Origin of the sequence: Shewanella sp. SR43-8, assembly GCF_014163775.1 — a bacterium.
Classification (GTDB): Bacteria; Pseudomonadota; Gammaproteobacteria; order Enterobacterales; family Shewanellaceae; genus Shewanella; species Shewanella vesiculosa.
The window spans coordinates 1-230,686 of the sequence record NZ_JACJDX010000004.1; the positions used below are offsets into that span (position 1 = coordinate 1).

At 42.3% G+C, this 230,686-nt stretch carries 198 protein-coding genes, 9 tRNA genes and 1 pseudogene (1 of these 208 cut by a window edge); 112 read left to right on the forward strand and 96 right to left on the reverse strand.

Annotated features, from left to right (window positions below; all coding sequences use genetic code 11):
- The 16 genes from H5114_RS05805 to rimI form a co-directional block, all read left to right on the forward strand.
- Positions 1-475 (forward strand): cation diffusion facilitator family transporter (locus tag H5114_RS05805; RefSeq protein ID WP_182722436.1); only part of this gene is annotated, 475 nt, incomplete at its 5' end.
- A 105-nt stretch (positions 476-580) separates the two neighbouring features.
- Positions 581-657 (forward strand) — tRNA-Trp (locus H5114_RS05810).
- 462 nt (positions 658-1,119) lie between these two features.
- Positions 1,120-3,864, forward strand: a complete 2,745-nt coding sequence (locus tag H5114_RS05815; protein ID WP_182722437.1) for a TonB-dependent receptor — start codon at positions 1,120-1,122, stop codon at positions 3,862-3,864.
- 97 nt (positions 3,865-3,961) lie between these two features.
- On the forward strand, positions 3,962-6,307 hold the full coding sequence (locus H5114_RS05820) for a glycoside hydrolase family 2 TIM barrel-domain containing protein (RefSeq protein ID WP_182722438.1): 2,346 nt from the start codon (positions 3,962-3,964) through the stop codon (positions 6,305-6,307).
- A 25-nt stretch (positions 6,308-6,332) separates the two neighbouring features.
- Entirely contained in the window at positions 6,333-7,376 is a 1,044-nt protein-coding gene (locus H5114_RS05825) for a UDP-glucose--hexose-1-phosphate uridylyltransferase (protein ID WP_182698650.1), read from the forward strand.
- Between the two features lie 2 nt (positions 7,377-7,378).
- A complete protein-coding gene (gene galK / locus H5114_RS05830; RefSeq protein ID WP_182722439.1) occupies positions 7,379-8,602 on the forward strand; it encodes a galactokinase in 1,224 nt (407 codons plus the stop codon).
- Between the two features lie 40 nt (positions 8,603-8,642).
- Positions 8,643-10,205, forward strand: coding sequence for a sodium:solute symporter family transporter (locus tag H5114_RS05835; RefSeq protein WP_182698652.1), 1,563 nt, complete (start codon positions 8,643-8,645; stop codon positions 10,203-10,205).
- A gap of 4 nt (positions 10,206-10,209) precedes the next feature.
- Entirely contained in the window at positions 10,210-11,238 is a 1,029-nt protein-coding gene (galE, locus tag H5114_RS05840; RefSeq protein WP_182698653.1) for a UDP-glucose 4-epimerase GalE, read from the forward strand.
- A gap of 12 nt (positions 11,239-11,250) precedes the next feature.
- Positions 11,251-13,845, forward strand: coding sequence for a hypothetical protein (locus H5114_RS05845; RefSeq protein WP_182722440.1), 2,595 nt, complete (start codon positions 11,251-11,253; stop codon positions 13,843-13,845).
- 116 nt (positions 13,846-13,961) lie between these two features.
- On the forward strand, positions 13,962-15,251 hold the full coding sequence (locus H5114_RS05850; protein ID WP_182722441.1) for an MFS transporter: 1,290 nt from the start codon (positions 13,962-13,964) through the stop codon (positions 15,249-15,251).
- A 26-nt stretch (positions 15,252-15,277) separates the two neighbouring features.
- Positions 15,278-16,282, forward strand: coding sequence for a LacI family DNA-binding transcriptional regulator (locus H5114_RS05855; RefSeq protein WP_182722442.1), 1,005 nt, complete (start codon positions 15,278-15,280; stop codon positions 16,280-16,282).
- 241 nt (positions 16,283-16,523) lie between these two features.
- Positions 16,524-16,814, forward strand: a complete 291-nt coding sequence (locus tag H5114_RS05860; RefSeq protein WP_124017794.1) for a DUF2607 family protein — start codon at positions 16,524-16,526, stop codon at positions 16,812-16,814.
- Positions 16,815-16,899: 85 nt separating this feature from the next.
- Positions 16,900-19,059: a TonB-dependent siderophore receptor gene (locus tag H5114_RS05865; protein WP_182722443.1), complete on the forward strand. Its 2,160-nt coding sequence runs from the start codon at positions 16,900-16,902 to the stop codon at positions 19,057-19,059.
- Positions 19,049-20,305: a DUF1624 domain-containing protein gene (locus H5114_RS05870; RefSeq protein WP_182722444.1), complete on the forward strand. Its 1,257-nt coding sequence runs from the start codon at positions 19,049-19,051 to the stop codon at positions 20,303-20,305. The genes H5114_RS05865 and H5114_RS05870 overlap by 11 nt, the downstream gene beginning before the upstream one ends.
- A gap of 539 nt (positions 20,306-20,844) precedes the next feature.
- Complete coding sequence (locus H5114_RS05875) at positions 20,845-21,210, forward strand: hypothetical protein (RefSeq protein WP_124017797.1); 366 nt, start codon at positions 20,845-20,847, stop codon at positions 21,208-21,210.
- Between the two features lie 196 nt (positions 21,211-21,406).
- Entirely contained in the window at positions 21,407-21,862 is a 456-nt protein-coding gene (gene rimI, locus H5114_RS05880; protein WP_404948344.1) for a ribosomal protein S18-alanine N-acetyltransferase, read from the forward strand.
- A gap of 147 nt (positions 21,863-22,009) precedes the next feature.
- Here rimI and lipA read toward each other — a convergent pair whose 3' ends face one another.
- From lipA to leuS, 14 genes are all read right to left on the reverse strand, one after another.
- Entirely contained in the window at positions 22,010-22,975 is a 966-nt protein-coding gene (lipA, locus tag H5114_RS05885) for a lipoyl synthase (RefSeq protein WP_124017799.1), read from the reverse strand.
- Entirely contained in the window at positions 22,975-23,625 is a 651-nt protein-coding gene (gene lipB, locus H5114_RS05890; RefSeq protein WP_182722446.1) for a lipoyl(octanoyl) transferase LipB, read from the reverse strand. The genes lipA and lipB overlap by 1 nt, the downstream gene beginning before the upstream one ends.
- Positions 23,626-23,727: 102 nt before the next feature.
- The gene (gene ybeD / locus H5114_RS05895) at positions 23,728-23,994 is read right to left on the reverse strand and encodes a DUF493 family protein YbeD (RefSeq protein ID WP_011636177.1); all 267 of its coding nucleotides are present in this window, start codon (positions 23,992-23,994) and stop codon (positions 23,728-23,730) included.
- 154 nt (positions 23,995-24,148) lie between these two features.
- On the reverse strand, positions 24,149-25,261 hold the full coding sequence (locus tag H5114_RS05900; protein WP_235781987.1) for a serine hydrolase: 1,113 nt from the start codon (positions 25,259-25,261) through the stop codon (positions 24,149-24,151).
- Positions 25,262-25,512: 251 nt separating this feature from the next.
- Positions 25,513-26,325 (reverse strand): septal ring lytic transglycosylase RlpA family protein, encoded by an 813-nt coding sequence (locus H5114_RS05905; protein WP_182698663.1) that lies wholly within the window; start codon positions 26,323-26,325, stop codon positions 25,513-25,515.
- Positions 26,315-27,277 carry a lytic murein transglycosylase B gene (gene mltB / locus H5114_RS05910; RefSeq protein ID WP_235781988.1) on the reverse strand — a complete coding sequence of 321 codons (963 nt, stop codon included), beginning with the start codon at positions 27,275-27,277 and terminating at the stop codon, positions 26,315-26,317. The genes H5114_RS05905 and mltB overlap by 11 nt, the downstream gene beginning before the upstream one ends.
- Before the next feature lie 65 nt (positions 27,278-27,342).
- Entirely contained in the window at positions 27,343-28,449 is a 1,107-nt protein-coding gene (gene rodA / locus H5114_RS05915) for a rod shape-determining protein RodA (protein ID WP_124017803.1), read from the reverse strand.
- Complete coding sequence (gene mrdA, locus H5114_RS05920; protein ID WP_124017804.1) at positions 28,446-30,302, reverse strand: penicillin-binding protein 2; 1,857 nt, start codon at positions 30,300-30,302, stop codon at positions 28,446-28,448. The genes rodA and mrdA overlap by 4 nt, the downstream gene beginning before the upstream one ends.
- A 129-nt stretch (positions 30,303-30,431) precedes the next feature.
- Positions 30,432-30,902 carry a 23S rRNA (pseudouridine(1915)-N(3))-methyltransferase RlmH gene (rlmH, locus tag H5114_RS05925; RefSeq protein ID WP_124017805.1) on the reverse strand — a complete coding sequence of 157 codons (471 nt, stop codon included), beginning with the start codon at positions 30,900-30,902 and terminating at the stop codon, positions 30,432-30,434.
- A complete protein-coding gene (gene rsfS, locus H5114_RS05930) occupies positions 30,902-31,231 on the reverse strand; it encodes a ribosome silencing factor (RefSeq protein WP_124017806.1) in 330 nt (109 codons plus the stop codon). Before rsfS ends, rlmH begins: the two co-directional genes overlap by 1 nt.
- A gap of 161 nt (positions 31,232-31,392) precedes the next feature.
- Positions 31,393-32,028: a nicotinate-nucleotide adenylyltransferase gene (nadD, locus tag H5114_RS05935; RefSeq protein WP_182722447.1), complete on the reverse strand. Its 636-nt coding sequence runs from the start codon at positions 32,026-32,028 to the stop codon at positions 31,393-31,395.
- Positions 32,029-32,049: 21 nt separating this feature from the next.
- The gene (gene holA / locus H5114_RS05940; RefSeq protein WP_182722448.1) at positions 32,050-33,084 is read right to left on the reverse strand and encodes a DNA polymerase III subunit delta; all 1,035 of its coding nucleotides are present in this window, start codon (positions 33,082-33,084) and stop codon (positions 32,050-32,052) included.
- A complete protein-coding gene (lptE, locus tag H5114_RS05945; RefSeq protein WP_124017809.1) occupies positions 33,084-33,578 on the reverse strand; it encodes an LPS assembly lipoprotein LptE in 495 nt (164 codons plus the stop codon). The genes holA and lptE overlap by 1 nt, the downstream gene beginning before the upstream one ends.
- A 133-nt stretch (positions 33,579-33,711) precedes the next feature.
- Complete coding sequence (gene leuS, locus H5114_RS05950) at positions 33,712-36,303, reverse strand: leucine--tRNA ligase (protein WP_182722449.1); 2,592 nt, start codon at positions 36,301-36,303, stop codon at positions 33,712-33,714.
- Positions 36,304-36,423: 120 nt separating this feature from the next.
- Between leuS and H5114_RS05955 the strand changes: the two genes are divergently transcribed.
- Complete coding sequence (locus H5114_RS05955; protein ID WP_124017811.1) at positions 36,424-36,924, forward strand: zinc ribbon-containing protein; 501 nt, start codon at positions 36,424-36,426, stop codon at positions 36,922-36,924.
- Positions 36,925-36,939: 15 nt separating this feature from the next.
- Here H5114_RS05955 and H5114_RS05960 read toward each other — a convergent pair whose 3' ends face one another.
- The 7 genes from H5114_RS05960 to miaB form a co-directional block, all read right to left on the reverse strand.
- Positions 36,940-37,230: a DUF6482 family protein gene (locus tag H5114_RS05960; RefSeq protein WP_165870160.1), complete on the reverse strand. Its 291-nt coding sequence runs from the start codon at positions 37,228-37,230 to the stop codon at positions 36,940-36,942.
- A gap of 96 nt (positions 37,231-37,326) precedes the next feature.
- Positions 37,327-37,839 carry a type II secretion system protein gene (locus tag H5114_RS05965; RefSeq protein WP_182722450.1) on the reverse strand — a complete coding sequence of 171 codons (513 nt, stop codon included), beginning with the start codon at positions 37,837-37,839 and terminating at the stop codon, positions 37,327-37,329.
- Positions 37,840-37,850: 11 nt separating this feature from the next.
- Positions 37,851-39,413, reverse strand: coding sequence for an apolipoprotein N-acyltransferase (gene lnt, locus H5114_RS05970; protein ID WP_182722451.1), 1,563 nt, complete (start codon positions 39,411-39,413; stop codon positions 37,851-37,853).
- A 3-nt stretch (positions 39,414-39,416) separates the two neighbouring features.
- The gene (corC, locus tag H5114_RS05975) at positions 39,417-40,295 is read right to left on the reverse strand and encodes a CNNM family magnesium/cobalt transport protein CorC (protein ID WP_124017814.1); all 879 of its coding nucleotides are present in this window, start codon (positions 40,293-40,295) and stop codon (positions 39,417-39,419) included.
- Between the two features lie 45 nt (positions 40,296-40,340).
- A complete protein-coding gene (ybeY, locus tag H5114_RS05980; RefSeq protein WP_182722452.1) occupies positions 40,341-40,811 on the reverse strand; it encodes an rRNA maturation RNase YbeY in 471 nt (156 codons plus the stop codon).
- Positions 40,808-41,872 (reverse strand): PhoH family protein, encoded by a 1,065-nt coding sequence (locus H5114_RS05985; protein WP_182722453.1) that lies wholly within the window; start codon positions 41,870-41,872, stop codon positions 40,808-40,810. Before H5114_RS05985 ends, ybeY begins: the two co-directional genes overlap by 4 nt.
- A 168-nt stretch (positions 41,873-42,040) precedes the next feature.
- On the reverse strand, positions 42,041-43,465 hold the full coding sequence (gene miaB / locus H5114_RS05990; RefSeq protein WP_124017817.1) for a tRNA (N6-isopentenyl adenosine(37)-C2)-methylthiotransferase MiaB: 1,425 nt from the start codon (positions 43,463-43,465) through the stop codon (positions 42,041-42,043).
- 528 nt (positions 43,466-43,993) lie between these two features.
- Between miaB and H5114_RS05995 the strand changes: the two genes are divergently transcribed.
- From H5114_RS05995 to H5114_RS06045, 11 genes are all read left to right on the forward strand, one after another.
- Positions 43,994-45,217 (forward strand): FAD-dependent monooxygenase, encoded by a 1,224-nt coding sequence (locus tag H5114_RS05995; protein WP_259395249.1) that lies wholly within the window; start codon positions 43,994-43,996, stop codon positions 45,215-45,217.
- A 217-nt stretch (positions 45,218-45,434) separates the two neighbouring features.
- A complete protein-coding gene (pth, locus tag H5114_RS06000) occupies positions 45,435-46,022 on the forward strand; it encodes an aminoacyl-tRNA hydrolase (protein WP_182722454.1) in 588 nt (195 codons plus the stop codon).
- 77 nt (positions 46,023-46,099) lie between these two features.
- A complete protein-coding gene (gene ychF / locus H5114_RS06005; protein ID WP_124017819.1) occupies positions 46,100-47,191 on the forward strand; it encodes a redox-regulated ATPase YchF in 1,092 nt (363 codons plus the stop codon).
- A gap of 216 nt (positions 47,192-47,407) precedes the next feature.
- Positions 47,408-47,484, forward strand: a tRNA-Met gene (locus H5114_RS06010).
- Positions 47,485-47,527: 43 nt separating this feature from the next.
- Positions 47,528-47,612, forward strand: a tRNA-Leu gene (locus H5114_RS06015).
- Positions 47,613-47,657: 45 nt separating this feature from the next.
- Positions 47,658-47,732 (forward strand) — tRNA-Gln (locus H5114_RS06020).
- A 23-nt stretch (positions 47,733-47,755) separates the two neighbouring features.
- Positions 47,756-47,830: transfer RNA gene (locus H5114_RS06025), tRNA-Gln, on the forward strand.
- 5 nt (positions 47,831-47,835) lie between these two features.
- Positions 47,836-47,912, forward strand: a tRNA-Met gene (locus H5114_RS06030).
- Between the two features lie 94 nt (positions 47,913-48,006).
- Positions 48,007-48,091: transfer RNA gene (locus H5114_RS06035), tRNA-Leu, on the forward strand.
- A gap of 53 nt (positions 48,092-48,144) precedes the next feature.
- Positions 48,145-48,219 (forward strand) — tRNA-Gln (locus H5114_RS06040).
- A gap of 178 nt (positions 48,220-48,397) precedes the next feature.
- The gene (locus H5114_RS06045) at positions 48,398-49,429 is read left to right on the forward strand and encodes a patatin family protein (RefSeq protein ID WP_182722455.1); all 1,032 of its coding nucleotides are present in this window, start codon (positions 48,398-48,400) and stop codon (positions 49,427-49,429) included.
- 71 nt (positions 49,430-49,500) lie between these two features.
- Here H5114_RS06045 and H5114_RS06050 read toward each other — a convergent pair whose 3' ends face one another.
- From H5114_RS06050 to lolB, 3 genes are all read right to left on the reverse strand, one after another.
- On the reverse strand, positions 49,501-50,448 hold the full coding sequence (locus tag H5114_RS06050; protein WP_124017821.1) for a ribose-phosphate pyrophosphokinase: 948 nt from the start codon (positions 50,446-50,448) through the stop codon (positions 49,501-49,503).
- 90 nt (positions 50,449-50,538) lie between these two features.
- Positions 50,539-51,411, reverse strand: a complete 873-nt coding sequence (gene ispE, locus H5114_RS06055) for a 4-(cytidine 5'-diphospho)-2-C-methyl-D-erythritol kinase (protein ID WP_182722456.1) — start codon at positions 51,409-51,411, stop codon at positions 50,539-50,541.
- Positions 51,412-51,457: 46 nt separating this feature from the next.
- Positions 51,458-52,081 carry a lipoprotein insertase outer membrane protein LolB gene (gene lolB / locus H5114_RS06060; RefSeq protein ID WP_404948345.1) on the reverse strand — a complete coding sequence of 208 codons (624 nt, stop codon included), beginning with the start codon at positions 52,079-52,081 and terminating at the stop codon, positions 51,458-51,460.
- Between the two features lie 225 nt (positions 52,082-52,306).
- On the opposite strand from lolB, the gene hemA reads away from it, so the two are divergent.
- The 8 genes from hemA (at position 52,307) to H5114_RS06100 (ending at position 60,183) form a co-directional block, all read left to right on the forward strand.
- Positions 52,307-53,557, forward strand: a complete 1,251-nt coding sequence (gene hemA, locus H5114_RS06065; RefSeq protein ID WP_124017824.1) for a glutamyl-tRNA reductase — start codon at positions 52,307-52,309, stop codon at positions 53,555-53,557.
- A gap of 14 nt (positions 53,558-53,571) precedes the next feature.
- Positions 53,572-54,657, forward strand: coding sequence for a peptide chain release factor 1 (gene prfA / locus H5114_RS06070; RefSeq protein WP_124017825.1), 1,086 nt, complete (start codon positions 53,572-53,574; stop codon positions 54,655-54,657).
- A gap of 9 nt (positions 54,658-54,666) precedes the next feature.
- A complete protein-coding gene (gene prmC / locus H5114_RS06075) occupies positions 54,667-55,524 on the forward strand; it encodes a peptide chain release factor N(5)-glutamine methyltransferase (protein WP_124017826.1) in 858 nt (285 codons plus the stop codon).
- A 124-nt stretch (positions 55,525-55,648) separates the two neighbouring features.
- Positions 55,649-56,044 carry a SirB2 family protein gene (locus tag H5114_RS06080; protein ID WP_124017827.1) on the forward strand — a complete coding sequence of 132 codons (396 nt, stop codon included), beginning with the start codon at positions 55,649-55,651 and terminating at the stop codon, positions 56,042-56,044.
- A gap of 9 nt (positions 56,045-56,053) precedes the next feature.
- On the forward strand, positions 56,054-56,842 hold the full coding sequence (locus H5114_RS06085) for a tetratricopeptide repeat protein (RefSeq protein ID WP_182722458.1): 789 nt from the start codon (positions 56,054-56,056) through the stop codon (positions 56,840-56,842).
- 189 nt (positions 56,843-57,031) lie between these two features.
- Complete coding sequence (locus tag H5114_RS06090; RefSeq protein ID WP_182722459.1) at positions 57,032-58,279, forward strand: DUF819 domain-containing protein; 1,248 nt, start codon at positions 57,032-57,034, stop codon at positions 58,277-58,279.
- 17 nt (positions 58,280-58,296) lie between these two features.
- Entirely contained in the window at positions 58,297-59,148 is an 852-nt protein-coding gene (gene kdsA / locus H5114_RS06095) for a 3-deoxy-8-phosphooctulonate synthase (protein ID WP_124017830.1), read from the forward strand.
- A gap of 162 nt (positions 59,149-59,310) precedes the next feature.
- Positions 59,311-60,183, forward strand: coding sequence for a DMT family transporter (locus H5114_RS06100; protein ID WP_182722460.1), 873 nt, complete (start codon positions 59,311-59,313; stop codon positions 60,181-60,183).
- On the opposite strand, the gene H5114_RS06105 is transcribed toward H5114_RS06100, so the two are convergent.
- A complete protein-coding gene (locus H5114_RS06105; RefSeq protein ID WP_182698675.1) occupies positions 60,161-61,159 on the reverse strand; it encodes a ketopantoate reductase family protein in 999 nt (332 codons plus the stop codon). The genes H5114_RS06100 and H5114_RS06105 overlap by 23 nt on opposite strands.
- 6 nt (positions 61,160-61,165) lie before the next feature.
- Positions 61,166-61,522 (reverse strand): VanZ family protein, encoded by a 357-nt coding sequence (locus H5114_RS06110; protein ID WP_124017833.1) that lies wholly within the window; start codon positions 61,520-61,522, stop codon positions 61,166-61,168.
- A 338-nt stretch (positions 61,523-61,860) separates the two neighbouring features.
- On the opposite strand from H5114_RS06110, the gene H5114_RS06115 reads away from it, so the two are divergent.
- The gene (locus H5114_RS06115; RefSeq protein ID WP_124017834.1) at positions 61,861-62,346 is read left to right on the forward strand and encodes a YajQ family cyclic di-GMP-binding protein; all 486 of its coding nucleotides are present in this window, start codon (positions 61,861-61,863) and stop codon (positions 62,344-62,346) included.
- Positions 62,347-62,683: 337 nt separating this feature from the next.
- Here H5114_RS06115 and H5114_RS06120 read toward each other — a convergent pair whose 3' ends face one another.
- On the reverse strand, positions 62,684-63,514 hold the full coding sequence (locus H5114_RS06120; RefSeq protein WP_182722461.1) for a LytTR family DNA-binding domain-containing protein: 831 nt from the start codon (positions 63,512-63,514) through the stop codon (positions 62,684-62,686).
- A gap of 188 nt (positions 63,515-63,702) precedes the next feature.
- Here H5114_RS06120 and H5114_RS06125 point away from each other — a divergent pair, with 188 nt between their 5' ends.
- Together H5114_RS06125 and H5114_RS06130 are read left to right on the forward strand one after the other, a co-directional pair.
- Positions 63,703-64,173 carry a DUF2141 domain-containing protein gene (locus H5114_RS06125; RefSeq protein WP_182698678.1) on the forward strand — a complete coding sequence of 157 codons (471 nt, stop codon included), beginning with the start codon at positions 63,703-63,705 and terminating at the stop codon, positions 64,171-64,173.
- A gap of 18 nt (positions 64,174-64,191) precedes the next feature.
- On the forward strand, positions 64,192-65,709 hold the full coding sequence (locus H5114_RS06130) for a carotenoid oxygenase family protein (RefSeq protein WP_182722462.1): 1,518 nt from the start codon (positions 64,192-64,194) through the stop codon (positions 65,707-65,709).
- Between the two features lie 577 nt (positions 65,710-66,286).
- On the opposite strand, the gene H5114_RS06135 is transcribed toward H5114_RS06130, so the two are convergent.
- The 4 genes from H5114_RS06135 to H5114_RS06150 all read right to left on the reverse strand — a co-directional run bounded on the left by H5114_RS06135 (position 66,287) and on the right by H5114_RS06150 (position 69,749).
- Positions 66,287-67,711 carry an AmpG family muropeptide MFS transporter gene (locus H5114_RS06135; protein ID WP_124017838.1) on the reverse strand — a complete coding sequence of 475 codons (1,425 nt, stop codon included), beginning with the start codon at positions 67,709-67,711 and terminating at the stop codon, positions 66,287-66,289.
- A gap of 128 nt (positions 67,712-67,839) precedes the next feature.
- Positions 67,840-68,172 (reverse strand): hypothetical protein, encoded by a 333-nt coding sequence (locus tag H5114_RS06140; protein WP_124017839.1) that lies wholly within the window; start codon positions 68,170-68,172, stop codon positions 67,840-67,842.
- A gap of 367 nt (positions 68,173-68,539) precedes the next feature.
- Positions 68,540-69,124, reverse strand: a complete 585-nt coding sequence (locus H5114_RS06145; protein WP_124017840.1) for a peptidylprolyl isomerase — start codon at positions 69,122-69,124, stop codon at positions 68,540-68,542.
- A 58-nt stretch (positions 69,125-69,182) separates the two neighbouring features.
- The gene (locus H5114_RS06150; protein WP_124017841.1) at positions 69,183-69,749 is read right to left on the reverse strand and encodes a YajG family lipoprotein; all 567 of its coding nucleotides are present in this window, start codon (positions 69,747-69,749) and stop codon (positions 69,183-69,185) included.
- Between the two features lie 224 nt (positions 69,750-69,973).
- On the opposite strand from H5114_RS06150, the gene H5114_RS06155 reads away from it, so the two are divergent.
- On the forward strand, positions 69,974-71,041 hold the full coding sequence (locus H5114_RS06155; RefSeq protein WP_259395250.1) for a DUF2804 domain-containing protein: 1,068 nt from the start codon (positions 69,974-69,976) through the stop codon (positions 71,039-71,041).
- Positions 71,042-71,231: 190 nt separating this feature from the next.
- Positions 71,232-72,110 carry a sterol desaturase family protein gene (locus H5114_RS06160; RefSeq protein ID WP_182722463.1) on the forward strand — a complete coding sequence of 293 codons (879 nt, stop codon included), beginning with the start codon at positions 71,232-71,234 and terminating at the stop codon, positions 72,108-72,110.
- 28 nt (positions 72,111-72,138) lie between these two features.
- On the opposite strand, the gene H5114_RS06165 is transcribed toward H5114_RS06160, so the two are convergent.
- Entirely contained in the window at positions 72,139-72,927 is a 789-nt protein-coding gene (locus tag H5114_RS06165; RefSeq protein ID WP_182722464.1) for a bifunctional 2-polyprenyl-6-hydroxyphenol methylase/3-demethylubiquinol 3-O-methyltransferase UbiG, read from the reverse strand.
- 56 nt (positions 72,928-72,983) lie between these two features.
- On the reverse strand, positions 72,984-74,147 hold the full coding sequence (locus tag H5114_RS06170; RefSeq protein WP_182722465.1) for a methyltransferase: 1,164 nt from the start codon (positions 74,145-74,147) through the stop codon (positions 72,984-72,986).
- A gap of 333 nt (positions 74,148-74,480) precedes the next feature.
- Between H5114_RS06170 and H5114_RS06175 the strand changes: the two genes are divergently transcribed.
- Positions 74,481-74,891: a hypothetical protein gene (locus H5114_RS06175; protein ID WP_182722466.1), complete on the forward strand. Its 411-nt coding sequence runs from the start codon at positions 74,481-74,483 to the stop codon at positions 74,889-74,891.
- Between the two features lie 49 nt (positions 74,892-74,940).
- Here H5114_RS06175 and H5114_RS06180 read toward each other — a convergent pair whose 3' ends face one another.
- Positions 74,941-75,420 (reverse strand): type II secretion system protein, encoded by a 480-nt coding sequence (locus tag H5114_RS06180; protein WP_165870162.1) that lies wholly within the window; start codon positions 75,418-75,420, stop codon positions 74,941-74,943.
- Between the two features lie 381 nt (positions 75,421-75,801).
- Here H5114_RS06180 and H5114_RS06185 point away from each other — a divergent pair, with 381 nt between their 5' ends.
- Positions 75,802-77,628, forward strand: a complete 1,827-nt coding sequence (locus tag H5114_RS06185; protein ID WP_182722467.1) for an ABC transporter transmembrane domain-containing protein — start codon at positions 75,802-75,804, stop codon at positions 77,626-77,628.
- 147 nt (positions 77,629-77,775) lie between these two features.
- Here H5114_RS06185 and H5114_RS06190 read toward each other — a convergent pair whose 3' ends face one another.
- Positions 77,776-79,380 carry an AMP-binding protein gene (locus H5114_RS06190; RefSeq protein WP_124017848.1) on the reverse strand — a complete coding sequence of 535 codons (1,605 nt, stop codon included), beginning with the start codon at positions 79,378-79,380 and terminating at the stop codon, positions 77,776-77,778.
- Between the two features lie 476 nt (positions 79,381-79,856).
- Between H5114_RS06190 and H5114_RS06195 the strand changes: the two genes are divergently transcribed.
- A complete protein-coding gene (locus tag H5114_RS06195) occupies positions 79,857-82,412 on the forward strand; it encodes a TonB-dependent siderophore receptor (RefSeq protein ID WP_182698698.1) in 2,556 nt (851 codons plus the stop codon).
- A 92-nt stretch (positions 82,413-82,504) separates the two neighbouring features.
- On the opposite strand, the gene H5114_RS06200 is transcribed toward H5114_RS06195, so the two are convergent.
- Complete coding sequence (locus H5114_RS06200; RefSeq protein WP_404948342.1) at positions 82,505-83,065, reverse strand: thioredoxin family protein; 561 nt, start codon at positions 83,063-83,065, stop codon at positions 82,505-82,507.
- Between the two features lie 98 nt (positions 83,066-83,163).
- Here H5114_RS06200 and H5114_RS06205 point away from each other — a divergent pair, with 98 nt between their 5' ends.
- Positions 83,164-83,781, forward strand: coding sequence for a LysE family translocator (locus H5114_RS06205; protein ID WP_124017849.1), 618 nt, complete (start codon positions 83,164-83,166; stop codon positions 83,779-83,781).
- A gap of 145 nt (positions 83,782-83,926) precedes the next feature.
- On the opposite strand, the gene H5114_RS06210 is transcribed toward H5114_RS06205, so the two are convergent.
- On the reverse strand, positions 83,927-84,253 hold the full coding sequence (locus H5114_RS06210) for a DUF3144 domain-containing protein (protein WP_124017850.1): 327 nt from the start codon (positions 84,251-84,253) through the stop codon (positions 83,927-83,929).
- A 72-nt stretch (positions 84,254-84,325) separates the two neighbouring features.
- Positions 84,326-84,877 carry a prepilin-type N-terminal cleavage/methylation domain-containing protein gene (locus H5114_RS06215; protein WP_207891330.1) on the reverse strand — a complete coding sequence of 184 codons (552 nt, stop codon included), beginning with the start codon at positions 84,875-84,877 and terminating at the stop codon, positions 84,326-84,328.
- 91 nt (positions 84,878-84,968) lie between these two features.
- Between H5114_RS06215 and ung the strand changes: the two genes are divergently transcribed.
- A complete protein-coding gene (gene ung, locus H5114_RS06220; protein ID WP_182722468.1) occupies positions 84,969-85,631 on the forward strand; it encodes a uracil-DNA glycosylase in 663 nt (220 codons plus the stop codon).
- Positions 85,632-85,741: 110 nt separating this feature from the next.
- On the opposite strand, the gene ispB is transcribed toward ung, so the two are convergent.
- Complete coding sequence (gene ispB / locus H5114_RS06225; RefSeq protein WP_124017853.1) at positions 85,742-86,713, reverse strand: octaprenyl diphosphate synthase; 972 nt, start codon at positions 86,711-86,713, stop codon at positions 85,742-85,744.
- Between the two features lie 404 nt (positions 86,714-87,117).
- Between ispB and rplU the strand changes: the two genes are divergently transcribed.
- From rplU to H5114_RS06260, 7 genes are all read left to right on the forward strand, one after another.
- On the forward strand, positions 87,118-87,429 hold the full coding sequence (gene rplU / locus H5114_RS06230; protein ID WP_124017917.1) for a 50S ribosomal protein L21: 312 nt from the start codon (positions 87,118-87,120) through the stop codon (positions 87,427-87,429).
- A 16-nt stretch (positions 87,430-87,445) separates the two neighbouring features.
- Positions 87,446-87,700, forward strand: a complete 255-nt coding sequence (gene rpmA, locus H5114_RS06235) for a 50S ribosomal protein L27 (RefSeq protein ID WP_011638531.1) — start codon at positions 87,446-87,448, stop codon at positions 87,698-87,700.
- A 201-nt stretch (positions 87,701-87,901) separates the two neighbouring features.
- Complete coding sequence (gene cgtA, locus H5114_RS06240) at positions 87,902-89,068, forward strand: Obg family GTPase CgtA (RefSeq protein WP_124017854.1); 1,167 nt, start codon at positions 87,902-87,904, stop codon at positions 89,066-89,068.
- A 20-nt stretch (positions 89,069-89,088) separates the two neighbouring features.
- The gene (locus H5114_RS06245) at positions 89,089-89,847 is read left to right on the forward strand and encodes a threonine/serine exporter family protein (protein WP_124017855.1); all 759 of its coding nucleotides are present in this window, start codon (positions 89,089-89,091) and stop codon (positions 89,845-89,847) included.
- Positions 89,847-90,317 carry a threonine/serine exporter family protein gene (locus H5114_RS06250; protein WP_124017856.1) on the forward strand — a complete coding sequence of 157 codons (471 nt, stop codon included), beginning with the start codon at positions 89,847-89,849 and terminating at the stop codon, positions 90,315-90,317. The genes H5114_RS06245 and H5114_RS06250 overlap by 1 nt, the downstream gene beginning before the upstream one ends.
- A 19-nt stretch (positions 90,318-90,336) precedes the next feature.
- A complete protein-coding gene (gene folA, locus H5114_RS06255) occupies positions 90,337-90,819 on the forward strand; it encodes a type 3 dihydrofolate reductase (protein ID WP_124017857.1) in 483 nt (160 codons plus the stop codon).
- Between the two features lie 95 nt (positions 90,820-90,914).
- On the forward strand, positions 90,915-91,319 hold the full coding sequence (locus H5114_RS06260; RefSeq protein ID WP_182722469.1) for a DUF3718 domain-containing protein: 405 nt from the start codon (positions 90,915-90,917) through the stop codon (positions 91,317-91,319).
- Between the two features lie 442 nt (positions 91,320-91,761).
- Here the strand turns inward: H5114_RS06260 and H5114_RS06265 are convergent, their stop codons facing one another.
- From H5114_RS06265 to lptD, 7 genes are all read right to left on the reverse strand, one after another.
- Positions 91,762-93,783, reverse strand: a complete 2,022-nt coding sequence (locus H5114_RS06265) for a methyl-accepting chemotaxis protein (RefSeq protein ID WP_182722470.1) — start codon at positions 93,781-93,783, stop codon at positions 91,762-91,764.
- Positions 93,784-93,935: 152 nt separating this feature from the next.
- On the reverse strand, positions 93,936-94,754 hold the full coding sequence (locus H5114_RS06270; RefSeq protein WP_124017860.1) for a symmetrical bis(5'-nucleosyl)-tetraphosphatase: 819 nt from the start codon (positions 94,752-94,754) through the stop codon (positions 93,936-93,938).
- A 3-nt stretch (positions 94,755-94,757) separates the two neighbouring features.
- Positions 94,758-95,138, reverse strand: a complete 381-nt coding sequence (apaG, locus tag H5114_RS06275; protein WP_124017861.1) for a Co2+/Mg2+ efflux protein ApaG — start codon at positions 95,136-95,138, stop codon at positions 94,758-94,760.
- A 48-nt stretch (positions 95,139-95,186) separates the two neighbouring features.
- Positions 95,187-95,993, reverse strand: a complete 807-nt coding sequence (gene rsmA, locus H5114_RS06280; protein WP_124017862.1) for a 16S rRNA (adenine(1518)-N(6)/adenine(1519)-N(6))-dimethyltransferase RsmA — start codon at positions 95,991-95,993, stop codon at positions 95,187-95,189.
- Positions 95,994-96,002: 9 nt separating this feature from the next.
- A complete protein-coding gene (gene pdxA / locus H5114_RS06285) occupies positions 96,003-96,986 on the reverse strand; it encodes a 4-hydroxythreonine-4-phosphate dehydrogenase PdxA (protein WP_124017863.1) in 984 nt (327 codons plus the stop codon).
- 9 nt (positions 96,987-96,995) lie between these two features.
- On the reverse strand, positions 96,996-98,300 hold the full coding sequence (gene surA, locus H5114_RS06290; RefSeq protein ID WP_124017864.1) for a peptidylprolyl isomerase SurA: 1,305 nt from the start codon (positions 98,298-98,300) through the stop codon (positions 96,996-96,998).
- Positions 98,301-98,444: 144 nt separating this feature from the next.
- A complete protein-coding gene (lptD, locus tag H5114_RS06295; protein ID WP_182722471.1) occupies positions 98,445-100,745 on the reverse strand; it encodes an LPS assembly protein LptD in 2,301 nt (766 codons plus the stop codon).
- A 143-nt stretch (positions 100,746-100,888) separates the two neighbouring features.
- Here lptD and H5114_RS06300 point away from each other — a divergent pair, with 143 nt between their 5' ends.
- The 5 genes from H5114_RS06300 (at position 100,889) to H5114_RS06320 (ending at position 104,925) form a co-directional block, all read left to right on the forward strand.
- Positions 100,889-101,917, forward strand: a complete 1,029-nt coding sequence (locus H5114_RS06300) for an aminoglycoside phosphotransferase family protein (RefSeq protein WP_182722472.1) — start codon at positions 100,889-100,891, stop codon at positions 101,915-101,917.
- Positions 101,914-102,597: an N-acetylmuramate alpha-1-phosphate uridylyltransferase MurU gene (gene murU / locus H5114_RS06305; RefSeq protein WP_182722473.1), complete on the forward strand. Its 684-nt coding sequence runs from the start codon at positions 101,914-101,916 to the stop codon at positions 102,595-102,597. Before H5114_RS06300 ends, murU begins: the two co-directional genes overlap by 4 nt.
- 65 nt (positions 102,598-102,662) lie before the next feature.
- Complete coding sequence (djlA, locus tag H5114_RS06310; RefSeq protein ID WP_124017868.1) at positions 102,663-103,436, forward strand: co-chaperone DjlA; 774 nt, start codon at positions 102,663-102,665, stop codon at positions 103,434-103,436.
- A 49-nt stretch (positions 103,437-103,485) separates the two neighbouring features.
- Positions 103,486-104,439 carry a D-2-hydroxyacid dehydrogenase gene (locus H5114_RS06315; RefSeq protein ID WP_182722474.1) on the forward strand — a complete coding sequence of 318 codons (954 nt, stop codon included), beginning with the start codon at positions 103,486-103,488 and terminating at the stop codon, positions 104,437-104,439.
- Between the two features lie 39 nt (positions 104,440-104,478).
- Positions 104,479-104,925, forward strand: coding sequence for a hypothetical protein (locus H5114_RS06320; protein ID WP_124017870.1), 447 nt, complete (start codon positions 104,479-104,481; stop codon positions 104,923-104,925).
- Positions 104,926-105,073: 148 nt separating this feature from the next.
- On the opposite strand, the gene purT is transcribed toward H5114_RS06320, so the two are convergent.
- The 5 genes from purT to H5114_RS06345 form a co-directional block, all read right to left on the reverse strand.
- Positions 105,074-106,264: a formate-dependent phosphoribosylglycinamide formyltransferase gene (gene purT / locus H5114_RS06325; RefSeq protein ID WP_182722475.1), complete on the reverse strand. Its 1,191-nt coding sequence runs from the start codon at positions 106,262-106,264 to the stop codon at positions 105,074-105,076.
- Between the two features lie 384 nt (positions 106,265-106,648).
- Positions 106,649-107,950 carry a DEAD/DEAH box helicase gene (locus H5114_RS06330; RefSeq protein ID WP_182722476.1) on the reverse strand — a complete coding sequence of 434 codons (1,302 nt, stop codon included), beginning with the start codon at positions 107,948-107,950 and terminating at the stop codon, positions 106,649-106,651.
- Between the two features lie 479 nt (positions 107,951-108,429).
- On the reverse strand, positions 108,430-108,939 hold the full coding sequence (locus H5114_RS06335; protein ID WP_182722477.1) for an SMI1/KNR4 family protein: 510 nt from the start codon (positions 108,937-108,939) through the stop codon (positions 108,430-108,432).
- A gap of 131 nt (positions 108,940-109,070) precedes the next feature.
- The gene (locus H5114_RS06340; protein WP_182722478.1) at positions 109,071-109,415 is read right to left on the reverse strand and encodes a hypothetical protein; all 345 of its coding nucleotides are present in this window, start codon (positions 109,413-109,415) and stop codon (positions 109,071-109,073) included.
- Between the two features lie 835 nt (positions 109,416-110,250).
- On the reverse strand, positions 110,251-111,609 hold the full coding sequence (locus H5114_RS06345; RefSeq protein ID WP_182722479.1) for an NCS2 family permease: 1,359 nt from the start codon (positions 111,607-111,609) through the stop codon (positions 110,251-110,253).
- A 480-nt stretch (positions 111,610-112,089) separates the two neighbouring features.
- Here H5114_RS06345 and H5114_RS06350 point away from each other — a divergent pair, with 480 nt between their 5' ends.
- Positions 112,090-112,242, forward strand: coding sequence for a hypothetical protein (locus tag H5114_RS06350; protein ID WP_182722480.1), 153 nt, complete (start codon positions 112,090-112,092; stop codon positions 112,240-112,242).
- Positions 112,243-112,355: 113 nt separating this feature from the next.
- Here the strand turns inward: H5114_RS06350 and H5114_RS06355 are convergent, their stop codons facing one another.
- A complete protein-coding gene (locus tag H5114_RS06355) occupies positions 112,356-114,143 on the reverse strand; it encodes an aminopeptidase P family protein (protein ID WP_182722481.1) in 1,788 nt (595 codons plus the stop codon).
- A 275-nt stretch (positions 114,144-114,418) separates the two neighbouring features.
- Here H5114_RS06355 and H5114_RS06360 point away from each other — a divergent pair, with 275 nt between their 5' ends.
- Positions 114,419-115,633 (forward strand): Xaa-Pro peptidase family protein, encoded by a 1,215-nt coding sequence (locus tag H5114_RS06360; RefSeq protein WP_182722482.1) that lies wholly within the window; start codon positions 114,419-114,421, stop codon positions 115,631-115,633.
- A gap of 107 nt (positions 115,634-115,740) precedes the next feature.
- Here the strand turns inward: H5114_RS06360 and H5114_RS06365 are convergent, their stop codons facing one another.
- From H5114_RS06365 to H5114_RS06375, 3 genes are all read right to left on the reverse strand, one after another.
- Positions 115,741-116,211: an FKBP-type peptidyl-prolyl cis-trans isomerase gene (locus tag H5114_RS06365; RefSeq protein WP_182722483.1), complete on the reverse strand. Its 471-nt coding sequence runs from the start codon at positions 116,209-116,211 to the stop codon at positions 115,741-115,743.
- Between the two features lie 102 nt (positions 116,212-116,313).
- Complete coding sequence (locus H5114_RS06370) at positions 116,314-116,664, reverse strand: DUF1294 domain-containing protein (RefSeq protein ID WP_182722484.1); 351 nt, start codon at positions 116,662-116,664, stop codon at positions 116,314-116,316.
- 105 nt (positions 116,665-116,769) lie between these two features.
- Positions 116,770-117,918 carry a DUF418 domain-containing protein gene (locus tag H5114_RS06375; protein ID WP_182722485.1) on the reverse strand — a complete coding sequence of 383 codons (1,149 nt, stop codon included), beginning with the start codon at positions 117,916-117,918 and terminating at the stop codon, positions 116,770-116,772.
- A gap of 304 nt (positions 117,919-118,222) precedes the next feature.
- Between H5114_RS06375 and H5114_RS06380 the strand changes: the two genes are divergently transcribed.
- Positions 118,223-118,903, forward strand: coding sequence for an SDR family oxidoreductase (locus H5114_RS06380; RefSeq protein ID WP_182722486.1), 681 nt, complete (start codon positions 118,223-118,225; stop codon positions 118,901-118,903).
- Positions 118,904-119,374: 471 nt separating this feature from the next.
- Here the strand turns inward: H5114_RS06380 and H5114_RS20470 are convergent.
- Positions 119,375-119,779 (reverse strand): annotated as a pseudogene (locus H5114_RS20470) (outer membrane beta-barrel protein); the annotation flags it as partial.
- Between the two features lie 553 nt (positions 119,780-120,332).
- Here H5114_RS20470 and H5114_RS06395 point away from each other — a divergent pair.
- Both H5114_RS06395 and H5114_RS06400 read left to right on the forward strand, forming a co-directional pair.
- A complete protein-coding gene (locus H5114_RS06395; protein ID WP_124017882.1) occupies positions 120,333-120,782 on the forward strand; it encodes a PA2169 family four-helix-bundle protein in 450 nt (149 codons plus the stop codon).
- A 242-nt stretch (positions 120,783-121,024) separates the two neighbouring features.
- Positions 121,025-121,216 carry a CsbD family protein gene (locus tag H5114_RS06400; RefSeq protein ID WP_124017883.1) on the forward strand — a complete coding sequence of 64 codons (192 nt, stop codon included), beginning with the start codon at positions 121,025-121,027 and terminating at the stop codon, positions 121,214-121,216.
- Positions 121,217-121,517: 301 nt separating this feature from the next.
- Here H5114_RS06400 and H5114_RS06405 read toward each other — a convergent pair whose 3' ends face one another.
- Complete coding sequence (locus tag H5114_RS06405; protein WP_182722487.1) at positions 121,518-121,994, reverse strand: hotdog fold domain-containing protein; 477 nt, start codon at positions 121,992-121,994, stop codon at positions 121,518-121,520.
- A gap of 192 nt (positions 121,995-122,186) precedes the next feature.
- Between H5114_RS06405 and H5114_RS06410 the strand changes: the two genes are divergently transcribed.
- From H5114_RS06410 to H5114_RS06470, 13 genes are all read left to right on the forward strand, one after another.
- A complete protein-coding gene (locus tag H5114_RS06410) occupies positions 122,187-123,071 on the forward strand; it encodes a DUF368 domain-containing protein (protein WP_182722562.1) in 885 nt (294 codons plus the stop codon).
- Positions 123,072-123,556: 485 nt separating this feature from the next.
- Complete coding sequence (locus H5114_RS06415; protein WP_220487700.1) at positions 123,557-124,519, forward strand: DUF523 and DUF1722 domain-containing protein; 963 nt, start codon at positions 123,557-123,559, stop codon at positions 124,517-124,519.
- 11 nt (positions 124,520-124,530) lie between these two features.
- Entirely contained in the window at positions 124,531-125,964 is a 1,434-nt protein-coding gene (gene phrB / locus H5114_RS06420) for a deoxyribodipyrimidine photo-lyase (RefSeq protein ID WP_182722488.1), read from the forward strand.
- Between the two features lie 276 nt (positions 125,965-126,240).
- Positions 126,241-127,452, forward strand: a complete 1,212-nt coding sequence (locus tag H5114_RS06425) for an NnrS family protein (RefSeq protein WP_182722489.1) — start codon at positions 126,241-126,243, stop codon at positions 127,450-127,452.
- A 161-nt stretch (positions 127,453-127,613) separates the two neighbouring features.
- Complete coding sequence (locus H5114_RS06430) at positions 127,614-129,035, forward strand: ammonia-forming cytochrome c nitrite reductase subunit c552 (RefSeq protein ID WP_182722490.1); 1,422 nt, start codon at positions 127,614-127,616, stop codon at positions 129,033-129,035.
- A 220-nt stretch (positions 129,036-129,255) separates the two neighbouring features.
- Entirely contained in the window at positions 129,256-129,759 is a 504-nt protein-coding gene (locus tag H5114_RS06435) for a nuclear transport factor 2 family protein (protein WP_220492468.1), read from the forward strand.
- The gene (locus H5114_RS06440) at positions 129,759-130,508 is read left to right on the forward strand and encodes an SDR family NAD(P)-dependent oxidoreductase (protein ID WP_182698972.1); all 750 of its coding nucleotides are present in this window, start codon (positions 129,759-129,761) and stop codon (positions 130,506-130,508) included. The genes H5114_RS06435 and H5114_RS06440 overlap by 1 nt, the downstream gene beginning before the upstream one ends.
- A 49-nt stretch (positions 130,509-130,557) precedes the next feature.
- Entirely contained in the window at positions 130,558-131,826 is a 1,269-nt protein-coding gene (locus H5114_RS06445) for an NAD(P)/FAD-dependent oxidoreductase (RefSeq protein WP_182698971.1), read from the forward strand.
- Positions 131,823-132,644: a DUF1365 domain-containing protein gene (locus H5114_RS06450; RefSeq protein ID WP_182698970.1), complete on the forward strand. Its 822-nt coding sequence runs from the start codon at positions 131,823-131,825 to the stop codon at positions 132,642-132,644. Before H5114_RS06445 ends, H5114_RS06450 begins: the two co-directional genes overlap by 4 nt.
- 104 nt (positions 132,645-132,748) lie before the next feature.
- Positions 132,749-133,984, forward strand: a complete 1,236-nt coding sequence (locus tag H5114_RS06455) for a cyclopropane-fatty-acyl-phospholipid synthase family protein (protein WP_182722564.1) — start codon at positions 132,749-132,751, stop codon at positions 133,982-133,984.
- A 77-nt stretch (positions 133,985-134,061) separates the two neighbouring features.
- Positions 134,062-134,598: a DUF2878 domain-containing protein gene (locus H5114_RS06460; RefSeq protein WP_182722491.1), complete on the forward strand. Its 537-nt coding sequence runs from the start codon at positions 134,062-134,064 to the stop codon at positions 134,596-134,598.
- The gene (locus H5114_RS06465) at positions 134,599-135,243 is read left to right on the forward strand and encodes a chalcone isomerase family protein (RefSeq protein WP_182722492.1); all 645 of its coding nucleotides are present in this window, start codon (positions 134,599-134,601) and stop codon (positions 135,241-135,243) included.
- Positions 135,244-135,296: 53 nt separating this feature from the next.
- A complete protein-coding gene (locus H5114_RS06470) occupies positions 135,297-135,851 on the forward strand; it encodes a DUF3833 domain-containing protein (protein WP_124017921.1) in 555 nt (184 codons plus the stop codon).
- Positions 135,852-135,939: 88 nt separating this feature from the next.
- Here H5114_RS06470 and H5114_RS06475 read toward each other — a convergent pair whose 3' ends face one another.
- Positions 135,940-136,284, reverse strand: a complete 345-nt coding sequence (locus H5114_RS06475) for a DUF3634 family protein (protein ID WP_124017894.1) — start codon at positions 136,282-136,284, stop codon at positions 135,940-135,942.
- Positions 136,285-136,622: 338 nt separating this feature from the next.
- Between H5114_RS06475 and H5114_RS06480 the strand changes: the two genes are divergently transcribed.
- On the forward strand, positions 136,623-136,802 hold the full coding sequence (locus H5114_RS06480) for a hypothetical protein (protein ID WP_124017895.1): 180 nt from the start codon (positions 136,623-136,625) through the stop codon (positions 136,800-136,802).
- A gap of 222 nt (positions 136,803-137,024) precedes the next feature.
- Here the strand turns inward: H5114_RS06480 and H5114_RS06485 are convergent, their stop codons facing one another.
- The 4 genes from H5114_RS06485 to H5114_RS06500 all read right to left on the reverse strand — a co-directional run bounded on the left by H5114_RS06485 (position 137,025) and on the right by H5114_RS06500 (position 141,150).
- Positions 137,025-137,747 carry a TorF family putative porin gene (locus H5114_RS06485; RefSeq protein ID WP_182722493.1) on the reverse strand — a complete coding sequence of 241 codons (723 nt, stop codon included), beginning with the start codon at positions 137,745-137,747 and terminating at the stop codon, positions 137,025-137,027.
- Positions 137,748-137,867: 120 nt separating this feature from the next.
- Entirely contained in the window at positions 137,868-138,233 is a 366-nt protein-coding gene (locus tag H5114_RS06490) for a cupin domain-containing protein (RefSeq protein WP_124017897.1), read from the reverse strand.
- Positions 138,234-138,242: 9 nt separating this feature from the next.
- The gene (locus H5114_RS06495; protein WP_182722494.1) at positions 138,243-139,742 is read right to left on the reverse strand and encodes a CoA-acylating methylmalonate-semialdehyde dehydrogenase; all 1,500 of its coding nucleotides are present in this window, start codon (positions 139,740-139,742) and stop codon (positions 138,243-138,245) included.
- A gap of 55 nt (positions 139,743-139,797) precedes the next feature.
- Positions 139,798-141,150 carry an aspartate aminotransferase family protein gene (locus H5114_RS06500; protein ID WP_124017899.1) on the reverse strand — a complete coding sequence of 451 codons (1,353 nt, stop codon included), beginning with the start codon at positions 141,148-141,150 and terminating at the stop codon, positions 139,798-139,800.
- A gap of 311 nt (positions 141,151-141,461) precedes the next feature.
- Here H5114_RS06500 and H5114_RS06505 point away from each other — a divergent pair, with 311 nt between their 5' ends.
- From H5114_RS06505 to H5114_RS06535, 7 genes are all read left to right on the forward strand, one after another.
- A complete protein-coding gene (locus tag H5114_RS06505) occupies positions 141,462-142,958 on the forward strand; it encodes an aldehyde dehydrogenase (RefSeq protein WP_182722495.1) in 1,497 nt (498 codons plus the stop codon).
- A gap of 572 nt (positions 142,959-143,530) precedes the next feature.
- On the forward strand, positions 143,531-143,764 hold the full coding sequence (locus H5114_RS06510) for a hypothetical protein (protein WP_182722496.1): 234 nt from the start codon (positions 143,531-143,533) through the stop codon (positions 143,762-143,764).
- Positions 143,765-143,790: 26 nt separating this feature from the next.
- On the forward strand, positions 143,791-145,476 hold the full coding sequence (locus tag H5114_RS06515; protein ID WP_182722497.1) for a methyl-accepting chemotaxis protein: 1,686 nt from the start codon (positions 143,791-143,793) through the stop codon (positions 145,474-145,476).
- Positions 145,477-145,618: 142 nt separating this feature from the next.
- A complete protein-coding gene (locus tag H5114_RS06520; RefSeq protein WP_182722498.1) occupies positions 145,619-146,452 on the forward strand; it encodes a sulfurtransferase in 834 nt (277 codons plus the stop codon).
- 730 nt (positions 146,453-147,182) lie between these two features.
- Positions 147,183-147,893 carry a hypothetical protein gene (locus tag H5114_RS06525; protein ID WP_182722499.1) on the forward strand — a complete coding sequence of 237 codons (711 nt, stop codon included), beginning with the start codon at positions 147,183-147,185 and terminating at the stop codon, positions 147,891-147,893.
- Positions 147,894-148,043: 150 nt separating this feature from the next.
- A complete protein-coding gene (locus tag H5114_RS06530; protein ID WP_310736384.1) occupies positions 148,044-148,640 on the forward strand; it encodes an HAD-IB family hydrolase in 597 nt (198 codons plus the stop codon).
- Between the two features lie 1,308 nt (positions 148,641-149,948).
- Positions 149,949-150,569 carry an ankyrin repeat domain-containing protein gene (locus H5114_RS06535; RefSeq protein ID WP_182722500.1) on the forward strand — a complete coding sequence of 207 codons (621 nt, stop codon included), beginning with the start codon at positions 149,949-149,951 and terminating at the stop codon, positions 150,567-150,569.
- 797 nt (positions 150,570-151,366) lie between these two features.
- Here H5114_RS06535 and H5114_RS06540 read toward each other — a convergent pair.
- Positions 151,367-152,674, reverse strand: coding sequence for an FAD-binding oxidoreductase (locus H5114_RS06540; RefSeq protein WP_182722501.1), 1,308 nt, complete (start codon positions 152,672-152,674; stop codon positions 151,367-151,369).
- A 231-nt stretch (positions 152,675-152,905) separates the two neighbouring features.
- Between H5114_RS06540 and H5114_RS06545 the strand changes: the two genes are divergently transcribed.
- From H5114_RS06545 to H5114_RS06610, 14 genes are all read left to right on the forward strand, one after another.
- Complete coding sequence (locus H5114_RS06545) at positions 152,906-153,454, forward strand: cupin domain-containing protein (RefSeq protein ID WP_124017033.1); 549 nt, start codon at positions 152,906-152,908, stop codon at positions 153,452-153,454.
- Between the two features lie 444 nt (positions 153,455-153,898).
- Positions 153,899-154,663 (forward strand): gamma-glutamyl-gamma-aminobutyrate hydrolase family protein, encoded by a 765-nt coding sequence (locus tag H5114_RS06550; protein WP_124017034.1) that lies wholly within the window; start codon positions 153,899-153,901, stop codon positions 154,661-154,663.
- A 2-nt stretch (positions 154,664-154,665) separates the two neighbouring features.
- A complete protein-coding gene (locus H5114_RS06555) occupies positions 154,666-156,021 on the forward strand; it encodes a glutamine synthetase family protein (protein ID WP_124017035.1) in 1,356 nt (451 codons plus the stop codon).
- Positions 156,022-156,118: 97 nt separating this feature from the next.
- A complete protein-coding gene (locus H5114_RS06560) occupies positions 156,119-157,519 on the forward strand; it encodes an aspartate aminotransferase family protein (protein WP_310736385.1) in 1,401 nt (466 codons plus the stop codon).
- Positions 157,520-157,777: 258 nt separating this feature from the next.
- Positions 157,778-158,878 carry a polyamine ABC transporter substrate-binding protein gene (locus H5114_RS06565; RefSeq protein ID WP_124017037.1) on the forward strand — a complete coding sequence of 367 codons (1,101 nt, stop codon included), beginning with the start codon at positions 157,778-157,780 and terminating at the stop codon, positions 158,876-158,878.
- Positions 158,879-159,033: 155 nt separating this feature from the next.
- Positions 159,034-160,170, forward strand: coding sequence for a polyamine ABC transporter ATP-binding protein (potA, locus tag H5114_RS06570; protein WP_124017038.1), 1,137 nt, complete (start codon positions 159,034-159,036; stop codon positions 160,168-160,170).
- Positions 160,167-161,066: an ABC transporter permease subunit gene (locus H5114_RS06575; protein ID WP_124017039.1), complete on the forward strand. Its 900-nt coding sequence runs from the start codon at positions 160,167-160,169 to the stop codon at positions 161,064-161,066. The genes potA and H5114_RS06575 overlap by 4 nt, the downstream gene beginning before the upstream one ends.
- Positions 161,063-161,878, forward strand: a complete 816-nt coding sequence (locus tag H5114_RS06580) for an ABC transporter permease subunit (protein WP_124017040.1) — start codon at positions 161,063-161,065, stop codon at positions 161,876-161,878. Before H5114_RS06575 ends, H5114_RS06580 begins: the two co-directional genes overlap by 4 nt.
- A 220-nt stretch (positions 161,879-162,098) precedes the next feature.
- Positions 162,099-163,385, forward strand: a complete 1,287-nt coding sequence (locus tag H5114_RS06585; protein WP_124017041.1) for an FAD-binding oxidoreductase — start codon at positions 162,099-162,101, stop codon at positions 163,383-163,385.
- Positions 163,386-163,452: 67 nt separating this feature from the next.
- The gene (gabD, locus tag H5114_RS06590; RefSeq protein WP_182722502.1) at positions 163,453-164,901 is read left to right on the forward strand and encodes an NADP-dependent succinate-semialdehyde dehydrogenase; all 1,449 of its coding nucleotides are present in this window, start codon (positions 163,453-163,455) and stop codon (positions 164,899-164,901) included.
- 11 nt (positions 164,902-164,912) lie between these two features.
- Complete coding sequence (gabT, locus tag H5114_RS06595) at positions 164,913-166,187, forward strand: 4-aminobutyrate--2-oxoglutarate transaminase (RefSeq protein ID WP_182722503.1); 1,275 nt, start codon at positions 164,913-164,915, stop codon at positions 166,185-166,187.
- 135 nt (positions 166,188-166,322) lie between these two features.
- Positions 166,323-168,440: a methyl-accepting chemotaxis protein gene (locus H5114_RS06600; RefSeq protein ID WP_124017044.1), complete on the forward strand. Its 2,118-nt coding sequence runs from the start codon at positions 166,323-166,325 to the stop codon at positions 168,438-168,440.
- A 183-nt stretch (positions 168,441-168,623) separates the two neighbouring features.
- Complete coding sequence (locus tag H5114_RS06605) at positions 168,624-169,283, forward strand: RluA family pseudouridine synthase (RefSeq protein ID WP_182722504.1); 660 nt, start codon at positions 168,624-168,626, stop codon at positions 169,281-169,283.
- A 100-nt stretch (positions 169,284-169,383) separates the two neighbouring features.
- Positions 169,384-170,106, forward strand: a complete 723-nt coding sequence (locus tag H5114_RS06610; protein WP_124017046.1) for a DUF599 domain-containing protein — start codon at positions 169,384-169,386, stop codon at positions 170,104-170,106.
- Positions 170,107-170,685: 579 nt separating this feature from the next.
- On the opposite strand, the gene H5114_RS06615 is transcribed toward H5114_RS06610, so the two are convergent.
- A tRNA-Ile gene (locus tag H5114_RS06615) sits at positions 170,686-170,762 on the reverse strand.
- 939 nt (positions 170,763-171,701) lie between these two features.
- Here H5114_RS06615 and H5114_RS06620 point away from each other — a divergent pair.
- Entirely contained in the window at positions 171,702-174,542 is a 2,841-nt protein-coding gene (locus H5114_RS06620) for an FAD-binding and (Fe-S)-binding domain-containing protein (protein ID WP_182722505.1), read from the forward strand.
- A gap of 183 nt (positions 174,543-174,725) precedes the next feature.
- On the opposite strand, the gene rpoD is transcribed toward H5114_RS06620, so the two are convergent.
- The 4 genes from rpoD to rpsU all read right to left on the reverse strand — a co-directional run bounded on the left by rpoD (position 174,726) and on the right by rpsU (position 179,198).
- The gene (gene rpoD, locus H5114_RS06625; protein WP_124017050.1) at positions 174,726-176,564 is read right to left on the reverse strand and encodes an RNA polymerase sigma factor RpoD; all 1,839 of its coding nucleotides are present in this window, start codon (positions 176,562-176,564) and stop codon (positions 174,726-174,728) included.
- A gap of 150 nt (positions 176,565-176,714) precedes the next feature.
- Positions 176,715-178,442, reverse strand: coding sequence for a DNA primase (gene dnaG / locus H5114_RS06630; RefSeq protein WP_182698995.1), 1,728 nt, complete (start codon positions 178,440-178,442; stop codon positions 176,715-176,717).
- A gap of 89 nt (positions 178,443-178,531) precedes the next feature.
- Entirely contained in the window at positions 178,532-178,975 is a 444-nt protein-coding gene (locus H5114_RS06635) for a GatB/YqeY domain-containing protein (RefSeq protein ID WP_124017052.1), read from the reverse strand.
- A gap of 7 nt (positions 178,976-178,982) precedes the next feature.
- Complete coding sequence (gene rpsU / locus H5114_RS06640; protein ID WP_006080725.1) at positions 178,983-179,198, reverse strand: 30S ribosomal protein S21; 216 nt, start codon at positions 179,196-179,198, stop codon at positions 178,983-178,985.
- Positions 179,199-179,656: 458 nt separating this feature from the next.
- Here rpsU and tsaD point away from each other — a divergent pair, with 458 nt between their 5' ends.
- Positions 179,657-180,673, forward strand: a complete 1,017-nt coding sequence (gene tsaD, locus H5114_RS06645; RefSeq protein WP_182698996.1) for a tRNA (adenosine(37)-N6)-threonylcarbamoyltransferase complex transferase subunit TsaD — start codon at positions 179,657-179,659, stop codon at positions 180,671-180,673.
- Positions 180,674-180,745: 72 nt separating this feature from the next.
- On the opposite strand, the gene plsY is transcribed toward tsaD, so the two are convergent.
- Positions 180,746-181,339: a glycerol-3-phosphate 1-O-acyltransferase PlsY gene (plsY, locus tag H5114_RS06650; protein ID WP_404717023.1), complete on the reverse strand. Its 594-nt coding sequence runs from the start codon at positions 181,337-181,339 to the stop codon at positions 180,746-180,748.
- 278 nt (positions 181,340-181,617) lie between these two features.
- On the opposite strand from plsY, the gene folB reads away from it, so the two are divergent.
- From folB to H5114_RS06670, 4 genes are all read left to right on the forward strand, one after another.
- Positions 181,618-181,971, forward strand: coding sequence for a dihydroneopterin aldolase (folB, locus tag H5114_RS06655; protein WP_182722506.1), 354 nt, complete (start codon positions 181,618-181,620; stop codon positions 181,969-181,971).
- Between the two features lie 38 nt (positions 181,972-182,009).
- Positions 182,010-182,522: a 2-amino-4-hydroxy-6-hydroxymethyldihydropteridine diphosphokinase gene (folK, locus tag H5114_RS06660; protein WP_124017056.1), complete on the forward strand. Its 513-nt coding sequence runs from the start codon at positions 182,010-182,012 to the stop codon at positions 182,520-182,522.
- A gap of 38 nt (positions 182,523-182,560) precedes the next feature.
- Positions 182,561-183,361, forward strand: coding sequence for an undecaprenyl-diphosphate phosphatase (locus H5114_RS06665; RefSeq protein ID WP_182722507.1), 801 nt, complete (start codon positions 182,561-182,563; stop codon positions 183,359-183,361).
- 89 nt (positions 183,362-183,450) lie between these two features.
- A complete protein-coding gene (locus H5114_RS06670) occupies positions 183,451-184,293 on the forward strand; it encodes a putative RNA methyltransferase (RefSeq protein ID WP_182722508.1) in 843 nt (280 codons plus the stop codon).
- 353 nt (positions 184,294-184,646) lie between these two features.
- Here H5114_RS06670 and H5114_RS06675 read toward each other — a convergent pair whose 3' ends face one another.
- Entirely contained in the window at positions 184,647-184,913 is a 267-nt protein-coding gene (locus H5114_RS06675; protein ID WP_124017059.1) for an Lpp/OprI family alanine-zipper lipoprotein, read from the reverse strand.
- Between the two features lie 280 nt (positions 184,914-185,193).
- Positions 185,194-186,426 carry a multifunctional CCA addition/repair protein gene (locus H5114_RS06680; protein WP_182722509.1) on the reverse strand — a complete coding sequence of 411 codons (1,233 nt, stop codon included), beginning with the start codon at positions 186,424-186,426 and terminating at the stop codon, positions 185,194-185,196.
- A 130-nt stretch (positions 186,427-186,556) separates the two neighbouring features.
- Between H5114_RS06680 and H5114_RS06685 the strand changes: the two genes are divergently transcribed.
- Complete coding sequence (locus H5114_RS06685) at positions 186,557-188,230, forward strand: ExeA family protein (protein WP_182698307.1); 1,674 nt, start codon at positions 186,557-186,559, stop codon at positions 188,228-188,230.
- Positions 188,230-189,342, forward strand: coding sequence for a general secretion pathway protein GspB (locus H5114_RS06690; RefSeq protein ID WP_182722510.1), 1,113 nt, complete (start codon positions 188,230-188,232; stop codon positions 189,340-189,342). The genes H5114_RS06685 and H5114_RS06690 overlap by 1 nt, the downstream gene beginning before the upstream one ends.
- Before the next feature lie 155 nt (positions 189,343-189,497).
- Here H5114_RS06690 and nhaD read toward each other — a convergent pair whose 3' ends face one another.
- The 4 genes from nhaD to H5114_RS06710 form a co-directional block, all read right to left on the reverse strand.
- Positions 189,498-190,745 (reverse strand): sodium:proton antiporter NhaD, encoded by a 1,248-nt coding sequence (gene nhaD, locus H5114_RS06695; protein WP_124017063.1) that lies wholly within the window; start codon positions 190,743-190,745, stop codon positions 189,498-189,500.
- Between the two features lie 311 nt (positions 190,746-191,056).
- A complete protein-coding gene (gene hemL / locus H5114_RS06700; protein ID WP_182698309.1) occupies positions 191,057-192,343 on the reverse strand; it encodes a glutamate-1-semialdehyde 2,1-aminomutase in 1,287 nt (428 codons plus the stop codon).
- A gap of 27 nt (positions 192,344-192,370) precedes the next feature.
- Positions 192,371-193,390, reverse strand: a complete 1,020-nt coding sequence (locus H5114_RS06705; protein WP_182722511.1) for an aspartate carbamoyltransferase — start codon at positions 193,388-193,390, stop codon at positions 192,371-192,373.
- 388 nt (positions 193,391-193,778) lie between these two features.
- Complete coding sequence (locus tag H5114_RS06710; RefSeq protein ID WP_124017066.1) at positions 193,779-195,503, reverse strand: chloride channel protein; 1,725 nt, start codon at positions 195,501-195,503, stop codon at positions 193,779-193,781.
- A gap of 311 nt (positions 195,504-195,814) precedes the next feature.
- On the opposite strand from H5114_RS06710, the gene H5114_RS06715 reads away from it, so the two are divergent.
- Both H5114_RS06715 and erpA read left to right on the forward strand, forming a co-directional pair.
- Positions 195,815-196,600: a DUF6776 family protein gene (locus H5114_RS06715; RefSeq protein WP_182722512.1), complete on the forward strand. Its 786-nt coding sequence runs from the start codon at positions 195,815-195,817 to the stop codon at positions 196,598-196,600.
- Positions 196,601-196,609: 9 nt separating this feature from the next.
- The gene (erpA, locus tag H5114_RS06720; protein ID WP_124017068.1) at positions 196,610-196,960 is read left to right on the forward strand and encodes an iron-sulfur cluster insertion protein ErpA; all 351 of its coding nucleotides are present in this window, start codon (positions 196,610-196,612) and stop codon (positions 196,958-196,960) included.
- Between the two features lie 111 nt (positions 196,961-197,071).
- Here erpA and H5114_RS06725 read toward each other — a convergent pair whose 3' ends face one another.
- The 4 genes from H5114_RS06725 to H5114_RS06740 all read right to left on the reverse strand — a co-directional run bounded on the left by H5114_RS06725 (position 197,072) and on the right by H5114_RS06740 (position 200,716).
- Positions 197,072-197,542, reverse strand: coding sequence for a hypothetical protein (locus H5114_RS06725; protein ID WP_124017069.1), 471 nt, complete (start codon positions 197,540-197,542; stop codon positions 197,072-197,074).
- Between the two features lie 5 nt (positions 197,543-197,547).
- Positions 197,548-197,934, reverse strand: coding sequence for a DUF2750 domain-containing protein (locus tag H5114_RS06730; RefSeq protein ID WP_165870124.1), 387 nt, complete (start codon positions 197,932-197,934; stop codon positions 197,548-197,550).
- A gap of 114 nt (positions 197,935-198,048) precedes the next feature.
- Positions 198,049-199,161 (reverse strand): anhydro-N-acetylmuramic acid kinase, encoded by a 1,113-nt coding sequence (locus tag H5114_RS06735; protein ID WP_182722513.1) that lies wholly within the window; start codon positions 199,159-199,161, stop codon positions 198,049-198,051.
- 34 nt (positions 199,162-199,195) lie between these two features.
- Complete coding sequence (locus tag H5114_RS06740) at positions 199,196-200,716, reverse strand: peptidoglycan DD-metalloendopeptidase family protein (RefSeq protein WP_182722514.1); 1,521 nt, start codon at positions 200,714-200,716, stop codon at positions 199,196-199,198.
- 125 nt (positions 200,717-200,841) lie between these two features.
- Here H5114_RS06740 and tyrS point away from each other — a divergent pair, with 125 nt between their 5' ends.
- Positions 200,842-202,038: a tyrosine--tRNA ligase gene (gene tyrS, locus H5114_RS06745; protein ID WP_124017073.1), complete on the forward strand. Its 1,197-nt coding sequence runs from the start codon at positions 200,842-200,844 to the stop codon at positions 202,036-202,038.
- A gap of 137 nt (positions 202,039-202,175) precedes the next feature.
- Here the strand turns inward: tyrS and H5114_RS06750 are convergent, their stop codons facing one another.
- The 14 genes from H5114_RS06750 to H5114_RS06815 form a co-directional block, all read right to left on the reverse strand.
- Positions 202,176-202,586, reverse strand: a complete 411-nt coding sequence (locus H5114_RS06750) for a nuclear transport factor 2 family protein (protein WP_235781991.1) — start codon at positions 202,584-202,586, stop codon at positions 202,176-202,178.
- A 67-nt stretch (positions 202,587-202,653) separates the two neighbouring features.
- Positions 202,654-203,280, reverse strand: coding sequence for a trimeric intracellular cation channel family protein (locus H5114_RS06755; RefSeq protein ID WP_124017075.1), 627 nt, complete (start codon positions 203,278-203,280; stop codon positions 202,654-202,656).
- Positions 203,277-203,666, reverse strand: coding sequence for a DUF2721 domain-containing protein (locus H5114_RS06760; RefSeq protein WP_124017076.1), 390 nt, complete (start codon positions 203,664-203,666; stop codon positions 203,277-203,279). The genes H5114_RS06755 and H5114_RS06760 overlap by 4 nt, the downstream gene beginning before the upstream one ends.
- Positions 203,667-203,866: 200 nt before the next feature.
- A complete protein-coding gene (locus tag H5114_RS06765; protein ID WP_124017077.1) occupies positions 203,867-204,874 on the reverse strand; it encodes a cobalamin biosynthesis protein in 1,008 nt (335 codons plus the stop codon).
- Between the two features lie 89 nt (positions 204,875-204,963).
- Positions 204,964-205,656, reverse strand: coding sequence for a 5'-methylthioadenosine/adenosylhomocysteine nucleosidase (locus H5114_RS06770; protein WP_124017078.1), 693 nt, complete (start codon positions 205,654-205,656; stop codon positions 204,964-204,966).
- Positions 205,657-206,176: 520 nt separating this feature from the next.
- A complete protein-coding gene (locus tag H5114_RS06775) occupies positions 206,177-208,441 on the reverse strand; it encodes a bifunctional diguanylate cyclase/phosphodiesterase (protein WP_182722515.1) in 2,265 nt (754 codons plus the stop codon).
- A 423-nt stretch (positions 208,442-208,864) separates the two neighbouring features.
- Positions 208,865-209,680, reverse strand: a complete 816-nt coding sequence (locus tag H5114_RS06780) for a sterol desaturase family protein (RefSeq protein ID WP_182722516.1) — start codon at positions 209,678-209,680, stop codon at positions 208,865-208,867.
- Positions 209,677-210,342, reverse strand: a complete 666-nt coding sequence (locus tag H5114_RS06785; protein WP_182722517.1) for a CDP-alcohol phosphatidyltransferase family protein — start codon at positions 210,340-210,342, stop codon at positions 209,677-209,679. The genes H5114_RS06780 and H5114_RS06785 overlap by 4 nt, the downstream gene beginning before the upstream one ends.
- A gap of 127 nt (positions 210,343-210,469) precedes the next feature.
- Entirely contained in the window at positions 210,470-211,138 is a 669-nt protein-coding gene (locus tag H5114_RS06790) for an ATP-binding cassette domain-containing protein (protein ID WP_259395252.1), read from the reverse strand.
- Positions 211,139-211,140: 2 nt separating this feature from the next.
- A complete protein-coding gene (locus H5114_RS06795; protein ID WP_182722518.1) occupies positions 211,141-212,865 on the reverse strand; it encodes an ABC transporter permease in 1,725 nt (574 codons plus the stop codon).
- The gene (locus H5114_RS06800; RefSeq protein ID WP_182722568.1) at positions 212,862-214,136 is read right to left on the reverse strand and encodes an ABC transporter substrate-binding protein; all 1,275 of its coding nucleotides are present in this window, start codon (positions 214,134-214,136) and stop codon (positions 212,862-212,864) included. Before H5114_RS06800 ends, H5114_RS06795 begins: the two co-directional genes overlap by 4 nt.
- Before the next feature lie 4 nt (positions 214,137-214,140).
- Positions 214,141-215,064 carry a DUF547 domain-containing protein gene (locus tag H5114_RS06805; RefSeq protein WP_259395254.1) on the reverse strand — a complete coding sequence of 308 codons (924 nt, stop codon included), beginning with the start codon at positions 215,062-215,064 and terminating at the stop codon, positions 214,141-214,143.
- Positions 215,065-215,209: 145 nt separating this feature from the next.
- Positions 215,210-217,363, reverse strand: coding sequence for an FAD-dependent oxidoreductase (locus tag H5114_RS06810; protein WP_182722519.1), 2,154 nt, complete (start codon positions 217,361-217,363; stop codon positions 215,210-215,212).
- A gap of 11 nt (positions 217,364-217,374) precedes the next feature.
- On the reverse strand, positions 217,375-219,735 hold the full coding sequence (locus H5114_RS06815; RefSeq protein ID WP_182722570.1) for a TonB-dependent siderophore receptor: 2,361 nt from the start codon (positions 219,733-219,735) through the stop codon (positions 217,375-217,377).
- Positions 219,736-219,979: 244 nt separating this feature from the next.
- Here H5114_RS06815 and H5114_RS06820 point away from each other — a divergent pair, with 244 nt between their 5' ends.
- Positions 219,980-220,393, forward strand: coding sequence for a hypothetical protein (locus H5114_RS06820; protein ID WP_124017085.1), 414 nt, complete (start codon positions 219,980-219,982; stop codon positions 220,391-220,393).
- Positions 220,394-220,534: 141 nt separating this feature from the next.
- On the opposite strand, the gene H5114_RS06825 is transcribed toward H5114_RS06820, so the two are convergent.
- A complete protein-coding gene (locus tag H5114_RS06825; RefSeq protein WP_182722520.1) occupies positions 220,535-222,385 on the reverse strand; it encodes a cytochrome c/FTR1 family iron permease in 1,851 nt (616 codons plus the stop codon).
- Positions 222,386-222,990: 605 nt separating this feature from the next.
- Between H5114_RS06825 and H5114_RS06830 the strand changes: the two genes are divergently transcribed.
- Entirely contained in the window at positions 222,991-223,659 is a 669-nt protein-coding gene (locus tag H5114_RS06830) for a flagellar brake protein (protein ID WP_182722521.1), read from the forward strand.
- Positions 223,660-223,798: 139 nt separating this feature from the next.
- Here the strand turns inward: H5114_RS06830 and H5114_RS06835 are convergent, their stop codons facing one another.
- Both H5114_RS06835 and gltB read right to left on the reverse strand, forming a co-directional pair.
- On the reverse strand, positions 223,799-225,205 hold the full coding sequence (locus H5114_RS06835) for an FAD-dependent oxidoreductase (protein WP_124017088.1): 1,407 nt from the start codon (positions 225,203-225,205) through the stop codon (positions 223,799-223,801).
- A 5-nt stretch (positions 225,206-225,210) separates the two neighbouring features.
- The gene (gene gltB, locus H5114_RS06840; RefSeq protein ID WP_182698321.1) at positions 225,211-229,659 is read right to left on the reverse strand and encodes a glutamate synthase large subunit; all 4,449 of its coding nucleotides are present in this window, start codon (positions 229,657-229,659) and stop codon (positions 225,211-225,213) included.
- Between the two features lie 522 nt (positions 229,660-230,181).
- On the opposite strand from gltB, the gene H5114_RS06845 reads away from it, so the two are divergent.
- Positions 230,182-230,686: the 5' portion of a TIGR01212 family radical SAM protein gene (locus H5114_RS06845; RefSeq protein ID WP_182722522.1), read on the forward strand. 473 nt of this gene lie beyond the right edge of the window; the window shows 505 of its 978 coding nt (coding positions 1-505); the start codon lies at positions 230,182-230,184; its stop codon lies beyond the right edge, outside the window.

The window sequence follows — 230,686 nt, forward strand, 5'->3', positions numbered from 1 at the left end:
TGAGCATGAGCCAGTACATCATCATGATCATAATTTAAGAGCTGCTTATTTCCATGTTCTTGCAGATGCTTTAACGTCTGTTTTAGCCATTGTGGCGCTAGTCTTTGGTAAATATATGGGACTGACATTCCTCGATCCTGTTATGGGTATAGTTGGCGCAGTGATTATTACACGTTGGGCATGGGGGTTAATGAAGCAAACGAGTCCAATCTTGCTTGATAATTCAATCGGGTTGGACAAGAAGTCACGAATAAAACACTTCCTCGAGCATGATGGCGTTATTGTTACTGATCTTCATATTTGGAAGGTAAGCGCTGAACATTATGCTGCGATTGTCTCGTTACTAGTCCATAGTGACATTGATGCTGTGCAATTAAAGCAACAACTTGAAAGTAAGTTTTCGCAACTTAGCCATATCACAATCGAAATTAATCAATGTCCACTGGCATCCTGTAAAAGCATAAGCTACTCATAAATGCCTTTGAACGGCTTACTTGTGTGAAAAAACTGCAATTGAGCACTTTATTTGAAAAAGTACTTTACCTTTGGAAGGGGGTTTAGCATAATGCCCCTCGTCAACAGGGGTGTAGTTCCAATTGGTAGAACAGCGGTCTCCAAAACCGATGGTTGCGGGTTCGAGTCCTGCCACCCCTGCCAAATTTAGAAGGCCTAGCAGAAATGCTAGGCCTTTGTCTTTTCCGTTGCTATTTTTTCCTGGCAAATCCGCACTCTGATTTCAGTCTGCAATATTCAATTTATCCTTTTAAGATTGAGCAAGTTAACTCTTCCTATATTACTCGGTGAGTAAATCTTTTCTATAACACTATTTAGTTCCTTTTCCCTTTATTTCTTTTAGTTCATTTGCGCTATCTTGATGCACTCCATTGGGTTAATGCCCGATATTAGAGCAAAATACGCAAATCCTCTTAATTTACAATAAATTTTAATCCATTTAAAAACATAGTTTTACCCTTTTTTACCCACAATTGTGCAAATTTTTATGGAAAACGTTTACCCTTGGTGTTATAAAATATCTGCTAGATGGATACATCTAGTTAACAAAATGGTTGTCGCGCTCTCTACTCTATAAAAATAAATGTTAAGAGAATGGATAAGATAATGAAAAATAATATATTCAAACTCAGTAAAGTCGCAGTTGCATTGCTCCCTTTATGCTATGTAACTCATGCTTTTGCTGCGGAAGATGATACTAAAAAAGAAACAACAGAGGTTGCTGCTACAGCTACTGCCGAAGAAAAAGTTGAGGTAATACAAGTTAGGGGTTTTGCCTCAACTCTAAAACAATCGCTGTTTAGCAAACGTACTTCATCACAAACAGTCGAAACAATTTCTACCGATGATCTTGGCAATATGCCTGATGTGACTATTACTGACGCTCTTGCTCGTCTGCCTGGGGTGGCTGCCGATCGCGATCGTGGTAACGCAAGTCGTATTTCAATTCGTGGTATGGGGCCTCGGTTAAATATGGCCACTTTGAATGGCCGTGAGATTGTTAGTGGTGAGCCAAGTCGTGATGTGCGCTACGAACAATTTCCTGCTGAATTGATTAATTCGGTTCAAGTGTATAAAAGTCCAACGGCCAGTAATGTTGAAGGCGGTATTTCTGGCTTAGTGAATATGGATTTTGTCAGTCCATTAGCGCAAAGCGAACGTAAAGTAACATTAAGCGCTAATGGTATGTACTACGATCTGGCTGATGAATTGCCAGATGGGCAAACCAATGGCTCTAAATTGAGCTTTAGTATCGTTGATAACATTACCGATAACTTAGGTTATGCCTTCGGTATTGCTTATCAGGATCAGCCTTCAGTACAACGTGGTACTAAAAGTTGGAATTACAATAATGGCGCTGATAGAGGCGATATTAACGATAATGGTATCCAAGAGTCTGCACCTTGGGGCGCACAGTCAGGTGATAAAGTTGGTACCAATAAACGCTTAGGCTCTATGGGGATCCTAGAGTGGCAGGCGACTGATAAACTAAAGCTAAAATACGATCTGTTTTATTCAAAGTTTAAAATTGAAGAACGTGAAGATCAAATGTACTTCAATGACTTAGGAAATTATCAAAGCAGTAAAAATTGGAATTATAACAATTCTGCAGCTCAACCCGAGATCATCACAAAGGCCGACGGTAGTGAACAGCTTGTTGGAGGCGGGTTAGCCTATGCAAACCATGAGGTGCATAACGCAACTTGGTTCCAAGAAAACGAGTTGTTGAGTACAGGATTGAATGCGGTATGGGAAGGCGATATATGGCGCATTAAAGCGGATGTCGGTTTTTCTAAAGCACAAATCGATTCTGTATGGGTTGATATTATCTCTAGCTACAACGGCCCTAGTTATGATTTAGGTTGGAGTGTGGCCGATGGTAATAGTTTCAGCGCTGAAGTGCATGATAATTCGGCGGAAGGGTTAAGTGCAATAGACATCTCTAATCCAGATTATTACACCTTAGGGGCCATGGAATGGGTTGAGACGGCACCCGGTGTTTGGGAAGAACAAAATATTGGTATGATCGGCGATAATGACCGCGACCTGTCGGATCAAATGGTGAATACCCGTGTAGACTTTGAGCGTTATGTCGATTGGGGAATTTTTCAACAATTAAGCTTCGGTATACGTTATTCAGATCGCGAGAAGGAAAACCGTGTCATAGACTGGCAGAAAGCCGTTGTTGCTGATAATGGCTTAACTAATTACGGCACAAGCTATGCTCTTGGTGGTGGCTATAAGGTGCCTAACCTTTACGCATTAAAGGATTGGGATAAAGTCGCACATGATGCGTTTGGTGGGCTTGGTAGTGCTGATTATGCATTGCAAAACAGCGCCGATAAGCTCGCATCTTGGAATTTAACTGAAAAGAACAGTGCTGCCTATGTGATGTTAAATATCAACAGTGAATGGGGCGATACACCTTATTCGGGCAATATTGGCGTTCGTGTTGTAAATACTCGCTCAACATCAGAAGGTTATGAGCAATTGCTTGATGGCTCTTTAGGTTCTGCGAGTATTGATCATGAATACACAGAAGTGCTGCCATCACTTAACTTGTTGTTTAATATAACTGATGATTCACAAATACGCTTCGGCTTAGCACGTACTATGTCACGTCCTCCGTTGATTGAAATGCGTACCGGTTTTTCAATCGATACTACAGTAACGCCAAATACCGCTTCTGGTGGTAACCCTGAGCTAGATCCATATATTGCCAATCAGGTAGATCTTGGCTACGAGTATTACTTCTCTGACAGTGGTGCTATGACAGTGTCTTTATTCTATAAAGACATGCAGAGCCATATTGGTATTGCGACCAGCACTAAAACCTTGGATGGTGTCGACTATGAATATAGCGGCCCAGTCAATGGCGATGGCGGTGCAATTAAAGGGTTTGAAGTCTTATACCAACAGGGCTTTGATTTCTTACCGGCACCATTTGATGGTTTAGGCATCTACGCTAACTATTCCTTCACTGATTCAGAAGTGGAAGAATTCACACCACAGGATAATCCATATGCTTTAGCAGGCTTATCTAAAAATGTCGGTAACGTGACCTTGTGGTATTACAAGGAAGGGTTTGAAGCACGAGTAGGCTATGACTACCGTAGTGAATACACTGGGATCAATAGCTGGGATCCAAGCGAAATCTCCTTATATGATGCCCAAGCTACTGTAGATGCGAGTATTTCATATCAGTTCACTGATAACTTTAAAGTGATGTTACAGGGGCAAAACCTGACTAACGAAGCGTCAACAAGTTATTGGGACAACGATAAAACCCGTGTAGCAGAAAATGCAGAGTGGGGTCGCCGTTACGTGTTGGGCTTTACGCTCTCTATGTGACCATAACTGAAGCGCTCACTTATGTGAGCGCCTTGGTTCATTTTTCACTACCGGGATTTCTAGTTTTTGGTTTATTCCGTTTATAAGGTACCTTGGTATGTATTTCAAGTTGTTGTTTGCAATTGTATTACTGTGTTTCCCCAGTGTGCAAGTGCAGGCTTCGCCACAGGCGCAGACTGCTATCAAACTGTCGTTCAATGAGGATTGGCAATTCCAAAAGTCACCCGCACACGCAACCGTGTTTCAGCCTGAAGCTAAAGCATGGGAAAAGGTGAGTTTACCCCATACTCCTAAGCTTGAACCTTTGTTGGTTAATGACCAATGGCAGGGTATTGCTCTGTATCAAAAGCAATTCAATGCCCCTAAATCGTGGCAAGGACAAAGTCTTTACCTACGTTTCGAAGGCGCAATGAACTCCACTCGAGTGTGGTTAAATGATAAGCCAATAGGTGAGCATTTAGGTGGTTATCTGCCATTCAGTATTGATATATCAACTGCAGTAAATTACGGGGCTGACAATCAGTTAAGGGTGGAGTTAGACAATAACGATAATCCAACAACTGGTCCTAAACCGCTACAATTACTCGACTTTAATACCTATGGCGGTTTATACCGCGAGGTTAACTTATTCATTAAAGCGCCACTGCACGTCAGTGATGAGATGCTGACTAATTTACCTAATCGTGGCGGTTTACTGATTTCGAGCAAGATAGACAATAAGGCTAAGGCAAGTGTGGCCGTTCAGACCGATATCCGTAATCAAGGTAGTAAACCGGCTAACTTCACCTTAAAACAGGTGCTTGAGTTCGACGGTAAAGCGGTTGCAACAACAGCGCAAAGCTACACTTTAGCTGCCAATAGCCAGCAAGTCTTTGACCAGAGCCTAACGGTTAAAAAGCCAAAGCTGTGGCATCCAACTCATCCAAATCTTTATCAATTAAATACTGAACTTTGGCAAGGTAAAACCTTGCTTGAGCGAAGCAATAATAACGTTGGAATTCGTGAGTTCGCCTTTAATGCTAAGCATGAGTTGCTGATTAATGGTGAACCCTATTTTTTACGCGGTGTTAATCGTCATCAAGATTATCCCCATGTCGGTTATGCCACCTCAAATCAGGCTGATTACCGGGATGCGATCAAAATTAAAGAGGCTGGATTTGATTATGTCCGTTTATCTCACTATCCCCATTCACCAGCTTTCATGGATGCTGCAGATGAATTAGGTTTAGTGCTGATTGATGACATATTAGGTTGGCAGTATTACTCTCCAGATCTAGCATTTGCTGAGCAAACGTACCAATCTTGCAAAGATTTAATACGTCGTGATCGCAATCATGCCAGCGTATTAGCATGGGAATGTTCGCTCAATGAAACTGAGATGCCACTGGCGTTTATTGAGCATTTAAAAGGTATTATTCAGGCGGAGTTACCTGGTGCTATGTCTGCAGGTTGGCAGACTCAATACGATATCTATTTACAAGCACGTCAACATAGAATGCAGCATTATCAAACACCTATTCAGCCGTACAATGTGTCTGAGTACGGTGACTGGGAATACTATGCGCAAAATGCGGGTCTTAACCAACAGTCATGGGCTGATTTAAAAGATGATGAACGCACCAGTCGTCAGTTACTCGGTGCGGGTGAGAAACGTCTTTTACAACAAGCGATGAACCTACAGGAAGCGCATAACGATAATCTTCACACTCCAGCGTTTGCTGATGGTTATTGGGTGATGTTTGACTATAACCGTGGCTATGCCAATGACTTAGAAGCATCTGGCATTATGAGTATTTATCGTCAGCCTAAGTTCAGTTATTACCTGTTCCAAAGTCAGCGTGATCCGGCGTTAACGTCAACCCAATACAATGCCGGACCTATGGTGTATATCGCTTCAGATTGGCAAGCGGACTCTTCGCCAAATGTTCGGGTTTTTAGTAACGCGGATGCCGTCGAGTTATGGTTAAATGGCAAATTAATTGCCCGTCAAACGCCCGATAACGGCGCGAATACAGACAAGCTGCCTCATCCACCCTTTACTTTTCATCTGCCACGTTTTGAGGCCGGAAAGTTGAGTGCGAAGGCTTTTATTGGCAATAAATTAGTCGCAACCCACAGTGTTAGCACCCCAGAAGCGATTCACGCCCTTGAGATTTCACTCGATACCGCAGGTGTACCTGTTAATCCTACTGGCAGTGATGTGTTATTTGTCAATGTCAGATTAGTTGATACTAATGGCACCACCGTTCCTATGAATGGCAAAGTCGTCAGCTTTGAAGCCGATAGCGCTATTGAGGTACTTAACCCTGAAGCGATAGTGACTGAAAAAGGCGTTGCTACGGCTTTAGTTCGAGTACATAACGGCGCCAAAGGCGCGCACTTGCGAGCAAGTTTCAACCTTGAAAATGCCGTTACACCTTTAACTGCAGAGTTGAAATTCTAATACCATGAATGAGTTGAGTAATATCATGAACCCCGAATTTGATCCGACTGAACACCCACATCGCCGCTATAATCCGCTGCTGGGAGAATGGGTTTTAGTGTCGCCCCATAGGGCAAAACGTCCTTGGCAAGGCCAAGTTGAGGCTGTCGATGACGCGCCAAAGCCGAGTCACGATCCGAGCTGCTTTTTGTGTTCGGGTAACACACGTATTAATGGTGAGGTTAATCCGAGCTACACAGATACGTTTGTTTTCACCAATGACTTTGCTGCGTTAAAAGCTGATACGCCAAAATTTCAACAAAATTCTCCACTGTTTCGCATGCGTACCGAACAAGGTGAGAGTCGAGTAATATGCTTCTCACCCGATCATGCTAAAACCCTACCTGAGCTCTCAGTTGATTCAATCATTAAAGTGATTGAAACTTGGCAGAGTCAGTGTGCCGATTTATCCCAGCGTTATGTTTGGGTGCAAGTGTTTGAGAATAAAGGCGCTGTTATGGGCTGCTCCAATCCACATCCCCATGGGCAAATTTGGGCCCAGACCCAACTGCCCACACTAATAGAGCGCAAGCAACAAAGTCAGAGTGAGTATTTCAAGCAACAGGGTACAGCCTTGCTTGCCGATTATGTGGAGCAAGAAGTTGTCAGCTGTGAGCGTTTGGTGGTGAGCAATGAAGATTGGGCAGTGGTTGTGCCTTATTGGGCCGCTTGGCCATTTGAAACTTTACTACTGCCACGTTTTGCAATTCAGCGTATGACAGATTTAAGCGCCAGTCAGCAGGCCAGCTTGGCAGATATTTTGAGCCAAATTACCATTCGCTATGACAATCTGTTCCAGTGTTCCTTCCCGTATTCGATGGGATGGCATGGTGCGCCATACGATGGCGAAGCACATGATGAATGGCGCTTACATGCCAGTTTCTTCCCGCCATTACTGCGTAGCGCATCTGTGCGTAAGTTTATGGTTGGCTACGAAATGCTTGCCGAAGCCCAACGAGATTTGACCCCTGAGCAGGCCGCCGAGCGCCTACGTCAGTTGTCTCCCGTTCACTATAAAATGAAGTCTTAAACATGAATCAAGATACGTTGAACCTAACCCATAATAGCAATGATGATATCAATGCGATGAGCCAAGCAGTGGCTCAGTCGGACATTATCGCCCTGCTGGAGCAGACATTTGTAGAGCACTTTGGTTATGCTGCGACACAAATTAGCCATGCACCAGGTCGTGTGAATTTGATTGGTGACCATACCGATTATAACGGTGGTTTTGTGTTACCCGCCGCGATTAACTTTGGCACTTGGATGGCAGGTAAAGCAAGAAATGATCGCACTATCAATGTAGTTGCGCTGGATTGTGATGGTGAACGCATTAGTTTTTCCCTCGATGATATCGCTTTTGATAAGGTTTCGTCGTGGAGCAACTATGTCCGCGGCAGTTTGATTGCACTGGCTAAAGCATTACCAGATTTTGGTGGTGCCGATTTAGTGGTCAAAGGTAATGTGCCACGCGGCGCGGGATTAAGTTCATCGGCTTCATTTGAAGTGGTGACCTTAAAGACCATGGCGGCACTGTATGATTTACCTTTATCTGGCGTACAAGCAGCCTTGATGGGGCAGCAAGCCGAAAACGAGTTTGTGGGATGCAACTGCGGCATTATGGATCAGATGATTTCTGCCATGGGTAAACAGCACAACGCTATGTTGCTTGATTGTCGTAGTCTAGACATTCAATACGCTCGTATGCCTGAAGATCTTGCCATCATCATAGTCAATTCCAATGTAAAGCGTGGCTTAGTTGATAGCGAATACAATACTCGCCGTAAACAGTGTGAACAAGCTGCAGCCTTATTAGGTAAAACCTCATTACGTGATGTGACCTTAGCCGAGCTTAATGCCGCAAAAGCGGATCTCGAACCGATACTTTATCGCCGAGCCCACCATGTGATCAGTGAAAGTCTTCGCACCTGTGACATGTTAGCGGCACTTAATCGTCACGATATGGCACAGATCAGCACATTAATGGCTGAGTCACATGATTCTCTGAAAAATGACTTTGAAGTCACCACTTCACAGTTAGATATTCTAGTGTCCTTGTTGGCCGACAAGCTTGGTGAATATGGCGGTGCCCGTATGACTGGTGGCGGTTTCGGCGGTTGTGTAGTGGCACTAACTGAACGTAGCCATGTGGATAACGTGCTTGCCACATTAGCCGAGGACTATCACGCGGCGACAGGGCTTAAGGCCGATGTCTATTTATGCCATGCGGTCGATGGGGCCTTCGTTGCCGTTTAGCGCATTAACATAAGATAAAACAATAATAAGAGTAAAGAATATGAAGCTCGCTACACTCGATATCGCCATCATAGCCATTTACGCTATTGGTTTGTTGTTGGTTGCATTATGGATTTCACGCTCAGAGAAAAATCACGAGCGCAATACTGAAGATTACTTCCTCGCCAGTAAAGCTTTACCTTGGTGGGCGATTGGTGCCTCGTTGATTGCCTCGAATATTTCAGCCGAACAGATTATCGGTATGTCAGGTTCAGGTTATGCCATAGGTTTGGCTATTGCCTCCTATGAATGGATGGCGGCCATTACCTTACTATTGGTCGGTAAGTACATGTTGCCTATCTTTTTGAAAAACAAGATTTTCACTATGCCGCAGTACTTAGAGCAGTGCTTCGATAGCCGAGTAAAGACAGTGTTGGCGCTATTCTGGCTTGCGGTGTATGTGTTTGTAAACTTAACCGCTGTGCTGTGGCTCGGTGGTTTGGCGATTCAAACGGTCACGGGAATCGATTGGTTTACAGGCATGATGATGTTGGCCATTTTTTCAACGGCATACTCGCTTTATGGTGGCTTAAAAGCCGTTGCCTACACAGATATCATCCAAGTCGTGTTATTGGTGTTTGGTGGATTGATCTTAAGTTACTTGGCCTTAGATGCTGTATCCGATGGTGCGGGTGTGATAGCCGGTTTTGGTGTGTTGACTGAGAAACTACCTGAGCATTTTGACATGATCTTAAGCAGTGATAATCCGGCTTACATGAGTTTACCCGGCATTTCAGTGCTGGTGGGCGGCATGTGGATCATGAACTTAAGTTATTGGGGCTTTAACCAATACATTATTCAACGCGCATTGGCGGCTAAAGATATCCGTGAAGCGCAAAAAGGCATGGCATTTGCGGCTTACTTAAAGCTAGTGGTACCGGTTATTGTGGTGTTGCCCGGTATCGCCGCTGTTGTTTTATATCCCAATCTTTCTGCGCCCGATCAAGCTTATCCGTCGATGATAGAGCTGATGCCAGTTGGGATTAAGGGGTTAGTGTTTGCGGCGTTAGTGGCGGCAATTGTTTCGTCTTTGGCCTCGATGACTAACAGCATTTCAACCATTTTCACTATGGATATCTATCGTCATCTCAAACCGGCTAAATCACAAACCCATTATGTGTTTGTGGGCCGGGCGGCAACCTTAGTTAGCCTAGTGATTGCGATGATCATGGCGGAGCCGTTACTGGGTAAATTTGACCAAGCCTTCCAATATATTCAGGAATTTACTGGCGTATTTACGCCGGGTATTGTGGTGATTTTCTTAATGGGCATGTTCTGGCGTAAAGCGTCACCGGCAGGCGCCATTGCGGCGGCTTTGGGTTCCGCCGTAGGGTCATTTGTACTTAAGTTTACTTGGCCGACATTGCCTTTTATGGATCGCATGAGCGTGGTGTTCCTTTTGTGTTTAGGACTCGGGGTGTTGGTGTCTTTACTGCGCCCAAGAACGCAGCCAAGTAATACTGTGGATTTAAGCCAAGTGTCTTTTGCGACCACGCCATCCTTTAATCTACACACTGCGATTATCGCGATTATTTTAATCGCGCTGTACACAACTTGGTGGTAACACGATGAAAGTATTAGTGACAGGTGGCGCAGGTTACATAGGTTCGCATACCGTTTTGGCATTATTACAACAGGACCACCAAGTGGTGGTGTTTGATAACTTGTGTAATGCCAGTGAGGTGCCGTTAGCGCGAATTGAAGAGATGACGGGCAAACATATTGAGTCTGTCCGTGGCGATATTCGCGATGAAGCAGCATTAGATGCGGTGTTTGAGGCGCATCAATTTGATGCGGTGATCCATTTTGCTGCGCTTAAAGCGGTTGGCGAATCAACCCAAAAACCGCTGGCTTATTATCAAACCAACGTACACGGCAGTGTGTGTTTGCTTGAGGCCATGCAGCGTCATCAAGTCACTGATTTTATTTTTAGTTCATCGGCGACAGTCTATGGTGAGCTGGCGATCGTGCCTTATCTTGAGTCAATGCCGCTAGGGTCTCCTTCGAGCCCCTATGGTGCGACTAAGGTGATGGTCGAGCGCATTATGGCCGATTATGCGGCCGCTAACCCTGAATTCAGGGGCGTATCCCTACGTTATTTCAATCCTATCGGTGCTCACGAAAGCGGTAACTTAGGCGAAGATCCTAAGGGGATCCCGAATAATTTATTACCTTATTTAGCCCAAGTCGCAGTGGGTCGCCGCGCCCATTTAAGTGTCTTTGGTGGTGATTATCCAACGCAAGATGGCACCTGTTTACGGGATTATCTGCATGTGATGGATTTAGCCGAAGGCCATACGGCGGCGCTTAATTGGTTGGCAGACCATCCATTGCAGCGTGGCATTGAAGCGTTCAACTTAGGAACGGGTCAAGGTGTGTCAGTGCTGGACATTATCGCTGCCTTTGAACAGGCGAGTGGTGTGCCTGTTCCCTATGAGATAGCGCCACGTCGCGCGGGCGATCTCGCTGCATTTTGGGCCAATGCCGATAAAGCCAGCACTGTGCTAGGTTGGCAAGCTAAACGCAATCTCACCCAGATGATGCAGGATACTTGGCGTTGGCAAAGTCAAAATCCTTCGGGCTACAGTGAAGAATAAAAGGAATTGTGCATGAAATTACTCACCAAATTAGCAGCAGTGCTTGCGTTATCACCTTTGTTACCGTTATTGAGCGCGAGTGTTTTTGCGGATGATGCGAAGGTTGAAGACGGAGTGTTGTACCTAGACGATGGCAGTGAAGTGCGTCACTTTGGCGTGAATTACTCTGCGCCATTTGCCTTTACCTACCGTGCTATGGTTAATAGCGGTGTTGACATACACGCCGCTATCGATATGGATGTGGCGCATCTTAAGCGTCTTGGGGTGACGGGCTATCGTGTGCATGTCTTCGACAGAGAAGTTTCCGATGTAAAAGGGAATTTAGTCGATAATGTTCATCTAGAACTGCTGGATTATTTACTGAATAAGCTTGCCGCTAATGGTATTCGCGCCATTATTACCCCGATTGCGTGGTGGGGTAATGGTTATCCTGCGCCGGATACTGAGACTCAAGGATTTGCTAATGGCTTTACTAAAGCGCAGATGAATACCGAGCCTAAGGCTATTACGGCAACGCACACTTATCTGAAACAATTCTTTGCTCATAAGAATCGTTATAGTGGTGTGACCTATGGTCAGGATGCCAACATTATTGCCTTTGAATTGTTTAACGAGCCGAGTCACCATGGTGATGTTTATCAGAGTCAAAGCTATATCGATGGTTTAATTAAGGTGAGCCATGACAGTGGCGTAACGAAACCGCTGTTTTATAACATTAGCGAGCAGGGCGACAACCCAGCCTTTGCAAAAGCGGTATGCGATTCTAATATCGATGGAATTGCCTATCAGTGGTATCCGACTGGGCTAGTAAAAATGAGCCGGATTAACAGTAATACTCTGGTCAATGTTGCCCATTACACCAATCCCTTCGCCGATATTGCGGCCTGTAAGACGAAGGCGAAAATGATTTATGAGTTTGATGCCGCAGATGTAACTGCCAGTGTCATGTATCCAGCAATGGCACGCAGTTTTCGCGAGGCTGGATTCCAATGGGCGACTCAGTTTTCCTACGATCCGGCAGTCATTGCGGGCAGCAATGCTGATTACAATACCCATTTTCTTAATCTACTTTACACTCCGTCAAAAGCCATCAGCTTTTTGATTGCCGGTGAGGTATTTAGACAAGTTCCTCGCGGTTTTGAGGGCGGTGCTTATCCGCAAAGTAATCACTTTGCTGACGTGAGCTTAGATTATGGCCACGATGTCAGTGTATTAAATCAGCCAGCGCGTTTTTATTACAGTAATAACACAGATGAAAAGCCACAAGCGCCTAAAAAGCTTGAGCATATCGCTGGCGTTGGCAGTTCTGCGATTGTTAACTATGACGGCAATGGTAGCTACTTTTTAGATAAGATCTCTGATGGTTTATGGCAATTAGAAGTGTATCCCGATGCCTTAGTGTTATCTGATCCACATCAGAATTCGAGCTTAAAACGTGAAGCCGTCCGTTTGTATCAAGCCTCGCGACATTTTAATCTGGCTCTGTCGGATTTAGGCCAGCATTATTGGCTGCAAGGTATCAACCAAGGTAATAGCGCTTCGCTACAAGCCAGCAAAGGCACAGTGCAGTTAACGCCTGGCAAGTATTTACTCGCTAAGGATAAATCGTTACTTGCATCAAAGCAGGGCAAGGTTGATGACCATTATTATCTGCCGCCTATGCCGCATCAAACCTTAGGCTTAGTGCACCAGAATGTGCAGGCGCTGAATCAGGGGGATGCGCTCTCCTTTAGCACCAGTGTGATGGACGCAAAAGCGATAGATAAGGTTGAGCTTTATGTGCGCTATCTTGGTGATAGTGAGTTTAAGGTGTATCCGATGCAAGCCCATGGCAGTCTCTATCTCCAAACCCTCACTGATGTCAAAAACTGGCAGCGCACTGGGGCGATTGAATATGCTTTTGTGGTGACTCAAGCTGCTGATCAAACAAGCTTTCCAGGTAATGCTGAGGGAAATCCAAATGAATGGGATTTTGTGAAGCGCAGTGGCGCAGCTTTTTATCAATTTGAGTGGCGTGCTAAAGGCACTCCGGTCAGCTTGTTTAATGCCACGCTCGATAGAGATAACTTAATTTATCCACAAAATGGCCGTAGTGAATGGCGTTTCCAAAGTGGCGTGCGCGATCAAGGACTTGGATTGCAACTTTATCTCCCAAATCTGCTGACATCTGCTACAGGTTCAGAAGCTGATAATATGCTCGTACGTATCTCATCAGCCAAAGATAATGCGCTTTCTCAACATTCCCTGAAGGGATACAATACCGTTCAGCTGCGAATCTATGCAGACCAAGCCAATGAACATGTGTCTGTTGCGCTGTTAAACGAGGATGGACTAGCCTATGGCGCGGTTGTTACATTGCAAGCTGGGTGGCAGTCTATTAGCATACCATTAGCTGATTTATCGCCAATGCCGACGGTATTAACAAAGGCTTATCCCATGTTTATGCCGATGAATTATCCTCATTCTGAACCCTATAGATTCGACGCTGAGGCGCTGGGGAAATTACAAGGTGTGCAGCTGGGGTTTGTGGCAAAGGATTATGAGATAAAGGCGCGGGACAAAGGCCATAATATTGTCTTGTCTGAAATAAATTTAATTAAGAGGTAAGTGCTATATCGATAAGCCGCGCGAGTAAGGGCTACAGGCATCAGCAACAAGATAATTCTGCGAGTGATGCCGTATGCCAAAGCCTAGATTTAGCTCCTAAAAAGTACCTTCAGTGGGTGCTTGGTGCAGGCTTTTTTGCGGCGTTTATCGCCCAGCAAGGGGTTGTGGCGTTAGCCTTACCCTATTATCAAATGCTGCGCGGCTTAGACCCTTTACTCTTAGGCGCTTTGCTGAGTTTACCTATCGTTTGTGGTGCAATGCTTTCGGGACGAATTATGTCGCTGTTGCAGCGACAATTGTGGACCGAGCGGCGGATAATATTAACCTGTGGTTGGGTAACCGCTTTGTTATTTGGCCTATTGTGGATGGTTCCAGCAAATTGGCCTATGGCTTGGCAGTGGGCTGTCTTAGTGATGTTATGTTTGTGCTATAGCCTATCCATGACAGTACTGATCCTCACCTTGAAGCTATTGGCCTTTCGTTTGGCCTTGGTAAGTGATGATGGGCAAGGGATATTTAGTCGTATTACCTTGTTTGAAAAGATTGCCGCGGTGTTGTACTTTTGGTTATTCCCATTAACTCAGTTAACTTTATTTACTGATGCTACTAGTGGTGTGAGAATAATAGGCTGGCTGGTGGGCTTAGGCTTAATCGGCAGTTTATGTACTTTGGTGGCTTGGCAATTCGCCCCTGAGCGAGTGCGATTAGGCGATAGCCGGATGAAAATCGCAACAGATATGGCGCCAACCTTGAGCGTGCATACTCGCCGGCAGGTTAACCAATTACTGTGGATCTCGGCATTGCAGTTTGGCGCTGTGGGGATTTGTATCAGTTTTGACTATTACTTGCTGGTATATTTTATGTCTGCAGGTGACGTGACCGAAGGCTCAATGCTTAAAGGTGCGTTATCGAGTGGCTATGCGATAGCGGGAGCCTTGTATTTACCCATACTCGCCCATGGGGTTAAACAATGGGGTGCTGTGGTAACATTACAAAGAGTACTCGTATTTACGGTTTTTGGCTGTTTACTTAAATGGTATGTGTATACGCCATATGGTTATTGGGCTTTGTGGATTGATGCTGTGATTGGTGCCGCTATTTGGACGGCGATGACCTGTATTATACCCAATATGCTCACTGAATTGGGGCGCGATACAGGTCAAGATATCAGTCCTTATTTAGTCAGTCGTCACCATACAGTGATCAGCATGAGTTTAGTGTTGGCAATGCTAGGGTCTGGTGAGTTACTCAATTTAGTCGGTTTTGATGCCAGTTTCGCGGGCAATCAAACGGATAGTACTTTGTTTGCTATGCGTTTATTATTGTCTTTTGGCAGTTTTATTTTTACCCTTGGTGCCCTAATGATCTTGTCTCGATACAAGGCCGATAGGTTAATTCATTCATAGTACGATTTCCGGTTAAAGGGGATAAATTGGCTACCATAAAAGATGTCGCGAGAGTGGCGGGTGTCTCAATTGCAACTGTATCACGGGTTGTTAACGGCCAGGGCAAGGTTGGCGCCCAGTGTCGTACACGAGTGCAGAAGGTGATAGAGCAACTTAACTATCGCCCAAATTCGAACGCCAAAGCGCTTGTCAAACGCAGTACTAATACGATTGGTATCGTCACGCCGAATTTATCTATGTCTTTTTTTAGTAGTTTGGCCTGCGGCGCAGAACGTGCTGCTCGTGAGCGTGGTTATGGCTTGATTATGCGTAATTCGCTTTATGAGACTCAGTCTGAAATCGATGCGATCGAATCCCTGCGTGACCAAAACTGTGATGCTATTATTCTCCACAGCGAATATTCGGATGAGTCGACTTTAATAGGCCTTACTGAACAAATCCCCGGGCTTGTGATCATCAACCGTTTTATCCCTAAAATTGCCGATCGCTGCGTTTGGCTCGACAATGTAACCAGTGCCCAAGAGGCGACTAACTACTTACTCGACCGCGGCCATCAAGATTTTGCGGTGATCACCAGTATTTACCAAAACCGCGATCCTGCGTCACGCATATTAGGGGTACGCCAAGCTCTGCTGTTGCGGGATATGAAGTTGCCCTTGGATGCCATTGAAGAGTCTACCGCGAATATGGAAGGTGGCGAAGCCGCTGTACAAGCCTTACTCGCAAGAGGCACACCATTCACGGCCATCTTAGCTTATAATGACTTAATGGCGATTGGCGCGATTCATGCATTATTTGCGGCGGGAATTCGGGTGCCAGAAGATGTCTCTGTGATTGGTTTTGATGACTTATCGATTGCCCGTGCTTGCCGTCCAAGATTGACGACCATGCATTACCCGATTGAGGAAATGGCCAATTATGCTACAGATTTAGCGATTAAGTTAGCGTCAAATACTACGCCTGAGTCCCGTAATACTCACCTTTTTTTGTCCAACTTAGTCGAGCGAGACTCAGTTGCAGCCTTAGTTTAAACACGTCCTCGTTATCTTGTTGATGGTGGAGTCAGGCTCGAATCCTCGTTCACAAGGTGGAACGACCTGACTCTATGATGTCCGTGATGAGGTACTTAGAGTGATTTTCCTCCAACAAACTCCTTCAACAAACTGTCAAATCCCGCTTGTAACATTTAAGCTGCGACTTAGGTAAATTGGTTTGCAACTTTAGTTGTGTTTAACATACAATCGCCAGCCAAATGAGTTGAGGAAGTATGGTTTGAATAGTGTGATGCAAACAAGACGCACCCTAGCAATATGGCTTGCCGCCATGTTGGTGCTTTTGTCTGTGGCCATTGCTGTTCACAGTATTGCCCATGCCAATGAAGATCCTAAGTCTCATTGTTCGCTGTGCTTACATCAGCATCAGTTGCAACATGCGATAACCAGTACGCCCTTTCATTTTCAATTGGCTCAGCAGAGTTATATCTCGGTTGAGTTCCAAGCCATTTCCTTTAAACGACCTTTTAGTCGTTTCTTCAATAGTCGTGCTCCGCCCATAACAGCATAAGTTACTTTTTATTAGATATATCTTAATTAACTTTGAGCGTCTTGGCTTAGCTAAGACGTCGATGCTGTTTATTTTCGGAGTGAAAATGACCTCTTTTTATATTCCCAAGCGCGCTGCGCTGTTGCTGGGCGCCTTGTTTGTGCTCAATCCTATTTCAATGCTGCTGGCCGCAGAAGACCGTCAAGTGAGTGACACTGCTCAAGATACAGCTCTTGGCACTGAGATTGAGCGTTTAAGTATCCACTATCGCCAAGCCTATCGTGGCAATGTTTCTGCAACTGAACTTCCGCAAGCGATAAGTGTGTTAGACGAGCAATTGATGAAAGATGCGGGACTGACAAGGTTTCAAGATGTGCTGGATTATTCCGCCAGTGTGGCGCGGCAAAACAATGGTGGCGGTTTGTGGGATAGCTTTTCCCTGCGCGGCTTTCCGGGTAATGAAAACATGCCATCGGGCTATTTAATTAATGGCTTTAATGGTGGCCGAGGTTTTAGTGGTCATAGGGATTTATCAAATGTGGCCTATGTCGAGATCTTAAAAGGTCCTGGTTCGGCGCTTTATGGTCGCTCGGAACCCGGTGGTACAGTCAATATTGTGACTAAGAAACCTCAGTATCAAACCAGTGGTTATGTAAAAGCATCTGCGGGAAGTTTCGATCAATATCGATTAGAGGGGGATGTGACTTCCGGCTTGACCGACAATGTGGCATTTCGGATTAACGGTGCGTGGCAGGAACACGATAGTTTTCGCGATTATGTGTTCAGCGATAAAAAAATCATCACGCCGTCTGTGCGTTGGCAGATTTCTGATAAAGCCTCGCTACTCTATGAAATGGAATATCTCAAACAGGAACAGCTATTCGATCGCGGCATTATTGTGCTCAACAACGATATCAATACTGTGCCACGCTCACGTTATTTAGGTGAACCTAATGATGGCGCAACTGTGGTCAATGCCACTGGGCACCAGCTGACCTATGACTATCAATTAAATGATGATTGGTCACTCACCGCGGGCTATAACTATCGCGATTCTAGCTTGAAGGGCTTTTCCTCTGATGCTGAGTTAGCAGCGGGCAGACAATCGCTATTTGATGATGGCCGCACGCTCACCCGGCAGCATAGATACCGAGATTATGCCTCTGAGGATAACTCGCTGCGTCTAGAGTTAAGTGGTCATGTGGATAGCGGTTTTATTCGCCACAATTTACTGATCGGTGCTGACGCCTATCATTATGATTTGAAGACGGGACTGTACCGCCACCGAGGCCGAAAAAGGGAATATGCCATCGATATTTTTGAGCCCCAATATGGCGGGACTCAACCCGAGGTCAGTTTGTTGTATGAGGATAATGAAACCCAACAGGCATGGGGGACTTATCTGCAAGATCAAATGGATTTAACTGAGAAATGGAAGCTGCATTTAGGGCTGAGATTCGACCGTTATAAGCAAGATATCGGTGAAGTTGTCAATGATACGTTATCTAAGCAAACTGAAAGTCGAGTCAGCCCAAAAGTGGGTTTAGTATATTTGTGGTCTGATGCATTAAGTTTTTATTCCTCGTATTCTGAAGGCTTTTTACCGCTTTCTGGAACCGACTACACGGGTAAGCCTTTCGAAGCTGAAGAGAGTCAGTCGCTTGAGCTAGGAATGAAGTTTAATCTTACTTGGCTAAATGATCTGGCGGTGAATGGCAGCTTGGCGGTGTTCAATGCGCAAAAGAGCAATATTTTGACCTCAGATCCTGTCAATGTTGGCTTTGCAGCCACCTTAGGGGAGGCAAAAAGTAGCGGCGTTGAACTTGATATCGCTGCCGAGTTGACGGACTCTTTACAGGCTAAATTATCCTACGCTTATTTGAATACACGTACCGCAAATGACAGTTTGAATCCAGACTGGGGCGAACTAATTCCTGCAGGCAGTCCTTTGGTCAATGTGCCAAAACATACGGCGAGTTTGCTACTGAAACAGGATCTGAGCGGATTATCTATTGATGGTCACTTAGGTTTGAGCTGGCGCTATATTGACTCACGCCTTGGCGATTCCGCCGATCCCAGTTTTCAATTACCTGCTTATCAGCTGCTTGGGTTATTTATCAATACGCACCTGAGCGATAATCTAAACCTTGGGGTGAATTTGGATAACGTACTGGATGAGCATTATATCGCCAACAGTTATTCAGCACTTTGGGCTGTACCGGGTGAGCCACGTAGCATTAAGGTGAGTGTCAGTTATGAATTCTAATATCAGTTCGAATCCTTCGTTGTCAGCCAATATTGCGAAACAAGCATCGAGTCCAACGCTTGGCCGAAGCCGTATCAATAGTATCGATATGATGCGCGGTGCAGTGATGTTGATCATGTTGCTCGATCATGCACGGGAGCGGTTTTTCTTTCATATGCAGGTGAGCGATCCTATGGATTTGAGTTCGACCTCTTGGGGGCTTTTTTTGAGTCGCTTTGCCGCCCATTTTTGTGCGCCGGTTTTTGTGTTCTTAACCGGGGTTTCTGCATGGCTTTATGCCAATCGTAGCCATGGCGAGCCACGTTCAGCACGTATGTTTTTGATTAAACGCGGACTGTTTTTAATCGCGCTGGAAATTTTAGTGATTAACTTCTCTAACCTCTCTTGGATGGTCAGCTATTACACCCTCTGGTTACAAGTGATTTGGGTGATTGGTCTGAGTATGCTAGCGCTCGCTGCGCTGATAAAACTGCCTAGACCTTGGATGGCTGTTTTAGGTTTAGCGATTGTTTTTGGCCATAATCTATTGACGCCTATTGGCTTTCAACCCAATGAGTGGGCTTATAGTCTGTGGACCATATTGCACGATCGCGGCTATCTCATCAGCGAAGGTGCGCTTAGGGTTAAGGTGAGTTATCCCGTGCTACCTTGGATTGGGGTGATTTTACTGGGCTATGTGGCTGGGCCAATTTTCAGTCAAAAATCCAATGGTAACCAGCTTGAAGCCTCGCAGCGCCAGCAAACACTGTTGAAGTTAGGAATAAGCTGCTGGGTACTTTTTGCCGTGCTACGCGGGTTTAACCTTTATGGTGAAACCTTGCCTTGGCAGGCGGGGGCGAATTTTGGTGAAACCTTAATGTCGGTCGTTAACTTAACCAAATACCCGCCATCGTTAAGCTTTTTACTGGTGACCTTAGGCGGGATGTTTTTCTGCTTAGTCGCGTTTGAGCGGCACTTTGCATCAGACGGGAAAGCTGATGGGAGTTTAGCGCGAGTCGGCCATTGGTTGTCTGTGTTTGGCTCAGTACCGATGTTTTTTTATATCTTGCATTTGTACGTGCTGTTATTGCTTTATACCTTAGCGAAATTCACCTTTGGTGCTAATCATGGTGAATTTTATGGAGTCAATAGTATCGGCTGGGTTTGGTTGATTGCAGCTTTGTTAGCCGTCGGACTCTATTATCCTGTTAAACGGTTTAGCCAGTATAAAAAAAATAGCACTCAGGCTTGGATAAAGTACCTCTAAGCCTAAGTGCTTCTAAACCTGAGTGATGTTGTTTTAAAGGCAAAAGTCGCCAAGCAGTCATGTTTGGCGACTTTTTGTTTTGGTTAGCACAATAATCCATTTAGCCAATTATTTTATGAATAAGCTATGCTGTATTCAGGCATTTTTTCATCTAGCTGAATACCTTGGATAAGCAGTTTCGCAGTCGTTTCATCATTGGCTCGATTTACCTGTGAAAACTGTGAGTCTTAAGATACAGGCTGTCGGTCAATGCTTGGTTAAGACTCGCGGTGATTTCACTTCTGTTGGCTTGATAGCTAAGTTAATCATGGCGTTATCCTGCTGTTATTTTGCTAGAGTGTTCAGTCTAATCTTATGATATTCAATGTGAAATGAGTTAAGTCGATTGGTATTTAAAGGTTATATTCCAGAAATTATCCATCCTATAATCGGCTTGATACCATCTCCTTTAGCCGTGTTGCACTAACAATAACGTGCTAAAACTGCTATTCTAGCGGCATATTGTGAGTCGATAATTTAATTGAATAAAACTGACCCTAATGAATAAATCAGCCTATTTAACTGCCATGAATGTGACCACTTGGCGAGTGCGCGATACTAAGGTAAAACCTTATTTAGTGATTTGGGATGAAAACGGTGAGTTACCTGAAGCTGAGCCGCTTATCGACGCCGTGCTTAAGCTTATCGATGTAAAACGCGAAGAGTGTGACTTTGACTGTGAGCCTCATACGGGTAAACAGATTGTTTGGGATTTACGTCGTCATAAAGTCAGACCACGCACTGCATGGCTTCTATCAGAACCTTTAGCTGATTTATTGGTGGGTTGGCAGGCTAAAAGCGCCCTTTGGCAGCAGATTTACCAATGGCGCGAGCAAGTCAGCGGCCAAGCTAGGGGCAAGTCATAACTCAAATCTCATCAATCAGACTGAACTCAGTTTTTAACAAACCTTTGCTTGTGAACAGATTAATCACACATTTTTGGGAATATATGCTTTGAGCCCCTCTTTAGTAGATAGCCTATCCTCAGCGCAGCTTACCACGCCACTCACTTTAGGTTTGCCTGTGGAGCTTGTCGCGCTGGCACCAATCGATGTTCCTCAAATGGCGCAGCTTGAATCTTTGGCCCATAGCCATCCCATGAGCGCGGGGAACCTTGCCGATTGTTTCGGGCACTTGTACCGGGTTTTAGGTTTAAAGCTGAGTGCTGACTTAGCTCCTAATACTTATGCTGCTGTCAATTCTGATTCAGTCGAAGGCCTTTTGGGGTTTGCGATAGTGCAGCAGATAGTCGATGAAGTGACCTTATTGGATATTTGTCTATTACCGAGCCAGCAGGGCAAAGGCTACGGCAAGTTATTATTGAATGCTGTTATGGCTTCGGCTAAGGCGTCTGGCGCTGTAGTGCTGATGTTAGAAGTGCGAGAATCCAATCTTGCAGCCCGTACCTTGTATCAAAAGGCAGGCTTTATTGAATCGGGCCGTCGTAAAGGTTATTACCTAATAGAGGGCGGTAAAGAAGACGCGATCTTGATGGATTTAGCGATTACCCAAGAATAAGCTGTGTATTAGCAACCATGTCGTAAAACGATAGCTATGCGAACAATTGTTATAAACAACAGCCATAAAAAACAGCGCCTAAGCGCTGTTTTTTTTATGGTTAATCCTGGTATCTACATAAGGATTATCTGTATCTAAGCGATAAGGTTATTTAACTTCTTTACCTTGGGCTTGCAGATCGGCATGGTAGCTTGAGCGCACTAATGGGCCACAGGCTGCATGGGTAAAACCTAACTCATCGGCTAAGGCTTTAAGCTGGTCAAACTCTGCTGGCGGTACATAACGTTCAACTGGTAAGTGGAACTTAGAAGGCTGTAAGTATTGGCCCAAAGTCAGCATTTCAACCTTGTGGGCACGCAAGTCGCGCAATACTTCGGCTATTTCTTCGTTAGTTTCACCTAGACCCATCATTAATCCAGACTTAGTCGGAATCGTTGGATGACGCTCTTTAAAGCGTTTTAGTAGATCTAGTGACCACTGATAGTTAGCACCTGGACGTGCTTTGCGGTAATGAGCTGGAGCCGTCTCAAGATTGTGATTAAATACATCAGGAGGCTCTGTCGCTAAAATATCTAACGCCGCATCGATGCGACCACGGAAATCAGGAACAAGAGTTTCAATCTTGATTTCAGGGTTTAATAAACGAATTTCGCGAATACAGTCAGCAAAATGCTGGGCACCGCCATCACGTAAATCATCACGGTCAACAGAAGTGATTACCACATATTTTAACTTCATGTCTTTGATCGTTTGAGCTAGTTTTTTAGGCTCATCGGCATCAGCTTTGAGTGGGCGACCATGGGCGACGTCGCAGAATGGACAACGACGAGTACAAATCGCACCCAAAATCATAAAGGTAGCGGTGCCGTGGTTAAAGCATTCTGCCAAGTTTGGGCAAGACGCTTCTTCACACACTGAATGTAATCCATTTTTACGTAATGCCGCTTTGATATCGAGAATACGTTGATTTGATGCAGGTAATTTTACCCGCAACCAATCAGGCTTACGCAGCATCGTTTCGCGCTCTGATGGCACTACTTTTACAGGAATTCGAGCGACTTTATCGGCATCACGTAATTTGACACCTGGTTGTAATCTTTCAGGCCTATTCATTATTCTGCTAATCCTTGATGATGTACAAGTTGTTGGTAGCCCATAATTTGGCTAAAGGTTTGGATTAATTTATCACCAGCTTCAAGCACTGTTTGTGGACCACCCAATGCTTTACATTGCACCATTTCTAAACCGGCATATCCGCAAGGGTTGATGCGCTGGAATGGGGCTAAATCCATGTCGACATTAAGTGCTAAGCCGTGAAAAGAGCAGCCTTTACGAATGCGTAATCCTAAAGAGGCTACTTTTCGTTCTGTGACATAAACACCTGGAGCGTCAGCTTTTGCGTAAGCATTGATATGGTACTGAGCAAGCATATCGACAATGCTCTGCTCTATATTATTCACTAGCTGACGCACACCGAGTTTATTACGTTTTATATCGATAAGTGGATAAACCACTAATTGACCCGGTCCGTGATAAGTCACTTGACCACCACGGTCTACTTGAATGACCGGAATGTTACCTGGGTTGAGTATATGCTCACTTTTACCTGCCTGGCCCTGAGTAAATACCGGCTGATGCTCAACAATCCACAGTTCATCATGGCTATCGCTATCACGAGTGTCAGTATATTCCTGCATTGCATGCCATGTCGATTCATAGTCTTGCATGCCAAGGTGGCGAATGTGCAGTGTTTGTGCTTGCAAGGGCAACGTCTCCCCCAGATAAAGGTGTGTGTCCATCAGATCAATGGATTAATAGTTGAGTATCATACGCAAGTTTATTGTTAAAGAAGACTCATTTGGATCTTACAGTACACGTTTTACGCCTTCAATTGCGGCAAGATCAATGTACGCTTTTTCAATATGTTCTTTGCTAGTAACCGTAATACGGATAGTGACTGAATAGTAACTGCCTTTACTCGATGCTTTCACACTCGGAACGTAATCTCCCGGTGCCAGTTGTTGTGCAACGGCAACGACACGATCGGCTAAGGTATCATCCGCATCCCCGATCACTTTGAAAGGGCACGAATTAGGAAATTCCATTACTTGGTCAAAGGTTGTATTTAACATTTAGCTTACTCAATTCTGTTTGGTATTACTTATATGGTGGTGATTATACCCGATTCAAGCCTGATAGATCTGAAAAATTAAAGCCGCTGATTAGGCGGCTTTAATTAGCTGATTCACTTATAGATCTATTAATAGAGTGTATAAATTAGTTTCATTACTCGAACCAGCTTGCGAACATTTGTTTGAAGTAATCCATTAATTTGCTAACCCAGCTGCCTTCTTGGACTTCATTTAGCGTCACCAGTGGGAACTGAGCAATATCTTTTCCGTCAAGTTGGAAAAAGACACGGCCTACAGTTTCACCTTTGGCAAGCGGTGCTGTTAATGGTTTGGTTAATTCAAAGTTCGCTTGTAAATCTTTTGCTTGACCACGGCTAATGGTGATTGGGGTATCTGTCATCACACCAAGATCAACGGTTTCTCTATCGCCGTACCAAATTTGTTGAGTGACGAAAGTATCGCCAGCTTTGTAAGGGGTAATGGTTTCAAAGAAACGGAAACCATAATTAAGTAGTTTCTTACTTTCAGCTTTACGCGCAGATTCACTTGATGTGCCCATGACTACGCTGATAAGACGCATACCATCACTTGTACCAGAGGCCACTAAGTTGTAGCCTGCTCCAGATGTATGACCTGTTTTGATACCATCAACATTTAAGCTTTTATCCCATAATAAGCCGTTACGGTTATATTGTTTGATTCCGTTATAGGTAAAAGACTTCTCAGAATACACTTTGTATTCATCAGGCACGTCACGGATTAATGCTGCCCCTAAAAGAGCCATATCATAAGCGGTTGATTTATGATCTTGAGCATCTAAACCATGAGAGTTTTCAAAGTAGCTGTCTTTCATTCCTAACTGTTTGGCCCATGAATTCATTAAATCAACGAATGCGCCTTCTGTTCCAGCAATGTGTTCAGCCATTGCCACACAGGCATCATTGCCTGATTGAATGATGATGCCGCGATTTAAGTCGTGAACTTTGACCGTTTTACCCACTTCAATAAACATTTTAGATGAATCAGGGAAGTTCTTTGCCCAAGCATTTTTGGTAATAGCAACATCGTCATCTAATGATACATTGCCAGCTTTAATTTCCTGACCAATCACATAACTGGTCATCATCTTAGTCAAGCTGGCTGGGTTTAAACTTTCGTAGGCATTTTCTTCAGCTATAACTCTGCCAGAATTATAATCCATTAGTACATAGGCTTTAGCCGCAACACTTGGTGCGTCTGGCGTCACCATAGGTGCACGATTTGGCATTGGACGTACATCTGGTTGTGGCGTTGCAGCAAGTGAAGAAAAACAGACAACTGATGCAAAAAGCATAGTTGATAATTGAGCGGTTTTGGATGTCATCATGAAGTTAGCACGTCTCTAGTTAGTCGAAGAAAAGACAAAGATCGATTGGTATAATGATAGATTATACATTAGTAGGCAGTCATTTCGCATTAAGGTTCATTCATCCAATGTAAATGAACCTTAATGTTGTCATTTAGTGCCGTTATTGTGGTTTACGGTACGATAAAGCTTTGTGGATAGCCATCAGCTTGGACACGATCGAGCAACTTATTCGTTAGATGAATTTGCTGTATGGGTCCTAACTGTAATTTATGCATACCATTAACGGATGTTACCCGAGATGTCACGGCATATTTAGTTTCTAACTGTTTAGCCAACATATTGATGCGAAGTTTATCTTGTGAGGCGGCAACTTGAATAAAATGATTATCGTTATCTTTTAAATCGCTGATAACTCGCTCTTCTGGTGACGGAATGTAAACGGTTTCGATGGCCACCTTTGCCGTTCCTCTGGCCAGCATACCTAAGTGATAAGCGGCCGCATAAGAAAGATCAATCACTCGACCATGATGAAATGGTCCACGATCGTTAACACGGACAATAATTTGCTTATTATTCTCTAAGTTAGTCACTTTAACATAACTCGGTAAGGGCAAGTTTTTATGTGCTGCAGACATGGTATACATATCATAGGTTTCACCATTTGACGTTAAATGGCCATGAAACTTTGAACCATACCATGAGGCATTACCTTGTTCTTTAAAGCCCTTACCACTGTCGAGCACTTGATAGCTTTTACCTAATACAGTGTAGTTTCGATTGCCTTGTCTGCTGTAAGGTTCGTATTTAGGCTGGGCATTTTTCACCAAGCTAACGTCAGGTGCGTCATCTGGATAACGGTCATTAGCCATTTGATAACGGCTTTTTTTACCTGAAGTGTTTTTCCCTGCCTCATTTGATGAGCAGCCTAACAGTAATAGACTACTTAGTATCATTAGCAGGATGAAACGGCAATTAAAGTCCATGTTGATTTACCGATTTGTAATGTGCATTAAGTTGTTGGCTGAATTGATATACCGCCATGGCATAAAGTGGGCTTCTGTTATATCGGGTAATGACATAAAAGTTTTTCAGTCCTAGCCAATACTCTGCTTTATCAGGTTGATCTAATTTGATTAATAGGGCTTTTTGAGAAGCATCCAAATCTTGGTTATCGGCTAAACTTAATGTTGGGCTAAGAATATCCGCTACCTTGTAGTGCAGTTTTTCTTTAGTCCAAACATTAGCCTTGGGAGCTGTGCTTGAGGTGTGATTGAGCAATAGCGCCACAGGTTGGCCTTTTTGCCAACCGTGTTGATGAAAATAGTTCGCTACACTGCCAATGGCATCGGCTTTACTGGTTAATAAATCTCGGCGACCGTCACCGTCAAAGTCGACAGCATAATGGCGATAACTTGAAGGGATAAATTGACCATAACCCATAGCGCCAGCATATGAACCTTTTAAGGTGCTGTTATCAAGCTTTTCTTCTTTGATTAGTGCCATTAAATTTGCGTATTCACTGCGAAAAAATGTAGCTCTTGGTGGATAATAAAAACCTAAAGTATAGAGTGCATCTTGTACACGATAGTTACCCATATAGCCGCCATAAAAGGTTTCGATACCGATAATGGCAACAATAATTTGCGGGTCAACGTTAAATTTTTCAGCAGCTTGGCTAATAACCACCTGGTTTTCTTGCCAGAATGCTAAACCTTTTTCAAGGCGCTTGTCGGTAAGAAAAATAGGATAATATTGGTGCCAAGGTTTGGCTTCCCAAGGTTTAGTCATGGCATCTATGATGCTCTGGTCGAAGGTGGACGTCGATAGGAAATGTTCTACATCTGCTTTACTGGCGCCTTTTTCGACCTGTTGTTTCACAAATGCATTTTGCAATGCTTGAGGATCATTTTCTGTTGCCGCGTTGAGGTTGAACATAATGCTGCAAAGTAGTGTAAAGCTGGCGATTTGAGCGGTTATTTTTATCATAGTTAAAGTTGATCCTATCGGTCGACAAATCGTCTGTGGGTGTGAATGCTCATTAAAATACCGAAGCCCGTCATTAAGGTTAGCATGGAGGTTCCACCATAACTTATCAGTGGTAAAGGTACGCCAACCACAGGTAAAATACCTGATACCATACCAATGTTAACAAACACGTAAACGAAGAATGTTAAGGTAATACTTCCGGCCAACAAGCGTGCGAAGCTAGTCTGTGCTCGTGAAGCAATAACTAAACCTCTGCCAATCACAAATAAATACATAGCAAGTAATACTAAGCTGCCAATAAGTCCAAACTCTTCGCCTATCACGGCAAAGATGAAGTCAGTATGTCGCTCAGGTAAAAACTCTAATTGTGATTGAGTGCCATCAAGCCAACCTTTCCCCCAGATCCCACCAGAGCCAATGGCAATTTTAGATTGGATGATATGATAACCCGCGCCTAAAGGATCTTGTTCAGGATTAAATAAGGTTAATACTCGAGTACGCTGATAATCGTGCATCAAGAAGAACCACAACACAGGTAAAAAGATCAGAATAGCGGCGATAAACCCGCCTACAATTAACCAGCTCATACCCGACAAAAACAGGACGAAGACCCCTGATGCTGCCACTAAAATAGAGGTGCCTAAGTCAGGTTGTTTGGCGATTAATAGTGTTGGGATCAGTAAAATAATCACCCCGCCAGCTAAGTAGCGTTTTTTGGGCGGTAATGGGAACTTACTGATGTACCAAGCCATGGTGATCGGGAAGGCCAGTTTAATCAATTCCGATGGCTGAAACTCCATGAAACCGAGATTTAACCAACGCTGTGCGCCTTTATTAATGGTGCCAAATAACTCTACGCCCAACAGCAATATTATTCCGGCAATATAAATAGGGAATGCCCAGCGTCTGAGTATTTCAGGGTTGATTTGTGCAAAACAAAACATCACGCCTAGGGATAGCGTCATCCGCACTAGTTGACGCTCCATCATGGCAGGATCTTCACCACTGGCGGAGTAAATAATAAAAAGCCCGAACCCCATTAGTATTAATAAGCCAATGAGCAATGGCAGATCTATGTGGATGCTCTGCCAAAACGATTTTTGATACGGATGATTATTCATGGTTTTACCGCCCATTCGTCGCGTAACATATATTCATCGAGTAATGCTCTTGCGACCGGTCCGGCATTTTTTCCACCCCATCCCGCATTTTCAAGTACCACAGCCAAAACAATACGAGGATTTTCATAAGGTGCATAAGCAACCACTAATGCATTATCGCGTAAGTGATCCGCTACTGTGTCGGCATTATACTTTTGATCTTTGCCAACACTAAATACCTGTGCCGTACCTGTTTTCATCGCCGCGGTATAACTTGCATCCGTAAAGTGCGATTTATCCGCAGTTTGGCGCATAGCCTCATTAATGATGTCCCAATTATTTGGATCTTTAAGCTCTATTGGTATTTGCTCATCAATGGGAGAATCAATTTTAACGGTACTATTTTTAAAGGATTTTAATAGATGAGGTGTAAATCGCTTACCTTTATTAGCCATAATGGTGACCGCATTAGCAAGCTGTAAAGGGGTAGTTGTCCAATAGCCTTGGCCAATACCAACCGAAATGGTATCGCCGTTATACCAAGGCTGATTATAACGCATTCTTTTCCAGTCTCTAGAGGGCATAACACCATCAGATTCTTCAAAAATATCAATGCCAGTGCTTCTACCAAAGCCAAAGCGATCCATAAAGATAGCCATTTTATCAATGCCAACTTTGTAGACAAGGTCGTAAAAGAAAATATCACATGACTCGACAATGGCATGGTAGATATCTACCCAGCCGTGGCCCCATTTCTTCCAATCGCCCCATTTACGATCGACTCCGGGCATTTGCCAATAGCCAGGATCCCAAATACGCGTGCGTTCACTAATGATTTTTTCTTCTAAACCAAGTAATGCCACATGTGGCTTGATCGTTGATGCTGGAGAGTATTGCCCTTGGGTTGCACGGTTAATTAATGGCCGCGATTTATCATTTAACAGGTCATTATAGGCTTTAGAGGTAATGCCATGAACAAATGGATTAGGATCATATGATGGGCTGGAGATCATCGCTAAAACACCGCCATCTCTGGGATCTATTGCGACAACAGAGCCTTTTCGGCCATCTAACAGTTCCATGGCTTTTTGCTGTAGTTTGAGATCGAGTGTGAGATAGATATCTTGTCCCGGTGTCGGCGGTGTAACTTTGAGTGTACGGATCACTCTGCCACGATTATTCACTTCTTCTTCGAGGTGACCAGGAGTGCCATGAAGCAAACTTTCATAAAATTTTTCAATACCTTGCTTACCAATATCTTTGGTTGCAGCATAGTTTTTCCACTGACTACCTTTTTCAAGTAATGCTTTATCTCGGGTATTAATTTTGCCAACATAGCCAAGTACATGGGTCAATAATGCATTGTAAGGGTAATGACGCTTAAGGCCCGCTTCAACGTAAATACCGGGAAATTTATATTGATTGACACTAAAAATAGCGACTTCTTCGTCTGTTAACTTACTTTTGATGGTTAACGGTTTAAAGCGACGATGAAACTTTAGGTTTTCAGTGATACTTTCGCGATCATCTTCTGAAAGTTCAATGAAGCTATTAAGCTCATCTAACGTCGCTGTCATATCATCGACTTTTTCTGGGATGAGTTCTAGAGAGTAATAAGGTTGGTTTTCGGCTAATAGTACGCCATTACGGTCATAAATAAGTCCTCTACTTGGTGGCGTTGGAACGACCCGAATACGGTTATCATTTGACCGAGTTTCATAATCTTTATAGGAGACAACTTGAAGGTGATAAAGATTGGAAAATAATATGCAGAGTAATATAAATACGCAAAGAAAAGTGAAGAATGCCCGGCGCTTAAATAGCGCGGCTTCTGCGGCGTGATCATGCATGGTAATGCGCTTTTTTGGCGGCACTTATGCTATCCCCGTCGTGACCAAATTAAAGGTTAGATTATTAAAGGCCACAGTATCAGCTGATAAAAATGAAAAATAGAGCTGCATGATAATCATTATCTGTAAACTAAGTTATTCATGCGACTGAATTTATTCTCTATGATACGGATGGTTGTTATTGACGCTCCAAGCTCGGTATAGGCTTTCTGCTACGATAACCCTAACCAAAGGATGAGGTAGGGTTAGTGCAGATAAACACCAGCTTTGGTTGGCCGCCTCTTTACAAGCAGGTGAAAGTCCTTCTGGGCCACCAATCAACAAACTGACGTCTCTACCATCGAGTTGCCACTTTGTCATTTGCTCGGCAAGCTCTGGTGTTGTCCAATTTTTGCCGGGTAAATCTAAGCTGACAATGTGGTTACCTTTGGCTACTGCCGCTAGCATTAGTTCGCCTTCCTTATTTAAAATTCGGGCGATATCGGCATTTTTTCCGCGCTTCCCTGCTGGGATTTCGATGAGTTCCAAGGCCATATCTCTAGGGAAACGGCGTTGGTATTCTTCGAAGCCTCGGGTTACCCAATCGGGCATTTTGGTGCCAACGGCAATAAGCTGTAACTTCATTAGACGTTATGTTCAGACCACAGTTTTTCAAGCTCGTAATAATCACGAGTTTGTTCTTGCATCACGTGCAAAATAACAGAGCCTAAATCAACTAAAACCCATTCGCTGCTGTCACGACCTTCAACCCCAAGAGGTTGTACGCCTGCGTCTTTTGCTGACACGATCACGTGCTCACCAATAGAACGAACGTGTGTTTTCGACGTACCAGTACAAATGATCATGGTGTCGGTAATAGTTGACCGCTTAGAAACATCGATAACAGTAATATTTTTTGCTTTTAAATCATCGACTTTGTCGATAACGAAATCTTTTAGTTCGGTGCCTTGCACGCGAAGTACCTCATAAGTAAAAATTAACGGAGTATTATACTCAAATTCACTGTTAATGCGCAATTAAGCAGGCGTAAACAACGATAGAATTAATTTAGCGCCCGATACTGAGCGGATTAATAATCCTGCTCATGAGCTCATCGCTGTAGGGCTTAGCGGTGCTAAATATAGAGCTGATGTTGGCGGATATAATCGATTGTCGTTTGCGGTAACACTGTGCTGATATCAATATTTTGAGCTAATCGCTGACGAACTTCAGTTGAGGATATATCGACTAACTGGCTGTTGATGCAAAATATTCTTCCATGTTTGCTATGGGAATTTGATGTGAGGTAGTTGGTATTGGCTTGTCTAAATAATAACTCTTTGGTCATTTCACTGTGGGTATCAATTGTCCACCCGGGGCGTTGACAGAGTGCGATATGGCATAGATTAAACAAGGATTGCCATTGGTACCATAATGGCAGTTGAACAAATGAGTCCATTCCCATAATGAAAAAGAATTCTTCATCAGGATACAGTTCAGTGAGCAATGATAGCGTAGTGACACTGTAAGAGGGCGTGTCACGCTTAATTTCAATATCACATAGTTCAAATTCTGGATACTGCAGACAAACTAATTTCACCATTTCAAGTCGATGATGGCTGCTAACCACTGTGGTCTTTTTGTGTGGTGGGATGTGATTGGGCATTAACCAAATCTGATCTAAATTAAGTTGCTGTTTTACTTCTAGTGCAGGATTGATATGCCCTAGATGGATGGGGTCGAATGTGCCCCCCAATATACCAATACGCATTCGCAGTCCTTAGTTTTGGTCTCAGTCAGTGAGTTCAATATGGGCTAAACGCTTATGTGCCCGTGGGTCGAATAAAATGCATAAATGGCTTAGACCGATCCAATCTTCATGGCCTTTTTGTTTGAGATTTAGTTCTAATTGAGAGGCAAACGCGAGCATGTGCTCAATGTGATCCAAATCTAATCGCGTTATTGCAGCTTGATAAAGTGGTTTACGTTTATCCCAAATGCGGTGTTGGCCCCATAACTTACTCAGTTGCTCACCATTATGCAGCGCCAGCTTTAACGTGAGTAGTAGGTTAATCTCTTTAAATAAAGCCCACATTAAAATAGGCATAGCTGTGCCTTCTGCCTGCAACTGTGCCAACATGTGTTGCGCATGTTTTTGGTGATTGCCTAATATGGCATCACAGAGTTGAAACACACTAAAACGAGATTGATCTTCAAAATATTCACTCAGTTGCTCTGGAGTAATATTTTGCTTAGGGCTGAGCAGTTGTAACAATTGCATTGCTTGCTCACCAGCCAGTAAATTACCTTCAAATAAAGTAAACAACATCGCTTTAGCATCATGGTGGACAGTCAGCTGATAATGAGTAATACGGCTGTCTAACCAGCGTTCAAACTGTTTACCTTCAGGGGTGGCGCAAGGTAAATAGATGCCTTTGGCATCGAGTGATTTAAACCATTTACTATTGGTTTGTTCAGCACTGGCTTTAGGGCCTTGAACAATCAGGAGCATATCTGGATTAGGATGTTGTAACAGCGTCTGAAATGCCGCAGCGCCCTCAATACCGGGTTTACCCTGTGGCAGGGTTAATTCAACAATCCGTCGGCTAGCAAATAAACTCATTGCTTGCCATTCTTGGACTAGATCGCCCCAATTAAAGCCGGTTTCTTGACTGAGTTGAACGCGTTCTTCAAAGCCCTGTTTTTTAGCCGCACTCAGAATGTGCTGTTTACTGTTTTCGATTAACCATGGGTCATCGCCAAACAGTAAAAAGCATTGTGGTAGGGGCGAGAGGTGTTGCTTGAGTTGATCCGGATAAACCCGCATTACTCAGCTCCGATTGACGCCAAAGTCTGAATGATATAATCGGCTGCTTGTACTCGCATTTCTTTAACTAATAACTCCATTTCCCGACTTTTTGCTAATGCAGTTCGTGGGTCGTCTTGATAGTCACGGCGGATTTCAGTATCAAAGTCTTGTGGATCTTGTCCCGGTAAGGTGACTGAATAATGCACTAAATAGATCAGCTCATATTCGGCGACATTCCCAGTGGGATAAAGTGATAATGTGGCGCGTTCGAGTGAGTCATTGATTAATCGAAGTGTAGGTGTTTCTTGTGCAGCATCGACAAGGCTGATGCGGTTGATGCGCAACCTATCACGCACTAAGCGAGTTAACTCACTGTATTCATCGCTACTGGTTAAATGTAATTCAGCTAATTCAGCAGGGATGGAATAACTGCGTTGGAGTTTGAAGCCGCATCCTGCACTGGTCAGTAACACCAATGTCATTATGGCTAAACAGATTTTTTTGGCTAGCATAGTGAAGGTAGGCATCCTTGTTATTACATGGTTAAAATAAATAACTTACCGCGGTTTCATCCGCGGTAAGTTATAACACTGCAGTCTTATCACTATAATCAGATTGAGATTACTTTATCTCAATGAGATCAGTTTAGTTAGCGACAATACTGAGTAGTTTACCTGGCACGTAGATCACTTTACGAACGGTTAATCCTTCAGTGTGCTTTTGGACATATTCATCATTCATGCCTAAGGCTTCAACATCTTCTTTTGATGCATCGGCGGCTACAGTGATTTTTGCACGCACTTTACCGTTAACTTGCACCACAATCAGTTTACTGTCTTCAACTAATGCAGACTCATCCACTTCTGGCCAGCGGCTGTCTTCAATGTTGCCTTGGTGACCTAATTCGTTCCATAAGGTAAAGGTGATGTGAGGCACGATAGGGTAAAGCAAACGAGTAACAGCAGACAAGGCTTCAGCGAGCAAGGCGCGGTCTTGAGCTGTTTCTTGTGATGCTTTCAGTAAATGGTTCATCAGTTCCATTACAGAGGCCACTGCAGTGTTAAACATTTGACGACGGGCAATGTCATCACTGACTTTAGCAATCGTCTTATGTAATTCACGGCGTAACGCTTTTTGATCAGCATTTAATTTGCTGGTATCTAACGCTTCTGTTTTACCCGCTGCAACATGATCGTTGGCTAATTTCCAGAAACGTTTAATGAAGCGATGTGCTCCTTCAACGCCAGACTCTTGCCATTCGAGGGTTAATTCAGGTGGCGAGGCAAACATCATGAATAAACGGACTGTGTCAGCGCCGTATTTTTCGACCATCACTTGCGGGTCAATACCGTTGTTCTTCGACTTAGACATTTTGCTCATGCCGGTGTAAACCAGTTCATGACCTTGATTATCTACCGCCTTAAGAATACGGCCTTTGTCGTCTTTTTCTTCTACAGTCACTTCCAAAGGAGATACCCAAACACGGGCACCTTTTTCGTTGATGTAGTAGTAAGCATCGGCTAATACCATGCCTTGAGTCAGTAGTTGCTTTGCCGGTTCATCGCTGTTGACTAAGCCTGCATCACGCAACAACTTATGGAAGAAGCGGAAATACAACAAATGCATACAAGCGTGTTCGATACCACCAATGTACTGATCTACTGGTAACCAGTAGTTTGCTTTGGCAGGATCTAACATTTCATCAGCATGCGGGCTACAGTAACGAGCGTAGTACCAAGATGATTCCATAAAGGTATCAAAGGTATCGGTTTCGCGCATTGCTGGCTGACCGTTAACTGTGGTTTCGGCCCAAGCCTTATCGGCTTTAATTGGGCTTTGGATACCGTCCATTACCACGTCTTCTGGCAAAATAACTGGCAGTTGATCTGCAGGCGTTGGCACAACAGTTCCATCAGCTAGGGTAACCATTGGGATTGGTGCGCCCCAATAACGTTGACGAGAAACACCCCAGTCACGTAAACGGTAATTGACTTGGCGTTTACCTTTACCTTCTGCGGTTAATCTAGCATCAATGGCTTCAAAGGCTGCTTGGAAGTCTAAACCGTCAAGTTCAGGGAAAGCATCACCTGAGTTAAATACCACGCCTTTGTCACTATAGGCTTCTTTGCTGATGTCCAATTCGCCTTCAACAGGCTTGATCACCGCTTCGATAGCAAGCTTGTATTTAAGGGCAAATTCATAATCGCGCTGATCATGAGCGGGAACAGACATCACAGCACCAGTGCCGTAATTCATTAATACAAAGTTAGCCACCCAAATAGGCACCAATTTGCCACTAATTGGATGAATCGCTTGTAAGCCAGTAGCCACACCTTTTTTCTCCATTGAAGCCATTGCTGCTTCAGTGGTATCGGCGTTTTTGCACTCTTCTAAAAATTCAGCCAGTTGTGGATTATTTTCAGCAGCTTGTATTGCTAATGGATGACCTGCTGCAATTGCAACATAGGTGACGCCCATTAACGTATCCGGACGAGTGGTATAGATATCAAACGTAGCCTGGCTATCAGCAACGGCAAACGTCATTTCTATGCCTTCGCTACGGCCAATCCAGTTACGTTGCATAGACTTAACCTGTTCAGGCCAGCCATCTAAGGTGTCGATATCGTTAAGTAATTCTTCAGCGTAATCGGTGATTTTAATAAACCACTGCGGAATTTCTTTTTGAATAACTGGAGTATCACAGCGCCAGCAACAACCATCTTGTACCTGCTCATTTGCCAGCACAGTTTCATCATTTGGACACCAGTTAACTGATGAGGTTTTTTTGTACACTAAGCCTTTTTCATACAACTTAGTGAAAAACCATTGTTCCCAACGATAGTATTCAGGGGTACAGGTGGCGATTTCACGACTCCAATCATAACCAAATCCTAATAACTTAAGTTGGTTCTTCATGTAGTCGATGTTTTCATATGTCCAAGGCGCTGGAGAGGTCTTGTTATTGATCGCGGCATTTTCTGCAGGCAGACCAAATGAGTCCCAACCAATCGGTTGCAAAACATTTTTACCTTGTAAACGTTGATATCGTGCTACTACATCGCCTATTGTGTAGTTGCGGACGTGACCCATGTGAAGACGACCTGAAGGATAAGGAAACATTGAAAGACAATAAAACTTCTCTTTGCTTTCATCTTCAGTAACTTCAAATGTTTTATGTTCGTGCCAGTGCTTTTGCACTAAGGCTTCAATTTCTGAGGGATTATATAGCTCTTGCATCAATCTATTTCCGGCAATGCCGCCCATTGTTTGATCTAACGCTCAGCAGCGAGATTTATAACTGCATAGAATAAACCAGAAGTGATCTATTAAAAAGGTGCGTATTAAGGAGTATTACTTATGAGTGGAAAAAGTTCAGCACTATTAGCCTTATATCAGTCACTATTCGAACAGGTGAAAACTACGTTTGACCAAGATAACTCATTGACAGCGAAGAGCTTATTCAAGTCAGTGACCCAGGGTAAAGAGTATTTAAAACTTAAATCTCATTCCGATGAAGAAGAGCTCGCATTAGTAGAAGAATTTTTAAAGCGAGACATAGCAGCTTTCTTAAATGAGGAAAATGCCGATAATTTGAGTTATAGCCCTATGGTTATTGGGATTGAAAATACATTATGGCAGTGGTTGAGCGAGATAACGGATCGAAGCCAAGTGGAGTGGCACGAGTTGTTACAAGATTTTAAACATCATGGGGTTTATAAGTCTGGGGAAATCATTAACCAAGGCAAACTGACCTGTAATAAGTGTGGTCATCAAATGCAAATTGATTTTCCTGGGGTAATCCCCGACTGTCCAAAATGTGATTACAACGAGTTTTCACGGGAGCCGTTAACGCCATAATTGGTAACTTAACGCTTAAAACTCTACTCGGTAATGGCAGTGGCTTGCACTGCTGTTACCGACCATCTCATCATATGCTGTTTGCATTTCTATCATGGCGTAACTGATCCCTTGTTGTTTAAGCAATTCTTCGGCTTGTTTTATTGAGTTGAAACATAATGGCTTGCCGTCTCTATCATGAGCACGTTGAAAATTGCCATCAAGATCTTTAAGACCCAGTAGGTAATGATTTGAGTCTGCGTAGCTAATAATGGTGGGATGTTGAGTTTGTTCAGCAATGGCTAGCTTTATTTCAGATAGTTGCATAATAACCTCCAATAGTGGTTTGTTAAGGTTATTACGTCGCAAACTTGAGGCTAGTTCAATTTTTATACTGCACTCGGTCGCAATGGCGGATTTTGGTTAGCAACCGCTTGATACTATCTGGTATTGGGGACCTGTATTTGCGTCAACGGCTTGGGTGTAAGAGAAGTAGCAATTATCATTGGTTACTTGGCCATTACCATCTTTATCATAGCCGATATAAGTGAAATCAACACCTTGATATTGAACGGTAAAGACGTCATCTATGGTGAGCCATTTTTCGACATCTGTGTTATCTAAATAGCCCCATTTTAATCGTGTTTCAAATAGACCATCATTGTTGATATCAATATCGATCAAGTCATCGCGATTTTGAACGGCTTGCACGTTTAGGCTGGTCATTTTTGATCGAGCATACACTAAACTATTGGCGGTTTTGGCACTGCTCATTATGCCAGATAGGGCCTGTTGTCTCGCTTCTGAACTGAGGCCAATAAATTTAGGCGCAGCAACAACCGCTAAAACACCTAGAATGATGATTACCACAACCAATTCAATTAGGGTAAACCCTTGGGATAAATAATTTTTTTTGAGTTGAATCGATTGTGACATCATATTAGCCATTATTTACGTAAATAGTTTATTACACCCAATAATACTAACAAGCCACACAGTATCAGCAAGGGTAATTGACCTATCTTTCGAAACCAAGTTTGTCCTTGAAACAGTTGAATATTGGTCACAAGTACTCCGGCTTCAAATTGAGGAATCGCATCGGTGATACGTCCGTGTGGGTCAACGACGGCAGTAATGCCATTATTGGTCCCCCGCAATAGTGGTTTACCCATTTCAATGGCGCGCATCTGCGCTATTTCCATGTGCTGTAATGGGCCATTTGACGCACCAAACCAAGCATCGTTTGATACCGTAAGCAGCATATCTGTTTCGTCGGTTACACTCGCCCTTACTTGTTCTGGGAAGGCTATTTCATAACAAATTGCCGGAGCGATATGGTAACCGAGTGCGACTAAATTAGGCTGGGTATAGTCACCTCGTTGAAAAGATGACATTGGTAAATTAAAAAATGGTGCGATAGGGCGTAATAAACTGGCAAACGGGACAAATTCACCAATAGGCAATAAATGATGTTTTTTAAACTGGTTACTGCCATCACCAATGTAGTCAGCGCTTTGTTGGTGCTTTTGATGATAATTACCGAGTACGATTAATGAGTTAAAAAAGTCTTGTTGCTGGTGGCTAATAATGCCAGTAACAATTGCCGTGTTGTTAATGCTGGCTACTTTACTGACATCCATTAGAAAGTCTTCCACCATGGCTTCTGGTGCTGGAATGGCGGCTTCTGGCCAAATAACAATATCGACACTGGACGCATCATCAAATTGCTCGCGGGTCATGTCCATGTACTTCAGCATGGTTGGCCACAATGCATCGGGTTCCCACTTCATACTTTGGGGAATATTGCCCTGTACTAATGCCACTTTAACGGTTTTGCCACTGGTAGAAATAGGGTTGAGTAATGGTGCAGCCCACGCACTCAATGCCAAAATCGGTAATATAACCAACACAGGGAAGATGCGTTTTTGGGTTAATAGTATCAAAGAGCCCGCCACCAATGCGACGATAAAGCTCAGCCCCAAGGCACCAATAAAACTGGCTAATTCACTTAGCGGGCCTAATGTTTGGCTGTAGCCGGCCCAAATCCAAGGAAAACCTGTAAATACCCAGCCGCGTAACCATTCTGTTAGGACCCATAATGCTGGAAATAGACCAAGATAAGTGAAGTAGGGATTTAAAGTGTATTTAGATGTGCGAGATAACTTGCTGAGTAAATATCCAGCTATGGCGGGATAAATCGCCAGATACATTGCCAGGATCGCCATTAACGTTATCGATACAAAAATCGGCATGCCGCCGAAAGTATCAATACTGACATGCACCCAGCTAATGCCAATTGCAAAACAACCAAAACCGAAACTGAGCCAGTAATATAAACTTTGTTTAGCGGTTAATGTCTGGCTCTGCCATAGAGCAAAACTTAATGCTAAAGGAAATATGGCCCAAATTTCATAAGGCGCAAACGATAAGGCCGTACTGGCGCCAGCAATAAATGCCGCCACCAGACGGACAATACTCAAAGAAGAGTATAGAGATTGAGTTTTTAGCACGATTTAGTCGTCGAATTCTTCACTAATATTAGGGTCTGGCAGTTTAACACGAAGTTGCACCAAACGGCGGTTATCGGCGTTAATCACTTTGAACTCAATATTATTAATCACGATGCTTTCATTACGTTCTGGTAAGTGGCCAAATGCATGCGACACCATGCCACCAACGGTATCAAATTCTTCATCGCTGAAGTTGGTGCCACACGCTTCGTTAAAATCTTCAATTTCAGTGAGCGCTTTGACCATAAATACTGTGTTACTGAGCTTTTTAATTTCAGTGTCTTCAACCGAATTGTGATCAAATTCATCTTCAATTTCACCGACAATCTCTTCGAGAATATCTTCAATCGTCACTAAGCCTGATACCCCACCATATTCATCGACAACAATGGCCATGTGGTAGCGTTGCGAACGGAATTCTTTCAGTAGTACGTCGACTCTTTTACTTTCAGGTACCACCACTGCAGGGCGTATAACTTGGGCAAGAGTAAAGTTTTCATCAGATTGTTTGAAGCCGTATTTGATCAAATCTTTAGCCAGTAAAATGCCTTCAATATGATCTTTATCTTCATTAACAACCGGGAAGCGAGAGTGACCTGAATCCATGACAATTTCTAAAAACTCATCGACGGTCGAGTCTATTTGAATGGTAACAATTTGCGCTCTTGGTATCATAATGTCGCGCACACGAAGGTCAGAAACCTCTAATACACCTTTAATCATTTCGCGTGTGTCTTCTGTAATGAGGTCGCGCATTTCGGCACCTGCAATCACATCAACTAAATCTTCGCGATTTTGAGGTTCGCCCTGAAATAGCTGGTTAATTTTATCGAACCAGGTTTTCTTGTGGGCGTTTGTACTCGGGGGGATATCGTCACTCATAATATTTACCTAAACAGGGCTATCTATAAGATATTCCTTGTTTATTTATGCTTCCTTATAGGGGTTTGTAAAACCTAAGCCTTCAACAAGTTGGGTCTCTAATGACTCCATCTCATCGGCTTCTTGGTCGATAATATGGTCATAACCCAGCAAATGCAAGCAGCCGTGTATGACCATGTGTGCCCAGTGTGCATTTAGCGGTTTATTTTGCTCAATGGCTTCCTGTTCCACCACGTGTGCACAGATAACCAGATCACCTAATAATGGTAATTCAACCTCAGGTGGTGCTTCAAACGGGAATGACAACACGTTGGTCGGTTTGTCTTTACCGCGATAGGTTAAATTGAGTAGCTGACTTTCAGCAACTTCAACAATGCGAATCGTTAATTCCACTTCAGGCATTGTCTGCCCCACTGCGGTACGTACCCAAGTTTCAAATTCTGCTTGAGTCGGTAAATTCAGATTGCTCACTGCAATTTGCAGGTCAAGATCGAGTGATATCATGGGCTGACTCATTGAGGGCTGGCTTCTTTTTCAAGTAATTGACGTTTTTGCTCACGTTCACGATAAGCTTGCTCTTTGGCCGCTTTTTCGAGTTGTTCTTGTTGCTCGAACGCTTCATAGGCTTCAACAATTCTTGCTACAACAGGATGGCGAACCACATCTTGGGCGACAAAGAAGTTAAAGCTGATTTCAGATACTTTGCTGAGAACCTCAATGGCATGACGCAAACCAGACTTTTGACTACGAGGTAAATCTATTTGGGTGATATCACCGGTGATCACCGCGCGCGAATTAAATCCAATACGGGTTAAGAACATTTTCATTTGTTCAACCGTAGTGTTTTGCGCTTCATCTAAAATAATAAACGCATCATTAAGAGTGCGGCCGCGCATATAAGCCAGTGGGGCAACTTCAATCACGCCGCGTTCAATTAACTTTTCAACTTTCTCAAAACCCATCATTTCAAACAAAGCATCATAAAGAGGGCGCAGATAAGGATCGACTTTCTGGCTTAAATCGCCGGGTAAAAAACCGAGTTTCTCGCCCGCTTCAACCGCTGGACGCGTTAATAGAATACGGCGCACTTCTTGACGTTCATAGGCATCAACTGCCGCAGCAACTGCAAGGTAGGTTTTACCGGTACCGGCAGGGCCAATACCAAAACTGATATCGTGACGAGTAATGTTATGCATGTACACACTTTGATTGGGTGTACGAGGTTTAATCACGCCACGTTTAGTTTTTATATGAATACTCGTGTCGTCGTTGTCTTGTTGCGCCTCAAGGTTAATCGCTTCTTGAATGGCTAAATGAACCACTTCAGGTTCTAAGTCCGGAGTGCTACCTTTGACGGTTTGAGTTTCAATGTATAACTGACGTAACAAATTATTGGCATTGAGGGCATTACGTGGCAAACCGACAATCGTAAAATGGTTGTCTTTATGGACAATCTCAACGCCTAATCGGCGTTCAAGTTGTTTGATGTTGTCATCAAATGGACCGCATAATGACACGAGGCGGCGAGTATCTGCAGGTTCTAGATACAAATTCATGGTGGTGACTTTAGTGGTCAAATAAGGCTCCAGGTGTCGAATTAGGACAAAAATAATGGCTTGTAAATGCCATACTACAGTAATGACAGTTTACGAGCCTCTGCATTGAATTACCATAATTAGCCTAATTTTAGACAAAATTAAAGGCGGACAAGCCGCCTTTAATATCGTTTAAACAACAAACATTGATTATGGCTTAAAGTGGGTTACACCTAATGCGTCATCTTGCTTGTGTTTAGCCAAAATATCAGCCGGATGTAAACTGCGACGTAAATCCATTTCATCTTCACCGCGGACAAATTCACCGCGCAATGAGTTGGTATAAACATCAACAATTTTCACATCAACAAAACTGCCGATGTGAGTGTGCGCGGCTTCAAAGTTAACCACACGACTGTTTTCAGTACGACCACGAAGCTCCATTGGATTCTTTACTGATGGACCTTCGACTAAAATACGTTGAACCGTGCCTAACATATGACGGCTATAGCGCATTGCTTGTTGAGTAATACGGTCTTGTAAAATGGCTAAACGCTGCTTCTTTTCTTCATCGCTAACATCATCTGGTAAGTCTGCTGCTGGTGTACCAGGGCGTGCGCTGTAGATAAAGCTAAAGCTGTGGTCAAAACCGACATCTTCAATCAGTTTCATGGTGTCGGCAAAATCGTCCTTTGACTCACCAGGGAAACCAATAATAAAGTCTGAACTGATTTGAATATCAGGACGGGCTTTACGCAGACGACGAATAATCGACTTGTATTCAATCGCCATGTGACCGCGTTTCATTTGGGTCAAAATACGATCTGAACCTGATTGCACAGGTAAATGCAGGAAGCTCACCAATTCAGGCGTATCTGCATAGACATCGATAATGTCTTGAGTAAACTCAATCGGGTGGCTGGTGGTAAAACGCAGACGGTCGATACCATCAATTGAGGCCACTAGGCGCAATAATTCCGCAAAGGTACATATCTCATCATCATGAGTGGCACCGCGATAAGCGTTAACATTTTGGCCTAGTAAATTGACTTCACGTACGCCTTGAGCGGCTAATTGAGCCACCTCAAGAATCACGTCATCTAATGGACGGCTGACTTCTTCACCACGGGTGTAAGGCACCACGCAGAAAGAGCAGTATTTACTGCAACCTTCCATAATAGACACGAATGCCGTTGGACCGTCTGCACGAGGTTCTGGCAGGCGATCGAACTTTTCAATCTCAGGGAAACTGATATCAATCACGGCTTTTTCGCCACGTTGAATTTGTTCAATCATCTCAGGTAAGCGATGCAGAGTTTGCGGGCCAAAGATAATATCAACACATTGAGCGCGATCTTTAATGGCTTTACCTTCTTGCGAGGCAACACAACCACCCACCCCAATAATTAAATTAGGATTTTTATCTTTTAAAGATTTCCAACGCCCTAGCTGATGGAACACCTTCTCCTGTGCTTTTTCACGAATAGAGCAAGTATTAAGCAGCAGTACATCTGCTTCGCTTGCGTCATCGGTCAAGGTATATCCTTGATAGTCGTCTAATAAATCAGCCATCTTTGATGAGTCGTACTCATTCATTTGACAGCCCCAGGTTTTAATATGAAGTTTTTTACTCATCAGTGCTCGCCAGTAAATCACAGTAAAAATAGCGCGACATTTTACCTGTTGTCAGGCGGTCTGGCTAGTATTAGTGCAAGTTTCACGCATTTGAATATAAATTTTGCAATAGCCTTAAAAATAGTAATGACTAATCGTTTGGATTAAACTTGATAAGTTATAACGAGTAAACATCGCATTCAGTGGTTATTTAGGCTTAAGTTACGATTAAAGCCTTGCCACATTTCCGTGGTTTATTGATCTAGGGCATAATCGAACTATTAGCATGCACCAACGTCATGGTTTTATTTTGGTCTGTTTTATCGCCCTGATGGGGGCGTCGATCAGCAATTGTAGATGTGATTTTCACCGCTAAAGGGTGATAGCACTAGTTGCCAAGTTAATGTGCCGCCAAGTAAGCCATCATGGATGTCATCGCGTATAGGTTAATAATGATTATTGATGCCCAACAGAGGTTCAGTTAATTCGTTTTTCATTGGCTGTTATATTGAACATAAACTCATTTCACTATTTATGGATGTAAACACAATGCAAGATGCTTCACTCACATCAACGAACGCTACTGGCGATGCGACTCATTATGATGTTGTGGTCGTGGGCGGAGGAATGGTCGGTGCGGCTGCCGCGATTGGATTAGGTCAATTAGGACTTAGTGTGGCGGTGATAGAGCCCCGTCAACCGCAGCCTTATGATGTAGAACAGCCATTAGATGTCCGAGTGTCTGCAATCAGTGTTGCATCTGAGCAATTATTAACCCGTCTTGGTGCCATGGATGAGCTGCTGTTGATGCGCCATGCGCCTTATACTGGCTTAGAAACATGGGAGCTCGACGATTGCCTTACGGCATTTAGCGCCGAACAAGTGGGTCAAGCGCACTTAGGCTACTTTTTTGAAAATCGGTTAATTCAATTAAGCCTATGGCAGCAAATCCGGAAAATGGATAATGTCACCTTATTATGTCCGCATAAAGTGACCCAATTTGGCCGTTTAAGTGATAGTCAGCAAGTGAGTATTGAGCTTGATAATGGCGATAAAATCACGACAAGATTATTGATTGGCGCCGATGGTGCTCATTCGCAAGTTCGTCAATGGGCTGGTATTGGTGTCACTGGCTGGGATTATGCGCAGTCGGCGATGCTAATTAATATCAGTACTCAAACCCCACAGCAATCAGTAACCTGGCAGCAATTTACCCCTGCAGGGCCAAGAAGCTTATTGCCGCTTCCTGGGAATCATGCGTCATTAGTCTGGTACGACGACGCCAATCGGATTAAACAATTATCACAACTTAATGATCTGCAATTAGCACAACAAATCAGGCAGCATTTTCCGCCGCGTTTAGATCCTAATTTCACTGTTGAGAATAGAGGTAGCTTTAGACTCACTCGCCGCCATGCCCAAGGTTACTACCAAGATAATTTAGTGATTATTGGTGATGCCGCCCACACGATTAACCCTCTAGCTGGCCAAGGAGTAAATATTGGCTTTAAAGATGTTGATGTGCTGGTAGCCCAGATTGCCAATGCCATTGGCAGTGGGGAAATATGGTGGCAAACGCCTGTGCTAAAGCGATATCAGCAAGCGCGTTATTACGATAATCAACTGATGATGACCGCGATGGATGCTTTTTATGCTGGGTTTAGCAATGATTTATTACCGTTAAAACTGCTGCGTAATGGTGCATTGAAATTGGCAAATATCGACTCACCATTAAAGCGAAAAGTGCTCAAGTATGCCCTTGGATTGACTTAAACTATTCGCTAACCCGGTTCGGCTTTTTGGGTTTGCGTTATTGCTCCGCACGCAAAACTTGATGGGGACATGATTAACGCTAAGGCTTGAGTGGCTTTGAATGATTACATTATGAGTGAAATTGGTATAAAATGCCGCGTTTTGCATCATGTGTATTTTGATGTACCCCATGAAGGCATTTAGCAATAGTGTTTGCTAAGAAACTGACTAGGTTGTGATGAGTAACATTAAATTGATTGTCGGGTTGGCAAACCCGGGTGCTGAATACGCGCAAACTCGCCATAACGCTGGTGCATGGTACGTGCAAGAATTGGCACGCATTTGCAGTGTTCAATTAGTACCAGAGAGTAAATACTTTGGCGTCACAGCTCGGGCTATTTTACACGGTAAAGACGTGCGCTTGCTGATCCCAACAACCTACATGAATTTAAGCGGTAAGTCTGTGGCAGCGTTAGCTAACTTTTTCCGTATCCTGCCTGAAGAAATATTGGTTGCCCATGATGAGCTTGACATGGCACCGGGCGTGGCTAAATTCAAATTAGGTGGTGGCCATGGTGGTCATAATGGCTTAAAAGACATTATTGCTAGCTTAGGCAATGACAAGAACTTTCATCGTTTACGGATTGGCATTGGTCATCCAGGCGATAAAAATAAAGTCAGCGGCTACGTACTGGGCAGGGCACCAGCGGTAGAACAAGAGCGAATAAATGCGGCGATTGATGAAGCGGTTCGTTCCACCGAGATTTTATTTAACCAAGACATGGCGAAAGCTATGCACAGATTACATTCGTTCAAAGCAGAATAAGCCAGGCTAGTTTTGTTTTAACACCCTTTCGACATCATTATCCAATGGGATAATTCTACATATATAAAGGTAAGCATATGGGTTTTAAATGCGGCATTGTTGGTCTTCCAAACGTAGGTAAGTCAACGTTGTTTAATGCGTTAACACAAGCAGGGATTGAAGCGGCAAACTTTCCGTTTTGTACTATTGAGCCAAACACCGGAGTGGTACCTGTACCTGACTCACGTCTCGACGCGTTAGCTGCCATTGTCAAACCTCAACGCATTTTGCCGACATCTATGGAATTCGTTGATATCGCCGGTTTAGTCGCTGGTGCATCGAAAGGTGAAGGTTTAGGCAACAAATTTTTAGCTAACATTCGCGAAACCGATGCTATTGGTCATGTGGTACGTTGTTTTGAAGATCCAAACATTGTTCACGTAGCCAATAAAATTGATCCTGCTGGCGACATTGAAGTGATTAACACCGAATTAGCCCTAGCCGATTTAGATGCCTGTGAACGGGCTATTTTTCGTCAAGCTAAACGCGCTAAAGGCGGCGATGCGGATGCCAAATTTGAAGTTGCAGTGCTTGAAAAAATGCGCCCAGCATTAGATGAAGCTAAAATGCTACGTTCATTAGAATTAACCAAAGAAGAATTAGCCGCAGTTGCGTACCTAAACTTTTTAACCTTAAAGCCGACCATGTACATAGCTAACGTGGCTGAAGACGGTTTTGAAAATAATCCTCATCTTGATGTTGTGCGTGCTATTGCGGCAACAGAAAATGCAGTGGTTGTGCCTGTGTGTGCTGCGATTGAGTCAGAACTCGCTGAAATGGAAGCTGATGACCGCGCCGAGTTTATGACTGACTTAGGTATCGAAGAGTCTGGTTTAGACCGCGTGATCCGTGCAGGCTATGAATTATTAAATCTGCAAACGTATTTTACTGCTGGTGTGAAAGAAGTACGTGCATGGACAGTACCTGTTGGCGCATCAGCACCACAAGCTGCTGGTGTTATCCACACCGACTTTGAGCGTGGCTTTATTCGTGCGCAGGTGATGGCATATCAAGATTTTATTACCTACAAAGGTGAAGCGGGAGCCAAAGATGCCGGTAAATTACGTGTCGAAGGTAAAACCTACGTTGTTAAAGATGGCGATGTGATGCATTTCTTATTTAATGTCTAAGCAGCATTTAGATTAAGTAAAAAATCATAATAAGGGGCGTAAAGGATATTTTGGTCAGTTAATTGGCTTTATTTTGTCGATTCGGCATTCAGTTTGGTGAAGTTATAGCCGAACAAGACGAATTGATGAAAATAGCGAAAAAAACCAGTTGACCTAGATAACCTGAATAAGCATAATACGCCCCGTTCCTCGCCAAGAGGGATTGCAAGAAATAGTGGCAATATAGCTCAGCTGGTTAGAGCACAGCACTCATAATGCTGGGGTCGCAGGTTCAAGTCCCGCTATTGCTACCATATTTCTTACCCATCTGCTCAAGATGTTAAACTAGAGTGTTGTGCGGGAGTGGTGGAATTGGTAGACACGCCAGATTTAGGTTCTGGTGCCGCAAGGTGTGAGAGTTCAAGTCTCTCCTTCCGTACCATTTATTAGAGATATTGGCTTAGGCGGATGTTTCAAAAAGTTTGATTGGGATATCGCCAAGCGGTAAGGCACTGGGTTTTGATCTCAGCATTCCAAGGTTCGAATCCTTGTATCCCAGCCATTTATAAAGTTAGACAAGATTATTGGGATATCGCCAAGCGGTAAGGCACTGGGTTTTGATCTCAGCATTCCAAGGTTCGAATCCTTGTATCCCAGCCATCTTTGGCAATGTAGCTCAGCTGGTTAGAGCACAGCACTCATAATGCTGGGGTCGCAGGTTCAAGTCCCGCCATTGCTACCATATTTACTAGGTAGATTGAGTTGTACTTACATTAGCTAGTAAAGCCAAAGTTTACTCTGAAATAAAAAGAGTATACTCTAAGTTAAAATTTGATGCGGGAATGGTGAAATTGGTAGACACGCCAGATTTAGGTTCTGGTGCCGCGAGGTGTGAGAGTTCAAGTCTCTCTTCCCGTACCATCAAATTTTATTCAAAGTGATTTTTAGTCTGTATTGCCATAATTTGTTTTAATTGGGGTATCGCCAAGCGGTAAGGCACCGGGTTTTGATCTCGGCATCCCCAGGTTCGAATCCTGGTACCCCAGCCAAATTCTGAAAAGCCCGTCTTAATAGACGGGCTTTTTGCATTTTTGTTTTTATAACGTTAAATCTTGCGCGGTATTGATAGCCTTTTTCTATTAACTCAATTGATTCTATCCATTATCTATCTTCGCTTCAGTTCTTTAGACTTACCTTATGCAGTTAATCACTAACGTCAGGTTTACTATGAACACCCAAACAACTCATCCTCCAATGCTTTATGAGCATGTATCACAGCCTATGACGGCGTTAATTGCCGAAGGTGGTGGTCAGCGTGGGATTTTTACTGCTGGGGTGTTAGATGCTTGGTTAGAAGCCGAATTTGATCCATTTGATCTGTTTATTGGCACCTCTGCCGGTTCGCAAAATTTAACCAGTTTTTTATCGCGCCAAAAAGGCTATGCAAAACGATTAATTCGAGGATTATCACGTCATAAACGTTTTTACCAATTAAGCCGAGGTTTAGTTGGTAAAAACGTAGTCGATCTCGATTGGTATTTTGATAAAACTACTCGAGGCAGTTTTACTTTGGATTTCGCCTCTGCAGCAAAATATTTAGGCAAACGGCAATTATTGATCACTACAACTAATTCACGAGATCGCCAAGGTTACTTTTTTAGTCCTAGCAACGATGGTGAGCATTGGCGCGAGTTGTTAAAAGCATCGAGTGCGTTGCCTTTTCTATACAAGCAAGGTGTGAAACTCGCGCCTTGGTTAAATACCCATGCCGCGAATCAAACACCTGAGCTTATAGGGCAACCTCAAGAAGACTTTTACCTTGATGGCGGGCTAGCGGCACCTTTACCTGTTCGTGAGGCTTACCAGCGCGGTGCGCGTAAAATTGTGGTCATTCGAACGGTTAATGCAGACTTTCAGGCGCAATCAGCTTGGGTACATAAGCTAAAATCATGGATTTGTGTCTCTGGTTATTGCCCCAGAACCATTGATTACTTAGTGCAACATGAACAAGCGTATCAACAAGAGTTAGCGTTTATTGCTAATCCGCCTGCTGATGTTGAAATTATCCAAATTTTTGCCGACAACAGTTTACAAAGTAAACTGCTTGGCAGTGCTGATACAGATTTACTGCATGATTATCATACTGGCTTAGCGGCTGGGAAATCATTTTTAGTGCAGCAACAACATGCCAATATTGCGCCAGCGATGATGCCAGGTCAGCAATTATCTTTTATGCCTAAGTATGCTTTGTCTGCTTAATGAATCGAGTTCCACACAAATAAAAAAACGCACTCAATCGAGTGCGTTTTTGATGACCCTAATCGGTTAGATTAGTGGCGGAACATAGCAGAGATAGACTCTTCGTTGCTTACACGACGGATCGCTTCAGCAAGTACCGCAGACATGGTTAACTGAGTCACTTTAGCCACTTTGAGCATTTCAGGGCTTAATGGCACTGTATCAGTTACGATAACTTCGTCGATAACAGAATTGGCAATATTTTCAGCTGCATTACCTGAGAATACAGGATGAGTAGCATAAGCAAACACGCGGTTAGCGCCATGTTCTTTTAATGCTTCAGCAGCTTTGCATAAAGTGCCACCAGTGTCGATCATGTCATCAACAATGATGCAATCACGGCCTTGAACGTCACCAATAATGTGCATTACCTGAGCCACGTTCGCCTGTGGGCGACGTTTATCGATAATGGCAAGATCAGTATCATCCAATAGTTTGGCTACTGCACGAGCGCGAACAACACCGCCAATATCAGGAGACACAACAACAGGGTTATCAAATTTCCGGGAGAGCATGTCTTCAAGTAGCACTGGGCTACCGAATACGTTATCAACCGGGACATCAAAGAAACCTTGAATTTGCTCAGCGTGTAAGTCACAAGTCAATACGCGGTCAACACCCACGCTCGACAAGAAATCTGCAACCACTTTCGCTGTAATAGGCACACGTGCACTGCGTACACGGCGGTCTTGACGAGCATATCCAAAGTACGGAATAACGGCAGTAATACGACCCGCTGATGCACGGCGAAGCGCGTCAACCATTACAATAAGCTCCATGAGGTTATCGTTAGTTGGTGCGCAAGTAGATTGGATAATAAACACATCCGCACCACGTACATTCTCGTTTATTTGAACACTGATTTCACCGTCGCTGAAACGGCCTACAACTGCGTCGCCAAGTTTGCAAAATAAACGATCGGCAATCTTAGCAGCTAGATTTGGGGTAGCGTTACCAGCAAAGAGCTTGATGTCGGGCACTTTATGAACCTCAGATGTTTGCTTTACGATTAAAGGCTAGATCAATTTTACGTGTTGTCACTCAAAACTGACCCAGAAGATATTATGTAATTAGAGCTGCTCAAGCCGTATTTTTAATGGCGACTTATTCATCCCTTTTGCAACAAACCCTCGCATATGAGCCGGCAATTCGGCTAAAGCGTCAAGTGCTTGTTGCGAATGTGTAAATTCCCCGAACACGCATGCGCCTGTTCCAGTCATTCTCGACGGCGCATATTCTACCAGCCAGCTTAAGGCATTGGCAACTTGAGGGTGCTTAGTTGTGACCAATTTCTGACAATCATTGGTCCACTGCTGAGTCATTAAGCTGTTCATATCCAATTTAGGTGTGTTGCGTGGTAGATCAGGATGCTGAAAAATATCCTTAGTTGATACATGCACATCAGGGACAATAACTAAGTACCATGGTTCAGCGGGTTCTACTGTGATCAATTGCTCACCGACACCTTCAGCGAATGCTGATAAACCATTAATAAAAACAGGAACATCCGCACCGAGTGTTAAGCCTATTTCAGCCAGTTTACTGGGTGACACATTGGTTTTCCATAAGGCATTTAGTGCCACTAATGTGGTTGCTGCATCCGATGAACCACCGCCTAAACCACCACCCATAGGGAGTAATTTGTCTAACCAAATATGCGCACCGCCTTCATATTGGGTATAACGCTTGAGTGACTTTGCGGCTTTAAGAATTAAGTTATCGCTGTCAGCGACAGAATCGGAGATAGCAGAGTGTAAAATTAAATCGTCTGTGTTGGTAATATGAAAATCGAGGTAATCGCAATGGTCAATAAATTGAAATAAGGTCTGTAATTGGTGATAACCATCAGCTCGCTGGCCGGTAATGTGTAAAAATAAATTTAATTTTGCTGGCGCAGGCCAACTTGTTGAAACGGCTGATTTACGTAAGTGAGTTGGTTTCATGTTTGTTTAACTACCTTGTTAATGTGCCAGCAATTAACATTTATTGTTATTGGGTTTTGGCTGCTACAGCTGTCCATTGATTAGTTTGAATTTTTATTTGCACATTTTCTCGCTCAATCTTCAACAACTTAGGCACAAGCGCGCCGCTTTGTTGTTGCCAATTGAGAAAACTCACTGACCAGTTTGCCTGAGGATCGTAACTGATGACTTGTTTAATTGTGCCATCAGGATTATAGCTGACAATTTTATCATTGCTGCCAATTTGGCCGGTGATCCATAAAGGAAGGCTATCAAGCGGGATTGACCAGCCGCTAATACCTGTCAGTAAATCTTGGGCGTTACTGTCGCGATAGGTTTTGCCGTCTACTTCAAGCGTCGCCATGCCTTGATTTGTCTTGAGGGTTAATACTGTCGTGCCTAATACTGTGGTTAAACGCAAGTCATTGGCAGCGGGTTGGTGTAGCCAGTACAGATTAGTACTGAATTTATCTTCCGCTGTTTTAACGGCAATTTTACCCTGCAGCTCCCATGCATTGGCTTGAGCTGCATTGGTCACATTGATAGGCGTAAAATCTTCAGATGGCGTCACACTACAACCGGTTAACAAAAGCAACGCGGTGATAATAGCGGTATAAAAGAAAGATGCAGATAATCGCAATGGATTGCCTATCAGTTGCTTAAGATTTTCTTATGATACTGGGCTTAAGTCATTATGTAAAAATGCTTTTAGCAAAATTAATGTGATATTAATGTAAGGGTTTGCATAATGTTTATGTGAACCATAAATAAATATTTAGACATTTATTCGGTTTTGTTAAGCCAATTGTGTTTTTAGTCGGTTCAATTCAGTAGAATAGCCTAATTAACGTCACCGAAAAGAACTTGATACCATCAAATGAGCCTAGTAATAATCGGGATAAACCATAAAACCGCCACGGTAGATTTGCGTGAAAAAGTCGCTTTCTCTCCAGACCGCATTCATGACGCCATGAAAAGCTTGGCTAGTCGCACCCGTACGGGCGAGGCTGTTATTGTGTCGACCTGTAACCGTACTGAGCTATATTGCAATAATGCTGAAAAGGAAGACATTATTGAATGGTTGGAGGATTACCATAGTATTGAGCACAGCGACTTAATGCCGTGTCTCTATGCCTATGAAGAGCAAGTTGCCGTAAAACATTTAATGCGGGTAGCATCGGGTCTGGATTCACTGGTACTGGGTGAACCGCAAATTTTGGGACAGGTAAAGCAAGCGTTTGTTAAAGCCAAAGAAGCTGGCACGATTGCATTGACCATTGACCGCTTGTTTCAAAACACCTTCTCTGTGGCCAAAAAAGTGCGCACTGAAACCGAAATCGGTGCCGCGGCAGTTTCTGTCGCCTTTGCCGCCGTCAGCATGGCGAAACATATTTTCTCATCATTGAGCACCACTAAGGTGTTACTCATTGGTGCTGGAGAAACGATTGAGCTGGTGGCCAAACACCTTAAAGATAATGGTGTTGCCTCTATGGTGGTGGCAAATCGCACTATCGAACGTGCCCAAGCCATGTGTGAAGAGTTTAACGCTACCGCCATTACCCTAGAACAAATACCAGATTTTCTCGCTAAAGCCGATATCGTGATATCCTCTACCGCCAGTCCTTTGCCCATTTTAGGTAAAGGTATGGTCGAAAAAGCGCTAAAACAGCGTCGTCATCAACCTATGTTGTTGGTGGATATTGCAGTTCCAAGAGATATTGAAGCAGAAGTCGGTGAGTTAGACGACGCATTCCTTTATACTGTAGACGATCTGCATAGCATAATTGAACAGAACATGGCTTCACGTAAAGAAGCCGCCGAGCAAGCAGAATTAATTACTGAAGACCAATCACACTTATTTATGGAGTGGATTAGGTCTTTAGAGTCAGTCGACAGTATTCGCGAATATCGCAGCCAGAGCTTGGCGATTAAAGATGAATTAGTTGAGCGCGCCTTGAATAAAATATCTCATGGCAGTGACAGTGAGCAAGTGATACTAGAGTTAGCCAATAGGCTAACTAATCGTTTGATACATGCACCGACACAAGCGCTTACTTCAGCAAGCCGTCAAGGCGATTTGAATACGTTAGGCCAATTAAGAACTGCGCTTGGTTTAGATAAAAACTAAGGTTAGCGAGCTAAATGAAAGAATCCGTTATCCGCAAGCTTGAAGGCTTGCTCGAGCGTAATGAAGAAGTATTAGCATTATTAAGTGATGCTACCGTGATTTCGGATCAAGACCGTTTTCGTGGATTATCAAAAGAATATTCTCAACTTGAAAATGTAGTCAGTAGCTTCAAGGCGTTTCAACAAGCTCAAAAAGATTTCGACTACGCTAAAGAGATGCTTGAAGAAGACGATGCTGAAATGCGCGAAATGGCGCAAGATGAGTACAAGCAATCTAAACAAGTGTTAGAAAAACTTGAAGATGAATTACAAGTTTTACTCTTGCCTACCGATCCTAATGATGACACTAACGCGTTTCTTGAAATTCGTGCGGGTGCCGGTGGCGATGAAGCCGCTATTTTTGCGGGTGACTTATACCGTATGTATTCGCGTTATTGCGAAGCGAACCGTTGGCAGATAGAAGTCATGAACGTCAACGAAGGCGAGCATGGCGGCTTTAAAGAAATCATTGTTAAAATCAGTGGTGATGGTGCTTACGGTAAATTAAAGTTTGAGTCTGGTGGACATCGTGTTCAACGTGTACCAGAAACCGAATCTCAGGGCCGGGTTCATACTTCAGCATGTACAGTCGTGGTATTGCACGAAGTACCTGAAGCTGAAGCGATTTCGATTAATGCAGCAGACTTAAAAGTTGATACATTCCGCGCCTCTGGTGCCGGTGGGCAGCACGTTAACAAAACTGATTCAGCGATTCGTATTACCCATATTCCATCTGGCATTATTGTTGAGTGTCAGGATCAACGTTCACAGCATAAAAACCGTGCCCAAGCGATGAGTGTTTTGGCTGCGCGTATTCAAGCTGTTGAAGATGAAAAAAGACGTAGTGCAGAAGAAACTACCCGTCGTAGTTTAGTGGCCAGTGGCGATCGTTCTGAACGTATTAGAACGTATAACTACCCACAAGGTCGCGTAAGTGATCATCGTATCAACTTAACACTATATCGCTTGAATGAAGTCATGGAAGGCGACTTAAATGTCTTGCTTGAACCCATTATGCTAGAACATCAAGCCGATATGCTTGCCGCGTTAGCTGACGACTAAGGAGTTCTCTTGACGCAGTCTTCGTATTCAACAATTGCTGAAGCCCTGCAATGGGCTTATTCACAACTAGCCGCAACCTCTGAATCTGCTCACGTAGATGCAGAGGCATTGCTATTGCATTGCTTGAATAAAAATCGCAGTTTTTTATATACTTGGCCTGAGCGACAACTGACGAGTGAGCAATTTAAAGCTTATAGCCAGATGATCGCTAAACGTCAAAATGGCACTCCGGTAGCGCATATTATTGGTGAACGAGAGTTTTGGTCATTACCTTTTATTGTTAATGACTCAACGCTTATTCCCCGGCCTGATACTGAAATTTTAGTTGAAACCGCACTGAACTTATCTGTGCGTCACAATGCCAGAGTATTAGATTTAGGTACAGGAACCGGTGCTATTGCATTGGCGTTAGCATCTGAACGACCTAAATGGCGGATTACTGCCATTGATAACGTTCCAGAGGCTGTCGAGCTTGCTAAAGCTAATCGCGGTAATCTTAACTTACCAGACGTTGAAATTATCCAGTCTGATTGGTTTTCAGCCGTTAAACAGCGCGATTTTGATTTGATCGTGTCTAATCCTCCCTATATTGATGAAGCCGATGAACATCTTCATTTAGGCGATGTTCGCTTTGAACCGCAAAGTGCACTCACCGCTGGCAATGAAGGCTATGCCGATTTGTATTATATTGCTGAGCAAGCGCGTGCTCATTTACTTACTGGTGGTTATTTATTGCTTGAACATGGCTATGAACAGGCGATTAAAGTTCGTGAGAAATTGATTGAACTTGGCTACCACAATGTGGCTACCGTTCGAGACTTTGGCAGTAATGACCGCTGCACGCTTGGGCAATGGATGGATGAGTAATTCAGTATCTACAGGTATATATCTCGCTAAGTAAATAGCAATAATCCAAATATTAGTATGCGGCTGGTTGATCGAGTAAACTAGGCGCCTTTTATTTTTACCTTTTTTTAATGAGACTTAATTAATGGAAACATTTTACAGTTTATATCCAGCGGTAAAGCATACTCACATGATGTTTATTGCCATGAGTGTGATCTTTTTTATCGTGCGTTTTGTTTTACATTTACGCAAGTCTCCCATCATGGAAAAAAAGTTTGTTAAAGTCGCACCACATGTCATTGATACGTTTTTATTACTATCAGGCTTCACTTTGTGCTTTATGATCAAACAATATCCTTTTGTCGATCCATGGATGACAGAAAAAATAATCTGTGTTGCGGCCTATATTGCTTTAGGTGTGATGGCACTTAAATCTAACCGTAATAAGCTGTTTAAGTTTTTTGCTTTTATCGGCGCAATCGGTTGGGTAGTGTTAGCGGCCAAACTGGCTTATTTCAAACAAGTCGTCTTCATGGGTTAATTGGTTTTAATGGCAAAATATCTTCTTGATGATGCAGTTTCGATACCTGAAACTGCATTTGAGCTCTCTGAACATCTTGGCTTTTCAACATCTAAACCTGCTATGTGGGCGTGGTATGAAATGGCAGGTTCAGTATTGAGTCACTATGTTATTGACCAACAAGCGCGCCTTGAAGGTCTGTTTAATTGGTTTTACAATGATTTAGGTTTTTGTGTTCGAGACGACTATTTTAGCGTCGAGGCTGCAGATTTAAGCTATTGCGTGTTAAAGCGTCAAGGCAATAGCACTACACTATCAATATTGTTAATTTTATTGGCTAAACAACTCGACTTAACACTCGAGGCGGTTTTATTACCCGGTAATACGGTATTAAAAAGCCAAGTGAATGATGTGGTTAAATACCATGATCCGCTAACCGGTAAAGAACTTAGCCGTCATCAATTGCATGCGTTAGTACGTGGTGAACTGGGTAATGCGGCTAAATTAAAACCAAGCCACCTTAAAACCGCTACGCTCAAACGGTTAATTAGCCGTATGTTACATGAGCTAAAAGCGGGTTGTATCGTCAGTCATAAATTTGAACAGGCAATGGAATGTTGTAATTTATTATTACAATGGCATCCAGACGATGTGCATCTTAATCGTGAACGTGCTTTTATTGCCCAACAGTTAGGTTGCATTAAAGTGGCCATGTCGGATTTACAACACTTCATCGATTTGAGTCCGCATGATCCTGTGATTGAACTGGTTAAGATTCAATTAAAGGAACTCAGTCAACATATGCAGGTTTATCATTAATGATTTGATAACCTGCAACCTAGGCAGCTTTGAGTTAACTCAAAGCTGCCTTATTCGCAGTGAACTTCTTGCAAGTTGATTACCAGCGCGCAGCAGAGAAGTTATCATCATCGATTTTCATAACAGCAAAAATAATAACAATAACAATAACAACTAAAAATATAATGTATTTGTAAGGGAGAACTCTACATGTCAACGTCAGCAATGGTGAGCAATGATGCCACCGCCCTGGGTATACTCGCCGTTATTTTAGGTTTTGTTTTTTACACAAGCTCGTCCACTCATCCTTTTTGGCAAAAGTTTTATAAGTACATTCCAGCTTTACTACTGTGTTATTTCTTACCTTCATTATTAAATACCTTTGGTGTGATTGATGGCCATTCATCACAATTGTATTTTGTTGCATCACGGTATTTACTGCCTGCATGTTTGGTATTATTGATTTTAAGTGTTGATTTAAAAGCTATTCTTAGCTTGGGCCCTAAAGCGGTTATTATGTTTTTAACCGGTACGCTTGGGATTGTTATTGGTGGGCCGATTGCATTAATGACAGTGTCGATCATCGATCCATCACTTATAGGTGGCAATGGTCCTGATGCGGTTTGGCGTGGCATGACAACCTTAGCGGGTAGCTGGATTGGTGGTGGTGCTAACCAAGCTGCAATGAAAGAAATTTATGAGGTTGGTGGCGAGATATTCTCCGTTATGGTGACGGTTGATGTCATCGTTGCCAATATCTGGATGGCCGTGTTGCTCTTTATGGCGTCTAAAGCCAAAGAGATTGATGCCAGAACTGGCGCTGACACCACAGCCATTGAAGCGCTGAAACAGAAAGTCGAAAAGTATCACGCGGAAAATTCGCGCATTCCTTCGCTGCGCGATATTATGTTGATTGTGGCAGTTGGTTTTGGTGTCACTGGTTTTGCCCATTTTGCAGCTGATTTCTTGGGACCGTTTTTCGAAGCTCATTATCCATGGACCGAAGATTATAGTTTAACCTCTAAATTCTTCTGGCTAGTGGTTATTGTGACTACCGTTGGTTTAGGACTTTCATTTACTCCAGTGCGTCATCTTGAAGCGTCTGGTGCCTCTAAAATAGCTTCGGCATTTTTATACATTCTGGTTGCGACCATAGGTTTGCATATGGATGTGTCTAAAATAATGGATACGCCGATTTATTTCTTAGTAGGTATTGTGTGGATGTTAGTGCACGCAGGGTTAATGTTATTAGTGGCTAAACTCATTAAAGCCCCATTATTTTATATGGCAGTGGGTAGCCAAGCCAACGTTGGTGGAGCGGCATCAGCTCCCGTAGTGGCAGCAGCATTTCACCCAGCCTTAGCACCTGTAGGGGTGTTGCTGGCAGTATTCGGTTATGCATTAGGTACTTACATGGCTTGGCTATGTGGTCAGTTATTACAAATTGTTGCAGCGTAATGCGCTAAGAGGATCAAATGGATCAAAAAATTATTCAGTTAACTAATCATGTTGAAGTCGCCAACGACAAACCGTTTGTGTTATTTGGGGGCATGAATGTACTCGAGTCACGTGATTTAGCCATGTCGATTGCAGAACATTATGTGGAAGTGACCCAAAAGCTTGGTATTCCATACGTGTTTAAAGCTTCGTTTGATAAAGCTAATCGTTCATCGGTTAACTCATACCGTGGTCCAGGTATGGAAGAAGGTCTTCGTATTTTTGAAGAAATAAAATCAACCTTCAATGTGCCAATTATCACCGATGTACACGAAATCTATCAGTGTGCACCAGTCGCCGACGTTGTTGATATTATTCAGTTACCGGCTTTTCTTGCGCGTCAAACAGACCTGGTTGTGGCGATGGCGAAAACCGGTGCCGTTATTAACGTTAAAAAACCGCAGTTTTTAGCGCCGCATGAAATGCGTCATATCATTACTAAGTTTAATGAAGCGGGTAATGACAATATTATTTTATGTGAACGTGGCAGTAGCTTTGGTTATAACAACTTGGTTGTCGACATGCTGGGCATGGATGAAATGAAGCAAACGGGTTATCCAGTGATCTTTGATGCTACCCACGCACTGCAACGCCCAGGCGGACGTGCAGACTCTGCTGGTGGACGTCGTGCACAAGCAACTGAACTTGCGCGCAGCGGTATGGCATTAGGGTTAGCAGGCTTATTTATCGAAGCACATCCTGATCCTGATAATGCAAAATGCGATGGCCCATGTGCACTCCCATTGCATTTATTAGAGAAATACCTAACCCAGATGAAAGCGGTTGATGACTTAGTAAAATCATTCGAGTTCATTGATACCAGCAAGTAAATTATTAATAGCATTGGATGACTAATAACTCGATAAGTTGATTATTAATCACTTTAGCACTTTATAAGTGTCTTTTAATCGTCGTAAACAGTAATCTAATTGCCCTTGTATAAGCCCTGACTTTTTACCAAGTTTCAGGGCTTTTTTAGAGCAGTAACCAATATGTGGATCATGTTTACCTTTCTCGCCGCATTCATGCAGGCGTGGCGCAATGCATTTCAAAGCAAGCTGAGTAAAGACGTCAGTGTGGCAGGCGTAACCTTGGCGCGCTTTATTTGGGCTGGTCCCATCGCAGCTGTCTATCTATTTAGTTTGCATCAATATTCCCCTACTGCAATACCCACTTTTACTGCCAGCTTCTGGGGCTTTGTTATTGGTGCTTCATCAATGCAAATTTTAGCCACAGGGCTTATGGTGAAGCTGTTTAAAATGCAGAACTATGCCATAGGTGCTGGGCTAGCCAAAAGCGAAGCCTTAGTAGCCGCTATCCTTGGGGTTATCTTTTTTGGTACTCAATTATCAATACTAGGTTGGATAGGCGTTGTCATCGGCGGTTTGGCAGTCATGTTGCTCAGTAGCAAGCAGGGTTTTAAACAGTTATCACTGAAAACGGTATTATTAGGGCTTGCATGCGGCAGTGCTTTTGCGTTGACATCCTTATGGGTAAGAGAAGCCAGTTTAACCCTACAAGGGCCATTTACGCATCGTGCAGCCTGGGTATTGCTGTGGGTTATTGGGTTACAAACCATAGTGCTAATTGGTTATTTACTGGCAAAAGATAAATCGACTTTAGCAGCCTTGTGGCAACGACCTAAATTAACCTTAGCCATTAGCGTTTCCAGTTGTATTGGTTCGATTGGCTGGTTTAGCGCAATGTCGTTGCAGGCTGTACCGTATGTGAAAACCTTAGGTCAGGTTGAGGTGTTTTTCACCCTGATTATTGCGACCTTTTGGCTGAAACAGAAAGTGAAAATTAATGATGTTGCCGGATTACTGCTAATCGCTATTGCGGCTATTTTAGTGATGTGGAGTTAATATTATTAGGCTTACTGAGTCGTAAAACTCTCTCGAGGAGAGCTTGATTTTGGGGAACATCAAGCTGATGCGCCTTAGCTTGCTGGCAAATATAGCCATTAATCTCATGAATTTCAGTGGGTCTACCGTGAGCGACATCTTGATACATAGATGAAAAGTTAGCTGAGGTTAACGCAATCACTTGGTATACCCGCGCACTCAGTGCTGCTTTATCTAAGTTGATGCCATCACATTGAGCCACTTGGACTAATTCATCAATAATTGCCGCAATCTGTGCTTGGTATTGAGTCGCGGCTAATTGACCATTAGCACACTGATTTAATGCAGTTAATGGGTTTATGACTGCATTAATCGCCAGCTTTTGCCATAACACGGGTAAAACAGGCTGATGCCATTCAATGGGTTGATGGTCACTGTGCAGATTATTTAGGCGCATCTTTAATGCTGTCGGCATAAGAGGGCCGCTAAAATGCCCCAGTTGGGTTACGCCAAAGCCGCTGTGTTTTACTTGCCACTGATTTTGTTTCAATGCCGCCTGCGATGTTGTGCCTAGGGTCAATCCTTGATGCTTTGCCAATGCAGCAGCCACCGAAAAGTGGGGACCTAAACCATTGTGAAGTAATACAATATGGCATTGAGGAGACAGTTTGGTTAACAAGGGAATAAGTGCTAGTTCAACTTGATAGGCTTTGACACACACAAGCAGTAATTCAACCTGGGCTAAGCGGTTATCTTCGGTGCCCAATATGGTCGCTAATGCTTTATGGCATTGCTGCTTATCGTCAATAAAATCCAGTTTTTGTTGCCGAGTTTGTTTATCTCGGCCAATAAACATCACATCGTCTACTTCTGGCGTTGGCGAGCAGACAGTCAGTTTGTGATACATCAATTGCCCAATTGCACCCGCGCCTAATATGGCAATCAGTCGATGACTATCGTGCGTGGATGATGGTGGCAATAGTGATGTTTTTACCATGTTTTTTTAGCGATTCGCTTTTAATTTACGGTATTTAATCATCGAAAAATGCACTAAATAAAACAGGGCAATACCCGTAAGATCAGCGATAACATCGGCAGCTGATGCGCTACGATAGGGAAGACGTGATTGGATCAGCTCAATCAACACGGCATATGTCGCCAAAGCGCTACACAAAAAATACCAGCGTGGTTTAAAAGCGTAATGAGCTAGGTAAGCAAGCGCGAAAAAGCTACCTAAATGGCCTACTTTGTCCATATGAGCAAAAGTCTGCGGATAACTTGGTTTTGAAAAAACAAGATAGCTTGTCACAATGATGGCGACAACTAAGGCAAGCTTGAAAATATTTTTATAAGTGATCACGAGCGTAATATTGGCCTAGTGAAGCGAGAAGATGGCTAATAATAAGAAACCTACTGAAAATTGTCACTCATTAACCTCTCTGGAAAGTCATAATTGTTATAGTCGAGCCATTTATACTGCTGATAATCGTAAGTTAATCATCGTTAAACTCAGTCTAAATAAGCCCTATAGTGATATTATCAATAAAAATAGCTGCTTGATGATTTTTTGTTAATCAATCACCAGTTAGTCATTAATAACCTTGTGATGACATCTGTGGTCGCACTCCACTATCCCGATAATGACTCCTAGTGTAAAATAGCAAAATATATATGTGATGAACCAAAGAGGAAAGCAAGATGCCATCTATGGATATTGTGTCAGAAGTTGACGAAGAAGAATTACGCAATGCGGTAGAAAACTCCCGCCGTGACGTTGCTGGCCGATTTGATTTACGTGGTAAAGAAATTGACATTGATTTGAAAGACAATGTGGTTACCTTAAAATCGGAAGATGATTTTATTTGTAAGCAATTAGTCGACATTTTGCGCATTCAGCTGAGTAAACGTAACGTCGATCCATCATCAATGGAAGTTGATGAGAAAGCGGTTCATAGTGGAAAAACCTTCAGCTTAAAAGTAAATTTTAAACAAGGTATCGACTCACTGATTGCTAAAAAGCTAGTCAAAGCTATCAAAGACAGCAAGCTTAAAGTACAAGCTGCTATCCAAGGTGATTCAGTTCGTATCACTGGTAAAAAACGTGATGATTTGCAAGCTGTTATGCGCCTAGCGAAAGAGTCTGATCTTGGCCAACCATTCCAGTTCAATAACTTCAGAGATTAATCCTGAAGAGAGCCATTCTGAACAGAAAAAAGCCGATACGGGTAACCCTATCGGCTTTTTTATTAAATTAAGCGAATTATTTTTTTTAGTTTGTTAGGAATATGACCGAGGCTGTCGTACGTCATGGCATTTTTCCCGCAACAATGGCTGTAAAAATGGTGACGGCAATCTATTTCTTCCAATGACCAATATTGAAAAATTGTTTTAAAACGCCAAGAGGGTAGACATCCATTGCAACAATCCTCATGGATGACTAATCATATACTCGTTCTGAGGTGTATCGACATGAAACCAGCATTGTTTGGCGACAGCATACTGTTTTCTCTGAACAAAATACCTAAATAATATTTGCTGCTTTAACCGCATCAACAAACGTTCTTGAAACGGGGACCTCAAGGTTATTGCTTAGCAACAATGTCATTTTCCTATTTTGTTTATTTACTGATACGACCGCATCACTTGCCACCCACCATGACCTATGAGTTTGTAAGCCAGGAAACTCCTCAAGCTGTAGTAAAGCATCTTTCAGACGCATCAACAGCATGTGACTACCTTTATCGGTATGCACTTTCAAATAGTGATCGTCCATTTCTAAGCACAATAATTGGCCGCGTTTGTTGATGGGTAATAACGACATAAATTGCTCAATTTGAATACTCTTGGTATCAGTCGTTGAGGCATGCTCTTCAATCACTTTTGTTGATAATTCCAACTGCTGTTGCTGTTGTTTAACATGATTCTGCCACACACTAAAAAAGGTAATAACACCGCCAATCACTAATGTCTTAGGCAGGAAATGAAGAAAGTCATTGATGAGATTAATAGGGGAATTAAAAAATATCATGGTGATTAATGGCACAACTAAGCTCATTAATATACTTGCTATTAAAGATGATATTGCAACACGTAGCCAAGGAGCACTGAACTTCTCAGATAAATATTTATGCCCTAGATTGATTAACGGTGAATAAATAAAATAACCACAAACACACGTAAAAACCCAATAGCTAATCGACATAAAGACCGGCAGATCATGCATGCCAAACGGTGCTAAAAAACCAATAAAAAGTCCTATAGATATTACAACAAGTAGTTCTCGCAGTAATTTACTTTTATTAAAAGTAAAGTTTACCGATTGATTTTTAGTAGATATTTCACGAATCGCCAATGGTACACATTCCTTTTTAGTGACATCTTACGAAGTTTTTAACCCATTTTACGTAAAGCGGCTGTTGCTTTTCTAATGCCCATTCTATCGTCTATTTAGCAAGACGCAACGGTGATACTTCACCAGCATATTCCAATTTAACAAGTCAACGTGCCTGCACAATGACACCATTTGCTAAGGATATAAAAATGAGCATCAACAGCCAGAAAATAAATGTTAACAGCAATAAATTAACCCAAGTCATACTGACCTCAATACTCTGCAGTTCATTGTTTACTTCATCGGTTTTTGCAGCAGATATCTCTTTTGAAATAGAGGGCGTTAACGCTCAACCCAGTAAGATTTACGCACAGCTGTTTAATAGTCAAGACAGCTATTCAAAAGGAGAGGCATTTAGTGCTACTTATCTTCAAGCTAAGCAAGGTATCAATAAGGTCATTTTTACTAATATTCCTGTCGGTCAATACGCTATTCGCTTCTTTCAAGACGAAAATAATAACGGCACATTAGACACCAACCTATTTGGAATGCCATCAGAAGGTTATGGATTTTCAAACAACGCCAAACCTAATTATGGTCCAGTTGGTTATCAAGATGCGGCATTTACCGTAACCGAACAGCAAGATCCCGTGATTAATCAAACCCACATTATCTACTAACATAGGGAAGTGCTAATTATGCAACGTAGACAGTTTTTAAAAAGCATGGCTATAGTCGGTGCATCAAGTGCATTGCCTGCATCTGCAACCTTACTTACCGCACCCGTAGCTCCGGCTATGGTCAATGTTAAACAGTTATTTAATGATGCCTTAGCTGTTCATCCTGAATTGATTGGTTTTGCCAATGTAGAACGTAACTTTGAGCCACAAACACTTTCACTTGAAGGGCGTATTCCAGCAGATTTACATGGGGTATTTTATCGCAATGGCCCAGCAAAACATGAACGTGGAGCCATCCGATATCAACATGCCTTTGAAGGTGATGGCATGTTGCAACGTTTTGAAATAAAAAATCAGAATATCGTCCATCGCGGCCAGTTTATTAACACACCAAAATTTAGCCAAGAGCAACAAGCCCAGCAATTTGTTTATTCTGGCCCTGAGACCAAAATTGCCCATGCGCTACCGGTGGTGACTCCTGACACAGTCAATACCGCCAATACCAATATCATTGCTGTTGGTGATGATCTTTGGGCGCTTTGGGAGGCGGGGTCTCCGACAAAAATAGATCGTGATTCAATGCAATTTCAACAGCAAGTTCATTTAGGCGCAGAGTCAAAATACGCCAATACTTTACAAGGGCTGCCTTTTTCTGCTCATCCAAAAGTGGATCCTAGTGGTGATATTTGGAATTTTGGTTTGCATCCATCAGGTAATATTGTGCTCTATCATCTGGCATCGAACGGTAACGTCAAAAATGCAGGGGTAATTAACACTCAATATCGTGGCGCAATGCTGCATGATTTCCTCATCACAGACAAGCACCTGCTGATCATTCTGCCATCACTGTTTACTGATAAATCTATTGAAGGGCATTTTGAACAAATTAAATACAATACTGATATTCCAATGAGGGTGTTAGTGATTAGTAAGCAGTCATTGACTGTTATCAAGCACTACGAACTTCCAGCGGGTTTTGTATTTCATTATGGAAATGCCTGGGAAGAAATAAATGGCACTATTCATTTTGATGCGAGCTTGTATCCCGACGTGAATGTATTGCATAAGCTGTCTAATGTTATGCAAGGCAAGATTGAACAGGCCAGTACAAAAGCAAAAACAGCGCTGATTACTCTGCACACAGAGGGTCATTACAGTATGCAAATAATGCCAGGTACGAGCGAGTTCCCACGCGTGTGTGATCATGTGGTCGGTTTAAAAAACCACTATTTATACCATCTGTCAGCTAAAACCAATAGCCTATGGAGTGATACATTATCATCTCTCAACACCGACACTGGCGCAGAACAGCATTACCATTTTGGGGAAGATTACTTGGTTGAAGAGCACATTAGTGTTTGCCAAAAAGCTATCGAAAATACCGGCTACTTAATCGGTACCGCGCTACATGTACCGACAAAGCGTACTTGTTTGAATATCTTTGCAGTGAATGATTTATCTTCAGGTCCCATTGCAAGAGCATGGCTACCATACCATCTGCCCCTGGGATTTCATGGTAATTTTATGCCGAGTTGAATACCTTCAACATCACTAAACGCTTCGATAACGCTATGCCGTCGTGGTCCATCCACAACCTAGTGGCTTATTCATTTTGAATATCACAGCGGTGAGCTAAAGGAGCTGCGGCGTTAACGACAACACATTTCGTCCAAAAGTAAGTCCGTTGCTTAGATTTGATTAGATTTTCTATTGAGCTCTTAGCGGCAGACAAGCATGACGTTAAATTGAAGAGAGAAATTTCCCGTGTAGATGAATCGGCGAGTAACCCAAACCGCGACATTTTGGCGCCGCCCACATGGATGCTTACCGTAAAAAATTTACCGCTGGCGTCTCGCTTAATCATCTGCACTAGGCCTGCACCAGGCGGTTAGTTTCAATCACGTCATGGTGTTCTTAAGCAATGTTAATTAGGCGAGATTAATCAGACTTGCCATTCTCTTTAGCCAGCGCAGAACCTTGTCACCAAAATCCAACTGAAGTTTGCTAACACCTAACAGCCCAAAAAGATAAAGGCAGATTCTGACTCAGAAACGCTACCAGAATGACCTCAACTAAGTATTACCGAGTTGAGGTAAAATTGATCATAGCGTTGCTAAAGAGGTGGTTTAGCCACATCTGTTGATACATCAATCGAACCATCTAATGATTGAGCCTGTGCCATCACTTGTAGCTGCGATCGATTAACCAACACCACTAATAACAGCACAGGAAAACCAATCAAACTCGCAGCAATGAAAAAGTTGATATAACCAAAAGCATTGACATATAAGCCTGAAAATCCGGCGATAAATTTTGGAAACAACAACATGATTGAGGATAACAAGGCATATTGTGTTGCGCTATAACCCGTACTGGTTAAACTCGATAAGTAGGCAATAAATGCCGCAGTCGCGATACCAGCACTAAAATTATCCACCGAGATAGCCAAGGTTAAAAATGGCACGTTATAGCCAATATAGGCCTGCCAAGCAAACAACAAGTTAGTTACCGCAACTAATAATGCGCCCAAGAATAGAATTTTCATGGTGCCATAACGCATCAGCAATACTCCGCCAAAAGCGGCGCCGACTAAGGTCATGATTAAACCATAGACTTTACTGATAAAAGCGATTTCCTCTTTGCTGAAACCGATATCGACATAAAACACATTTGCCATGATGCCCATGACAATATCGGAGATGCGATAGCATGAAATGAGCAACAAAATCAGAATGGCACTTTTGCCGTGACGTTTAAAAAAGTCAATAAAAGGCAATACGCTAGCACTGTATAACCAGGCTAACGTTCCGGCGATTTTGGCTGGATACTTGGCTGCAAAATCGGCTCTTAGTTGCCGTTCTTTATCGTCAGCGTATTTAGTATCAACCTGAGGTTCTTTGCTGCATAGGGTGGTAATAATGCCAATGCCCATTAACATTGCCATGGCAAAGTACGCTGTTTGCCAAGCTTGTAGATTGTAAGCATCATCACCTGGTGATACCCAAGCTGCTATGGTTAAGGCACCTGCGGTGGCAATGATCATCGCCCCTCGATAACCGACCTGATAGGCTGCTGCGAGTGCTGCTTGCATTTTCTCTGGAGCAGATTCAATTCGAAAAGCATCAATGACAATATCTTGAGTCGCTGATGCGAAGGCGAGTAGTAGCGCGCACAAAGCCAAACGTTCAAGATTAACCACAGGATCGCTGATCGACATACCAAGTATGGCGCCAACTAAGCACAATTGTGCAAACAGCATCCAACCTCGTCTTCTGCCTAAAAAACGCGTAAATAAGGGCAGAGACATACGGTCGACTAATGGTGACCATGCCCATTTAAAAGCATAGGTGAGTGCTATCCAGCTAAAGTAACCAATGGCGGCTCGGTCAACGCCTGCCTCACGTAACCAAAAGCTCAGCGTCGAAAAGACCAGCATTAATGGTAAGCCGGCAGAAAATCCCAGCAAGAGTAAGATTAATACTCGTTTGTGGTAATAAACCGATAATGCTTCACGGGTACGAGCCAAAAAAACCGACATAAGACAACTGGATAATGGAGAATGGCTCTAGCTTATGTTGCAAGAGGTTTAGGTTCAAGCCATTCTAAAAGATTATTCAGCCAGTTTGAGGTTAAACTAGAATGCAGACCATAATTCAGATAATTGACTTAAGGTCTGATACCTATACAGCTTTGTGGCACATTGCCACCAATATTGATGTAGTCGCAACAGTCATGTACTTGTTGGCGTAAATATTGATTGCCTTTAATGGCCCAACCAGACCAATGATCAAAACAATACAATAAGTGCCAAAACACTTTTTCAGTATCACTGGGTTGCTCAGTTAATTGCTTGGGATTGTTTGATATAAATTGCCACTCTTCTAATACATCCCACATGTACAGTTGTATTTCTTTGTAATCTAATTGATTGTCTAAAAAAGCTTTGCCGTAATAGGCAAGTTGTGGGGCTTTGGTTTCAATGAAATCATTAGCCGTCATAATATTTACGTCCTTGAATATTAGAAGTACGGTGCCAAGAGTTGCGCAGCTAATTGTCTGAAAGAGTAAACTAGATTATAGACGTTAATCTGGCGATTAACGTGATAAGCATTAAAAAAAGAGTCATATTTGTCATTCTATAGTGCTATTTCATTGATTAATAAGCTAGTAAAAATGTAGGGGCTAGGTAGTCGGATGATTATGTTAAACATCCCTTGGTGTTGGTTAACGTCAATCATGCACTGGTATTGGTATTTGTGCTGGTCCAGATATTTTTGAAACTAAGAATTTTTGAGACTAAGCATTAAGACAATATCGATGGTAATGCGCTTATTACCATCGATAGGTATAGATCAGTCGTGGGAAATTAGCGAGGCAGTAAAGTGGCTTTTTTTAGTATTACGGTTTTTACCGGAAAATCGGGCCAGTTTAGGGTGCTATTATGTTCAGTCGGCATCAATGAAATGGCTTCTAGCACATCCATCCCTTTCGTGACTTCACCAAAAACGGTGTAGCCCCAGCGGCGTTTAGACGGATCTAATTTCTTATTGTCACCCATGTTGAAGTAAAACTGTCGTGTGGCTGAATGGGGGTCATTATCTCGAGCCATGGCTATTGTGCCAAGAGCGTTCGATAAACCATTGCCCGACTCATTTACCACAGGCTTTAGCGAAGGACGTTCTTCTAATTTAGGAGTTAAGCCACCACCTTGAACCACAAATTCGGCGATTACCCGATGAAAAATTGTATTGTCGTATTCACCCTTAACCACATAAGTTAAAAAGTTATCGACTGTAAGTGGCGCACGGGTTCGATCTAACTCAACCACAATTTTCCCCATAGACGTGTCTAACTCTACTTGTGGATATAGGGTGTCTTTTTGAATATCGACTTCAGCATTGGCGCTTATGCTGGCCAATAACAATAAACAAGTGGCAAGCCATTTAAACATAATATGCAATCCTTTTATTGGCATCTTTCGTGACTCATCGCTGCTAAGCCGTGGTCAATTAACGTTGAATAAATTGGTGTAACTCTTCATCGTTAAGAATTTCAGTCGTGAGTTTATCCACTAGCTTGGTGATATCTAATTCAAGCGTGGCAAAATCAGGGCTCAATGGACCCTTTAAGTAGCCGTTAGCATTATATGTTTTAGTAAATTCTTGCTGTGAATTTTTAGCTAGTACATTAATCACTAAACGTGTTTTAGATTCAAAACTGAAGGTGGTATCAGTGACATCTGCTAATAAATAATTCAACTGAAATTGCACTGAATTTCGTGCGGCGGGGTCTATGACATAACCAGCTTTGATCATCCCATTACGAAATAATTTGTCCAGTTGTTGGCGGATAGGTTCACTGGCACTCACTAATCTCGGCGTTTTGCCTTTTTCGTTGAAACGTACCACAAAACTGGCTTCGCGGGTGTCTATGGTGTCAACCATTACCGGATAATCAGCTTCAGTTTGTAATTTGACGGGCCCCAATGTGGGATTGAGACCAACATGAGTGGGCTCATAACTCGCACAAGCTGATAGCAATAATGTAGACAGTAAAATAGGGATCAATAACTTCATGAGGCAACAATAACAAGCAAAAGGTAGATAAATGATACCAGAATTTGTCTGGGTTTCCAGCATCGCTAAGGTTATGTTGTTATAAAGATAAATTCGCTAATGAACGCCTCGAGGTATATAGCTAAGTCAATAATCAATAACTTGTTTCAGAGGTTCAATTTAGATGCCGACAACAATCTTACGGGGTTGTTGACATTAATCACTGATCAATTCAGGTTAGTATTATGCAACTTAAGTTTGATAAACAACATTATGTAGGTAATGCAATGCAACATAAACAGCCACAATTGGCGCCAGATAAATTGATTAATGCCAATGGCCAGCCTGTATTTGGCATGTTTGATGGGCTTGTTGATTCACTTAACGTTGATCAGTTTGCTTACTCTACGGTAATGGACAAACCTGCATCAGCAGTGGCTAAGCATTTTGATTTTAAGCAGTTCCAATTTGTGAGTATTATCACCCCTCATTATATCGTTGCACTTGCGATTGCGGATATTCGTTATGTTGCTAATGGCTTTTGTTACCTTTATGACATCAAAGCTAATAAGCTAACGCAAACACAATGGCTCACCCCATTAGGGCTTGGCTGTAAATTAAGTGACTCACCTAAGCATGGGCGCGCTGAGATTGGCCGGAAAAGCAAAGGAATTGTTATTAATATTGTCGACGGCCAATGGCAAGTCGAGATTAATCTTGCAGACATACAAGCCAATCTGCGTATTCAGCCTGCACCATTAAGCTTACCCATCTGCTTGTGTACCCCAACGGGTTATAACGGTTGGACCTATACTCAAAAGCACAATGGCTTAGCCGTCACTGGACAATTAACCATTCATCATGAACCACAGCCTTTGCAATATGCATTGGCGGGTTATGACTTTTCAGCTGGATTTATGCGCCGCGAAACCAGTTGGCGTTGGGCTTCAATCAATGCTCAAACCGACGATGGTGTTATTGGGCTTAATTTGGCCGCCGGGGTTAACGAAACTGGTCAGACTGAAAATGTAATGTGGATTAATGGTCAACGTCATTTATTGGGTGGTGCACAGTTTGATTTTAATCGTCACTCACAACAAGATGGATGGCATATCACGACTAATGATGGCAATGTCGACTTGCAATTTAGACCATTAAATCAGCGCAGCGAAAAGCTCAATTTAATTTGGTTAAAAAACAACTTTAGACAATATATTGGCTATTTTAGTGGCGTGATTTGCGATAACAATGGTAACCAATATAAGTTAACTAATCAGCTTGGCTTAACTGAAGACCATTTTGCCAAATGGTGATAAATACTAATGGTATCTACGAGGTGAGTGCTTTTTTAGCCTATGGCTTAAGGAGAACTAAAAAGCGCTTATTGGAAGCGGTTTACTAAAATGGCTTTGGCGCAACAAAGCGTTGATTAGGCATTAGGCATTAGGCGTAGCGCTAGTACAAACCTTGTTAAAATAATAATAAATAGAAATGGATAACAATATGGACATGGATTTACTGATTGCTCACCCTGAGTGGTTATTATTGGTGTTAGCACCGATCTTTTTCGGCTGCATTTTATTGGAGTGGTGGTTTGGCGTTCGCGCCCAGCGATTACCGAGTAATGCTCAATATCGCCCTGCCGAAGTGCTGTGTAATTTCATATTAGCTGGTATGCATCAAGTGGCGGATATCATTGCAGGCTTATTTATTGCGAAAATCTATTTACACTTTTTCGGCTGGCGTTTATTTGATATGGAAATGAGCTTATTCACTTTTGGTTTATTGCTCATAGCTCAAGACTTTTGTTATTACTGGTTTCATCGCGCTAGCCATCGTATTCGTTGGATGTGGGCGGCGCATGTGGTGCATCACAGTTCAGAGAACATGAATTTCAGCACCGCTTTTAGACAAAGCTTAATGTACCCATTGGCAGGGATGTGGCTGTTTTGGTTACCGCTGGTGGTAATTGGTTTTGATCCTAACTGGGTGGTATTTGCGGTGTTGCTCAATCTAGGGCTGCAGTTCTTTGTTCACACCCAAGCGATTAAGTCGTTAGGGCCATTGGAATGGATTTTTAATACACCGTCCCATCACCGAGTTCATCATGGGCGTAACCCACAATACATAGACAAAAATTATGCGGGGGTACTGATTATATGGGACAAACTCTTTGGTACATTCGAGCCTGAAAATGAAACTGTGGTTTACGGTATTACTAAACCGGTAAACAGCTTTAATCCGTTAGTGGTGACCTTTAGTGAATGGCGCGAGATGTGGGGTGATGTTACCCAAGCCCAATTATCTCTAAAACAACGTTGGCGGATACTGTTTGCACCGCCTGTAACACATCAACAGTCATCAACTAAAACGGATGCTTAAGCTTAGTTAAATAGGCTTTAGGCTCATTTTATCCCACTTTGCTAGCTTTAATAGAGTAGATAAGTGGGATGAGATGGCCTTGATGCTTTAGCTGATATCCTTTGCTTGCCACAAACTCCAAACCCTCGACACAGTTATAAGGACTGTAAGGGTGCTCGTTAAACGCTTCAATGCTTAGGCCCGCCGCAATGAGTGCGCTAATCACTTCACTTATCGGATGTGGCCAAGTGACTACGGTTTCGATTTGGTCATTATGGTTTTCGGTGTAGGTGACTTCAGCTTCAATATCCGCTTGTAACTGCGCAAAATAGCCATAACCAGACAACACATCATTAAACGGGTGGAACTCAACTAAATGAAACTCACCGCCAGGACGTAATGCGCCCGCAATGGTTTGGGCCCAGCGAGTTAAATCGGGTAACCAAGCTAACACCCCATAAGAGCTGAATACGATGTCATATTGCTCGGTATTGTGGTCACCAAACTGATAGATGTCATTATTGATAAATGTTGCTGGTAAGTGTAATTGAGTGGCCAGCTTTTTGGCTGTTTTAATCGACTCGCTAGATAAGTCTACGCCAGTGACATTAGCGCCAAGTCTTGCCCACGATAAACTGTCTTGCCCAAAGTGACATTGTAGATGCAACAGACTTTTATTGTGTACATCGCCGACTTGTTCAAGTTCAATGGGGTTTAATGATGACTTGCCTTGGATAAATGCATCTAAGGCGTAAAATGTTGAGTCAAGATGGATTTGAGTTCGCTGGTTCCATGCGTGTTTATTGATCGCTAAATAGTCTTTTGCTTGATTGTCCATTAAATAAACTCGTCCATTATGATTATTGTCAAATTTTTATATAGCGACCAATCAACTTATTTTATCGCTTGTAAAATGACAAATTTACCATTGGATGCCACAGTAGTGCAGTTTTTAAAAATGCGCTTTATTTTAACGTGGTAGGCTAGATGTCGATTACCGACAATATGTAATAAACCGCCTTTCTTTAAGCGTTTATGTGCGTCGACAAACATTTGCCAAGCGATGTGGTCGGTAATAGCTTCCCCTTGATGAAACGGAGGATTACATAGCACTAAGTCTGGTTCAACATCTGCTGGCAAGTTACTCAGGCAATCGTCCCAATGGAAAAACGCTTGTGGCGTTTGTTCTGTTTGTGGTTCTTGGGACTGAGCGTCTAGGGCGTTAGCATGCCAATTATGCTTTGCCGAGGCGATAGCCATATCAGAATCATCGACAAAGTGGATCTGCGCATGTGGATAACATTGCTTTGCATGTAAGCCTAAAATACCGTTACCACAGCCTAAGTCTATGATGTGGTTGAATTCACCTTTGGGCATGTTATCGAGCATAATCCTTGCGCCAATATCGAGCTTATTGGCAGCAAATACATTGGCAAGATTGCTCATCGTCAGTTTCAGTTCATCGACGTTCCAACTCACAGCTTGCGCTAATGAGCGTGGTTTACCATCGCTAATACAGCTGATTACCCGTGTTTTTTTCCACGCTAAACTGGCTGATGCAGGACCTAGATTCTTTTCAATACTGGCGAGCAATGCGGGGTTGATTGACTTGGCTTTAGCACCGATCAGTATTTGGGTTCCCGCTGGAAGCACGGTTGATAAACGCGCAAGTTGCTGGCCAAAGTAATGAAGATTCTTCGGTAATTTCATCAACACTAATTGAATATTGTCTGGCAGAGTATCGCGACTGTTAAACCATTGAATATTAGTCGGTGCCAGTTTGTTGCCTAATAAATTTTGCTGACATCCTAGCAAACTGGTTTTTGCGTCGGTTTCAACTATTAACTCACTGTTTGGAGCTTGTGCTGCTAATGCACATGTCAGCGCACCAAAATTATCATTAAGAATTGCAGTTGTGTCTGGGGTTATTTCTGCATCAATGAGGTATTTGATTAGGTATTCATCAGCCGCGTCCCATGCTTGTAAGTTGGATGCTTGTTGGCTTGGATAACGAAAAAGCTCAAGCTCTATACCTGAACAAGCAAATTGGGTTGTCATGACTGTGTTACCTAATAAAAAAGAATATCAATAAAATAGCCTAATATTATCTCAGATAACACCTAGTAGCGCGAGGCTTAGGCTTAAACAAGTTGATAAGAAAAATATGAGTTCAGTTTTACTATTTTATCCGTCAGCTATTTTCGCTAAGGCGATATTGATATTTAAATGCCAAGGGAGATTTTTTATAAAACAAGATGCTAAGAGTACCTCGCTAGGGCAATCAAGCATTATTGGGTAACAATGTTCATGTTATACCGATGATTGCTATTAATTGTACGGTTAAGTAACATCAATCTATTGACTTAAAATAATGGTTTTCAAGGGATAATGATGAAAGGTGCTGGTGGAACGTCTGGCGGAATAGGTCAGTTCTTTATTGGATTAGTGATGATGTGTGGTGGCTTTTATATGTTATTAAATGCCATTAAAGTGACCAGTTCATTTGGCTTTAGTAGCCATTTATATCAGCTGGGTGGTTTTGGGCTTACCAGTGGTATGGTGATGATCCCGTTTATGTTTGGCGTGGGTATTATGTTTTATAATGGCAGAAACATACTTGGCTGGTTACTGACATTTGGCTCATTAGTGGCATTAATTTTTGGCGTAATAAGCTCGATTAATTTTCGATTCTCTTACATGAGTGCATTTGATTTAATTGTTATTTTGGTACTTAGTGTGGGTGGTTTAGGCTTATTTTTACGCTCTTTGAAAACGATTGAAAAACGCTACCCTGAGTCTTAATCGTGTTTGTGGATTACAATAAATGCGTGTGTTAAATGATATTTGACGATTAACAGCCGCTAGTTTGAACATTTATAATGGGACGAACACCGGTTGAAGTTGCCTGACGGTAACGTAAATAACATGCTGCGGTGCCAGCATCTTCAACAATAACACCATGCCAATATATCCAGGCTCCAGCAAATACGCTGGGGCGTTTGTTCCAATCACCTTGTGGTAGGTTTATTAATAGATCAATCCCCTCAGCACTTCCATCTGGGTAACCATACGCCAGCTTAATATCAACACCATCAACATTAAGTGTCGTTGACGCAAGTCTTTCTACGCCGGCAATAGCGGCTTTGGAATAGGTTAACGTTGCCGCTGACTGCATTGCTGTTTCCATGCCATCCATAGTCGACACGATTGCATCAGTACGTAAATCAATAAATTTACTTGTAGCCACAACAGCTAATATGGCCAAAATTATGATCACGACAACCAATTCTATTAATGTAAAACCGCTTGACGCGCTTAAGCTATTCTTCATTATATTCTTCCTCATATTATTGTTAGTCAAAAGCAGGGCGGGGAGCTTGCAATAACAATATTGGCGCAGTATGTGGCAATATTTTATATGCATAAGGCTTTTAATACTGCAGCAAGAAGCCACAAACGCAGCCCAAGTGGGCTGCTACACGGCTTGCATTTTCATCAAATTAGTTTGTTTTAGGGTAATGGCTTATGTCGTATCCCTAAATAAACCATTAAGTTGTTCGTGCCGAACGAATGTTAACTAACAAATTTCAACCAACAAGGTTCAGTACCCGCTTAGCATTATTTTTGCTGAACATTAATCAGGTGTTTTGGGTGCTTGTAGTTAAAGCATCTACAATGTTTTGTTGGTACTATCAGAATATCTTAGTTATTTATGCTGGTTAATACTGTGACGAATTCAACGACTACTGCAACCGCGGCTATTTCTCCTACTAAATCTTCTCCACCGCATCCTGTTCTGCCTTGGATTTTACAGTTTCTATCGCCTTATCGTTTGAAGGTAGTGGCAGCAATAATCTTTTTGTTTATTGGATCGCTAGCATGGCTGTCGCTTGGACAAGGTGTGCGACTGATGGTGGATGAGGGCTTTGTTGCCGATAACGCAGGGCGTCTAAATGAGATTATGTTGTTTATTATTGCGATAACAGCGGTCAGCGGCACAGCGGTTTTTTGCCGATTCTATCTTATGACATGGCTCGGCGAGCGGGTTAGTGCTGATATTCGATTACAGGTTTACAGTCATTTAATCGCGTTATCGCCAGCTTTTTTTGCCACCCAGCGAACTGGTGAGGTGATCTCACGATTTACCGCAGACAGTACTTTATTACAAAGCGTTGTTGGGTCGAGTTTATCAATGGCATTACGTTCAAGTGTCACTGTGATTGGCGGCATTGTTATGATGGCGTTTACCAGTGTTAAATTGACTGCATTAGTCTTATTAGCGGTTCCCTTGGTACTAGGTCCTGTGAGCTTTTTTGGACGAAAAGTAAGGGCTTTTTCGCGTAAAAGCCAAGATAGAGTAGGCGATCTAGGTGCTTATATCGATGAAACGTTACATGAGATTCATACCGTTCAAGCGTATACCCATGAAGCTAAAGACCGTCAACTTTTTTCCGACCGTGTTGAGGCGGTAATGGATGTGGCGAAAGGCCGTATCAAGTATCGTGCACTACTTATATCAACCGTGATGTTCTTAAGTATTGCCGCCATTGCCTTTGTGACTTGGATTGGCGCCAAAGACGTTATGTCTGGCAGCATCACTGGCGGGGAGTTGTCTGCGTTTATGTTTTACGCTGTGATGGTCGCAGGTGCTGTAGCGACTATTAGCGAAGTCTTCAGTGAAATTCAGCGGGCTTCTGGTGCAGCTGAACGGTTAGTAGAATTAGTTAACACCCCAATAGACATACCTCAGCAAGCTGTACCAGCGCAATTGGTGCTGCCTGTTAACGGTTTGCTCAGTTTTGATAACGTGAGCTTTGCTTATCCATCGGATCTTGGGCAAGAGGTGATCCGCCAGCTGTCGTTGACGATTGCTCCTGGTGAGCGGGTGGCATTAGTGGGTCCAAGTGGTGCAGGGAAAAGTACCTTATTCGAATTGATGATGCGCTTTTATCAGCCCAAACAAGGGCGAATTTTATTAGATGGTATTGATATTTCAACGCTATCATTGGCTGATTTACGCCAACAATATGCACTGGTACCGCAAGAGTCGGTGATTTTTGCTATGAACGTACTTGATAACGTGCGATATGGTCGTTTAGATGCCAGTGATGAAGAAGTTAAGCAGGCTTGTATTGCGGCTAAAGCCGACGAGTTTATTAGCGAGTTTACCCAAGGCTATGCAACTTATTTAGGTGAACGTGGCGTGCGCTTATCTGGTGGTCAAAAGCAGCGGATAGCGATTGCTAGAGCGATTTTAGCCGATAGGCCATTACTGTTACTTGATGAGGCCACTAGTGCGTTAGATGCTGTGAGCGAGATAAAAGTTAAGCAGGCGCTTGATTCTCTAATGGCTCAACGTACCACAGTGATTATTGCCCATCGTTTAGCGACAGTGATTAATGCCGATCGGATTTTTGTCATCGATAAGGGGCAATTAGTTGCCAGCGGAACCCATAGCGAATTGATGACCAGTAACGAATTATATCGTGAGTTTGCTAGCTTACAGTTATTAATGGATAACGATGAGCCCGCAATTTAATCAGCTCAGAATTGATTGGCTAATTCGGTATGTTAATCGTTCATCAATAAACTATATGCCTTAGCATCTTGTTTATTGATGAACGGGACGCGGTATTATCGACAAGCATTCACCTTAGGGAGAATGTTCCAAACCATCGATTGCTAATCAAGCAGACTTGCGTAATTCACGACGTAAAACTTTACCTACTGTGCTTTTTGGCAGTTGTTCGGTAAATTCAATAATACGTGGGACTTTATAAGCCGTGAGTTGGCTTCGACAATAATCATTAATTGTCTGTTTTACTGCCTCAATATCTGTTGGCGGCTGTTTTAATACAATCACTGCTTTTACCGCTTCGCCAGAACGTTCATCTTCCACCCCGACGACCGCACACTCTAGCACTAGCTCATGGCTTGCAAGTACGTCTTCAACTTCATTAGGATAGACGTTAAAGCCCGAGACAATAATCATGTCTTTTTTACGATCAACAATGGTGTGATAACCATCAACACTGGCAATACCAATATCGCCGGTCTTGAAAAAGCCGTCTTTAGTCATGACGTTAGCGGTTTCTTCGGCTTTATGCCAATACCCTTGCATCACCTGAGGTCCGCGAACAGCAAGTTCTCCAGCTTGACCGATAGCCACTTCATTGTCATCCATATCAAGCACTCGCACTTCAGTGCCCAAAACGGGTTTGCCAATAGTGCCAAGACGCTGATGACCAGGTGCATTAAGGCTGACGACAGGTGATGTTTCAGACAAACCATAGCCTTCTGAAATCATACAACCAGTGGTTTGTTGCCACAAATTAGCCGCGGCGCTGGTTAAGGCGGTACCACCTGAAATGGTTATTTTCATTCTGCTGAAATCTAAGGCTTTAAATTCGGGTTGATGACATAAACCGACAAATAATGTGTTTAAGCCTGCAAACCCAGTAAAGGGATAAGCTTTCATAGTATTGATCAACCCTGCAATGTCGCGAGGATTAGGGATTAATACTGAGCAACCACCTGATTCAAAATACAGGACTAAATTAACCATAAAAGCATAGATATGATAAATCGGTAATGGCGCGACAAATACATCATGCCCTTCGTTCATGGTGCTGGCAATTCGCGATTTCACTTGGCCTGAGTTGGCTAAAAGGTTGCCATGATTGAGCATAGCACCTTTGGACAAACCGGTTGTGCCACCAGTGTATTGCAGCGCAATTAAGTCATCATGGTTGGGCTTTATTGGGTTATATGGATGTTTGGCACCTTCAGCAAGCACGGCCATAAATTCTACTTTACTAAATGGTGTTTCTGGCTGGCCTTGTGGCTGAATAAGGTCCATTGCATGCGTTGAAATAACTAACTCGATAGCGGTGTTATCGATAACCTTAGTTAATGTTGGTAATAGATCAGATAATACAATTAAGGCTTTAGCCCCTGAGTCATTAAATTGATGAATTAGTTCACGTTCTGTGTACATAGGATTTGTATTCACGAGCACCATCCCCGCGCGAATAACCCCATACGCCGCAATGACAAACTGAGTAATATTAGGCAGTTGGATTGCGACTCTGTCACCCGCTTGCAATGAGGTGCAATGCTGTAAGTAGCTGGCAAAATAGCGTGAATCACGTTCTATTTCACTAAAGGTGGTGCTTTTACCAAGACAAGCATACGCAGTATTGCCAGCGAACTTTTCACACGCTGTTTCGATTAAATCAACAATGGATGAGTATTGATCTAGGTCGAGTGTTGAATCAGCATCATAAGGCATGCTATCTCCTTTTATGTTTGAGTTATTATTATAGAAATCAAACGTCCGTTTAGATTATGTTGACTAACCTACACGGGTCAATATCAATTGGCAAAGCCTCACTGATATTGATTTGAAATTAGCTTGTTTATTTCGGTTAATCCTCTAAAAACTTCTAGGATAAAAATGCAGCTTAAAGTGTAAAATTATAATTACACTTAAGGTTTGTAGTGATTATGTTTAAAATATTTACTTATTGAAAATAATTCGTTTTGTGATGTATGTCACTAAAAATCAAAAGCTTAGACCGTTATTGTGTTGTTCAATCTTTAGCAAGTGCTTATTTATCCCAAAAAGTGTTAGCAATTGTAATTCAATTGTTATAGAAATGTAGTCGGGATAGGGATTATTTCGATAGTGTGACGTGTTTTTTAGCAATTTTTGTAAAAGACATAGTCGACAAACAACAATAATAAGCAGTTGAGAACATAATAATGATGATGCAATCAAAAAAATCTAAATTTGGTATTAGCTCTTTAAGCTTAGCCATTTCATTTGCACTTGCCGGAACGGTAATTAGCTCTCAAGCTTTTGCTGAAGATGAAGAAGCTGTAAACAAAGAAAATGTTGAAAAAATCGCAGTAGTCGGTTCGCGTGCTGCACCGCGTTCAATTGGTGATTCACCGGTTCCAATTGACATCATCAGCAGTGATGATTTAAAGAAAAATGGATCAACTGACATGATCGACATGTTAGTGACATCTGTGCCTTCTTTTAACTCTCGTGCGCAACCTATCAGTGACGCAGCAACGCTAGTTCGTCCGGTTAACTTACGTGGTTTACCGTCTGACAGTACGCTTATTTTGGTTAACGGCAAACGCCGTCACCGTGCGTCAGTTATTGCTTTCCAAGGTGGTGGCATTAACGATGGTGCTCAAGGTCCAGATATTTCAGTTATTCCAGGTGTAGCATTAAAGCAAGTTGAAGTATTACGCGATGGTGCTGCAGCTCAGTATGGTTCTGATGCGATTGCGGGCGTCATGAACTTTGTATTAAAAGACGCCTCTGAAGGTGGCTCTATCACCGTCAGTCAAGGTGAATACTACGAAGGTGACGGCGCAGCAACTACTATCGATGGTAACATCGGTTTACCGTTAACTGATGATGGCTTTGTTAACATCAGTGCACAATATAAAACCGCTGATGCGACTAGTCGCAGTGTACAGCGTCCAGATGCCGCTGCGATTGCCGCCGCTGGCAACACTTCAATTCAAGACCCTGCACAAACATGGGGTAATCCAGAGATTAATGATGACTATACTGTTTTCATAAACTCAGGTTTTGATATTAATGATGACACTCATTTGTATGCTTTTGGTAACGTCTCTTCACGTGAAGCAACAGGTGGTTTCTACTATCGTAACCCACATAACCGCGGTAACGTGTATTCCAACGATGGTGGTGAAACATTACTCGTAGGTGCTGTTAATGGCGATCAATCAACTTGTGCGGTTGTGCCAGCTAATGTTCCTAACGTGCTTGATACCCCTGAGTATCAAGCTATGGTCGCCGATCCAAATTGTTTTGCGATGAACCAAATTCGCCCTGGTGGGTATACGCCACAATTTACCGGTAAAATTGAAGACATGTCTTTCTTTGCTGGTGTTAAAGGCGAGTTAGGTGAATGGATGTACGATGCCAGTGCAGGTACAGGCAGTAACAAAGCCAGCTTTGGTTTAAAAAACTCTCTTAATCCATCGTTGGGTTTAGATACACCAACAGACTTTGACACCGGCTCTTACGAGCAAGTTGAAACAACGGTAAACCTTGATTTCTCGCGTTTTGTGACTTTAGGTGGCATTGAAGATATTAGTTTTGCTGCGGGTGCTGAATGGCGTAAAGAGTCATTTGAAATTGGTCAAGGTGATGAAGCCTCTTGGATTGCTGGCCCTTACGCAGACCAAGGTTTCAACATCGGCTCACATGGATTTAAAGGTTTTGGTCCAGAATCAGCTGGTAAAAACGACCGTAGCAACATTGGTATTTATACTGACGTTGAAGCGTATTTAACCGAAGACTTCTTACTAGGTGTCGCACTTCGTTACGAAGATTTCTCTACTTTTGGTGACACATTAAACTACAAGTTAACCGCGCAGTATGTTGCAACGGATGAATTATCGTTCCGTGCTTCACACAGCACCGGTTTCCGTGCACCTACAGTCGGTCAAGAAAACGTAGTCAATACACAAACATCGATTGTTAATGGTGATTTGATTCAGACCTTTATTGCGCCACCAACAAATCCATTAGCGGCTTTCTATGGCGGTGAAGTGCTTAAGCCTGAAGAGTCTGTTAGCTATGCAGCTGGTTTGGTGTATCAATATGAAAACTTGTTCTTAACAGTTGATTACTACAACATTGAAGTCACCGGTCGTATTGCTCAGTCAAGCCAAATTTCGGTTAAAGCAAGTGATTATGATGCATTAAGAGCTGCTGGTGTTGAATTCCCTGAACTGATTTCAGCGGTAACCTTCTATACCAATGACTTTGATACCACCACTCAAGGTGTTGATATTGTCGGTTCGTATACTACTGAAATGCTTTCTGGCGATGCCAAGTTTAGCTTAGCCTATGGTTGGACTGATACTAGTGTTGATAAGTATGATCCAGAAACAACTGATGCAGGTAAAGTTCGTCGTTTAGAAGATGGTATTCCAGCACATCGTGCCACTCTAACGTGGGGCCAAAGCTGGGATGATTTAAGCATGTCTGTGCGTGCTAACTATTTTGGTGAATATTACGCAACACATGCTGATGATACTTCTGATTGGGGTTCTGAGGTTGCTGATGCTGCAGTGACTATCGATCTTGAAGTGAGTTATGCGGTACTTGATAACTTAACGGTATCTGTAGGTGCTAATAACATCTTCGATCAAGAAGCGCAGAAGTTAAAAGATGGCACATTAGGTGAGTTAGGTGGAGTGTACTACGAAAGTGGTCCATTCGATTACAACGGTGGCTTCTATTACGGCCGTGTTAACTATCGCTTCTAATATAAGTTAACTGCCATTGTTGTTAATGGCACCATAACGAAAAAGACTGCTTCGGCAGTCTTTTTTATTTCAAGTATCACAAGGATGATAATTTACTGGGCGACTAGAGATAACGCTTGATAAAGGTCATCGATAATGAGCGCTTTAGGCAACTCAATCCCTTTTGGGTAGCTAGGGCCATACACTTTATTAAACGGCGTACCAGCAACAGCCTGTTGCCCCATGTAATGCTCTATGACAGCATCGGCATGGGTCCAGTTACCTTGCATGAGGATAATATGCTGTTGGTTTAATTGGTTTACGACTTGTTCACGGTGAAGCACATTGGCTTTATTGGTCTGGCAGGGCACACACCAATCAGCTGTGATATCAACAAACACAATATTGCCCTGTGCAACATAAGAGGCAATTTTTTCGGGCTGTAGCGGCTGCCAACGAAGCATTTGGTAAGCTTGATAGTTTTCACCTTTATTAATAAAAGCGAGCACACCAGCAAAACAGATCCCCATAAAAATGAGCATGACAATAATCAGGGTCGGAATCGATTTACCTGTAATTTTAGCCCTGATGAGTAACACCACGGCACTAAAAATAACCAAGAGTAATATCATCATTAATGTCGCCATAGGTTTCCCCTGTAAATACGTTATCATACCCATCCTTATCAGCGGCGCTACACTAGCAGCGCATGCTTAACTGGTTGTTAAAATGCATTTTGCATAAATTAGGTGACTACAAGTAAAGGAGTGTTATGACGTTAAGTACTTGGCTGGGATTATTGGCGATATGTTGTTTGGGGGCTATGTCCCCAGGCCCCAGTTTAGCCATGGTGGTGCGGCATACCCTTGGTGGTGGCCGATTACACGGTATAGTCTGTGCTTGGGCACATTCAATCGGTATTGGTGTCTATGCTCTGGTAACTCTATTGGGTTTGGCAGCAATATTAAAAGCATCGCCGGTTATTTTTAATACCATCGCGGTAACTGGAGCGATTTACTTAGCTTGGATGGGGATGCAAGCACTTAGGTCTAAAGGCGGAATGCAGCAAAAATTGGCGGCGGGTCAACCCACAAGTCTGTGGATTGCAGCAAGAGATGGTATGGCTATTTCATTATTTAATCCCAAAATACTCCTGTTCTTTTTGGCTTTATTTAGTCAATTTGTATTAGCAGCTCAGACTGCTATTGGCCAAGGTTTAATTGTGTTTACGCCATTAATCGTTGATGGATTATGGTACACCATTATTGCGTTTTTGTTGTCTCATTCTGCCGTGTTGCCTAAGTTACGAAATCAGGCCAAATTAATTGATAGGCTTTCAGGTGTGGTGTTAATTTTACTCGCAATGAGGGTAATTTATACTCTGCTGTAATATCTGAATTTTGCGACTATAAATAGTCATCATGATATCGGCTAGGATGAACCGTATTGCTGACGGTGCAAAATGAGTCAGTTATGAACAATAATGCCTAGCAATAATCTGTTAGGCATTATTGTTATAACGCGTCATATGTTGGTTAAACGCCTTTAAACATTTGCACGCTGTCATCGCTTTCTGGCTCTTGTTGCTCTGCAGCAATAGGAGGATTAGCGATGTGGTCTTCTAAATTCTCTTTTAACATTGCTTTAAATTCATCAGAAAACCAAGCGAGTGCATGATCTTTTTCCGCAGCAAGATTAGCTGATTTAATCGATGCTTCAAACGCATTAAAACGAGCAGAGGCAAATCTCATTGCGGTACCGACTTTGCCAATATCATTTTCTTGTTGGCTAAGTTGATTGGCTAAGGCAATAAATTGGTCAGCTATTTGATACATTGTTAATTCTGTTTTGGCTTCAGACATCATATCCACTTTGTTGGTGAGTTAATTTTCCAATGAGTGTAACGTCTTTATTTGAAAATTTCAGGTAAAAAATTAGCTATCAGGATTTGAATCTATCAAGACCTCGCCGTTACGCGAATCATAGTATATGGACACCAGTGGTAGTAAATTGTAGTAATAACGGCACTGATCTGGATTGATATATTCAGCTCTATAATCCGATATATCCTTATCTGCACTAATTGAAACACTTGGGCCATCTTGTAATAGCGTAGGCCAGACTGAGAGACAGTCATTATTATTATCCAGTCTTGGCGAAGCCTCGTAAGGTGGGTAATTCTGTGCTGGATAACCCCATTGGTTGATATCAAGTTGGCCATCGGTTCCAGCTTGACTGAAAATCGCTAAATTATCTGCCGGGCCAGAATACCCCATGGCTGCCCATTTCATGTGCGCTAGGGTTATTGCTGACGAAAATGCCCCACCAGTGACTTTTACCGTAGCGATTTTAGCATCTCTGCCGATATCAACAAATTTTGGTAAGGCAATCATTGCGATAATCCCAAGTATGATGATAACAACGACGAGTTCAATAAGGGTAAAACCATTTTTAGGGGTGTTTTTGTTATTATGTAATGGCATCATATTAGGCATAAAAGTGATTAATCTGTTGATAGTAAACTAAAGACTGAGCTGTTCGCTAATTTATCGCTAACCTTTTGAAGGAATACATTAGATGACTTCCCATTGGCAAACCTTGTTTGAACAACAACAATCACAGCCATATTATCAAGATTTGATGCACTTTATTGCCTCACAAAGGGCCGCTAATAAGGTTATTTATCCACCGGATGATGAAGTGTTTGCTGCTTTTAATTTAACGCCCTTGTCAGCGGTTAAAGTCGTGATACTAGGGCAAGACCCTTATCATGGCCCAAATCAAGCTCACGGGCTGTCTTTTTCGGTTAAGAAGGGCATAAAACCACCGCCTTCATTGGCTAATATCTATAAAGAGTTAACCAATGACATTGACGACTTTGTGATCCCAGAACATGGTGATTTAAGCGCTTGGGCTAAGCAAGGGGTGTTGTTACTCAATACTGTGTTGACAGTAGAGCAGGGGTTATCTCATTCACATGCTAAAGCGGGCTGGGAGACATTTACCGATAGTGTGCTGAAGTACTTAGATCAACAAGCATCACCAATCATATTTGTGTGTTGGGGCAATCACGCGATTAAAAAAGGTCGATTGATTACCGCACCTCATCATCATGTAATGAACGGCCCACATCCATCGCCCTTATCTGCTTACCGGGGCTTTTTTGGTTGTCATCATTTTTCAAGTATTAATCAATTATTAATTAACCAGGGTAATAAACCGATAAATTGGCAAGTGTGATAACAAAAAAGGTGTGAATTGATATTCACACCTTTCTCAATGCCGTTAGTCATAAAATCTTGTCATCAGAAAACCACTGTTTATGGTAATTGTTGAGCTCTTGATGATTGCTAACTACTGCGATTAACCGATAAGTGAGCCAGTGAAATTAATGCCTGTTTGTAGTCATTATCAGGAAAAACTCCGAGTGCATCAATGGCTTTTTGTGCTTCAGCTTGCGCCTTTTCTTGGGTGTAAACTAATGCACCAGACTCGCCCAATGCCACTAATATCTCATCAATAGCTTTAGTACCGTCGCTTTGTTCAATCGCGTCTCTAATCAGCTTTTTAGCAGTATCAGACCCATTTTCCATAGCGTATATCAGCGGTAACGTCGGTTTACCTTCGGCGAGGTCATCACCGATGTTTTTGCCGAGTTCGTCGGAGTTAGCCGTGTAATCAAGTAAATCATCGGTTAACTGAAACGCCGTACCTAGGTATTTGCCGTAATTGGCTAATGCCTGTTCTTGTTCCGGGCTGACATTTGCTAATACGCCGGCTAATTGAGTTGCCGCTTCAAATAATTTAGCGGTTTTACAGTAGATAACCCGCATATAGTTTGCTTCGGTCGTATCGGGATCATTACAGTTCATTAACTGTAATACTTCGCCTTCAGCAAGTACATTAGTCGTATGGGCTAAGACTTTAAGCACTTTCATGCTGTCAAGCTCGGTCATCATTTGAAATGAGCGAGTATATAAAAAGTCGCCAACCAGCACGCTTGCACTATTACCGAATAACGCATTGGCAGTTTCACGGCCGCGACGCAGTGTTGACTCATCAACAACATCGTCATGCAATAAAGACGCGGTATGAATAAATTCGATAATCGCAGCGAGTTTTAAGTGATGTTCGCCTTGATAGCCAACAGCTCGGGCGGCCAATACAGATAATAACGGACGTAAACGTTTACCACCGCCATTGATTATGTAAAAGCCTAATTGATTAATTAGGGCTACATCAGATTCAAGTTGTTTATATATCAGCTGATTGACTGCTTGCATATCAGTGTCAGCCAGTTGACGAATGGCGTTTAAATCCATAATAGTCTCTGGTTGTTGGGCGACAGGCTTTGCACCCTTAATTAGTCATATCGAATTAGAGCGCATATCTTACAGGATATTAGTGCTATTTTTCAAAGTATGTATTTACACAATTGCGCTTACATTATCCTGATTTCGCGATAGTTTGCTGGATTATTGCCAATTTACCTATAAAATTTAGGCATAGATTAACTCAAACATGTTAACTAAATTTTAAAGAAGGCACATTAGCTATTAATGAATAGTGTGCAGTAATAGGGTCTTTTTTATTTGATAGTGAATTAGCACTTGCCGGATGATAATTCTTCGCGTAGAATCCGCGCCCATTGTCATTAAAAGTTTTTTAGCACCTAGTCTCGTCAATAATATGAGTTAGTGTGTTAGTCATTTGGAGTAAAATAGCCATGTATGCTGTTTTTCAAAGTGGCGGAAAGCAACACCGTGTTGCTGAAGGTCATACAGTTCGTTTAGAAAAATTAGAAGTTGCTACTGGTGAAACCATAGAATTCGATCAAGTTTTATTGATCGCTGATGGTGAAACAGTGCATGTTGGTGCTCCTTTAGTTGCTGGCGGTAAAGTCGTAGCTGAAGTAGTTGGCCACGGTCGCGGCGACAAGGTAACTATTATCAAGTTCCGTCGTCGTAAGCATCACGACAAGAAGATGGGCCATCGTCAATGGTTCACCGAAGTTAAAATCACTGCGATCAGCGCATAATTTAGGAGTCTAACTCATGGCACATAAAAAAGCTGGCGGTTCTACTCGTAACGGCCGCGATTCAGAAAGTAAACGTCTTGGTGTTAAACGCTTTGGCGGTGAATCAGTTCTAGCTGGTAACATTATCGTTCGTCAACGTGGTACTAAGTTCCACGCTGGTGTAAACGTAGGTATTGGTCGTGACCATACTTTGTTTGCATTAACAGACGGTAAAGTAAAGTTTCAAGTTAAAGGTCCTAATAATCGTAAATTTATTAGCATCGAAGCTTAATTCTTTCTAAGCTAGATCTCGAAAGCCCTGCCTATGGTGGGGCTTTTGTGTTTTTTATATCATTAAACTGTTATAGGATAGTTTGATGATTTTGTTTATATGCAGTAGGCGATATCGTGATGAATGCTATCTTCAGCGCTTTCCTGCAAAACTCAGTTATTTGGGTTTATAATTACAGATTAAGTGGCGTCAGGAGTCAGTATGAAGTTTGTTGATGAAGCGAATATTCGCGTAGAAGCAGGTGACGGCGGAAGCGGTTGCGTGAGTTTTAGACGCGAAAAGTATGTCCCAGATGGTGGCCCTGACGGCGGTGACGGTGGTGATGGCGGTAGTGTATACCTACAAGCTAATGAAAACCTTAATACGCTAATTGATTACCGTTTTACTCGTTTCCATATGGCTGAGCGCGGAACCAATGGTCGTGGTCGTGATTGTACCGGTCATGGCGGCAGTGATTTAGTTCTTCAAGTACCTGTAGGTACTCGTGCTATTGACCAAGAAACAGAAGAGTCACTTGGTGATCTTACATCGCATGGACAAAAGCTTCTCGTTGCTAAAGGTGGTTTCCACGGTCTAGGTAACACTCGTTTTAAGAGCAGTACTAACCGTGCTCCTCGTCAAAAGACCTTAGGTACTCCAGGTGAAGTTCGTTCAATCAAGCTTGAACTTTTATTGCTTGCTGATGTAGGTTTGCTCGGTATGCCAAATGCTGGTAAATCGACTTTCATACGCTCGGTTTCACGTGCAACGCCTAAAGTGGCTGATTATCCGTTCACAACTTTAGTTCCAAACCTTGGTGTGGTGAATCCGCGTCCAGGTCAAAGCTTTGTTATTGCCGATATTCCTGGTTTGATTGAAGGCGCTGCAGAAGGTGCTGGTTTAGGTATTCGTTTCTTAAAGCATCTTGAACGTTGTCGCATGTTATTACACATTATTGATATTGAACCTATCGATGGTGTTGACCCTGTCTATTCAGCTCGTGCTATTGTTGGTGAACTTGAGAAGTACTCTCCAAAGCTTGCGGCAAAACCGCGTTGGTTAGTCTTCAATAAAACCGATTTGCTGCTCGACGAAGAGTTACAAGGTAAAATCGATCGCATCGTTAAAGAGCTAGATTGGCAAGGAGATGTTTATACTATGTCTGCTTACAATCGAACCGGAACTGAAGAGTTAAGCATTAAGATGCTCGACTACATCAGAAGTTTACCGGCTATTGTCGAAGAAATAACGCCAGATGCTGATGTTGAATTTAAATGGGATAATTACCATAGCGCTGAAGATGAAGTCGTTAATGAAGATTATAATGATGATTTTGACGATGATTTTGATGATGACGATTATGATGTAGAAGTGATCTATCAACGTTAATAGACTCATTTGAGGATATCGTGTACGAAGATAGCCAAAATGAAATTACCCGCCTTGTAGTGCGTTGTGCGCAACTACTGTTGGCTTATGGTGCTGAGTCTGATCTTGTTGAAGAGATTAGCCAGCGCCTAGGTAAAGCACTCGGTCTTGCTAGCATTGAGATATCAATTTCATCTAATGCATTAGTACTGACCAGCTTAGTACACGGTCGCTGTGTCACGACCACTCGTCGTATTCGTGCTCATGGCATTAATATGACGGTGATTTGTGAATTACAGCGAATTTGTATATTGGCAGAAAAAGGCATTTATGGTGCCAATGAAGTTCGCCGCCGCCTCGCTCATATTACCCCTAAAACTTATCCTGCAATCGCCGTAGTCCCTATGATTGGTTTGTCATGTGCCAGTTTCTGTCATTTATTCGATGGCGACATGATGGCATGTTTAATCACATTTTTTGCCTCGTCGATTGGCATGATGGTGCGGCTTTTTCTAGCATCGCGCCATTTCAATTTATTGGTTAACTTTTCGATTACAGCATTCATTATTACTGTTGTTGCCCAAGCCGGTTATATGTGGCCAATTACCCATACTCCCCAAGTGGCAATGGCCGCAAGCGTATTAATGCTGGTGCCTGGATTTCCGCTGATTAATGCTATTTCAGATATGGTTAAAGGTCATATGAACGTAGGCATTTCTCGCTGGGGCCATGCAACGTTATTAACATTAGCTTCTGTTATCGGTATCACCATCGCCATGCAATTGGGGGGGATTTTCTAATGCTTGAGCTGATTAGTTTGTTATTGCATGACGCTTTTTTTTCCGCGATACCCGCAATTGGTTTTGCCATGGTGTTTAACGTTCCCAAACGATATTTACTCTATTGCGCCCTTGCTGGTGCGATAGGTCACAGTTCTCGAACCTTACTAATGCAATTTTCAATGCCGATAGAATGGGCGACATTTGCAGCCGCTGCAATTGTGGGCGTCGTGACGATTCGGTTTGCAAAGCAACATTTAGCCCCACCATTAATGTATGCTGTCGCCGCTATTATCCCTATGGTGCCAGGTACTTATGCATTTAATACCGTGATTGCTCTGATTCAACTGACCGCCCAAAGTCAAGTCAGCCCTGAACTCACTGCACAAGTCATTTTAAACGGCTTAAAAACGGTATTTATTTTAGGTGCGCTTGCCGTTGGGCTCGCGTTACCAAGCTTACTCTACTATCGCACCAGATCGATTATCTAACCACAAGGATTCTGCCTCAATGCGTATTGCAATGATTGCCGCAATGGCCAACAACAGAGTTATCGGCAAAGACAATAAAATGCCATGGCATTTACCGGAAGATTTACGTCATTTTAAGGCGATGACCTTGTCTAAACCTGTGGTAATGGGTCGTAAAACATTTGAATCAATTGGGCGGCCATTACCTGGTCGACATAATATCGTCATAAGTCGTAACAGCCAGCTGAGTATTGATGGCGTGACCTGTGTTCAAAGCTTTGATGATGCTGTTGCTGCTGCTGGCGATTGTGACGAAATAGTCGTCATTGGTGGTGGTCAGCTTTACCAACAATTATTACCCAAAGCTGATATTTTATACCTTACGTTAATCGATCTTGATGTTGATGGTGACACCTTGTTTCCTGATTGGGATGATGGATCTTGGCAATTACAGAATTCAGTAAATGCAACAAACGACAAAGGATTGCAATATAGCTTTAACACTTTACATAAAAAGTGTTAAATTAGGCGTGTTTAACCCTGAATTAGTTTGACAGCGATCTAAAATATGATCTCTATACATAGCTATATAACTATAAAAAAATAAAGGAGTGTCAGATGCGTCTATTGCCTGTAGCTATCGCAGCCCTGATTGGATCATCTTTTGTATCAGTACCTGCTATTGCCGATACAGATCAATTAGTTGCAAATATTTGTGATTATGTGAAATCAGATGATAAAAACCGCTTACGTAAAAAAATGAAAGAGAGCCGTGTTAAATTACGTAACGTATACTCCAGTATTTCTTGTGATGGCAGCAGTTTATTGCGTACTGCCTACAAGTCGAACGCGGGTAATGTGGGTGAATTTATTGCTAAACGTATGCCATCATCAGATCTTGCTGCTCCAGAAGCTGACGGTAAAGCTATTTTAGATTGGGCTTCTGCCAATGGTTACGATGCAAGCGAAATAACAACAGCGATCAAAGACCGTCTTGGTGGTGGTGCTGGGTCAGATGATTAATCATCTGAGTATGCAGTAACATAAAGCGAACCAGAAATGCCGATAAGTAATTATCGGCATTTTTTATGTCGGTAATTTATGAGCAAGTTTAAGAGTTTTATTTCGATTAAAGCCCATTTTAGTGTGCTATTTAACCTTGGTTGGGAATATAAACGTTTATCTAACTCTTCTCCGTCTCGCCAGCTGCATTGATTTGCAATAGGCTATATTGAGTATTAGTTTGATAAGAGCTAGGCCAAATGTTGCTATTAAGCTTTACTGACTCGCTCCCTATACTTCAGTTGCGGTTATTTTTAACTGTTATATGTCCGACTATAGTGGGTTAATCAATGTGATAAACCAGCGCTACCATCGATTAGGGTTAACCTTGCATTTGATATTGATAGCAATAAAAAAGGCCCCAGAGGGACCTTTTATTTATTTGAGCATAAATAGTTATCAATTAAACCTTAAACTCGCGTACAGAGGCTTGCAGCTCTTCAGCAAGCATTGCAACTTGATGACTTGATTGTGCAGTTTGATCGGCTCCGATTGAGGTTTCTTCTGAAATCGATGCGATATGTTCAAGTTTTTCGGAAACTTGTTGGCTAACGATATTTTGCTCTTGCGCAGCATGGGCAATATGATTACCCGAATCATAGGCTCGGTGAACCGACTTACTGATAGTTTCGAGGGCAATATTAGATTGCTCGTTCTTTTCAACGCAACTGTTTGCTTGACCTCGACTTTGCTCCATTACGGCAACCGCTTCCTGAGTGCCGACTTGTAAAACTTCAATCATTTGCTGAATTTCACTGGTTGAATGTTGTGTACGTGATGCTAAGTTACGAACCTCATCAGCAACAACCGCAAAACCTCGGCCTTGTTCACCCGCTCTTGCTGCTTCAATCGCGGCATTTAGCGCCAGTAAGTTGGTTTGATCGGCAATCCCACGGATTACGTCTAAGATAGAACCAATCGATGCACTGTCTGAGTGAACCTTATTAATAACAACACCGGCTCTGGCGACTTCTTCTGCAAGGGCAATAATGGTATTTTTGCTTTCTTCTGCAAGGGTACGCATGTGCTGGGTTTCATTGTCAGCTTGCTTAATCTCATTGAGTGCTTGATCTGCGCTCATTGAAACTTGCTGTGCACTTGAGCTCAATTCAGTCGTCGCAGCAGCAACTTGATCGACTTGGCTCTTTTGTTCTTGAATACCTATCGTTGTTTGCGAGGTAATGGCAGAGGTCTCTTCAGCTGCAGCCGCTAATTGGTTCGAGCGATCGACAATACCAATAATAAGACTGCGTAGGCTGTCGACTAAGCGATTACAGTTTTTAGCCAATTCGGCAAACTCATCGTGACCTGTGTCATCTAATTTATGAGTTAAGTCACCTGATGCCAATACATTAAGGGCTTTATTGACTTTTTCTAACGAATTAGTCAGTGGTTTAACAACCGCAATACTAACGATAATAGCGACGACAATTGCCATTAATACCACTATTAGGGTTTTAATCGCTGCGGAATCAATAATATCTAACGCCGAATTACTGATGTCACTTGCGAAAGTATCGATTGATTTTGCCAAAACAGTCATCTTCTTGTTGACGTCTTTGGCGGAACTTTGAGTTTCTACAAGTTGTTTAGCCGCGGCAAACTCATGACTTAATTGCTGCTGTTTCAAAGCGATAATTGAGTCATTACCCTTTAGCAAAGTAAATACTTTTGCGCTTTCAGCAGTTAAATCTTCTAAAGTTGAACTGTTTACAACACCGTTACCTTTAGTGTTGATAAAGTCTAATTTGGTCGATGCTTCGCTGACCATGTAATCGAGTTCTTTAATGATTAAGTCATATTTGCTTTGTTCAGTTGTCGCCACTAAATCATAAATTGTGGTAATGATATTGATGAATGTACTATCGATTACACTGGCGGTTGCGGCTAAACTGCGTTCAGTTTCGTCCTCGCTAGTTTCTAGATCGATAATATCTAACAGAATCGATGAGGAGTCATCCGCTGCGTTTTCAAGATTACTGCGCATCTTAAGTAACTGTTCTTGTAAAGTAAGCGCACTTAGACGTTCAAGAAGCATCTTTGTGGCATTGGAACCATACAAAGTATAGCTTTTATTTAATGCCGCTAAGGGGGCTGAAAGCTGTGTCTGTTTACTGACTAAGTTGTTTAAGCTACTGAGGTCTTGTTTAAAGGTGTTATCTAAATCTGATAACTGTTTTTTTATGGCAGGAATTTGGGATGAACGAGTACTGTAATAAGCCAGTAGTGCTTCAATTTGTTGCGAGCTTAAGTTTTCACTTAAAATGCTCGTTTTTTCAAGCGCAGGTAAACTGATAGTGTTAAGAATCGTCGCTCCATCTTTAATTCTGTCATTACTCAGCATGGTTACACCACCGAGTACTATCAATAACAGCGTCACCACGGTAAAACCGCCAATGACTCTGGTCGCTACATTAATTTTCATACAGTACTCCGGCTATTATTATTTGATCCTGATTTTTCTGGTGTGTGCTGTTGCATGTCATCATATCGAATTTATTAGAGGGTGATTGTTTCTCAGGCAAGCGTAACAAATTCTACATTTAGTTATCGGCTAAATGCTACTTTAGTTTAACGTTAAACTAACCTTTTTTGGGTAATATTTTCATTCTTTTCAAGATGCCATAATGTGAGGTGCTCTCCCCAGCAACAACCAGTATCTAATGCCAGAATTTTCTGGTTATTTGTTTGCCCCATTAATGCTGCCCAATGTCCGAAAACTAAGGTGTTTTGTGGCACTATTTTCGATGGGAATTCAAACCATGGGCGTAAATCTGATGAGTGTTGTTTGCTGGGCGGCAATTTACACTTAAAATCAAGACTTCCATCTAAGTGCAAGAATCTCATTCGAGTTAAGGCATTGATACAGTAACGTAGCCTAGCTATACCTGCCAGTGCTGGCGACCATTGTTCGGTATCGTCGCTATACATTTGGCCAATTAATTCGCTTAAATAATCATCTTGCTGTAAAGCTATGCTCACTTGTTTTGCTTCACGCTCAACTATGGCCAAGTCCCATTGAGGGGGAACACCGGCATGCGTCATGATGATATTGTGTTCGGGTAAGGTCCGAATCAAGGGTTGTTGACGAACCCAAGTGACCAAATTATCAATATCAGGTGCATTGAGGAGTTCGTCAAGATGATCGTTGGGATTAGGTCGCTTTAATTTTCCGTGCAAAGCTAGCAGATGTAAATCGTGATTACCGAGCACCACTTTTGCAGAATCTTGTAAGGATTGAAAGAAACGCAGGGTTGCAAGTGACTCAGTTCCTCTGGCAATAAGATCACCTACGGCCCAGAGTTGGTCTTTAGACGGATTAAAAGCCACTTTTTGCAGCAGTAGTTGTAATTCTGAATAACAACCCTGAATATCGCCAACAAAATAGTTAGCCATAAGTTATTGAAATATCCCAGGAACCGCTAGACGAAAAGGTGGGATTGCGACTAAAAAGCGCTCTCCTTTATGATCTTCCATACCATAAAAACCTTGCATAAAACCGACTGGCGTTTCCATTACAGTACCACTGGTATATTGATATGCGGTATTCGGAGCAATGGTCGGCGTTTCGCCCACAACACCAGGGCCTTTGACTTCATTTTTATCGCCGTCAGCGTCGGTGATAATCCAATGACGGTCTTTTAGAGTTACTTTGTTATCACTCAGATTGATAATGGTTATCGTGTAGCTAAAGAGGTATTTATTATCGGCAACATCAGATTGTTGTTCTAAATATTGGGTGTCGACTTTAATTTTTATCGGTGATTCAACTTGGCTCATATTAGATCCTAAAGCAAAAGGGCATGCTCAATACGCATGCCCTTATATTTAATCTTTTTTGTCACACAGAAAATTAGCCATTGTGACGTATTGCTCGACGCTAATTTGTTCGGGCCGCAAACTAGCATCAACTTGTAACGTAGCAAAATCGTCGTCTGACAATAATGTTTTTAAATTATTACGTAATGTCTTACGGCGCATATTAAATGCGGTTGTCACTAAGTGCCTTAATACATCAACATTTTGACATGGCCAAGGCTTGACTGCATAAGGCAATAATCTGACGACTGCAGAATCCACTTTAGGGGCAGGAGTGAAGCTGGTTGGCGGCACTTCTAGTACAGGAACCACTTGGCAATAATATTGTGCCATTACCGTCAAGCGGCCATATGCCTTGTTACCAGGGCTAGCCGATAAACGTAATACGACTTCTTTTTGCAACATAAAATGCATTGTTTCTATTTGTTCAGCAAACTCAAACAAATGAAACATCAAGGGCGTTGAAATGTTGTAAGGAAGATTTCCAAACACTTTCATTTTTTTGCCAGCTTGTTGCAATTGGTTAAAATCAAACTGCAATGCATCACCTTGGTGAATGGTCAGTTTGTCTTTTAGTGTTGGATGATATTGTAGGCGCTTAACTAAGTCGCGATCTAATTCAACAACCGTGAGGTTATCAATCATGTCTGCAACAGGTTCAGTTAAGGCACCTAGGCCAGGTCCAATTTCGACCATCACATGATTATTATCAGGCGCAATAGCCCCGACTATGCTACTAATCACGCCTTGATCAGTTAAGAAGTTTTGTCCAAAACGCTTTCTGGCCGTATGGCCTAAATGTACTTTATTACTCATTAAAATGGGTTACTTACTTTTTGAGGCCAATTCGATGGCTTTGTTTAATGCACAGGTAAAACTGCCGCTATCCGCTTGGCCACTGCCGGCTAATTCTAGCGCGGTGCCGTGATCGACTGAAGTACGGATATAAGGTAAACCTAAGGTGATATTGACCGACTTGCCAAATCCTAATGATTTAAGCACAGGTAATCCTTGGTCATGATACATGGCTAATACCACGTCAGCTTGTTCGAGATACTTAGGTTGGAATAGCGTATCGGCCGGTAAGGGGCCAACAATATCCATACCTTGTTCCCGTAGCTCGTTGAGCGCAGGTATGATGGTATCAATTTCTTCACGGCCTAAATGGCCATCTTCTCCTGCATGTGGATTGAGTCCGCACACATAAATTTTAGGTGAGCCTAAACCAAACTTACTGACTAACTCGCGATGTAAAATGGTAATAATATGATGCAGTCTATCACGGGTAATCGCTTTAGCGACATACGCTAAAGGAATGTGAGTCGTCATCAATGCCACTTGCAAGCCTGGAGCGGCAAGCATCATGACAACATCAGCACAGTTAGCTTGCAGTGCAAAAAATTCGGTATGACCACTAAACGGAATACCCGCTTGGTTAATAATGCCTTTATGCACTGGCCCAGTGACGACGGCGTCGAATTCATTCGACATATTTCTCTCACCGGCGTAACGCAAGGTTTCTACTACATATGCACTGTTTGCTTCATTCAACACACCACATTTAGCTTCTTCAGCTAATGCAAAAGGCGCAATAGTTAATGTTCCTGCGGCTTGAGGTTTTGGTGGTTGTGATGATTGGTAAGGCATAAGTTGCAAGGGTAATCCAAGCATTTTTGCTCGCGTCATGAGCAAATCAGGATCGGCGCAAACAACTAACTCAACAGGCCAAGCCTGTTGAGCGAGTTTGATGACTAAGTCTGGACCAATACTTGCTGGTTCGCCTGGTGTTATGGCAATACGTTTAGTCATTAATTATGCTTAGCCTCGTTTGCTTTCTGGCTCAACGATTTCGATATACGCTTCTGAACGCATTTCGTCTAACCAGGTTTGTAGCTCTTCATTAAACTTACGACGGAAGATTAATTGATGAGCACGGTTGCTATTAAATTGTTCTGTTGCGTCTGTTTTACGGCGAGCTTCAAGTTGGACTATATGCCAGCCATGCGTTGAACGGAACGGTTCACTGTACTGACCTTCTTCAAGGCTTGCTAGAGTTTGTGAAAACTCTGGCACATACATGCTTGGGTCTGCCCAGCCTAATTCACCGCCTTTAGCTGCAGAACCAGGATCTTCAGAGTACTGACTGGCTAATTTAGCGAAATCAGCATCACCGGCACGCACTTGAATTAAAAAGTTGGCTAACATCGCTTTAGCACGCTCTTCCGATAAAATCGGTGAGGGCTTTAATAGGATATGGCGTGATTTTACTTCTTCAACTTCTTGAGTTTGTAAGCCACGAGTATCGACTACTTTGATAATATGAAAACCTGACCCCGATTTAATCGGACCAATAATGTCACCTTTTTTAGCTGTACTAACCACTTCAGCAAATAAGGTTGGCATTTCATTGATGTTCATAAAGTCCCAGATCCCGCCTTCTAGCGCTTTTGGACCCGAAGACGATGCAATAGCTGTGCTACGGAAATCATCACCGTCATTTAAGCGTTTAAGCACGATATCTGCACGGCGACTAGCACTTTCAAGTTGTTCACTGGTTGGGTTACTTGGTACTTCAATCAGGATGTGACCAATTTGAAACTCAACATCTTTTAAGCCTTGTTCCTGAATCAGTTTCACTAAGCCAGTAATTTCTTGCGGCGACACCTGAATTCGGCGTTGTACTTGAATACGCTGAATTTCACCTAGGGTGACTTCTTGACGTAACTGTTCCCGATATTGACTAAAGCTAGTGCCTTCGCTCTCAATCGATTGGCGCATCTGTGCAACCGATATTTTCTGCTCTTTAGCAATATTTTCAATTGTTTGGTCTAATTGTAAATCGCCAATTTGCAAACCGATACGTTGAGCTGTTTGCATTTGCAAATGGGTTAAAATGAGGCGTTCTATAACCTGAGTACGCAAGGCGTCATCAGAAGGCAACGTTTGATTAGCCGATTTGGCATTGGCTTTGACTGTGGTAATCATGTTGCTGATTTCACTTTCAAGAATGATACCGTCATTAACTTGTACCGCTACGCGATCTAATGGTATTGGCGCAGCAATACTGGTGTTGCTTATAGCCAGTGCTAGTAATGCAAAAATTATTTTTTTACTGTGTTTCATCCACAAAATCCTTGGCACATTCGATTCAATATAAACTGGCAATAGATCGCCAAAATAAGGTTACTACATCATACTCAACAGCATGTTTGTTGTTATTGGACTATGAGTTTATCGCTAGGTTCAGCAATCTATCACAAAAGATTGTTAATTCCTCAAGTAAAGTGGTTTACGGTAGTTAAATAAGCCTTCATTTAACATGTCGTCGACTCCTAATGGACCCGATCCCCCTAAGCCTTTAATGACAAAGTTTAGATAAACACCGCTCTCAAACTCTTCACGTCCGTCAATGGCGGCTGACAAATCATCATCGTAGTTTGTTTTAATTCGGTAATGATAACTCAGACGCAATGCCCAGCAACATGACTCATACTGCACGCCTGTATAAGTTTCAATACTACGAGATTCATTAAGGTCATAATAGTAGTTACCAACAAAATATAAGTTGTCACTAAGAGGCCAAGATGTTCTTACGCCTGCTTGAGAAATATCAACTTTATCATTGGTATTGGTATTGAGTAAGTCTGGAACAAAGCGATAGCTTAACTGTAATAATTTGTCATTACTTGGACGATAATCCAAGGTGACTTCATTCTTTTTATTCTCACCTGTTTGAGTGTCGTGCTGAACCGAACCACTGATAAACCAGTCATTATATAACTGAGCATCGAGTTCTGCTGCTAATACCGACGTCGACTGCGTTGTTTCTTCATAGGTATCATCAATGCTGACTTTTGAGTCTTGTAGATACATGATTTGACCTACGCTAAACTTCATTTTTTCGCGGTTAGCTTGGTCAAATAAACGGGTGGTGAAGCCCAAAGTGAACTGGTTAGCATCTGCTACACGATCTAAGCCTGAATATTGGCGATCGCGGAACAAGCCATAATAGTCTTCTTGTAATTGCGCGGTGTCATAAATACCAATATTGGATTGGTCTTCATAGCCGACATAAAGGTATTGAATTTGCGGTTCTAGGGTTTGACGGTATTGTTCGTCAAACATTTGGGTAGCTCGCTCGAAATTAACCTGACCATGTAAACGCGCTTGCGGAATAGTACGGCTTACGCTGTTATCTAAGGTTGAATCGGGATCGATATTTTGCTGCCAATACTGGGTTTGCAGTAATTTAACTTCACTGGTAAACGAGCCCGCAGGCCCTTGAATTGGCCAGATTAAGCTAGGCACTAAGTGTAAGCGAGTCGCGGTATTGTAGTCATTATCTTGATGACGAAAGTTGGTCAGTTCAGAGTTAAACTTAAAGTCGATAGAGTTAAAAATATCGGCAGAACGATAGTTAAAGTTTAACTGTGGCATCACTTGATAGGGTTTTTCATCTTCACCAAGTACTTTGATATCTTGTACGCGCATATTGAAATCCCAGTTACGTTCAAAATAACTGGCTTCACCAATGCGTGATAACTGGTTGTCGGTTGAACGGTTAACGTCGGAATTTAAATCGTTGAAATAATTGTTATCAGACACATCGGTATAGTCTGATCTGACGCGCCAGTTTTTATTGATGGCCCCTTGATGACTCCAATGATACAAATATCGGTCAGCGTTTGAGGTTAGCTTACTATCATTACTTAAGTATTCGACATTGAACTGGCCGTTTTGTTGCTCACCGGCAAGATAGCGAAATTGAGTTTTGGTATACAGCCCACGTGAGGACATGAAATCCGGAGTGAAAGTAAGATCAAACTCTGGCGCAATATTCCAATAATAAGGGGTGCTGACTTCCACACCATTCGTGGTACTGGTACTGAAGCTTGGGAATAAAAAGCCTGTTTTACGTTTATCAGATACCGGTACTGTCATATATGGAATATATAGCACTGGAATGTCTGCAATACGCAGCTTGGCATTCCAAATCTCACCCCATTCTTCTTTACTGTCAATTTTGATCATGTCCGCTTCAAGCAGCCATGATTCATCACCTGGAGGACAGGTTGAAAAGTTGGTTTTGGTCAGTAATAAATTATTGTCTGACGTAATCTGTAACTTTTCAGCATCGCCATGAACTTGTTGGCCATGCAACCAATACTGTGCGCCTTTTAAGGTGGCGTTATTGGTACTCATTTGAGCTTCTAGTGTATCGGCTGTAACGGTAAATAACTCATCTTTAAATATTAGGTTGCCGTTAGCATTTAAGCGTTGTTGCTTTTGATCTAATACGGCATTGTCAGCCGCAATATGACGAAACCCTTGGCTGAAACTCACATCGCCTGAAAATTCGGCTTGCTCGTTATAAGAAACAGCAGAGTGATCACTAATGATAACAATCTGATCGTCAGAAATACCGGTTAATGCTGCACGATCTTCGAATGAACGAGAAACAGGTGGCGCAACAACGCATTGTAGCGCAGGCGCTTCGGTCGTTGTTGGCTCATCAGCCAACACGATATTTGGGAGTAGGCTTAGTGCCAGAAAATAACGGATCTGCATTGTTGTCAATAATTTATGAATTCTGATTCCGGAAAGTTTTGGAGAGAAAAAGATACTCAGCTAGATGAAACATTCCATTCTTTAGCTGTTTCCAAATGTTATGCTGGCTATAATAAAGCAATTTTTAGTTAAGAGCCATTGAGATGATTTTATCTGACCCAAGATTTGTTGCGTTAAGTAACTGGTTAAACCAATATTTCGGCGATAACGTTGCCATTAGTTTGATCTGTGGTGATGCCAGTTTTCGACGTTATTTTCGTATTCAGTATCAAGGTAAGCATTATATTGTCTCTGATTCGCCCATTGATTTAGTGCCTATCGCGCCTTTTGTGGCGATTGCAAAAGCTTATCATCATGCTGGGTTATTGGTACCCGAAGTACTTGCCACCTGCGATGACTATGGCTTTGTTTTGCAAACTGATGTGGGCGAATTACAACTCTTGTCAGTGCTGAATAAAGCTAATGTGAGCGACTATTATCAGCGCGCATTAAACTTATTACCCATTATTGCATCCGTGACCGAGACCCAAGATGGTCCGCTGGCCGATTATGACGCTGCTTTTGTGATGCGAGAGTTAGCGATTTTTGTCGATTGGCTTCTGAAAGAGCATTTAGATTACTCGCTGACGGACAATGAACAGGCAATGATTGAGTCGACCTTTAATGCGTTAACCGAAAATGTCCTTGCACAGCCTCAAGTCGGTATGCATCGTGATTATCATAGCCGTAATTTACTGATAAATAATCAAGCGTTAGCAGTGATCGACTTTCAAGATGCCGTCTATGGCGCAGTCACTTATGATGCTGTCTCTCTGCTACGTGACTGTTACGTGCGCTGGCCTGACGATATCGTTAATCCGTTGATGAGATATCATTATCAACTGGCAATTGATCATCAATTGATGAGTGACGATGTAACGTTTTCAACTTATCAACAATGGTTTGATTTAATGGGCATACAACGCCACATTAAAGCCGCAGGTATTTTTGCTCGTTTATACCATCGTGATGCCAAGCGCGGTTATTTGGCTGATATTCCATTAACCTTACAATACGTTACTGATATTGGTATGCAGTACTCACAAATTGCTGAATTTAGTCAATGGGTTAATAAGGTGATTTTACCGCGAGTAAACCGTAAAAGTATTGATGAGGCGGTAAGCGAAGCATGAAAGCAATGATTTTGGCTGCGGGGCGTGGAGAGCGTTTACGACCTTTAACCGACACCTTACCTAAACCGTTAGTGAGCGTTGCCGGTAAACCATTAATAGAATATCACATAGAGAAACTTGCTTTGCTGGGGGTGAGTGACATAGTGATCAATCAGGCGTGGTTAGGGCATAAATTACCTGAAATATTAGGCGATGGAAGTCGTTGGGGAGTACAGATCCGTTATAGCGATGAAACCACTGCGTTAGAAACGGCTGGCGGTATCAAGCACGCATTACCATTATTAGGTGATGAGCCCTTTTTAGTCATCAACGGTGATATATTTATCGATTACTTGCCCGATGTCTCGTTAGCTTATCGAAAGGTTATCCAAGCTGAAGCGGACGCGTTTTTATGGTTAGTTGATAATCCAGCGCATCATCCGCAGGGGGATTTTGCTATTGATGTGAATGGCCAATTAACGGTTGATGATGAGCCAAAGTTAACCTTTGCTGGCTTGGGCATTTACCATCCTCGATTATTTATAAACTTACCCGAAGGTAAGCAAGCCTTGGGACCTGTGCTGAAGCAATCAATGAGCCAGCAGCGGATACAAGGTGTGCATTTTAAGGCTTATTGGTGCGATGTCGGGACGATTGAGCGACTAGAACAACTGCAGAGTCGATTACTGGCTCAAGATTAAGGCATGCGAGCGCGCCTAAATGCAAAGCGCGACATATTAATTATTTAACCGTAGTGGAAAACAACATGCGAATTTGGGGTAAAGTTTTTGGGTTTATCATTGGGTTTATGTTTGGGCGTTTCTTTGGGGCTATTTTAGGCTTATGGTTAGGCCATGCTTATGACAGACGCCAAGGCTTAAGCGCGTTAATGCGTAAAGGCGGTGAGCGTCAGGCGATGTTTTTCAATGCTACATTTGCCGTCATGGGCCATGTAGCTAAAGCCTCTGGGCGAGTGACTGAAACCGACATCCGTATTGCGGCCATGTTAATGGATCAAATGAAGTTATCAGGACAATCGCGTATTGATGCGCAAACAGCTTTTCGCCAAGGGCGCCAAGCTGATTTTGATCTGTTACAGCAGCTTGAGTTGTTTCGACAAGCCACTCAAGGCCGAGCTGAGTTAGCGCAGATGTTTTTAGAGATCCAAATTCAAACTGCATTATCTGATGGTGAGTTACATGCCAATGAGAAGCAAATTTTATCCGCTATTGCCAATAAGCTTGGTCTTGCTGCACAACTTGATGTGTTACTGGCTCGTTGGCAAGCTGAATTCAGTCATCATCAGTCGCCGCAAGGTAATAAAATGCCGCTGACTGATGCTTATGTACTCCTCGGCGTATCAGAGTCTGCAAGCGATCAAGACGTTAAGCGTACTTACCGCAAACTGATGAACGAACATCATCCTGATAAGCTTGTTGCAAAAGGCTTACCAGAAGAAATGATGGAGCTTGCCAACACTAAAGCGCAAGATATTCAAGCTGCTTACGAGCGAATTAAAACTTCACGTGGAATGCGTTAGTAATAGGCTCAATGCCTGTGCACGCTGTTATTAATAGGGCCAAAAATCGATGAAAATAGTGGTATTAGATGGTTACACTCTGAATCCTGGTGATTTGAATTGGCAGGCGCTAGAGGCATTAGGCGAGTGCGATATTTACGACCATACACCACTCGACCAAATCGTCAGTCGCTGTCAAGGTGCGCAAATTGTGCTGACGAATAAAACCCAGTTGAGTGCTACAACCTTAAAGCAACTGCCCGGATTAATTTATATTGGGGTTCTTGCCACAGGCACCAATGTTGTAGACATGGATGCCGCAACCGCGCAGGGGATTGTGGTCACCAATATTCCTGCTTATGGCCCAGATGCCGTGGCGCAAATGGTGTTTGCCCATATTCTGCATCACCATCAGCAGGTGGCCTTACACGATCACGCTGTTAAAGCTGGACAATGGGCTGCTAATCGGGATTTTTGTTTTAGTTTGAGTCCATTAACCTCGTTAAAAGGATTAACCTTAGGGGTGGTGGGGTATGGCGATATTGGTCAGCAAGTTGCCAATTTAGGTGTGGCATTCGGTATGAATGTCTTGATCACCACTACGCAACCGAAAACGAATTTACCAGCAGCCATTCAATGGTGTCAACGTGACCATTTACTTAAGCAAGCCGATATTATATCGCTACATTGTCCGCTTAATGCGGCAACCAAATATATGATAAACAGTGACAGTTTACGCTTACTTAAACCGGGTTGTTTATTAGTTAATACTGCTCGCGGCGACTTGATTAATGAAATTGATTTAGCCCAATGGCTTAACCATGCTCATGGATTTGCTGGCGTTGACGTGCTATCAACTGAGCCGCCAAGTCATGATAATCCGCTCCTTAGTGCTGCCAATATTACCATTACGCCGCATATTGCCTGGGCAACATTGCAGGCTAGACAAAATCTACTCAACATCGCGGTTGAAAATGTACACCAGTTTCAACAGGGTAAAGTGTTGAATCAGGTTAATGGCTAATGGCTCTTTAATCACCACCAGTAATACGGATATTCGCTTATGTCACTATGGAAAATCTTGTTTGATTTTGTTGATAAAGAACGGACAAAGTTTGATAACGTACGTCATGATACCCATGCGCTGCAATTTGAGATTGAATCAAATATTCATTTTATCGTTGATGGCTTAGCGCAGGAAATCAGCGCCGCTGATATTATTAAAGGGTTAGAAACTAAAGCGTTTGAACATGCCATGAGCTCAGGTTTACGTATTCGACAAGCTAGACTGAGCGCTAAAACCATTGAGGGTTATAAAGAGTTTGATAAATATCTAGATGAGCCAAGTGATGTGTTGGTGAAAAACCTGTACATGAAAATCACCGTATTACGAAAATTGATCAATGTGGGTAAGTTTGATCAGGAACGTAAACTCAAAGCGCTATTTCGTCTAATGATGTTAGTCCACTTTCATTTAGCCAGTAAGTCACTGCCAAAAGCAAAAAACTAAGTTATCAAGCTAAGGTATACATTCACTTAAACACAAAAAGCAAAAAGCAAAAAATAAGCCGCTGAAACGTGTAACAGATTCGGCGGCTTAATTTTGTCTATCAAGTCATTTTGTTGAGCTGTTATTGCTTAACTGAGATAAGCGTTATTTAAAATATAACCTTGATATTACTCGCCACTATTTTAGCTTTTTCGACCGCTGCTTCCACCGAGCTATCACGGGCTAATGCAACGCCTAAACGACGGCGACCATCAATATCTGGTTTACCAAACAAACGTAATTGAGTGTTAGCCGGGGCTAACGCAGCCGCGATGCCTTGATAACGAATATTGGTCGAGGTGCCTGTTGCTAAAATCACTGCAGAAGCACTGGGTCCATGTTGGGCAATATTGCTGATTGGTAAGCCCAAAATCGCTCGAACATGCAAAGCAAATTCAGATAAATCTTGGCTGATTAAAGTGACTAAACCTGTGTCGTGTGGCCTTGGTGATACTTCAGAAAAGTACACTTCATCACCGCGAATAAATAGTTCAACCCCAAATAAGCCATATCCCCCCAGTGCTTCAACCACACGCTGGCTCATAGCTTGGGCTTTTTGTAGTACATCAGCTGGCATGGCTTGTGGTTGCCATGATTCACGATAATCACCATCTTCTTGTCTGTGACCAATTGGGTCACAAAAGTGAATGCCATTAACAGCGCTAATGGTTAGCAAGGTAATTTCGTAATCAAATGGAATAAAGGCTTCAACAATCACTCGGCCTTTGCCTGCGCGGCCGCCTTCTTGAGCGTAAGCCCATGCGTGCTGAACAGTATCTGCTGATTTAATCACACTCTGACCTTTACCAGATGAGCTCATCACCGGCTTAACCACACAAGGAATACCAATATCGGCTACGGCTTGTTCAAATTCTGCTTGGGTGTCACAGAAAAAATACTTTGAAGTTGGAATCGCTAAGGTTTCTGCCGCGAGACGGCGAATTCCTTCACGATCCATAGTCAGTTTGGCCGCATTGGCTGTCGGCACGACATGCAGACCTTGTTGCTCTAGTTCTACTAAGGTTTGGGTGGCAATGGCTTCAATTTCTGGAATGACTAAATCAGGCTTTTCAAGCTCAATAACCGCTTTTAATGCCTCAGCATCCAACATGTTAATCACATGAAAGCGATGAGCAATTTGCATAGCAGGCGCATTAGGGTAGCGATCAACCCCAATCACCTCAATACCATAACGTTGCAGCTCAATAGCCACCTCTTTGCCGAGTTCACCGCAGCCTAATAGCATCGCTTTAATCGTGCCTGGAGTATTTGCTGTGCCAAATGTAGTAGGAATCGCCATGATGATGTACAGCCTCTGTGTAGGGATATTTTTATATGCCGAACAGTGTAACGAGATGCGCTATTAAAAAGCCAATATAAAAGTCACTTTATGGCGAAAATAGTACAAATATGACCGTTTTTTGTGATGAAAGATTGTGTTTTTTTGACGACAAGTCTAGATTTTACATGCGTTGTAGCTATGAGTCATGGCACGACAGGATTTACATTATTTGCGATTATTGCTCGGCTTTATGCTTAGGCGAGTTGTGACGTCATATCCTGAGAATGCTCCTTAGTGATAACAAAGGATATTGCTGGTAGCAATGCGCCAGATGACACGCTAATGACTTTGATTAATACGCAAAAAAGGCGCCGAGGCGCCTTTTTGTTTGCATCAAAAAGATTACTTAATTTTTTTGTACTTCACGGTACTGCTCACTTTACCGACTTTAACACGACGGCCATCCATGTTTTTCTCGGCAATCATCTGTGCGCCAGCGTTATCACCGCGTTGTTGCTTTTTGGCAAAGCTACGACGTTTTTCAATTTGCTTAAGCAGCATTTCACGGCTACCCACTTCATAACCTGGTACCGTAACACGGCGAATTTGTTGGCCAATTAATTTTTCAATGTCAGCTAATGTGCGTTCTTCTTCACGGCTTACAAAAGAAATTGCCACACCAGTTTTACCTGCACGGCCAGTACGGCCAATACGGTGGACATAATCTTCGGCTAAAAACGGTAAATCGAAGTTAACAACGTATTCAAGGTTTTGAATATCAAGACCACGGGCAGCAACTTCGGTAGCCACTAATACACGAATTTTGCCTTCAACAAATTCACGTAGCGCGCGACGACGACTACCTTGGGCTTTTTCGCCGTGAACCACGCCAGATGGAATACCATCCAAGTTTAATTCTTTAACTAACTTGTCTGCCGCATCACGGGTCGCGGTAAATACCAACACTTGGCGCCAGTTTTTAGTACCGATAAGCTCAGATAATAATTCACGCTTGCGACGTTGTTCAACAGGGTAGATAACTTGGCTTACGGTAGCTGCTGTGGTGTTTTGTTTATCCACAGTAATTACTTTTGGTTTTTCAAGCATTTCATTCGCTAGCTTTTTCACTTCGGTAGAGAAGGTTGCAGAGAACAACATGTTTTGGCGATTTTTATTTACTGCTTGGAGGATCTTTTTAATATCGGCACTAAAGCCCATATCAAGCATACGGTCGGCTTCATCAAGTACTAAAAACTCAACATTAGATAAACTTAAGTTACACGCCACTATGTGTTCAAGTAAACGACCTGGTGTTGCTACAATCACGTCGGCGCCGCGTTTCAGTTTTTGTGACTGAGTATCTATCTTAACGCCACCATAAATGGTTAATACGGTTAAGTTGAGGTGTTTACTGTAAGCGGTAATGTTATCTGCAACCTGTGCGGCAAGCTCACGAGTTGGTGTAAGAATTAAGGCGCGAGTGTTAGACGGCATCGTTTCTTTTGGGTTATCACACATTCTTTGCAGAATAGGCAGTGCGAAAGCCGCCGTTTTACCTGTTCCTGTTTGTGCGCTGGCCAACACGTCTTCACCACGGCGGATTGCCGGGATCGCTTGTTGTTGAATTGGCGTCATAGATTGATAACCGCACTCAGCGATCGCGCGTAATATTTCTGGGGCGAAGCTAAAAGATTCGAATTTCATGGTGCGGTTCCTGTATGTACATCAAAACAAAGCGATTTAGTTGCGAGAAGTTAATATTATCTGCACAACATCAATCTGGAATATTGGGGCCGATAGCCTTATTTATGGCTGAACTCATGCTTAACTGGGTTGATTAACGTCTTCGGATAGCTGAAAAACATTAAGCTTGAATGATACACCCAATTGAGTGCCATCGATAAGCGGCCGCGGAGTATAACAAACTTTTGTTTAAATCCTGAACTTTATCTGTGTCAAAAGAGAAGATTTTTTAGAACAGAATAGTTTAGATGATATGGATTAATACTCATGGCAATTACAGCACCTTAAGTGCGTGGCTGTTAACTCGTTTTTGAACAAAAGTGGGTTAGACCATTAATTCTAATTCGTGAGTTTCAGGTTAAATTTTTATGGGTAACGCTCACAGAAAGCGCCGCACTTTTCGCGTTCGCATTTACTGCGCTTGTTAGGCGCTTATGAGGTTACTTGCATAGTTGCTCAATTAATTTTTCAAAATCAGGGTATTCTGATTGTGCCCTTCCAATAATTTCAGAAGCAGTGCTTTCGTGTTGTGAAGCAAACTTCTTAGCAAATGCAAAAAACACTTGATTCTTTGGCCTGTCTAGGCCGGGATAAGCTACAGCCTCATATGGGCCAATGCCATTAGCGAATAACCAAACATAGTCTCTAAAGTTTTGCGCGATTACTCCAACTTCCCCCTCAGAGCCAAAAAATACAATTGGCTGCTGAAGCAAATCGCTATCATTTCTTACAAGCCAAATTGCAACATAACCCCCTGTTCCATCTTGGCCAAATATCAAATATTCACTACCATCAAGTGAACTGTTTCCAGTCCATGCTTTGATCCAATCAGAAGTATCCTCTTCAGAATAGAATTCATCAAATGGCTCGAAGTCTATTCCATCCCCATCAGCATAATCTATTTCAATTGCATGCAATTTTTTTAAGACATCTGGAAATTCTTTTCCCATGTTAAATCTCCGATTCAGATTTGACCGCCTAACGCCCAGCTTAGCCGCCGGAACGGAGTTGATTATTTTGTGCTAGCGTAGCGTTAAAGCACAAAACGAGCAACGGAGTGGCGGTCGGCTTGGGCTGTTTGTTAGGCATTTTGACCCTCATAGGTTTCAGTTACTTTTTGCCAGTATCGTTTAATCTCTTTGATTATTATGGGATCGCCATGAATAGCACTTGGGCGAACCGGTGCAGGTAGATTTTGAAGTAACCAAGAATCCGGCCAACCCTCCCATACTCCTGCAATACTTCTAAGGTTCCCTTCCAATACTGGGTAAACCTCGTACCAGAGAATTTCTTCTGCCTCTGATAGGGAAAGTCCGCATTCGGAAATTGTTCGAGCTATGAACTCAAACACATAATCTTCTATTTCAGTATCTAGAAATAGATCCGAGAATGCTCGCCACATTTTCAGTCGATCTTCGGTACTCATATTGATGATGCCTAACAGCTTATTGAACGGCTCGCCCAATAAAGTCGGCTGTTCAAGTTATTGATTAATAACATCCTAAATCCTTTATCTTATTGATGTAAAACGATAAGTTATTATTAAACCATAAAAACAAATCGAGGTTGCGCGATAAAAGTGGCTAAAAAAATGATAATTATTTTAAATGACTAATTATCAACAACTTAGATGAGGCTAGATTATTCAACCATACTACTTTCGTTTGCTTATTCATCGTTCTCATTAAATTTACAATAAATGGTCTTTGCTACAGAAGAATTATGATTGGTTTCCTAAGATAAATGATGACCCGTAAATGTAATAGAACGTTATACCTAACTTAGAAAGAAGCATAATCAAGTTAGCTTTTAACTTAACATTCGTACCAAATGAAGCCAAATCGAAGAGATAGAATGATCCAGTGTAGATGCGACTGAGGGTATCGAAAACAGGGACGTTTTCGTTAAGCGGCCATGGATGGCGCAAAGCGTCCCGAAGCAGTATCTACACATAAGCCCACTGCAAGTGATGGATGACAATGAAGGGCAAGCCATTTAACCCATACCCACTCAGCTCAACACGACTCAGCAAACATAAAAGATGCTAAACCTTCATTCGAAAACTTTCTACGTCAGAATGCGTAAACCTGACAGAGCTTTTACACATTTAAACGTATCAAGGCATTCAAGTGGCCTCCCTATTAGAGTGATCGTCCAAAACTAGGGGCGTTAAATTGATGCCCTTTCGTTAGCAGATATGGTTGTTGAAAACAAAAAGGCCAGCCTCTATGGCTGGCCTTAATATTGAGTTTACAATTGGGTTAAATCGCCCAGCCACCCATGTAGAAAGCGACTAAACCTAGGGTGATTAAGATGACCCCAAGTCGCAGCTTACGCCACTCGCCGCTACATATACGGCCAATAACCAAGGTAACAAAGCCAAGCATAATCCCAGTAACGATATTACAGCTTAAAATGATAAATACCGCGCAGGTTAGGCCCGCCATTGCATCGACTTTATCGTCAAAATCAAGCTTGGTGACGTTGCTTAGCATCAGTAAGCCAACATACATAAGCGCAGGAGCTGTCGCATAAGCGGGTACCAAAAAGCTTAACGGCGCTAAGAACATCATCATCAAAAATAACAAGCCAACTATGGTTGCAGTCAGGCCTGTTTTGCCACCTGCTGCGGTTCCAGCTGCGGATTCAATATAAACTGCTGCAGGAGCGCCGCCTACCACGCCAGCAAAAATACTGCTGACTGAGTCTGATGTCAGTGCTTTACCACCGCCGACAATATTGTCGTTATCATCGAGAAGTTCCGCTTGTCCGGCAACTGCTCGAATCGTGCCTGTGGCATCGAAAATGGCGGTCATCACCAATGCCAATACAATCGGCAGTACTACTGGATTCAGTGCGCCCATAATATCGAGTTGACCAATCAGCGATGTATCAGACATTAAGTCCGGCAAAGCAAATAGGCCTTGATAAGTCACGCTTGGATCAAATATTAACCCAAAAATCGATAGTCCGACTATTACCAATAATATGCCACCTGGTGTGCCCCGGCGCTCAAGCCCTATGGTCATAGCAAGACCAATAATCGTTGCGATAACCGGTAAACTATTAATATCACCAAGCTTTACGGGTAAACCGGCATCGTTTGATACAATCAATTTAACGCTATTGGTTGCGATAAGGAGTAAAAACAGACCAATACCAATTCCCGTACCGTGAGCGATACCGGTTGGCAGGTTAGTGAGCACCCATTGACGGATCCCTGTGGCACTCACAAGTGTAAATACGATACCCATCAGGAAAATAGCGCCAAGAGTCACTGGAATCGATATTCCCTGTCCCAGCACCATGCTAAATGCAGTAAATGCGGTGAGTGATATTGCACACCCTATGGCCATAGGTAAATTAGCCCATAGTCCCATGAGTAATGAACCAAACGCGGCAATTAAACAAGTGGCGATAAATACCGCAGCAGGATCAAACCCTGCCGCGCCGAGCATGTTTGGCACCACAATCACCGAATAAACCATCGCTAAAAACGTCGTTAAGCCAGCAATGACTTCACGTTTTAAGGTACTACCTCGGGCAGATATATTGAAATAACGATCCAAAAATGAATCAGAAGCGGCGGTCGAGCTAGAGAGAGTCTGTTCAGACTTCATAGTGATTATACCTTTTGATCTCTTAAATTATGAGTTAACCAATGGTCATTCATTGGCGACACGGCTATGGCAGGTAGAGCCCTAAACAAGAAACACTTAGGTGAGAGATCCACTTGGCGCATATAGCGTTAGTGACCTGCGAGTATTGTGCTAAACAACTTTGTTAAACACATGTCTGGTAAAATTTACTCTTACCAACATAGCCTTTGTTGGCGCGGAGTTTACAACAATCGACAATGCGGAAATAGGAAGCGGCTAACATTTTTTGTTATATAGGCAAAAACGCACTAAAAACAGATTGTTTTGTATACCTCACAATAAAATTAACTCGCTGCAGTTATAACCCTTTTGAGCATTTATCACTAATAACGGATCGCCGCCCTTGGTATGGCAATTTAATACCATTATTTAGTAATAGTGGCGTTTGCCAAGAATAGGCAAATTAACCGACGTGAGTTCAAGCTCGACGTTGGCAACATTATGCTGTTATTGCGCATTATCGGTGTAGAGATGACAGTGACGTCTTACGATCCAAACGGGTTAATACATGTATACAGGTTAACTCATGGTAAATCTGACGATAAATATGCTTGTGATGATGGGGGAAATATTGCCGCTGATGTCGTGCCTTAGCGTGCTATGACCTAGTTTGAACTTAATGGTATTCCACTAAAAGGGCTTTAGACGAGTTATTCGTCTAAAGCCCTATATTCAGTGCTCGCGCGTTATGTTGTATTGGTTAACACTTAAATCGCAGCAGTTACTTTATTGAGCCAAGTTAACTCATCACCTTGCAATAATGGCGCTAAGGTTTGATGCACTTTTTGCTGATATTGATTAAACCAATTGACTTCAAAATCAGTTAATAATGACTTATCAATTAAGCGTGCATCCATTGGAATATGAGTTAATACATCAAACTCATACATTTCACGCTCTGCACCCGTTAGGGCTTGGCAATGCTGCACTGTAACCAGGTTTTCGATACGAATACCAAAACCGTCGGCGCGATAATAACCAGGCTCATTGGACAATACCATGCCCGGCAGTAATGCCACGCCATTGACGTTTTTGCCAATACGCTGCGGGCCTTCGTGAACACTTAAAAAGTGACCGACACCATGGCCAGTACCATGGTCATAATCAAAACCATGCTGCCATAAATACTGACGAGCAAACGCATCGAGTTGTTGACCAGAAGTGCCTTTAGGGAAACGGGCAGTATCAAGGGCAATATGGCCTTTTAATACCAGCGTGACCATTTTCTTCTGCTCATCGGTCACCTTGCCAATGGCGATGGTACGAGTGACGTCTGTGGTGCCATCTAAATATTGCGCGCCAGAATCGACCAAATAAATGCTGTCCATGGTCATGGTGCTTGGCGTGCCATTATTGTGGTTGTAATGGCACATAGCGGCATTGGCGCCGGTAGCTGAAATGGTGTCAAAGCTTGGTTCGCGATACAGCGGGTCTTGTAATCTAAAGCTTTCTAATTTGTCAGCCAGTTGGGCTTCATCATGCATGATGTGTTGCTCAACTTGGTTGTCTAACCAGGCTAAAAAGCGGCTCACTGCTGCACCATCACGGATATGACATGCACGCATACCGGCTAATTCGGCGCTATTTTTTTGTGCTTTAGGTAATGCAACAGGGTCACTACCTACAATCAGCTTTGCGCCAGCCTTTTGTGCGAGTAGTTGCGAGTATGCGTTAGCAGAATGTGGGTCAGCTAATAACTTAACCCCCTTCATTTGTGCCAACACAGAAGCCAGCTCTGCTTCATCTTTAAAGCTCACGCCAGTACCAACGTGCGCGGCAATATTTTGCGGCACTTTGGCTAAATCGGTAAAAAAGGTCATGTCGCCATTGGTCGATAATAATCCACAACCAAGAATGACGGGGAAGCGTGGTACATCATTACTACGGATATTGAGTAACCAACAGCATGAGTCTAATGCTGCAATTAGAGCGACGTCGGCACCTTGTTTTTTAACCAACCCACCAATTTGTTGACGTTTCTCAACGCTATTGCCTCCAGCTCCTTGGTGACTGAATAGCGTCATGGTCGATGCTGACGGTGCAGGGCGATCTAACCAACTTATATCGATGGGGTTGTTATCTACGTCGACGAGATTGATGTCGGCTTTATCAAATTGTGCTTTAGTTTGTTGATACCAAGCTAGGGTGTGTAAACGGCTATCGATGCCGACACTCGCGCCAGCAGGTAACGTGTCAATTAACCAGTCAATTTGTGGATCGTCATACAGACTTAAATATTCAAACAAGTTACCGTCTACTTGTTGACGCACTTGCACTGTGTAACGGCCGTCAGTAAATATTGCCGCGCGGTCTTTTAGCACAACAGCCATGCCAGCAGAACCGGTAAAGCCAGTGGCCCAATGTAAACGTTCATTACGGGCAGGTACGTATTCACCTAAATATTCGTCAGCGCGGGGAATGATGAATGCATCTATTTGGTTTACTTCAAGCTGCTGGCGAATGGCGCTAAGGCGCGTAGCAATAATATTGGACATGGTTTCTCCATTGGAGGCGACTGATGAACTCAGCTCTGTAGAATGAAGGGGGATTATCGCAAGTGTGACGGCAAACTGGCAAGTGAAGTCGCTGACATAATGTTTATCAATCAGACAAAAATTGTAAACTTATATTGTATACAATGGTAACAAAGCGATGCAGACGGTATTCTTATCGGTAGTAACTATCTTGTATATTTGGACAAGATAAGACGATTTGATTCAATCATTCTATTGCTAGATAAATAACAATAAAAATAACTAAAGGAAAACCTATGACAATCGGTGTCGGCGGCGTTAGCCCGCAACAAGCATTAGCCACACTCACGAATATGACTCATGGCATAGGGTTGATAAGTGATGATGAATTTAATCGACGAATTCAACATGCACAACGATTGATGGCACAGCACGGTTTAGATGCGATTTATGTTAATGCTGGCACTAACTTGTACTATTTTACTGGTACTCGTTGGTTTGCGAGTGAGCGTATGGTTGGCGCGATTATCCCTGCTGTGGGTGAGGTGCAGTATATTGCGCCAGCTTTTGAGCTTGATACGTTACAGGGATATATGACCATTAAGGGCCAAGTGAATACGTGGCATGAGGATGAAAGTCCATTTCAGCTATTTGCCGACGTGTTAGATAACATTGGCGTGAGCCAAGCCAAAATTGGTATTGATGAGTCAACCGCTTTTTTCATCAGTGATGGCATAGCCCAAGCCGCTCCACAGCATCGATTTGTCAGCGCCACAACGGTTACAGCTGGGTGTCGGATGATGAAGTCGGTTGCTGAAATTGCCTTAATGCAACGTGCTAAAGACATGACCCTTGAAGTACATAAAGCGGCGGCCAGCATATTATACGAGGGCATTACTACCATAGAGGTTGAAAACTTTATTCACCAAGCTCATGTTGCCGTTGGTGCGCCTAAAGGATCGTATTTTTGCATCGTACTATTTGGCGAAGATACTGCTTATCCGCATGGGGTTAAATCGCCTAAAGCATTAGCGCTAAATGACACCGTCCTGATTGATACAGGGTGCCAGTTACAGGGATATAACTCAGATATCACCCGTACTTATGTATTTGGTGAACCCAACGCTCGTCAACGTCAGTTATGGCAACTTGAACAAGATGCGCAAATTGCCGCATTTGAGGCGGCGCAAATTGGTACACCGTGTGGCGAGGTAGATGCTGCTGCGCGCAAAGTACTTGAAGCTGCTGGTTTTGGTCCAGGTTACGCAGTTCCGGGCTTACCTCATCGTACAGGCCACGGTATTGGTTTAGACATTCATGAATGGCCATATTTGGTGGGTAATGATATTACCCCGCTGGCGGTTGGTATGTGCTTTAGTAACGAGCCAATGTTATGCGTACCAGGCGAGTTTGGTATTCGCCATGAAGACCATTTCTATATGACAGCGCAAGGGCCTAAATGGTTTACACCGCCCGCGAAGTCTATCGATGATCCGTTTTATCTAGCATGATAATCAAATCGTTATCGAGTGAAGCCTAATGAGTCAATAACCCATAACAAAAAGCCTCCAACAAGGAGGCTTTTTTATTTTCAGTTTAAACTGATACTCAGTGCTGATTAGTTAATCTCAAATAACTCAACGTCAAATATGAGTACTGAACCACCTTCAATTTTGCCGGTGGAGCGATTGCCGTAAGCCAATTGGCTAGGAATATAAAAACGGAATTTATCGCCAATACTCATTAGTTGTACACCTTCGGTCCAACCAGCTATGACTTGGTTTAAGCCAAAGCTGATCGTTTCGCCGCGATCAACAGAACTGTCGAATACTGTACCGTCAATGAGTGTACCGTGATAATGCACGGTGACTTTACTTTTTGCGCTCGGATGGTCAGTGTTTTCGCTTTTGACTAATACTTCATATTGTAAGCCCGATAAGGTTTGTATCACACCTTGGCGTTTGGCATTTTCAGCTAAAAAAACCTTACCTTTCTCAATATTTTCTTTCGCGGCTTTAGAATTGTTAGATTGAGTAAAAAAATAAAAAATAACGCCCGCAATGACCAGTACGGCCAAAATCATACGCATAATTGATCTCGAATTGTTGGGTAGATAGTGCGACTAGTTTAGCGCAAAAACTGCTGGGCTAATACTTCTCAACGTAGCTAAAGGTAACATTGAGCTAAGAGGTTAACGGTATGCGTCTAATAACGGATGCCACTGCTGGTAACACAATAAGCTGAGCCCTGCTGAGTTGAGTACGATACAACACCACAACACCCATTTAAAAGATGATTTTTGGGTTTTATGGCGTAAGTGATATTGCCCAAGTAGCGCTGCAGGCCCGCCGCCAATTAAGGCAAAAAATTGTAAGGTACTTTCTTTTATGCGCCATTTCCCTCGTTTAGCCGCCGATTTGTCGCGGTAGTACAAGGTAAATGTGAGCAGATTAATTATGCCATATACTCCAGCAAGCCAAGGCTGGACTGCAGCCCAAATAGCACCGATAAGCAGTAACATTAACCAAGCAAATTTATTCATGCTAGCGTCAGCCCAGTAAGAGTAAGTTCATCTATCTGATGAGATAGAGCAATATTGCACAGAATGTCTGTTACAGACGATTTTCTCATAAGTATTGATTATTCATTAGCTGGTACGTGAGACTAGCATACGCCAAAGCTTTTCTAGCGGACCTTGATTAAATATACGTAAATAGACATCGGCTAACACCAGCTGTAACAGGCTGTAGATAATTGCAATTGATAAGTAACCTATTCTATCTAGCGAGTACAGCCACTCTGGTGCGATATAACGTAGTAGCAATATACCGACAATTGATTGCAGAATGTATAAACTAAATGCCAGCTTACCAACGTTCTGCAGTAGAGTTAATCTATGGGGAGTATTTTTGCAAAGCTTTACAATAATATGGATATAAATCAAAGCAGTCGCAAGCGCGCTGAACCATAATAATAGATCTGATATCGCTTCCCACATTGGATTACCGCTAAGACTCAGCAGTGAATCTAATGATGACAATACCACGGCCCAAAACACACATTGCCACAGGGTTTTATTGTCCAGCCCATCAATAAATATATTACGTTTATATAACGCCATGCCCAATAGCATTAAGCCTGCGATATACCACATTAACGTTAATGGGATCACCGCTAACATGTAAGCAAACAAGCTTAAATGCAGCTTCAGTTGTTGCCAATAGCTGCCGGTCCAAGCCGACAGTTGCTCAGTGAAAAAAGCTGACTCGCGTGAGTAAACTTGATCGTCAGGCATCAGTGAAATAAGCGCGATGGGGATTAGTGATAAAAAGATAAACCATTTAGCCTTGCTCATTAGCTCATCGGCACTGAGTCTGATGTAGCGAAAAGCTAATAGTCCTGCGACACCATATGATAATAATATATCGCCGGGAAAGATGAATATGGCGTGTATTACGCCAAAGGCAATTAGCCAATATTGGCGGCTTTTTATGTGTTTATTGTTCTGGGTAGTGGTGGCAGTATCCATTTCCATTTGCTGGCGTTGGTATTGGATTAACATTCCTACACCGAAAATCATCGCAAATAGGCTAAAGAAACGACCTTCTAAAAAGAAATTGCTAAAAATGAGTATGCCAATATCTGATAGAGGTTGGATTTCATGGGGAGCATAACCGAAAAAACTATTGCCCATAAAATAGATATTAAGGAAGAAAATACCTAATACGCCAAGTCCTCTAATCGCGTCAAGATTAGCCAAACGTATCGGTTTACTCGGAGCAGTTTGCTCATCCATGTCAGTTGTAACGTTAATAACCGAATTCCTTTTGCTATTAGCTATTTATGAACCCTCTTTATTCATTAAAGAGGCGCTGTTAGAGATTACCAACCACCTGTTGTAATGCAACTAGATAATGCGTTTAAGCTTGAAAAAACCATTATATAGGCCCAACGTTGAGTTTTGTACTGAGTTAAGTGGTATCTGTATTGCATAGCTATAACCATACCTAGCAGCGATATCGCATTGCTGTTGTTTTTATCGATACCATTTCACAGAAAAACCAACAAGTTAAGTAATGCTTGAATTAAGGATAAATCTCATGACAAATGAAAAAATAATATTGATTACCGGTGCCTCTAGTGGCATAGGTGCCGCAACCGTAGAGAAGGTACTAGAAGCTGGACACAAAGCCGTGATCACGGCAAGAAGCACTGATAAACTTAATGAAATAGCTAAACGTTGGGGCGAAGACAAGGTCTTGGCGGTAACGGCAGATGTATCCAAGCTGGATGAGATTAACAATGTCGTTGCCAAGGCAAAAGAGAAATTTGGTCGAATCGATGTTGTCTTTGCTAATGCAGGTACTGGCGTTAATGCTGCAGGCATTGAAAATGGCGATCCAGATGAATGGAAAACGATGCTCGACGTCAATATTAATGCTTTATTATTTACTGCAAAAGCCAGTTTACCTTCGCTAAAAGAAACGCAGGGGCACTTTATTATTACCAGTTCAATTGCTGGCAAGATAACGCTTAAAGGCTCTGTTTATGGCGCTTCAAAATGGTTTGCTTACGGGTTTGGACAGAATTTGGCAGCCGAAATGGCTGAATGGAACGGACGGTGTACCACTATATGCCCCGGCATGGTTAACACGCCATTTTTCGATGAGGCTAAACCTGACAAACTAGACCCTAGCGATATAGCAGATGCTGTTATATATGCTATTTCTGCTAATCCGCGATGTGATATACGTGAAATAACCCTTATGCCAACTAAGTAGCGGGAATAAAGTAGCGTAAGTCATTAAATTAGTTTGTTTAATTCATATTTTATTAACGTAAATTTTCTTCATACCCATAGGGATAGCTTGCCGATGCACTGCATCAGCGCTAGCCCTAAAGCAAATTAATCGATTATCCTATCAATTCTTCTTACCTAACAGGGCACAGCTAATATAGTCGTGTTTAATAGTACGGTGTAATAGTTACATTAGCGCTGTAATACTTACCTACAATACACTTAGTTAGGCCTGCGCCTTTGTTTCATTTTATGGTTGTATAAAACGGTATAAGAGATTATTTAGATATGTGCTTACTGGCTGTAAAGTATATTACGGGCTGAATCGTTATCTAAAAAAGGCTCCAACACATTTTAGTGTTGAAGCCATTGATAATTACCTTTGGATAAAAACATGGGTGCTATTTATCCCGAATCACTACGATTAAAATTTATATTTAAGCCCGAACGAGGCCTATTTTAAATCGGTTGAGAAATTAGCATCATCAATGTCATCGGTTGCACTATCAAGGTTTAAGTCACTGTCATATAGTGTGTAGTCGACCTCAGCGGTCCAGCTTTCGTTGATATGATAACTACCACCAACACTAGCAAATAAACCTTCATCATCAGTGCTGTCGCGAGCGCCAAGAACCGAATAATCAGTCTTGTGGCACAATTGACCACCATGGACACAAAGACTGATGTTGTCTGACACTGGCAAACCTAATTTTAAATTTAGGGAATAGCCATTAGTATCTGTATTGGCTAAATCGTTGCCCTAGTTACCAAAGTCAATGTAACCATCTTCAACTGCAATGTATTGATTAAATCCATAACCTGCAAATACTTGATATGCATCTTTGTCGTCATCACATTCTTCGTCGCCGTCTACTCGTAAATAACCATAGTTAGCAACAACGTAGAACCCTTATGCATCTACTTCTGGATTATATGTTTTTGTTTGTACGCTAGTGTTTAAGAAACCAGCGGTAAATAAGTGTACCCACTAATATTGTCTTTTTCCTTACATATCCCACCACTTAACTCGAGTTGAAGTGAGTTAAATAGGTGAGCTTTTTGCGCTGCCACAAACCGCATAAACATTGACGACTTAATTCGCTATTTAATCTTTTATTCACTCCGGTATAAACATTAATACTCCACAAGGCTTGGTTAAATGACTTGAGTCAATCATGTAGATATCAGACAAGTTTATGTTCTCTATTGGGGAGTAAATTAAACCACAACCGTGTGTGTAAAAACTTCATATTCTTTGTAAATTATTCATCTTTTATAGATTAAGCAGATCAAGGTTAATTTTATTTTTCAATAAAATCAAATTGATAAGTTTATTTTATTGTTGGGGTGTTTATTGCATCTAAGAAAGTAAGCTAACAATGGTTAGTAGTACAGTCAAAACAGGAGTGAATATGTTAAATCAAAAAACAAGTGTAGAGAATGTAACAGATGTCATCCAAGTTATGAGAGCTGGTGTCGAGTTTTACCAAGACGCAATTGAGAAGGTCAGTAACCCAGCGCTCAAAAGTACTTTCACCAAAATGGCCACGAAAAAAGCCACAGCGATTCAAGCATTACAACCACTCGCCATTGCTGAGCAAGGTGATATTGAAGATGGGAGTTCTTTTGCGGTAGAGTCGCGCAAAATATACACCAAATTTGTGGCAGTGTTCTCAAGTGATGAAGACTACACCTATATTAAGCAACTTGAAGAAGTTGAAGATAAGGTACTTGAAGTGCTAGATGATGCAATCGATAAAAATCAACAGGGCCAGGCATTGCTTATACTGACCAATATTCGAGCGGATGCGCAATCGATGCACGACGAAATGAAAACTCTGCAACAGTTACAGAAAAACTAGTACTGGTTCATTGTTTAAATGCCCTGCGGCGGGGTATTTGAATGCTTGGTTGTAATCTCTAAAGCCGGACTACGGATTAGGGATATATCAAAATTATAGCTGTCGCTGATGTGTATTTAATACCGAACCACATCATCAATACACATCATCGGCTGTGGGTTTTGTCCAAGATGTAATTATTTAAGATGGATATGTCTACTGCGGCGACCCAGAATTTTTCTCACCTGGAGGAGTATTTAATTATGAATAACGACATTATTAAAGGTAAATGGAAGCAGGCATCTGGTTCACTAAAAGCACGTTGGGGTAAATTAACCGACGATGATTTACAGGAAATCGATGGAAAACTTGAGAAATTCCAAGGTAAGATGCAAGAGAAATATGGTATGGCTAAAGATGAGGCTAAAAAGGAATTCGACAAGTCACACTCTTAGCGTATAACCAATGAAAAAGGCGTCATGTTATATGACGCCTTTTAAAACTCAGACTCGAACGATCTCTGAGATGATGCAAATGTAATTTTCTATTAATCAACAAGATGCTTGACTAAGTTCTGCCATTCAAACTGACTAATCTCGTCTGAAATACCTTAACTGTGAGCTTTACAGTCATCATAGAGCATAGCCATTATGATGATTTATATTGGCTTGCGCACAGCATTATTAACATTATGCCTTTCAATCAGTTGAATAAAAAACTCAATAAAAACTATGGATATAGACAACCTTTAGTTAATTATTTTTGAGGTTTCTGTGAAATCCACAGTTTAATGTGCCCTTGGACGACCACCACACCATTGGTATCATAGGCTTTAACATCGACTAACATATCGCCCACTTGCCACTGCTCTGGTTTTACCTCTGCAACACATAGAATATCACTCGCCGCTTTTGCAGTGTAATCGACCGACATTCCTTTTGGTATCCAGCGCAAATGCGCCGGAATCGATGCTTCAGCCATAGTGCCCATAGCCATTTCTAAACCATTACAAATAGCAATAACATGCACAGTGCCAATATGATTTTGGACTTTTTTACGCTTTTTGATTAAACATTCACAACGGTTTACACGTAAATCGCTTATGTAAGGATGTACTGTGCCAAAATAGGGCGCCATACGCGCTACCATTTTAGAGAATATATGCTTACCAAAAGGGTACGCGGTTACTTTTTGATATAGCGACATGACTTTATTAGATTTAGTTTGGGCCATTGGAAAGACTCTGGTTATTGTGTAAGTAAGTTATCTGGTCGGATGAGGTTAGCATTGTTGTAACCTGCGGTGAAGTCATGATCAATATTTTCCATCGATCATTACACTGGCCACAGGTATAATTTACTTGATTAGACACTTTAAGGATGAATTTTGAAAACTGACTCACTGATATTAAATTATTTTAAAGGTATGGCTATGGGGGCGGCAGATGTTGTCCCTGGCGTGTCTGGCGGCACAATTGCATTTATTACCGGTATTTTAGACCCGCTGTTGGATGGTATTCGCAAAATTAATTTGTCGTTAGTGGGGGTGATTAAACAAAAAGGGATTAAAGGTGCTTTTTTACACATTAACGGTCCTTTTTTATTGTGTGTATTTGGCGGTATTTTAACCAGTGTTTTTACCTTAGCTAAATTAATTTCTTGGCTATTAGCGACGCATCCTATTCCTGTGTGGTCGTTCTTTTTTGGCTTAATTTTGTTTTCTGTGGCTCACATGCTCAAGCAAGTGGATAAATTCACTGTTGTTCGGGTTGTTATGTTTATTGTCGGTGTCGCATTTGCGTGGGCAATCACAGTGTTGCACCCTATTGAAATGCAGGTGAGTTACCTTAACTTCTTTTTCTGTGGTGCCATTGCTATTTGCGCCATGATATTACCAGGCATTTCGGGCAGTTTTATTTTACTGCTCTTAGGGATGTATCCTGCGGTGTTAGCTGCTGCAAAAGGGTTTGATATTGTTTATTTAGCCTGTTTTGCTTTAGGTGCTGTTGCGGGACTATTGAGCTTTAGCCATGTGTTATCGGCATTATTACGTAAATTCCACGATGCGACTTTACTCTTTTTAACTGGGTTGATGTTAGGCACGCTCGGTAAAATCTGGCCATGGAAACAAGTGATTAGCTGGCGTGAAAACTCTAAAGGCGAGTTAGTGCCATTGGTTGAGCAAAATTTATCTCCGTTTCAGTTTGAGCACATTACCGGTGAGTCATCACAAATGATCGTCGCTATAGTGTGTCTGCTGATTGGCATTGGTTTGGTTTGGGGCCTAGAGCGCGTGGGTAATCGAGCGTAAAACTCATTTAACATTTCAATCAGTGGCGTTGAGTTAACGCCTTAAGTTGCATATGAATAAAAAGCAGAACTTAGGTTCTGTTTTTTTATCGCTATTTTTAAGTAAGCTTATGTTGGTGTTATGTTTGATTATGTTTTGCCGCAAATGGTTGTTCGATAATAAGCCAATAACGCACTAGAAGGTGGCTTCGGATGCTATCCAAATGGGCTGCTAAAGGGTCTTGGTTATCTTGATACAATGAGTTTGTTATCAGGTTTTGTTTAGCATGACTAAGTGGCGCATCTTATACTGCGATTGAAAACCGTTTGCTGCGAACAAACTTTAACCGCCCTAATCTTATGTTGCACAAAACCACAAATATCCCTATAAACAATGAACTTAATTTTGTTTTATTCGTATATTTGGTCTAATTACATATGCGTTAACTATGCTATCTTTTTTAATCCCACCTTGGGAATATTACTTTTGCCACAGGAGTGCATAACATGCCAGATATCGATATATTTGTGCCAGAAAAAATCCAGATTGGGATCAGCAGCTGTTTGCTGGGTAACCAAGTTCGTTTTGACGGCGGCCACAAAAACTCCTATTACTGCAGACAAGAAATTGAACCGTTTTTTGAATACACCACAGTGTGTCCTGAAATGGCTATTGGCATGGGTGCACCACGTAAAAGTATTCGCCAAGTGCGAGATGGCGATATTGTCCATATCCGCAGTGCCGATGGCTCGTTAGACGTGACCGATAAATTGAATGAATACTCCCAAGCTAAAGTAGAAGAGTTAGACTACCTTGGTGGTTATATTTTATGTGCTAAATCGCCAACGTGCGGTATGGAAAGGGTAACCGAGTACAAAATTGGCACCAATAATGGAACCAAGACTGGTGTCGGCGTGTTTGCCAAGAAATTAATGGAGCGTTATCCACTACTACCAGTAGAGGAAGAAGGCCGTTTACATGATTTGCCATTAAGAGAGAACTTCTTTACTCGAGTGTTTGCCTATAACGATTGGCGTAAAATGACTCAGTCGGGGTTAACTAAGCACAAGTTAATGCAGTTTCATTCGCGTTATAAGTACTTACTTATGGCACATAGCCCCCAATGGTATCGCGAGCTAGGCCCTATTCTGGCTGATATTCAAGATGTTGAGCAGTCGGCGCAGGTATACTTTGAGGGCTTTATGACCGCGCTTAAAATTATTGCCACCCGTAAAAATCACACCAGTACTTTGCAGCATATTCAGGGCTATTTTAAGAAGAAACTGACGGCAGCCCAGAAAGAAGAATTAAGCGAATCGATTTTAAAATATCGTCAAGGACTATTACCTTTACTGGTTCCTATTACCTTGATCAATCATTATGTGCGTGAGTTTCCGACACCCTATATTGAAGAGCAAGTGTATTTAAATCCGCACCCTGAAGCGTTAAAGCTTCGTTACGCCTATTAGGTCGAGTGTTAATGACTTCTATGAATAGCTTGATGTGGTTCAGGCAAGACTTACGTGTTGCCGATAACCCAGCATTAGCCGCGGCTTGTCAATTTGCCAAGCAACATCAAAGTAAGGTTAGGGCTGTGTATATTGTGACTCCGTCGCAATGGGCGCAGCATGATGTCGCGCCAATACAAATTAACTTTATTCAGCGGCACGTCAATTTATTAGCCCAGTCACTTGCTGCGTTAGGCATACCCTTGGACGTACTGCATCTTGAGTGGTTTAGTGATACTCATGCCGCGTTAAATGATTACCTGCAGCAGCATAATATTGATGCCGTGTTTGCAGGTAGCGAGCCGGAAATTAACGAACGCCGCCGCGACAGTGGCTTAATTGAGCAAGGGTTACCCCTGACGTTAATTGATCAAGACTGTGTGGTGGCAAGTGGGCAAGTACAAAATTTGTCTGGTGATATGTATAAGGTGTTTACCCCATTTTCGAAAAAATGGAAAAGCATTGCCAGTCAAAAAGCGATAGTTCCCCTCGCAGTGCCAGCTCCAGTTGCGGCAGCCTTGCCATCACCTGCCGCTATTGAGTTTACTTGCCCTTCGCGTAACAGCGAACAATGGGCTGCTGGCGAAGGTGCAGCAAAGCGAATACTTGAACAATTTTTAGCAAGTCAGGTTGCAGATTATCAAGCAGAACGAGATTTCCCCGCCCTTGAAGGCACGAGTCGCTTATCACCCTTTTTAGCTATCGGAGTGGTGAGTTCTCGTCAATGTGTTGCGGCAATATTAGCGCGATACCCAGAAGCATTAGTTGATGATACTTGCGCGGCGAAAACCTGGTTAAATGAGCTTATTTGGCGTGAATTTTATCGACATCTGCTCGTGGCATTCCCGCATTTATCAATGGCGCAAAATTTTAATGAGCTGGGTAAAGGGATTGTTTGGCGAAATAATGCTGAGGAGTATACCGCCTGGTGCGATGGGCAGACGGGTTATCCGATTATTGATGCTGCCATGCGCCAATTAAATCAAACGGGTTGGATGCATAACCGCTTACGTATGGTGGTCGCTAGTTTTTTAACCAAGCACTTATTGGTCGATTGGCGCTGGGGTGAACGTTACTTTAGACAGCAATTGATTGATGGAGACTTAGCTGCCAATAATGGTGGTTGGCAATGGTCTGCTGGCACCGGATGCGATGCGCAGCCTTATTTTAGGGTATTTAACCCTATGACCCAAAGTAGTAAGTTTGACCCTGATGGCAGTTTTATTAAACGTTACGTTCCAGAGGTTGCCCGCTGGTCGTTAAAAGATATCCATGAACCTAAAACGGTTAACGTTAATGACTTATTTGCCTCACCACAAGGCGACAGTTATCCAAAACCTATTGTGGAACACAAGATGGCCCGCCTCCGGGCAATAGAAGTGTTAAGTGCGTTAAAGCGTGGTTAATCCTATTTATTGTCACTACTGACGAGCTATTGAGTTGATTAACTTGACTGCTTAAGTTCGCAAATCGGTGAATACAGTTTAAGGCCGCTATTATCTCTTATGATAATAGCGGCCTTTTTTTGGGCTTAGATCACACTATGGGCTTGGCTAAACGGTCGATTGCTCAGTATTGATTGAAGCGGTTCAATTAACGGCATAGAATGACTTATTAAAGATTTAAAATTTATGCATGTTTAAATCTTATTGCTGTTATGCCACTAAGTGAGTGAACTGTTTATGTTAAATATTGATGATCCTGCGGAAACTGATAACACTCCTGCTATATGGCGTTTAGGCTTTAGACCATTTTTTTTGGGTGGGGCGAGTATTGCGGCCTTATATATTCCATTGTGGTTAATGGGTTGGTTTACGCCACAATTTAGCCTATTTAACAGTGAATTTTGGGCTAACGTGGTGCCGTTATGGTGGCATCCGCACGAAATGTTATTCGGCTTTGCCATGGCGATAGTATGTGGTTTTTTACTCACAGCCGTTCAAGCGTGGACTAACCAACCGACCATTAAAGGGCGTGCATTAATGATCACCTTTGGGTGTTGGTTTATTGCTCGCTTGATGTTGCTGTTGCCAATGAATATTCCTTTATTTTTACCGGCAATATTCGACAGCTTATTTTTAGGCTTGAGCGCTTATGCATTGTGGCGTTGTATTTATCCCGTTAAGCAATGGCGAAATATTGGGTTTCCGCTGCTATTGCTGGTGGCCTTGGTGGTCAACTTAGTCAGTTACTATGCTCTGTCTGAACGTAACTTCTCGTTATCAACTCAATTATGGCAAGGGATGATTTGGTGGTTCGCCATGGTGATCACTATAGTCGGTGGCCGCGTGATCCCATTTTTTACCGCAATGAGAATTAAACAACCCAAACCCGATCCCATTATCGCACTCGAGAACACGTTAATATTGGCAATGGGTTTACTGTTTATTCAAGCCATCACTCATTGGCTTCCTAAGGGGGCAGAGCAACTGCTGCTTGTTGTTGCAGGCATATTACATTTACTCCGTTTTGCCCGATGGCAAGCACATAAAACTCTAAAAGAGCCGATGTTATGGTCGTTACATATATCGTATTTTTCGTTGCCTATCACACTGTTATTAATGGCTGTAAATATTGATAACGAATATGCCTATCGTACCTTGCTGCATCTGTTTGCCATTGGCGGGATCGCTTCATTATGTTTATCAATGATTTCAAGAGTTTCACTTGGGCATACTAGTCGTAATATTTACCAAGGACCTAACATGACCTGGGCATTTTTATGTGTGCCGCTTGCTGCACTGTTACGTGCCGTTATGCCTTTGTTGATGCCTGAATACACGCAAATTTGGTTATGGGCAGCAGGGGCTTGTTGGTTTATGGGCTTTGGATTATTTGTGTGGTTTTACGCGCCGATATTAATGCGACCGCGTCTTGATGGTCGTCCGGGATAATCTGGCCACTGTATCTTTTATATCAAGTTATTTAAGTAATAACCCGGCTAGGTAGTTAAACAGACGGTGTCATAACCAGTGAACCCATTTATAGATAAGCAGTACTTTATGCTTAGTTCTCAAAGATTAATTAACGTGATGAATAAACAAAGGTTAGCAATATGATGGATCTACTTATCGAGGTGATAATGAAGGCTACGCAGCCGATGCGAAGCAAGATAGGCTTAAGTGTTATTCTTGGGGCAATAGCTCTGTTGAGTCTAACCTCTTGGTCGCTCAAAGGTGCTGAGGTGGATCCTAATCAACTAAAGTTTCCACAGCAATATGACTCTTGGCAAGCAACAGAAGACCAAGTTGAGCGAGACGATATACTGGCGCAATATCCTGCCAATATCATTTTATGGGCTGGTTCATCATTTGCCAAAGAATATCATAGCCCTCGCGGGCATCAGTTTGCTGTAGCTGACGTGACACATACCTTGCGTACTGGTGTTGCAATAGCTGAAGGTGACAAAGGTTTATCTGCCAGTTGCTGGACCTGTAAAACACCCGATGCCCCTAGATTGATTAAAGAAATGGGTATTCAAGGTTTTTCAGGTGCCAATTTTGTCGATTTAGGCCGTGAAATCAAATCCGTTGTTTACTGCAGTGATTGTCATCTTGATGGCAGTGCTAAACTCGCATTACCTCGACCTCATGCACAAGATGCGATGGCAAAAATTAAACTGCCTTTTGATAAGCAAAACCACACAATGCAAGGGGCACAGGTTTGTGGTCAATGTCATGTGAGTTATTATTTCCAGCCTGAAAATAATAACAAGGTTAATATTCCATGGATTTTTGGCAGCACTGCCGATGAAATTGAAAAGTATTACGATACACGTCGCTTTTACGAATGGATCCACCCCATTTCTAAAACCCCAATATTAAAAGCGCGTCATCCAGAGTTTGAACATTGGAGTCGTTCGGCTCACGCTAAGCAAGGCGTGACCTGTATAACCTGTCATATGCCGCCTGCGACCGATGAAAAAGGCGCTACATTTACTGACCATAAGGTTGGTGGTGCATTAGACAATTTTGATCGTAGTTGTGCAAATTGTCATAGCAGTAAAGCGGCCATCACCAAAAAGCTTGATAAAACCAAAGCTACTATTGATGCTAAAGCACGACATGTAGAGTCATTGCTGATTAAGGCGCATTACGAAGCCAAAGCTGCGTGGGATGCGGGGGCTACATGGGCGCAAATGAATGATGCTATTATGGCTATTCGTCATTCACAATGGCGTTGGGATTTTGCCACTGCATCGCATGGTATGTACGCTCATAACCCTAAAGAAGGGATTGAACTACTGGATAAATCGACTGAACAGGTTACTTATGCCCGTAAAGCATTGGCCCGCATATTAAGTCAAATGTCAGTTACTGAAGTTGAGTACCCAGATTATAGTACCAAAGAAAAAGCCCACGCCGCTATTGGCTTTGTTGAAGCCGACGCGATGAAGGCGAAACATGCATTTATTCAACAGGAAGTTGATAAATACTGGCATCCAGTGGCCAAAACAGGTTACTCAGTTTCTGAATAAAACACACTATTACTGACTTTATTAACGCCTAAGCTCTGCTTAGGCGTTTTGCTGTGTGGCTCATTTAACATGTTGATCTACTTTTGCGAGTATGTCGTATCAACCCACATAAGTTTTTATTTGTTTCACGGTCATTAAATGCTTTTATCTGATTGTCATATAAGGCATTGTTATATTTATGTTCCGTGAGTTTTTAGGGTCGCGTGGTAGGAGTCTGTTAATGCAAGGTGCACAATCGATAGTTGATACTCAATCAGTACCATTAAATACGGACAATTCTGCGTCTGTGAGTGGTCATCCGGCTATTGTTGATGCCTTTATTAATATGTATCAACAGCTCAATAAAGATAATTTGTTTCTACTCAGTCAAGTCTATCGCGATGATATTTGCTTTAGAGATCCGATGCATCATGTCCAGGGCATGGAAGCATTAACGCATTATTTTGCCAACATGTATCAAAACGTCACCCACATTGAATTTGATATCAAAGAAGTGGTCATCAGTGCTGATAATCAGCAAGCCGCTTTGTATTGGACCATGAGTTATACACATCCTAAATTAAGTAAAGGCCAGCTAATAAATGTTGAAGGCATGTCGCAACTTAAATTTTCCGATAAGATATTTTCTCATAGAGACTACTTTGACCTAGGACAAATGCTCTATGAGCAAGTGCCTTTTTTAGGAGGTCTCATCGGCTTACTTAAAAATAGGGTGGCGAAGTAATGGCAACTGTTAACGTGAGTTCCAAGGCCGTATTAATTACTGGAGCCAGCTCAGGTATTGGGTTAGCTTTAGCTGAATATTACCTTGAAAAAGGTATTGCTGTAATAGCTTGTGGCCGAAATGCTCAAGCATTAGAGGCGATTACCGGCGCCACACCGCTAGAATTTGATATTACTGATAATGAGCAGGTACAAGCCGCCGCAGCTAAGCTTAAGCAACTATTGCAGCATAATGGTTGGCAGTTACAGCAAGTGGTATTGAATGCCGGAAGCTGCGAATACATTGATGATGCATTGCATTTTGACTCGGCTTTATTTGCGCGAGTGATCAATACCAATGTGGTTGCTATGGGTTATTGTCTAGAACATTTTTTACCGCTTTTAGGCCGTGGCGCTCAGCTGGGGCTGATGAGTTCAAGCGCCACCTATCTGCCGTTTCCGCGTGCCGAAGCCTATGGCGCATCAAAAGCGGCCATTACTTATTTAGGTCGCAGTTTACGAGTTGATCTTGCCAAACATGGGATTGGGGTGAGTGTGATTTGCCCAGGTTTTGTTAAAACCCCCTTAACCGCTAAAAATGACTTTGCTATGCCAATGCAAATCTCGCCTCAGCAAGCCGCTGTGGCCATTTATAACGGTATGCAACGCCAAAAATGTGAGATCCATTTTCCAACCAAATTCACTTGGTTACTTAAATTAGCCTCTTTATTGCCAGAAAAATTATTAGTGTCTTTATTGGCTCCTAAATAGCTTGCTCAAGTCAATCAACAATAAAGTCTTAGTGTCAGGGATTAACGAAATGAAAAATATTGCTGTAATAGGTAGTGGAATTGCAGGCTTAACGAGTGCTCACTTACTCAGCCGGGAACACACGGTAACTGTGTTTGAGGCTAATGATTATATTGGTGGTCATACGGCTACCATAGATGTAGAAGTTGCAGGCCAGCAATACGCAATCGACTCAGGCTTTATTGTGTTTAACGATCGTACTTATCCGCTTTTTGAAACATTAATGGCGCAACTTAAGATTAAATCGATACCCACTGAAATGAGCTTTAGTGTTAACAATGCACTCACGGGGCTTGAATATAATGGCCATAATTTGTGGAGTTTATTTGCCCAGCGCCGTAATTTATTTCGTCCAAGTTTTTACAAGTTTTTAGGCGAGATAGTTCGGTTTAATAATGGTTGTAAAGTGATTTATGAGGCAGATAAATACCCTACGGCTTCACTAGGTGAATATCTTGACCAGCAAGGTTTTTCTGCCTTTTTCTGTGAGCATTACATTTTACCTATGGGCGCCGCTATTTGGTCTGCCAGTATTGATGATATGCGCGGTTTTTCACTGCGATTTTTCATTCGTTTTTTCCAACATCATGGATTATTAAATATTAATGATCGCCCGCAGTGGTATGTACTTGAAGGCGGTTCGCGCAGTTATATTCCTGCTTTAACGGCACCTTTCAAAGATCGCATTCAGCTTAATTCTCCCGTTACAGGTATTAAGCGCAGCGATGATGGCGTATATGTTCAAGTGGCTAAAGGGGAATGGCAGCGTTTTGATGATGTGGTATTGAGTTGCCATAGCGATCAGGCATTAGCGATGTTAACTGATGCTACTCAAGACGAGATTGACGTGTTAGGTGCAATGGAATACCAGAATAATGAAGTGGTATTACATACCGACATTAATCTGCTGCCTAAACGCAAAGCGGCATGGGCAAGCTGGAATTATCGTTTAGATGGTAAAAATCAGCAAGATATTGCCCAGCGTCCTGCCAGTGTGACTTATAACATGAATATTTTGCAGTGTTTACCAGCCAGTGCGCCAACATTCTGTGTCACTCTCAATCAAACGGCGTTAATTGACGAACGTAAAATTTTGCGTAAGTTTAATTATGCTCACCCTGTATTTAATGATGCCAGCATGAAGTCTCAAGCGAAAAGATCGCTTATCAATGGTAAACACAATACCTACTTTGCGGGAGCATACTGGCACAACGGATTTCATGAAGACGGCGTTCGGAGTGCGGTTGAAGTATGCGATCTTTTTGGGATTAGTTTATGAATCAACCCACATCGGTAATGAAACATGATCAATTAAACAGTGGCATTTATTGTGGCAAGGTTAACCATCGCCGTCATACGCCTAAGGTGCACAGTTTCGGTTATAACATTGCGATGATGGCAATTGATTTAGATGAACTGCCAGCATTAACGGCGGTGAGTAAGTTGTTTTCAACAGACAAGTTTACCCCACTTAAATTTAAGCCTAGCGATTATCTCAATGCGCTTGAGCAGCAATTTGGTGAGAAACTTGCGTTAAGCCAAGCTTGTGTAGGCTCTGATGCTGTGGCATTGAAACATCGCGTGTTGGCAACCATTGAGCATTTAGGTGCTACACAAATATGCGATAAAGTGATATTTTCTGGGCAGATACGCCATTTTGGTTTTTATTTTAGTCCGGTCAATTTTTACTTTTGTTATCATCAAGATGAGCTAATCTATATGCTCGCTGAGGTGAGTAATACTCCTTGGAATGAGCGTCATTGTTATCTGGTGGATATTGCCAATACTACTCAAACAGACAAAGTGTTTCATGTGTCGCCTTTTATGAACTTAGATATGCATTACTTGTGGCGTATTACGCCCCCAGCTAAACATTTGAAAGTGACTATTGAAAATAGAAATGCCAATAACGATAAGCTATTTGATGCTGGTTTAGTGTTAAAACGCCAACTGATTACCTCAAGTTCGATACGCCAATTTATGTTGGGTTACCCATTGATGACGCTCAAAATTATGTTGGGTATTTATTGGCAAGCTATGAAGTTATTTATTAAACGGATCCCATTTGTTGGCAAGCAGACCGTTAAGTTGAATTAATCATTATTGAAAAATGTAAACCAAATAAGTGGTTATCACGTATTACAGTTGCATTACGCCAATAAAGCGATCGAATAAGACAGTGTATGAACTGGAGAAATGACATGGAAAATATGGTGACAGAAAGTAGCATGACTCAAGCGAGTTTATCTGACAGCCTGGCAAGGAAAGTTCTTCTTCGCGCATTAGCGCATCTTGCTGAAGGTCATTTAACGATTGTTGATGGTAATCAAACTTCAGAATTTGGCGATCCTAAAAGCGATGTGCACGCCACAATGCAGGTTCAGCATGCTAACTTTTATCGTCAAGTGGTGTTTGGCGGTTCAATTGGCGCTGGTGAAGCTTATATTCAAGGCCATTGGTGTAGCCCTGATTTGACCAAAGTGGTGCAGATTTTTGCTAAAAACTTAGCCTTGCTAGACAATATAGAGCGTTATTTTTCATGGTTGAGCAATGGTATCAATCGTATTAAACATGTATTTAATCGTAATTCTGAAACCGGCTCTAAGCGAAATATTCTGGCGCATTACGATTTAGGTAATGACATGTATAAAGAGTTTCTTGACCCAGAAATGATGTATTCAAGTGCACTTTATCCGGCAGATGATAGCAGTCTAAATGAAGCGCAATTACACAAGTTGCACACCATTTGTGAGCGTTTAGATTTAAGTCCAGGCCAAACCTTGCTTGAAGTTGGTACCGGTTGGGGCGCTTTGGCCATTTATGCGGCGAAACATTATGGCGTGCATGTTACGACCACGACCATTTCCGATGCTCAGTACGATTATGCACTAGCGCGAGTGAAGCAAGAAGGGCTTGAAAATAGTATTACCTTATTGAAACAAGATTATCGTTTATTGACGGGTGAATATGACCGAGTCGTATCGATTGAAATGATTGAAGCTGTCGGCCACGAATATTTAGGCGGTTTTTTCGAAAAACTGCAGCATATGCTTAAACCAGACGGGCGCATGCTTATCCAGGCGATTACCATTGCCGACCAACGTTACAATAGCTATCGCAAGAGTGTCGACTTTATACAGCGCTATATATTCCCCGGCGGTTGCTTACCGTCGGTGAGTGAAATGACTCGTCACATCGCCAAGAAAACCGACATGGTCACCTGGTCTATTGATGATATGGGTAAAGACTATGCACGTACTTTAAAGCATTGGCATGAGAATTTTGATGCTGCTTACGACAAAATAAAAGCCTTAAATTATGGTGATGACTTTATTCGTATGTGGAAGTTTTATCTGAGCTACTGCGAAGGTGGTTTTTTAGAACGTACCACAAGTACAGTGCATTTAGTTGCCGTGCGTCCTCAATACCGATCTTAATCAATGATAGTGTTATCTTGCTATTTACATCCCCGGTAATTTATTACCGGGACGTCTCATCCTGTGTGTGAGGTGTTATGTCTTCTTACGGTATTCCGCCAACGTTATTTATCTTAATTAACGCCGTGTGCTTCCAATTAGTTTGGTGGGCGGGAGTACTGGCTCAAAATCAACTCTTATTACTGTCTATTTTATTGATCATTAGTCACTTTTTATTGTCACCATCAGCGCGTCATGATGCATTAGTTATGGGTGTTTGTGGGGCATTTGGCATCGCGGTTGATAGTCTATTGGTGTGGTTTGGCGTATTTGAATTCGCTAATATCCCTTATTGGTTGGGACTATTATGGCTCTATTTTGCACTTTGTTTAGACTACAGCTTATCTGTATTCAGAAAGCTCCCTCTGTGGTTACAGTCAGTATTGGGTGGGGTATTTGGTTGTTTAAGTTATCTTGCTGGCGCTAAATTTGATGCAGTTGAGCTGCCATTGGGAGATGCTTGGAGTGCACTGATATTGGCACTGATCTGGAGTGGCTTATTTCCCGTACTGTTAATAATCAGTAGCAAAAAACTCCCGTATTACAACGGTGGCTCTCGTTTTGGAGAATCCTAGATGAAAACCTTAACCAAGGCTGCTAAATCGCAGCCAAATTGGCAGATACCTCAATCGATGCACTGGTTAGCAGAATTACTCTTTGGTGTGGTGGGCGCAATGGTATTAGCACTTATTGTCATGTTGAGTGTCAGTGATGCTTTTGCTAATGATGGTGACAGTGTTTCACATATTGCGACAACAGCCCCCTTGGTTAAAGCCGACACAGCTGATGTGCCACTGATTGAAGTTGGCACAGCCGATATGAGTCTTCTGTGGCTGGATATCTATAGCGCTAAATTATTTTCCATCGACGGTAAATATCAAGCTAATCGATTTCCAATGACTCTCGACATCCAATATCACCGCGATATTGATGCCAGTGATTTGGTTGATGCGACAATTGAGCAATGGCAACATTTGGGGTTAACTAAAGATAATATTGAGCTTTATCGTCAACAGATAGTCAAAGCATGGCCTGATGTTAAAGAGGGCGATAGACTCACATTTAGAGTTAACACGCCTGAAGATGCAGCATTTTTACTTAATGATAAGCCATATTATCAAGTTAATAACAGCCAGTTCCCTGAAGCTTTTCTCGATATCTGGTTGTCAGAAAAAACCAGTCACCCCGAATTACGTAAACAATTAATTGGAGTCAACTAATGCGCACCAGCCTATTATCCATACCTCAAAAGATATCTTTCTCAGCGCGCGGCATGATTAAAAAGTTTGCTCATGTGTGTTTGTTTAGCGGATTACTTTTAGGTGTGATGTCATGTTCATCAGCCTCGATTGAAGATTATCAACAAACGACGCCTAAGTTAGACTTAGCCACATTTTTTGACGGTAAGCTAACGGCGGCAGGCATAGTACAAGATTTTTCTGGCAAGGTGACGCGTAAATTTACTGTGACTATGGAAGCGCACTGGACCGACACGCCACAAGGTAAGCAAGGTGTGATCAACGAATGGTTTGTTTACGATGATGGCGAAAAACAAACTCGAGTATGGAAAATTACTGACAAAGGTAATGGTATTTACCAAGGCACAGCCAATGATATCTTAGGTATTGCAGAGGGTGAGTCGCGCGGCAGCGCATTACGCTGGCGCTATGATATGCAATTAGCTGTAGATGGCAGTGAGTATCAAGTGCATTTTGATGATTGGATGTTTTTAGTCGATGATCAAACCATTATCAATAAAAGTGACATCATTAAGTTTGGTGTTACCGTAGCTCAGGTCACTTTAGTTATTGCTAAGCAAGCTGATTAAGTAGCGGACCAAGCTATAGGCTGGTGCTTTGCGAACATAAAAAATGGACTCATTAGAGTCCATTTTTTATGTTCGTCATTAAGCTGTATTAGCCTTTAAGCTTAGACGCATCAACATGTTTTTTATCGTAATATTCAAATGGAAACTGATTGCGGATCTGTTGTACTAGGTTATCGCCTATATTGGCCGAAACATGTAAACGCACGTCACCTGACTTTTCCGCTCTAACAGTGCAAGTGAGTTTGTTTGATTTAGCGATTGCACGGCAGTCTCGCTCAAACTTCTCTGGAATTTTGCCTTTATGTCTGTTGAGTTTGCCATCTTTGAAATGCATTTCAAAAAGGGTTAATCCACGGCTACCACTGAAAATCAGTTTGTAGGCCAGAAAAAATAATACTGCAATTATCAGTACTTTGATGATGGTATCAACCATAGTTTGCTCCTTTAAACCGTATATTTATACGATGGCTATTACCCTAAGATACTATGCTACGCTCTGGATGCAATGCTAATTTATTAAAATATATGCGCTAGATCCAAGTTATATTCTATGGTTAAGACCTTATTGATTAATCCAAGATGATTTTGTCATTTGAGTGCTGCCTAAACTAAATTTGCTGTCATTTAACCTAGGGCATAATGGATATCTGAGGGGGTGATCTTTAGGCTGGTTTAGTTATCGAAATGGCTTTATAAACGATGAATATGTGCTACATTTAATGACGATGCAGGTGCATGTAAATGGATGTATAACTTATTTAAGGACTAAATATGTCACTCTCTAATGCTAGTCGTTGGGCCGAAATCTGTGAAATTCAAACATCATTAATGCTTGATTTAGCTGATAAATTCCCGCAGAGACGCGAACAATTGCAACATATTGCTGACGGCTGGCAATGCGTTAAAAAGCAAGCCCAAGGGCAATCGCTAAATGGATTGTCGACCAAATAACTTCTGCTTTATGACCTTTATAATCAGTATCCAATCTTAGTTTATGGTTTTACCATAAAAAAAACCGCATTACGCGGTTTTTTGTTTTTAACACCGGCTGATAACCGTTTAATCGTCAACACTCATGTCACATTGCAACTTGTATATCGTGAGCCACAATGGGCTAGTGATAATACGATAAACAATGATCAGCGCTGTTGCGTAGCAATTAACCCCTAGGGGTTAAAATGCGTAACTAACGCTGGCTAGTACTGTGCCTGAGTTTTTATATAGCCCAGAGCTTACTTTGTAATCACCACTCATGTCGGTGTCTAAATAAGCTAAAGATAAGCCAAAACCAGAGACTTCGGTTGATACGCCCACAGAGTAATCTGAATAGCTGTCAAAACCTTCACCATCATCAATGGCGTCACCAAAGTTGTAGCCATAATGCAGGTCTAAACTCCAGTTTTCGGCAAACTCCCAGCCATAATTGATTTCGGTATAGTGCAGATCAAGATCGCTTCCACCGTAGTCATTCGTATACCAATAGGCTGCTCTGAAACCACTGAAGTCGACGCCTGCGCTAATCTCTAAATAATCCAGATCGCTTTCGCCTGGGTAGTTGTAACGATATAAGGTTAAGTCATAACTGGTATCGTCGTTAAGTTCACCATAGTAACCAGCATACAAGTCTATTTCGACGTCTGGGCCATTGTAATCTGGCTCATCGAAATCGACATTACTGCCCCAAGCACCGACAAAAAAACCACTTTCATGGCTCCAATCGATATTAGCTTGTAGCGCTGGATCCCCAGCGGTTTGTGATATTCCACGGAAACGATAATCGTTGGTTACAGTGACCGCACCAGATACTTCTGCCGTTGCTAACGGAGCCAGAAGAGTAGCTGATAACGTTAATCCGCTTAACAGTGCAATTCGCGTTCTTTTAAATGTTTTCGACACGATATTATCTCCATTTACATAAAATACAGTGACTGATATTGAGCTATCTAGCTACTGCGTATGCCACTTATCAGAAGCAAAACCGTCATGGTTTCGTCTGTACCGCATGGCGGTTAAACGTTACTGTTGTTCAAACATAACGTAGATTTTTTTACAGTGATTAACCACTTCCCATGTGCCGGTAAATCCAGCTGGAATAACAAACTTATCACCCGTACTGACGGTTAAGCGTTGGCCTTGACTGTCAGTGATGATGCTAGTGCCTTCGAGAATGTCGCAATATTCATATTCGCTATAATTAATGTTCCAACTGCCAGACTCACTTTGCCAAATACCGACATTAAATTGCTTACATGGGCTTTCAAAATGATTTTGTACTGACTGTAATGGATTACCTGTTATCAGTTTTTCATTGGCCAAGTGATAAGACTCAACCGCAGTTGATTGGCGACTAAACACGGTAATATCGCTAATGTTTTTGTTCATCGTATTCACTTATTTCATCGTAGGCATTATAAATGCTGAAGGTTCGTTACTGTCGCTTTTAGCTTGTGGCCAGCGAGCCGTAATGGCTTTTCGCTTAGTATAAAAACGTACTCCATCAGGTCCGTGCATATGCAGAGGCCCAAATAGTGAGCGTTTCCACCCCCCAAAACTATGAAATGCCATAGGAACCGGAATGGGCACATTCACTCCGACCATACCCACTTCAACATGGTGACAAAAATGGCGTGCAACTTGGCCGCTTTGAGTGAAAATTGCGGTGCCATTGCCAAATTCATGTTGGTTAATTAACGCCAAGGCTTCGGCATAGGTATCGACTCGCACTATTGCTAATACAGGGCCAAAGATTTCTTGCTGGTAAATGCTCATGTTTGGCGTGACATGATCAAATAAGCACGCACCCAAAAAGTAACCTTGCTGGTGGTCGCTAATGCTGATATCACGGCCATCAACCACTAACGTCGCGCCTTCATTCACGCCAGCATCAACGTAATCACGTACTTTGGCTAAGTGTTGCGCCGAAATTAACGGCCCCATGTCCATTTCCGGCGTCACACCGCTACCCACTTTTAAGGCACTAATTTGTGGCAGTAATGCTTCCACCAATTTGTCAGCCACATCACCAACCGCCAATACGACTGATATCGCCATACAGCGCTCACCGGCACTACCGTATGCAGCTCCCATTAGCGCATTAACGGCTTGATCTAAGTCAGCGTCTGGCATCAATATCATATGATTTTTAGCACCGCCCAACGCCTGTACACGTTTACCGTGAGCAGAAGCTGTACTGTAAATATATTCAGCAATAGGGGTTGAGCCAACAAAGCTGACGGCGTGAATATCAGGGTGAGTTAACAAGGTATCAACCGCTTCTTTATCACCATTGATAACGTTAAATACACCATCAGGTAGACCGGCTTGTTTAAGCAATTCGGCAATAAACATTACTGCACTTGGATCTTTTTCAGATGGCTTCATGATAAAAGCATTACCGCAGGCTATCGCGATAGGGAACATCCACATTGGCACCATCACTGGAAAGTTAAACGGAGAAATACCCGCCACCACCCCTAATGATTGGTTAACTGACCATGAGTCAACGCCGCCACCGACTTGCTGAGTATGTTCGCCTTTGAGCAAATGTGGAATGCCACAAGCAAACTCAACGACCTCTAGCCCTCGGGTGATTTCACCTTTAGCATCATCTAATACTTTGCCGTGTTCAAGAGTGATTAATTGTGCCAATTTATCAACATGTTGCTCGACTAAGGCTTTAAATTTAAATAATACCCGAGCACGGTTGAGTGGGGTGACTTGTGACCAGGTTTGGTAAGCTTTTTTGGCCGCACTAATCGCTAAGCTCACTTCTTCATGACTCGCCAGTGATACTTGGCCACGGGTTTCACCCGTTGCAGGATCATAGATTGTTTGATTACGCTGACTCGCTGGTGTGTGTTGCCCATCGACAAAATGAGTAATGTTAAGCATGAACTGGATCCTTTTAAGCAAAATAGGTATTCAAGAAATGGGTATTTAAAAATGATTAACCAACCGCGTTAATCGCATCGCTTATGTGATTAACCATGTCGTCGATTTGTGATTTTTCTACAATCAATGGCGGTGATAACGCGATGATGTCAGCGGTTGCTCGCACTAAGGCACCTTGCCTAAAGCAGTGATCAAAAATGGCGTAACCTCGCTTACCCACACCTTTATCGCTCGGTGCCAGTTGGATACCTGCCACTAAACCGGTATTGCGAATATCAATGACGTTTGGCAGTCCTTTAAGGCTGTGAACGGCTTGTTCAAAGTAAGCCTCAAGTCCCTTAGCGCGTTCAAATAACTGCTCATCTTCATATATTGATAAAGTTGCAAGTGCTGACGCTGCGGCAACCGGATGGCCTGAATAAGTGTAACCATGGAAGAATTCAATTAACTCATTAGGGCCATTCATACATGTATCGTGAATGGTATTACTGACAAATACAGCGCCCATTGGAATTGCACCGTTATTAATCGCTTTCGCTGTGGTTATCATGTCTGGCGTCACTTGCCAGCGTTCACTGGCAAAAGCAGCACCAACTCGGCCGAAGCCAGTGATCACTTCATCAAAAATAAGCAAAATACCGTGTTTTTGAGTGATTTCACGCAGGCGCGCTAAGTAACCGTCTGGTGGCAGAATAACCCCTGCTGATCCTGACATCGGCTCGACAATGACAGCGGCAATATTTTCCGCGCCATGTAACGTAATCAGTTGCTCAAGCACTTCGGCTTTATCTAAGCCATGTGGAGGTAAACCATGACTGAAAGCATTATTGGCAATGTCGAGAGTGTGAGGCAGGTGATCAACACCTTGCAGTAATTGTTGGCTGAATGTTTTACGGTTATTACTAATGCCACCCACTGAGATGCCACCAAAACCGACACCATGATAGCCAAGCTCACGGCCGATAAAGCGCGTTCGAGATGCCTGACCATTGGCTCTGTGATAACAAAGTGCCATCTTAAGTGCAGTATCAACCGACTCTGAGCCTGAATTGGTAAAAAATACCTTATCTAATCCATCTGGACTGAGCTGACTGAGTTTATGCGCTAATTCAAATGCAAGTGGATGACCCATTTGAAACGACGGCGCATAATCCATTTGGCTAATTTGTTTACTTACCGCTTCTGAGATCTCTTGCCTTCCGTGTCCAGCATTACAACACCATAGACCTGCGGTAGCATCGAGTACTTTATTGCCTTCAATATCGGTGTAATACATTCCTTGTGCCGAAACAAGGAGACGTGGATTGGCTTTAAACTGCTTGTTGGCGGTAAATGGCATCCAAAAGTGCGCCATATTTGGCCAAGATTGTGATGAATCGCTGATTCCATTTTGCTTATATTCGCTCATAAATTGACTCTACATTGATAGCTACAATTATTAGGGATTCATCTTAAACTGATTAAATAATGAGTGACGAATATTCGCTATGCTATGTCAAAAATAATGAACATAAAAGTGTTTTGTGCATTTATTTAAACTAAATGTGCCTATTTTGTAAAATATATTGAAAATTTCTTGCTGTTCAGCATAATCAGGTGACAATATTGATTAACATAAATGTGTCAGTAATCCATTTTAGACGGCACAAATTAGTCTTGGCACCTGCTTTATTTCTTAGTTTTGGTGTTTATCAATCCATTTATTATTTCGAGGTCACAATGAGTACTCCAACAAGTCGTAGCGATTGGGAAGCACTGGCAGCAAGTTTACAAATCAATGGCAGTGCATTTATCAATGGTCAATATCAAAGTGCTGTGTCTGGTGACACTTTCGACTGTATCAGCCCAATTGATGGCAAAGTTCTTGCCAAAGTCGCGAGCTGTGATTTAGCCGATGCAAACCTTGCTGTTGCCAATGCGCGTGAAGTATTCGAAGCGGGTACCTGGGCTAATTTACCACCAGTAAAACGTAAAGAAGTCATGATTAAGTTTGCCGATTTACTTGAAGCTAATGCCGATGAAATGGCGTTACTCGAAACCCTAGATATGGGGAAGCCCATTCAGCATTCTAAAGGGGTTGATGTTGTCGGTGCTGCCCGTGCTATCCGTTGGTCTGGTGAGGCAATCGATAAAATTTATGATGAAATAGCGCCAACAGCCCATAACGAAATTGGCATGATCACCCGTGAAGCCGTTGGTGTGGTTGCCGCGATTGTACCGTGGAACTTCCCGATGATTATGGCGTGCTGGAAGCTAGGGCCATCATTAGCGACAGGTAATAGTGTGATTTTAAAGCCATCAGAAAAATCACCATTAACCGCTATTCGTATGGCCCAGTTAGCCATTGAAGCGGGTATTCCTGCCGGCGTATTAAACGTATTGCCTGGTTTTGGTCATACAGTGGGTAAAGCGCTGGCGTTGCACATGGACATTGATACTTTGGTATTTACCGGTTCAACAAAAATTGCCAAACAGTTAATGATTTATGCGGGTGAGTCGAACATGAAGCGGGTATGGTTGGAAGCTGGTGGTAAGAGCCCAAACATTGTGTTTAACGATGCACCAGATTTGAAAGCGGCAGCAGAAGCCGCTGCGGTAGCGATTGCGTTTAACCAAGGCGAAGTGTGTACTGCTGGTTCTCGCTTATTGGTTGAGTCAGGCGTTAAAGATGAGTTAATCAAGTTGATAGTTGAACAAATGCAGGGCTGGCAACCAGGGCATCCACTTGATCCTAAAACCACTTGTGGTGCTATGGTCGATCAACAACAGCTCACTAATGTATTGAACTATATTAAAAGCGGCAGCGAACAAGGTGCTACCTTAGTTGATGGCGGCAAACAAGTGATGGAAGAAACCGGCGGCATGTTTGTGCAACCGACTATTTTCAGTAATGTTAAAAATGACATGAAAATTGCCAGTGAAGAGATTTTTGGTCCTGTGTTATCGGTTATTGAATTTGATGGCATGGAAGAAGCCATTAAGATTGCCAACGACACTATCTATGGCCTAGCTGCTGGTGTGTGGACCTCAAACTTAAGTAAAGCCCATAAAACGGCTAAAGCGCTGCGCAGCGGTATGGTGTGGATAAACCATTATGACGGTGGTGACATGACGGCTCCATTTGGGGGTTATAAGCAGTCTGGTAATGGCCGCGACAAGTCATTACATGCGTTTGATAAGTACACTGAACTTAAAGCGACTTGGATTGCTCTATAGTCACTAAGGTTTTAGATTTGAAAAGCCCTTTATTTGCTAATAAAGGGCTTATTTATTAGTAGGTATTCAAGCTAAAGAATGTGATTACTCGCCCTAAACCACAGTGTATAAATGATTCAAAATTAGTCAGATGATAAATTGATTGCAGGATGATCTCACGGTTTATTTATGATTAACATATCAGCATAGATGCAAAAGCATATTGCTAAAAGTAACACCTTTCCAGCCCCCCTTATGTGGTGAGTACTGCCGCCAAATATGCTTCATCCAGCGACTATTGTCCTAGTAATTCCCGTCAAATTTCTCAGTTCTCATTGTTATTTAGTTACCTTTGTATTTCTTATTTACTCTTTATTTAACACTAGCTTTAAGTATTAACTATCAATTTTTATGTAAAACTTTAGTTTTATTGTTGGTTGATAAATATGATTTTTAGCATTTCAAATCAATTATTTAAATTGATATGTTGGCAAGATGTTGGTAATAATATTTGCTGGTTATATCCTTTTAGCTGTTGATGGCGACATTCAGCTAATCACAATTTTGCTAGTTGATATTATTTGAGGTGACTCATGTTTAACAATCTAAAGCTCGGTGCAAAAATCAGTGGCGGTTTTGGTTTGGTGCTCATACTACTTGCAATTGTTGTGGTGACTAGCATTAGCGCACTTAACTCATCTGGTTCGAGTTTTCTTCATTATAAATCACTAGCACAAGACACGAATATCGCCGGAAGACTTCAGGCCAATATGTTATTGGTGCGTATTAAGGTGAAAGATTATCTCATCAGTCCGATGAAGATTTAGTCGAGTACAACAGTGATGTGACCAAAATGAAAACTTACCTTGAGGAAGCGAAAAAGCAAATCAAGGCGCCTGAGCGAGCTGCACAGATTACCTTTGTTGAAGAATCATTTCGCACTTACCAACAATCATTTGAGCAGGTTGTTGAGTTGATTCGACAAAGACATAAAATCAATGACACTCAGCTGGTACCAAGCGGAGAGAGAATGCTTGCCACCATAGAAAGTCTCATTCAATCGTCAAATGATAATGAAGATAATCAAGCGGTTTATTATGCCAGTTATGTTAAAGACACCCTGCTAATGGGGCGTTTATTTATGGTGAAGTATTTGCAAACTAATCAAGAAAGTGATTTTGGCTTAGCCCTTGAGAAAATGACTAATCAGATGGCAACTAAGCTCGATCAACTCGATAAAAATCTTAATCAAAGCGAGCAAAGAAGTTTAATGCTCGAGTTTGAAAAAAACCATAAAATTTACTTAGCATCAATGAATCAGGTACATGATTCTATTGTCAGCAGAAATAACTTAATTAAAAATGTTTTAGATGTGCATGGCCCTAAAATCGCTCACGCCACAGAAGACATCAAACTCTCAGTAATGAATGAGCAAAAAGCATTAGGCTCTGAGCTTGATGTCACCATTGCAGACAGTATTCAGTTCACATTGATCATGTCTATTACTGCAATCGTCATAGGGCTCGTTATTGCATATCTTCTTACCATCAGTATTACTCGGCCCATCCAAACCGCTGTTAATGCGGCAAATCAATTGGCTTTAGGCGATTTAACGGTTCGGTTAGAGAGTAGCAGTAAAGATGAAACGGGTATGTTGCTGAACGCTATTCAAGACACGTCTACTAAATTAAAACTGATGCTCACCACAATTAATGCCGCCAGTATTGAGTTAGCATCAGCATCTGAAGAGCTCGCTGTTGTCACAGAACAAACATCCAATGGGATTTCTCGACAAGAGTCTGAAACGGATATGGTTGCCACCGCAATGAATGAAATGGCTGCAACCGTTCATGATGTTGCAGATAGTGCGGCAAAAGCGGCTGATGCCGCTAATCAGGCAAATATTGAATCATTATCAGGTTCACAAGTTGTGGACCAAACAATAAGTTCTATCAATTCTCTGTCATCGAGTGTGAATGATTCCTCAGAGAAATTACACGAAGTGCAAAAAGAAGTCCTAAACATCAGTTCCATTTTAGGTGTTATTCGAAGTATTGCAGAGCAAACTAATTTACTCGCGTTAAATGCTGCTATTGAGGCCGCAAGAGCAGGAGAGCAAGGGCGAGGTTTTGCCGTTGTGGCTGATGAAGTTCGCACTCTTGCTGAGAGAACTCAAAGGTCAACGTCTGAAATCCAGACCATTATTGAACAACTTCAGGCCGGAACAGAAAATGCTGTCTCTGTGATGAGCCAAGGAAAAACACAAGCTGAACATTGTGTAGCGCAAGCCAGTAAAGCCAATACTGCACTAAAATCAATTACGAATGCTGTAAATTTGATCAATGACATGAACATGCAAATAGCCAGCGCCGCAGAAGAACAAAGTTCAGTGGCTGAGAGCATTAACGAGAATATTATTAATGTTAAACGTATCGCCGAAGAAAACTCACAAGCTTCAACTCAAACCCGCAGTTCAAGTGCTGAAATAGCCCGTTTAGCTGAGCAGTTAAACCAGCTAGTGTCACAATTTAAGGTGTAGGATTTCATTTATCCAGCGAACAAAGATATGGATATTGATCGAGCACAATGAGGTTAATTGCTATCAATAGCTGAATGACTTGCTATTGCGTTATGACAGTGCAATATTGTTGTTTTATAAACAAATTGCAGTGAGGTTAATCGTGAATAATCCTTTAGTGACAACTGATTGGTTAGCATTACATCTTGATGATCCTGAGCTTGTGTTACTTGATGCCAGTATGGAAATTGTGCTGGGAAAAGAGCCATTAGTGTACGATGAACTTTTCGTTATCCCTGGCGCGTTATCATGCCAAATGGACAAGCTTTTTTTTGATCATCGATCATCACAAACTCATGCAATGCCAACGGCTGAGCAGTTTACTGATGCTGCGCAGTCATTGGGAATAACCCATAACAGCACAGTAGTGATTTACGACAATCAAGGTATTTATTCTGCCCCGCGAGCGTGGTGGACTTTCAAAACTATGGGTTTTGATAAGGTATTTGTACTCGATGGTGGTTTACCACAATGGCAAGCAGAAGGGCGAGATACCGTCCGCCAATTCTCATCTGCTACTCACTCAGGCGATATCAAAGGTCGTTTGCAACAACACAAAATGTGTGACACTGAGTTTGTGTTAACCCATCTTGGTCATGCCAACGTTGATGTGATTGATGCTCGTGCAGCAGGGCGTTTTAATGGTACCTCACCAGAGCCTAGAGTGGGCATGCGCAGTGGTCATATTCCCGGTTCGCTCAACTTGCCTTTTGCGCAGGTATTAAATGGTTTTAAAATGAAATCGATTCGTGAATTGCATACCATTTTCGCGACCTTAGATACCAGTAATAATGCTCAACGAGTGTTTAGTTGCGGTTCAGGCATTACCGCATGTATTTTGATTTTAGCTTCCTATGTAGCCGGACACCATCAAGCGGTTTTATACGATGGTTCTTGGGCTGTGTGGGGCGGAGATGCAGCTTTACCAATAGAGTAGGGCCAATGTTGCTGTCATTCCGGCATTATTTTTTGAGCCGGAATCCAGCTTTTTTTATGGCCTACGGCCACTAACGTCGTGGTGCTTTGCTTATAGCAGACCAAGAGGAAACCAACGGCTGTTGCCTATTTACTCTTTATAAAAGAATTAGCCCAGCTGCCCTACAACATTTTCGCTTTTTACAAAACAACAGCTGCGAAAAGGTCGCCATTGGGGTTGAGCCAGCCTTTGGCTTAATTTGAGTTCCGCTTCGGCCATCTTATTAATAAATAGTGAAAATACTAACGCTTCCTATGGGAATCTGATGTGAATGGATTCACGAATGTCGTGGTGGCATGGATGCTAAAGAACGACATTCCTCCTCGAAAGCAAGCATCTGATAGACAGGATGTCTGAATACCTTAAAGCACATGGTCAATGATGTTTCCGACATCATTATGACATTTCCAATATCCATATAGGTCAGATGTGCGAGAAAGGCCATGTCAGGCTCACGCATTCTTTTATAAAGAGTCTTCAACGCACTCAATCAAAATGAAACCGGATGGTTAAAGCAGCAACATAATCTAAAAGCTATATAGTCCAACGACCTGCAATGAGAGGTATTTGGCAATAATGTTCAGTTAGAGTCTGATTAATCAATATTATCGAGGAAGTGAAATTATTTACTTGTTGATAATGAACTTGTTGTGCTAATTTTTTGCCAACTGAACATCATGATGGAATATGAATGCGTTATCTACTGCTCGCTATGCTGCTAACCTTAACCGGTTGTGCAAGCAAACAACCTCCTTTCAGCCTTGTTATCGATCCCTTACTTCCCAATACCATTAATTATAACGGTGAAATTAACCCAGACAATGTTGCCGCCTTTGAACAAGGTATAGCAAATAGCTCAACTCAAATCACCTCATTGGTTATTACTAGTGGTGGGGGCGATGTGTTTGCTGGAATACGATTAGGTGAATTGGTATATCGGCATAAATTAAAGGTCACAGTCGATAAAGTCTGTGCGTCATCTTGTGCTAATTATGTTGTAACGGCCAGTGATGATGTGACGATAAAACAAGATGCCCTGTTAGGTTGGCATGGTGGGGCGTTACAACCACTATTATACGGCTCGGAAGACTTAAGTAAGTACAGCAAAACTATGGTTGAATATATTTTGCAGTGGGAACAAGCCGAACGTGTATTTTTTGACAAGGTTAAGGTTAATCAAGCTGTCACAGTATTGGGGATGATGCCAGGCTTAAAAGATAAACGAAACACGCCATTATACAGTTATGATCAGCAGACGTTAAAAGCGTTAGGTTTACATATTACTTTTGAAGACAAGCAAGCAACGCTTTCTAAAACCGGCGAAGAAATAGTACAAATATTTAGCTTAAGCCCTGAAGTGTTAGACACTTTAATGATGCAGCATGCTCAAAGGTTGCAGTAATTATAATTGAGTAGCATATTTCATTTTTTCAGTTAATAAGTGTCATGACATCGAATCTGAATCGAAGCAGACAATTTATATACATTCAGTCAATAGATTTTGAGTCACTTAATCATCGCCATAAAAGCTAATGCATTAAAGGAGATTAAAGTGAATTTAGCCTTATTTGATTTTGATGGCACGATTACGAATGCCGATATGTATAGTAAATTTTTACGTTACTCGACCACAGGTGCTCGATTAATAGTAGGTAATGTGTTGCTCGCTCCTTTTGTGATTATGTATAAATTGGGCATACTTCCTGCGAGTAAAATGCGCCCCATTGCCAGTTTTGTCGCTTTTTATCAAAAAGAACACCATGCGCTTGATGCAATGGGATTGGATTTTACCAAACAAGTTATTCCTCAGTTCATTCGATCTCACGCACTGGATAAAATTCGCTGGCATAAAGATAATGGCGATCATGTTGTTGTGGTATCTGCATCCATTGATATCTATTTAAAGCATTGGTGTAATGAATTAGGAGTGATGTTGATTTGTAGTGAGTTAGCGGTAAACAATGGCAAATTATCTGGCTTTTATACCTCAGGCGATTGTAGTGAAAAAATGAAATCTAAACGGATCTGTGAACGTTTTAATTTAGATCATTATGATTGTGTTTATGCTTACGGCGATACCACTGAAGATTTAGATATGTTGAGTATTGCTGATGAGAAATACATGAATTGGGTAAAGGTTAAAGATTAAATTAGACTCATTTTACAATAAGTCGCTAACGCATTGATGCCCCAAAGTTGGTTAGGCTATGACCTGCGGCCACTAAAGTCGTGGTGCTTCGCCCACACCAGACCAAGAGGAAATCAACGGCTATTCCCTCTTTACTCTTTATAAATGAATTAGCCCAGCCGCCCCGCAACATTTTCGCTATTTACAAAACAACAGCAGCGAAAAGGTCGCAATGGGGATTGAACAAGCTTTTAATTTCATTTGAAACCTGCTTCGGCCTATCTTGTAATAAGGAGTGAAAATGCTAACGCTTCCGATAGGCCATCCCTTCCCCTCGAAAACTAGCTGGCCGTCCATGGTCAGCTCAAGTGATTTTCTTCAACGTCACAAGTTCAGAGTTGAATTTGTACATTTTCAATTAAGCAGACAAATTCATTTATTCCCCTAGGTTTAGGCTATGGCCTGCGGTCACTAACGTCGTGGTGCTTCGCCCACACCAGACCAAGAGGAAATCAACGGCTATTCCCTCTTTACTCTTTATAAATGAATTAGCCCAGCCGCCCCGCAACATTTTCGCGATTTACAAAACAACAGCTGCGAAAAGGTCGCCATGGGGATTGAACCAGCTTTTAACTTCATTTGTAACCGTCTTCGGACTTATTCGAAAATGCTAACGCTTCCGATAGGCCATCCCTGGCCAACGAAAGCTAGCCTGACGTCCTGTCAGGCTCACGCTATTTTCTTCAACGTCCTCAAGTTCAGAGTTGAATCACGCCAATTGCAAGCAAGGTATGCAAATCATTTATGCCCCAAAGCTTGTTACCCTTTAATGAGTAAGCTATCCATTGGCAGGTGATTTTAAGTGTATTCAGCGTGTGCTATCTCATTATTACGATTTAGATGTATTCATTTACTATTGAAAACAGCAAAACTACGTTACTAAATCTGTACTCTCAGAAACATGCATGCTGACTTTATTTATTGAGAAATAGTTACTCAAGTATTGAGGTGCTTTTCTATAGAAACCATTATTTACTGGTTAGATTGTGCTTAACCGAATGAACTGATTTTAGATACAGGTATCAATAAATTTAGCTTAATTAAAGTCAAACAACTCATTAGGTAAGCCTAAAGTCGTAATGTAGATTTATTTCGAAAAATATAATGGATTGATAATATTGCAATTAAACTTTATCGCTTTTTTTAGACGATATTAACGCGTAACCTCAGATTATTTTGGAATATTGAGAGTATTTTATCACTTTACATCAAAGATATAGAGAATGTAGGATGATATAAATCAATAAGCGTTAGCTGTTTAGGATGAACATGAGTGTGATTCAATATTTGATCAATAATATTAAGATTGTCTTAATATTATTAAGTATTTCTTTTCAAGTATGTGCAATTGAAAATATGGATAAACTATTACTAGAAGCTGTACTTGATGAAAATACAAAGCAGATAACACTTCTTCTAGAAAAAGGTGCAAACCCAAATTCAACTGAGGCTCTTTTTAAAAAGAGAACTATCATGGGTTGGGCTGCTCAATACAAATCGACTAAATTACTTAAAATCCTTATCTCTCACGAGGGGGATGTAAATTTATTTAACTCTAAAGATACTTGGTCACCTTCTCCAATATATAACGCTTTAGCGGCTAGTAGATTAGATAATCTAAATTTACTGATCAAGCACGGAGCAAATCCAAATCAAATTGATAACCACCAAAAAACACCTATTATGGCTGCAGTAGTAACTGGTGATTGGCAAGCCACATATATTTTGCTTCAAGCAGGAGCCAATATTGAGTATAAAAATAAATGGGGAGAAACTCCCGTAGATTCAATAGAAAATGCTAGTTTAGGTGCAAATAGCGAGTGGCGTAAGAAGGTATTCGCCTTTTTCTCAAACAAAGGTATAGAGTTAAAGCCAAGAGTTCCGTTGTAAAAACAGCTAACAAGAGACTATTACCCAATAGCTATTACTAAGCTTTAGCATTTGAGGCTGAACATCATTTTTCTGACGATATAAACAACAATTTGGTGTAACAATTTACTCATTCAATACTCGTACAACCCGCGTATACAGGCGTCTTAGAATTAGGGTGAGGGTTCAAATCTCGACCCCCTTCGTCACATAAAGAAATTAATATTTATAATTACTGATCCTTAACATTGAGGAACTCGTTTAAAGAGTTTAATTAGCCCGTGAGCTTTATTATTCTCCCAATAACGTTTACTGAACATGTATTTATAGCCATGAATATAACTTTATTTTGGCAGCTAGAGCTAACACGCTTCTGTCCAAAAATGATTTAGATCCCTTGATTGAAAACGCCCAAATTCAACTCTGAACTTGAGGTCGTTGAAGAAAATGACGTGAGTCCAGACATGGATGTCTGGCTAGCTTTGGAGGGGAAGGGACGCCCCATCTGAAGCGTTAGCATTTTCGAATAAGGCCGAGGCCGATTCCAAATAGAGTTAAAAGCTGGATACATTTCCGTCGCAATTTTTTTGCTGCTGTTGTTTGGTTAGAAAGCGAAAATGTTGCCGGAACGGCAGGGGTGATCCAAGAGGGGATTGCTGTTGATCCCCTTTTGGCCTGTGCAGGGTGGAACCTTGCGATCTTACTTCAAACGAAGTTTGAAAAGTCTGGTGTGGGCGAAGCGCCACGACGTTAGTGGCCGCAGGCCATAAAAAGAACAAAGGTTGACCTTTTTGCCAACCCACAGCAAATCCATCAACCTAAAGCAAATCCTTCATTCTGTGGTACAACATGCCTGCTGCTAACAATGGCGAGCGCAACATTGGGCCGCCAGGGAAAGTCATGTGTTTAATGTCATTAAACACATCAATGCGTTGTGATTGTTGGCTAATTGCTTCAGCTATTAATCTAGCAGCCATATGGGTGGCGTTTACACCATGACCTGCATAGGCTTGGGCGAAGTAGATGTTGGCTGCGTCGGGTAAACGACCGATTTGCGGCATGCGGTTGGCGCCAATGCCCATCATACCACCCCATTCATAATCAATTTTGATGCCTTTTAATTGTGGGAAAACTTTTTCAAGATTAGGCCTTAACTCGGCTTCAATATCTTTTGGGTCTTTACCAGAATAAGTGCATAAACCGCCAAACAATAAACGGCGGTCTGCTGATAAATGGAAGTAATCTAATGCCACGCGCATATCGGCAAATGCCATATTTTGCGGGATGATACTGGCACATTGTTGTTCAGTTAACGGCTCAGTGGCTAATAAGTAGGTGCCTGTGGGGAGTACTTTTCCGCCAAGAAAAGGGCTTAATTTATTGCCGATATAACCATTACCAGCCAATACGAGATAGTTACAAGTCACTTCACCTTCAGCGGTAATTACTTTGGGTTTATTGCCTTTAATGATTTTTTCTGCGGCGCTGTATTCAAATAATTGTGCGCCAAGCTCGCGAGCAACTTTTGCTTCACCCAAGGCTAGATTAAGTGGATGCAAATGTCCGCTGCCCATATCAACTAATGCGCCTTGGTAAAAGTCTGAACCGATAACTTCACCTATTTGCGAACGATCCAGCAGTTTGATTGATTTTTGATAACCTTGGTCTTTTAGATCTTGGTATTCTGCAGCTAAATCATCCATATGTCGTGATTTTACGGCTAAATCGCAATAGCCCATATGCAAGTCGCAATCGATTTTATGATCGGTAATTCGCTGCGTGACGATATCTACCGCTTCAAAACCCATTTGCTGAATGGCTTTTACGCCTTCATCACCAATTTCATTGCGGAATTGAGTCGCGTCATGGCCTATGCCACGGATCAGTTCACCACCATTACGCCCAGATGCGCCCCAACCAATGCGTTTAGCTTCGAGTAATACCACACTGTAACCACGTTGTCTGAGTTCAATAGCGGTATTAATCCCGCTGAATCCACCCCCCACAATACACACATCTGCCGTTATATTTTCGGTCAATTTTGGGTGCTGATAAAGCTCTTTTGCTGTCGCGACATAAAAGGAATCTGGGTACTGTTGGCTATGAATCGGGGAATTACGTGGCATATACTCTCCAAGCTATTGATTGTATTATAATAATAGATTTTAAATAAATAGTTAGATGCAAGGTGACACATCTAGAGTGTGCATTTTATTTAACACTTATTTAGTGTAAAATACAATTGCTTTGATTTAAGTAAGTTATCATGCTTAATTAGTACAGATTTTTGGTAAAGTGTTAATAATCTGCAACACTTAGTCGCAGGCTATCAGTCAAGATTTAATAGGGGAATAAATTTGGATATTGGTACAAGCCTAAAAGCTGTTCGCAAATTGAAAGGGTTATCTCAACGCGAGTTGGCCAAGCGTGCAGGGGTGACCAACAGTACAATTTCAATGATTGAGAAAAACAGTGTCAGTCCTTCGGTGAGTTCACTGAAAAAGGTCTTATCTGGGATCCCGATGTCATTAGTCGATTTCTTCTCAATTGATGACGGTTCTGTTGGAGACCTGAAAGTGGTTTATCGCAGTAATGAGTTGCTCGATATTGGTACTGGTGAATTAGTTTATAAGCTAATTGGCCGAGATTACCCCAACCGAGCAATGTCAGTGATGAGTGAAACATACCCAGTGAATGCTGATACCGGCGCTGAAATGCTGCAGCACAAGGGTGAAGAAGGCGGTATCATTGTCTCTGGTAAACTTGAGCTTACTGTGGGTGAAGAAGTTTTTACTCTTGAAGAAGGTGACAGTTATTATTTTAACAGTGAGCAACCACACCGTTTTCGTAACCCATTTGAGCAAGCTTGTAAGGTTGTAAGTGCAACGACCCCCGCTGATTTTTGATGGTTTATCATTCATTTCTTTCTGCTTATATCGACTGTTTTTGTTCAAGGGAATAGCGCAAGATCATCCATTAATCTAGCTATTCCCACCTATCAAAAGTAAATAATGAGTCTACTTTTTGCTGTTACAGACTCTCCTCCTAGCATGTGATTATTGTTTTGTGTAAAGAATATTAAGCAACAAATTCCCTTTTATTGTGCATTCATCTCCCCATTTTGGCGCATTTTATCGTGATAACTCATCAATGTTGATGAGATGATTTTTTTATACATCTTGGTTGATTTAAAGTTAACGCAATGTATTTAAAGTGTTTTAATTTATTTTTATTAAAAGTTATTTTTATCCTCCGTTATCCTCTTGCCTAGCTAAAAAAATCCGTGTAGTGTGTGAAAAAATGAACACGTAAAACAATAAGTTCATCACATTCTTTGCTAAAGGTGAGATATGTCTCAGTCAGGTATTCCCCTCATAGGGGTAGTAGCGTGCAATCAGCAAATAGGTCTTCATCCATTTAACATAGTGGGCGAAAAATATTTGTTGAGTGTGGTCAATGGCGCAAAAGGTTTTCCCTTAGTTATCCCATCGCTTGGTGTCGATGCGCCTATTGACGCTATTCTTGCTCGTCTTGACGGCATTCTTTTCACTGGCTCACCATCAAATGTTGAACCTCACCACTACCTAGGGCTCCCTAGTGATGAGGGCACTCATCATGATCCCAAGCGTGACGCAATAACCTTACCCATGATAAAAGCTGCGATTGATGCCGGTATTCCGGTATTGGGTATTTGTCGTGGTTTTCAAGAAATGAATGTGGTGTATGGTGGCAGTTTGCATCAAAAGCTACATGAAGTTGGCACGTATATTGAACATCGTGAAGATAAGAAAGCCCCTTTAGATGAACAATATGGTATTTCGCATCAAGTAAATCTTGTCGCTGGCGGGCTTCTTCACGATGCATGGGGCTGTAACACCGCAGAGGTTAACTCTGTTCATACTCAAGGCGTTGATCGTCTTGGTGAGGGGTTACAGCCAGAAGCATTCGCTCCAGACGGATTAGTCGAAGCATTTTCTGTTAAAAATGCTAAAAATTTTGCATTAGGTGTTCAATGGCATCCAGAATGGAAAGTAACTGAAAATGCATTCTATACTGCTATTTTCGAAGCATTCGGACAAGCCTGTAGACATTATGCGGCAACACAAGTGAGATAAAAATGGATAAGTTAATCGCTTTTTTGAAAGACAAAAAAATTACCGAAGTTGAATGTGTTATCAGTGACATGACTGGGATTGCACGTGGCAAGATAGCCCCAGTAGATAAGTTTGTATCAGAAAAAGGCATGCGTTTACCTGAGAGTGTGTTGTTACAAACAGTGACTGGTGATTTCATCGATGATGAGATTTACTATCAACTTCTTGATGATGCCGATATCGATTTTGTTTGTGTGCCAGACGAAAACGCTGTTTTCATGCTGCCATGGACTGTTGAAGCTACCGCTCAGGTTATTCACGATTGTTATGATCGTATGGGCAACCCGATTGAACTGTCACCGCGTAATGTATTGAAGAAAGTACTAAAGCTTTATGAAGATAAAGGCTGGGAACCGGTTATTGCCCCAGAAATGGAATTTTATCTCACCAAACGCTCTGATGACCATGATTTACCGCTTAAGCCACCTATTGGTCGCTCTGGTCGCCCAGAAGCTGGACGTCAGTCTTTCTCTATCGACGCTGCTAACGAATATGATCCTTTGTTCGAAGACATGTATGACTGGTGTGAAGTTCAAGGCCTTGATATTGATACCTTGATCCATGAAGACGGTCCGGCACAAATGGAGATTAACTTCAGCCATGGCAATGCATTGTCATTAGCCGATCAGGTGTTCATTTTTAAGCGTACATTGAAAGAAGCTGCGTTAAAGCATGATGTGTGTGCCACATTTATGGCCAAGCCAGTTACCGATGAACCTGGTAGCGCAATGCACATTCACCAAAGCGTGCTTGATATTAAAACCGGTAAAAACATTTTCACTAAAGAAGATGGTACTCAAAGCAAATTATTCCTCAGTTACATTGCGGGCTTACAACAATACATTCCAGAATTGTTACCGTTAATGGCGCCAAGTGCTAACTCGTTCCGCCGTTTCTTGCCTGGTACATCTGCACCCGTAAACCTTGAATGGGGCGTTGAAAACCGTACTTGTGGCTTACGTATTCCAGAATCATCACCACAAAATCGTCGTATTGAAAACCGTATTCCAGGTGCCGATGCTAACTGTTATCTCGCGATTGCTGCCAGCTTATTATGTGGTTATATCGGTATGGTTGATGATTTAAAACCTTCTACGCCTGTGACCGGCAAGTCAAATGAAAGCCGTACTAATAATGACAACTGCTTACCTTTGACCTTAGAAGAAGCGTTAGTTGCGATGCAAACCAGTGATGCTTGTATTGAGTATCTAGGCCAATCATTTACCACAGGTTTTGTGGCGGTAAAGCAAGCAGAGCTTGAAAACTTTAGACGCGTTGTAAGTTCATGGGAACGTGAGTTCTTATTATTAACCGTGTAATGATAGTTGAGAACGTTAACTTAGATTACTAATGTTTGTGGATAACAACAGGTAGCAAATAGACATTAATTTGTTACCTGTTTGTAAGGATACCAGTATGCCAAACCCATTACCGACAGATGCGATGAGCCAGCAACATGAGCTTGAGCGTCTGCAAACTGCAGATAAACAACATTTTATTCATCCATTCACCGACTCAAAGGGGTTAGCCGAAAAAGGGACTCGGGTGATTGAACGTGCAGATGGCGTCTATTTGTGGGATGTAATGGGACATAAACTGCTCGATGCGATGGCAGGTTTATGGTGTGTCAATGTGGGTTATGGTCGCCAGTCAATCGTTGACGCCGCCAGCCAGCAGATGCAGAAGCTACCTTTTTATAATAGTTTTTTTCAATGCTCTCATCCTCCTGCAATTGAGTTAGCTCAAAAAATTGCTTCTCTGGCTCCAGCGCACATGAATAATGTGTTTTTTACCGGGTCAGGCTCTGAGTCAAATGACACTAATTTGCGCATGGTGCGACGTTATTGGGATTTAAAAGGTAAGCCAAACAAGAAAACCATTATCAGTCGGGTGAATGCTTATCATGGTTCAACGGTTGCAGGGGCCAGTTTAGGTGGTATGTCTGGCATGCATGAACAAGGTGATTTACCTATTCCTGGTGTGGTGCATATTGCGCAACCTTATTGGTATGCAGAGGGCAAAGACTTGTCTGCTGAAGCATTTGGGTTACAAACAGCACAGGCATTAGAAGCCAAAATCATTGAGCTAGGCGAAGACAATGTTGCCGCGTTTATTGCTGAACCTTTTCAGGGCGCGGGTGGAGTGATTATTCCACCTTCAACATATTGGCCTGAAATAAAACGCATTTTAGCCAAATACGATATTTTATTTATTCTTGATGAAGTGATCAGCGGCTTTGGCCGCACCGGAAAGTGGTTTGCAGCAGAGTATTATGATTTGCAGCCAGATCTCATCACTATCGCCAAAGGCATGACTTCGGGTTATGTGCCAATGGGCGGGGTGATTGTGTCAGACAAAGTGGCAGACGTTATTAAGCAAGAATGTGGCGAATTTACCCATGGTTTTACTTATTCCGGTCATCCGGTTGCCGCTGCCGCTGCATTAGAGAATATTCGTATTATTGAGCAAGAAAAATTAGTTGAACGTGTGGCAAATGATAGTTCGCCGTATTTACAGTCGCGCTTACAACAATTGGCCGAACATCCATTAGTGGGTGAGGTTCGCGGCATTGGTTTGGTTGCCGCCATAGAGTTAGTGAAAGATAAAGCATTACGGCAGCGATTTGACGCCAAGGTCGGCGTTGGAACATATTGCCGCGATGCGTGTATCACTCATGGTTTGGTTATGCGTTCGGTCGGCGACACTATGATTATTTCGCCACCATTAACCATTAGCCACGCAGAAATTGACGAGCTAGTGAGTAAAGCAACCCAAGCATTAAATGACACTTATCAACACCTAAATATGCTCAACTAATACATAATTACTGAATGATTATTGCGATATAGTGATTTTTTAACCAATTGCATTTAGCAGATCTAGTAATCGAAAATGTTTTTGATAGTATTCACAGTGAAAGGCGAAAGTGATGTTGCGTTAACCATACCGATGCATAGTTAAGTTGTAGCATTGGATAATTTCTTTCAATAGAAAGAAGATTTTACACGCTGTTAAGATCTAGCGAAAAAAACGAATGTCAGTACCATTCTGACCATTATCCAAAAGGGAGAAAGTATGAAGCTATTAAACAAACTATCCACAGTGGCCTTAATTACAGCAGGTGTGTTTGCTAGCACCGCTATTCAGGCTCAGGAAGTGGTTAAAATGTACAACTGGTCGGATTATATTGCCGAAGATACTTTAGCCAATTTTGAGAAAGAAACCGGTATTCATGTCATTTATGACGTGTTCGACAGCAATGAAGTACTTGAAGCAAAATTACTTTCTGGCCACAGCGGTTATGACATTGTTGTTCCGTCTAATCACTTTTTAGCTAAGCAAATTAAAGCGGGCGCTTTTCAAAAACTTGATCGTGCTAAGTTGACTAATTATGCCAACTTAAAGCCTGATTTAATGAAACAGCTTCAAAAAGCCGATCCTGATAACCAGTATGCAATCCCTTATTTATGGGGCACTAATGGTATCGGATACAATATCGATAAAGTCAAAGCGGTATTAGGTGAAGATGCGCCATTTGATTCTCTAGAGTTAATTTTTAATCCTAAGTACGCAGAAAAAATCGCATCATGTGGTTTTTCGATGTTAGATTCTGCTGATGATATGTTACCTCAAGCGCTGATTTATTTAGGCTTAGATCCTAACAGTAAAAATCCTGATGATTATGAAAAAGCCGCCGAAGTATTGGAAAAAGTACGTCCTTACGTCACGTATTTTCATTCCTCACGCTACATCTCTGATTTAGCGAATGGCGATATTTGTGTCGCGTTTGGTTTCTCTGGTGATGTATTCCAAGCAGCTGCACGTGCAGATGAAGCCGGTAACGGTAATAAGATTGGCTATTCTATTCCAAAAGAAGGCGCCAACTTATGGTTTGATATGTTAGCTATCCCACAAGATGCCACTAACATTGATAACGCCCATAAGCTGATAAACTATTTACTTCGCCCTGAAGTGATTGCACCTATCAGTAACTATGTTGCTTACGCAAATCCTAACGCACCAGCACAAGCATTAGTTGACGAAGCTATCCGTAATGACCCAGCCATTTACCCACCTCAATCGGTAATTGATAAGTTATATATTGGTGATATTCGTCCATTAAAAATTCAACGTGTAGTCACACGTGCTTGGACTAAAGTGAAGTCAGGTCAATAACCTTTCTCGCTCATAACAGGGCGAGTTCCTCGCCCTGTTTTTAAACATATTTATGTATTTATTGGCTAATTTAGCCATCTAACAGATTGTTATGTGTGCCCTGAAACAGACTTTTCTGTTGTGGTATGCACACTCCAAAAAGGCGGAGCAGTATTATGGTAAACACCTCGGGCGTCACCAATAAACCAATCACAAAGACGCAAGATAAAGTACTGCTTAAAATTGAGCGTGTGAGTAAAATTTTCGACGACGTCCGTGCTGTAGACGATGTGTCGTTAACCATTAATCGTGGCGAAATATTTGCGCTGCTGGGTGGTTCAGGTTCTGGTAAGTCAACTTTATTACGTATGTTAGCGGGCTTTGAAAAGCCAAGTGAAGGGCGTATTTTCCTTGATGGTGTCGACATAACTGATATGCCGCCATACGAGCGTCCTATTAATATGATGTTCCAATCATATGCATTATTTCCGCATATGACGGTTGAGCAAAATATCGCTTTTGGATTAAAGCAAGACAAAATGCCCAAGGCTGATATTGCCGTGCGGGTTAAAGAAATGCTTAAACTGGTGCACATGGAGAAGTACGGTAAACGTAAACCGCATCAGTTATCAGGTGGTCAGCGTCAGCGTGTGGCACTCGCTCGTTCGTTAGCGAAACGACCTAAATTATTATTACTTGATGAGCCAATGGGCGCATTAGATAAAAAGCTGCGTACGCAAATGCAGTTAGAAGTGGTCGATATTTTAGAAGCGGTAGGCGTGACTTGTGTGATGGTTACCCACGACCAAGAAGAAGCCATGACCATGGCTGGACGCATTTCTATTATGCATGAAGGGTGGATTGCACAAACTGGCAGCCCAATGGATATTTATGAGTCGCCGGCCAGTCGAATGGTCGCAGAGTTTATTGGTACAGTTAATTTATTTGATGGTGAGATCATCGAAGATGAAGTTGACCATGCAATCATTAAGTCACCAACCTTATCGCAGTTGTTTTATATTGGTCACGGTATTTCAACCAGCCTTGAAAATAAACATGTATTTTTAGCTTTGCGCCCAGAAAAAACCATTATTAGCCGTCAAAAGCCCGAGAGTGATTACAACTGGGCCCATGGTGTAGTGCATGATATTGCTTATCTTGGTGGTTTATCAGTGTATTACATCAAGTTAAAAAACAATCAAATTGTCCAATGCTCAATGATTAATCGTGAACGCCGCGCCGATCATCCTACATGGGAAGAAGAGGTTTACATCAGTTGGGAAGACACCAGCGGGGTTGTATTAAACTCATGAAGAATCCATTGAAAATATTCAAAGGCCGACATCTCACCATGGGGATTCCATACCTATGGTTGTTATTGTTTTTTGCCTTACCGTTCGCCATTGTGCTAAAGATTAGTTTTTCTACTGCTGCGATTGCGATTCCACCTTACGAGGCAACATTTAATTATGTAGATGAGGCACTCAATATATTCGTTAACTTGGGTAACTATTTATTGTTATTGCAAGATTCGATGTATTACATGGCTTATCTGACCTCATTAAAAATGGCTTTCTTTGCCACTATTGGGTGTCTGGTACTCGGTTTTCCAATGGCTTATGCCATTGCCCGTGCTCCAGTAAAGATGCAGGCGGTATTACTGCTGTTGGTCATGTTGCCATCGTGGACTTCATTTTTGATCCGTATTTATGCCTGGATGGGTATTTTAAGCAATAACGGTCTAATTAATAATGCCTTGATGTGGTTAGGGGTTATTTCAGAACCGATACAAATGCTCAATACTAACTTTGCTGTGTACATAGGTATTATTTATGCCTACCTGCCGTTTATGATTTTGCCGCTGTACGCCACTTTGGTTAAATTGGATTTAAGCTTAATTGAAGCGGCATCAGATTTAGGCTCTAGCAGTCTTAATACCTTCTGGAAAATCACTCTACCATTATCAAAGGGCGGTGTTATCGCTGGCTCTATGTTGGTATTTATCCCTGCGGTAGGTGAGTTTGTTATTCCTGAATTACTGGGCGGCCCAGACACATTAATGATTGGTAAGGTGTTGTGGCAAGAGTTCTTTAATAACCGCGACTGGCCTGTAGCGTCATCATTAGCCATTGTGATGTTAGCGTTACTGATTATCCCGATTACCTTGTTCCATCGATATCAGTCACGCAACATGGAGAACGATCTATGAAGAATTTAAGTTTCTCTAAAGTGATGTTGTGGTTTGGATTGATATTTTTATATGCGCCAATGCTTATTTTGGTCATCTATTCATTTAATGAATCAAAATTGGTTACCGTATGGGGAGGTTTTTCACCTAAATGGTATGGCGAACTATTTCAAGATGAGCAAATACTAAATGCCGTTTGGACCAGTTTACGCATCGCCTTTTACAGTTCTACTATGGCGGTGATAATTGGTACGATGGCGGCATTTGTTATGACCCGTTTTAGACGCTCATGGGCTAAGTTAACCCTGTCTAATATGATTACTGCTCCTTTGGTTATGCCAGAAGTCATCACCGGTTTGTCGTTATTATTATTATTTGTACAGATATCAGAAACCTTTGGCTGGCCCACTGAGCGTGGCATGTTTACCGTGTGGATTGCTCACTCTACTTTCTGTGCGGCTTATGTTGCTGTGGTGGTGTCGTCAAGACTGCGTGAACTGGACTTATCAATTGAAGAAGCCGCGATGGATTTAGGTGCAACGCGATTAAAAACCTTCTTTTTGATTACCATACCCATGATCGCCCCCTCTCTTATTGCAGGTTGGTTATTATCGTTCAGTTTGTCATTAGATGATTTAGTGATTGCCAGCTTTACCTCTGGTCCGGGTTCTACAACCTTGCCAATGGTCGTGTTTTCGTCTGTGCGTTTAGGGGTATCACCTAAGATTAACGCGCTAGCGACAATTATTATTTTAGCTGTGTCTTTGGTTGCTTTCCTGTCTTGGTATTTAGCCCGCCGAGCAGAGAAAAAAGCCAAAGCTGCGATGGAATAACATCATTCAATAGACCAAGATTAAAAGCCATACTGACATCAGTATGGCTTTTTTATTCGCTATGTCTGTTACTCAAATGTTTTTACGCTATTTTGATTACGTGGGTGTTTAATATATTCTACAAAGTGTCAAAAATTTCATAGTAAATGCTAGTTTTTGAATTTGCTTAAGTGTAGGATGAATCAGTTGTTTTACGTTTTGAACCTATAAAGGAAGTGCTATGTCCGCCACACCTCATGCTAGTTCATATTATGCCGCGTCGGCTAATGATAAAGTTGAACGCCCTCGCTTAGAATCTATAATTGAAACAGATGTTTGTATCATTGGCGCGGGCTATACCGGGCTGTCTTCTGCGTTACATTTATTAGAAAGCGGCATGAAAGTTGTGGTGCTTGAAGCAGCAAGGATTGGCTGGGGAGCATCCGGTCGAAACGGTGGTCAAATCGTCAATTCTTTTAGTCGCGATATTGATTCTATTGAAGGTGTTGTCGGCAAAGAACAAGCTAAGTTATTTGGTAAAATGGCATTCGAAGGTGGCCAAATTATTCGTGATCGTATTGCCAAATACAACATTGATTGTGATCTAAAAGATGGCGGTGTATTTGCCGCCATGAACGCAAAACAAATGCGTCATTTAGAAGGTCAAAAATCCTTATGGGAAGCGCATGGTCATAACAACCATTTAGAGTTACTCGATCAAAATGGCATACGTAATGTCGTCAATACCGATTTATATGTTGGTGGTTTGCTCGATAAAAGCGGTGGTCATATTCACCCTCTAAACCTTGCTTTAGGCGAGGCTCGTGCGGTTGAATCTCTTGGTGGGCTAATTTTTGAAGATTCTGCTGTTATAAAGGTAGATGACGGTGCCTCACCGATTGTGCATACTGCGCTGGGCCAAGTTAAGTGTAAATACGTGGTAGTTGCAGGTAATGCATATTTAGGTAAGTTACTGCCAGAGCTGCAAGCTAAATCCATGCCGTGTGGCACTCAGGTGATTACCACTGAACCATTGTCTGATGAAATGGCAGCCAGTTTACTGCCACAAGATTATTGCGTAGAAGACTGTAATTATCTATTAGATTATTACCGCCTTACCGGAGATAAACGCCTGGTATTTGGTGGCGGCGTAGTTTACGGCGCACGCGATCCTGCTAACGTTGAAGCCTTAATTATGCCTAAGTTATTGAAGACCTTCCCGCAATTAAAAGGGACTAAGGTGGATTACGCTTGGACAGGTAATTTTTTAATGACCTTGTCGCGTTTGCCGCAAGTGGGACGTATTGGTGACAATATTTATTACTCACAAGGCTGTAGTGGCCATGGGGTTACCTACACTCATTTGGCGGGTAAGCTGATTGCTGAAATGCTTAATGGTCAAGCCACGCGTTTTGATGCTTTTGCCGCATTACCTCATTATCCATTCCCTGGTGGTCATGCTATGCGTGTACCGTTTAGTGCCATAGGCGCTTGGTATTACACCCTTAGAGATAAGTTTGGAATTTAACCTGCTTTACGTACTGGTAGAGAGAGTGCGAGTAGGTTGAGTACAAACGTCAGTTTAGGAGAATATTGTGAAATTAATCGATCTAAGTTTATTACGTCAACAGTGCTACATTAATGGCCAGTGGTGCAATGCCGATAGTGGTAAAACGATTGCCATAGCAAATCCTGGCACGCATGAGGTCATTGGTCATGTTCCTGTGATGGGCAATGCCGAAACACTTGCGGCTATCGACGCTGCAAATGCGGCGCTACCAGCGTGGCGAGCATTAACCGCAAAAGATCGCGGCCAAAAGCTGCGTCGTTGGTTTGAGCTAATGTTGCAACACAGCGATGATTTAGCACTATTGATGACCACAGAACAAGGCAAACCACTTGCCGAAGCTAAAGGTGAAGTGGCTTATGCCGCGTCCTTTATTGAATGGTTTGCAGAAGAAGCTAAGCGTGTGTATGGCGATACTATTCCTGGGCATCAAGCAGATAAACGTATTACGGTTATTAAGCAGCCTGTTGGCGTTACCGCGGCGATTACACCATGGAATTTCCCTGCGGCTATGATTACTCGTAAAGCCGCGCCAGCATTAGCTGCTGGTTGTACTATGGTCGTTAAGCCTGCGCCGCAAACGCCATTTACCGCATTAGCATTAGCCGAGTTAGCTGAGCGCGCTGGTATTCCAGCTGGTGTATTTAGTGTGGTTACCGGTGACTCAATCGCCATAGGTAAGGCCATGTGCGACAGCCCAATAGTGCGTAAGTTATCGTTTACTGGCTCAACACCAGTTGGTATTAAACTGATGGAGCAATGCGCGCCAACACTGAAAAAACTATCACTTGAGCTAGGTGGCAATGCACCGTTTATCGTATTCAATGATGCAGATATTGATGCTGCCGTTGAAGGCGCAATGATTGCCAAATATCGTAATGCGGGTCAAACCTGTGTGTGTGCCAATCGTATTTATGTGCAATCGGGCGTTTACGATGAATTTGCGCAACGTCTCGCTGTCGCGGTGGCTAAGCTTAAAGTGGGACTAGGTACAGAAACGGGTGTAACCACTGGACCATTGATCAACGCCGATGCCGTAGCAAAAGTTCAGCTTCATTTAGATGATGCTGTAGCAAAAGGTGCGCAGATCCTTGCTGGTGGTAAACCTCATGATCTTGGTGGCTATTTCTTCGAACCGACTATTTTAACTGGCGTAACACGCCAGATGTTAGTGGCAACCGAAGAGACTTTTGGTCCTTTGGCTCCATTGTTTAAGTTTGATGATGTTGATGATGTGATCAAGCAAGCAAACGACACTGAGTTTGGTTTAGCGGCGTATTTTTACGGTCGTGATATTTCGTTAGTGTACAAGGTTGCTGAAGCGCTTGAATATGGCATGGTTGGCGTCAACACAGGATTAATCTCGACTGAAGTAGCACCTTTTGGTGGTATTAAATCGTCTGGGTTAGGCCGTGAAGGTTCAAAGTTTGGTATCGAAGAATACCTGGAAATGAAATATATCTGCATGTCAGTTTAAGAGAGTGGGCAATGACTAAAACAAATGATGGACTAATGGCACGTCGCCAAGCGGCAGTGGCTCAAGGTGTAGGACAGATCCACCCAATCTTTACTGAACGAGCGGAAAACGCCACAGTATGGGATGTTGAAGGCCGTGAATATATTGATTTTGCAGGTGGTATCGCCGTACTTAACACCGGCCATTTACACCCTAAAGTTAAAGCAGCAGTGGCAGCGCAGTTAGAGGCGTTCTCACATACTTGTTTTATGGTGCTTGGCTACGAAAGTTACATTGAAGTGTGTGAAAAACTCAATCATCTGGTGCCTGGTGACTTTGCTAAAAAAACCGCGTTGTTCACCAGTGGTTCGGAAGCGGTTGAAAACGCCGTTAAAGTCGCGCGGGCTTATACCAAACGAGCGGGGGTTATTGCATTTACGTCTGGTTACCATGGTCGCACTATTGCTGCCTTGGCATTAACTGGCAAAGTCGCCCCCTACAGTAAAGGCATGGGCTTAATGTCAGCTAACGTGTTTAGAGCTGAATTTCCATGTGAAATGCATGGCGTGTCTGAAGACGATGCTATGGCATCGATTGAGCGCATTTTTAAAAATGATGCTGAGCCTGCTGATATTGCTGCCATCATTTTAGAACCCGTTCAAGGCGAAGGTGGTTTCTACGCTGTGACGCCGTCATTTATGAAACGTCTACGTGAACTCTGTGACGCCCATGGCATTGTATTAATCGCTGATGAAGTGCAAACCGGTGCGGGTCGTACAGGCACGTTTTTTGCGATGGAGCAAATGGGCGTAGCAGCAGATATCACTACCTTTGCTAAGTCAATTGCCGGTGGTTTCCCATTATCAGGCATTACTGGTAAAACCGAAGTGATGGATGCCGTTACTGCAGGTGGTTTGGGCGGCACTTATGGTGGTAGTCCTATTGCTTGTGCTGCGGCATTAGCCGTTATCGAAGTCTTTGAAGAAGAGCAATTGTTGGCCCGTGCCAATCAAGTGGGTAACAAACTCAAATCAGCATTAACCGACATGCAGGCTAAATACCCGCAAATTGCTGATGTTCGAGGCTTAGGTGCAATGATCGCCATTGAGCTGATGGAAGACGGTGAGCCTGCGCCGCAGTATAGTGGCAAAATTTTAGCTGAAGCGCGAAGCCGTGGGCTTATTTTATTGTCATGTGGCACCTACGGTAACGTTATTCGTGTATTAGTTCCGTTAACAGCGCCTGATGCACAAATTGATGCCGGTCTGGCGATTATGGATACCACATTTCAAGCGGTGTTTAAATAACCAGTCTTTTTATGATCTAGAATAAATAAAATCCTGCTTTTGTGGGATTTTTTTTGGATTAAACAAACTTAATTTTTAAAGCTGACTACACTTTATTTATATCTAAAAATCATACTAAAGCAGGAGCCCACTTGAATGAAGGAATTATCCATTAGGTCAAAGTTGTTATGGATCACCTCGACATTATTTATTGTCACAGTAATTTCACTTTCTCTAAGTCTCTGGCTGGGATTAAAAGAAAAAAATGCTGAGTTAGCCACACAAGTAGAGATAGCGCTAAAGCAAGAGATTAACGACAAACTGTCAGCAAGAGCCGGGGAATATGGCGAACGAGTGGCGGGATTTATTAATGAGGCCTATAGGATCCCTTTTTCATTTGCTGGCTTACTTGAGCAAAGCTCAAAAAAAGATCCTTTAAGTCGTGAACGTGTTGAGTTGTCTGTCGCTGCAATACTTCAAAAAAATAGCCAACTGTCATCTATGTACGCGCAATTTGAACCAAATGGTTATGATGGTCTTGATAGTGAATACACTCAAGGTGCACCTCACAGTGTCGTGAGCTCGGGCACCATGGAAATATATTATACTCGCAATGATGATGGCACTGTTGAGCAGAACCAAGTTGATGATGCTGCTGAAAAATATATTACGACGTTAAATGAGTTTGGTATGCGCGAAGCAGAGTGGTACTTATGCGCGAAAGATACTAAGAAGCCTTGTTTAATGGAGCCTTATTTATACGAAATCACCCCAGGTAATACAGCGTTAATGACCTCGCTAACCGTGCCTGTGATTGTTGATAACCAATTTAAAGGTTTAGTTGGTGCAGATATTAATTTGCCGATATTTCAAACCATGATCATGGAATTATCTAAAAGCTTATATGGTGGAGAGGCCAAGGTGACCTTGGTGAGCCAAAAAGGATTTGTGGTCGCTGCCAGTCATTATAAAAAACTTGCTAGACCCTTGAGTGAGTCTGTAGGGCCAGAATTGGCCAAAAAACTGTTGGCGTTAAACAATTCATCGGGGTTTGTTAATGAGCCTAATACTATCGCTGTGGCTTATCCTATTAATATTCCTATCGCCAATGCGACTTGGTCATTGATTATTGAAGCGCCAAAAAGTAACGCATTTATGGCGGTTGATGATATGAACACTGCCATGAATGAGATGGCAACGTCGCTGGGGAGTTTACTGCTAACCATAGGCATCATAGTTACCGCTATTGCTGTATTGATTATCAGTCTGGTGATTAAGAGCATTATTTCGCCGCTTAATATGATCCAAGCTAGGGTCGAGAATCTTGCCAGTGCAGAAGGTGATTTAACCCAATCGATTGAAGTTGAATCTCATGCGGAATTAATTGCCCTTGGTAGTGGTATCAATGCCTTTATTGCGAAATTGCGTTATCTGATCTCCGAACTAAAAGTGCTTGCAGACCGCTCACAGCAAGAAAGTATTAAGTCGGCAGACATCGCTAAGCACACTCGCGAAAGTGTTAATCGTCAATATGGCGAAATTGAAAGTGTGGTTACTGCAGTCAATCAAATGAGTGCTACCGCGCTAGAAGTGGCAAAAGCTTCTGAGCAAACGGCAATGGAAACCGAGTCAATGACTGTCAATGTTAAAGATGGTCAGACGCGTTTAACCCAGGCTATGGTGTTTGTTGAAGGTATGTCGACAGATTCTGAGCAAGCTCAGAAAGCGGTGGGCATGGTGTCGCAAAGTAGCTCCAATATTAGCCGTATTTTAGAGGTGATCAGTTCGATTGCTGAACAAACTAATCTATTAGCACTAAACGCAGCGATTGAGGCGGCTCGTGCCGGAGAACAAGGTAGAGGCTTTGCTGTTGTTGCTGATGAAGTGAGGACTCTAGCGTCTAGAACGCAAAAGTCGACTAATGAAATTAGTACCTTAATTGAATCGTTACAAAAAGAAGTTAAAAATGCTTCGAGTATTATAGATAAAGGCGCTCAAGGTGCACAAAAAGCCGTAGAGCAAACTCAGCTGGCATTGCAGTCGCTTAATGCCATTGTAGAACAAATTAACGAGGTGTCTGGTCAGGTGACGCATATTGCTACCGCCGCAGAGGAGCAGAGTGCGGTAACCGAAGAGGTTAATCGTAATATTACTGGTATTTCGGATTCTGCATCAGAATTGTCACAGCTTGCCGACAGTGCTCAGCAAAGCAGTGACAGTTTAGCCAAGCTAGTGGATGAGCAGCATCAGCAGTTGGCAAAATTACGAACTTAATTCTGTATGCTTTGTGTGAATATGAAAAAAGGTGGCTTATTAGCCACCTTTTTTATTGTTATCCCGCTCAAGGTAGGACATCTGCTAAGATGTCACTCATTGGGTATGGCGACTACGATATGGTTATCACAAATATCATGTTACTAAGATATGATGGTTATTAAGATATGCTGACGAAATATTATGACTGAATTTATTGCGCCACCTTGTGATGGAATTATTGATGTTTTATACCAAGATGAACATCTACTGCTTATCAATAAGCCAACAGGTTTATTGAGTCTTTCGGGGAAAAATCCATTAAATAAGGATTCAGTACACTATCGTTTAGTGCAAGATTACCCTACGGCAACCTTAGTACATCGACTTGATTTTGGTACCTCTGGCATCATGCTGGTGGCATTAAACAAAGTCATCAATGGATTACTAACAAAACAGTTTCAGCAGCGCACTATTACTAAACACTATACCGCTGTACTTTATGGCGATGTAGTTAACGACTTTGGTGATATTAGGTTACCGATAGCCAAAGACAGCGAGCATTTTCCGTTAATGAAAGTGTGTCATCACCATGGCAAGCTCGCTCACAGTCAATACCAGGTAATAAAGCGACATCAAGAGGGGATATCTACCCGAGTGGAATTTACCCCTATCACTGGACGTACACACCAGTTACGTTTGCACAGCCAACAAATCAGTCATCCTATTTTAGGGTGTGACTTGTACTATAATGAACATTCTCAGCAGATGTCGAGTCGCTTGATGTTACACGCTAGTGGATTATCTTTTACTCATCCAGTGACCGAACAAAGGATCGATTATGTTTGTCCAAGTCCCTTTTAATGAGTGAGCTATTTAACCGCTCAACAAACAAACTGATTTTAGCATGATGAAATCTAATGCATAATCAATCTATTATTTATTATTACGCGGGTTAATCAGTATGGTTATGTCTTGGTTAGATGCGCTAGCGTTAAGTGTATTTTTGGTCAGTTGGATCGGTTATACCAGTTTTGCCAAACGTAAAGCGAAAAACACCAACTGTATTGCGCGAGTGATGCATCAGCAGCGCATACATTGGATGTCACAAGTTATAGCCAAAGAAATACGTGTGGCCGAAGCGGCATTGTTGGCTAATTTAGAGCGTAATATTGCATTTTTTGCTTCCACAACCTTACTGATCATTGCGGGGGTATTAACGCTTTTTTCTCAAGTGGAAAAGCTTGAAACTGTTATTGGTTCTATTCCTTTTACCTCATCGCCTAACCATGCCTTGGTGCAAGTCAAACTGGCTCTTTTAGCTGGTATCTTCGTGCTAGCTTTTTTCCAATTTACTTGGTCTATGCGTCAATATGGTTTTGTGAATATCATGATTGGTGCTGCGCCATTAGATAAAACTGGCACCGATAAAAATGCACTCGGTTACGCAAGGCAAATGGCTGTTGTGCAAGATCAAGCAGCACATTCATATAACTATGGCCTACGATCTTATTATTATTCCATGGCCGCATTGTGCTGGTTTATGCATCCTGGGATATTTATTTTGGCCAGTTTATTTGTGGTATACACTTTGTACCAACGCGAATTTAATTCTAAAGCCGTGGTAGCCATTACCGCCGCCCAAGCCTTCCTAGAAAAAAATCCGGCCTATATCCGTCGAGACTAGGGCGGCAATATCAACTTAGCCACTCTCGTGAGATGCTCATGCAAATGAGCAAATGCTATTGTGGCTTGGATATATTCTAAATAACCTCAACGTGGGATAACAAACGCCCTCAAACAGCCCTTTGCCTTGCCAGCAGCGTTGAATGAACCTGCAATAAAGTCGCTATTGACGCGACTATATCGCTTTGTGAATAACATAAATGACAAGTGTGAGAGTGGTTAACTTCTAAGCTTTTGATTCTTATCATCATACCTCTATCCCTTATCCCTAGTTCAGAGTAAATAGGATCAGGTGACTCATCAATCATGGCTGTTTTTATACATGGGTCTATTTAATAGGAAGCGTTTTAGCTGCAATATTGCTGTTATCAAATACTTTATCTCGGTAGTTTATTCTTGCGGCTGGTTTAGGCTGTTAAACAATACTGTTAAGTCGTTTGTTATTATTATTGAAGGCGCTGTTTGTTGGCGTGGTGGTAAGTATGGTGGCATTGTTACACTGTGTTAGCCGCTACAGAGTCTGTAACGCCAGAAACGAAAAAGCCGTAGTAGGTGTTATCCTGCTACGGCTTATCTGAATTGGTGGCCCCTCACAGACTTGAACTGTGGACCTGACGATTATGAGTCGTATGCTCTAACCAACTGAGCTAAGGGGCCGACTTAAGCTAGTCGTCACTAACAAAAGCGTGTGCAGTATACGAAGTTTATTTGTGCTTGTCACCTCTGATGTTGCAAGAATTCTATTGAAATGATTCAACTGGTTATCTGTTAATCAGTACAACTAAATATCCATAACAAGCTTGCAGGTATTTGTCGCACTTTAATGTCAAACAGAGAGGTTGATCGCAGTTACAGCGGATGACTTTTTTGTCACAACGTTACCCCGTGATGACTTGTGCTATTCAGCCTGAATCTCAGTGGTGATTTTTTTGTAAAAGTCCGTCAAAATGACAACTATCCTCATTGCCCCCTCATTGCCAGGTCGTCGGCGCCATTTAGCCAAAAATGCTAACGTTTCCTCTATATCCCAGTGCTGTAGCGCATGTTTAATCCGATTCTGTGAAGGCGGTATGTGTGCTTGGTTTTGTTTTGTTATTTTCTGTGATCGAGTTGACCAATAACGTTTTGATATCAGGGGGTTGTTCACGTTAATAGTACAAATTTCGAGCTGATTTAAAGGTTGAGATTAAGGTCTAAAGTATTTGCAGTATGTTGCGTTTAACTCTGCTAAAAAGGTAGACAAGGTATTATTACGTCAGTCAGTAAACCCATGTACTGCACCATAATAATGTGTTCTTAATAACGAGAATCGTTTTGGCTGCAAGTTACAATTATTTCTATTTTGATCCCAAATGGCTTTAGCTTGAAATCAAGGTAACAACAATACAAGCACAAGTATAAATTGGCAGTCTTAAATAGTTTGGGGCAAATATTTGCATGATATTAGTCGAAATCAACATGCAGGAATGTCTGACCAAAATGCTTATCTTGGCTATGTCGAGGTCATCAAGTTACGGTGCAAAGTCGGCATAACGTTTTAGATGGAGTCTACTAGGACTCTGTTCACATATAGATGACATGAATGGGGATACACACATGTTGCAATCTAATTTGACCGTGCTTGCCGATAAATTAGGCCAACTCCTTGAGCCTTCTCGAGTTCATACCGATTACATACGCCGCGTAGCTTGGGGTACAGATGCTTCTTTTTACCAAAAGCGTCCACAAATGGTCGTCCACACTAAAGATGAAGCTGAGGCGTCAAAAGTATTGGCGCAATGTTATCAGAGTGCGACTCCAGTGACCTTTAGGGCTGCAGGTACAGCGCTTTGTGGTCAGGCTATTTCTGATTCAGTTTTGATGGTTGCAGGCCTTCACTGGAATCGCTTTAAGGTGTTAGAAGCGGGTAAGAAGGTACAAATGCAGCCCGGAGTCATAGGTTCTAGACTGAATAGTGCGCTGGCACCTCTGGGATGGAAATTTGGGCCAGATCCGGCCACCATAGCCTCTGCAATGGCGGGTGGAATTGTATCTAACAACGCTTCTGGGATGAACTGTGGTACGCATCATAACTCTTATCAATTAATCGACTCTGCACGAATCATCTTTGCCGATGGCTCGATTTTAGACACCGCAAATGTGCAAAGTTGTGAAGCATTTAAGCAAAAGCATCCTGAAATGATCAAAGGTATCGAAGCCATTCGTGACGAAATCATGGCTAATCAGGAACTCGTTAACCGTATCAAGCGTAAGTATTCGATTAAAAACGTGACGGGTTTTGGTATGAACTCTTTCGTTGATCATCACGATCCTATCGACATTATTTTACACTTGATGGTTGGCTCTGAAGGTGCCCTAGGGTTCTTATCTGAAATCACCATGAACAGTGTGGTTAAAAACAATTTTTCTGCATCGGCAATGGTGTATTTCGATTCACTTCGTGGAGCTTGTGAGGCCATTGTTGAGCTGCGACGAGATGCCTTCAAAGAAACCAATGCTGCCGAGTTATTAGATAACTTTGCCCTCAAGGCTGTTGCTCAATCTAAGTATCAAACGCCAGACTTTCTAAAACATGTTCACAAAGATGTGACGGCGGTATTATTCGAGACCTTTGGCGACAGCCAGGAGCAGATTGATGCTAACGTTGCTAAAATGTCAGTAATTATGGCTAAGCACGGTTTGTATCGTGATGTCGAGTTCACCCAAGATCCAGCCGTTGTCACTAATATGTGGGCCATTCGTAAAGCCATTTTCCCGCTGGCCGGTTCAATGCGCCCAGTCGGTACGTCTTGTATTATCGAAGATATCGCCTTTCCTATTGAGGTGTTGCCACAAGCCACCATAGATTTACAAAACTTATCTTTTGCCCATGGTTATGATGATGCGGTGATCTATGGTCATGCCCTTGAAGGTAACTATCACGTTATCTTCGCTCAGGACTTCTCTACTAAAGCTGAAGTGGAACGTTTCGAAGGCTTTATGCAAGGAATGGCTGATCTAGTTGTTGGATATGACGGATCGCTTAAAGCTGAACACGGTACAGGCTTTGGCATGGCTGCATTCGTTGAAAAAGAATGGGGGAGCGCGGTCTATGACTTGATGAAGCGAGTTAAGAAAACCCTGGACCCAAACGGTATTTTAAACCCAGGGGTCATCATTAACGATGACCCACTCTGTCACGCAAAAGGCTTTAAGCCTATGCCAAAAGTGCATGATATTGTTGATAAATGCATTGAGTGTGGATTTTGTGAACCGCATTGTGTGGCCCATGGCTTAACCTTGTCTCCACGTCAACGTACTGCTGTTGCGCGTGTCATGAAAACCTTAGAAGCCACAGGTGATGAGCCTGACGTCTTGGCTGACCTAAAGAAGAACTATCCTTACTTTGCCATCGACACCTGCGCTGCAGATGGCCTGTGTAAACTCGGTTGTCCAATGGCAATTGATACCGGTAAATATATGAAAGTATTGCGGGCCGAAGGGGCCAGTAATATGGATAAGAAAATTTCTGATTTTACTGCCGATCGTTTTGGTAGCATGGAATCTGTGGCTCGATTTGCGCTAGGTGCCACTGACATTAGCCGTAAAGTGATTGGCGAATCAGGTATGGGGGTAATCACTAAAATCGTTCGTAAGATTATGCCTAGCATGCCGATCCCATTATGGACTGAAGGTATGCCGACACGGGGCAAAGCTTTACCAACGGCTAAAACCTCTGGTGACATGAAAGCCGTTTATTTCCCTGCATGTTTGAACCGTATGATGGGCACCAGTGCTAAACATGATGATCAGCGCTCTTTGCCTGAAACGATTGTGAGCCTATTCGAAAAGGCTAATATTGAGATGATCCTAGGTGAGAAGACCAAAGGCTTATGTTGTGGTCAGCCTTGGGAGTCTTATGGTCATGACGAAGCGGCTGATCGTAAGTCTGATGAGCTCTCTGTGTGGTTGTTAAAGGCGTCTAACAATGGTGAATATCCAATCTTAGTGGCTACCACTGCCTGTCTTGAGCGGATGCGCCGAGCTTGTGATAGCCGTTTACAGATGTATGGCCCTGAAGAGTTTGCTTTTGAATTCTTGGTTGATCGTCTACACATAAACAAAGTTGTCGATAAAGTGGCTGTTCATCCAACCTGTACCACTCGTAAGCTTGGTATGGCTGGTAAGTTAACTGAGCTTGCCAAACTTTGTGCTACCGAGGTTGTGGTGCCTGAGAAGGTTGGGTGTTGTGGTATGGCGGGTAACCGCGGTATGAATTACCCTGAGCTTAATGAGCATGGTCTTCGTCATTTAAAAGAGGAGACTAAAGATCAAGGTTGTACTCATGGTTACTCAGTATCAGCAACCTGTGATGTTGGGTTAACGACCCACTCAGGTATTCCGTATAAAAATATCTTAACGCTACTCGATAAAGCATCTAGCAAAAAACAGCACTAATACGCTTATATTGATATTGATTAGCCCACGAAATAGCGTGGGCTTTTTTTAGCTTTACGGATGTCATACCCATGTTATTCACTACCTGAACCGTTTATCGAGTGGCAAGCTTGGCAATCTATATAAAAAAACCCAGCATATGCTGGGTTTTTATGGTCTTGCTATAGAGCGTAAACCTTACGTTTACTCGTCTAAGAACGACTTTAAGATTTCTGAGCGAGAAGGGTGACGTAATTTACGTAACGCTTTAGCTTCAATTTGACGAATACGTTCACGTGTTACATCAAACTGCTTGCCCACTTCTTCTAACGTGTGGTCGGTATTCATGTCGATACCAAAACGCATACGCAGTACTTTTGCTTCACGGGCTGTTAGGCCAGCTAGGACTTCGTGTGTAGCGTTCTTTAGACTTTCGCTTGTGGCTGAGTCTAATGGTAGCTCGAGGGTAGTGTCCTCGATAAAATCACCTAAATGCGAATCTTCATCGTCACCGATTGGGGTTTCCATTGAGATTGGCTCTTTAGCGATTTTCAGTACCTTACGAATTTTATCTTCAGGCATCATCATACGTTCTGCCAATTCTTCAGGAGACGGCTCACGGCCCATTTCTTGAAGCATTTGACGCGAAATACGATTCAACTTGTTGATGGTTTCGATCATGTGTACTGGAATACGGATCGTACGCGCTTGGTCAGCGATTGAACGAGTGATTGCCTGACGGATCCACCACGTTGCATAAGTCGAAAACTTGTAACCACGACGGTATTCAAACTTGTCTACCGCTTTCATCAAACCAATGTTACCTTCTTGAATCAAATCCAAGAACTGTAAACCACGGTTGGTGTATTTTTTAGCAATAGAGATAACCAAACGTAAGTTAGCTTCAACCATTTCTTTTTTGGCACGGCGAGCTTTCGCTTCACCGATAGACATACGACGGTTAATGTCTTTGATGCCTGCGATGGTTAAATCTGTTTCAACTTCGATAGCACCTAACTTGGTCACACAACGTGTGACGTCATCAGTGATCATACGCAAACCTTCAGCGTAAGGCTTGGTGCTGGCTTTTTCTTTGTTGAACCAATCTAAGTTTGTTTCGTTGCCAGTGAATGCTTTAATAAAGTTTTTCTTTGGCATTTTAGCTTGTTCAACACACAGTTTAATGACCAAGCGTTCTTGAATTCGAACGCGGTCCATCATGTTGCGCATGCTTTTAACTAAACGGTCAAACTGTTTTGGTACTAAACGGAATTCTTTGAATAATTCACCAATAACAAATAATGAGCCAATCGCTTCAGGGTGGTCACGGCCTTTTGTGGCAATGATCGCTAAGCTTTTTTCGTAGGCTTCTCTAAGTTGAGTGAATTTTTCTTTAGCTTCTTCAGGATCAGGCCCTTTGTTGCCTTCTTCCTCTTCTTCATCGTCGTCATCGTCATCGTCATCATCATCGTCATCTTTTTTAGAGTCCGCTAATTCAGAACCAATGTTGGTTGCGGTAGGGGCGACGTCATCGTCGTCAGGATTGATAAATCCAGAGATAATATCAGACAAGCGCAATTCTTCAGCTTCATACTTATCGAATTGTTCTAAGATCATTGCAATCGCTTGAGGGTACTCACTGACAGAACTCTGTACAGTGTTGATACCTTCTTCGATACGTTTAGCAATAACAATTTCGCCTTCGCGGGTAAGTAGCTCTACCGTGCCCATCTCACGCATATACATGCGCACAGGGTCTGTGGTTCGGCCTAACTCACTTTCTACGGTTGCGAGAGCTGCCGCTGCTTCTTCTGCAGCATCTTCGTCTGTGTTGTCTTCCGACATCATCATGTCATCGGCATCTGGCGCTTCTTCAAAAACGCGGATACCCATGTCATTTATCATCTGGATAATATCTTCAATCTGATCGGAATCGACCATGTCTGCAGGTAAGTGGTCGTTCACTTCTGCATAGGTTAAATAACCTTGCTCTTTACCTTTAGCGAGCAACAGTTTGAGTTGCGACTGCGGAGTGTGATCCATAGATATCATCCAATTTTGGGGAACTGATAAAACGATAGGCCAGTTAGCTATGCTAAGTGGCACGCAAATCGTCAATTATAGCTGTGTGGGCTAACCTTAGCTAGTCCATGGCAATGTTTGTTCGCATATTCTTAACGAATAAGCTGCGAACTACTTCGCTATGCCTTTCATTATAGAAATCAGCTTAGTTAGCTGTATTTTTTCAACTTTCGTTAAAGCCTGTTTCAGGCTTAACTCCTGATATCGTTGTTCAATATATTGGTTGTTTAACCAAATCAGGGTTTGTTTAAACTCTGGCAGTACGTTTTCATCCGCCACTTGATGATCCCATTGGGCTAGCTTAATTAGAGTGCTTTTTTGGTCATGCTCTCTATGCATTTCAAGTAGTTGTGCGCTGTTTAACGTTTGCTCTCGAGTTATATCTAACAAATGATTGAGCAATTCTATGCCGGTCATTTGTAATCGATTTAGTGCTGGCTGCTTTGCCAAACCAAAGCCTAAGCTGGGGGTTTGGACTAGGAGGGCAATGGCCAATCTTAATGGCGTGCCGCGACCTTGTAAGCCTTTAGCATTTAATGGTTTTACTTTTTTTACCGTAAAACCTAATTTTTTCTTTAAATCATCGGCACTGTTCATGCCTAACTTATGGGCTAAATTTTCTAACAATAAATTCTGTAGGACGGTATCTTGTACCTTTTCAATTAGCGCAATGGCTTGCTTGGCTAATGCGCCTTTGTCTGTCCCGTGGTTAGCACTCAATGTGTCAAATAAAAACTCAGGCAGTAACATGGCTTGTTGCATTAAGGCTTCAAAGGCCTCTTTGCCAATTTTGCGTACCATAGTGTCTGGGTCTTCACCTTGCGGCAGAAACATAAACTTGACCTGGTCACCTGGTTTTAACAGTGGTAGTGCTGTTTCTAGTGCGCGCCAGGCGGCTTCTCGGCCGGCGCGATCACCGTCATAACAACAAATCACTTGCTTTGCACTACGCACTAAAAGCTGAAATTGTTCAGCAGTAGTCGAGGTACCTAAGGATGCGACGGCATAATCAACCCCAAACTGGGCGAGGGCGACAACATCCATATATCCTTCAACAATTAATACATGCTGAGGGTCACGGTGCTTTTGTTTTAGCTCATATAAACCATAAAGTTCATTACCCTTATGAAATATGGGCGTTTCTGGAGAATTCAAGTACTTTGGGGTACCGTCACCCAAAACTCTTCCACCAAATCCAACCACACGACCACGACGATCGCGTATTGGGAACATTAATCTGTCGCGAAAACGGTCATAGCGTTTACCGCTATCATTGGCAATTAACATGCCTGCTGTCAGTAATTTATCTTGGGCGGGCACATTTTGCCTGTAACGCCCCAGTAAACCATCCCAACCGTCGGGAGCAAACCCAATGCCGAACTGCTCAACAACTTCAGTCGATAATCCGCGAAACTCAAGATAGTCGATAACTTTCTGTTTGTCTGTGTGCTGCCTCAACTGGCTTTGATAGAAGAGGTTGGCTTCTTCCATCAGTTCGTATAAATCTCGACTTAATCCTTGATCAGGTCTTTTTCCTGTGCCTTGCTCTCGTGGGACTGCAAGACCAAGCTGACCGGCAATTTCTTCAATGGCATCAACAAATTCTAGGCGATCATATTCCATGACAAAATCAATCGCATTGCCATGGGCACCGCAGCCAAAACAGTGGTAAAACTGTTTGTCTCTACTGACGGTAAAAGAGGGTGATTTTTCGCTATGAAAAGGACAACAAGCCGAATGGTTCTTACCGGCTTTTTTCAACGGCACTTTACGATCGATTAGATCGACTATGTCTACTCGAGCTATTAGCTCATTGATAAAATCACGAGGTATCGCCATTGATTGCTGTTGTTCTCGAATTTACTTTATCAACTGATTTAAACAAACAAGCCGTGCAAGTGCACGGCTTATTCAACATTAAAAATTGATTACTTCAATTTAGCGCGGATCATTGTACCAATGGCACTCATATCTGCACGGCCTTGAACTTTAGATTTTAATGCTCCCATTACTTTACCCATATCCGCCATGGTTCCAGCACCAACCTCAATAATTGTTGCATCGATAATCGCTGCAACTTCATCTTCGGTTAGCGGCGTAGGCAAGAAGTTTTCGATTACTCGAATTTCTTCTGCTTCTGCCTCTGCCAACTCCGGACGATTCGCTGCTTCATATTGAGCAATCGAATCGCGGCGTTGTTTAACCATCTTGGTTAATACAGCTATTGTCTGTTCATCAGTCAGTGTTTCGCGGGTATCCACTTCAATCTGTTTGATGGCAGAAAGAGCCATACGAATTGTTCCTAGGCGCACTTTTTCTTTAGCGCGCATAGCATCTTTCATTTGGTCTTTTAGCTGTTCGGTTAAGTTCATAATGAGATTAATATAAACGTACGCGACGTGCGTTTTCGCGAGAAAGCTTCTTAGCTAGACGCTTAACTGCAGCTGCTTTTGCACGCTTACGGGCAGTAGTTGGCTTCTCGTAAAATTCACGAGCACGCACGTCAGCTAGAATACCTGCTTTTTCACAAGAGCGCTTGAAACGACGAAGAGCTACGTCGAATGGTTCGTTTTCACGTACTTTAATAATTGGCATACGCCATCACCCCTTAGGTGTAGTTATGCTGGATGACTAAATCGACTAAACTTTTTTAGTGATTTAACTCAAACCAAAGGCTATTTAAAATGGTGCGGAATTTTACACCGAGCGGTGACCATTTGTAAACCCCCTGACTTGATTTTCTCTTTAGGGAGCGGCTCATCGTGCTATTTTGTGATAGTGAATCAAAATGCGGTCATCTTGGATAACTGCGCCGCATCTGCCTTAGTCTCAGAGCAGTATGGTCTGCGTTAAATAAAGCGCATCATGATTAGCGAAATTATCGTCACCTAATGGTTAAATTGAGCATTAGGTTTGTATAAAACAAGCTTATAACTGGGATTTGTTAACCGAAACTCTTATTCATCGCCCATGTTATTTAATCCTGAAATATTGGAGTATTGACGCAGAGACGGGTAGAATTGGCGGCCTTATTTTAATGAAGACGAGAGATTATGCGCGTTATTGGTATTGAGACATCCTGCGATGAAACTGGGATAGCGGTCTATGATGATAAATTAGGCTTAATGTCACATGTGCTGTATAGCCAAGTTAAATTGCACGCCGACTATGGTGGTGTTGTGCCTGAGCTTGCCTCTCGTGATCATGTTCGTAAAATTGTGCCTTTAATCAAACAGGCCTTAGCGCAAGCTAATTCGAGCTTAAATGATATCGACGGCGTAGCGTACACTAAAGGTCCTGGCCTCATTGGTGCTTTACTTGTAGGAGCCTGTGTAGGGCGATCGTTAGCTTATGCTTGGAACAAACCTGCTGTTGGCGTACATCACATGGAAGGGCATTTACTGGCGCCTATGTTAGAAGATGATGCGCCAGAATTTCCTTTCATAGCCTTGCTAGTCTCTGGTGGTCATTCAATGTTGGTACAAGTTGAAGGCATTGGTCGTTATCAAGTGTTAGGCGAGTCTGTAGATGATGCGGCCGGTGAAGCTTTTGATAAAACAGCCAAGTTAATGGGATTAGATTATCCTGGCGGCCCTCGCTTAGCCAAGTTAGCTCAAAAAGGCTTATCAGTAGGCTATAAGTTTCCGCGCCCAATGACCGATAGACCTGGGTTAGATTTTAGTTTTTCAGGCTTAAAAACATTTACCGCAAACACGATTGCTAAAGAGCCTAACGATCCGCAGACTCGTGCCAATATTGCCCGTGCTTTTGAAGAAGCCGTTGTTGATACTTTAGCGATTAAATGTAAACGAGCTTTAAAGCAGACAGGTTATAAGCGATTAGTGATCGCTGGCGGTGTGAGTGCTAACACTCGTTTACGTGAATCATTAGCCGAAATGATGACTAATCTAGGTGGGCAGGTATATTATCCTCGCGGAGAGTTTTGTACTGATAATGGTGCCATGATTGCTTATGCTGGATTACAGCGCTTACGTGCTGGACACACTGAAGGACTCGCGGTTAAAGGCCAACCAAGGTGGCCTTTGGATACCTTACCTGCAGTCGATTAATCGATGAGTTTATGCGATTGGTAGCTTAGTTTAGTAAGTGATTCTACGATTGCTATTAATGAAAACCTGATACTATTTAGTGTCGGGTTTTTTAATGGATTTTTTTCGTGAGACTTTGCTTTCTTCACCGTGACGTAAACGGCCAATATTGTCTTTGTGACGAATTAAAATTAGCGTTGATAGCATAGCGACAGGAAGGATAAAGCGTTCATCTAACCACCAAGTGTAAAAAGGCGCTAAGGTGGCTGTTGCCATAGCAGCCACAGATGAATAGCGCGTTAACAGCACAAATACAATCCAAGTCAGGATTAGGCAAAGGGCTAAATCTCCACCAATGGGAGCCATTGCACCAAAAGCGGTCGCGACACCTTTACCGCCTTTAAAACCAAAAAAGATTGGCAATATATGCCCTAAGCAGGCGCTGACAGCAATGAAGCCTAATGATGCCGCATCAAGTCCCATTTTATAGCCAAGGTAAGAGGGCGCGGCGCCTTTGAGCATATCAAAAAATAATACTAATACTGCCGAACTGACTCCACCGATGCGAAGCACATTAGTGGCCCCAGGATTGCCGGAACCGCTGGTTCTTGGATCGGGTAAACCTCTTATTTTACAAACCAGTATGGCACTTGAGATCGAACCCGCTAGGTAGGCGGCAATGATCATCAACACGGTGACAGTAACGGCGTTCAAATTGGTTTCCTTACTCTTCTTAGGGTATCATCGCGCATTGATTTGTTGGGCAAGTGATTTTCAGTATCCTCTGAAGCCACCTTTGCGTTAACATTAACCATTTCGTTGATATTAATTGCACAATAGCGCCTATCCTACTGCTTTAACTGATTAGGAAAAAGCTTAAATGTGGATTATTAAGCATATAATCGATAATTAAGTTTGATTAGGATGTTCTTGAAAGTTTTTATGTCGATTAAGGTAGGAATTATATGGATAAAGTACTCATCCGTCAGCTAGCGATAGAGACCATAATTGGTATCTATGAGTGGGAAAAAAAGATCCATCAAACATTACTTATCGATTTAGATATGGCATGGGACAATCGTCTTGCCGCTGCTAGTGATAGTTACGAAAATGCTTTGTGTTATGAAACCGTATCGAATCGTTTAACCGCACTGATCACTGAAAATCCGATTGAGTTGATTGAAACTGTCGCTGAAATGATTGCCCATTGTTTACAACAAGAGTTCAATGTGCCTTGGGTTAAAGTGGTCGTGATGAAGCCCGGGGCAATACCTCATGCGGTTTCTGTTGGTGTTGAGATTGAACGCGGTAACATTTAAGTGTTATTTTATTTTTTCGTTTAGCATTAGGTCAGTCAATGGCACGTATTTACATTAGCTTAGGCACCAATATTTCTCCTGAGCAACATCTTAAAGCCGGTTTGGTTGATTTACAGCAATATTTTGGCCCATTACAATTATCACGCGTATATGAGAGTGAATCGGTTGGCTTCAAAGGCACTAATTTTTTAAACATGGTTGCCGCTGCTGATACCGAATTATCGATTGCACAGGTTGTGGCAACGTTTAAGAAAATTGAGCAAGACAACGGCCGTATCAGAGGCGAGAAAAAATTTAGCCCTAGAAGCCTTGATATTGATTTGCTGCTCTATGACGATGTGATTTGTAATATTCCGGTAGAACTTCCCCGTGGCGAAATTTTGTTTAATGCCTTTGTTTTATGGCCTTTAGCTGAAATTGCCCCTGAGTTACCCCATCCGGTGACCCTACAGACCTATGGTGCGCTTTGGCAAGACTATGACAAGCAACGCCAGCAGTTATGGCCTATTACCTTCGAGTTCCCAGCCGAATTATTACCCGTTAAATATTAATTATTCATCAATAAGTTAATTTCTTACAAAGGAAAGATATGGACACGTTACAAGTTATTTTGCTGGCATTAATCCAAGGGCTGACTGAGTTTTTGCCGATTTCTAGCTCGGCACATTTAATTTTACCGTCGCAAATTTTAGGTTGGGCTGATCAAGGATTATCATTTGATGTTGCGGTAAATACTGGCTCTTTATTTGCGGTAGTGATTTATTTCCGTCATGAGATAGTGGCACTGGCTAAAGCTTGGTTTATCAGTTTAGTCGCTAAGCAACAAACGCAAGAAAGTAAACTCGCTTGGTGGATTATTTTAGCCACGATACCTGCGGTTATTGTTGGCTTTACCGCCAAAGATTTTATAGAAACCCATTTTCGAAATACCTTAGTCATCGCTATCACAACAATCGTGTTTGGTCTGTTGCTGTGGTTGGCCGATAGAATGTCGAAAGCGCAGTTAAACGAATTTCAAATGGGCTGGAAAAAAGCGTTGCTTATTGGTTTAGCTCAGGCGATGGCATTAATCCCTGGGACCTCACGTTCAGGCGCTACCATGACAGCTGCACTGATGTTAGGGCTGACCCGTGAAGCTGCTGCACGATTTTCATTTCTGATGTCTGTGCCGGTAAGTTTTGGTGCAGCGTTACTGGTGACCAAAGACTTAGTGACTAGCCCAGCACCAATCGATTACCAAGCGCTTGGTTTAGGTATTGTTGTATCCTTTGTTGCGGCCTATTTATGTATTCATTTCTTTTTAAAGTTTATTAGCAAAATAGGCATGACACCGTTTGTATTATACCGACTGGTTCTTGGTGCGATATTGCTTGGATTACTCTATCTTTAGGATAAGCCTTTAAGCGACCTTTGTTTGCAAAACGGGTTGGTATCAACCCGTTTTGTTTTATGCTCTTTTAATTAACTATCAGTGTAATTATGACGTTATCTTTATTATGTCCAGTGTGTTCTGCTCCACTCAAGCAACATCAAGCTTCATCGGGATTTTATTGCGACAATAAACATCATTTTGATAAGCATCCTAATGGCTATTGGCCACTACTGAGCAACACTAAGGCTAAGTCTAAGCCACAAGTGGAGTCTCGCCAGCAAATGCGCGGACGACATTTTTTATTAGAGTCAGGTTTGTTTGCACCGCTAATTAAGCAACTCCAAACCGTGTTGTTGGATTTGTGTACCTCACGTGGCGAAACCCAATTACAGCATATCGATTACCAGTGTGCTGATGGCTTCTATTTACGTCAGCTTGTTCCAGCTGTAGCTGAAGCAAATGTGTCATGTGAGCATTGGGGAATTACCGATGCCGAAAATGCTATTTTCGCAGCAGCTAAAGCTGAAACACCAGCTAATTTATTATTGTTAGCATTAAAAAAATTACCCTTTGAAGCGCAATCAATCGACATTGTCACAGTACTTGATTCACCTCTAAAAGGTAAAGAGTGCATTCGAATTTTAAAAGATGATGGACGTATTGTGCTTTTACAGCCGGGTGTTCGCCATTTATGGCAGATAAAACAACAAGTTTATCCCGACTTAGTTGAGAAGCCGCTTCAACTCAATTTACCCAACGATGTTGAAATTGAATCGCAGCAACAAGTCGTATTCGTTCAATCTGTTACTGGTGAGCAGGCATTAACATTACTTGATATGTCGGTCTTTGGATGGCGTGCAAATGATCAGCTAAAGCATCAAGTGAAATCGACTGCGATTGCCGATTTAGAGTTTAATTGGCAAATTATAGTCCTAAAAAAACGTTTATAAATGATCGAAAAGGTAACGAGCGAGAAGGCTGATAAGCGATAATGACAACCATGCGCTGAGAGCGTTAAAGGGCTAGGGCGCTTAGTGGTTAGGCGCTATAAGTGCTAATGCGAGGGTTTGGAATAGATTGCTCTCAAAGGCTAAATGGTTGAAGGCTGTATAGATTAAATCGTAAAAAAATTGCTGTCGAGAAGACGTAGGTGTTTAGATTTTTCGATTGAAACCGCTTGATACCTCATTTTAAATAAGCACAAATAATTAAGGCTTGATGTTGAAATACTACAAAGTAGTGGAATCAACAATCAAGCCCTAATAATCAACCTATTAAATAAGCTAATTTTTAATAGCAGTTCTTACTTTTTGTAAGAAGAAGCCATGTTGTCTAAACGGTCATTAGCACGTTTAGCTTCGGCTTGTGCGTCCATAGAAGCAGCTTTAGCGCCTTTAACATCGGCAGATAGCTTGCTTTGCTCAGACTTTAAAGAACCAACTTCTGCTGATAGTTGATCAACTTTGTTACCTAGGTTTGCTACGCTTTCTTCTAAAGCAGTAGTGTTAGCACAACCACCTAATAAAGCAGTCATCGCAACACCAGCAATCATCAGTACTTTCTTGTTCATGGGTAAATCCCTTAATATATAGGTTGTTAAATAGTGCAACGGCATGTGCCTTTGCAACGGCGTAATTATGTCACAGATTTTTTAATTTGCTATAGGCAAACTTAACATTGTTTAATTAAAATAGCGAAATAAAAGAAAATTGCAAGCTGGCTGGGCAAAAAGCATCATTATTTATCGATTTTATATAAATCTTAGTGATTTATTGCTTATTCTCCGCTAAAAATTGCATTTTTCCGCTTTTTTACATAAAAACCTAAATAGGCGGTTACTGATGTAACCATTAAGGTTCAATTCTTTGTTTTATATAACTATTAACAGTTTCTGAGCGCGTTAGTTGAAGTTGACTTTTAATTTGCGATCCTTGGTAACCCGCGCGAATAATTGATTGCACATCTACGTTGCTGGCCAACTCATAGCAATGTTGTAAAAACTCAGCTTGCGGATAGCTTGCTTGTTCAAATCCAGTTCGTCCTCTTATGTCGCCATGACAACATAATAAAAGCTCTGTTAACCGTTGTGGTTTACGCCAGAAATCACCTTTATCAAACAGTTTAACGATGGTTTCAGCCCTCAGTTCAAAAGCATTATGAATATTCTGATGTTGATCGCTGACCAATAAGGCTAAATCACGGTATTCATTAGGCACGCGTATTCGTTGGCAAAGTGCTTTAATGATGCTTAAGCCTTTTTGGCCGTGACCATGATGTTTCGGCCACTCTTGTTTTGGGGTTAACCCCTTGCCCACATCATGTACTAATGCTGCAAAGCGGACCGCTTTATTACTGCTTAGTAGGCTGGTTTGCTCCAGAACCATCAGCGTATGGACGCCAGTGTCTATTTCTGGGTGCCACTTTGCTGGTTGGGGGACGCCAAATAACGCATCAATTTCTGGAAATAACACAGTTAATGCTTGGCATTGCTTTAAAACGGCGAAAAATATTTGCGGACTTTGGCTGCTTAATGCTTTATCGCATTCCTGCCATACGCGTTCTGGCGTGAGGTGCTCTAATTCTCCACTATTGGCGATATCGGTCATCAACTGTAAGGTTTCAGCTGCAATGGTAAAACCTAAGTGATGAAATCGAGCCGCAAATCGGGCCACTCGCAATACGCGCAAGGGATCTTCAATAAAGGCGTCGGATACATGGCGCAGTACTTTGGCGTGGATATCATCAATGCCATGGTAGGGATCATAGAGTTTACCTTCACTATCTTGTGCAATGGCATTAATGGTTAAATCGCGGCGCAGTAAGTCATCAGCAAGAGTGACATCTTTATTAGCATCGCAGCTGAACCCTTGGTAACCATTACCTGTTTTACGCTCTGTTCTCGCCAGTGCATATTCTTGTTGAGTTTTTGGGTGTAAGAAAACCGGAAAGTCCTTTCCGACTTGCTGATAGCCTTGAGCCAACATTTCGTCAATACTGCTGCCAACGACCACATAGTCTTTGTCGACAACAGTTTGTTTAAGAAGTGTATCGCGCACGGCCCCGCCGACTAAATAAATCTTCATGGCGTACCACAACGTGTAATAATAAGTTGCTTAAATCTTATCAGAGTTAGATTTTTACGGCTAACTTTTGACAAGCTGTTGCACAAGCATTAACGTGAGCCGTCAGTTTCAAATAAGGATTTTTGGTCGAATGTATAAAGCCTTCTATGGATTAAACGATAATCCATTCTCAATTGCGCCTAACCCTCATTATATGTTCTTGAGCGATCGTCATCGCGAAGCGCTGGCACACTTAACTTACGGGTTAGGTGAAACAGGTGGATTTGTATTGTTGACGGGGGAAGTTGGTACCGGGAAAACTACCGTTTCACGTTGTTTATTACAACAAATACCGGAAAATACAGATACGGCATTTATTCTTAATCCATCACTTACCGAGTTAGAGCTTTTGGCGACATTGTGTGATGAGTTGGAAATTAAGTATGGCGAAAATCCGACCTTAAAACAGCTGACCGATCTCATCAGTACTTACTTACTCACTAATCATAAAAATGCCCGTAATACCGTACTGATTATTGATGAGGCGCAGCATTTGCGTTCTGAGGTGTTAGAGCAGTTGCGTTTGCTGACTAACCTTGAAACCAATACCAAAAAACTGTTGCAGGTCATTTTGATTGGCCAACCAGAGTTACAGCAACTGTTAAAACGCCAAGATCTTCGCCAGTTAGCACAGCGGATCACCGCTCGTTACCATCTATTACCATTGAATAAAGATGAAATTGGCTTATATGTTCTGCACCGTTTACAAGTAGCGGGTCGGCACGAGCCTTTATTTACCCGTAAAGCGATAGCCGCGTTACATAAGCACTCTGGCGGTATTCCACGCTTGACTAACTTATTATGTGAACGAGCGCTAATGGCTGGTTATGGTCAAGCTAAGGTGCCGATTGATCACAAGATGGTTAATCAAGCCGCCGTTGAAGTGTTAGGTGATATTGATGCTCCTAGCGATAAGCGTTGGCCATTTGTTGCTGCAACCGCGCTGGTATTGGCATTTGGTTTGTCGTTTTATCTGTTTAATCGCTCGGCTAATGACGATAGCCTTAACTCCAATACAGCATTAGCTAGCAATCAAACGCAGCAGTCTGTTAATCCGCCAGCGTTAGCCACTATTCCTAGTGCCACAAATCAATCTATTACAGCATCGACATCGCAACTACAAACCAGCCCGCCAGTTGTTAACGCGCAGCAACAGATTTTGCGTCAAGCTATGTTACAAAGCAGTAGCATTGATAATGCTTTTGCCGGGTTATTTGGTTTATGGAATAAACAGCCTATCATTGGTTTATCTGCCTGCCAGGCTGCGCAGCAACAAGATTTAGCCTGTTACCAGCAACAAGGTAATTGGTACAGTATTATGCGGTTAAATTATCCTGCTGTGGTGTATTTGCAAGATGCTCAGGCAAATGTGTTTTATGGGGTGATTGTAGAGCGCCAAGTGGAGCAAATTTTATTGCAATTGGGCGAGCAACAATTCTGGGTCAACAAAGATTGGTTTGATCGTCATTTTAGCGGTACCTTCGAAATTCTATGGCAACCAGACGGTGTATTACCCCGTGAAATCGGTCAGTCTTCGAGTTTGGCGCAAGTACAGTGGTTAGAAAATAGCTTAGCGTTAGTCAATAAACGCCGAGCACGCTTACTGACGCAATTCGATGGTGAATTAGAACAGCAATTAATGCAATTTCAGCGTCAGCATGGCCTAAAGCCTGATGGTATTGCTGGCAATCAAACCTTAGTACAACTGAACTTATATTTAAGCCAGCAAGGCCCGCGTTTGAGTGCATCTTCGGAGCGCAGTTAATGTCAATTCTATTAGATGCTGTTAACCGTAAAAAGCAGCAACAAGAAAATATTGTTGATGTTATTTTAACGCCCAGAGCCAATTATTCTCCGCCGCCGAAAATATCAGCCAACACCCGAAAATTCACTCTGCTTGCGTTATCTATTGCGTTTGGTGTTGGTGCGGCTTGGAGCATGAGTTTGTTGCTACATCCTGCAGTGCCTAGTGTGCAAACTGTTGCCTTACCCGTTGAGCGTTACAATGCACAGTTAGCCGTGGCTGATACCGTGGCTGTAGCCCAATCAACCCTATCTGCTGATGCGGTAGCTGCTAATGGATCTCGTGAGCTGCCACGCGGCAATCAGAGTGCCATAGATCAAGGCCATGATGGAGTGCGATTAGCCGGTAAAGTGGCTTTGCCGATTGCGCAACCTCTTGCTCAAAATAGTTATCAATCCTTGGGTACTTTGCAGCGTAATGTTGAGAACACTGCTGCTGAACCTATGGAGTCAGGTTATCAATCGGCATCAGATGTTGAGGCGCGTAATCAGGATTGGGGTCGTAATGACGATGCTCAGGCAATGGCTCAACAAACTGACGATCAACCCCATCAAGTGTCGGGACGCAGTGGGTCTTCTAATCTGACCGATAATGCCGAACCGATTATATTAGGCGCCAATGCTAATCGACGTGGGCAAGCTGAACTAGAATCATTAAGGCTGCAAGTTAATGCTGCGGCTGAAGAGGTCGATTTTGCTTCGGTAAAAGAGCCCTCAATTGATGAGCGCAATAACTTGTTAGCCGCATTTCAAACCGCGCTAAAAGATGTTGAATATGAGCAGTCTGCTAATCAGCAAGTGACGCAGGAAAAGCTCGATCCTATTCCTCGACCTACCAATCTACAAATTCCTAAATATGGTGATTTACCTGCTAGCGTACAGTTACAAGTGCCTGAGTTTAATATTAATGCCCATGTATATTCATCTGAACCAAACAATCGTTGGCTAAATGTCGATGGTGTTGAGTTACAGCAGGGCGATATGATTCAGAACAAGCTTACCATTGTTGAGATAAGGCCTAGGGATATAGTGTTAGAAATTAACGGTGAACAATTTAGAGTGCCGGCTATTTAGATGCTGCTTTAGCACAAGTATTTCAATCTCGGTTTACCATACTTACCTTAACAAACCTATCGCAACTTCGTTATGTCATTCGTTAGCCTCAATCGATAAATAACACTAAGGCGCTTATTGCGCCTTAGTGTTATTGGTTTAATTAACTCGCCATATTAGCCATGAATGTTATTGGCTAAAAACAAGGTTAATCCATAACCGATGCAATAACATAATAGTAATGCTGGTACGTATTTTAAGTAGCTGACAAATGTGAGCTCTTCCACTTTACTCATGGCAATGATGCCTGATGCAGAACCTATGATTAATAACGATCCACCGACACCAACAGAGTAAGTCAGTCCTAACCATTGTGCTGTTGTTAGAACCGGATCGGCTTTTAATAACGCTGCGGTTAATGGCACGTTATCTAACAGGGCAGAACCCACGCCAGTGAAAAAGTTAGAAATACTAGGGTTATACATGCCGTAAACTTCGGTTAATAAATGTAAAGTGCCAATTTCTTTGAGCATGCCAACGAGTAACAAGATACCTAAGAAGAACAATAGAGTATCGAATTCAACCTGACGAATATATTCTAATACTTGAACTTCTTCACTTTTACTTTTATTGGTGCGGCCCACTAAGAACATCACCGATAAGCCGAATAAAAAGGTTAATACCGGCGGAATACCAAACAGCACGTTAAGTACCATGGTTAATACTATGGTAGTAAAGAAAATGACTCCGATGACAATATCAACCGTATTGTAATTTTGCTCGATAGGCGTGGTGCTTACATGTCCTTCGGCTTTAAGTGAAAACAATACTGCTAGGACCATGACGCTAATTCCTGCTGGAATAAACAAGATTAACAATTCTGAGATATGCACTTTACCGGCGAGGAAAATCATCAAGGTAGTCACATCACCCGTGATTAATGCCACCCCACCAGAGTTTACCGCAAAGATAATTAACACTGCCATACGGCGGCGCATTTGCTTATCTAAATTAAAGGTTGTTAGTAAACCTAATGACACCAGAGTGGCAGTGACGTTGTCACAAAAAGTCGACAGTACTAATGAGAATAACCCGACTTGCATCATCAACATTCGCACAGAGACTTGCTGCGGAAATATTTTTTGAACCAATACTTGGATCATGCCTTTAGCATTAAGATAGGCGACAAAAGTCATGGTCGACATTAAAAATAACCATAAGGTAGCAATTTCTAATAAGTTTTCGTTGAGGTTTTCGCCCACGATTTTACTTTTTTCTGGGCTACCAGAAGCTATGAACAAGGTAATCCAAGCTATACAGCCAAGGAATAGGGTGGTTTTTGCTTTATTTATATGGGTAACTTCTTCGAACACGATACTGAGCAATGCAAGTACCGCAAGTGAGATAAGAAAAGTATGTAGCATGACTGCAATTCCAACTTTGTGTTGTAGGTAATCAACATCATTACCATGAATTTTTGCTAACCTAATTTGGCCCTAGCGTTAAGGTTTAATTAAGCTTTCCGTTTGGCGGGGCGATCACATCACACAACGAGGGATTTCGCAACTGAGATCACAGTTATTTTGTCAATAATCGACCAAAGTAGCGTATAAAAAAGCAATACAGTGAAAAGAAATTGGAGTTTGTTAACACAAATGAAAAGAGGATAAATAACGTGGTTATTTATCCTCTTTATTGTTACCAAAAGACTGCTTAGCTTGAGCTGTCTGTTGATTTATTTCATTGCAGCAAAAATACGATCAACAGCGGCCAGAGTATATTCAATTTCAGCATCGCCGTGAGCCATTGACATGAAGCCCGCTTCATAAGCACTTGGCGCTAAATAAATACCTTCATCTAACATGGCATGATAGAAATGACGGAAGTGTTCCATGTTGCATTTTGTGACTTGGGCAAATGAGGTCATTGGCGTGTTATCTTCAGTAAAGAAGAAACCAAACATACCACCCACATAAGTAATATTTAATGGAATACCGTGTTTGTCTGCAGCGGCTTTAAAACCTTCTGCAACGCGTTTCGTTTTATCTGCAAGTGCTTCGTATAAACCGGGTTCACACAATGCATCCATTTGGGCTAAACCAGCAGACATCGCAATTGGGTTACCAGATAAGGTACCGGCTTGATAGACAGGGCCAGTTGGTGCAATAAACTGCATGATATCTTTACGGCCACCAAATGCGCCTACAGGCATGCCGCCGCCAATAACTTTGCCAAGTGTGGTTAAGTCAGGTGTTACCTTGTAGTGACCTTGTGCGCCACTCATAGATACGCGGAAACCTGTCATCACTTCATCAATGATTAATAGTGCACCAAACTCATCACACATGGCACGTAAGCCTTGTAAAAAGCCTTCGACAGGTGGAATACAGTTCATGTTGCCCGCAACGGGCTCAAGGATGATACAGGCGATACTGGTTGGATTTTGTTCGAAGATAGCACGCACAGAATCAAGATCGTTATAGGTTGCTGTTAACGTGTGCTTAGCAAAATCTTCTGGAATACCAGGTGAGCTTGGTTGCCCTAGGGTTAACGCGCCAGAACCTGCTTTAACTAATAAGCAGTCAGCATGGCCATGGTAGCAACCTTCAAATTTTAAGATATTGTCACGGTTAGTAAAACCACGTGCTAAACGAATCGCACTCATAGTGGCTTCAGTACCTGAACTGACCATTCTAACTTGTTCTATTGATGGCACCATTGATATGACTTTTTCAGCCATTTTAACTTCAAGTTCCGTTGGTGCACCAAACGACAAGCCATTTTCAACGGCATCTAACACTGCTTGGCGAATTTTAGGGTGGTTATGACCTAAAATCATCGGTCCCCATGAACCAACATAGTCGATATACTTTTTACCATCGGCATCAAAAATATAAGCACCATCAGCTTTTTCAATGAACAAAGGTGAACCACCTACACCATTAAAAGCTCGTACAGGCGAGTTAACGCCGCCAGGGATGGTCTTTTTAGCCTGTTCAAATAAAACCTCGGAACGGGTCATGTTCTAATCCTTAATATTGTGTGCCAATTATCTATCGGCTTTACGTGAATACCAGTTTACTGGGCACTCATACTTTTCGAGTTGGTCTTCAACCCCAAGTGTTAATGCAAAAAGTGCCATACGTATAAGTAAGCCGTTATCGGCTTGTCTAAAAATAGCCAAACTTGGGTGGCTGTTTAAATCATTGTCGAGTTCATTTGCTTGCGCGCGTGAATCACGAGGTAATGGATGCATAATCACGGTATTTGACTTGCAGTGTTGCGTATAAATATTGTGATTTAAGCGAAACTTACCTCGGTATTTATTGGCCTCTTCCTGTGATGGGAAGCGCTCTTCTTGAATGCGTGTCAGATATAAAATATCTGCATGATGCAAATTGCCTTCAAGTTGCTCGGTTATTGTGATCTTATGGCCAGCATTTTCAATGTCGGCGATCACATAGTCAGGCATTGATAGTTCAGTTGGCGATATCAAGGTGAATTTAATATCTTTATGCATGCATAGTAAGCGTGATAGTGAATGCACAGTACGACCATATTTTAAATCACCTACCATGGCGATATGCATACCGTCTATGCCCATACCTGAGTGGCTTAACTCTTTCTTGATGGTAAATAAATCGAGTAAGGCTTGAGTAGGGTGTTCATTCGGTCCGTCGCCACCGTTAATTACAGGTACGCGACTGCCTTCGGCAAATTCTTTAACTGAGTATGCGTCTGGATGACGCATGGCAATCACATCCGAATAAGTAGAGAGTACTCTAGCCGTATCGTAAAGTGATTCGCCTTTAGATAATGACGATGATGCCATTCCTGTGGTTTCTCGAACATGTCCGCCAAGTAAATTGAAGGCACAGCCAAAGCTGACACGAGTTCGGGTGCTGGGTTCAAAAAACAGATTGCCTAAAATGGCACCTTCTAATACTTTGGTGCGTTTTTCACGCAAAGCATAAGGTGTCATTTTATTCGCGACGTTGAAAATAGTGTTAATTGAATCCAGATCTAACTGGCTTACTGAAAGGATATGTGAACCTTCGAACTGCGTCATCAGCCTAATTTCCAAAGTTTAGGGGCAAAATATTCACCAGAACAGCATGCTATTTTACCGTATTATTATATAGGGTGTTATAGAGATTATGTCTAGGGTGGCTGAGGCAAAATTGTAGCAGAAAATAACCGCCAGATAAATATAATAACCGTGCTTAACACAGAGATTCACTTGCTGTTATCAAGAACATTGTCATGATTTTGGCCGTTAACTTAATCGTGTTTGAAAGACTTATTTTATTTGCTCGTGCTGCAGCGAATTAGCCTTAGAACCACTGAGATAACATCTGAAGCTGCAATTTGCTCAAGCGCCTCATATGGAGCGACAAGTGAGGATTAAGCAGCACTTTGTCACACTATTGAGGATCAATGAGCTCAAAGAGGTTGGATTAAATTTGCCCTGAGCGAATTTCTTGCAATAAATTCGCCCAACTGATCACCCCAACAACTTTTTGCGTGTTATCACGATAGATATACACTTCGCCAGATCGTTTTGGTAGCAGTGCTTCATAAGCCTCATTTAAGGTGGCGCTGTCAGGTAATCCGGGCATGAGATGACGCGATAGGGTGGTTGAATCTTCAAAGGATTGCATTTCAAGTCGCAACATTTCAATTTCGCCTTCAGCATTTCTAACTAATACTGGGCGGCCAGCAGCGCGTTTAAGTACTTCAAGCAGTAGTTCGTCATCATCGTTAACAATCACGAAGCGTTTATCCATCAGTACTCTAACGCCTTTCTTTTGTAACCCTTGATTCAGTGGGGCAACCTTATAGCCTAAGCCCATAATATCCAGTTGTTTTAGTAGGATAGAATGAGTATTAAATCCCTGGTATGCCACTAAAAATGCTGGAATGGTGACAAACATCGCCGGTAAGATAATCGACGCATCGTTGGTTAATTCAAGCAGCGCAACTAATGCAGCTAGAGGGGCACTCAGACAAACCCCCATCATTGCTGTCATGCCAATGACAGTATATAAACCCACATAAGGTGCGATGGATGGAAACAGTAAACTGCTGACTAAGGCTAAGATAGCCCCAACTAATGCGCCAATACCATAGAGTGGACCAATTAATCCGCCGGGGACACCAAAGCCAATAGCGGCGATGGTGGCCAAGATTTTTGCCAACAACAGTGCAATTAAAAACAGTAAACTAGGATGCTCACTAATGGCTTCTTTAATTGCCAGATCACCAGAACCTAAAGCTTGTGGCAGCAACAGCGCCACAAACGAAGTAATCACACCTGCAATAAGCAGCCGATAAATTAACGGCCATTGCTGACCTGTCGCGGTTACTTTTAGCAGTGAATAGTTAAACAACGCAGCGACACAGCCTAAAGCAAGGCCGCCAATCAGCAAAATAGGATATTGATCCAGTGGAATATGAATGACATTAATCAATTCATATTCATGAATATTACCAAACACCAATTGACTGGATACCGCGCCGCAAATGGCTGAAAGCATGATTGGGAAGAAATAATGGATTTTGTATTCGCGCACAATCACTTCAAATACAAATAATACCGCAGCAAGCGGTGCATTGAAGGTTGCAGCAATGCCGGCGGCAATACCACTGGCACACATAATGCGCACGCTATTGTCTGGTAATGAAAACTTCTCGGCCATAACACTGGCACTTACCGCACCCAAGTGAATTGCAGGGCCTTCTTTACCGACAGAAAAATTAGCCATTAGGGCGATTAATGCTTGAAAAAACTGTCCAGCAGCAGATTGAAGCGGTACCTTACCGTAATGTAATTTGAATCGGTGAAGTACATAGGCAATCCCCATGCGCCGATAGCGTTTTGAGCCCAATAAAGACAGTAGCCAAATGAGTAATGCGCCGATTATCGGTAAGTAAGATCGCCAATTAGTTAAGGTTGAGCTTAAGGTTAAGCTATCTGAATGCAGGTATTGATCTGCCCACACTAAGCTTAAACGGAATAAGATAATCACCACAGAAGCTATGATGGCAAACAGCAGCGCCAGTGCACAAAGTTGCACACTAATTTTAGCCTGAGATAACTTATCTCTAAATTCGTTACGTAGATATTTGCGCGTCGTTCTTTTGGCGTGAATAATAGCGGCTTTATTTATCTTAAATCGCACGGTTTGACTCTAAGGCCTGTTGATATGTTAAGGGTGTTTTGTGCAGCTGTTTATTGATCGTTTGATAACGCGCTAGTGTCATGTTATTACTCTCCATCAATAGGACTAACCGCTTAATACATGCTGGCTGCATATCTGATTTAACACAGTTAATAGGCTAAAAAGGGTCATTGGGCTCGCTAAATATTAGCATTATAACCTTGCGTAATACGGGTATGATTTGCACAAAACGTTAACTAGGGCACAAAAATAAACCCAAGAAAAATATGCTTCGCCAAGCATACTGTATTTTATTAAAAGGTTGTAACTTAATGTTAAATTATCACCGTTGGTTAGATAGACTGCAAGTTTTAGAACGTAAAAATAGGACATCAAGCATATACTTGATTGGTTTAATGTTAGTGTGTTTTTTATTGGGAGCAATAAGTTTTAATTTATGGCTTTCATTTGCACCAGAGGCTACGCCGAATAGTGCCAGTGGCAAGCGTAAATTGTTACAACAACTGGAGGAACAGGCACAAGTGCTTGCCAGTCGTAATTTAGCATTAAGCATTGCTGAAAATGCCAATAAAGAAATGCAAGATATGTTTAGCCAACAACTATCAGATCAAAAAGCGTTAGAGAAAGAATTAGCGTTTTATCGCAGTATAATGGTGACTGATTCTGGTGTTGAAGGCGTGTCTATTCATGGGGTGGAATTAGCCCAGGGTGTGACGACTGGTCAATATCAATTGCGATTAATTCTCACTCAGTTGCAAAAACACCAAGTTAAAGTGAAGACGAGTTCGACGGTATTGTTGCTAGGTACACAAAATGATCAGCCAGCTGAGCTGTCTTTGAGCAAATTAATCAATAAAAAACTGGATTTTGAATTTAATTATTTTCAAATTATAGATAACAATTTTGAACTTCCAGTGGGATTTAATCTTCAACGAATCATGGTCAAAGTGAAGGTGGCTGCTCGTCGTGGTGTCAAAGGTGGCGAGATTGAGCAAGTCTATAATGTACCAGAGCTGTTGATGGGTGAAAAAGAACTGCGGGTAATACTTGAACAAAATAGTCAGGTAAAGGATAATTCTCCGCAGAAACCGAAGTAAGAGGTAGTAATGACTGAACAAGTTGATACAGCAATGCCGATCCAATTTACCGATGCGGCGGCGATAAAAGTAAAAGGTCTGTTAGAAGAAGAACAGAATCCTGAATTAAAACTGCGTGTGTATGTAACAGGTGGTGGTTGCTCTGGTTTTCAGTATGGCTTTACATTCGATGAGAAAGTCAACGAAGGTGATTTCACCATTGAGAAACAAGGTGTGCAATTGGTTGTTGATCCAATGAGTCTTCAGTACCTTGTTGGTGGTGAAGTCGATTATACATCGGGTCTTGAAGGTTCACGATTTTTTGTTAAAAATCCTAATGCGACCACAACATGTGGCTGCGGAGCGAGTTTCTCGGTGTAATGCGCGTTATTACAGTGATTAACCTGTCTGGGGACATGTAATCGAATAGCTAACAAAAAGCCGTCTTTCGACGGCTTTTTTGATGTCTATAGTGTACCGATACACCCAAAACTAACTGCTCATAATATTAAAATTCATCCGCGGTTTAAACCACGCCTTCACTTTTGCATTAAAGCTAATCCACACTTGAATGATCCCCAGCGCAATAAGCACAGAGTAGATAACCCAATCAGCAACAACGGTTTGAAACAAACCAAAATCAAACGTGGTTGGACCGGCAACTAAATTGTCGGGGTCATACATAATGATTGGCAGTACGCTATATAACAAAAGTTGCAGTACGCAATACACCCGCAGAAGATATAAGCCTGCTTTTTGGCGGCCGATTATTGCGAGCACCATCATTAAGGTTAATATGCATAGCATTGCACTTAACTCAGACAAGGAGTTGGCAGCATATAGCCCGCTGATGGCCGACAAGGTATAAACGATCATCAAGCCAATTAGCCGTTTTGGTAAATGTGGCTTTGCAACGCTGTGAGCCTGGTCTGCGTGGTTGGTTTCAGAGTTGGTATCGGTCATTACAATTAATGCTTTTGTTGTTTCTTTGGCAAAATTCGCTCATTCATTTCAAAAGGAGGAACCACAACACCTAAGTCTTCTTGAACGGGGAAAACTGCGATAAATAAGTCATCATCTTCCATACCGCTTACCCAACGTTCTTGAAACTCGTCAAGTGGGATCGCTAATGGCTCGCAGTCTTTCCATTCATCAACAGCCCATAGTGCGGCAGTCTCTTCAGATGGCCACATTGGAATACAGTCTTCATCTTCAGTGGTCAGCATGACACAACCATCTTGATCTTGAAGTGTCCAAATAATTTTTTCAGCTTTAATCTGATCAACCATATAATCATAACGACCTTCTGGAGTTAGATTCATTAGTTCAGATACAGTTTTGGTTTTATTGCTCATATTGACTCTCATCTTAAGTTTTGGCTTTGCTCAATTTTAAACAATTAAGCAAATTTGTGGGCATCATAACATTGAGGCCACAATTGCAAAAGTAAACCACGCATTTTGGTGTGTTTATCTCGCCTTGAAACGCCCACCTAGCACAGCAGCGCGTGACGCGCCCGTAACAGCGGGTAAGTTAGCGGGTAAATCATGGTGATAACGCATGGCTAACCAGGCAAAGGCAATGCCTTCAACCCATTTTGCATCCACACCTAACGCGCTGGTGGTAGCGACTTTATAATGGGGAACCAATATGGCTAGTCGTTGCATTAAGGCTTTATTTAATGCTCCGCCACCACAGACAAATAATTCACCTGTCGGTGCCAGTTTATTTATGTCGTTGGCAATACTGTGGCAGGTAAGGTCAAGTAGGGTAGATTGAATATCTTCTTGATCTAAATGACTATAGTCAGCGATTTGTTGCTCAAGCCAAGCTTGATTAAACAGCTCTCTACCAGTACTTTTTGGGTAAGCTAACGAAAAGTAAGAGTGCGATAATAGCTGTTTGAGTAAGTCAGGATTACTGGTTCCGGAGTCTGCCCAAGCACCATCCTCATCAAAAGGAAGGTTCAAGTTTTGTTGAATAAAGGCATCGATTAGGTTGTTACCCGGACCGGTATCGAAGCCTAATACTTGCTCACTATTACCAGGTAAATAGGTTACGTTGGCAATTCCACCTATGTTTAAAATCACTCTAGAGTGACCTTGGCGAGCAAACACTTGCTGGTGAAATGCTGGAACTAACGGTGCCCCTTGGCCGCCAAGGGCAATATCTTTACGTCTAAAGTCAGCAATGACATCGATATTAGTTTCAATAGCAATGGTATTAGGATCGCCAATTTGCAATGTAAAACCCATTTCTAAATTAGGCATATGACGCACAGTTTGTCCGTGTGATCCTATGGCTATAACCTCATCGGCAGTGACAGTTGTTTTAGCCAATAAGTGATTAACCGCTTGTGCAAACAGTTTACCAACGCTGCGATCGAGTCGACCGAGGCGGTTTATTTCATCTGTTGCAGGCTGGCATAAACGTTGTAAACCACTTAATAAATGTGCTGGTATTGCTTCGGTATGGCTGGCAACTAAAATAGGATGATCAGTTGAAAAATCAACCAACACCGCATCAACACCATCCATGCTTGTGCCTGACATTAGACCGATAAAGTATTCTGGCTTAGACATGAGGTAACTCTCTGTGAATGGCAATATTAGGCTATTAATTACTTGCCAATTGCTGTTGTTGATTTGATTTTAGCTGAGCCATCAATTGTTTACTGAGTGCCGTAAATTTATTTTTCTCTTTACGATCAATCGGCATAGATTTAGGTAAGTCGATGGTTCGTGGATTGCGATGAACGCCATTTACAATGAATTCATAATGTAAGTGAGCGCCAGTGACTCGGCCTGTTTTACCTAAGGTACCGATTATTTGGCCTTGTTTAACCGTTTCACCACGGTTTACTTTGCGCTTAGTTAAATGCAAATACTTAGTGGTGTAGGTTTCGTTGTGCTTAATGAATACATAGTTGCCATTAAACTGGTTATAACCGGCCTCAACCACTTTACCTTTACCCGCGGCTTTAATCGGTGTACCTATGGCGGCCACATAGTCTACGCCGCGGTGGGCTTTAATTTGCCCCGTTACTGGGTGCAAACGACGAGGATTAAAGTTAGAACTGACATATTTAAAGTCTACTGGCGAGCGTAAAAATGCTTTGCGCATACTACTGCCATCTTCTGAATAATATTCTCCGTCGGTATACCGTACGGCGGTGTAACGCTCCCCTTGGTTAAAAAACTCCGCGGCGAGAATATTGCCATTACGTAAAAATTGGCCATCGGCGTATTCTTGTTCAAACAATAATGAAAAATGATCACCTTTACGGATATCAAGCGCGAAATCGACGTCCCAGCCAAAGATATTGGCCAATTCCATAATGTGATTACCCGATAAACCGGCATCCGCCGCAGCATTCCAAAAGTTACTTTTAATATTGGCGGTAATAAATGAGGTACGATTTTCGATTTCTTTGGTGTTGACGGTTTCTTTGTATTGCTCATTGTGATGACTGATCACTAATGTCGACACTTTGTCCATTCGATAGGTTAATTCTTGTAATTCACCTTGGGCATTTTTACTAATGGCAATTTCTTCGCCGGGCATAATCTTGAGCAAATTCTTTTTGGCTAACGGTAATTGGGTAATATCGTAGACGTCTTTAGCACTGAGTCCAGCACGGCTAAATAAGCCGCCCAATGTATCGCCTTTAACAACTTCATAGTATTCAACGCTATTATCATCGTTAGCGACCTCTTGCTTTAACTTGGCTTTTTGATTAGCCACTTGCTGGTCGATATCATTGATCATACCGTCAATATCAGAACTGCTGGTTTGCAACATCGAAAGGTGTTGAGCAAAGGCTTCGTCATCTGCCGTTTCACCGCTGATGGAAGTGTCGCTGTCATCTTTTGATAGGAGTTCATCAGACTTTTCGGCATCAATATTATCATTACTATTTGGTGCTTTAGGCGTGCGAAAGGCAAGTGGAATGGCATAACGCTTGTTGATTTCTATATCGGGTTGCTCAGTTGATTGGCTCATCAATTGGGTTTGTTTAGATGCTTGAGCGTCTTCCGATGGGAACATCAGAATAAATGTCGTTAAAATCACTAATAAAGATAATGTGATTTGATGTGCTTTTGGCAGCAATGTGAATAAAGTAAGAAGCTTTGCCATTGACTCTGTTACCAATTTCTCTATCTCGTTGTTATCTGCTAAGTGTACACTCTTTCATTTGCTGTGGCTAACAAGTAACATAGAGCTCTTTATTTTTTGTGCAAGCCCTGGGAGTTGCAGTAGAGATGGCGAATTTAGATCAAGTATTGGCAGAGATTAAGCGCGGTACCGATGAGATATTACTTGAAGCGGATTTGCTTGAGAAACTGAAAGAAGGGCGTCCATTACGCATCAAGTTAGGCGCAGACCCTACCGCTCCAGATATTCACTTAGGTCATACGGTTATTTTGAACAAGATGCGTACTTTTCAAGAGTTAGGTCACGAAGTGATTTTCTTGATTGGTGACTTTACCGGTATGGTCGGCGACCCTAGCGGTAAAAACAGTACTCGTCCGCCATTGACCCGTGAGCAAGTGCTTGCTAACGCAGAAACCTACAAAGAACAGGTTTATAAAATTTTAGACCCAGCAAAAACGCGTATCGAATTCAACTCTAGCTGGTTAGAGCCATTAGGTGCCGCGGGTATGATCCGTTTAGCTTCACAGCAAACGGTTGCTCGTATGATGGAGCGTGACGATTTTAAAAAGCGCTATGCATCAGGTCAATCTATTGCGATTCATGAATTTATGTATCCTTTATTGCAAGGTTACGATTCAGTTGCATTGCAAGCCGATGTTGAATTAGGTGGAACCGATCAAAAGTTTAACCTGCTTATGGGTCGCGAACTGCAAAAGTCAGAAGGCCAAAAACCACAAACTGTTATCATGATGCCATTGCTTGAAGGTTTAGACGGCGTTAAAAAAATGTCTAAATCGGCCCATAACTATATAGGTGTGAGTGAGCCAGCTAATGAAATGTTTGGTAAAATCATGTCGATTTCAGATGATTTGATGTGGCGTTATCTTGAATTATTGTCATTCCGTCCATTAACTGAATTAGCCCAGTTTAAACTAGACGTTGAAAATGGCACTAATCCTCGCGATATCAAGATTTTATTAGCCAAAGAAATTATTGCTCGTTTCCATGATGAAGCCCAAGCAGAAGCTGCACATCAAGCGTTTATCGATCGCTTTCAAAAAGGTGCCATTCCAGATGACATCGAAGAAGTCATTTTAGAAGCCGGTGAAGGCTTAGCGATTGCTAACTTACTCAAAGATGCTGGTCTTGTTGGCTCTACATCTGATGGTATGCGGATGATCAAGCAAGGTGCGGTTAAAATGGATGGCGAAAAAGTGGAAGACAGTCGCATCAGTTTTAATGCTGGTCTTGAAGCGGTATTCCAGGTTGGTAAGCGAAAATTTGCTAAAGTTATCTTGAAATAAGTTTTACGAAATCAATAAAAAACGGCTTATTAACTAAGCCGTTTTTTTATGTCTGATACGTAATGAAATCGATATCACTGAAGCCATATAACACAGCCAATTAAAGCGCTCGCGGCGCGCAATTGACTCTGATTTTATTACTGAGCCGCAAGTTGGTCAGTCATGGTTTGATAATCCATTAAATCCATTTGCTCCACTAGGCGCTCAGTATTGCTATCAAATTTAAGGGTTGTGACACCGGGTACGGCAAGGTCGATAATCTTTCCAGGTTTACCATACTGATCGCCTGGACCGCGTAAGCGATAACTACCAATGATTACCACCAATGAGCCAGTATTAAACATGTGTTCTACGTTTAAGCGGTATTCTAATACCCCTTCATGTGCTCGTTGTAAAAACGCAATAATGTGCCGACCACCTTTGTAGGTCGTATTGGCTGTCTTATCGTAAAATACTGTTTCGCGAGAATAAAATCTACGTAAGACGGTATAATCGTGATCAGTGAGTGCTTCCATGTATTGCATCGCAAGTTGTTGTTCTCGCGGCATGTCACCAATATTGGCTTTAGTGGGAAAGCTCAATAGCAAACAGCATAATATGAAGATTATTCGCACATTAAATTCTCTTAGTTTTCAAATCAAAAGCCGGTAAAGATAAGTGCCAGCGAATAGCACTCAGACGGATGATTAGCGTACTGAACATAGCGATCAGTAATGATGTCATGCTATCCATGCCGACAAATATACTTAAGGTATAACAGATGCCTCCAACGATAGAAGCGGTTGCGTAAACTTCTGTTCGCAGCACCATTGGAATTTGTCGACATAATAAATCACGAATAATCCCGCCGCCGACGCCGGTGATTAAGCCCATGACTACCGCGACCATACCAGACAATCCCATTAGTAAGGCCTTTTCTGCGCCAATAACGGTAAATAATGCCAAACCTAATGCATCGGCTATGGGCAGTGTGCGTGCAGGTAATTTATGGGGTTTACGCACCAACACTAAGCACGCCACTACGGTCGCAAGAATGACAATAATATAATTCGGATCGCGGATCCAAAATACCGGTGTCGCGCCGATTAAGGCATCACGAATACTGCCGCCGCCAATAGCTGTAACAGATGCTAATACAATAACACCAAAAGGATCCATGCGGTGCTTACCAGCAGCTAACGCTCCCGAAAGGGCAAATACAGCGGTACCACATAAATCAAAAAAGTAGATCCATTGACTCATTTACTTAGCTCTTTGAGATGAATTGTGAGGGCATCTACTGAAATACGGATTTCTATTACCGATAAAATCAACGAATACAATAACAGCAGTAAACTCAATCCAAACACCAATGAGCCAACTTGATTAAAGCCAACGTAAATCAAAATCATACATAACACACACAAGGCAAAACTGCTGACACCAGCTTCTTGCATTTTGCGAATAATAATAATTCGCTGGCGTAAATTTTTAATTTGATCGCCTTGTACCGGTTTTTTATCGTTACTGAGTTGACGGATCAATGCCGCTAATGAAAAAAATCGATTGGTGTAGGCCAGCAATAACAATGAAATAGCCGGAAACAGCAATGCTGGTGTGGTTAATGATACATGTAAATGGTTGAACAAAATGGCATTCCTAAACTGGTTTTCATGCAGCTAATAATTAGTTATAGAGGATTTATGTTACAAAGATATAAGCCATTTGTCGGCATAATTGACCTATGTTAACAACGAGTGGTGACATCAGGTTGTAACAGGCCTACATCAAACGCACACGAGTCCATAATCGCTAAATGATAGCCTGTTTAAAACAAGATTTATATGGTTTAAATAAATCTTAATCCGGTCCAAATAAGCGGTAGTAGCAAGGTTAGGCTGATCCAAAAAAGATTGGCTGTGTGCGTGACAGTTATGGCTTGGCTAATGTGGCGATGATCCGGCAAGGGCCCTGATTTTACTTTGGGTAAATCTACCCGAATGGTGTTGCCATTTTCAATAAATTGCTGCGGCCCGCCTAATTCTATTTTTAATAATTTTGCCGCTAATGCATAACTCGTGTAATGGTTATTGAGCTGATCTTTATTCACTGTTGTCGATATTGGTTGTGAAAAAATAGACTTGATACCCAATTGGCCAAATTGAATGGCGATTGAGCAGTGCCAAAGTAACGTCGGGATGAAAAATATGACTCTATTTAACTGGCCGACAAAACTTGAAAAAATATAAAAATGTGGATGATATGGCGGCCAGCAATGTTGTAGTTGCCTTAACATACGCACTACTAAAGTCATCGTAGCGCCGCCTATGCTAAAAAATAGTATGGTTGCTAAGGTGCCGTAAATGGGAGTAGTAAACAGTTTCTCTATGGTTGTTTTACTTAACCCCACCTCTGATAACGCTTGGGTGTTTTGTCTCACCCAAGGAGCCAGAAGTTGTTTGGCTTGTTGTTTATTGCCGGTTTTTATGGCATCAACCACTTTTTGTGCCACTGGCTTAAAGGCGGAATCACATAAACAGAAATACAAGATGATCAGTTCAAAAAACCAAGGGTATGCAGCAAGGCTGAGTAAAAAGCTCACGATAATCCCGCTAGGCACAATTAAAATGAGTGTCGCTAAAATCCCTGCAATAAGTTGCTGGCTCACCGCTCGCTCTGGATGATTTACTTTGATGGCTATCAAGGTGGCTAAGCGGTTGAACCATAATAATGGCTGTAGATCTCTAGGAATGGGCGCAAATCGAGCCAAAATTAAGGCACAAAATAAAATACAACAGCTTTGCAGTAACCCGCCATCTTGGCTAAGTAATTGAGGATTAAATAATTGATTGACCATAGACACTCAATAGTTAGGCTGTTGTTAACCTTAAGGTTGCTCAGTACAGAGACCATGAGGTCATTGTCTCTGTACTGATTCTAGAAGGTTTATAGCTGTTGTAACAGTGCGATCACCATCATGGCAGAATGCAGGCCTGCTTTAATAATATAAGAGTCAAAATCAACCGGTGAGTCATTGTTGGCATTATCTGATAGAGAGCGGATAACCACAAAAGGTACTGTAAACTGATGACAAACTTGGGCTATAGCTGCCCCTTCCATTTCACAGGCTGCCATAGTCGGAAAGTTTTCACGCATCACTTTTGTCCGTACCGGGTCGCAAATAAAGCTGTCGCCAGTACAAATTAATCCTTCTATTGCGTTAACTTCACCTAATGATGCTACAGCTTGTTTGGCCGCATTCACTAGGTTGATATCAGGCATAAATGCTGCTGGTTGCTGGGCCATTTGGCCTATTTCGTAACCAAATGCAGTGACATCTACGTCGTGGTGACGTACTTCTGATGAAATCACAATATCGCCGATAGCGAGAGAATCCACAAAACCGCCTGCAGATCCTGTGTTAATCACATGGGTTACGGCAAATTTTTCGATTAATAATGTGGTCGCGATACTGGCTGCCACTTTACCGATCCCCGAGCGAGTGACGACGACATCTTTGCCCGCAATGCTACCGCTAATAAATTCGATTCCGGCAATAGTGCTATGCACAGGCTCAATGATGGCTTGAATTAAATGAACAACTTCTGGCTCCATTGCGCCAATAATACCGATTTTCATGAGTGAACCTTAACTGAATAAGCAAATTTGAATGGCTGCTAATATATCACGAGCACGATAAATGTGTGCAAGCTGACAGTGATTTTATTGATCAATGAGTTGGTTATTTGCACCAGGGCCTCGAGTTAAAACTATTTTATTATGAGTGATTTAATTCATGGTTATTGGAGGTAACAGCTTTTTTACACCTTAATTAATTACGCCACAATAACGACAATTTAACACAGCCTGTCTCAGGATTGCCGATTAAAGCGTCATAGCTATTATTGTAGAGGCAACATCATGCAACACGATATTACTTACTATGCAAACCGCGCCAAGCCGTTAAAGCCTTTAATGCCAGTAAAAAATCCCAGCAGATAAGATTGAAAAGATTAAAGCGTTACTTGGATTTTCAGCATCGAGCGTTAATGCTAACCCCAGCAAGATACGTTTATCTCATGCTGTTATGTTGACTGGAATCTAGTCTCGAGCAACAAGCGACTCACACCAAACCTCCTTTATAGATTGGTATAAATGTTTACGCTTTTATTAAACTGTCCTGATGCTCAAACTTCAGTCCTTTCTTACTGACATGGGCAAAAAATTGTTCAGGCGTCATGGGTTTTGAAAAATAAAACCCTTGAAATTCTTTGCAGCCCATATCCGCCATAATGCTTACCTGTTCCGCAGTTTCTACACCTTCAGACACACACTTGATATCGAGTTCTTCACACATATTATGGATCGCTTTTACCAAGCTTTGTTGACGTGCTGAAGAGGTAACTTGGCTGATTAATGAACGATCTAATTTGAGTTTATTAATTGGGTAGTCAGCCAAACGAGCAATATTAGAATAACCGACGCCAAAATCATCTACCGAAATGGTGAAACCCCACGCTTGTAGAGTTTTCATTAACATTAACGAGTGGGCTTGATTCGCTTCTAGTGAGGTTTCGGTTAACTCGAGTTCTATTTGTTTTGGGCTGACAGTAAAGTCAGCTAAATACTTAACTAACTTGGATATAAAGTCGGTTTGAGTGAAATCAATTAGTGAGATATTAATCGCCACTGGTACACAGTTAAGCCCTTGTTGAGTCCATTGATTGATTTGCGAGCAGACTTTTTGTATCACCAAATCCGTTAAACGGCTGATCATTCGGTACTCTTCTGCGATAGGGATAAATACCGCTGGTGATACTGTACCTAAAATGGGACTGTGCCATCGAGCCAACGCTTCAAGGCCGATACATTGTCCTGATGCCGTTACTTTAGGTTGATAATAAACGGTTAGCTCACCTTGCTGTAGTGCTTCATCGAGCAACATCGATATTTCATATTTCTCTAAAAAGCTTTGTGAATTAGTTTGGTCATATAAGCTAAATACATCGTTGGTATTGGCTAATTTAAGCGCCTCGATAGCATGAGCGACAACTTTACAGCTTGCATCCCCGTGTTCAGGGCAATGGGCAATACCAAATAGAAATGATTGCGAAGACTTAATTCCTAGTAAGTTGTAATCTTCATCTAAAGTATGTTTGATTTTAGGTAAGGCGCTATACAGATCGGTTTCGTTAAGGCTACCAAGAATAAAGGCAATTTTCCCAGGTCCAATATGAGCACATAATAAAGGCCCTTCTATATTGTTACGCAGGCGTTTAAAGGCTGTTTTAGTAATGGCTTGAGAATTATGGTTACCAAATTTTATATTTAAATAGTCGTTATTGGCACTTTGAGCCACAACCACATAAAAGCCTTTTCGATATTTTGCAATTAGGCGGTCACATTGCAGCTCAAACCAATCTCGATTCGGTAACTGTGTTTGTGTATCGCGATAACGTAGACGTCTATTCTCTTGTTCCATGGCGGCCAAATTACCTTTAATGCTCTGTTCTGCACTGCAATCATGAAATTCATAAACACAAAAATTAGCATCGGTCAGTTGCTGATGGACAACACGCTGATAGGTATTGTTGAAGTGCAATATTTGTTCTTGTTTGCCTGCGTTACAGGTTTTGATGTTTGGCATGACAGATGAAAGCAATAACGTTTCGCTTTTTAATGGTTTAGGTAATTTTAGTAAATCAATCGCTTGTTGGTTAGCATCAGTAATCTTTCCCAGATCATCGACAATAATTTTGGGGATAGTCGATTCTGCAAAAAAAGTGCGGTATAGCTCATTTTTGCTTTTCAAATAAGCGTTTGAGCTTAGGGTTGCTTTATTGAGACGTTTAGCCGCAACAATGGTTCTTGCTACTGCTAAAGGCACGCAGATATTAAAAAATAGAAAAACCACTCCAGTAATATACCAACTCGCATCAGGGAGTTGCTTATCTATGTGGGTGTATTGAGACAGGTCGATATCATGCAATATCATATAAAATGGCACGATATTTAATAAGGCGAAACAGATTGCTACTCGGTGCCCTAACAACATTAGCGCAATAGAAGGGCATACAAACATCAGCATACTACCTATTTTGGCTAGTCCTAAGTCTGGAAGCGACAAGTTGATTGCTAAACTCGCCAATACCAATGCAACAAGGAGGATATGAGCACATAAATGATAGAATCGCTTACTGGCCAGTAACAATAAAAATAACACCGAAGTGAAACCAATAGTAAGCGCGATTATCCATAAGTAATTTAATTGTAAGGCAGAATTGAATGTGTCAAACGCAATAGCTAAGCACAGCAACATTCCCGAAGAGAGGATTATTCGTAGTGCACTTATTCGCCAGTTGGGTATCGATTCATGTGCGTTTTTATCATCGTTTAGCAGGAAAAATTGGTTAATGAAATTCATGAAAACACATATTTTGATTGCCAGAAATTAATTAAATAGTATTTACTTTTATAAATCAATGGACTGTATGATTATTCGTGACAGTAAAATGTAAATATCTATTATATGTAATGCTATTCCTTTGAGGGGATAGTTTTGTGGTTAAAAATTGTTCATCGATTTAATGCGCAGAATATTTTTGCTCGAAGGTCTACCTGTGTGAACAATAAAATGACAGTGAAGATTTGTATTATTGATGCTGAGTCGGTGCGGTATAACCGTTATTACCCATATTTAGCAGCAATCTTTCGTTTGCAAGGGGCTACAACATTGTGTCAATTAAATAGCCATATGTTGCGACCTAGATGTGTATTTACCCTAAAGGATAGGGGCAGTTATTTAATGGCGCTAGTTATGCGAATGTTCTCGCTTTAGTTTTACGCATCACTTCTTTTTCTGGGTAAACGGCATCCATAACAAGCCTGTTAACCATGCATTTTGTTTCGCGTTTGGGTATTCGATTAATCCTATGTCGATATCCTCGTCTGCTTTACTGGCATTAGCAGAATAACTACCAAATAACCGATCCCACCACACAATACTAAAACCAAAGTTAGTGTTACTTTCGGCCATCACTTGGCTGTGATGTATGCGGTGCAGTATTTGGGTTACCACCACATATCGGGCAATATGTTCGATTTTTTTAGGTAAGCGAATGTTAGCGTGGTTAAAAATGGCAAATCCATTAAGCAAGATCTCAAACAGTATCACCGCCTCAGCAGGTATACCTAATATGATAATTGCTAGCGCTTTAATCCCAAGACTGGCGATGATTTCTAAGGGGTGAAAGCGCAAAGCCGTACTGCTGTCGACATGGCGATCTGCGTGGTGCACTTTATGTAAACGCCACAATAACGGTATGCGATGAAATAACCTATGTTGCCAGTAAATAAGCATGTCCAGTAACAACAGACTGCTTATAATATTGACCCAATGGGGCAGATTAACCCAGTGCAATATGCCCCATTGTTGTTGTGTGGTGTACAAGGCAAACCCAGCTAAACCCAGTGGTAATAGTAATCTTGCTACCACAGAAGCAATTATTAATAAGCCAAAATTGCCAAACCAACGAGTGACTATAGAGGCTGTTTGTGGTGTTTTGGTTAGTTTCCTTGCGGGGAATAGGCATTCTAGACTCATCATCAATGCCAGAATCGTTAAAAACACACCTAAGCGTATCGCTACCATCTCATCTATCATGTTGTTGGCTCCTTAACGGCTGATTTCTGAGCCTTTGCTCCTTTGACAAGCTGATTTTTAAGTGTGTAGTAGCCGCCATGAATGCGAGTAAAAATGGTAATGGCCCCTAAAAAGGCAAAACTATAGGCAAGTTGTGGAAAATAAGTCGGCCATAAACAAAATGCCACAAAGAAGGCGATGGTTTCGGTGCCTTCGGTTAAGCCATTTAAAAAATAAAAGCTCTTATTGGCAAATTGTGGTCGAGGCAAATTCAGCTTTTCAGCCGGTATGCCAAAGGCTAAAAAGCTTGAGCCTGTGCCGATGAATACGCTTAACAACACAGCTGCGGCTAAGGCGTTTTCATTAGGATTGGCCAAGGCGAACCCTAGCGGAATGGCGGCATAAAATAAAAAATCGAGGCAAATATCCAAATAGCCACCCGCGGCACTGGTGTGTTTTTGGTGGCGAGCAAGCGCGCCATCAAGGCCATCGATAATTCGATTAAGTGCGATAAAGAACAAGGCGCCATACCAAAATTGTAATGCCAACAAGGGGACGGCCAACATGCCTAAACCGAAACCTACTAAGGTGAGCTGATCAGGGTGGACATTTTTTTTATCGAGTAACAGCACCGCAGGCGCTAACAGTGGCTTTATTACTGGGGTGATAAATCTATCTAGCATGATGTCATTCCAATTAATCTATTGATTATCGTTCAATTCTTTAACGTCGCGATTTTGTTACGTCACGGCTTATCTATATCTATAACTGTTCTACCCATATCAGTACTGCTGATTACAGTATCATTTCTCAAAGTGAAATGACTTGGCCTTGGGCTGCGTCGGCATCAGTTTGATCGTGAGTCACCATAATGGCGGGTAGCTGGTGCTGGCGTATTTGATCAAAAACGAGTTGCCTGATTTCTTGGCGTAATTGACTGTCGAGCTTACTAAAGGGTTCGTCTAATAAAATGGCTTTAGGTTGGCTAAGCAATACCCGCAGCAATGCTACTCTAGCTTGCTGGCCGCCAGATAAACTTTGTGGATTACGCTGCTCTAATCCGCCCAGACCGACTTGGGTTAATGCCTCACTAATTGCGGTTTGTCGCTGTGCTTTAGGGCTCGGCGGCATGGCAAAGCCGATGTTTCCTGCCACAGATAAATGCGGAAACAATAATGGGTCTTGATAGAGCAAACCAATATGGCGTAAATGACTGGCTGTCGTAGTGATATTTTGGCCGTTTAAATGCAATTGTCCTTCAGCACTAAAACCCGCTGGTAACATGCCAGTTAACCAGTTTAATAACGTCGATTTTCCGCTACCAGATGGTCCCATAATCGTCAGTATTTCACCGCCACGAATGGTTGCACTTAATGATAATAAGCCTTGTTGCTGACGACGTATGATCAGCCCATCAATGGTGAGAACCGATGCTGTAGTTGTACTTGAGCTTTTGGCTGTACTGGCGAATGTTTGCATTATTATCCTTGTTGGTGGCGCTTGATTAACATTTTGGTAATCATTTTTGGCAATAACCAAGCTAATAAAAAACCTAAAGCGGGGAGGATCATTTGCATTAACGCATATACAGCACTGATCCTGCGGCTTCCTCCATTGGCGAGTGCAACCGCTTCGGTGGTAATGGTGTTAATTCGCCCGCCACCAGTAAGCAAAGTGGGTAAGTATTGGCTAAAGCTAATGGCTAAACCGAGCGCGCAAGCAATGAATATCGGCCCAATTAACATGGGCAGTTTAACCCTAAAAAAGATTTTCGCTTTGGTCGCACCAAGACTGGCGGCAACAATACTAAAGCGTGGGTCTAAACGTCGATAGCTGCTAGCCAGTGATAAAAACACATAAGGTAATACAAACAACAAATGGGCCACTACCACATTGGTAAAGGTATGCTGACTGTTGACTTGCTCAAGTAACCACACCAGACCAAATAAAAACGCGATGCTTGGAATAAGCAAAGGCAGATAAATTAATACACTCCCCAGTAGCGATAGCGATTTTCCGCTGTGCTGCTCTGCTTCTAAAGTGAGTAAGGTTAAGCTTATGGCTAGGGCAGTGGCGCAAAGGGCAATCAGTACCGTGTCGATAAGCGGCGTGTGCATTTGTTGTAATGCTGTTTGCCAATGCAGTATGACAACTTGTTGCGGCAAGGCATCAGGGAAATGCCAGAAACCAGCAAAAGACCACAGTAGCATTCCCACTACTGCCAAACCTATGATGGTCATCATTAAGACGGTGATCACATAGGTTATCTTTTGGATGATGGCGCCGCCGTAATCGCGCCGGCCATTGGTTAACATCGATTTAGCGAATTGACACACTAAGCCTTCTAGTAGCCACCAGCAGGCTAATACGAATAAGGTGAGTTGAATTTGTAATATTGCCCCCGCTGATGCTTTAATCCGTAGGCTTAAATCCACATCATGAAACCACTGCATAATCGCTACAGCCAATGTCGGTGGGTTGTTAGGGCCTAAAATTAAGGGGATTTCGACGCTAGCACTGGCGTAGGCCATTACTGCCAATATTGGTAAGCGTAAGTGAGGATAGAGGCTTGGCAACACCACTTTAAAAAATGCGGTTATTGGGCAATAACCTAAGCTCAATGCCACTTTATGTTGTGCCCGCAATGTTTGCCCAAGATCGGGTTGCGCTAACACGCCCAGCGCCATCAGCAATAAAAAAGGCAGCTCTTTTAATGTTAGGCCAAGAATAATACTCAGCCCCATCGCATCGTGTGGGTATAACCAATCGGGAGGTGCATTCCAACCACTTAACCAAGGTGAGACTAAGCGCGATATCATGCCCGACGGGGTGATAAGAAATCCAATAGCAATGGCCGCCGCGGCATGAGGGATAACAAGGATTGGCCCTAAAAGCCGTTGAATATAACCCAGCCAAGGACTGGTAAAGTAACTTGCTAGGATAAGTATCGTGATTAAAAAGGCTAATAAGGTGCTGATAAAGCTAGTGCCGATGCTCAATAACGCCATGTGACCAATACCCGGTGTTTGCCATAATTGGCTAAAACCATTCAAGCTCAATGAGGTTTGATCTAATGCTGGGATCCAACCAAATGCAGGCAACATTACGCCAATTAAGCCACCCATTACCGGAATAACTAACAATGCCATCATGATGTATGGACTGATGCGTACAATAGGATTAAACAACCTAGCTACCGTGCTCATTGCATCACTCCATAGCGTTGTAACCATAGCTTTGCAATCACTTTACTCCAGCTTGGATCGGGCTCGCTCAACGCTGGGCTGATTGCTTGGTTAGCGATAGTTGCACTGGGATGTGACTGAGCGGATGGATTAAACCAGACTTGTTGCTCGGCAGTCAGCTTAGATGTTGCCAACACGCTGATGTCGCCCCATACACTGGGTTGTTGTTTTTTTGCTTGTGCTTGTGGGCTAAGTAAAAAATTGACGAGCAGTTTAGCGCTATTAGCGTGAGCAGCATTATAGGGAATGGCGATAAAGTGGATATTACTCAAGCTGCCATCTTGCATACGATAGCTGCGGCTACTGTCGGGTAATTCAAAACGCGCCACTGCCGCCGGAATTTCGGCGGCAGAAAAAGTAAATGCTAGGGCAAGTTCGCCATCGCCGATTAAACGACGTAATTCCATGCCGCTGGACATAAAGTGGCGGCCTTTGCGCCATAAATATGGGTGTAACTCATCTAAATATTGCCACAACACCGGCAATAACAGAGCTTGGCTTTGTGCCGTGGCAGGTTGATAAAGTCGATTTTTGATTGCTTCAGGTTGAGCGTTATTCAGTACAATCAGGGCATACTTTAAAAAGCTGGTGGCCAAAAAGTCTGGTGGCTTAGGGTAGGTGAACCTGCCTGGATGTTGTTTGACCCATTCGCTTAATTGTTGCAAGGTTTGCGGTGGTGATTGTGTCGCTAGGCTGTCGTAATAAAAAGTCAGCGCAGCTTTACCCCATGGCGCTTCCATGCCTTGTGTTGGTACGCCAAAGTCGCGAGTCATTGCAGGGTTGTTGTCTGGATCCGTTAAGCTAAAGTTGGGTAATTGTGCGACCCAGTTTGGCGCAAGGAGTTGATGCTTGGCCATGGCGGCAAAGTTTTCACCGTTAATCCACACTAAATCGACTTGGCCTTGAGTGTTATTACCTGCTGACTTTTCTGCTAATACTCGACTGACCGCTTCGCTGGTGTCGGTGAGTTTTACATGGTGTAAATTGATCTGATACTGCTGCTTAACTTGCTTGGCAACCCACTGAATATAAAGATTGATTTGTGGATCGCCGCCCCAAGCATGAAAGTATACGTCTTGGTTTATTCCACGAGCTTCAATATCTGACCATGTTGCTGAACCAGTAGTTTTGGCATCAGCTTCACCAGTCCAAAGACAGGCGCATACACTGATAATTAACGCCCTTATGGCAATGATATGCACTTTAGGTTTAGGTGTTTTGCAGAATAACATCCACTTAGCGAACCGCATTTAATGACCAGTCATAATCTAAAAAATCGATATTCAATTGCTGTTTTTCTGCCGCGGTTTGAAGTGCCGGACTGAGTTTTAGCCCACTAGGATAGAGTAATAAAAATGCATCAACAGAATCAGCTCCGCCAAAGCCTTTGGTAAAATCGTCGCCATACCATTTAAAAATTGCAGACAAATAGACTGTGTCGCCTTTGGCGTAGTTGCGGCTGCTATCTGCAAGGAAACGTTGGGTTTGTGCATCGAGTTGCATGTCGAGTTTAGCGCCAGTGTAAGCTTCTTCGCGCAGTGCAGGGCAACCAATGCTGGCACAATTTACCGCAAAATGAATTCTAGGATCATTGTAACGATCGCTGCCGCGGATCAGTTTATGCTCAATATCATTGAGACTGCGGGTCTTACCCAGTAATGGGATAAAACTCTTGTCCCATGGTGAGCTGAAAAATCCACCTAAGTCTTTGATTGAGTCGATATCAGGGTACTTGGTTAAGATAAGTTCAACTGTCCAGGCGTTGTAAGCATTGATGAGCATCGCCAGTTGTGCCGGCTTATCCCAAGCATCAAATTGAGTTTGAGTAATTTGACTGAGTTGTTTGAGATACAGGGTCAATATCGCTCGGTCTTGTTGCATGGCGGCGTAGTCTACCGCGCTACTGTGACCTTGGTTTATCGGCTTAACATGACGGCTGAGTAATGTATTCCAGTTATCGTGTAGCGCTATGATCTGGTTATCTAGTGTATTGTTATCAGTAGCTTGGTTGTTGCTCGCCTGACTAATAGCCGGACTCTTTATAGCAGAAATAACGTCAGACTGATCCACTGCCGCAATAGCCGCATGACTAGCAAGCAAACTCAGCAATAAACCGACAGTCAGCATAAACGATTGAGCATATCGCGTTAATCTTTTCATTATCTGAGACCTATTCTTGTTATATAGAGTCACTTTATAACAGCCATTATCGAGAGTTATGTTCTAAGAATCATCATCAGAACTATTATTTAAGGCCTATAACCTAAGGCCCATTTTCATAAACCCAAGTGATTACTCAGTAGGGTTAGCCACGACGCCAAGTGTGGTATTTTTCTAACCAGCGCAGCAAAGTTGCTGGAGCATGGTTTCGCTTCCATTCACCAGCGGCGTACTTGTTGCCTTCGGCCCATGTTGGGTAGCTGTGAATTGTGCCCAAAATCTTATTCAGTCCCAAGCCGTGTTTCATTGCCAACACAAATTCTGCAATTAAATCGCCAGCGTGTTCTGATACCACGGTCACGCCTAAGATTTTATCTTTACCTTTAGGGGTAATCACTTTAATAAACCCTTGGGTGGCACTGTCGGTAATGGCACGATCAAGTTCAGCAAAATCAAAGCGAGTTACTTCGTAATCAATGCCTTGCTGCTGGGCTTCGTATTCATTTATACCCACTCGAGCCACTTCTGGATCGATAAAGGTGGTCCACGGGATCACGCGGTAATCGACTTTGAATTTTTTCAAATGACCAAACAGTCCATTGACTGCCGCATACCAGCCTTGATGCGCTGCCACGTGAGTAAATTGATACGGGCCAACAATATCGCCTGCCGCATAGATATTTGGGTATAAGGTTTCTAAGTATTCATTGGTGACGATAGTGCGCTTTGTCTCAATGCCTAGCTCTTCCAAACCGTAACCGCTTAAGCGGGCACTACGACCAACAGCACATAATAGCTGGTCGTACTCTAACGCTAATTCTTGCTGTTGATGCTCAACGATAAGGTATTTTTTACCATCGCGTAGTTCACAGCGCAGTGCTTGATGAGAGGTTAAAATATTCACGCCACTTTTTTGTAAGGCTTGGGTGGCAAACTCAGACACTTCACGATCTTCTTTGATCATGATGCGTTCAGCCATTTCAACTTGAGTGACTTGCGATCCTAAACGGGCAAAGCTTTGCGCCAGTTCAGAACCAATTGGGCCGCCACCTAATACCACCAATTTTTGCGGCGCAGTGTCGAGTTTGGCAAATTCGTCCCACAAGGTATCACTGGTAACATAACCGACTTCTTCTATGCCTGGTAACGGTGGCACAAACGGGCGAGCACCTGTTGCGATGACAATACTGCGCGCGGTTAAGCGGCTAGTGTTACCGTCAGGGTGGCTAATTTCTACTGTCCATGGGTCGACTAATTTTCCGTAGCCTTTGACGACGTCGACACCTAAATTGGTGTAACGCTCAATGCTGTCGTGGGGAGCAATATCGGAAACCACTTGATGCACGCGCGCCATGACTTTTTTAAAAGAAAACTCAGGTGTCGTGTCTTCTAGGCCGTAATGATGGGCGTTTCTTATTTGCTGAGCAATTTTAGCGCTTTTAATAATCGCTTTACTGGGCACACAGCCATAGTTTAAGCAGTCGCCGCCCATTTCTCCGGCTTCAATTAAGGTTACTTTGGCTTTTACTGCGGCAGCAATATAGCTAGTGACTAGGCCTCCGGCACCTGCACCAATTACAATTAAGTTGCGATCAAACTTAGCGGGTTTAGTCCATTGACTGTATACGCGGCGTTTTTTAATGGTATTGACTATCGCTTTAGCAATAAGAGGGAATAAGCCTAATAGTGCAAATGATATAATCAGATTAAACGATAAAATGTTCGTTAAGCTGTCAATTTGCGCCAGCTGAGTACCGGCATTAACGTATACAAAGGTGCCCAAAAACATACCAATCTGGCTAACCCAGTAAAAGGTCCACGATTTAAATGAAGTGACGCCCATCAATAAATTAATCATGAAAAATGGGAATATAGGCACCAAGCGTAAGGTGAATAAATAAAAGCCCCCCTCTGTTTCAATGCCTTTATCAATCGCCGCTAAACGTTCAGGGAAGCGCTTTTTGATTGAGTCGCGCAATAAGTAGCGTGAGACTAAAAAGGCCAGTAACGCGCCAATACTTGAAGCAAACGAGGCAATAATCAACCCTTCAACAATACCAAATAGTGCTCCAGAGGCAATGGTGAGAATGGCTGCGCCGGGAAGAGACAATGTTGTCACAGTTACATACAGTATAAAGAATCCGCCAATAACTAATAATGGCGATTGCTCGCGCCATTGGTGGAAATCATTCATCGAGGCTTTTAATCCTTCTAAGGTCAGTAAATGATGCAAGTCGAAGTAGAAAAACAGTACTACTAATAATGTAGCAATGAGTAATAGGATAATTTTTTTAATCATAAACAGTCGCCTTAAAATGAATGTTGCAAGGTAAGCGTGGCGTTAACAGGTAGCTCAGGGAAAACCAAGGTTGAGCCAAAATAACCGCCTTCAAATACAGGGCGCCAGTTGTTTTGATTGGTCACATTATTCACGTCCAGCCTTAAGCTTGTTTGCGGTGTAAAGTCATAGCGAGTGTTGATATTAAGCGTGTATTGATCGCGGATGTACACAGTCGCTAAAAAATCTAATGGGTAACTCTTGGTATATAGACCGGAGAAACCTGCTTGCCATTTTTCTGTAATGGCAATACCACCATTAATTGTCAATGTCTGCTCAGGCAAACCTTGAACTCGACGATTTGATGGTGCAAATGAGGCAAAGTTTGGCGCTCCAATTCCAGTGCCTTGGATGATATCCGGGCGCGAGTTGTCAAAGCTGTCGGCCACTTGCACTGTGTCTTGGCTACTTGCTGAGTCATCATAGCGAGCGTCTAAATAGCTGTAACCTGCGCTAAACCAATATGGATCGGCATCAAAAAAGGCTTGTGCCTCAAATCCCTTGGTGCGAATGCCTGTATTGCTGCCATCTCGATTACGCAGGCTGCGTTTTTGATCAAACACAGCGGCATCGACATACCAAGCGCTGTCTGTTGGTGAGTATTTTATACCGACTTCATTAAGGGTATTTTCAGTGGCAAAGTTTTGACGACTAATTTGGTTGTTTGCACCTAAGGTATTGCCACCGCCCATACTGTTTGAGGTTGATTCATTATAACTAGCGCTGGCATAGGTGGTGATAGCATCGGTGAGTTTATAGCTGAGACTAATTTGTCCAGACTCTAGCATTTCATGAATAGAATCGCTGGCCGCAGTTTGACCTTGTGGCGCAATAGGATCGCGTGCCTGGACATCATAAAAATCAGCTCGATAACCTATGCTGGTCGAAAACTTATCGGTCCATTTACTGTTGTGTTGGATCGCCAAGCCGGTTTGCCAACTGCTGGAGTCTGTGGTGTCAGACAATGAAAAGTCGCTACTGCCATCGCCGTTGGTATCGTATTGGGCTCCGGGTGACACAAACACACCTGGGCGTAGCTCAACTAGCCTTGCTTGCTGCTCAGCAGTCAGTGGAATACGGCGGTTTTCAATTGGACCCGTCAAGTCGATAGGTAAGTCAGCTTCGGTGGTAAATTGGCTGTAACCTAACACTTTGCTGTAGCGAAGATCCACCGCGGCAATGGTACTTTGGCTGTCATTCCATTGATAGGCTAATTCAAGGCGGTTTTGGGCTGTGTCTGCACCATCAATGATTTCAACAAAACTGTTTTGAGCGATTTCTTCACGTTCTAAATGCTGATAATAAGTGATGTTTTTAAGGGTTGCATTATCACTAAGTTGGCGCACATATGTGCTGTGCAGCAAAAAGGTTTGTGCGTCGTTAGTGTTATCGGGATCGGTTAATACTTGGCTGCGATCTATCTCAACTAAGCCGGTTGGCGATACGATGGCATTGGCTCCAGCAATAGTACTGCCATTAGGTTGAACACCTTGACCAGTAATATATAAACCGTTGTCGATTAATGCTTGAGTAGGGCGATTAATCCCCGCGTTGTCGGTAAATTCAACATCATAGTATTCGACGTTAATATCCCAAGTACTGACATCGTCGGGCAGTAATCGAAATGCCACAAAAATACTGTCACTTTTAAAGCCTGAGTAATCGTAATAGCTGCCGTTATCTATGTGTTCAGCGCTTAAACGTATGCCACTTTGGTTGGCGACTAGGTCTGTGGCGACATCTAATTGAGCGCGATAATGGTCCCAACTGCCGCCCGATGCCGTGATCTTGCCAAATTTACTGTCAGTTGGCGCAGTTTTCGAATGTAAATTAACAAAACCACCGTTACGTTGACTGGTACCGAGTAGCACTGGTGGTGCACCTTTGACTACATCAATTTGCTCTACTGCATTAAATGACATGGGAATCCCAAAGCCGTTATTACCGGCCTGGCGACGAACACCATCTTGGTACAGTTCACCTAATTGACCGCGAATGGTTGGCAAACTCGATGCACCGAAGCCGCTGGCTGAATAACTGTTAGGGCTGACTTTTTGAATGTCTGATAAATCAGTGATATTAAGCTGTTCAATCATTTCACTGGTGATAGGCGTGACCGAGCGGGCGATATCTTTTAATGCTATGCCATCCCCAAAGGGGCCGTTGATCTTAGTGTTTTTAGGTGACATGCCTTTATCGTTAATCGCTTTACCTGATACTTGAATCACTTCAATAGTGGAAGTGTCTTCAGCTGCAGTTGTCAAAGATGAATACAAGGCTAGGCTAACCGCTAGCGCGATAAGTGAACGATTTTGATGGCGATGAGTAGGCATAATATTTTCTGCTGTGATGAACATGGTTAAAGAGACCTTCTAATTAACTTTTTTGTTTCAACCATGTTATGCCTATTTTTATAGGCTTAGGTCTAAATGGCATAGATGTCAGTGCAACATAGTTGCGCGTTACTCGGTCAATTAGTGGCAAATGCGATTTTTGATTAAAAAGTCAGTTTAGCCTATTAAAAGCTCATTAGTTTTAGATAGATACCACTTTATTATTATTTTTTAAGGAATGATGATGCAAACAACACTTAGCGGCGATGTTCAACGCAAATTGCAATGGTCATTACTGGCTTTACGTTTAGGCGTATTTTTGGTGATGCTAGTGTGGACATTGGATAAGTTTGTTAATCCTGGCCATAGCATGAAGATATTTGAAAAGTTTTATGGCATTAGCGGCATGAATGAAGTTGCCGCCTATATTATGGGCGCACTGCAATTAACCTTAGTATTTGCGTTTGTATTGGGGTTTAAAAAGCGTATTACTTACGGGATTATCTTTCTCATGCATGGCGCTTCAACCTTGTCGGCATTTAATCAATATTTTGATGCGTTTAATAACTTATTGTTTTTTGCTGCATGGCCAATGTGGGCCGCGTGTTTTGCGCTGTACATGTTAAGAGATGAAGATACTAAGTTTACTGTGCAATAAATGACTAACCGATTTTAGGCACAAAAAGGCCGGCTAAATATATTTAGCCGGCCTTTTTATTGGCTGCTCAATGTTAAACTCGAATACAAAACACCAACCTTGAGGCTTAAGCACTCAAGGTCATGCTGTCAATTTTGGGTATTATTTGGCGTAACGATTACGAATAACCAAAAAGCTAAATAACACCACAATTACCATTTGCGTACTTAAGCCTTGCCATGTCGACGCTATACCCAACCAGCTAATCGACACATCTAAAGGGAAGGGCGTAAGGCTAATTACCGCAGCTTCTTGTAATGCGGAAATACCTTTGCCTGCCAAGATAAACGCTAGCACCAACATGAAGTATGAACTCACCGCAAAGAAGCGGGCTAATGGCAATTTAACTGAGTAGCGCATCATTAACCAAGCAATCACAGCTAAAATAGCCATACCGGCTAGCAAGCCGTAAACCAGGTAACTGACTTGTTCATTACTGCTATCAGAGCCTATGGCTTGAGTCAGTAATGACTGATAGAACAAAATGGTTTCAAAGACTTCACGATAAACCGAAATAAACGCAAGCCCTGTGAGACCCCATAAGGTACCAGTGTTTAAATGACGATCAACATTATTTTTAATGTAACTTTGCCATTTGGAACCCTGGGTTTTACTGTGCATCCAATAACCGACATAGAACAACACCAGAGCAGCCATTAATGCGGCGCCGCCTTCCATTAACTCCCTCGATGCGCCGCTAATACTAATCAGATTATCTGCCGCCCACCAGGTTAATACTCCCGCAGCGAGTGCCGATATCCAACCAAAATGAACAAATTTAATCGCATCATGGCGCTCGGTTTTAATTAACACTGTCATTAAGGCAATGATCACCAACAGTGCTTCTAAACCTTCGCGCAACAGAATAATTAATGCCGCCGAAAACATGGCATTATTTGATAACGATTGGCCTGTTAATACAGTGTCAGCTTGATTAAGCTGAGTCATTATGCTGGCAAACTCTTGATTAATCTTTGTGGTTTGGCCTGGTACTTTCAGTAAGTTTCTAAAGTTAAGCAGTTGGCCCTCGATCGATTTTCGTAAACTACTGTCATGAGCATCTAAGGTATTTTCAATTAACTCAAATCCATCTAAGTATGCACTTACCGCCAAGGTTTGTGCTTGCGCTAACTCATTGGCGTGATAGGCCTCTACTGCAGCTTGCAAGTTTGTGCGTGCAGTTGAAATCGGCGACTCAGCGTGTTGAAACAGTAATTTAGGTTGTGAGCGTAATAACTCAAGTTGGCTACGATCAATGCCGACATCTTGCTGAAGTAATTGTATAGGATTGTTATTGACCCATTGTTGTAATTCAACATTAGTATCATGTTTGCTATGTTCAGTTGCTGTGGCCGTTGGCTCAAACGCTAAGCTGCCAACATAGAAAGCCAGTGACCAACGTTGTTGATCATTTAACTCACTAAAAGCCCGCATCGCGCTGCCATCTAAACCATCAGAAATGGCGTCATACAGTCCCAGTAACGAACGATTTAACGCACGTTCTTGATCGGTGAAATTGGTTGGTTCAGGTGCTAATGATTTGGCTAATGGCCCATTGCCTTGGCCTAAATCACCGTGACAGCTTGAGCAATTTTCGATAAACAATTGCTGAACATGATCTTTGGTTAATAGCTGTGATGGCAGTATTAAGGCCGGAGACTGGCTTAATAACTGTTGGCGGATTTGTTGGCTAAATCCTTGAATAACAGCCAGTGGCGCTTTGTCTTCAATGGCTTGTTGTAATTGCAATGCATCTGTCATTACTGAATTTTGCATATCATTCGCGAGCAGGTTGGTTTTTTCAATAATAATGCTGGCAAATTGCTGCATTTCAGCAAATTCATCAGGATTAGTAATATTACCTGTTGTAACCGCTTCTGAGTAATCCACCCCAATATATTCAGCTAACTGGAGAATTTGTCGTGTTTGTTTGACTATATCGTCAGATGTCATTGCCGGGCTCTGCGCCCATAGCGTCGTTGAAAAAATCGCACTAATAGCAAGCAATAGGCATCGATTGAAGAAGGATGAGTTGAGCCATTGCCGTCTTAACGTCAAGCTGTTTAAGAAAGTATTCAAGGTATTGCCCCAATAGGAATAAAAGAATTATTCTCTAAAATAAACCAAGTAAATGATAATGATTTGTATTCTACTTATTTGTTGGTAGCTTATCAATCACTGTGAAAGCTTGTTGGTGAGGCTGGTGAGTATTAATCCAGTTTATTTGCGCAAGTATGATCTGATTTCAGGGTGAGGAAATGATTCTGCAATAAATTATTTATTATTATAGTCACTAAAACATTGAGTTATGATTAGTTGCTGTGCAGTATTCATTATTACTGTTTGGTATAAGTCACATTCATTTAAGATAATAAACGGTGTGGCAATCGTCCTTTATCTTGCCGTCTGCGTTATCTGGCCATTTATCCGATTTGAATCTGGCTCGGGTTAGCTATAATGAGCAAAATAAGATTATTCTGTTTATTATAGCTATTCTGACGAGATGTTTTGATAACACACAGGCCGATAATGACGAGTTATATAAGAGCAGGTAGACAATGACTACCCCAGCAAGCGCTCCAATTTATGGTGATCTTAGTTTGATCGACATAGGCATGGATTTATTTATTGAAATTCATTTTGCCAATGGCAAAACCGTCCAATCACGTTCGAGTATGATTGGCTATCAACTTGGGCGTTTTATCTTAATTGAGTATCCAAACAAAGGTCTTTCTGAGGCTTATCAGCATATGCTAGTGAATGCTGAAATTGTTGTAAGAGCCATGACCAATAGCGGCTTTAAAGACATCATTGCGTTTAAGTCATCTATTTTATCTATCGTTAATCAACCGATTAAGATGTTATGTCTCAGTGTTCCGAAAATCATCATTAAGAAAAAGTTACGCGATCAGCTCAGAGTTAATATTGAACAAGATGTATTTGTTATTCACAATGACGCTAAAGTGAGCGCCAAAATGGTTGATTTTTCATTTTCGGGGTGTTTGCTGACCTTAGACGCCAACGCGGCAAGTTTTGCCGAAGGCGAGCAAATACACGTGTCTATTTCGATCAATACTGAACTTTCTGGCATTTTATCTGGCAGTGCGGTAAAAGTTAAAAATGTTGAAGGGCTATTACACGTGGGGATCAAATTTTCAGATGATAATTCGTTATTAAAAGACAATATCTTCAGCTATTTTTTAGTTAATTCGACTCGACACTCATAATCAACAGTGAGTCATAGTAAAAAATAAACTAAAAAAAAGCGCATCATAAGATGCGCAAAAATTCACAAGCAAACACGTTATAACAGCTTGTTATTATCAAGCTAACCTAGAATGTCTATCCTGTTAGGCTAGCAAGCTATTAATCTAAATAGTTTAAAATCCCTAATGCCGCGTCTCGACCTTCTGCAATCGCTGTCACGACTAAGTCAGAGCCTCGCACCATATCTCCGCCAGCAAACACTTTTGGATTGGTGGTTTGAAACGGGTTGTCATCTGTTTTATTAGCTTTCACTAGGCCCCATTCATTGGTTTCGATACCAAAATCACTAAACCATGCGGCAGGACTAGCTTGGAAACCAAAGGCAATAATCAGCGCATCAGTTGCTAACACTTGCTCACTACCTGGAATGATTTCAGCGCGTTGACGTCCGCTGGCATCAGCTTCGCCCATTCGGGTTTCAACGCACTCAATCCCGACCACTTGACCGTTTTCAGCTTTAATGGCCACAGGTTGACGATTAAATAAGAAATTAACGCCTTCCTCGCGAGCATTTTGTACTTCACGACGTGAACCAGGCATGTTGGCTTCGTCACGGCGATAAGCACATGTCACGCTTTTAGCACCTTGACGAACAGCTGTTCGTAAACAGTCCATTGCAGTATCACCGCCGCCTAGCACCACGACATCTTTACCTTCAAGGCTTAGATACGGTGTCGCTTCGTCTTGAGTACCCATAATGTGATGAGTATTACCAATAAGATACGGCAGGGCTTGGATCACGCCTTGGGCATCTTCATTAGGCAGTTTTGCTTTCATGGCGGTGTAAGTACCCATACCTAAGAATACAGAATCGTATTCATCTAACAGGCTTTGGAAGCTCACATCTTTTCCGACAGTGACACCCATTTTGAATTTGATGCCCATACCTTCAAGCACTGAGCGACGTGTCGCCATGACCTCTTTATCAAGCTTAAATGACGGTATGCCGTAAGTGAGCAAACCACCAATTTGTGGATACTTGTCATACACTACTGTTTGCACACCATTGCGTGCCAGAATATCTGCACAGCCAAGACCTGCAGGACCCGCTCCAATGATGGCAACACGCTCTTTACGAGGAGTCACTTGAGTCATGTTTGGGCGCCAACCTTGTGATATGGCAGTATCGGTAATGTATTTTTCAACACTACCAATAGTCACAGCACCAAAGTCATCGTTTAAGGTACAGGCACCTTCACATAAGCGGTCTTGTGGGCACACTCGGCCACAAATTTCTGGCAGCGTATTGGTTTCATGCACCAAGTCTGCCGCCTCCATAATCCGGCCTTCTTCTGCCAGTTTTAACCAGTTTGGAATGTAGTTATGCAGTGGGCATTTCCATTCGCAATACGGGTTGCCACAGTCCAGACAACGATCAGCTTGCTGCTTGACTTCTGGTTGTGTAAACGGCTGATAAATTTCAATAAATTGTGTGGCACGTTTCTTGGCTTCATGTTTTACCGGGTCTACTCGACCCACTTCGATAAATTGAAAGTCATTGCTCATAATAATTACCCTGCTTTTACCACTAATTCCGGACTCTTCTGCTCAATTTTTAGCAGGTCAGCAACGGCAATATTCGTTGGTTTAACTAATACGAAACAATCCAACCAGTTTTCAAAATCACTCAATATCATTTTGGCATGCTCACTGCCTGTTTCTTCATAATGAGTTTCAATAAGACCTTTTAAGTGCTGCTGGTGGATTTTTGATTCTACTTTATGGGTGTCGACCATTTCGGTGTTTACCCGACGATTAAAACGCCCAAATTGGTCAAACACATAAGCAAATCCGCCTGTCATACCTGCACCGAAGTTAACTCCAGTTTTACCTAGGATAACCACGATACCACTGGTCATGTATTCGCAACAATTATCGCCACTGCCTTCAACGACAGCGATGGCGCCAGAGTTACGCACAGCAAAACGCTCACCCGCTTGGCCTGCGGCAAATAATTTACCGCCCGTTGCGCCATACAAACAGGTGTTGCCCATAATGGCACTGCGTTCACTCTGGAACGGGCTACCAATAGGAGGATGAATAACGATTTTACCGCCTGACATCCCTTTACCAACATAATCATTGGCGTCGCCGCAAAGCCTAAGTTCAAGACCTGGGCTATTCCAAACCCCAAAACTTTGTCCTGCGCTACCGCTAAAACCAAGGGTTAACGGTTGTTTTGCGCCCGCGACCCCGACTTTAGTGGCAATATAGCCTGACAGTGTTGCGCCAACAGAGCGATCGGTATTATTAATTTGATATTGATAAGTAAACGGTTCACCGAGATCAACTGCCGTACGACAATCAGCTAACAAGGTTTGGTTTAACTGACCCACATCTGATGGCGGATTGATTTCTTTCCATGTCAGTGACGTATTTGGCTGCACTTTAGGCTTGTATAAAATCGGCGCTAAATCTAAGCCACGTTGCTTGTCTGTTTGACCTTCAATCGCATACAACCAGTCGCTGCGTCCGACTAAATCTTCGAACTTGGTGACACCTAATGCTGCCATCCATTCACGCACTTCTTGAGCAACAAACTCAAAGTAGGTCATGACACGTTCTGGTAAGCCGTGATAATGATTATCACGTAAGTTTTTATCTTGTGTCGCAACACCTGTGGCACAGTTATTAAGATGACAAATACGTAAGTATTTACACCCAAGCGCGATCATAGGCACAGTGCCAAATCCAAAGCTTTCAGCCCCGAGTAATGCAGCTTTAATCACATCAGTACCGGTTTTTAAACCGCCATCCACTTGTAAGCGAATTTTATGACGTAAGCCATTTTCTACCAGTGACTGATGCACTTCCGCTAAACCGAGTTCCCAAGGAGAACCAGCATATTTCACTGAGGTGATTGGGCTTGCACCAGTACCGCCATCGTAACCCGATATGGTGATCATATCGGCATAGGCTTTGGCGACACCCGTTGCAATAGTGCCAACGCCTGGTTCTGAAACCAGCTTGACCGACACCAAGGCTTTTGGATTGATTTGTTTTAAATCGAAAATAAGCTGAGCCAAATCTTCAATAGAATATATATCATGATGTGGTGGCGGTGAAATGAGGGTCACACCGGGACGTGCATGACGTAATCCGGCAATTTCCACACTCACTTTATGACCAGGTAACTGACCACCTTCACCGGGTTTTGCCCCTTGTGCCACTTTAATTTGCAGCACATCAGCGTTAACCAGGTAGTGAGCTGTCACTCCAAATCGACCAGATGCAATTTGCTTAATGGCTGAGTTACGTTCGCTATTGAAACGACGCGCGTCTTCTCCGCCTTCACCTGAGTTTGAGCGACCGCCAAGACGATTCATCGCAACCGCTAATGCTTCATGGGCTTCAGGGCTTAATGCGCCAATACTCATGGCGGCACTGTCAAAGCGTGAGTAAAGTGTTTCAGCGCCTTCAACAGTCTCTTGCTCAACTGCGTCAAGCTGGCCTTTAATGCCAATTAAATCGCGCAGCGTTGCCACTGGGCGATCATCAACCAAACGAGTAAACTTTTTATACTCAGCGTAGTTTTTGTCTTTTAGTGAAGCTTGCAAGGTATTGACTACATCTGGGTTAAAGCAGTGATATTCGCCGCCTTCAACATACTTAAGCAAGCCACCTTGTGGTAGCGGTACATGGGCGCGATAGGCCGCAGTATGGAGTATTTTTTGGTCATCGGCGATATGGTTAAAGCTAACCCCTTCAATACGGCTGATTACGCCTTTAAAGCACAATTCAATCACATCACTGGCTAAACCGACGGCTTCAAACTGTTGGCTACAACGGTATGATCCGACGGTACTAATGCCCATTTTTGACATGATTTTACGCAAACCTTTTTCAATGCCATAACGGAAGTTAAGCATTAATGGGGTCACATCATCTATCTGATGCAATTTTGCCATCGCAGAAATAGACTCGTATGCCAAGTAAGGGTAAATGGCTGTTGCGCCAAAGCCGATTAGTACCGCAAAATGATGTGGATCACGAGCCGATGCGGTTTCAACAATAATGTTAGTGTCGCAACGTAAACTTTTATCGACTAAACGTCGCTGCACAGCTCCGACAGCCATTGCGGCTGGGATCACTTGAGCATTTTTTGCAACCGCGCGATCAGACAAGACTAATAATGTTGTGCCACTGCGCGCCAAGCGTTCTGCTTCGTCTGTTATACGACGAATAGCCTGCTCTAAGGTTTCTTGAGCATCGTAGTTCAAGTCAACTGTATTGGCGCGATAGTTAGTGCTATCGAGTCCAAGTAATTGGTTAAAATCGCTGAATAATAAAATTGGCGAATTAAACATTACTCGGTAAGCATTACCTGTGGTTTCGCTAAAAAGATTTTGTTCACGTCCTACACAGGTCGCGAGCGACATTACGTGTTTTTCACGCAAGGGGTCAATCGGTGGGTTGGTCACCTGAGCAAATTTTTGACGGAAATAGTCATACAAGGAGCGTGACTTTTTCGACAATACAGCCATAGGTGTATCATCGCCCATTGAGCCAATGGCTTCTTCGCCTTTGCTGGCTAGTACCCAAATAACTTGCTCTAATTCTTCACGAGTAAAACCAAACTGTTTTTGATATTGCAGCAGTGTTTTGGCATCGAAGCCACTTGAACCTTGTTTTGTCGGCGCAATTTGCTCCGCAGGGATCAATGTCTGACTGTTTTTAGCCATCCACTCTTTGTAAGGATGACGACGCTTTAGGTCATTATCAATTTCAAATGAGTGATACAAGCGACCATTTAAGGTGTCTAAGACTAATAACTCGCCAGGCCCAACACGGCCTTTTTCAATCACTTCATCGGCGGAATAATCCCAAATACCCACTTCAGACGCTAAGGTGAGGATACGATCCTTGGTTATAACGTAGCGAGAAGGGCGTAGGCCGTTACGATCAACTGCACAGGCAGCATGGCGACCATTGGTCATTACAATGCCTGCAGGGCCATCCCACGGCTCCATGTGCATTGAGTTAAAATCATAAAAAGCTTTTAACTCGTCATCCATTTCAGGATTAGATTGCCATGCAGGTGGAATAAGCAAACGCATCGCACGGTATAAATCCATGCCACCGGATAACAGCATTTCGAGCATGTTATCTAAAGAAGACGAGTCTGAACCGGTTTCGTTAACAAAAGGGGCCGCTTGTTGTAAATCGGGTAATAAAGGCGAGTTGAATTTATAAGCACGCGCTCTTGCCCATTGACGGTTGCCGGTAATGGTATTGATCTCACCATTATGAGCGAGATAACGAAACGGTTGTGCTAATGGCCATTTTGGCGATGTATTCGTTGAGAAGCGTTGGTGAAATAAGCAAATCGCACTTTTTAAACGAATATCTGCTAAGTCTGTATAAAATGATGGCAGGTCTGCTGGCATCATTAATCCTTTATAGACTATGACTTGCCCAGAAAGACTAGCAACATAAAAATCTTTATCATCTGTTATTTGTTGCTCAAGACGGCGACGAGCCATATATAAGCGACGTTCAAGATCTTTCTCACGCCATCCCACTGGCGCGTTAATCAATACTTGATAGATTTGTGGCAAGCTTTTCCGGCCAATCTCCCCCAGAACATCTGGATTGATCGGAACTTTACGCCAGCCAGCGACACTTAACGTTTCTCTTTGTAGTTCTTTTTCTAAAATGAACTTCGCTTCATCAGCGCGTTGCTCATCTTGGCTAAGAAATAGCATACCCACCGCAAATTTGCGGCTTAAATGCCAATCATTTTCAGCCGCAATCGCTTCAAAAAAATCTGTAGGCATTTGCATTAATAAACCACAGCCATCACCTGTGCGTCCGTCAGCTGCAATACCACCACGATGCTTCATTCGATCGAGACCATGAATCGCGGTACGCACAATACGGTGACTCGCGTCTCCGTCCATTTGTGCAATCAAACCAAATCCGCAATTGTCACGCTCAAAACTGGGATGATACAAGCTCATACAAAAAACCCCCTAAACCTCTACTAGATACGACTCGGGGTAAATTTGAAGAATATCCATAGATATGCACCCGAACCATCCAAATTAAACCGAGAATGCATAAAGGTCAAACCAAAAAAATGCAACAAACTGAAATATAATTACTAGAAAAAGGTAATAAGCTGTCAAGTTTACGTTAACGTAAACTGTGTTTTTAGCGCTATAACGTTCTGAATAAAAAGAATTTTAGAAAAAAATTAAATTACTGATTACCTTTTTGTAACAATAGCGGTTAATTGTTTTTGAAACAAAAATAATGAATTTTATTTCAAACACAGTCTTTGGGTAAAAAATTATTATAAATGAGTAAATATTCACTTTTATGTAGATGTAAATAAACTAAATTGTTTTAAACGTTATTTAGTTTGTACATAAGTTTATAACTCGCTTGAGTTAATAGACTGTTTTATTGATTTAGCACCAAGACAGGTGTTTATCGACTGACTACACTGGCGAACTTTGGCGTAATAATGAGACTGTATTTTGGGTTTAGATGACTACGTAAATACGTTTGGCCTGTATTGCAAACGTCTATATGGACAAAGGGTAAAAAAATTAACCATTGATGCCCAATTTACTTGTCCTAATCGTGATGGCACCTTAGGGGTGGGAGGGTGTACTTTTTGCAACGTTGTCTCATTCAGTGGTGAACGAGGTAGAGAACAACCGATAGCGATACAATTAACTGAAGGCAAAGTACGTGCGCAATCAGCAAAAAAATGTACTTCTTCGGTGAATATAAATACTGCACCCACAGCTAAATATATTGCTTATTTTCAAGCTTACACTAGTACTTATGATGAGTATGAAGTGCTTAAGCAAAAATATGATCAAGCGCTGGAGGATAGCGATATTGTAGGGTTACATATTGGTACTCGTCCTGATTGTGTTCCTGATCAAGTAATTGATTTACTGGTTGAGTATCAACAACGAGGGATAGAAGTATGGCTAGAATTAGGCTTACAAACCGCCAATGATCATACTTTAA

Excerpts from the sequence above, each read along its gene's own strand:
- gltB (WP_182698321.1), bottom strand. The coding sequence starts at position 229,659 with ATGAGCTTGTATCATCCCAGTTTTGAGCGTGACAATTGCGGATTTGGT.
- H5114_RS06535 (WP_182722500.1), top strand. The coding sequence starts at position 149,949 with ATGAGTGTGATTCAATATTTGATCAATAATATTAAGATTGTCTTAATA.
- H5114_RS05820 (WP_182722438.1), top strand. The coding sequence starts at position 3,962 with ATGTATTTCAAGTTGTTGTTTGCAATTGTATTACTGTGTTTCCCCAGT.
- H5114_RS06765 (WP_124017077.1), bottom strand. The coding sequence starts at position 204,874 with ATGGTCAATCAATTATTTAATCCTCAATTACTTAGCCAAGATGGCGGG.
- H5114_RS06575 (WP_124017039.1), top strand. The coding sequence starts at position 160,167 with ATGAAGAATCCATTGAAAATATTCAAAGGCCGACATCTCACCATGGGG.
- H5114_RS06200 (WP_404948342.1), bottom strand. The coding sequence starts at position 83,065 with ATGATAACGTATTTACAGGGGAAACCTATGGCGACATTAATGATGATA.
- H5114_RS06370 (WP_182722484.1), bottom strand. The coding sequence starts at position 116,664 with ATGAATAAATTTGCTTGGTTAATGTTACTGCTTATCGGTGCTATTTGG.
- H5114_RS05965 (WP_182722450.1), bottom strand. The coding sequence starts at position 37,839 with ATGTCACAATCGATTCAACTCAAAAAAAATTATTTATCCCAAGGGTTT.
- H5114_RS06405 (WP_182722487.1), bottom strand. The coding sequence starts at position 121,994 with ATGGCCCAAACTAAATCTAATAAAGTCATGTCGCTATATCAAAAAGTA.
- rpmA (WP_011638531.1), top strand. The coding sequence starts at position 87,446 with ATGGCACATAAAAAAGCTGGCGGTTCTACTCGTAACGGCCGCGATTCA.
- H5114_RS06215 (WP_207891330.1), bottom strand. The coding sequence starts at position 84,877 with ATGATGCCATTACATAATAACAAAAACACCCCTAAAAATGGTTTTACC.
- H5114_RS06260 (WP_182722469.1), top strand. The coding sequence starts at position 90,915 with ATGCGTCTATTGCCTGTAGCTATCGCAGCCCTGATTGGATCATCTTTT.
- H5114_RS06750 (WP_235781991.1), bottom strand. The coding sequence starts at position 202,586 with ATGCCGCGAGAACAACAACTTGCGATGCAATACATGGAAGCACTCACT.
- H5114_RS06445 (WP_182698971.1), top strand. The coding sequence starts at position 130,558 with ATGAAAAATATTGCTGTAATAGGTAGTGGAATTGCAGGCTTAACGAGT.
- ispE (WP_182722456.1), bottom strand. The coding sequence starts at position 51,411 with ATGAAACCAACTCACTTACGTAAATCAGCCGTTTCAACAAGTTGGCCT.
- djlA (WP_124017868.1), top strand. The coding sequence starts at position 102,663 with ATGCGAATTTGGGGTAAAGTTTTTGGGTTTATCATTGGGTTTATGTTT.
- H5114_RS06775 (WP_182722515.1), bottom strand. The coding sequence starts at position 208,441 with ATGAATTTCATTAACCAATTTTTCCTGCTAAACGATGATAAAAACGCA.
- H5114_RS05955 (WP_124017811.1), top strand. The coding sequence starts at position 36,424 with ATGAGTGGAAAAAGTTCAGCACTATTAGCCTTATATCAGTCACTATTC.
- H5114_RS06585 (WP_124017041.1), top strand. The coding sequence starts at position 162,099 with ATGTCCGCCACACCTCATGCTAGTTCATATTATGCCGCGTCGGCTAAT.
- H5114_RS06605 (WP_182722504.1), top strand. The coding sequence starts at position 168,624 with ATGACTGAATTTATTGCGCCACCTTGTGATGGAATTATTGATGTTTTA.
- H5114_RS06395 (WP_124017882.1), top strand. The coding sequence starts at position 120,333 with ATGTTAAATCAAAAAACAAGTGTAGAGAATGTAACAGATGTCATCCAA.
- H5114_RS05905 (WP_182698663.1), bottom strand. The coding sequence starts at position 26,325 with ATGGACTTTAATTGCCGTTTCATCCTGCTAATGATACTAAGTAGTCTA.
- H5114_RS06620 (WP_182722505.1), top strand. The coding sequence starts at position 171,702 with ATGTTGCAATCTAATTTGACCGTGCTTGCCGATAAATTAGGCCAACTC.
- folK (WP_124017056.1), top strand. The coding sequence starts at position 182,010 with ATGGCACGTATTTACATTAGCTTAGGCACCAATATTTCTCCTGAGCAA.
- rsmA (WP_124017862.1), bottom strand. The coding sequence starts at position 95,993 with ATGAGTAATAAAGTACATTTAGGCCATACGGCCAGAAAGCGTTTTGGA.
- H5114_RS06105 (WP_182698675.1), bottom strand. The coding sequence starts at position 61,159 with ATGGTAAAAACATCACTATTGCCACCATCATCCACGCACGATAGTCAT.
- apaG (WP_124017861.1), bottom strand. The coding sequence starts at position 95,138 with ATGAGCCAAGTTGAATCACCGATAAAAATTAAAGTCGACACCCAATAT.
- lptE (WP_124017809.1), bottom strand. The coding sequence starts at position 33,578 with ATGCTAGCCAAAAAAATCTGTTTAGCCATAATGACATTGGTGTTACTG.
- H5114_RS06380 (WP_182722486.1), top strand. The coding sequence starts at position 118,223 with ATGACAAATGAAAAAATAATATTGATTACCGGTGCCTCTAGTGGCATA.
- H5114_RS05845 (WP_182722440.1), top strand. The coding sequence starts at position 11,251 with ATGAAATTACTCACCAAATTAGCAGCAGTGCTTGCGTTATCACCTTTG.
- H5114_RS06435 (WP_220492468.1), top strand. The coding sequence starts at position 129,256 with ATGCAAGGTGCACAATCGATAGTTGATACTCAATCAGTACCATTAAAT.
- H5114_RS06555 (WP_124017035.1), top strand. The coding sequence starts at position 154,666 with ATGGATAAGTTAATCGCTTTTTTGAAAGACAAAAAAATTACCGAAGTT.
- H5114_RS06770 (WP_124017078.1), bottom strand. The coding sequence starts at position 205,656 with ATGAAAATCGGTATTATTGGCGCAATGGAGCCAGAAGTTGTTCATTTA.
- H5114_RS06425 (WP_182722489.1), top strand. The coding sequence starts at position 126,241 with ATGTTAAATATTGATGATCCTGCGGAAACTGATAACACTCCTGCTATA.
- galK (WP_182722439.1), top strand. The coding sequence starts at position 7,379 with ATGAATCAAGATACGTTGAACCTAACCCATAATAGCAATGATGATATC.
- H5114_RS06735 (WP_182722513.1), bottom strand. The coding sequence starts at position 199,161 with ATGTCTAAGCCAGAATACTTTATCGGTCTAATGTCAGGCACAAGCATG.
- H5114_RS06315 (WP_182722474.1), top strand. The coding sequence starts at position 103,486 with ATGAAAATAGTGGTATTAGATGGTTACACTCTGAATCCTGGTGATTTG.
- H5114_RS06190 (WP_124017848.1), bottom strand. The coding sequence starts at position 79,380 with ATGCCTTATGATGCTGATTCAACACTCGACCTAGATCAATACTCATCC.
- H5114_RS06135 (WP_124017838.1), bottom strand. The coding sequence starts at position 67,711 with ATGTCGGTTTTTTTGGCTCGTACCCGTGAAGCATTATCGGTTTATTAC.
- pth (WP_182722454.1), top strand. The coding sequence starts at position 45,435 with ATGAGTAACATTAAATTGATTGTCGGGTTGGCAAACCCGGGTGCTGAA.
- H5114_RS06250 (WP_124017856.1), top strand. The coding sequence starts at position 89,847 with ATGCTTGAGCTGATTAGTTTGTTATTGCATGACGCTTTTTTTTCCGCG.
- leuS (WP_182722449.1), bottom strand. The coding sequence starts at position 36,303 with ATGCAAGAGCTATATAATCCCTCAGAAATTGAAGCCTTAGTGCAAAAG.
- prfA (WP_124017825.1), top strand. The coding sequence starts at position 53,572 with ATGAAAGAATCCGTTATCCGCAAGCTTGAAGGCTTGCTCGAGCGTAAT.
- galE (WP_182698653.1), top strand. The coding sequence starts at position 10,210 with ATGAAAGTATTAGTGACAGGTGGCGCAGGTTACATAGGTTCGCATACC.
- H5114_RS06170 (WP_182722465.1), bottom strand. The coding sequence starts at position 74,147 with ATGACAACCCAATTTGCTTGTTCAGGTATAGAGCTTGAGCTTTTTCGT.
- H5114_RS06045 (WP_182722455.1), top strand. The coding sequence starts at position 48,398 with ATGAACACCCAAACAACTCATCCTCCAATGCTTTATGAGCATGTATCA.
- tyrS (WP_124017073.1), top strand. The coding sequence starts at position 200,842 with ATGGCGAATTTAGATCAAGTATTGGCAGAGATTAAGCGCGGTACCGAT.
- H5114_RS06195 (WP_182698698.1), top strand. The coding sequence starts at position 79,857 with ATGATGCAATCAAAAAAATCTAAATTTGGTATTAGCTCTTTAAGCTTA.
- H5114_RS06180 (WP_165870162.1), bottom strand. The coding sequence starts at position 75,420 with ATGAAGAATAGCTTAAGCGCGTCAAGCGGTTTTACATTAATAGAATTG.
- H5114_RS05865 (WP_182722443.1), top strand. The coding sequence starts at position 16,900 with ATGACCTCTTTTTATATTCCCAAGCGCGCTGCGCTGTTGCTGGGCGCC.
- mltB (WP_235781988.1), bottom strand. The coding sequence starts at position 27,277 with ATGTTCAACCTCAACGCGGCAACAGAAAATGATCCTCAAGCATTGCAA.
- H5114_RS06805 (WP_259395254.1), bottom strand. The coding sequence starts at position 215,064 with ATGAAAAGATTAACGCGATATGCTCAATCGTTTATGCTGACTGTCGGT.
- H5114_RS06205 (WP_124017849.1), top strand. The coding sequence starts at position 83,164 with ATGACGTTAAGTACTTGGCTGGGATTATTGGCGATATGTTGTTTGGGG.
- H5114_RS06795 (WP_182722518.1), bottom strand. The coding sequence starts at position 212,865 with ATGAGCACGGTAGCTAGGTTGTTTAATCCTATTGTACGCATCAGTCCA.
- H5114_RS06155 (WP_259395250.1), top strand. The coding sequence starts at position 69,974 with ATGCAACTTAAGTTTGATAAACAACATTATGTAGGTAATGCAATGCAA.
- H5114_RS06560 (WP_310736385.1), top strand. The coding sequence starts at position 156,119 with ATGCCAAACCCATTACCGACAGATGCGATGAGCCAGCAACATGAGCTT.
- H5114_RS06580 (WP_124017040.1), top strand. The coding sequence starts at position 161,063 with ATGAAGAATTTAAGTTTCTCTAAAGTGATGTTGTGGTTTGGATTGATA.
- H5114_RS06150 (WP_124017841.1), bottom strand. The coding sequence starts at position 69,749 with ATGAAGTTATTGATCCCTATTTTACTGTCTACATTATTGCTATCAGCT.
- H5114_RS05960 (WP_165870160.1), bottom strand. The coding sequence starts at position 37,230 with ATGCAACTATCTGAAATAAAGCTAGCCATTGCTGAACAAACTCAACAT.
- H5114_RS06510 (WP_182722496.1), top strand. The coding sequence starts at position 143,531 with ATGTTTAACAATCTAAAGCTCGGTGCAAAAATCAGTGGCGGTTTTGGT.
- H5114_RS06785 (WP_182722517.1), bottom strand. The coding sequence starts at position 210,342 with ATGCTAGATAGATTTATCACCCCAGTAATAAAGCCACTGTTAGCGCCT.
- H5114_RS06130 (WP_182722462.1), top strand. The coding sequence starts at position 64,192 with ATGCAACGTAGACAGTTTTTAAAAAGCATGGCTATAGTCGGTGCATCA.
- H5114_RS06345 (WP_182722479.1), bottom strand. The coding sequence starts at position 111,609 with ATGAAGTCTGAACAGACTCTCTCTAGCTCGACCGCCGCTTCTGATTCA.
- H5114_RS06100 (WP_182722460.1), top strand. The coding sequence starts at position 59,311 with ATGTGGATCATGTTTACCTTTCTCGCCGCATTCATGCAGGCGTGGCGC.
- miaB (WP_124017817.1), bottom strand. The coding sequence starts at position 43,465 with ATGAGTAAAAAACTTCATATTAAAACCTGGGGCTGTCAAATGAATGAG.
- H5114_RS06455 (WP_182722564.1), top strand. The coding sequence starts at position 132,749 with ATGGAAAATATGGTGACAGAAAGTAGCATGACTCAAGCGAGTTTATCT.
- H5114_RS06165 (WP_182722464.1), bottom strand. The coding sequence starts at position 72,927 with ATGGACAATCAAGCAAAAGACTATTTAGCGATCAATAAACACGCATGG.
- ung (WP_182722468.1), top strand. The coding sequence starts at position 84,969 with ATGACTTCCCATTGGCAAACCTTGTTTGAACAACAACAATCACAGCCA.
- H5114_RS06600 (WP_124017044.1), top strand. The coding sequence starts at position 166,323 with ATGAAGGAATTATCCATTAGGTCAAAGTTGTTATGGATCACCTCGACA.
- H5114_RS06675 (WP_124017059.1), bottom strand. The coding sequence starts at position 184,913 with ATGAACAAGAAAGTACTGATGATTGCTGGTGTTGCGATGACTGCTTTA.
- H5114_RS06415 (WP_220487700.1), top strand. The coding sequence starts at position 123,557 with ATGCCAGATATCGATATATTTGTGCCAGAAAAAATCCAGATTGGGATC.
- H5114_RS06465 (WP_182722492.1), top strand. The coding sequence starts at position 134,599 with ATGAAAACCTTAACCAAGGCTGCTAAATCGCAGCCAAATTGGCAGATA.
- H5114_RS06525 (WP_182722499.1), top strand. The coding sequence starts at position 147,183 with ATGCGTTATCTACTGCTCGCTATGCTGCTAACCTTAACCGGTTGTGCA.
- H5114_RS06300 (WP_182722472.1), top strand. The coding sequence starts at position 100,889 with ATGATTTTATCTGACCCAAGATTTGTTGCGTTAAGTAACTGGTTAAAC.
- ychF (WP_124017819.1), top strand. The coding sequence starts at position 46,100 with ATGGGTTTTAAATGCGGCATTGTTGGTCTTCCAAACGTAGGTAAGTCA.
- H5114_RS06680 (WP_182722509.1), bottom strand. The coding sequence starts at position 186,426 with ATGAAGATTTATTTAGTCGGCGGGGCCGTGCGCGATACACTTCTTAAA.
- H5114_RS06820 (WP_124017085.1), top strand. The coding sequence starts at position 219,980 with ATGCAAACAACACTTAGCGGCGATGTTCAACGCAAATTGCAATGGTCA.
- H5114_RS06495 (WP_182722494.1), bottom strand. The coding sequence starts at position 139,742 with ATGCTTAACATTACTCATTTTGTCGATGGGCAACACACACCAGCGAGT.
- H5114_RS05835 (WP_182698652.1), top strand. The coding sequence starts at position 8,643 with ATGAAGCTCGCTACACTCGATATCGCCATCATAGCCATTTACGCTATT.
- rodA (WP_124017803.1), bottom strand. The coding sequence starts at position 28,449 with ATGAATAATCATCCGTATCAAAAATCGTTTTGGCAGAGCATCCACATA.
- H5114_RS05900 (WP_235781987.1), bottom strand. The coding sequence starts at position 25,261 with ATGCCAAATCGTGCACCTATGGTGACGCCAGACGCACCAAGTGTTGCG.
- erpA (WP_124017068.1), top strand. The coding sequence starts at position 196,610 with ATGACTGAACAAGTTGATACAGCAATGCCGATCCAATTTACCGATGCG.
- ybeY (WP_182722452.1), bottom strand. The coding sequence starts at position 40,811 with ATGAGTCAGCCCATGATATCACTCGATCTTGACCTGCAAATTGCAGTG.
- H5114_RS06115 (WP_124017834.1), top strand. The coding sequence starts at position 61,861 with ATGCCATCTATGGATATTGTGTCAGAAGTTGACGAAGAAGAATTACGC.
- H5114_RS06690 (WP_182722510.1), top strand. The coding sequence starts at position 188,230 with ATGTCAATTCTATTAGATGCTGTTAACCGTAAAAAGCAGCAACAAGAA.
- H5114_RS06440 (WP_182698972.1), top strand. The coding sequence starts at position 129,759 with ATGGCAACTGTTAACGTGAGTTCCAAGGCCGTATTAATTACTGGAGCC.
- H5114_RS06335 (WP_182722477.1), bottom strand. The coding sequence starts at position 108,939 with ATGGGAAAAGAATTTCCAGATGTCTTAAAAAAATTGCATGCAATTGAA.
- rlmH (WP_124017805.1), bottom strand. The coding sequence starts at position 30,902 with ATGAAGTTACAGCTTATTGCCGTTGGCACCAAAATGCCCGATTGGGTA.
- rimI (WP_404948344.1), top strand. The coding sequence starts at position 21,407 with ATGGCGCAGCTTGAATCTTTGGCCCATAGCCATCCCATGAGCGCGGGG.
- pdxA (WP_124017863.1), bottom strand. The coding sequence starts at position 96,986 with ATGACTAAACGTATTGCCATAACACCAGGCGAACCAGCAAGTATTGGT.
- H5114_RS06815 (WP_182722570.1), bottom strand. The coding sequence starts at position 219,735 with ATGCCTACTCATCGCCATCAAAATCGTTCACTTATCGCGCTAGCGGTT.
- dnaG (WP_182698995.1), bottom strand. The coding sequence starts at position 178,442 with ATGGCGATACCTCGTGATTTTATCAATGAGCTAATAGCTCGAGTAGAC.
- nadD (WP_182722447.1), bottom strand. The coding sequence starts at position 32,028 with ATGCGTATTGGTATATTGGGGGGCACATTCGACCCCATCCATCTAGGG.
- folB (WP_182722506.1), top strand. The coding sequence starts at position 181,618 with ATGGATAAAGTACTCATCCGTCAGCTAGCGATAGAGACCATAATTGGT.
- H5114_RS06610 (WP_124017046.1), top strand. The coding sequence starts at position 169,384 with ATGGTTATGTCTTGGTTAGATGCGCTAGCGTTAAGTGTATTTTTGGTC.
- H5114_RS06400 (WP_124017883.1), top strand. The coding sequence starts at position 121,025 with ATGAATAACGACATTATTAAAGGTAAATGGAAGCAGGCATCTGGTTCA.
- gabT (WP_182722503.1), top strand. The coding sequence starts at position 164,913 with ATGACTAAAACAAATGATGGACTAATGGCACGTCGCCAAGCGGCAGTG.
- H5114_RS06715 (WP_182722512.1), top strand. The coding sequence starts at position 195,815 with ATGTTAAATTATCACCGTTGGTTAGATAGACTGCAAGTTTTAGAACGT.
- H5114_RS06565 (WP_124017037.1), top strand. The coding sequence starts at position 157,778 with ATGAAGCTATTAAACAAACTATCCACAGTGGCCTTAATTACAGCAGGT.
- H5114_RS06500 (WP_124017899.1), bottom strand. The coding sequence starts at position 141,150 with ATGAGCGAATATAAGCAAAATGGAATCAGCGATTCATCACAATCTTGG.
- H5114_RS06360 (WP_182722482.1), top strand. The coding sequence starts at position 114,419 with ATGACAATCGGTGTCGGCGGCGTTAGCCCGCAACAAGCATTAGCCACA.
- cgtA (WP_124017854.1), top strand. The coding sequence starts at position 87,902 with ATGAAGTTTGTTGATGAAGCGAATATTCGCGTAGAAGCAGGTGACGGC.
- H5114_RS06355 (WP_182722481.1), bottom strand. The coding sequence starts at position 114,143 with ATGTCCAATATTATTGCTACGCGCCTTAGCGCCATTCGCCAGCAGCTT.
- H5114_RS05995 (WP_259395249.1), top strand. The coding sequence starts at position 43,994 with ATGCAAGATGCTTCACTCACATCAACGAACGCTACTGGCGATGCGACT.
- H5114_RS06140 (WP_124017839.1), bottom strand. The coding sequence starts at position 68,172 with ATGACGGCTAATGATTTCATTGAAACCAAAGCCCCACAACTTGCCTAT.
- H5114_RS05825 (WP_182698650.1), top strand. The coding sequence starts at position 6,333 with ATGAACCCCGAATTTGATCCGACTGAACACCCACATCGCCGCTATAAT.
- H5114_RS06125 (WP_182698678.1), top strand. The coding sequence starts at position 63,703 with ATGAGCATCAACAGCCAGAAAATAAATGTTAACAGCAATAAATTAACC.
- H5114_RS06450 (WP_182698970.1), top strand. The coding sequence starts at position 131,823 with ATGAATCAACCCACATCGGTAATGAAACATGATCAATTAAACAGTGGC.
- rpsU (WP_006080725.1), bottom strand. The coding sequence starts at position 179,198 with ATGCCAATTATTAAAGTACGTGAAAACGAACCATTCGACGTAGCTCTT.
- H5114_RS06265 (WP_182722470.1), bottom strand. The coding sequence starts at position 93,783 with ATGAAAATTAATGTAGCGACCAGAGTCATTGGCGGTTTTACCGTGGTG.
- hemA (WP_124017824.1), top strand. The coding sequence starts at position 52,307 with ATGAGCCTAGTAATAATCGGGATAAACCATAAAACCGCCACGGTAGAT.
- H5114_RS06705 (WP_182722511.1), bottom strand. The coding sequence starts at position 193,390 with ATGACGCAGTTCGAAGGTTCACATATCCTTTCAGTAAGCCAGTTAGAT.
- ybeD (WP_011636177.1), bottom strand. The coding sequence starts at position 23,994 with ATGTTAAATACAACCTTTGACCAAGTAATGGAATTTCCTAATTCGTGC.
- H5114_RS05870 (WP_182722444.1), top strand. The coding sequence starts at position 19,049 with ATGAATTCTAATATCAGTTCGAATCCTTCGTTGTCAGCCAATATTGCG.
- rpoD (WP_124017050.1), bottom strand. The coding sequence starts at position 176,564 with ATGGATCACACTCCGCAGTCGCAACTCAAACTGTTGCTCGCTAAAGGT.
- H5114_RS06470 (WP_124017921.1), top strand. The coding sequence starts at position 135,297 with ATGATTAAAAAGTTTGCTCATGTGTGTTTGTTTAGCGGATTACTTTTA.
- H5114_RS06430 (WP_182722490.1), top strand. The coding sequence starts at position 127,614 with ATGATGGATCTACTTATCGAGGTGATAATGAAGGCTACGCAGCCGATG.
- purT (WP_182722475.1), bottom strand. The coding sequence starts at position 106,264 with ATGGCGATTCCTACTACATTTGGCACAGCAAATACTCCAGGCACGATT.
- H5114_RS06090 (WP_182722459.1), top strand. The coding sequence starts at position 57,032 with ATGTCAACGTCAGCAATGGTGAGCAATGATGCCACCGCCCTGGGTATA.
- H5114_RS06330 (WP_182722476.1), bottom strand. The coding sequence starts at position 107,950 with ATGAAATTCGAATCTTTTAGCTTCGCCCCAGAAATATTACGCGCGATC.
- rplU (WP_124017917.1), top strand. The coding sequence starts at position 87,118 with ATGTATGCTGTTTTTCAAAGTGGCGGAAAGCAACACCGTGTTGCTGAA.
- H5114_RS06210 (WP_124017850.1), bottom strand. The coding sequence starts at position 84,253 with ATGTCTGAAGCCAAAACAGAATTAACAATGTATCAAATAGCTGACCAA.
- H5114_RS06730 (WP_165870124.1), bottom strand. The coding sequence starts at position 197,934 with ATGAGCAATAAAACCAAAACTGTATCTGAACTAATGAATCTAACTCCA.
- hemL (WP_182698309.1), bottom strand. The coding sequence starts at position 192,343 with ATGACCCGTTCCGAGGTTTTATTTGAACAGGCTAAAAAGACCATCCCT.
- folA (WP_124017857.1), top strand. The coding sequence starts at position 90,337 with ATGCGTATTGCAATGATTGCCGCAATGGCCAACAACAGAGTTATCGGC.
- H5114_RS06410 (WP_182722562.1), top strand. The coding sequence starts at position 122,187 with ATGGCTATGGGGGCGGCAGATGTTGTCCCTGGCGTGTCTGGCGGCACA.
- H5114_RS06365 (WP_182722483.1), bottom strand. The coding sequence starts at position 116,211 with ATGCGTATGATTTTGGCCGTACTGGTCATTGCGGGCGTTATTTTTTAT.
- H5114_RS06635 (WP_124017052.1), bottom strand. The coding sequence starts at position 178,975 with ATGAACTTAACCGAACAGCTAAAAGACCAAATGAAAGATGCTATGCGC.
- H5114_RS06740 (WP_182722514.1), bottom strand. The coding sequence starts at position 200,716 with ATGGCAAAGCTTCTTACTTTATTCACATTGCTGCCAAAAGCACATCAA.
- corC (WP_124017814.1), bottom strand. The coding sequence starts at position 40,295 with ATGAGTGACGATATCCCCCCGAGTACAAACGCCCACAAGAAAACCTGG.
- H5114_RS06810 (WP_182722519.1), bottom strand. The coding sequence starts at position 217,363 with ATGATTAAAAAAATTATCCTATTACTCATTGCTACATTATTAGTAGTA.
- H5114_RS06830 (WP_182722521.1), top strand. The coding sequence starts at position 222,991 with ATGACTACCCCAGCAAGCGCTCCAATTTATGGTGATCTTAGTTTGATC.
- H5114_RS06670 (WP_182722508.1), top strand. The coding sequence starts at position 183,451 with ATGACGTTATCTTTATTATGTCCAGTGTGTTCTGCTCCACTCAAGCAA.
- holA (WP_182722448.1), bottom strand. The coding sequence starts at position 33,084 with ATGCGGGTTTATCCGGATCAACTCAAGCAACACCTCTCGCCCCTACCA.
- kdsA (WP_124017830.1), top strand. The coding sequence starts at position 58,297 with ATGGATCAAAAAATTATTCAGTTAACTAATCATGTTGAAGTCGCCAAC.
- lipA (WP_124017799.1), bottom strand. The coding sequence starts at position 22,975 with ATGAATAGGCCTGAAAGATTACAACCAGGTGTCAAATTACGTGATGCC.
- H5114_RS06665 (WP_182722507.1), top strand. The coding sequence starts at position 182,561 with ATGGACACGTTACAAGTTATTTTGCTGGCATTAATCCAAGGGCTGACT.
- lptD (WP_182722471.1), bottom strand. The coding sequence starts at position 100,745 with ATGCAGATCCGTTATTTTCTGGCACTAAGCCTACTCCCAAATATCGTG.
- H5114_RS06725 (WP_124017069.1), bottom strand. The coding sequence starts at position 197,542 with ATGACCGATACCAACTCTGAAACCAACCACGCAGACCAGGCTCACAGC.
- H5114_RS05875 (WP_124017797.1), top strand. The coding sequence starts at position 20,845 with ATGAATAAATCAGCCTATTTAACTGCCATGAATGTGACCACTTGGCGA.
- H5114_RS06490 (WP_124017897.1), bottom strand. The coding sequence starts at position 138,233 with ATGAACAAAAACATTAGCGATATTACCGTGTTTAGTCGCCAATCAACT.
- H5114_RS06480 (WP_124017895.1), top strand. The coding sequence starts at position 136,623 with ATGTCACTCTCTAATGCTAGTCGTTGGGCCGAAATCTGTGAAATTCAA.
- H5114_RS06790 (WP_259395252.1), bottom strand. The coding sequence starts at position 211,138 with ATGCAAACATTCGCCAGTACAGCCAAAAGCTCAAGTACAACTACAGCA.
- plsY (WP_404717023.1), bottom strand. The coding sequence starts at position 181,339 with ATGATCATTGCCGCCTACCTAGCGGGTTCGATCTCAAGTGCCATACTG.
- H5114_RS06755 (WP_124017075.1), bottom strand. The coding sequence starts at position 203,280 with ATGAGTCAATGGATCTACTTTTTTGATTTATGTGGTACCGCTGTATTT.
- H5114_RS05815 (WP_182722437.1), top strand. The coding sequence starts at position 1,120 with ATGAAAAATAATATATTCAAACTCAGTAAAGTCGCAGTTGCATTGCTC.
- H5114_RS06800 (WP_182722568.1), bottom strand. The coding sequence starts at position 214,136 with ATGTTATTCTGCAAAACACCTAAACCTAAAGTGCATATCATTGCCATA.
- murU (WP_182722473.1), top strand. The coding sequence starts at position 101,914 with ATGAAAGCAATGATTTTGGCTGCGGGGCGTGGAGAGCGTTTACGACCT.
- H5114_RS06505 (WP_182722495.1), top strand. The coding sequence starts at position 141,462 with ATGAGTACTCCAACAAGTCGTAGCGATTGGGAAGCACTGGCAGCAAGT.
- H5114_RS06825 (WP_182722520.1), bottom strand. The coding sequence starts at position 222,385 with ATGACATCTGACGATATAGTCAAACAAACACGACAAATTCTCCAGTTA.
- potA (WP_124017038.1), top strand. The coding sequence starts at position 159,034 with ATGGTAAACACCTCGGGCGTCACCAATAAACCAATCACAAAGACGCAA.
- H5114_RS06375 (WP_182722485.1), bottom strand. The coding sequence starts at position 117,918 with ATGGATGAGCAAACTGCTCCGAGTAAACCGATACGTTTGGCTAATCTT.
- H5114_RS06460 (WP_182722491.1), top strand. The coding sequence starts at position 134,062 with ATGTCTTCTTACGGTATTCCGCCAACGTTATTTATCTTAATTAACGCC.
- phrB (WP_182722488.1), top strand. The coding sequence starts at position 124,531 with ATGACTTCTATGAATAGCTTGATGTGGTTCAGGCAAGACTTACGTGTT.
- H5114_RS06685 (WP_182698307.1), top strand. The coding sequence starts at position 186,557 with ATGTATAAAGCCTTCTATGGATTAAACGATAATCCATTCTCAATTGCG.
- surA (WP_124017864.1), bottom strand. The coding sequence starts at position 98,300 with ATGAAACACAGTAAAAAAATAATTTTTGCATTACTAGCACTGGCTATA.
- H5114_RS06340 (WP_182722478.1), bottom strand. The coding sequence starts at position 109,415 with ATGAGTACCGAAGATCGACTGAAAATGTGGCGAGCATTCTCGGATCTA.
- nhaD (WP_124017063.1), bottom strand. The coding sequence starts at position 190,745 with ATGCTACATACTTTTCTTATCTCACTTGCGGTACTTGCATTGCTCAGT.
- H5114_RS06160 (WP_182722463.1), top strand. The coding sequence starts at position 71,232 with ATGGACATGGATTTACTGATTGCTCACCCTGAGTGGTTATTATTGGTG.
- H5114_RS06085 (WP_182722458.1), top strand. The coding sequence starts at position 56,054 with ATGGCAAAATATCTTCTTGATGATGCAGTTTCGATACCTGAAACTGCA.
- H5114_RS06780 (WP_182722516.1), bottom strand. The coding sequence starts at position 209,680 with ATGATAGATGAGATGGTAGCGATACGCTTAGGTGTGTTTTTAACGATT.
- H5114_RS06320 (WP_124017870.1), top strand. The coding sequence starts at position 104,479 with ATGTCACTATGGAAAATCTTGTTTGATTTTGTTGATAAAGAACGGACA.
- H5114_RS06540 (WP_182722501.1), bottom strand. The coding sequence starts at position 152,674 with ATGCCACGTAATTCCCCGATTCATAGCCAACAGTACCCAGATTCCTTT.
- H5114_RS06080 (WP_124017827.1), top strand. The coding sequence starts at position 55,649 with ATGGAAACATTTTACAGTTTATATCCAGCGGTAAAGCATACTCACATG.
- H5114_RS06475 (WP_124017894.1), bottom strand. The coding sequence starts at position 136,284 with ATGGTTGATACCATCATCAAAGTACTGATAATTGCAGTATTATTTTTT.
- H5114_RS06350 (WP_182722480.1), top strand. The coding sequence starts at position 112,090 with ATGCTGTTATTGCGCATTATCGGTGTAGAGATGACAGTGACGTCTTAC.
- tsaD (WP_182698996.1), top strand. The coding sequence starts at position 179,657 with ATGCGCGTTATTGGTATTGAGACATCCTGCGATGAAACTGGGATAGCG.
- H5114_RS06145 (WP_124017840.1), bottom strand. The coding sequence starts at position 69,124 with ATGTTTAAATGGCTTGCCACTTGTTTATTGTTATTGGCCAGCATAAGC.
- H5114_RS06550 (WP_124017034.1), top strand. The coding sequence starts at position 153,899 with ATGTCTCAGTCAGGTATTCCCCTCATAGGGGTAGTAGCGTGCAATCAG.
- H5114_RS06175 (WP_182722466.1), top strand. The coding sequence starts at position 74,481 with ATGAAAGGTGCTGGTGGAACGTCTGGCGGAATAGGTCAGTTCTTTATT.
- H5114_RS06185 (WP_182722467.1), top strand. The coding sequence starts at position 75,802 with ATGCTGGTTAATACTGTGACGAATTCAACGACTACTGCAACCGCGGCT.
- H5114_RS06515 (WP_182722497.1), top strand. The coding sequence starts at position 143,791 with ATGAAAACTTACCTTGAGGAAGCGAAAAAGCAAATCAAGGCGCCTGAG.
- H5114_RS06270 (WP_124017860.1), bottom strand. The coding sequence starts at position 94,754 with ATGGCTAACTATTTTGTTGGCGATATTCAGGGTTGTTATTCAGAATTA.
- H5114_RS06835 (WP_124017088.1), bottom strand. The coding sequence starts at position 225,205 with ATGAGCAATGACTTTCAATTTATCGAAGTGGGTCGAGTAGACCCGGTA.
- ispB (WP_124017853.1), bottom strand. The coding sequence starts at position 86,713 with ATGGATTTAAACGCCATTCGTCAACTGGCTGACACTGATATGCAAGCA.